This window comes from Sphingobium lignivorans, from assembly GCF_014203955.1.
Classification (GTDB): domain Bacteria; phylum Pseudomonadota; class Alphaproteobacteria; order Sphingomonadales; family Sphingomonadaceae; genus Sphingobium; species Sphingobium lignivorans.
The window spans coordinates 3,379,399-3,596,846 of the sequence record NZ_JACHKA010000001.1; the positions used below are offsets into that span (position 1 = coordinate 3,379,399).

227 protein-coding genes, 1 tRNA gene and 3 pseudogenes (2 of these 231 only partly in view) are annotated in these 217,448 nt (G+C 66.6%); 123 read left to right on the plus strand and 108 right to left on the minus strand.

What is annotated here, in order from left to right; genetic code table 11:
- The 5 genes from HNP60_RS15555 to HNP60_RS15575 all read left to right on the plus strand — a co-directional run.
- A protein-coding gene (locus tag HNP60_RS15555) for a hypothetical protein (protein ID WP_260394948.1) crosses the window boundary here: on the plus strand, positions 1 to 79 show its end. Its footprint begins 272 nt before the window's first position; only the last 79 of its 351 coding nucleotides appear in the window; its start codon lies off the left edge, out of view; the stop codon is at positions 77 to 79.
- 101 nt (positions 80 to 180) lie between these two features.
- Positions 181 to 1,377 (plus strand): ADP-forming succinate--CoA ligase subunit beta, encoded by a 1,197-nt coding sequence (gene sucC, locus HNP60_RS15560; protein WP_184155548.1) that lies wholly within the window; start codon positions 181 to 183, stop codon positions 1,375 to 1,377.
- Between the two features lie 220 nt (positions 1,378 to 1,597).
- Positions 1,598 to 2,347, plus strand: a complete 750-nt coding sequence (locus HNP60_RS15565; RefSeq protein WP_184052983.1) for an electron transfer flavoprotein subunit beta/FixA family protein — start codon at positions 1,598 to 1,600, stop codon at positions 2,345 to 2,347.
- Positions 2,344 to 3,273 (plus strand): electron transfer flavoprotein subunit alpha/FixB family protein, encoded by a 930-nt coding sequence (locus HNP60_RS15570; protein WP_184155551.1) that lies wholly within the window; start codon positions 2,344 to 2,346, stop codon positions 3,271 to 3,273. The genes HNP60_RS15565 and HNP60_RS15570 overlap by 4 nt, the downstream gene beginning before the upstream one ends.
- A gap of 154 nt (positions 3,274 to 3,427) precedes the next feature.
- Entirely contained in the window at positions 3,428 to 3,850 is a 423-nt protein-coding gene (locus HNP60_RS15575) for a hypothetical protein (protein ID WP_184155554.1), read from the plus strand.
- A 33-nt stretch (positions 3,851 to 3,883) separates the two neighbouring features.
- Here HNP60_RS15575 and HNP60_RS15580 read toward each other — a convergent pair whose 3' ends face one another.
- The 5 genes from HNP60_RS15580 to HNP60_RS15600 all read right to left on the minus strand — a co-directional run bounded on the left by HNP60_RS15580 (position 3,884) and on the right by HNP60_RS15600 (position 9,574).
- Positions 3,884 to 4,405, minus strand: a complete 522-nt coding sequence (locus HNP60_RS15580; protein WP_184155557.1) for a hypothetical protein — start codon at positions 4,403 to 4,405, stop codon at positions 3,884 to 3,886.
- Positions 4,406 to 4,493: 88 nt separating this feature from the next.
- Positions 4,494 to 6,338: a gamma-glutamyltransferase family protein gene (locus tag HNP60_RS15585; RefSeq protein ID WP_184155560.1), complete on the minus strand. Its 1,845-nt coding sequence runs from the start codon at positions 6,336 to 6,338 to the stop codon at positions 4,494 to 4,496.
- Positions 6,339 to 6,475: 137 nt separating this feature from the next.
- Positions 6,476 to 8,878 (minus strand): endopeptidase La, encoded by a 2,403-nt coding sequence (gene lon, locus HNP60_RS15590; protein WP_260394949.1) that lies wholly within the window; start codon positions 8,876 to 8,878, stop codon positions 6,476 to 6,478.
- 8 nt (positions 8,879 to 8,886) lie between these two features.
- Positions 8,887 to 9,309, minus strand: coding sequence for an Hsp20/alpha crystallin family protein (locus HNP60_RS15595; RefSeq protein WP_184155566.1), 423 nt, complete (start codon positions 9,307 to 9,309; stop codon positions 8,887 to 8,889).
- Positions 9,310 to 9,490: 181 nt separating this feature from the next.
- Positions 9,491 to 9,574, minus strand: a tRNA-Leu gene (locus HNP60_RS15600).
- A gap of 255 nt (positions 9,575 to 9,829) precedes the next feature.
- On the opposite strand from HNP60_RS15600, the gene zwf reads away from it, so the two are divergent.
- From zwf to eda, 4 genes and pseudogenes are all read left to right on the plus strand, one after another.
- The gene (zwf, locus tag HNP60_RS15605; protein WP_014077522.1) at positions 9,830 to 11,296 is read left to right on the plus strand and encodes a glucose-6-phosphate dehydrogenase; all 1,467 of its coding nucleotides are present in this window, start codon (positions 9,830 to 9,832) and stop codon (positions 11,294 to 11,296) included.
- A complete protein-coding gene (gene edd / locus HNP60_RS15610; protein ID WP_184155569.1) occupies positions 11,289 to 13,124 on the plus strand; it encodes a phosphogluconate dehydratase in 1,836 nt (611 codons plus the stop codon). Before zwf ends, edd begins: the two co-directional genes overlap by 8 nt.
- Positions 13,121 to 14,093: pseudogene (gene glk / locus HNP60_RS15615) on the plus strand (glucokinase). The gene edd and the pseudogene glk overlap by 4 nt, the downstream one beginning before the upstream one ends.
- Positions 14,090 to 14,719 (plus strand): bifunctional 4-hydroxy-2-oxoglutarate aldolase/2-dehydro-3-deoxy-phosphogluconate aldolase, encoded by a 630-nt coding sequence (gene eda / locus HNP60_RS15620; protein WP_184052964.1) that lies wholly within the window; start codon positions 14,090 to 14,092, stop codon positions 14,717 to 14,719. The pseudogene glk and the gene eda overlap by 4 nt, the downstream one beginning before the upstream one ends.
- Before the next feature lie 352 nt (positions 14,720 to 15,071).
- Here the strand turns inward: eda and HNP60_RS15625 are convergent, their stop codons facing one another.
- Together HNP60_RS15625 and HNP60_RS15630 are read right to left on the minus strand one after the other, a co-directional pair.
- Positions 15,072 to 15,905: a helix-turn-helix domain-containing protein gene (locus HNP60_RS15625; RefSeq protein ID WP_221414678.1), complete on the minus strand. Its 834-nt coding sequence runs from the start codon at positions 15,903 to 15,905 to the stop codon at positions 15,072 to 15,074.
- Between the two features lie 191 nt (positions 15,906 to 16,096).
- A complete protein-coding gene (locus HNP60_RS15630) occupies positions 16,097 to 16,567 on the minus strand; it encodes an SH3 domain-containing protein (RefSeq protein WP_184155578.1) in 471 nt (156 codons plus the stop codon).
- A gap of 139 nt (positions 16,568 to 16,706) precedes the next feature.
- Here HNP60_RS15630 and HNP60_RS15635 point away from each other — a divergent pair, with 139 nt between their 5' ends.
- The 4 genes from HNP60_RS15635 (at position 16,707) to HNP60_RS15650 (ending at position 20,585) form a co-directional block, all read left to right on the plus strand.
- On the plus strand, positions 16,707 to 17,705 hold the full coding sequence (locus tag HNP60_RS15635) for a 2-hydroxyacid dehydrogenase (protein ID WP_184155581.1): 999 nt from the start codon (positions 16,707 to 16,709) through the stop codon (positions 17,703 to 17,705).
- A 112-nt stretch (positions 17,706 to 17,817) separates the two neighbouring features.
- Positions 17,818 to 19,086 carry an ammonium transporter gene (locus HNP60_RS15640; protein WP_184155584.1) on the plus strand — a complete coding sequence of 423 codons (1,269 nt, stop codon included), beginning with the start codon at positions 17,818 to 17,820 and terminating at the stop codon, positions 19,084 to 19,086.
- A gap of 1 nt (position 19,087) precedes the next feature.
- Positions 19,088 to 19,957 carry a glycosyltransferase family A protein gene (locus HNP60_RS15645; protein WP_184155587.1) on the plus strand — a complete coding sequence of 290 codons (870 nt, stop codon included), beginning with the start codon at positions 19,088 to 19,090 and terminating at the stop codon, positions 19,955 to 19,957.
- Positions 19,958 to 20,081: 124 nt separating this feature from the next.
- Positions 20,082 to 20,585 carry a nuclear transport factor 2 family protein gene (locus HNP60_RS15650; RefSeq protein WP_184155590.1) on the plus strand — a complete coding sequence of 168 codons (504 nt, stop codon included), beginning with the start codon at positions 20,082 to 20,084 and terminating at the stop codon, positions 20,583 to 20,585.
- A 229-nt stretch (positions 20,586 to 20,814) separates the two neighbouring features.
- On the opposite strand, the gene HNP60_RS15655 is transcribed toward HNP60_RS15650, so the two are convergent.
- The 4 genes from HNP60_RS15655 to HNP60_RS15670 all read right to left on the minus strand — a co-directional run bounded on the left by HNP60_RS15655 (position 20,815) and on the right by HNP60_RS15670 (position 24,587).
- Positions 20,815 to 21,015: a DUF2093 domain-containing protein gene (locus HNP60_RS15655; protein ID WP_420825252.1), complete on the minus strand. Its 201-nt coding sequence runs from the start codon at positions 21,013 to 21,015 to the stop codon at positions 20,815 to 20,817.
- Positions 21,016 to 21,023: 8 nt separating this feature from the next.
- Positions 21,024 to 22,427 (minus strand): NAD(P)H-dependent flavin oxidoreductase, encoded by a 1,404-nt coding sequence (locus HNP60_RS15660; RefSeq protein WP_014077534.1) that lies wholly within the window; start codon positions 22,425 to 22,427, stop codon positions 21,024 to 21,026.
- A 103-nt stretch (positions 22,428 to 22,530) separates the two neighbouring features.
- Entirely contained in the window at positions 22,531 to 23,694 is a 1,164-nt protein-coding gene (locus HNP60_RS15665; RefSeq protein WP_184155596.1) for a glycosyltransferase family 4 protein, read from the minus strand.
- The gene (locus tag HNP60_RS15670; protein WP_184155599.1) at positions 23,691 to 24,587 is read right to left on the minus strand and encodes an alpha/beta fold hydrolase; all 897 of its coding nucleotides are present in this window, start codon (positions 24,585 to 24,587) and stop codon (positions 23,691 to 23,693) included. Before HNP60_RS15670 ends, HNP60_RS15665 begins: the two co-directional genes overlap by 4 nt.
- Before the next feature lie 36 nt (positions 24,588 to 24,623).
- Between HNP60_RS15670 and HNP60_RS15675 the strand changes: the two genes are divergently transcribed.
- Both HNP60_RS15675 and HNP60_RS15680 read left to right on the plus strand, forming a co-directional pair.
- Positions 24,624 to 26,042, plus strand: coding sequence for a protein adenylyltransferase SelO family protein (locus HNP60_RS15675; RefSeq protein WP_184155602.1), 1,419 nt, complete (start codon positions 24,624 to 24,626; stop codon positions 26,040 to 26,042).
- Between the two features lie 82 nt (positions 26,043 to 26,124).
- Positions 26,125 to 27,555, plus strand: coding sequence for a succinylglutamate-semialdehyde dehydrogenase (locus HNP60_RS15680; RefSeq protein WP_184155604.1), 1,431 nt, complete (start codon positions 26,125 to 26,127; stop codon positions 27,553 to 27,555).
- A gap of 21 nt (positions 27,556 to 27,576) precedes the next feature.
- On the opposite strand, the gene HNP60_RS15685 is transcribed toward HNP60_RS15680, so the two are convergent.
- A complete protein-coding gene (locus HNP60_RS15685) occupies positions 27,577 to 28,035 on the minus strand; it encodes a VOC family protein (protein ID WP_184155607.1) in 459 nt (152 codons plus the stop codon).
- An 84-nt stretch (positions 28,036 to 28,119) separates the two neighbouring features.
- Positions 28,120 to 28,692 (minus strand): PEPxxWA-CTERM sorting domain-containing protein, encoded by a 573-nt coding sequence (locus tag HNP60_RS15690; protein ID WP_184155610.1) that lies wholly within the window; start codon positions 28,690 to 28,692, stop codon positions 28,120 to 28,122.
- Positions 28,693 to 29,015: 323 nt separating this feature from the next.
- On the opposite strand from HNP60_RS15690, the gene cobA reads away from it, so the two are divergent.
- The 9 genes from cobA (at position 29,016) to HNP60_RS15735 (ending at position 37,566) form a co-directional block, all read left to right on the plus strand.
- Positions 29,016 to 29,807, plus strand: a complete 792-nt coding sequence (gene cobA / locus HNP60_RS15695) for a uroporphyrinogen-III C-methyltransferase (RefSeq protein ID WP_184155612.1) — start codon at positions 29,016 to 29,018, stop codon at positions 29,805 to 29,807.
- Positions 29,804 to 30,100, plus strand: a complete 297-nt coding sequence (locus tag HNP60_RS15700) for a DUF2849 domain-containing protein (RefSeq protein WP_184155614.1) — start codon at positions 29,804 to 29,806, stop codon at positions 30,098 to 30,100. The genes cobA and HNP60_RS15700 overlap by 4 nt, the downstream gene beginning before the upstream one ends.
- A 2-nt stretch (positions 30,101 to 30,102) precedes the next feature.
- Entirely contained in the window at positions 30,103 to 31,734 is a 1,632-nt protein-coding gene (locus tag HNP60_RS15705; protein ID WP_184155616.1) for a nitrite/sulfite reductase, read from the plus strand.
- A gap of 48 nt (positions 31,735 to 31,782) precedes the next feature.
- On the plus strand, positions 31,783 to 32,223 hold the full coding sequence (locus HNP60_RS15710) for a DUF934 domain-containing protein (RefSeq protein ID WP_184155618.1): 441 nt from the start codon (positions 31,783 to 31,785) through the stop codon (positions 32,221 to 32,223).
- Positions 32,216 to 32,995, plus strand: coding sequence for a phosphoadenylyl-sulfate reductase (locus HNP60_RS15715; protein ID WP_184157124.1), 780 nt, complete (start codon positions 32,216 to 32,218; stop codon positions 32,993 to 32,995). The genes HNP60_RS15710 and HNP60_RS15715 overlap by 8 nt, the downstream gene beginning before the upstream one ends.
- A gap of 94 nt (positions 32,996 to 33,089) precedes the next feature.
- Complete coding sequence (locus HNP60_RS15720) at positions 33,090 to 33,674, plus strand: class I SAM-dependent methyltransferase (RefSeq protein WP_184155621.1); 585 nt, start codon at positions 33,090 to 33,092, stop codon at positions 33,672 to 33,674.
- 91 nt (positions 33,675 to 33,765) lie between these two features.
- Positions 33,766 to 34,950 (plus strand): BaiN/RdsA family NAD(P)/FAD-dependent oxidoreductase, encoded by a 1,185-nt coding sequence (locus tag HNP60_RS15725; protein WP_184155624.1) that lies wholly within the window; start codon positions 33,766 to 33,768, stop codon positions 34,948 to 34,950.
- Positions 34,951 to 35,092: 142 nt separating this feature from the next.
- On the plus strand, positions 35,093 to 36,910 hold the full coding sequence (locus tag HNP60_RS15730; RefSeq protein ID WP_184155627.1) for a DUF885 domain-containing protein: 1,818 nt from the start codon (positions 35,093 to 35,095) through the stop codon (positions 36,908 to 36,910).
- 167 nt (positions 36,911 to 37,077) lie between these two features.
- Positions 37,078 to 37,566, plus strand: a complete 489-nt coding sequence (locus HNP60_RS15735) for a GFA family protein (RefSeq protein WP_184155630.1) — start codon at positions 37,078 to 37,080, stop codon at positions 37,564 to 37,566.
- A 137-nt stretch (positions 37,567 to 37,703) separates the two neighbouring features.
- Here HNP60_RS15735 and HNP60_RS15740 read toward each other — a convergent pair whose 3' ends face one another.
- Positions 37,704 to 39,194 carry a replicative DNA helicase gene (locus HNP60_RS15740; protein ID WP_184052924.1) on the minus strand — a complete coding sequence of 497 codons (1,491 nt, stop codon included), beginning with the start codon at positions 39,192 to 39,194 and terminating at the stop codon, positions 37,704 to 37,706.
- Between the two features lie 201 nt (positions 39,195 to 39,395).
- Here HNP60_RS15740 and HNP60_RS15745 point away from each other — a divergent pair, with 201 nt between their 5' ends.
- From HNP60_RS15745 to HNP60_RS15755, 3 genes are read left to right on the plus strand one after another with little or no spacing between them, the layout of a single operon-like run.
- Complete coding sequence (locus tag HNP60_RS15745; RefSeq protein ID WP_014077551.1) at positions 39,396 to 39,878, plus strand: UPF0262 family protein; 483 nt, start codon at positions 39,396 to 39,398, stop codon at positions 39,876 to 39,878.
- Positions 39,875 to 40,600: a GH25 family lysozyme gene (locus HNP60_RS15750; protein WP_338056730.1), complete on the plus strand. Its 726-nt coding sequence runs from the start codon at positions 39,875 to 39,877 to the stop codon at positions 40,598 to 40,600. Before HNP60_RS15745 ends, HNP60_RS15750 begins: the two co-directional genes overlap by 4 nt.
- On the plus strand, positions 40,597 to 41,055 hold the full coding sequence (locus HNP60_RS15755; protein WP_184155634.1) for a cytidine deaminase: 459 nt from the start codon (positions 40,597 to 40,599) through the stop codon (positions 41,053 to 41,055). The genes HNP60_RS15750 and HNP60_RS15755 overlap by 4 nt, the downstream gene beginning before the upstream one ends.
- A gap of 42 nt (positions 41,056 to 41,097) precedes the next feature.
- On the opposite strand, the gene HNP60_RS15760 is transcribed toward HNP60_RS15755, so the two are convergent.
- Positions 41,098 to 42,882, minus strand: a complete 1,785-nt coding sequence (locus HNP60_RS15760) for a hypothetical protein (RefSeq protein WP_184155638.1) — start codon at positions 42,880 to 42,882, stop codon at positions 41,098 to 41,100.
- 179 nt (positions 42,883 to 43,061) lie between these two features.
- Between HNP60_RS15760 and dcd the strand changes: the two genes are divergently transcribed.
- Positions 43,062 to 43,616 (plus strand): dCTP deaminase, encoded by a 555-nt coding sequence (dcd, locus tag HNP60_RS15765; protein ID WP_014077555.1) that lies wholly within the window; start codon positions 43,062 to 43,064, stop codon positions 43,614 to 43,616.
- A gap of 134 nt (positions 43,617 to 43,750) precedes the next feature.
- Positions 43,751 to 44,554, plus strand: a complete 804-nt coding sequence (locus HNP60_RS15770) for a metallophosphoesterase family protein (RefSeq protein WP_184155641.1) — start codon at positions 43,751 to 43,753, stop codon at positions 44,552 to 44,554.
- An 82-nt stretch (positions 44,555 to 44,636) separates the two neighbouring features.
- On the opposite strand, the gene ctrA is transcribed toward HNP60_RS15770, so the two are convergent.
- Together ctrA and HNP60_RS15780 are read right to left on the minus strand one after the other, a co-directional pair.
- On the minus strand, positions 44,637 to 45,344 hold the full coding sequence (gene ctrA, locus HNP60_RS15775; protein WP_014077557.1) for a response regulator transcription factor CtrA: 708 nt from the start codon (positions 45,342 to 45,344) through the stop codon (positions 44,637 to 44,639).
- Between the two features lie 184 nt (positions 45,345 to 45,528).
- The gene (locus HNP60_RS15780) at positions 45,529 to 46,536 is read right to left on the minus strand and encodes an acyltransferase family protein (protein WP_184155644.1); all 1,008 of its coding nucleotides are present in this window, start codon (positions 46,534 to 46,536) and stop codon (positions 45,529 to 45,531) included.
- A 23-nt stretch (positions 46,537 to 46,559) separates the two neighbouring features.
- Here HNP60_RS15780 and HNP60_RS15785 point away from each other — a divergent pair, with 23 nt between their 5' ends.
- From HNP60_RS15785 to HNP60_RS15795, 3 genes are all read left to right on the plus strand, one after another.
- The gene (locus HNP60_RS15785; protein WP_184155646.1) at positions 46,560 to 47,294 is read left to right on the plus strand and encodes an RluA family pseudouridine synthase; all 735 of its coding nucleotides are present in this window, start codon (positions 46,560 to 46,562) and stop codon (positions 47,292 to 47,294) included.
- Positions 47,287 to 47,691, plus strand: a complete 405-nt coding sequence (gene arfB, locus HNP60_RS15790; RefSeq protein WP_184052912.1) for an alternative ribosome rescue aminoacyl-tRNA hydrolase ArfB — start codon at positions 47,287 to 47,289, stop codon at positions 47,689 to 47,691. The genes HNP60_RS15785 and arfB overlap by 8 nt, the downstream gene beginning before the upstream one ends.
- Positions 47,692 to 47,816: 125 nt before the next feature.
- Positions 47,817 to 48,488 carry a TrmH family RNA methyltransferase gene (locus HNP60_RS15795; protein WP_338056760.1) on the plus strand — a complete coding sequence of 224 codons (672 nt, stop codon included), beginning with the start codon at positions 47,817 to 47,819 and terminating at the stop codon, positions 48,486 to 48,488.
- A 290-nt stretch (positions 48,489 to 48,778) separates the two neighbouring features.
- Here the strand turns inward: HNP60_RS15795 and HNP60_RS15800 are convergent, their stop codons facing one another.
- Entirely contained in the window at positions 48,779 to 49,654 is an 876-nt protein-coding gene (locus HNP60_RS15800) for a hypothetical protein (protein ID WP_184155649.1), read from the minus strand.
- Between the two features lie 157 nt (positions 49,655 to 49,811).
- Here HNP60_RS15800 and HNP60_RS15805 point away from each other — a divergent pair, with 157 nt between their 5' ends.
- Both HNP60_RS15805 and HNP60_RS20070 read left to right on the plus strand, forming a co-directional pair.
- Positions 49,812 to 50,300: a GAF domain-containing protein gene (locus tag HNP60_RS15805; protein WP_184155652.1), complete on the plus strand. Its 489-nt coding sequence runs from the start codon at positions 49,812 to 49,814 to the stop codon at positions 50,298 to 50,300.
- Between the two features lie 151 nt (positions 50,301 to 50,451).
- Positions 50,452 to 51,453, plus strand: a complete 1,002-nt coding sequence (locus HNP60_RS20070; RefSeq protein ID WP_260394951.1) for an RcnB family protein — start codon at positions 50,452 to 50,454, stop codon at positions 51,451 to 51,453.
- Positions 51,454 to 51,507: 54 nt separating this feature from the next.
- On the opposite strand, the gene HNP60_RS15815 is transcribed toward HNP60_RS20070, so the two are convergent.
- The 6 genes from HNP60_RS15815 to HNP60_RS15840 all read right to left on the minus strand — a co-directional run bounded on the left by HNP60_RS15815 (position 51,508) and on the right by HNP60_RS15840 (position 56,495).
- Positions 51,508 to 52,287, minus strand: coding sequence for an arginyltransferase (locus tag HNP60_RS15815; RefSeq protein WP_184155654.1), 780 nt, complete (start codon positions 52,285 to 52,287; stop codon positions 51,508 to 51,510).
- Between the two features lie 170 nt (positions 52,288 to 52,457).
- Positions 52,458 to 53,114, minus strand: coding sequence for a molybdenum ABC transporter ATP-binding protein (locus HNP60_RS15820; protein ID WP_184155656.1), 657 nt, complete (start codon positions 53,112 to 53,114; stop codon positions 52,458 to 52,460).
- Positions 53,104 to 53,796 (minus strand): molybdate ABC transporter permease subunit, encoded by a 693-nt coding sequence (gene modB / locus HNP60_RS15825; RefSeq protein WP_184155658.1) that lies wholly within the window; start codon positions 53,794 to 53,796, stop codon positions 53,104 to 53,106. Before modB ends, HNP60_RS15820 begins: the two co-directional genes overlap by 11 nt.
- An 85-nt stretch (positions 53,797 to 53,881) precedes the next feature.
- Positions 53,882 to 54,631: a molybdate ABC transporter substrate-binding protein gene (gene modA, locus HNP60_RS15830; protein ID WP_260395077.1), complete on the minus strand. Its 750-nt coding sequence runs from the start codon at positions 54,629 to 54,631 to the stop codon at positions 53,882 to 53,884.
- A gap of 165 nt (positions 54,632 to 54,796) precedes the next feature.
- Positions 54,797 to 55,177, minus strand: a complete 381-nt coding sequence (locus tag HNP60_RS15835) for a winged helix-turn-helix domain-containing protein (protein WP_184155662.1) — start codon at positions 55,175 to 55,177, stop codon at positions 54,797 to 54,799.
- A gap of 58 nt (positions 55,178 to 55,235) precedes the next feature.
- Entirely contained in the window at positions 55,236 to 56,495 is a 1,260-nt protein-coding gene (locus HNP60_RS15840; RefSeq protein WP_184155664.1) for a threonine ammonia-lyase, read from the minus strand.
- A 55-nt stretch (positions 56,496 to 56,550) separates the two neighbouring features.
- Between HNP60_RS15840 and HNP60_RS15845 the strand changes: the two genes are divergently transcribed.
- From HNP60_RS15845 to HNP60_RS15860, 4 genes are all read left to right on the plus strand, one after another.
- Positions 56,551 to 57,420: an NAD(P)-dependent oxidoreductase gene (locus HNP60_RS15845; protein ID WP_184155665.1), complete on the plus strand. Its 870-nt coding sequence runs from the start codon at positions 56,551 to 56,553 to the stop codon at positions 57,418 to 57,420.
- The gene (locus tag HNP60_RS15850; RefSeq protein WP_184155668.1) at positions 57,417 to 59,084 is read left to right on the plus strand and encodes an amidohydrolase; all 1,668 of its coding nucleotides are present in this window, start codon (positions 57,417 to 57,419) and stop codon (positions 59,082 to 59,084) included. Before HNP60_RS15845 ends, HNP60_RS15850 begins: the two co-directional genes overlap by 4 nt.
- Positions 59,081 to 59,887 carry a class I mannose-6-phosphate isomerase gene (locus tag HNP60_RS15855; RefSeq protein ID WP_184155671.1) on the plus strand — a complete coding sequence of 269 codons (807 nt, stop codon included), beginning with the start codon at positions 59,081 to 59,083 and terminating at the stop codon, positions 59,885 to 59,887. The genes HNP60_RS15850 and HNP60_RS15855 overlap by 4 nt, the downstream gene beginning before the upstream one ends.
- A 122-nt stretch (positions 59,888 to 60,009) precedes the next feature.
- Positions 60,010 to 60,855: a beta-etherase gene (locus HNP60_RS15860; protein WP_184155674.1), complete on the plus strand. Its 846-nt coding sequence runs from the start codon at positions 60,010 to 60,012 to the stop codon at positions 60,853 to 60,855.
- Positions 60,856 to 61,476: 621 nt separating this feature from the next.
- Here HNP60_RS15860 and HNP60_RS15865 read toward each other — a convergent pair.
- A complete protein-coding gene (locus tag HNP60_RS15865) occupies positions 61,477 to 62,262 on the minus strand; it encodes a 3-hydroxybutyrate dehydrogenase (RefSeq protein ID WP_184155677.1) in 786 nt (261 codons plus the stop codon).
- Positions 62,259 to 63,434 (minus strand): patatin-like phospholipase family protein, encoded by a 1,176-nt coding sequence (locus HNP60_RS15870; RefSeq protein ID WP_184155679.1) that lies wholly within the window; start codon positions 63,432 to 63,434, stop codon positions 62,259 to 62,261. The genes HNP60_RS15865 and HNP60_RS15870 overlap by 4 nt, the downstream gene beginning before the upstream one ends.
- A 155-nt stretch (positions 63,435 to 63,589) precedes the next feature.
- Here HNP60_RS15870 and ypfJ point away from each other — a divergent pair, with 155 nt between their 5' ends.
- Positions 63,590 to 64,462, plus strand: a complete 873-nt coding sequence (gene ypfJ, locus HNP60_RS15875) for a KPN_02809 family neutral zinc metallopeptidase (protein WP_184155681.1) — start codon at positions 63,590 to 63,592, stop codon at positions 64,460 to 64,462.
- Between the two features lie 614 nt (positions 64,463 to 65,076).
- Here the strand turns inward: ypfJ and HNP60_RS15880 are convergent.
- The 3 genes from HNP60_RS15880 to HNP60_RS20075 form a co-directional block, all read right to left on the minus strand.
- Complete coding sequence (locus HNP60_RS15880; protein ID WP_184155683.1) at positions 65,077 to 65,472, minus strand: PilZ domain-containing protein; 396 nt, start codon at positions 65,470 to 65,472, stop codon at positions 65,077 to 65,079.
- A 52-nt stretch (positions 65,473 to 65,524) separates the two neighbouring features.
- Positions 65,525 to 65,992, minus strand: a complete 468-nt coding sequence (gene dksA / locus HNP60_RS15885; protein ID WP_014077591.1) for an RNA polymerase-binding protein DksA — start codon at positions 65,990 to 65,992, stop codon at positions 65,525 to 65,527.
- Positions 65,993 to 66,581: 589 nt separating this feature from the next.
- On the minus strand, positions 66,582 to 67,376 hold the full coding sequence (locus HNP60_RS20075) for a hypothetical protein (protein WP_260394952.1): 795 nt from the start codon (positions 67,374 to 67,376) through the stop codon (positions 66,582 to 66,584).
- Positions 67,377 to 67,607: 231 nt separating this feature from the next.
- On the opposite strand from HNP60_RS20075, the gene serS reads away from it, so the two are divergent.
- The 5 genes from serS (at position 67,608) to rimO (ending at position 73,304) form a co-directional block, all read left to right on the plus strand.
- Positions 67,608 to 68,885, plus strand: a complete 1,278-nt coding sequence (gene serS, locus HNP60_RS15895; protein WP_184155685.1) for a serine--tRNA ligase — start codon at positions 67,608 to 67,610, stop codon at positions 68,883 to 68,885.
- Entirely contained in the window at positions 68,885 to 69,649 is a 765-nt protein-coding gene (gene surE, locus HNP60_RS15900; RefSeq protein WP_184155687.1) for a 5'/3'-nucleotidase SurE, read from the plus strand. The genes serS and surE overlap by 1 nt, the downstream gene beginning before the upstream one ends.
- Positions 69,650 to 69,943: 294 nt before the next feature.
- Positions 69,944 to 70,546, plus strand: a complete 603-nt coding sequence (locus tag HNP60_RS15905; RefSeq protein WP_260394953.1) for a PEPxxWA-CTERM sorting domain-containing protein — start codon at positions 69,944 to 69,946, stop codon at positions 70,544 to 70,546.
- Positions 70,547 to 70,741: 195 nt separating this feature from the next.
- On the plus strand, positions 70,742 to 71,806 hold the full coding sequence (locus tag HNP60_RS15910) for a potassium channel family protein (RefSeq protein WP_014077596.1): 1,065 nt from the start codon (positions 70,742 to 70,744) through the stop codon (positions 71,804 to 71,806).
- Between the two features lie 121 nt (positions 71,807 to 71,927).
- Positions 71,928 to 73,304 carry a 30S ribosomal protein S12 methylthiotransferase RimO gene (rimO, locus tag HNP60_RS15915; RefSeq protein ID WP_184155689.1) on the plus strand — a complete coding sequence of 459 codons (1,377 nt, stop codon included), beginning with the start codon at positions 71,928 to 71,930 and terminating at the stop codon, positions 73,302 to 73,304.
- Positions 73,305 to 73,355: 51 nt separating this feature from the next.
- Here rimO and HNP60_RS15920 read toward each other — a convergent pair whose 3' ends face one another.
- Positions 73,356 to 74,180, minus strand: a complete 825-nt coding sequence (locus tag HNP60_RS15920) for a DUF4163 domain-containing protein (protein ID WP_184155691.1) — start codon at positions 74,178 to 74,180, stop codon at positions 73,356 to 73,358.
- A gap of 86 nt (positions 74,181 to 74,266) precedes the next feature.
- Here HNP60_RS15920 and HNP60_RS15925 point away from each other — a divergent pair, with 86 nt between their 5' ends.
- The 5 genes from HNP60_RS15925 to HNP60_RS15945 all read left to right on the plus strand — a co-directional run bounded on the left by HNP60_RS15925 (position 74,267) and on the right by HNP60_RS15945 (position 78,483).
- On the plus strand, positions 74,267 to 75,661 hold the full coding sequence (locus HNP60_RS15925; RefSeq protein ID WP_184155694.1) for a leucyl aminopeptidase family protein: 1,395 nt from the start codon (positions 74,267 to 74,269) through the stop codon (positions 75,659 to 75,661).
- A 54-nt stretch (positions 75,662 to 75,715) separates the two neighbouring features.
- Positions 75,716 to 76,621, plus strand: a complete 906-nt coding sequence (locus HNP60_RS15930) for a C40 family peptidase (RefSeq protein ID WP_184155696.1) — start codon at positions 75,716 to 75,718, stop codon at positions 76,619 to 76,621.
- Positions 76,618 to 77,547: an N-acetyl-gamma-glutamyl-phosphate reductase gene (gene argC, locus HNP60_RS15935; RefSeq protein ID WP_184155698.1), complete on the plus strand. Its 930-nt coding sequence runs from the start codon at positions 76,618 to 76,620 to the stop codon at positions 77,545 to 77,547. The genes HNP60_RS15930 and argC overlap by 4 nt, the downstream gene beginning before the upstream one ends.
- A 67-nt stretch (positions 77,548 to 77,614) precedes the next feature.
- Positions 77,615 to 78,145, plus strand: a complete 531-nt coding sequence (gene msrA, locus HNP60_RS15940; protein WP_184155701.1) for a peptide-methionine (S)-S-oxide reductase MsrA — start codon at positions 77,615 to 77,617, stop codon at positions 78,143 to 78,145.
- Positions 78,146 to 78,246: 101 nt separating this feature from the next.
- Positions 78,247 to 78,483: a hypothetical protein gene (locus HNP60_RS15945; protein ID WP_184155705.1), complete on the plus strand. Its 237-nt coding sequence runs from the start codon at positions 78,247 to 78,249 to the stop codon at positions 78,481 to 78,483.
- 23 nt (positions 78,484 to 78,506) lie between these two features.
- Here HNP60_RS15945 and HNP60_RS15950 read toward each other — a convergent pair whose 3' ends face one another.
- Together HNP60_RS15950 and HNP60_RS15955 are read right to left on the minus strand one after the other, a co-directional pair.
- The gene (locus HNP60_RS15950; protein WP_184155708.1) at positions 78,507 to 80,501 is read right to left on the minus strand and encodes a glycosyltransferase family 2 protein; all 1,995 of its coding nucleotides are present in this window, start codon (positions 80,499 to 80,501) and stop codon (positions 78,507 to 78,509) included.
- A gap of 251 nt (positions 80,502 to 80,752) precedes the next feature.
- Positions 80,753 to 81,709, minus strand: coding sequence for an L-threonylcarbamoyladenylate synthase (locus tag HNP60_RS15955; protein ID WP_184155711.1), 957 nt, complete (start codon positions 81,707 to 81,709; stop codon positions 80,753 to 80,755).
- 85 nt (positions 81,710 to 81,794) lie between these two features.
- On the opposite strand from HNP60_RS15955, the gene HNP60_RS15960 reads away from it, so the two are divergent.
- Positions 81,795 to 82,646 carry an ATP-binding protein gene (locus HNP60_RS15960; RefSeq protein WP_184155714.1) on the plus strand — a complete coding sequence of 284 codons (852 nt, stop codon included), beginning with the start codon at positions 81,795 to 81,797 and terminating at the stop codon, positions 82,644 to 82,646.
- A gap of 73 nt (positions 82,647 to 82,719) precedes the next feature.
- On the opposite strand, the gene HNP60_RS15965 is transcribed toward HNP60_RS15960, so the two are convergent.
- Positions 82,720 to 84,072, minus strand: a complete 1,353-nt coding sequence (locus tag HNP60_RS15965) for a PQQ-dependent sugar dehydrogenase (RefSeq protein WP_184155717.1) — start codon at positions 84,070 to 84,072, stop codon at positions 82,720 to 82,722.
- Between the two features lie 58 nt (positions 84,073 to 84,130).
- Positions 84,131 to 84,313, minus strand: coding sequence for a hypothetical protein (locus HNP60_RS15970; protein WP_184155720.1), 183 nt, complete (start codon positions 84,311 to 84,313; stop codon positions 84,131 to 84,133).
- Between the two features lie 191 nt (positions 84,314 to 84,504).
- Between HNP60_RS15970 and HNP60_RS15975 the strand changes: the two genes are divergently transcribed.
- Positions 84,505 to 84,714, plus strand: a complete 210-nt coding sequence (locus HNP60_RS15975; protein ID WP_184155722.1) for a hypothetical protein — start codon at positions 84,505 to 84,507, stop codon at positions 84,712 to 84,714.
- A gap of 102 nt (positions 84,715 to 84,816) precedes the next feature.
- Here the strand turns inward: HNP60_RS15975 and HNP60_RS15980 are convergent, their stop codons facing one another.
- From HNP60_RS15980 to HNP60_RS16010, 7 genes are all read right to left on the minus strand, one after another.
- Positions 84,817 to 86,502, minus strand: a complete 1,686-nt coding sequence (locus HNP60_RS15980; RefSeq protein WP_184155724.1) for a long-chain-fatty-acid--CoA ligase — start codon at positions 86,500 to 86,502, stop codon at positions 84,817 to 84,819.
- A 136-nt stretch (positions 86,503 to 86,638) separates the two neighbouring features.
- The gene (locus tag HNP60_RS15985; protein WP_184157133.1) at positions 86,639 to 87,289 is read right to left on the minus strand and encodes a DUF1013 domain-containing protein; all 651 of its coding nucleotides are present in this window, start codon (positions 87,287 to 87,289) and stop codon (positions 86,639 to 86,641) included.
- Between the two features lie 135 nt (positions 87,290 to 87,424).
- Positions 87,425 to 88,174, minus strand: coding sequence for a class I SAM-dependent methyltransferase (locus HNP60_RS15990; protein ID WP_184155727.1), 750 nt, complete (start codon positions 88,172 to 88,174; stop codon positions 87,425 to 87,427).
- A gap of 179 nt (positions 88,175 to 88,353) precedes the next feature.
- Positions 88,354 to 89,412, minus strand: coding sequence for a glycosyltransferase family 4 protein (locus HNP60_RS15995; protein ID WP_184155729.1), 1,059 nt, complete (start codon positions 89,410 to 89,412; stop codon positions 88,354 to 88,356).
- Positions 89,409 to 90,248, minus strand: coding sequence for a UDP-2,3-diacylglucosamine diphosphatase (locus tag HNP60_RS16000; RefSeq protein ID WP_051003793.1), 840 nt, complete (start codon positions 90,246 to 90,248; stop codon positions 89,409 to 89,411). The genes HNP60_RS15995 and HNP60_RS16000 overlap by 4 nt, the downstream gene beginning before the upstream one ends.
- 104 nt (positions 90,249 to 90,352) lie before the next feature.
- A complete protein-coding gene (locus HNP60_RS16005; protein ID WP_184155732.1) occupies positions 90,353 to 90,973 on the minus strand; it encodes a glutathione S-transferase family protein in 621 nt (206 codons plus the stop codon).
- On the minus strand, positions 90,973 to 91,971 hold the full coding sequence (locus tag HNP60_RS16010; RefSeq protein ID WP_184155734.1) for an NAD(P)H-quinone oxidoreductase: 999 nt from the start codon (positions 91,969 to 91,971) through the stop codon (positions 90,973 to 90,975). Before HNP60_RS16010 ends, HNP60_RS16005 begins: the two co-directional genes overlap by 1 nt.
- Before the next feature lie 149 nt (positions 91,972 to 92,120).
- On the opposite strand from HNP60_RS16010, the gene HNP60_RS16015 reads away from it, so the two are divergent.
- From HNP60_RS16015 to HNP60_RS16030, 4 genes are all read left to right on the plus strand, one after another.
- Positions 92,121 to 92,321, plus strand: a complete 201-nt coding sequence (locus tag HNP60_RS16015) for a DUF1192 domain-containing protein (RefSeq protein ID WP_260394954.1) — start codon at positions 92,121 to 92,123, stop codon at positions 92,319 to 92,321.
- A 145-nt stretch (positions 92,322 to 92,466) separates the two neighbouring features.
- Entirely contained in the window at positions 92,467 to 94,800 is a 2,334-nt protein-coding gene (gene clpA, locus HNP60_RS16020; RefSeq protein ID WP_184155738.1) for an ATP-dependent Clp protease ATP-binding subunit ClpA, read from the plus strand.
- Between the two features lie 202 nt (positions 94,801 to 95,002).
- Complete coding sequence (locus HNP60_RS16025; protein ID WP_184155740.1) at positions 95,003 to 95,713, plus strand: esterase/lipase family protein; 711 nt, start codon at positions 95,003 to 95,005, stop codon at positions 95,711 to 95,713.
- Positions 95,714 to 95,737: 24 nt separating this feature from the next.
- Entirely contained in the window at positions 95,738 to 96,379 is a 642-nt protein-coding gene (locus HNP60_RS16030; RefSeq protein WP_184155742.1) for a glutathione S-transferase family protein, read from the plus strand.
- A 102-nt stretch (positions 96,380 to 96,481) separates the two neighbouring features.
- On the opposite strand, the gene HNP60_RS16035 is transcribed toward HNP60_RS16030, so the two are convergent.
- The 22 genes and pseudogenes from HNP60_RS16035 to lnt all read right to left on the minus strand — a co-directional run bounded on the left by HNP60_RS16035 (position 96,482) and on the right by lnt (position 117,417).
- Positions 96,482 to 97,219 carry a Bax inhibitor-1/YccA family protein gene (locus HNP60_RS16035; protein ID WP_184155744.1) on the minus strand — a complete coding sequence of 246 codons (738 nt, stop codon included), beginning with the start codon at positions 97,217 to 97,219 and terminating at the stop codon, positions 96,482 to 96,484.
- A 236-nt stretch (positions 97,220 to 97,455) separates the two neighbouring features.
- Positions 97,456 to 98,520, minus strand: a complete 1,065-nt coding sequence (locus HNP60_RS16040) for an OmpA family protein (protein ID WP_014077622.1) — start codon at positions 98,518 to 98,520, stop codon at positions 97,456 to 97,458.
- 201 nt (positions 98,521 to 98,721) lie between these two features.
- A complete protein-coding gene (locus HNP60_RS16045; RefSeq protein WP_184155746.1) occupies positions 98,722 to 99,219 on the minus strand; it encodes a DUF2793 domain-containing protein in 498 nt (165 codons plus the stop codon).
- 39 nt (positions 99,220 to 99,258) lie between these two features.
- Positions 99,259 to 101,484, minus strand: coding sequence for a phage tail protein (locus HNP60_RS16050; RefSeq protein WP_184155748.1), 2,226 nt, complete (start codon positions 101,482 to 101,484; stop codon positions 99,259 to 99,261).
- A 4-nt stretch (positions 101,485 to 101,488) separates the two neighbouring features.
- Complete coding sequence (locus HNP60_RS16055; protein WP_184155749.1) at positions 101,489 to 101,902, minus strand: NlpC/P60 family protein; 414 nt, start codon at positions 101,900 to 101,902, stop codon at positions 101,489 to 101,491.
- A 3-nt stretch (positions 101,903 to 101,905) separates the two neighbouring features.
- Positions 101,906 to 102,727, minus strand: coding sequence for a DUF2163 domain-containing protein (locus HNP60_RS16060; protein ID WP_184155751.1), 822 nt, complete (start codon positions 102,725 to 102,727; stop codon positions 101,906 to 101,908).
- Entirely contained in the window at positions 102,724 to 105,054 is a 2,331-nt protein-coding gene (locus tag HNP60_RS16065) for a DUF2460 domain-containing protein (RefSeq protein WP_184155753.1), read from the minus strand. Before HNP60_RS16065 ends, HNP60_RS16060 begins: the two co-directional genes overlap by 4 nt.
- Before the next feature lie 80 nt (positions 105,055 to 105,134).
- Positions 105,135 to 105,713 (minus strand): tail tape measure protein, encoded by a 579-nt coding sequence (locus HNP60_RS16070; RefSeq protein ID WP_420825253.1) that lies wholly within the window; start codon positions 105,711 to 105,713, stop codon positions 105,135 to 105,137.
- 7 nt (positions 105,714 to 105,720) lie between these two features.
- Positions 105,721 to 105,936 (minus strand): phage tail assembly chaperone, encoded by a 216-nt coding sequence (locus HNP60_RS16075; RefSeq protein ID WP_184155755.1) that lies wholly within the window; start codon positions 105,934 to 105,936, stop codon positions 105,721 to 105,723.
- The gene (locus HNP60_RS16080) at positions 105,933 to 106,247 is read right to left on the minus strand and encodes a GTA-gp10 family protein (RefSeq protein WP_184155757.1); all 315 of its coding nucleotides are present in this window, start codon (positions 106,245 to 106,247) and stop codon (positions 105,933 to 105,935) included. The genes HNP60_RS16075 and HNP60_RS16080 overlap by 4 nt, the downstream gene beginning before the upstream one ends.
- Positions 106,244 to 106,651 carry a phage major tail protein, TP901-1 family gene (locus HNP60_RS16085; protein WP_184052814.1) on the minus strand — a complete coding sequence of 136 codons (408 nt, stop codon included), beginning with the start codon at positions 106,649 to 106,651 and terminating at the stop codon, positions 106,244 to 106,246. The genes HNP60_RS16080 and HNP60_RS16085 overlap by 4 nt, the downstream gene beginning before the upstream one ends.
- A 49-nt stretch (positions 106,652 to 106,700) precedes the next feature.
- Complete coding sequence (gene gp17 / locus HNP60_RS16090; protein ID WP_184155759.1) at positions 106,701 to 107,096, minus strand: tail completion protein gp17; 396 nt, start codon at positions 107,094 to 107,096, stop codon at positions 106,701 to 106,703.
- On the minus strand, positions 107,093 to 107,632 hold the full coding sequence (locus HNP60_RS16095; protein ID WP_184155761.1) for a head-tail connector protein: 540 nt from the start codon (positions 107,630 to 107,632) through the stop codon (positions 107,093 to 107,095). Before HNP60_RS16095 ends, gp17 begins: the two co-directional genes overlap by 4 nt.
- Positions 107,633 to 107,736: 104 nt before the next feature.
- Entirely contained in the window at positions 107,737 to 108,876 is a 1,140-nt protein-coding gene (locus HNP60_RS16100; RefSeq protein ID WP_184155763.1) for a phage major capsid protein, read from the minus strand.
- 118 nt (positions 108,877 to 108,994) lie between these two features.
- Entirely contained in the window at positions 108,995 to 109,468 is a 474-nt protein-coding gene (locus HNP60_RS16105; protein ID WP_184155765.1) for an HK97 family phage prohead protease, read from the minus strand.
- Complete coding sequence (locus HNP60_RS16110) at positions 109,465 to 110,610, minus strand: phage portal protein (protein ID WP_184155767.1); 1,146 nt, start codon at positions 110,608 to 110,610, stop codon at positions 109,465 to 109,467. The genes HNP60_RS16105 and HNP60_RS16110 overlap by 4 nt, the downstream gene beginning before the upstream one ends.
- Positions 110,611 to 110,787: 177 nt before the next feature.
- Positions 110,788 to 111,495, minus strand: a complete 708-nt coding sequence (locus tag HNP60_RS16115; RefSeq protein WP_014077637.1) for a helix-turn-helix transcriptional regulator — start codon at positions 111,493 to 111,495, stop codon at positions 110,788 to 110,790.
- A 97-nt stretch (positions 111,496 to 111,592) separates the two neighbouring features.
- On the minus strand, positions 111,593 to 112,867 hold the full coding sequence (locus HNP60_RS16120) for a DNA-packaging protein (RefSeq protein ID WP_476712840.1): 1,275 nt from the start codon (positions 112,865 to 112,867) through the stop codon (positions 111,593 to 111,595).
- A gap of 100 nt (positions 112,868 to 112,967) precedes the next feature.
- On the minus strand, positions 112,968 to 113,561 hold the full coding sequence (locus tag HNP60_RS16125; RefSeq protein ID WP_184155769.1) for a hypothetical protein: 594 nt from the start codon (positions 113,559 to 113,561) through the stop codon (positions 112,968 to 112,970).
- A gap of 126 nt (positions 113,562 to 113,687) precedes the next feature.
- The gene (gene trmB, locus HNP60_RS16130; RefSeq protein ID WP_184155771.1) at positions 113,688 to 114,401 is read right to left on the minus strand and encodes a tRNA (guanine(46)-N(7))-methyltransferase TrmB; all 714 of its coding nucleotides are present in this window, start codon (positions 114,399 to 114,401) and stop codon (positions 113,688 to 113,690) included.
- 158 nt (positions 114,402 to 114,559) lie between these two features.
- Positions 114,560 to 115,769: pseudogene (metK, locus tag HNP60_RS16135) on the minus strand (methionine adenosyltransferase).
- Between the two features lie 73 nt (positions 115,770 to 115,842).
- A complete protein-coding gene (gene lnt / locus HNP60_RS16140; protein WP_184155773.1) occupies positions 115,843 to 117,417 on the minus strand; it encodes an apolipoprotein N-acyltransferase in 1,575 nt (524 codons plus the stop codon).
- Positions 117,418 to 117,481: 64 nt separating this feature from the next.
- Here lnt and HNP60_RS16145 point away from each other — a divergent pair, with 64 nt between their 5' ends.
- On the plus strand, positions 117,482 to 117,898 hold the full coding sequence (locus tag HNP60_RS16145) for a VOC family protein (RefSeq protein WP_184155775.1): 417 nt from the start codon (positions 117,482 to 117,484) through the stop codon (positions 117,896 to 117,898).
- 15 nt (positions 117,899 to 117,913) lie between these two features.
- Here the strand turns inward: HNP60_RS16145 and HNP60_RS16150 are convergent, their stop codons facing one another.
- A complete protein-coding gene (locus tag HNP60_RS16150) occupies positions 117,914 to 118,810 on the minus strand; it encodes an AraC family transcriptional regulator (protein WP_184155777.1) in 897 nt (298 codons plus the stop codon).
- Between the two features lie 144 nt (positions 118,811 to 118,954).
- On the opposite strand from HNP60_RS16150, the gene HNP60_RS16155 reads away from it, so the two are divergent.
- From HNP60_RS16155 to HNP60_RS16165, 3 genes are all read left to right on the plus strand, one after another.
- Positions 118,955 to 119,680 carry an SDR family oxidoreductase gene (locus HNP60_RS16155; protein ID WP_184155779.1) on the plus strand — a complete coding sequence of 242 codons (726 nt, stop codon included), beginning with the start codon at positions 118,955 to 118,957 and terminating at the stop codon, positions 119,678 to 119,680.
- Between the two features lie 155 nt (positions 119,681 to 119,835).
- Complete coding sequence (locus HNP60_RS16160) at positions 119,836 to 120,597, plus strand: 16S rRNA (uracil(1498)-N(3))-methyltransferase (RefSeq protein WP_184155781.1); 762 nt, start codon at positions 119,836 to 119,838, stop codon at positions 120,595 to 120,597.
- 62 nt (positions 120,598 to 120,659) lie between these two features.
- Positions 120,660 to 122,033, plus strand: coding sequence for a glutamate--cysteine ligase (locus tag HNP60_RS16165; protein ID WP_184155783.1), 1,374 nt, complete (start codon positions 120,660 to 120,662; stop codon positions 122,031 to 122,033).
- Here HNP60_RS16165 and HNP60_RS16170 read toward each other — a convergent pair.
- Positions 122,030 to 123,406 carry a methyltransferase family protein gene (locus HNP60_RS16170; protein WP_260394956.1) on the minus strand — a complete coding sequence of 459 codons (1,377 nt, stop codon included), beginning with the start codon at positions 123,404 to 123,406 and terminating at the stop codon, positions 122,030 to 122,032. The two genes, HNP60_RS16165 and HNP60_RS16170, sit on opposite strands and share 4 nt — an antisense overlap.
- Before the next feature lie 43 nt (positions 123,407 to 123,449).
- On the minus strand, positions 123,450 to 124,088 hold the full coding sequence (locus tag HNP60_RS16175) for a DUF1345 domain-containing protein (protein WP_184157139.1): 639 nt from the start codon (positions 124,086 to 124,088) through the stop codon (positions 123,450 to 123,452).
- A gap of 160 nt (positions 124,089 to 124,248) precedes the next feature.
- Between HNP60_RS16175 and HNP60_RS16180 the strand changes: the two genes are divergently transcribed.
- Positions 124,249 to 125,295 (plus strand): aldo/keto reductase, encoded by a 1,047-nt coding sequence (locus HNP60_RS16180; RefSeq protein ID WP_184155785.1) that lies wholly within the window; start codon positions 124,249 to 124,251, stop codon positions 125,293 to 125,295.
- A 31-nt stretch (positions 125,296 to 125,326) separates the two neighbouring features.
- Here HNP60_RS16180 and HNP60_RS16185 read toward each other — a convergent pair whose 3' ends face one another.
- Positions 125,327 to 125,677, minus strand: a complete 351-nt coding sequence (locus tag HNP60_RS16185; RefSeq protein WP_184155786.1) for a hypothetical protein — start codon at positions 125,675 to 125,677, stop codon at positions 125,327 to 125,329.
- Between the two features lie 105 nt (positions 125,678 to 125,782).
- Positions 125,783 to 126,106, minus strand: coding sequence for an ArsR/SmtB family transcription factor (locus HNP60_RS16190; RefSeq protein ID WP_184155788.1), 324 nt, complete (start codon positions 126,104 to 126,106; stop codon positions 125,783 to 125,785).
- Positions 126,107 to 126,166: 60 nt separating this feature from the next.
- On the opposite strand from HNP60_RS16190, the gene HNP60_RS16195 reads away from it, so the two are divergent.
- Together HNP60_RS16195 and HNP60_RS16200 are read left to right on the plus strand one after the other, a co-directional pair.
- Complete coding sequence (locus tag HNP60_RS16195) at positions 126,167 to 126,643, plus strand: SRPBCC family protein (protein WP_184155790.1); 477 nt, start codon at positions 126,167 to 126,169, stop codon at positions 126,641 to 126,643.
- A 68-nt stretch (positions 126,644 to 126,711) separates the two neighbouring features.
- Positions 126,712 to 126,849 carry a hypothetical protein gene (locus HNP60_RS16200; protein ID WP_014077654.1) on the plus strand — a complete coding sequence of 46 codons (138 nt, stop codon included), beginning with the start codon at positions 126,712 to 126,714 and terminating at the stop codon, positions 126,847 to 126,849.
- 51 nt (positions 126,850 to 126,900) lie between these two features.
- Here the strand turns inward: HNP60_RS16200 and HNP60_RS16205 are convergent, their stop codons facing one another.
- Both HNP60_RS16205 and HNP60_RS16210 read right to left on the minus strand, forming a co-directional pair.
- A complete protein-coding gene (locus tag HNP60_RS16205) occupies positions 126,901 to 128,118 on the minus strand; it encodes an argininosuccinate synthase (protein ID WP_184052771.1) in 1,218 nt (405 codons plus the stop codon).
- A 79-nt stretch (positions 128,119 to 128,197) separates the two neighbouring features.
- The gene (locus HNP60_RS16210; RefSeq protein ID WP_184155792.1) at positions 128,198 to 129,256 is read right to left on the minus strand and encodes a DUF3667 domain-containing protein; all 1,059 of its coding nucleotides are present in this window, start codon (positions 129,254 to 129,256) and stop codon (positions 128,198 to 128,200) included.
- A gap of 138 nt (positions 129,257 to 129,394) precedes the next feature.
- On the opposite strand from HNP60_RS16210, the gene HNP60_RS20220 reads away from it, so the two are divergent.
- Positions 129,395 to 129,592, plus strand: coding sequence for a hypothetical protein (locus HNP60_RS20220; protein WP_338056731.1), 198 nt, complete (start codon positions 129,395 to 129,397; stop codon positions 129,590 to 129,592).
- A gap of 7 nt (positions 129,593 to 129,599) precedes the next feature.
- Positions 129,600 to 129,815, plus strand: coding sequence for a DUF1801 domain-containing protein (locus tag HNP60_RS20225; protein ID WP_338056732.1), 216 nt, complete (start codon positions 129,600 to 129,602; stop codon positions 129,813 to 129,815).
- A 177-nt stretch (positions 129,816 to 129,992) separates the two neighbouring features.
- Here the strand turns inward: HNP60_RS20225 and HNP60_RS16220 are convergent, their stop codons facing one another.
- Positions 129,993 to 131,228, minus strand: a complete 1,236-nt coding sequence (locus HNP60_RS16220; protein ID WP_184155794.1) for an SAM-dependent methyltransferase — start codon at positions 131,226 to 131,228, stop codon at positions 129,993 to 129,995.
- Between the two features lie 209 nt (positions 131,229 to 131,437).
- Here HNP60_RS16220 and HNP60_RS16225 point away from each other — a divergent pair, with 209 nt between their 5' ends.
- On the plus strand, positions 131,438 to 132,727 hold the full coding sequence (locus tag HNP60_RS16225) for an aminotransferase class V-fold PLP-dependent enzyme (protein WP_184155796.1): 1,290 nt from the start codon (positions 131,438 to 131,440) through the stop codon (positions 132,725 to 132,727).
- A gap of 554 nt (positions 132,728 to 133,281) precedes the next feature.
- Here the strand turns inward: HNP60_RS16225 and HNP60_RS16230 are convergent.
- The 5 genes from HNP60_RS16230 to HNP60_RS16250 all read right to left on the minus strand — a co-directional run bounded on the left by HNP60_RS16230 (position 133,282) and on the right by HNP60_RS16250 (position 138,179).
- Entirely contained in the window at positions 133,282 to 134,046 is a 765-nt protein-coding gene (locus HNP60_RS16230; RefSeq protein WP_184155798.1) for a molybdopterin-dependent oxidoreductase, read from the minus strand.
- Positions 134,043 to 134,825 carry a cytochrome b/b6 domain-containing protein gene (locus HNP60_RS16235; RefSeq protein ID WP_184155800.1) on the minus strand — a complete coding sequence of 261 codons (783 nt, stop codon included), beginning with the start codon at positions 134,823 to 134,825 and terminating at the stop codon, positions 134,043 to 134,045. Before HNP60_RS16235 ends, HNP60_RS16230 begins: the two co-directional genes overlap by 4 nt.
- A gap of 212 nt (positions 134,826 to 135,037) precedes the next feature.
- Positions 135,038 to 135,715: a fumarylacetoacetate hydrolase family protein gene (locus HNP60_RS16240; protein WP_184155802.1), complete on the minus strand. Its 678-nt coding sequence runs from the start codon at positions 135,713 to 135,715 to the stop codon at positions 135,038 to 135,040.
- A 111-nt stretch (positions 135,716 to 135,826) separates the two neighbouring features.
- Positions 135,827 to 137,602: a DUF885 domain-containing protein gene (locus HNP60_RS16245; protein WP_338056733.1), complete on the minus strand. Its 1,776-nt coding sequence runs from the start codon at positions 137,600 to 137,602 to the stop codon at positions 135,827 to 135,829.
- Between the two features lie 46 nt (positions 137,603 to 137,648).
- The gene (locus tag HNP60_RS16250) at positions 137,649 to 138,179 is read right to left on the minus strand and encodes a nuclear transport factor 2 family protein (protein ID WP_184155804.1); all 531 of its coding nucleotides are present in this window, start codon (positions 138,177 to 138,179) and stop codon (positions 137,649 to 137,651) included.
- Positions 138,180 to 138,311: 132 nt separating this feature from the next.
- On the opposite strand from HNP60_RS16250, the gene HNP60_RS16255 reads away from it, so the two are divergent.
- The gene (locus HNP60_RS16255) at positions 138,312 to 138,452 is read left to right on the plus strand and encodes a hypothetical protein (RefSeq protein ID WP_184155806.1); all 141 of its coding nucleotides are present in this window, start codon (positions 138,312 to 138,314) and stop codon (positions 138,450 to 138,452) included.
- Positions 138,453 to 138,502: 50 nt separating this feature from the next.
- Here HNP60_RS16255 and HNP60_RS16260 read toward each other — a convergent pair whose 3' ends face one another.
- Positions 138,503 to 138,658 (minus strand): Flp family type IVb pilin, encoded by a 156-nt coding sequence (locus tag HNP60_RS16260; RefSeq protein WP_184155808.1) that lies wholly within the window; start codon positions 138,656 to 138,658, stop codon positions 138,503 to 138,505.
- Positions 138,659 to 138,861: 203 nt separating this feature from the next.
- Here HNP60_RS16260 and HNP60_RS16265 point away from each other — a divergent pair, with 203 nt between their 5' ends.
- Positions 138,862 to 139,470, plus strand: coding sequence for a superoxide dismutase family protein (locus tag HNP60_RS16265; RefSeq protein WP_184155810.1), 609 nt, complete (start codon positions 138,862 to 138,864; stop codon positions 139,468 to 139,470).
- A 53-nt stretch (positions 139,471 to 139,523) separates the two neighbouring features.
- On the opposite strand, the gene rlmN is transcribed toward HNP60_RS16265, so the two are convergent.
- Positions 139,524 to 140,789, minus strand: a complete 1,266-nt coding sequence (rlmN, locus tag HNP60_RS16270; protein ID WP_184052747.1) for a dual-specificity RNA methyltransferase RlmN — start codon at positions 140,787 to 140,789, stop codon at positions 139,524 to 139,526.
- 80 nt (positions 140,790 to 140,869) lie between these two features.
- Entirely contained in the window at positions 140,870 to 141,385 is a 516-nt protein-coding gene (locus HNP60_RS16275; RefSeq protein WP_184155812.1) for a hypothetical protein, read from the minus strand.
- 174 nt (positions 141,386 to 141,559) lie between these two features.
- On the opposite strand from HNP60_RS16275, the gene dnaN reads away from it, so the two are divergent.
- From dnaN to HNP60_RS16310, 7 genes are all read left to right on the plus strand, one after another.
- Positions 141,560 to 142,672: a DNA polymerase III subunit beta gene (gene dnaN, locus HNP60_RS16280; protein ID WP_184052743.1), complete on the plus strand. Its 1,113-nt coding sequence runs from the start codon at positions 141,560 to 141,562 to the stop codon at positions 142,670 to 142,672.
- 517 nt (positions 142,673 to 143,189) lie between these two features.
- Positions 143,190 to 145,856: an EAL domain-containing protein gene (locus HNP60_RS16285; protein WP_184155814.1), complete on the plus strand. Its 2,667-nt coding sequence runs from the start codon at positions 143,190 to 143,192 to the stop codon at positions 145,854 to 145,856.
- A 423-nt stretch (positions 145,857 to 146,279) separates the two neighbouring features.
- The gene (gene pnuC / locus HNP60_RS16290) at positions 146,280 to 146,840 is read left to right on the plus strand and encodes a nicotinamide riboside transporter PnuC (protein WP_184155816.1); all 561 of its coding nucleotides are present in this window, start codon (positions 146,280 to 146,282) and stop codon (positions 146,838 to 146,840) included.
- Positions 146,837 to 147,364, plus strand: a complete 528-nt coding sequence (locus HNP60_RS16295; RefSeq protein ID WP_184155818.1) for an AAA family ATPase — start codon at positions 146,837 to 146,839, stop codon at positions 147,362 to 147,364. The genes pnuC and HNP60_RS16295 overlap by 4 nt, the downstream gene beginning before the upstream one ends.
- Before the next feature lie 96 nt (positions 147,365 to 147,460).
- On the plus strand, positions 147,461 to 149,380 hold the full coding sequence (locus tag HNP60_RS16300; RefSeq protein ID WP_184155820.1) for an NAD(P)-binding protein: 1,920 nt from the start codon (positions 147,461 to 147,463) through the stop codon (positions 149,378 to 149,380).
- A gap of 301 nt (positions 149,381 to 149,681) precedes the next feature.
- Entirely contained in the window at positions 149,682 to 151,112 is a 1,431-nt protein-coding gene (locus tag HNP60_RS16305) for an AAA family ATPase (protein ID WP_184155822.1), read from the plus strand.
- Positions 151,112 to 152,068 (plus strand): DUF4435 domain-containing protein, encoded by a 957-nt coding sequence (locus tag HNP60_RS16310; RefSeq protein ID WP_184155824.1) that lies wholly within the window; start codon positions 151,112 to 151,114, stop codon positions 152,066 to 152,068. The genes HNP60_RS16305 and HNP60_RS16310 overlap by 1 nt, the downstream gene beginning before the upstream one ends.
- A gap of 321 nt (positions 152,069 to 152,389) precedes the next feature.
- Here HNP60_RS16310 and HNP60_RS16315 read toward each other — a convergent pair whose 3' ends face one another.
- A complete protein-coding gene (locus HNP60_RS16315; RefSeq protein WP_184052725.1) occupies positions 152,390 to 153,166 on the minus strand; it encodes a CsgG/HfaB family protein in 777 nt (258 codons plus the stop codon).
- A 216-nt stretch (positions 153,167 to 153,382) separates the two neighbouring features.
- Between HNP60_RS16315 and lepA the strand changes: the two genes are divergently transcribed.
- The gene (gene lepA / locus HNP60_RS16320) at positions 153,383 to 155,188 is read left to right on the plus strand and encodes a translation elongation factor 4 (RefSeq protein WP_184155826.1); all 1,806 of its coding nucleotides are present in this window, start codon (positions 153,383 to 153,385) and stop codon (positions 155,186 to 155,188) included.
- Positions 155,189 to 155,203: 15 nt separating this feature from the next.
- Here the strand turns inward: lepA and HNP60_RS16325 are convergent, their stop codons facing one another.
- The 5 genes from HNP60_RS16325 to HNP60_RS16345 form a co-directional block, all read right to left on the minus strand.
- The gene (locus tag HNP60_RS16325) at positions 155,204 to 155,374 is read right to left on the minus strand and encodes a hypothetical protein (protein ID WP_184155828.1); all 171 of its coding nucleotides are present in this window, start codon (positions 155,372 to 155,374) and stop codon (positions 155,204 to 155,206) included.
- Positions 155,375 to 155,464: 90 nt separating this feature from the next.
- Positions 155,465 to 156,688, minus strand: a complete 1,224-nt coding sequence (locus HNP60_RS16330; RefSeq protein ID WP_184155830.1) for a threonine synthase — start codon at positions 156,686 to 156,688, stop codon at positions 155,465 to 155,467.
- Positions 156,689 to 156,746: 58 nt separating this feature from the next.
- Complete coding sequence (locus HNP60_RS16335) at positions 156,747 to 157,616, minus strand: SDR family NAD(P)-dependent oxidoreductase (RefSeq protein ID WP_184155832.1); 870 nt, start codon at positions 157,614 to 157,616, stop codon at positions 156,747 to 156,749.
- A gap of 112 nt (positions 157,617 to 157,728) precedes the next feature.
- Positions 157,729 to 158,274 (minus strand): thermonuclease family protein, encoded by a 546-nt coding sequence (locus tag HNP60_RS16340; protein ID WP_184155834.1) that lies wholly within the window; start codon positions 158,272 to 158,274, stop codon positions 157,729 to 157,731.
- Positions 158,275 to 158,340: 66 nt separating this feature from the next.
- Positions 158,341 to 158,895, minus strand: a complete 555-nt coding sequence (locus HNP60_RS16345) for a peroxiredoxin (protein WP_184155836.1) — start codon at positions 158,893 to 158,895, stop codon at positions 158,341 to 158,343.
- Between the two features lie 82 nt (positions 158,896 to 158,977).
- On the opposite strand from HNP60_RS16345, the gene recF reads away from it, so the two are divergent.
- Positions 158,978 to 160,078, plus strand: a complete 1,101-nt coding sequence (recF, locus tag HNP60_RS16350; RefSeq protein ID WP_184155838.1) for a DNA replication/repair protein RecF — start codon at positions 158,978 to 158,980, stop codon at positions 160,076 to 160,078.
- Between the two features lie 31 nt (positions 160,079 to 160,109).
- On the opposite strand, the gene HNP60_RS16355 is transcribed toward recF, so the two are convergent.
- Entirely contained in the window at positions 160,110 to 160,400 is a 291-nt protein-coding gene (locus HNP60_RS16355) for a DUF3297 family protein (RefSeq protein WP_184157143.1), read from the minus strand.
- Positions 160,401 to 160,460: 60 nt separating this feature from the next.
- Positions 160,461 to 160,763, minus strand: coding sequence for a hypothetical protein (locus HNP60_RS16360; protein WP_221416053.1), 303 nt, complete (start codon positions 160,761 to 160,763; stop codon positions 160,461 to 160,463).
- Between the two features lie 220 nt (positions 160,764 to 160,983).
- On the opposite strand from HNP60_RS16360, the gene HNP60_RS16365 reads away from it, so the two are divergent.
- On the plus strand, positions 160,984 to 161,553 hold the full coding sequence (locus HNP60_RS16365) for an eCIS core domain-containing protein (protein ID WP_184155842.1): 570 nt from the start codon (positions 160,984 to 160,986) through the stop codon (positions 161,551 to 161,553).
- Between the two features lie 38 nt (positions 161,554 to 161,591).
- Here the strand turns inward: HNP60_RS16365 and HNP60_RS16370 are convergent, their stop codons facing one another.
- Both HNP60_RS16370 and typA read right to left on the minus strand, forming a co-directional pair.
- A complete protein-coding gene (locus HNP60_RS16370) occupies positions 161,592 to 163,112 on the minus strand; it encodes a M20/M25/M40 family metallo-hydrolase (RefSeq protein ID WP_184155844.1) in 1,521 nt (506 codons plus the stop codon).
- Between the two features lie 181 nt (positions 163,113 to 163,293).
- Positions 163,294 to 165,126 (minus strand): translational GTPase TypA, encoded by a 1,833-nt coding sequence (gene typA, locus HNP60_RS16375; RefSeq protein WP_184052702.1) that lies wholly within the window; start codon positions 165,124 to 165,126, stop codon positions 163,294 to 163,296.
- A 256-nt stretch (positions 165,127 to 165,382) separates the two neighbouring features.
- Between typA and HNP60_RS16380 the strand changes: the two genes are divergently transcribed.
- From HNP60_RS16380 to HNP60_RS16395, 4 genes are all read left to right on the plus strand, one after another.
- The gene (locus tag HNP60_RS16380; RefSeq protein WP_184155846.1) at positions 165,383 to 165,778 is read left to right on the plus strand and encodes a hypothetical protein; all 396 of its coding nucleotides are present in this window, start codon (positions 165,383 to 165,385) and stop codon (positions 165,776 to 165,778) included.
- Between the two features lie 208 nt (positions 165,779 to 165,986).
- Positions 165,987 to 167,666 carry a YbaL family putative K(+) efflux transporter gene (gene ybaL / locus HNP60_RS16385; RefSeq protein WP_184155848.1) on the plus strand — a complete coding sequence of 560 codons (1,680 nt, stop codon included), beginning with the start codon at positions 165,987 to 165,989 and terminating at the stop codon, positions 167,664 to 167,666.
- Positions 167,667 to 168,164: 498 nt separating this feature from the next.
- Positions 168,165 to 169,028, plus strand: coding sequence for a class I SAM-dependent methyltransferase (locus HNP60_RS16390; RefSeq protein ID WP_184155850.1), 864 nt, complete (start codon positions 168,165 to 168,167; stop codon positions 169,026 to 169,028).
- Between the two features lie 152 nt (positions 169,029 to 169,180).
- Positions 169,181 to 169,882: a DUF4893 domain-containing protein gene (locus tag HNP60_RS16395; protein WP_184155852.1), complete on the plus strand. Its 702-nt coding sequence runs from the start codon at positions 169,181 to 169,183 to the stop codon at positions 169,880 to 169,882.
- Between the two features lie 138 nt (positions 169,883 to 170,020).
- Here HNP60_RS16395 and HNP60_RS20080 read toward each other — a convergent pair.
- Both HNP60_RS20080 and sthA read right to left on the minus strand, forming a co-directional pair.
- A pseudogene (locus tag HNP60_RS20080) lies at positions 170,021 to 170,155 on the minus strand (GIY-YIG nuclease family protein); the annotation flags it as partial.
- 149 nt (positions 170,156 to 170,304) lie between these two features.
- On the minus strand, positions 170,305 to 171,771 hold the full coding sequence (gene sthA, locus HNP60_RS16400; protein WP_260394957.1) for a Si-specific NAD(P)(+) transhydrogenase: 1,467 nt from the start codon (positions 171,769 to 171,771) through the stop codon (positions 170,305 to 170,307).
- Between the two features lie 315 nt (positions 171,772 to 172,086).
- On the opposite strand from sthA, the gene HNP60_RS16405 reads away from it, so the two are divergent.
- The 4 genes from HNP60_RS16405 (at position 172,087) to HNP60_RS16420 (ending at position 176,181) form a co-directional block, all read left to right on the plus strand.
- On the plus strand, positions 172,087 to 173,640 hold the full coding sequence (locus HNP60_RS16405) for a S10 family peptidase (protein ID WP_184155854.1): 1,554 nt from the start codon (positions 172,087 to 172,089) through the stop codon (positions 173,638 to 173,640).
- Between the two features lie 146 nt (positions 173,641 to 173,786).
- Positions 173,787 to 174,995: a toxic anion resistance protein gene (locus tag HNP60_RS16410; RefSeq protein ID WP_184155856.1), complete on the plus strand. Its 1,209-nt coding sequence runs from the start codon at positions 173,787 to 173,789 to the stop codon at positions 174,993 to 174,995.
- Between the two features lie 10 nt (positions 174,996 to 175,005).
- The gene (locus HNP60_RS16415) at positions 175,006 to 175,719 is read left to right on the plus strand and encodes a hypothetical protein (protein WP_014077697.1); all 714 of its coding nucleotides are present in this window, start codon (positions 175,006 to 175,008) and stop codon (positions 175,717 to 175,719) included.
- A 285-nt stretch (positions 175,720 to 176,004) separates the two neighbouring features.
- Positions 176,005 to 176,181, plus strand: coding sequence for a DUF465 domain-containing protein (locus tag HNP60_RS16420; RefSeq protein WP_184155858.1), 177 nt, complete (start codon positions 176,005 to 176,007; stop codon positions 176,179 to 176,181).
- 50 nt (positions 176,182 to 176,231) lie between these two features.
- Here the strand turns inward: HNP60_RS16420 and HNP60_RS16425 are convergent, their stop codons facing one another.
- A complete protein-coding gene (locus HNP60_RS16425; RefSeq protein ID WP_014077699.1) occupies positions 176,232 to 177,200 on the minus strand; it encodes an ArsR/SmtB family transcription factor in 969 nt (322 codons plus the stop codon).
- Positions 177,201 to 177,384: 184 nt separating this feature from the next.
- On the opposite strand from HNP60_RS16425, the gene HNP60_RS16430 reads away from it, so the two are divergent.
- Both HNP60_RS16430 and HNP60_RS16435 read left to right on the plus strand, forming a co-directional pair.
- Complete coding sequence (locus HNP60_RS16430; RefSeq protein WP_014077700.1) at positions 177,385 to 177,591, plus strand: hypothetical protein; 207 nt, start codon at positions 177,385 to 177,387, stop codon at positions 177,589 to 177,591.
- 177 nt (positions 177,592 to 177,768) lie between these two features.
- A complete protein-coding gene (locus HNP60_RS16435) occupies positions 177,769 to 178,587 on the plus strand; it encodes a DUF3800 domain-containing protein (protein WP_184155860.1) in 819 nt (272 codons plus the stop codon).
- A 142-nt stretch (positions 178,588 to 178,729) separates the two neighbouring features.
- Here the strand turns inward: HNP60_RS16435 and HNP60_RS16440 are convergent, their stop codons facing one another.
- Positions 178,730 to 179,137, minus strand: coding sequence for a GtrA family protein (locus HNP60_RS16440; protein ID WP_184155862.1), 408 nt, complete (start codon positions 179,135 to 179,137; stop codon positions 178,730 to 178,732).
- A gap of 65 nt (positions 179,138 to 179,202) precedes the next feature.
- On the opposite strand from HNP60_RS16440, the gene HNP60_RS16445 reads away from it, so the two are divergent.
- Complete coding sequence (locus HNP60_RS16445) at positions 179,203 to 181,245, plus strand: hypothetical protein (RefSeq protein WP_184155864.1); 2,043 nt, start codon at positions 179,203 to 179,205, stop codon at positions 181,243 to 181,245.
- Here HNP60_RS16445 and HNP60_RS16450 read toward each other — a convergent pair.
- On the minus strand, positions 181,204 to 181,662 hold the full coding sequence (locus HNP60_RS16450; protein WP_184052674.1) for a nucleoside deaminase: 459 nt from the start codon (positions 181,660 to 181,662) through the stop codon (positions 181,204 to 181,206). The genes HNP60_RS16445 and HNP60_RS16450 overlap by 42 nt on opposite strands.
- Before the next feature lie 108 nt (positions 181,663 to 181,770).
- Between HNP60_RS16450 and rpmB the strand changes: the two genes are divergently transcribed.
- On the plus strand, positions 181,771 to 182,064 hold the full coding sequence (rpmB, locus tag HNP60_RS16455) for a 50S ribosomal protein L28 (RefSeq protein WP_014077704.1): 294 nt from the start codon (positions 181,771 to 181,773) through the stop codon (positions 182,062 to 182,064).
- A gap of 96 nt (positions 182,065 to 182,160) precedes the next feature.
- Here the strand turns inward: rpmB and HNP60_RS16460 are convergent, their stop codons facing one another.
- Entirely contained in the window at positions 182,161 to 183,162 is a 1,002-nt protein-coding gene (locus HNP60_RS16460) for an esterase-like activity of phytase family protein (RefSeq protein WP_184155866.1), read from the minus strand.
- Positions 183,163 to 183,363: 201 nt separating this feature from the next.
- On the opposite strand from HNP60_RS16460, the gene HNP60_RS16465 reads away from it, so the two are divergent.
- Together HNP60_RS16465 and HNP60_RS16470 are read left to right on the plus strand one after the other, a co-directional pair.
- A complete protein-coding gene (locus HNP60_RS16465; protein WP_014077706.1) occupies positions 183,364 to 183,756 on the plus strand; it encodes a glycine zipper 2TM domain-containing protein in 393 nt (130 codons plus the stop codon).
- 198 nt (positions 183,757 to 183,954) lie between these two features.
- The gene (locus HNP60_RS16470) at positions 183,955 to 184,986 is read left to right on the plus strand and encodes an SDR family oxidoreductase (RefSeq protein ID WP_184155868.1); all 1,032 of its coding nucleotides are present in this window, start codon (positions 183,955 to 183,957) and stop codon (positions 184,984 to 184,986) included.
- Between the two features lie 435 nt (positions 184,987 to 185,421).
- Here HNP60_RS16470 and HNP60_RS16475 read toward each other — a convergent pair whose 3' ends face one another.
- The 3 genes from HNP60_RS16475 to HNP60_RS16485 are packed head-to-tail and all read right to left on the minus strand — an operon-like array spanning position 185,422 to position 187,827.
- Complete coding sequence (locus tag HNP60_RS16475) at positions 185,422 to 186,222, minus strand: LytR/AlgR family response regulator transcription factor (protein ID WP_014077708.1); 801 nt, start codon at positions 186,220 to 186,222, stop codon at positions 185,422 to 185,424.
- Entirely contained in the window at positions 186,219 to 187,340 is a 1,122-nt protein-coding gene (locus tag HNP60_RS16480; RefSeq protein WP_184155870.1) for a sensor histidine kinase, read from the minus strand. Before HNP60_RS16480 ends, HNP60_RS16475 begins: the two co-directional genes overlap by 4 nt.
- Positions 187,324 to 187,827, minus strand: a complete 504-nt coding sequence (locus HNP60_RS16485; protein WP_184155872.1) for a winged helix-turn-helix transcriptional regulator — start codon at positions 187,825 to 187,827, stop codon at positions 187,324 to 187,326. Before HNP60_RS16485 ends, HNP60_RS16480 begins: the two co-directional genes overlap by 17 nt.
- A gap of 216 nt (positions 187,828 to 188,043) precedes the next feature.
- On the opposite strand from HNP60_RS16485, the gene HNP60_RS16490 reads away from it, so the two are divergent.
- Complete coding sequence (locus HNP60_RS16490; protein ID WP_184155874.1) at positions 188,044 to 190,137, plus strand: RelA/SpoT family protein; 2,094 nt, start codon at positions 188,044 to 188,046, stop codon at positions 190,135 to 190,137.
- A gap of 312 nt (positions 190,138 to 190,449) precedes the next feature.
- Positions 190,450 to 191,040 (plus strand): PEPxxWA-CTERM sorting domain-containing protein, encoded by a 591-nt coding sequence (locus HNP60_RS19775; RefSeq protein WP_221414676.1) that lies wholly within the window; start codon positions 190,450 to 190,452, stop codon positions 191,038 to 191,040.
- A gap of 77 nt (positions 191,041 to 191,117) precedes the next feature.
- Here HNP60_RS19775 and HNP60_RS16500 read toward each other — a convergent pair whose 3' ends face one another.
- The 6 genes from HNP60_RS16500 to HNP60_RS16525 all read right to left on the minus strand — a co-directional run bounded on the left by HNP60_RS16500 (position 191,118) and on the right by HNP60_RS16525 (position 197,262).
- A complete protein-coding gene (locus HNP60_RS16500; protein ID WP_184155876.1) occupies positions 191,118 to 191,885 on the minus strand; it encodes a head GIN domain-containing protein in 768 nt (255 codons plus the stop codon).
- Positions 191,882 to 192,658 carry a head GIN domain-containing protein gene (locus tag HNP60_RS16505; RefSeq protein ID WP_184155877.1) on the minus strand — a complete coding sequence of 259 codons (777 nt, stop codon included), beginning with the start codon at positions 192,656 to 192,658 and terminating at the stop codon, positions 191,882 to 191,884. Before HNP60_RS16505 ends, HNP60_RS16500 begins: the two co-directional genes overlap by 4 nt.
- 170 nt (positions 192,659 to 192,828) lie before the next feature.
- On the minus strand, positions 192,829 to 193,359 hold the full coding sequence (locus HNP60_RS16510; RefSeq protein ID WP_014077715.1) for a CarD family transcriptional regulator: 531 nt from the start codon (positions 193,357 to 193,359) through the stop codon (positions 192,829 to 192,831).
- A gap of 394 nt (positions 193,360 to 193,753) precedes the next feature.
- Entirely contained in the window at positions 193,754 to 194,092 is a 339-nt protein-coding gene (gene fdxA / locus HNP60_RS16515; RefSeq protein ID WP_184052657.1) for a ferredoxin FdxA, read from the minus strand.
- 88 nt (positions 194,093 to 194,180) lie between these two features.
- Positions 194,181 to 194,489 carry a S4 domain-containing protein gene (locus HNP60_RS16520; protein ID WP_184155878.1) on the minus strand — a complete coding sequence of 103 codons (309 nt, stop codon included), beginning with the start codon at positions 194,487 to 194,489 and terminating at the stop codon, positions 194,181 to 194,183.
- 22 nt (positions 194,490 to 194,511) lie between these two features.
- The gene (locus HNP60_RS16525) at positions 194,512 to 197,262 is read right to left on the minus strand and encodes a helicase-related protein (protein ID WP_184157145.1); all 2,751 of its coding nucleotides are present in this window, start codon (positions 197,260 to 197,262) and stop codon (positions 194,512 to 194,514) included.
- A gap of 235 nt (positions 197,263 to 197,497) precedes the next feature.
- Here HNP60_RS16525 and HNP60_RS16530 point away from each other — a divergent pair, with 235 nt between their 5' ends.
- Positions 197,498 to 199,054 (plus strand): peptidoglycan DD-metalloendopeptidase family protein, encoded by a 1,557-nt coding sequence (locus HNP60_RS16530; protein WP_184155879.1) that lies wholly within the window; start codon positions 197,498 to 197,500, stop codon positions 199,052 to 199,054.
- 50 nt (positions 199,055 to 199,104) lie between these two features.
- Here the strand turns inward: HNP60_RS16530 and HNP60_RS16535 are convergent, their stop codons facing one another.
- Positions 199,105 to 199,722, minus strand: coding sequence for a hypothetical protein (locus tag HNP60_RS16535; protein WP_184155880.1), 618 nt, complete (start codon positions 199,720 to 199,722; stop codon positions 199,105 to 199,107).
- 426 nt (positions 199,723 to 200,148) lie between these two features.
- Between HNP60_RS16535 and HNP60_RS16540 the strand changes: the two genes are divergently transcribed.
- Positions 200,149 to 201,345, plus strand: coding sequence for a hypothetical protein (locus HNP60_RS16540; RefSeq protein WP_184155881.1), 1,197 nt, complete (start codon positions 200,149 to 200,151; stop codon positions 201,343 to 201,345).
- An 844-nt stretch (positions 201,346 to 202,189) separates the two neighbouring features.
- On the opposite strand, the gene HNP60_RS16545 is transcribed toward HNP60_RS16540, so the two are convergent.
- Entirely contained in the window at positions 202,190 to 202,567 is a 378-nt protein-coding gene (locus HNP60_RS16545) for a hypothetical protein (protein ID WP_184155882.1), read from the minus strand.
- 130 nt (positions 202,568 to 202,697) lie between these two features.
- Positions 202,698 to 203,375 carry a S24 family peptidase gene (locus tag HNP60_RS16550; protein ID WP_184155884.1) on the minus strand — a complete coding sequence of 226 codons (678 nt, stop codon included), beginning with the start codon at positions 203,373 to 203,375 and terminating at the stop codon, positions 202,698 to 202,700.
- 85 nt (positions 203,376 to 203,460) lie between these two features.
- Between HNP60_RS16550 and HNP60_RS16555 the strand changes: the two genes are divergently transcribed.
- A complete protein-coding gene (locus HNP60_RS16555) occupies positions 203,461 to 203,700 on the plus strand; it encodes a transposase (protein WP_184155886.1) in 240 nt (79 codons plus the stop codon).
- Positions 203,701 to 203,771: 71 nt separating this feature from the next.
- On the opposite strand, the gene HNP60_RS16560 is transcribed toward HNP60_RS16555, so the two are convergent.
- Positions 203,772 to 204,017: a hypothetical protein gene (locus HNP60_RS16560; protein WP_184155888.1), complete on the minus strand. Its 246-nt coding sequence runs from the start codon at positions 204,015 to 204,017 to the stop codon at positions 203,772 to 203,774.
- 80 nt (positions 204,018 to 204,097) lie between these two features.
- Here HNP60_RS16560 and HNP60_RS16565 point away from each other — a divergent pair, with 80 nt between their 5' ends.
- From HNP60_RS16565 to HNP60_RS16695, 27 genes are all read left to right on the plus strand, one after another.
- Entirely contained in the window at positions 204,098 to 205,069 is a 972-nt protein-coding gene (locus HNP60_RS16565; RefSeq protein ID WP_184155890.1) for a hypothetical protein, read from the plus strand.
- A complete protein-coding gene (locus HNP60_RS16570; RefSeq protein ID WP_184155892.1) occupies positions 205,066 to 205,335 on the plus strand; it encodes a hypothetical protein in 270 nt (89 codons plus the stop codon). Before HNP60_RS16565 ends, HNP60_RS16570 begins: the two co-directional genes overlap by 4 nt.
- Positions 205,332 to 205,583: a hypothetical protein gene (locus tag HNP60_RS16575; protein WP_184155894.1), complete on the plus strand. Its 252-nt coding sequence runs from the start codon at positions 205,332 to 205,334 to the stop codon at positions 205,581 to 205,583. The genes HNP60_RS16570 and HNP60_RS16575 overlap by 4 nt, the downstream gene beginning before the upstream one ends.
- Entirely contained in the window at positions 205,573 to 206,235 is a 663-nt protein-coding gene (locus HNP60_RS16580) for a hypothetical protein (RefSeq protein WP_184155896.1), read from the plus strand. Before HNP60_RS16575 ends, HNP60_RS16580 begins: the two co-directional genes overlap by 11 nt.
- Complete coding sequence (locus HNP60_RS16585) at positions 206,235 to 206,465, plus strand: hypothetical protein (protein WP_184155898.1); 231 nt, start codon at positions 206,235 to 206,237, stop codon at positions 206,463 to 206,465. The genes HNP60_RS16580 and HNP60_RS16585 overlap by 1 nt, the downstream gene beginning before the upstream one ends.
- Positions 206,462 to 206,788 carry a hypothetical protein gene (locus tag HNP60_RS16590; RefSeq protein WP_184155900.1) on the plus strand — a complete coding sequence of 109 codons (327 nt, stop codon included), beginning with the start codon at positions 206,462 to 206,464 and terminating at the stop codon, positions 206,786 to 206,788. The genes HNP60_RS16585 and HNP60_RS16590 overlap by 4 nt, the downstream gene beginning before the upstream one ends.
- The gene (locus HNP60_RS16595) at positions 206,785 to 207,018 is read left to right on the plus strand and encodes a hypothetical protein (protein ID WP_184155902.1); all 234 of its coding nucleotides are present in this window, start codon (positions 206,785 to 206,787) and stop codon (positions 207,016 to 207,018) included. Before HNP60_RS16590 ends, HNP60_RS16595 begins: the two co-directional genes overlap by 4 nt.
- Positions 207,003 to 207,260, plus strand: a complete 258-nt coding sequence (locus HNP60_RS16600; RefSeq protein WP_184155904.1) for a hypothetical protein — start codon at positions 207,003 to 207,005, stop codon at positions 207,258 to 207,260. The genes HNP60_RS16595 and HNP60_RS16600 overlap by 16 nt, the downstream gene beginning before the upstream one ends.
- A 2-nt stretch (positions 207,261 to 207,262) precedes the next feature.
- Positions 207,263 to 207,409 (plus strand): hypothetical protein, encoded by a 147-nt coding sequence (locus HNP60_RS16605; protein ID WP_184155906.1) that lies wholly within the window; start codon positions 207,263 to 207,265, stop codon positions 207,407 to 207,409.
- Positions 207,406 to 207,570, plus strand: coding sequence for a hypothetical protein (locus tag HNP60_RS16610; protein ID WP_184155908.1), 165 nt, complete (start codon positions 207,406 to 207,408; stop codon positions 207,568 to 207,570). The genes HNP60_RS16605 and HNP60_RS16610 overlap by 4 nt, the downstream gene beginning before the upstream one ends.
- A gap of 91 nt (positions 207,571 to 207,661) precedes the next feature.
- Positions 207,662 to 207,874 carry a hypothetical protein gene (locus tag HNP60_RS16615; protein ID WP_184155910.1) on the plus strand — a complete coding sequence of 71 codons (213 nt, stop codon included), beginning with the start codon at positions 207,662 to 207,664 and terminating at the stop codon, positions 207,872 to 207,874.
- Positions 207,867 to 208,337 carry a hypothetical protein gene (locus tag HNP60_RS16620; protein ID WP_184155912.1) on the plus strand — a complete coding sequence of 157 codons (471 nt, stop codon included), beginning with the start codon at positions 207,867 to 207,869 and terminating at the stop codon, positions 208,335 to 208,337. The genes HNP60_RS16615 and HNP60_RS16620 overlap by 8 nt, the downstream gene beginning before the upstream one ends.
- The gene (locus HNP60_RS16625; RefSeq protein ID WP_184155914.1) at positions 208,318 to 210,303 is read left to right on the plus strand and encodes a transposase domain-containing protein; all 1,986 of its coding nucleotides are present in this window, start codon (positions 208,318 to 208,320) and stop codon (positions 210,301 to 210,303) included. Before HNP60_RS16620 ends, HNP60_RS16625 begins: the two co-directional genes overlap by 20 nt.
- Positions 210,304 to 210,319: 16 nt before the next feature.
- Positions 210,320 to 211,276, plus strand: coding sequence for an AAA family ATPase (locus HNP60_RS16630; RefSeq protein ID WP_184155916.1), 957 nt, complete (start codon positions 210,320 to 210,322; stop codon positions 211,274 to 211,276).
- Positions 211,273 to 211,734 (plus strand): helix-turn-helix domain-containing protein, encoded by a 462-nt coding sequence (locus HNP60_RS16635; protein ID WP_184155918.1) that lies wholly within the window; start codon positions 211,273 to 211,275, stop codon positions 211,732 to 211,734. The genes HNP60_RS16630 and HNP60_RS16635 overlap by 4 nt, the downstream gene beginning before the upstream one ends.
- Positions 211,727 to 212,362 (plus strand): DUF3164 family protein, encoded by a 636-nt coding sequence (locus HNP60_RS16640; RefSeq protein WP_184155919.1) that lies wholly within the window; start codon positions 211,727 to 211,729, stop codon positions 212,360 to 212,362. The genes HNP60_RS16635 and HNP60_RS16640 overlap by 8 nt, the downstream gene beginning before the upstream one ends.
- The gene (locus HNP60_RS16645) at positions 212,359 to 212,604 is read left to right on the plus strand and encodes a hypothetical protein (protein WP_184155921.1); all 246 of its coding nucleotides are present in this window, start codon (positions 212,359 to 212,361) and stop codon (positions 212,602 to 212,604) included. The genes HNP60_RS16640 and HNP60_RS16645 overlap by 4 nt, the downstream gene beginning before the upstream one ends.
- The gene (locus tag HNP60_RS16650) at positions 212,601 to 213,290 is read left to right on the plus strand and encodes a phage protein GemA/Gp16 family protein (RefSeq protein WP_184155923.1); all 690 of its coding nucleotides are present in this window, start codon (positions 212,601 to 212,603) and stop codon (positions 213,288 to 213,290) included. Before HNP60_RS16645 ends, HNP60_RS16650 begins: the two co-directional genes overlap by 4 nt.
- A complete protein-coding gene (locus HNP60_RS16655) occupies positions 213,290 to 213,604 on the plus strand; it encodes a hypothetical protein (protein ID WP_184155925.1) in 315 nt (104 codons plus the stop codon). Before HNP60_RS16650 ends, HNP60_RS16655 begins: the two co-directional genes overlap by 1 nt.
- Before the next feature lie 2 nt (positions 213,605 to 213,606).
- Complete coding sequence (locus tag HNP60_RS16660) at positions 213,607 to 213,999, plus strand: hypothetical protein (RefSeq protein ID WP_184155927.1); 393 nt, start codon at positions 213,607 to 213,609, stop codon at positions 213,997 to 213,999.
- 78 nt (positions 214,000 to 214,077) lie between these two features.
- Positions 214,078 to 214,575 carry a lysozyme gene (locus HNP60_RS16665; RefSeq protein WP_184155929.1) on the plus strand — a complete coding sequence of 166 codons (498 nt, stop codon included), beginning with the start codon at positions 214,078 to 214,080 and terminating at the stop codon, positions 214,573 to 214,575.
- Entirely contained in the window at positions 214,572 to 215,120 is a 549-nt protein-coding gene (locus tag HNP60_RS16670; RefSeq protein WP_184155931.1) for a hypothetical protein, read from the plus strand. Before HNP60_RS16665 ends, HNP60_RS16670 begins: the two co-directional genes overlap by 4 nt.
- Positions 215,120 to 215,344 (plus strand): TraR/DksA C4-type zinc finger protein, encoded by a 225-nt coding sequence (locus tag HNP60_RS16675; RefSeq protein WP_184155933.1) that lies wholly within the window; start codon positions 215,120 to 215,122, stop codon positions 215,342 to 215,344. Before HNP60_RS16670 ends, HNP60_RS16675 begins: the two co-directional genes overlap by 1 nt.
- Position 215,345: 1 nt before the next feature.
- Entirely contained in the window at positions 215,346 to 215,672 is a 327-nt protein-coding gene (locus tag HNP60_RS16680) for a DUF2730 family protein (RefSeq protein WP_184155935.1), read from the plus strand.
- Positions 215,669 to 215,965, plus strand: coding sequence for a VpaChn25_0724 family phage protein (locus tag HNP60_RS16685; RefSeq protein ID WP_184155937.1), 297 nt, complete (start codon positions 215,669 to 215,671; stop codon positions 215,963 to 215,965). The genes HNP60_RS16680 and HNP60_RS16685 overlap by 4 nt, the downstream gene beginning before the upstream one ends.
- 3 nt (positions 215,966 to 215,968) lie before the next feature.
- Positions 215,969 to 216,541 (plus strand): phage protein Gp27 family protein, encoded by a 573-nt coding sequence (locus HNP60_RS16690; protein WP_184155939.1) that lies wholly within the window; start codon positions 215,969 to 215,971, stop codon positions 216,539 to 216,541.
- Positions 216,538 to 217,448 carry the 5' portion of a terminase large subunit domain-containing protein gene (locus HNP60_RS16695; protein ID WP_184155941.1) on the plus strand. 409 nt of this gene lie beyond the right edge of the window, so 911 of the gene's 1,320 nt are visible here — the first part of the coding sequence; it begins with the start codon at positions 216,538 to 216,540; its stop codon lies beyond the right edge, outside the window. The genes HNP60_RS16690 and HNP60_RS16695 overlap by 4 nt, the downstream gene beginning before the upstream one ends.

Here is a 217,448-nt window from a genome sequence, read left to right on the forward strand (position 1 = left end):
GCGCCACCTGCGCGCGATGCAGGATCCGGAGATCATTCGCGTCACCGCGTCGGCGGCGCTGGGCTGCTCGCTCGGCTGAGCAGCGCCCGCCCCGCCGGATCATTTCGCAACTTTGCAACGCACTTTCCGGCGCAGGGCGCTATGGCGCTCCCAATCCCTCTCGCTCAGGAAAATGCGTCCATGAACATTCATGAATATCAGGCCAAGGAACTGCTCGCCAAGTTCGGCGCCCCCGTGCCCGCCGGTTTCGCCGCGCTCACCGTGGAGGAAGCCGTCGAGGCCGCGAAGAAGCTGCCCGGGCCGCTTTATGTCGTGAAGGCGCAGATCCACGCGGGCGGCCGCGGCAAGGGCAAGTTCAAGGAGCTCGGCCCCGATGCCAAGGGCGGCGTGCGCCTCGCCAAGACTCTCGAGGAAGTCGAGGCCCATGCCAGGGACATGCTCGGCAACACGCTGGTGACGATCCAGACCGGCGAGGCCGGCAAGCAGGTCAACCGCCTCTACATCACGGACGGCGTGGACATCGACAAGGAATTCTACCTCGCCCTGCTCGTCGACCGCGCCAGCGGCCGCATCGCCATGGTCGCCTCGACCGAGGGCGGCATGGACATCGAGGAAGTGGCGCATTCCACGCCCGAGAAGATCCACACCATCACCATCGATCCGGCGACCGGCTTCATGCCCCATCATGGCCGCCGCGTGGCTGCCGCGCTGGAGCTTTCGGGCGATCTCGCCAAGCAGGCCGCCAAGGTCGCGGGCGCGCTCTACAAGGCATTCCTCGGCACCGATGCCAGCCAGATCGAGATCAATCCGCTCGCCATTGCCGGCGGCAAGATCCAGGTGCTCGACGCCAAGGTCGGTTTCGACGGCAATGCCCTGTTCCGTCACCCAGACCTGATGGAACTGCGCGACGAGACCGAAGAAGACCCGATGGAGCTGGAGGCGAGCAAGTACGACCTCGCCTATATTAAGCTGGATGGCGACATCGGCTGCATGGTCAACGGCGCCGGCCTCGCCATGGCGACGATGGACATCATCAAGCTCAACGGCATGTTCCCCGCCAACTTCCTCGACGTAGGCGGCGGCGCCTCCAAGGAGAAGGTGACGGCGGCGTTCAAGATCATCCTGTCCGATCCCGCCGTGAAGGGCATTCTCGTCAACATCTTCGGCGGCATCATGCGCTGCGACATCATTGCCGATGGCATCGTCGCGGCGGCCAAGGAAGTGAACCTCTCCGTGCCGCTGGTCGTGCGCCTCGAAGGCACGAACGTGGCGCAGGGCAAGGAAATCCTCGCCAACTCCGGCCTCGCCATCGTGCCGGCGGACGATCTGGGCGATGCCGCTCGCAAGATCGTGGCCGAAGTGAAAAAGCTGGGCTGAGCGCTTTCGCGCTGCCGCTACGGAACGGGCGCTCCCGCGAGAGGGGGCGCCCGCTTCGCATCCGCTCAAGCCGGAACAACGGCGGCGCAAAGCAAAATTTCGCTGATTTCCGGCGCGCTGCGCTCTATAGACAGCGCGTGAAGACAGGCCGCGAGGCCTGTGCAATCGCGCAAAATGCTATAGAGAATAGCGATCAGGCAATGTCTTGCGGAGAGCTTCCATGAAGATTCTTGTCCCGGTGAAACGGGTGCTCGATTACAATCTCAAGCCACGGGTGAAGGCGGACGGCAGCGGCGTGGACCTCGCCAATGTCAAGCAGAGCATGAACCCATTCGACGAGATCGCGGTGGAGGAAGCCATCCGCCTGAAGGAGAAGGGCGTGGCGACGGAAGTCGTCGCCGTCTCCATCGGCGAGCCCAAGGCGCAGGATACGCTGCGCACCGCGCTGGCCATGGGTGCGGATCGCGCGATCCTCATCACGCATGACGGCGTGGCCGAGCCGCTCGCGGTCGCCAAGCTGCTCAAGGCAGTGGCCGATGAGGAACAGCCCTCGCTCGTCATCCTGGGTAAGCAGGCCATCGACGATGACAGCAACCAGACCGGCCAGATGCTCGCCGCGCTGCTCGGCTGGGCGCAGGGCACTTTCGCCAGCAAGGTCGAGGTTTCCGGCGATACCGCCAATGTGACGCGCGAAGTGGACGGCGGCCTGGAGACGGTGGCGCTCAAGCTCCCCGCCATCGTGACGACGGACCTGCGCCTCAACGAGCCGCGCTATGCCTCGCTGCCCAACATCATGAAGGCCAAGTCCAAGCCGCTCGCGCAGAAGACGCCGGCTGATTATGGCGTGGACATGACGCCGCGCATCACCACGCTCAACGTCAGCGAGCCACCCAGCCGGCAGGCGGGGATCAAGGTGTCCAGCGTGGACGAACTGGTCGAGAAACTGAAGGCTCTGGGAGTTGCGGCATGAAGACGCTGGTTCTTGTCGAGCATGACAATGCAAGCCTGAAGGACGCGACGCTCCACACCGTGAGCGCTGCGGCCAAGCTGGGCGAGGTCCATCTGCTGGTCGCCGGCGCGGGCTGCGCCGCCGTGGCGGACGCGGCTGCGAAGATCGCGGGCGTGGCAAAGGTCCATCTCGCCGATGACGCGGCCTATGCGCACCAGCTGCCCGAGAATGTGGCCCCGCTGGTCGCGACGCTGATGGCCGATCATGACGCTTTCCTCGCCAGCGCCACGACGGCCGGCAAGAACATCGCCCCGCGCGTGGCTGCCCTGCTCGACGTGATGCAGATCAGCGACATCATCGCGGTCGATGGGCCGGACACGTTCACGCGGCCCATCTATGCGGGCAATGCCATCGCGAAAGTGCAGACGAGCGACAAGAAGCTGGTCATCACCGTGCGCGGCACCGCGTTCGAGAAGGCAGCGGCCGAGGGCGGCGCCGGCACGGTGGAAGCCGTCGCGGGCGCGGGCGAAAGCGGCCTTTCGAGCTTCGTCTCCGAGGAACTGGCCACGTCCGAGCGGCCCGAGCTGACCGGCGCGAAGATCATCGTCTCGGGCGGTCGCGGCCTTGGCAGCGGGGATAATTACCACGCGATCATCGAGCCGCTGGCCGACAAGCTCGGCGCCGCCGTCGGCGCCAGCCGCGCCGCCGTGGACGCGGGCTATGTCCCCAACGACTATCAGGTCGGCCAGACCGGCAAGATCGTGGCGCCGGAGGTCTACATCGCCGTCGGCATCTCCGGCGCGATCCAGCATCTCGCGGGCATGAAGGACAGCAAGACCATCATCGCCATCAACAAGGACGAGGACGCCCCGATCTTCCAGATCGCCGACATCGGCCTGGTCGCGGACCTCTTCAAGGCCGTCCCGGAGCTCACCGAAAAGCTCTAAGGGACAGCGGCGAAACACTCGCCGACCAGAAGACAGAAGCGGGCCGGGCAACCGGCCCGTTTTTTTATGTGGGGGCGGTGTGCATCGCTCGCCCATTGTGAATGCGCTCGGTCGGCATCCACCTCGATTGCCGAAGCCTGCACAATGAGAGATAATGTGCGCCATGACCGATTGCAGCGAGGAAGCGACCGCCCTTTTCACTCGCTTTGCTGAAAGGCATCGGCTCACCTACAGCGTAGAAACCGATGTTCCGATTGAGGTTCTTTGGCGGTTTCCGATACAAAATGGGCTATCCCTGCCCATCACTCTGGGACTTCAGAACTGCGACGAACTTAACTTCGGCGTTGAACATTTCTGGTCTTTCTTTCCCTTTGAAGAAAGCGCTTCATTTTTCGAAGATGTGCTCGATGCATGGGTTGCTGGCCAAGCGCGGATCGTCCCTATCGCGCTCGGTGGACGCGCCCTTCAGCGTCTGGACGGCGGCCGGTGGAAAACCATTTACCGCGCGAATTGCCTTCTTCCAGTGCCACGAAATCCAAAGCGCACCATCACCAACGATCGGTCTCGCCAGCTATGACGTCCGGTCCCGGCTGCCGGACGCCCGATTCCCCTACTGCGCCAAGACATCAATGAAGCTGAAGTTCCCGGTGGAACAAATAAGCTCAATTTTGCGACGCGCGCCAAGCTTCAATTTCATGGAATGCTGAATGCCTGCGATTTCAAGCACTATGTCCTCATCCCGAACGACGATCTTGAATGCTAGCCTTTTTCCCAACTCGACCGGTCCCACTATATGATCGGAGCTCGGCCTGTCCTGATCCTTGCTGGCGAAGGAGAGACGCATTGAAGCGTCCTTCGTTATGACGCGCTTTTTCTGCACAGTGGTCAGCAACCTGACACCTACCCAGCTTCCGCTATCGATGTCAGCGATGCGGACCTGGGCACTGGGCGCCCACTTGGCATTGCCATACATCGTCTCCGCCTGCAGAAAGCCGGACAGCTCCTGCTGGTCAGGCGCTTGCACCACCTCCATCATCGAAAAATGGCCCGGAGCGGCATTGCAACGGAAGGTAATCTGCCCTTGTTGCAGCTCTCCATGTGCCGGCTGAGCAGCAACGCCGGCGCAGGCCAACGCAATCCATATCCTCCGCATAAACTCCCCCTCGTCCAAATCACGTCACTGCACCGTTCCCGGGATTGAGACCGGAGCCCCACCCCCCTCAATAAGCCAGTGCGCAGCCGTCCGCCCGCATCTCGCTGGCGGCGGCGTAGACGCGGGTGTCGCCGTCCATGCGGTGCTCCACGCATTGATAGCGCCCGAAGCCGCCATCGGACTCGCCGAGCGTCCAGCCCATGCCGGCCAGCGCCTGCTTCGTCGCTTGGGGGACGCCGCTTTCCAGCCGCAGCAGGCCTTTGGGCCCCAGCGTGGGATCATCCTCGCCCATGGTCTCGGACGAGCCCTCATGGTGCCAGCGCGGCGCATCGCCGGCGGACTGGATCTCCAGCCCATAGTCGACGCGATTGACGATCACCTGCGCCTGCCCCTGCGGCTGCATGTCGCCGCCCATCACGCCGAAGCTCATCCAGGGATCGTCCCCGCGCGTGGCGAAACCGGGGATGATCGTCTGGAAGGGCCGCTTGCCGGGCGCGTAGATGTTCGGGTGGCCATCCTGCAGGCTGAAGAGCTGTCCGCGATCCTGGAACATGAAGCCGAGGCCGTCCGCCACCAGCCCTGATCCCATCCCCCGGAAGTTCGACTGGATCATCGACACCATCAGCCCCGAGGCATCGGCGCAGCTGAAATAGGTGGTGTCGCCCCGGCTCGGCGCCTGCCCGGGATGGACCGGCGTCAGGATGCGGTCCGGGCGGATGAGCTTGGCGCGCTGCGCGGCATAGTCCTTGGAGGCCAGCCACTCGACCGGCACCTGCGCGAATTGCGGATCGGCATAATAGCGCGCCCGGTCCTCATAAGCGAGGCGCTTGGCCTCGATCTGGAGGTGGATCGACAGGGGCGACTGGAAGCCGGCCGCGTCCATGTCGAAATGCTCTAGGATGTTGAGCATCTGCAGCGTGGCGATGCCCTGCGTGTTCGCGCCGATCGCGTGGACGGTGGCGCCGCGATAGTCCGTGCGGGCCGGCTCGATCCATTCGGAGCGATGCGCCGCCAGATCCGCCTTGCGCAGCCAGCCGCCGATGCGCCGGAAATAGCGGTCGATCACATCGGCGATCTCGCCCTGATAATAAGCGTCGCGCCCCCCGGCCGCGATCGCCCGATAAGTGCGGGCGAGATCGGGATTGCGGAACACCTGCCCTGCGCGCGGCCCCTTGCCGTCGGCCATGCCCCAGGTGCGCAGCGCATTGGCGGTTTCCTCGATGCCGTTGTCGCTGCGGGCGAACAGCGCCATGCCGCGCCGGATGTAGAAGGCGATCATGTCGGGCACCGGCGCCCCGGCTTCGGCCAGTGCGATGGCGGGCTCGAACAGGCTCGCCCAGGGCAGCTTGCCGTAGCGCTGGTGCATGGTCCACCAGCCGTCGACCGCGCCGGGGACGGACACGCTGATCGCGCCGTGGGAGGGAAGCACGCCATTCTTCGCGCGGCTGCGCACCGTCTCCAGCGAGAGGCCGCGCGGCGACCGGCCCGATCCCGCGAGCCCCACCACCTTGCGCTGCGCCGGGTCCCATATCATCGCATAGACATCGCCGCCGATGCCGCAGGCCGTGGGCTCCAGCAGGCCGAGGCAGGCATTGATGGCGATGGCCGCGTCCACGGCCGATCCGCCGCGCCGCAGAATGTCGATGCCCACCTGCGTCGCGAGCGGGTGCGACGTGCCTGCCGCGCCGTTCAGCCCGTAGACCGCCGTGCGCGACGCGAAGGATGCGCCGATGGGCCGATCACCGGCATGGACGTCCGGCCGCATATAGCGATCCTCGCCGGCCGGCCATGCGGGCGCTTGCGGCGCGGCGGCCTCGCCGCCGGACGCGCCCGCTCCCTGCGGACGGGCAGCGGCAAGGGCGGGCATGGTGGCGGCGGCCGGCAGGGCGGCCAGGAACGTGCGACGGCGCATGGCGAAATCTCCTCTTTGCGCCATCCTCATCGCTCGATCGCGGATGGGCAACAGGAATATCGCGCGCGCCGGTCAGGGCCGGTCAGGAAGGCCGGTCAGGTAGAGGACGGACGCCCGCCCCCTGCCCCGCCGTCACGTCAGGACGGCGCCCCGTCCTCCTGCGTCGAGACCGGTTCCAGCCCCGCCGCCAGCGCATCCTCGACCGTCTCCAGCCAGATGAACTCCAGCTTGTCGCGGGCGCTGATCGGTATGTCGTCGAAGTCCCGCCGGTTGCGGGCCGGCAGCATCACGCGCGTGATGCCCGCGCCCGCCGCCGCCACGACTTTCTCCTTGATGCCGCCCACCGGCAGCACCAGCCCGCGCAGCGAGATTTCGCCGGTCATCGAGGTGTCGCTCCGCACCGTGCGCCCGGTGAACAGCGAAGTGAGCGCCAGGAACATCGCCACGCCCGCGCTCGGCCCGTCCTTGGGCGTCGCGCCCGCAGGCACATGGACGTGGACGTCGTTCTTCTCGAACGTCTCGCGCGTGATGCCCAGCGCATCGGCGCGGCTCTTGACGAGGCTGAGCGCGGCCTGCGCGCTTTCCTTCATCACGTCGCCCAGCTGCCCGGTGAGGATGAGCCGGCCATTGCCCGGCATCATCGTCGCCTCGATGAAGAGGATGTCCCCGCCCACCGGCGTCCAGGCCATGCCTGTCGCCACGCCGGGCACGCTGGTCCGCTGCGCGACTTCGTTCTCGAAGATGCGCCCGCCGAGGATCTCCTGCAGATCGTCGGGCGTGATGTCGACATGACTGGCCGTTCCCTCGGCGATGCGCACGGCGGCATGGCGGATGGTCTTGCCGATCTCGCGCTCGAGGTTCCGCACGCCGGCCTCGCGGGTGTAGAAGCGGATGATCGCTTCCAGCACCGCGTCGCTGACGGTGACTTGTTCGGCCGTCACGCCGTTCGCCTCGAGCTGCCGCCGCACGAGGTAGCGGCGCGCGATGGCGAGCTTCTCTTCCTCGGTATAGCCGGCCAGGCTGATGATCTCCATGCGGTCGCGCAGCGGACCGGGGATGGAGTCCAGCATGTTGGCGGTGGCGATGAAGACGACCCGCGAGAGATCGAACGGCAGCGCCAGATAATTGTCGCGGAACGTGCCGTTCTGCTCGGGATCGAGCACTTCGAGCATGGCGGCGGAGGGGTCGCCGTGCATGCCCTGTCCCAGCTTGTCGATCTCGTCGAGCATCATCACGCAGTCGCGCGTGCCGGCCTTGCGGATCGCCTGGATGATGTTGCCCGGCAGCGCGCCGATATAGGTGCGCCGGTGGCCCCGGATCTCCGCTTCGTCATGGACGCCGCCCAGGCTCACGCGCACGAACGGACGGCCCATCGCCCGCGCGATCGACTGGCCGAGCGAGGTCTTGCCCACGCCGGGCGGGCCCACGAAGCACAGGATCGGCGCCTTGCCTTCCGGCGCCAGCTTGCGCACCGCGAGATACTCGACGATCCGCCGCTTGATCTTCTCCAGCCCGTAATGGTCCGCGTCCAGCACCGCCCGGGCTTCCGCGATGTCGATCGGCTTTTCCTCGGGCAATTGCCAGGGAAGCTCGGTCAGCCAGTCGAGATAGGTGCGGATGATGCCATGCTCGGCGGCGCCGTCGGGCGTGCTCTCCAGCCGGCGCAGTTCCTTGCGTGCCTGCGCCTCCACGTCCGCCGGCATGCCGGCCTTCTCGATCTTCTCGCTGATTTCCGCCACCTCGGCGGCCTTGCCGTCATCCTCGCCAAGCTGGCGCTGGATCGCGGCCATCTGCTCGCGCAGCAGCGCCTCGCGCTGCCGGGAGCCGAGCGTTTCCTGCACGTCCCGGCCGATCTCCGCGGAGAGGCGCAGCACCTGCAGGCGCTGGGCGAGCGCGCGCGACACCTTGTCCAGCCGCACGTCGAGCGCGACGGTTTCCAGTATCTCCTGCTTCTCGTCCGCGCCCATGTCCAGATAGGCCGCGACCGTGTCCGCCAGCGTGGACGCCGAGCCGATGTTGCGGATCGCGTCGCCCAGGCCTTGCGGCGCCTGCGGCAGAAGCTCCACCGTCTCCAGCGCCTGCCGCCGCAGGTTGATGATCCGCGCCTCGATCTCCGGGGCGTCGCTTTCCGGTTCGGCCACGCGCGCGACCCGCGCCACGAGGAAAGGCCAGCCCTCCAGGAACTCGACCACGCGAAAGCGCGTCTCGCCCTGCAGGATGAGATGATGCGTGTCGTCCTGCGCCGTGACGTAGCGCAGCACATTGGCGATGGTGCCCATGCGGTGCATGTCGTTGGGCGCGGGATTGTCGACGCCGGCATCGCGCTGAGCGAGGATGCCCACCGGCAGGCTCTGGCGCACGGCCGCCTGCGCCGCATTGATGGACGCCGGCCGCCCGATCGCCATCGGCATCACCACGTCCGGGAACATCACGAAGTTGCGCACCGGCACGATGATGATCGCATCCTCGGGCAGCTCGGGCAATTGCGGCCCGCTCGCGCCGGGCGCCTGCACCGGCTCCGGACTTTTCTGTTCGGTCATGCTGTCCATCACCACTGGCCTCCGCCATTCACCTTGTGCAGGGTGACCAGCAGGCACCCGTGCGCGCTCGTCCGGCTCACATCCTGATAACGGCCGCGGGGCAGCGCGAGGCGCCGCTCGAAGCGCCCCTGCGGAAGCTCCAGCCTGTGGATGCGCGCGGTGCGGATCTCGGGGGGCAGCACGCGCTGGCCCCGCACGACCAGCACGCCATCCTCGATGAAGGCCTCGGCCTGCTCCGGATCGACGCCGGGCAGCGCGACCAGCACGAGCACTTCATGATCGGTCTCGATGATGTCCACCGGGGGCTCCCAGCCCACGCCGCCGCGCCCTGCGCGCGACGGGGAATAGCCTTCCCGGTGCAGGCGCTCCATCTTGTCGATGAGGCCGACCGCGTCAGCCCACATCCATTGCCGCGACCGACCTGAACTCATCTTCCTCACCCCGCGATCCGCTGGCGCGGCACACGCCGCTCATGCGCTAATAAGGAAATGCGAAAGGCGATTTTCAAGCCGCGCGGCAAAATGGAGCGCTTGTACGCTAGGGCGGGGGCGCTGATGCTCCCGTGACACAAGGCGCTACGAGGAACCTGTTTATCGACACGGAAGGGGGCGGTGGTGCGGGCGGTCGGACTCGAACCGACATGGATTGCTCCGGCGGATTTTGAGTCCGCTGCGTCTACCATTTCGCCACGCCCGCGCGCCGCGATGGTGCGGCCATAAGCGGCAGACCGGTTCGCGTCCAGAGGCTTCACCGTTCGGGGCGTCTGCGGCCTTGCGGCCGTGGCCCGAGCGCGTCAGCTCTGTGAAATGGCGGTTTCAAGCGGGATTCCGGCGCATGTCATGGCGGCGCGCCCGATTGTGCGGTTGCGCAATGAGTGCGCGGCTGTAAAGCTGATGGCGTGAAGCTGCTCACGCGCGGGCCCTGTCCGCGCCTCGCTAAGATGAGGGTCCCTTGGCCGAAAAATCCACGGTTCTGATTTTGTTCGGGGCGACGGGCGATCTTGCCCATCGCATGTTGTTTCCCTCGCTTTATCATCTGCTGTGCGACGGGCTGCTGCCGGAGCCGTTTCACATCATGGCCTCGGGCCGCACCCGGATGGACGACGCGGCGTTTCGCGACACGATCGCGGAAGCACTCAAGACCTATGCGCAGGCGGAGCTGCTGGACGAGGACCGCATTGCCGGATTTCTCGAGCGCATCGTCTACTGCCCCGTCTCGGCGGGCGATGAAGCGCAGTTCGCCGCGCTGGCGGAGCGGGCCCGCTCGCTCAGCACCGGGCCTGTCGCCGTCTATCTCTCGACGCCCCCGTCCCTCTTCGCGCCGACCGCGCAGGGCCTCGCCGGCGCCGGGCTGATCGGCGCGGACACGCGCATCGCCATGGAGAAGCCGATCGGCAAGGATCTGGCGTCCTCGAAGGAAGTGAACGACGCCATCGGCGCGCTCTTCCCCGAGGAACATATCTTCCGCGTCGACCATTATCTGGGCAAGGAGACGGTCCAGAACCTCATGGCGCTACGCTTTGGCAACCGGCTGTTCGAGCCGCTGTGGAATTCCAGCGCGATCGATCATGTGCAGATCACTGTCGCCGAGACGGTGGGGCTGGAAGGCCGCGTCTCTTATTATGACGGCGTGGGCGCGCTGAAGGACATGGTGCAGAACCACATGCTCCAGATCCTCTCCATCATCGCCATGGAGCCGCCCGCGCGGATGGATTCGACGGCCGTGCGCGACGAGAAGGTGAAGGCGCTGCGCTCGCTGCGCCCGATGGAGCCGGACAGCGTGCGTACCCACAGCGTGCGGGGGCAATATCGGGAGGGCGCGGTGGGCGGCAAGCTCATCGCCGGCTATGCCGAGGAGCTGGGCAAGCCTTCGGACACCGAGACCTTCGTGGCGCTCAAGGCCCATATCGACAACTGGCGCTGGACCGGCGTGCCTTTCTATCTGCGCACGGGCAAATGCATGCCCAGCCGCCAGTCGGAGATCCTGATCCAGTTCAAGCCCGTCACCCACAGCATCTTCCGCCGCAATGGCTATGGCGATGCGCTGGAGCCCAACCAGCTCATCATCCGCCTGCAGCCGGACGAGAATATCCGCCTGTGCATCATGGCCAAGCGACCCGGCCTCGATCGCGACGGCGTGAAGCTGCAGGAAGTCGGGCTCGACGTCAGCCTCGCCCATGCCTTCGCCAACGAGCGGCGGCGGATCGCGTATGAGCGGCTGCTGCTCGATCTGATCGAGGGCGACACGACCCTGTTCGTGCGGCGCGACGAAGTGGAAGCACAATGGACCTGGATCGATTCCATCACGGCCGGCTGGAAGGAATCGGGCCAGAAAGTGGTGCAATATGCTGCCGGGACCTGGGGTCCCTCCGCCGGCATCGCGCTGATCGAGCGGGACGGAGCAAGCTGGTATGACTGACCTTCATCCCGTCATCGCCCGCGTGACCGAGCGGGTCACGGCGCGCAGTGCGGCGAGCCGGCTGCGCTATCTCGACCTCATCGAGCGCGGGCGCGACGCCGGCACCAATCGGGACAAGCTCTCCTGCGGCAATCTGGCCCATGGCTTCGCGGCGAGCGGCGAGGACAAGCCGGCGATCCGCACCGGCCGGGCGATGAATATCGGCATCGTCACCGCCTATAACGACATGCTCTCGGCCCATCAGCCTTATGGGCGCTATCCCGAGGCCATCAAGATCGCCGCGCGGGAAGTGGGCGCCACCGCGCAGGTCGCCGGCGGCGTGCCTGCCATGTGCGACGGCGTCACGCAGGGGCAGGCCGGCATGGAGCTCTCGCTCTTCTCGCGCGACACCATTGCCCTCTCCACCGCCATCGCGCTCAGCCATGCGATGTTCGAAGGCGCCCTGATGCTGGGCATCTGCGACAAGATCGTGCCGGGGCTGCTGATGGGTGCGCTGCGCTTTGGCCATCTGCCGACCATCTTCGTGCCGGCCGGGCCGATGCCCTCGGGTCTCGCCAACAAGGAGAAGCAGCGCATCCGCCAGCTCTATGCCGAGGGCAAGGTCGGCCGCGAGGAGCTGCTGGAGAGCGAATCCGCCAGCTATCACGATGCCGGCACCTGCACTTTCTACGGCACCGCCAACACCAACCAGATGATGATGGAAGTGATGGGCCTGCACATGCCGGGCGCCGCGTTCGTCAATCCGGGCACGAAGCTGCGCAGCGAGCTGACGCGCGCCGCCGTGCATCGCGTCGCGTCGCTCGGCTGGGACGGCGAGGATTATCGCCCGCTCGGCCATTGCGTGGACGAGAAGGCGATCGTGAATGCCGCCATCGGCCTGCTGGCGACCGGCGGCTCGACCAACCATGCCATCCACTTGCCCGCCATTGCCCGCGCGGCCGGCATCCTCATCGACTGGACGGACCTGGCCGAGCTGTCCTCGGTCGTGCCGCTGCTCGCGCGCGTCTATCCCAATGGCGCGGACGACGTGAACCATTTCCACGCCGCCGGGGGCATGGCGTGGATCATCACGGAGCTGCTCGGCAATGGCCTGCTCCACCGCGACATCATGACCGTCGCGCGCGCCGACCTCACCGATTATGGCCGCAGCCCCATGCTGGTGGACGACGCGCTGGTCTGGGACGAGCCGCCCACCGCGCCCGGCAATGACGCGATCCTGCGGCCGGTCTCCGATCCCTTCAGCGCCGATGGCGGCATGAAGCTCCTTGCCGGCAATCTCGGCCGCTGCATCATGAAGACCAGCGCGGTGGACCCGGCGCGCTGGACGATCGAGGCGCCCGCCCGCGTGTTCGCCGGGCAGGACGAGGTCATGGAAGCCTTCAAGGCCGGCGAGCTGGACCGCGACGTGGTCGTGGTGGTCCGCTTCCAGGGGCCGCGCGCCAATGGCATGCCGGAGCTGCACAAGCTCACTCCGCCGCTGGGCGTGCTGCAGGACCGGGGCTTCAAGGTCGCGCTGGTGACGGACGGGCGCATGTCCGGCGCGAGCGGCAAGGTGCCCGCCGCCATCCATCTCTCGCCCGAGGCGCTGGGCGGCGGCCCGGTCGGCAAGCTGCGCGACGGCGACATCGTGCGGGTCTGCGCCGTGGAAGGCCGGCTGGAAGCGCTGGTGGACGAGGCCGAGTGGGCCGCGCGCCCGCAGGCCGAGGCCCCGCCCCCGCCGTTCGACACCGGCCGCGAGCTGTTCGCCCTGTTCCGCCATCACAGCGATGTCGCGGAGGCCGGCGCCTCGCCCATCCTGGCGGCAATGGACCGGGACATCGCGCTGTGACGGAGATCATCGCGGGCCGATGTGGGGGGCACCAATGCCCGCTTTGCCCGCGCCACGCTGGATGCCGATGGCGTGCCCACGCTCGGCACCGTGCGCAAGTACAAGGTGGCGGATTATCCGAGCCTCGCCGCCTGCTGGCGTGCCTATCAGCGCGAGGAAAGCGGCGACCTGCCCGACCGGCTCTCCATCGCTTTCGCCGCGCCGATCGCACGGGAGACCATCAAGCTCACCAATTCAAGCTGGATGGTCCGCCCGGCCAGCCTCGCCGCGGATCTCGGCCTCGCCTGCGTGCGGCTGGTCAATGACTTCGAGGCCGTGGCCCATGCCGTGGCGCGGCTGCCGATGCGCGACCTGCCGCTGCTGTTCGGGCCGGAGAAGCCCTTCCCCACCGATGGCGGCGTCACGATCCTCGGCCCGGGCACGGGCCTCGGCGTGGGGCTTGTCGCGTTCGACGATGGCGTGCCGCACATCGTCGCCACCGAGGGCGGCCATGTCGATTTCGCGCCGCTCGATGCGCTGGAAGGCCGCATCCTCGAACTCCTGCGCGCCGATTTCGTCCGCGTGTCCACCGAGCGGATCGTCTCGGGCCCCGGCCTCAACAATCTCTACAAGGCACTCGCAACGCTCAGCCACGAGCCGGTCACCCTGTGGTCCGATGCCGATCTCTGGGCGGCGGCGCTGGACGGCAGCAATCCGCTGGCCCGCTCCGCGCTGGAACGCTTCTGCCTCTCTTATGGCGCCGTGGCGGGCGATCTGGCGCTCGCGCATGGCCCTCATCAGGTCGTGCTGGCTGGCGGCCTCACCCAGCGGATGCGCGATTTCCTGGTCAACCAGAGCGGCTTTCACAGTCGCTTCACCGCCAAGGGCCGCTATGAAGGGCTGATGCGGACGATCCCTGTCCGCCTCGCCGTCCACCCCGAGATCGGCCTTTACGGCGCAGCCGCCGCCTGGCGCGAGAAGAAAGCATGAGCATGACAGTCGATGATGTGATGGCGCTGGCGCCGGTGATCCCGGTGTTGATCGTGGAGCGCGTGGCCGATGCCGTGCCGATCGCGCAGGCGCTGGTCGCGGGCGGCCTGCCTGCGCTGGAAGTGACCATGCGCACACCCGTGGCGCTGGAGGTGATGCGCGAGATGGCACAGGTGCCCGGCGCGGTCGTCGGCGCGGGCACGGTGCTCAATCCCAGGATGCTCGATCAGGCGCTCGAAGCGGGCGCCCGCTTCATCGTCTCGCCCGGCCTTACCGAACCGCTCGGCACGGCCGCGCGCGCGGCCGGCGCGGCGCTGCTGCCCGGCGTGGCGACGGCGGCGGACATCATGCGCGGGCTCGATCTGGGCCTCGAGCGCTTCAAGTTCTTCCCGGCCGCGACCAGCGGCGGCCTGCCCGCGCTCAAGGCCCTCGCCGCGCCGTTCCACATGGCCCGCTTCTGCCCCACCGGCGGCATCAGCGCCGACACCGCTGCCGACTGGCTCGCCCAGCCGTTCGTCGGCTGCGTCGGCGGAAGCTGGGTCGTCCCCAAGGGCACGCCCGATCCCGCGCAGATCGAGCAACTCGCCCGCGAAGCCGCTGCGCTGCCTCGGCCCGCACGGGGCTGAACGACATTCGGCCCCAGGGCTGATCGCCATTTATTTCGTCCGTTGAACGGGCACCCTTCCTGCCAATATTCTCGTCATGCTGAACTTGTTTCAGCATCCATCGTGCCTTGAAGCTCAGGGCTCGGACGCGAAATAGATGCTGAAACAAGTTCAGCATGACATTCTCCAGGGAGGCAAACGCGCTCCACAGGTTGAACGGCGATTAGCCCTAGGGCGGATCGACATTCAGATGATGGCGTGGCGAAAATGGTGGTTTTTCGGGACCCGGCGCGCAGCGTACTCAAGGTACGTGAGCACCGGAAGACCGGGAAACCGCCATTTGCAGGCCGCCAGCGCTGAATGTCGATTAGCCCTAGGCCAGCCCATCGGCGCGCAGCTTTAGCCCCGCCGTGAACAGCGGCGTCGTCACCTTGTCGAACTGTCCCGGCGTCAGCTGGAAGAAATGGCGGAACTCGCGATTGCGATGGCTCTGGTCGAAGTAGCGCAGCGCCGCCAGTTGCTCCGCGCTCGGCTCGCTGAAGCCGCGCATCGCCTGCGCCATGTCGAGGAAGCGGCTGCGGCGCAGGATGACCTTGGGGCTGTGGCCGAAGCTCGCATAGCACTGCCGCTCGAACTGGCGGACCGACAGGCCGACCTGCTGCGCCGCCCGCGCCACGGGAATCGTGCTGTCCTCGCGCGCGATCTTCTCGAAGGCCGCCATCGCCGCCGAGGGCGGCGGGCCGCAATAGGTCGCGAGCCGCAGCCGCAGCACCCGCTCGATCGCCTCGACGACGGCATGATCGTCCGGCGCCGCCGCGACATCCCGGTAGAGCCGCTCGCCCAGATCGCCCCATAAGCCCATCAGCGGCCGCGCGCCGTCGGCGATCAGCCGGGCCGGCTCGGCGAAGAGGCTGGCCCAGCCGCCCGGCCGGATGGCGACGCCGACGACCAGAAACGGCCCGCGCACCCGCACGCGCCAAGGAATGCCGTTCGGCCCCATGAGCGGGATCGGCCCGAAGTTCGACCATTGGTCCGGCCCGGTCTCCGCTGCCCAGTCGCCCTGCAGCAGGATGCGGATGATCGCCGTCTCGGACATGAGCTTGTCGATCAGGACGAAGTCGTCCGGCAGCGGCGCATGGAAGACATAATGGCGCCGGACATAAGCCGCGAGATCGGCCGACGGCGCATAACTGCGTGACAAAAGCATCCGTGCCCACCCCACCCGGAAACCCGTCTCCCGGTTCTTGCACCGGGGCGCGGCCGGAGCAACAGCCTTGTCGGCGGATCGCGACGAACCGCAGCCGTCGGGATGACGCCGGTCAGGCATCGCCCCGCGCGCGTGGCTTTCGGCCGCAGCGAAACCGCCCCGCCAGCCGCGTCATGCGGACGATCGGGATGCTACTGGATCGCGCCCCACAGGCTCTGCGCGGGCACATAGCCGCGCTGGTTGCCCACCGCCACGGAGCACCAGCCGTCCGAGCAGCCCGAGACACGGCCCACCACGCCCGGCTCCAGCCGGTAGAGCAGTTTCGCGCCCGCCGAGGGTCGCTCGCGCATGTCGGCGATGCCGCCGCGCACGATGGCGGTCGGTTCGTCCTTGAGCAGGCGCACATGCATCCAGCCCTGCGTGCCGTCAGGGTCTTCCACCTTGCGCCAGTTCGAATAGACTTCCACCACCTTGAGCGGCAGGTCGCGGCGCTGGTAGATCCAGCTTGCCGGATAATCGAGGCTGGGGCCCACGCGCATGCGCGCCTCGCCCTTGGCCAGCGAGGCCCAGTAAGGCACCCGCTTGCCGGACTGCGCGTCCGCGCTTCCCCCGGCGGCGACGATCAGCATCGCACAGGCCAGATGCGCCCATGGTCGCTTCATATCTCGTCGCCCTCCCATCATCGCCCACATGTTCACCTTCGCGCTTTGCCACGCGCGCCGCGCCCCTTCAACCGTCCCGCAAGGGTCGGACGCATTTGCCGCTTGACCTCCGCCCGCCCGCCGGAGCATGCGCGGCCTCATGACCAGGCGCCCCCGGCCCGCCCGACCCCGTGTCGTCGTCACGCGGCAGTTGCCGCAAGCGGTGGAAACACGCATGGCCGAGCTGTTCGACGTGCGCTTCAATGCCGCCGATCACCCGATGAGCCGCGCCGAACTGCACGAGGCGATGCAGGCCTGCGACGTGCTCGTCCCCACCGTCACCGACGACATAGACGAGGCCCTGATCGCGCAGGCGGGCGAAGGGCTCCAGCTCATCGCCAATTATGGCGCGGGCGTGAACCATATCGCGCTTCCGGCCGCGCGCGCGAAGGACATCATCGTCACCAACACCCCCGGCGTGCTGACCGAGGATACGGCGGACATGACGATGGCGCTCATCGTCTCCGTCCCGCGCCGCCTCGCCGAGGGCGAGAAGCTGGTGCGGTCGGGCCAGTGGACCGGCTGGAGCCCGAGCAACATGCTGGGCCATCGCATCGGCGGCAAGGCGCTGGGCATCGTCGGCATGGGGCGCATCGGCCAGGCCGTGGCGCAGCGTGCCCGCGCCTTCGGGCTCTCGATCCATTATCACAATCGCCACCGGCTGCCCGCCGTGCTGGAAGCGCAGCTGGCCGCGACCTGGCATGCCGATCTCGACGAGATGCTGGAGCGCATCGATATCCTCACCATCCACACGCCCCTCAATGCCGAGAGCGTGAACCTGATCGACCGGCGCCGCATCGGCCTGCTGCGCCGCCATGTCTATCTCATCAATGCCTCGCGCGGGGGCATTGTCGACGAGGAAGCGCTGGTGGAAGCGCTGGAGCAGGGCCGGATCGCCGGCGCCGGGCTGGACGTCTGGACGTTCGAGCCGCGGATCGATCCCCGCCTGCTCGCCCTCCCCAATGTCGTCATGACCCCGCATATGGGCTCGGCGACCTTCGAGGGGCGGATCGCCACCGGCGAGCGCGTCATCACCAATATCCGCATGTGGGTGGGCGGCGACAGGCCACCGGACCAGATTCTCGAAGGCTGGGTGTAAGAGAAAACACAGAAAGCTGCGCTAGGAGTGCCTGCAGGGATGCGCTTTTTCCTGTGCCTCCCCGGAATTCGCCTTTGCGATTTCCGGCACAACAGCGGAGCGGAGCGGAGCGATGGCGAAGAGAGTGACAGGCATGAAAGCGGGGGCCGCGCTGCTGGCGTTGCTGGCCGCGCGCCCGGCGCTGGCGCAGCCACCCGGCGCGGACAGCGGGGACAATGCCTGGCTGCTGGCCGCGAGCGCGCTGGTGCTGCTCGCGCTTCTGCCGGGTCTGGCGCTCAGCTGGGCCGGCGTCGTGCGGGGGCGCAATCTCCTTCCGGTCTTCACGCAGGGCTTTGCGAGCGTCGCCGCGGTGTCGCTGCTGTGGGCCGTCGCGGGCTACAGCCTCGTCTTCGCGCCCGGACCGTCCATGATCGGCGGCCTGCAGAATCTGGGCCTTGCCAATCTCGCCGAGCTGCGCCTTGGCACGGCGGTGTCAGAGCCCGTCTTCGCGCTGTTCCACATGATCCTTGCCGCGCTGGCGCCCACGCTGATGGTCGGCGCGCTGGTCGAGCGGGTGCGGCTGGGCTGGCTGGTGCCCTTCCTGCTGCTCTGGTCGCTGTTCGTCTATGTGCCGGTCGCGCGCTGGCTGTGGGGCGGCGGCTGGCTCGCGCAGCTGGGGACGCTCGATTATGCCGGGGGCATCGTCATTCACACCACGGCCGGCATCTCCGCGCTGCTGCTCGCCATTCTCATCGGCAAGCGCGCCTATCCCGCACCCGTCGCGCCGCACAGCCCGGTGCTCAGGCTGGCCGGCGCCGGTCTGGTCTGGGTCGGCTGGTTCGGCCTCACCGGCGGGTCAGCGCTGGGCGCGTCCGCCGACGCGGGCTTCGCGCTTCTCAACACCCATCTGGCGGCCGCGGCCGCTGCCTTGTGCTGGATGGCCGCCGAGCGTATCCGCCACGGCGGCACCGGCCTTGCGGGCTTTCCGACCGGTGCCCTTGCCGGCCTTGCCGCCGTCACGCCCGCCGCCGGGCTGATCGGCCCGATGGGCGCCATCGGCCTGGGCGCGCTTGCGGGCATCCTCTGCTTCGTCATGGCCGATCTCGTCCGCCGCCGGTTGGATATCGACGATGCCTCGAACATGTTCGCCGTGCACGGCGTCGGCGGCATGCTGGGCGCGTTGCTGGTCGCACCGCTCACCGCCGTGGCGCTGGGCGGCGTCGGCTATGGGGATGACAGCGGCGTGCTGGTGCAGCTCGTCGCGCAGATCGTCGGCGTCGCTGCCGTGCTGCTCTGGACGACCGTCGTGACGCTGCTGCTCGCGCTGGTCGTCTCGCTGTTCCTGCCGATGCGCGTCCCGGCGGAGATGGAGCGCGGGACACCGGACCCGGCTGCCGGCTGACATGGCAGGCACGGCCGTCGCCATTTTCGCGCATGACGAGCAGCGCCGGATCGCCGCGTGTCTGGCGAGCCTGCCGCTCGACCGACCCGGCACGGTGTTTCACTTGCTCGTCAACGGTTCGACGGACCGGACGGCCGCCATTGCCCGGGCGATCGCCGCGCGGCATCCGGCGCTCATCGTGCATGAATGGCCGCAGGGCGGGAAGGCGCGGAGCTGGAACCGCTTCGTCCACGAGCTGCTGCCGGCCGACATGCCCGAAGCCGTGATCTTCATGGATGGCGACGCGGAAATCGCGCCCGGCTCGTTCGACGCGCTCATTGCCGTCCTGCGCGATCGGCCGCATGCCAATGCCGTCGCGGGCCTGCCGTTCAATGGCCGCCGGCACCGCGTCTATCAGGCCTTGCTGCGCGAGGAAGGCGGCCTTTTCGGCGATCTCTATGCGCTGCGCGGCGATTTCCTGCGCCGCCTGCGCGCGCGCGGCCTGCGGCTGCCCGTCGATCTGGTGGGTGACGATGGCCTTGTCGCCGCATGGGCCGCGACCGACCTCGGCCCGGATGCCGACTGGGATCGCGCGCGCCTCGCGCATGCCGATGCCGCCGGGTTCCTGTGCGAGCCCGTCCGCTTGCTGAGCCCGCGCGGCTGGCGCCTCCAGTATCGACGGATGGTCAGCTATGCCGTCCGTCATTTCCAGAACCGCATGGTCAGCCGGATCATGGGCACGCAGGGGCCCACCGGCCTCCCCGAACGGCTGAGCAGCCTCTATGCCGGGGAACTGCCGGCGATGAGGCCGCGCCCCGGCCTCGCCAATGCCCTGTTCGACCGCCTCGCGCTGCGCCGGATGGCACATGCGGCGATGACATCCAGATCCTGAATAGCTCTCCGGCCTCGGGCTGATCGACCGCCCCGTTGCGGAGCTGCGGCGCCCCCTGTAGACCGGCCATGTTCGACAATGGCCGCCACAGGCCGGCGAACATCCAACAGGAGAGGCCCTGACTATGATCCGACCATCCCTGACGGCGCTGGCCGTCCTGCTCGCCATGTCCGCTCCCGCCGCCGCGCAACCCCCTGCGGATGCGGACATCCTGCGCGAGACGCACGACCGCGTCGCCATCACCGAACTCATGTGGAATTATGTCCGCGCGATCGATTCGCTCAATGAGGAGGCCTATCCCACGGTCTTCACGCCGGACGGCTCCTTCGGCGAGGCCAAGGGGCCGGCGGCGCTGCGCAAGATGGTGGCCGATCTCAAGCACAGTCAGGCCGAGCGGCGCGCTAAGGGCGAGACCATCCCGGCGATGCATCACATCATGAGCAATGCCCATATCGAGTTCATCGACCGGGACCATGCCCGCTATCATTATTACTGGATGACCGTGTTCGCCGGATCGCCCTACACCCAGCCGCCGCGCCTCGCCGCCGCCGGCCGGGGCGTGGACGAGGTGGTGCGGTTGAACGGCAAATGGCTGATCCGCTCGCGCAACGTCGCCCCCACGGACTGACGGGCGCCGCGGACGCGCCGGGCGGGCGGGAAGCCGCCAAACGGCGCCTCCAACACTTCGAATTCAAACGATTGGACCCGCGCCTGCGCACGCGCGGGCCTGTCCTGTTTTCGGGGCCGATGCAGCCCGGCGCCGGCCCGCGCTCAGGCCCGGATTTCCGTCCTTTCCGGCAGCAGGCAGGCCCGAGGCCCGACCTTCGCTTTATGTGTCCTGAAATGTCCGGAAATGCTCAGGACGTAGCGAGGGCCCGGGTCGCTTCCAGTGCGCTGCGATAGGCTTCCTGCCGGGCTTCGCTCCAATAGGCCAGTTCGCCCAGGGGGATCTCCGCGCCGCTCACAGCGCAAATGACGAACCGGCCAGGCCGAAGCACCTGATAGTCCGCCGCGCGGTAACGCAGCAGGGCAAGGCCGGGCATGTCTGGCGCGCGCATCACGGACATCAATCCCCGGTCAGGATACGGTCGACGAGCTGCTTCACCGTCGGCACGAATCCGTTGGAATAGAAGGGGTCCTGCTTGAACCGGTAAGCGCTGTGGCCGGCGAACAGGAGATTGCGGTCGATGTCGCCGCCATGGATCGCGTTCTGCAGGGCCTTCTGGATGCAGAAGCTGCGCGGGTCAGCGAGGCGCCCGGTCGAGAAATCGTCATGGTCCTTCCAGGACGAGAAGGCGCAATGGGAGAGGCAGCCCATGCAGTCCGTCTGGTCCTTGCGGATTTCCGCGCGTTCCTCGTCGGTGACGAAGACCAGCGTGTTGTCGGGCGTCTTGAGCGCGTTGGTGAAGCCCTGCAGCACCCATTCGCGGGCCCGCAGCAGGTCATTGCGCGTCACCCAGAAATTGCGGCCCTTCACGCCCACGTCGAGCTGATGGGTGTGGTCGCCCGCTTCCTCCATCGAGAAAGCGATCTGCCGCTCCGAACGCGCTTCGAGCTCGCGCAGGAAGGGATTGCGGATCGCCGAGCTGTAGAAGCCCGTCGGCGAGAAGCGGTGGAGCAACACGTCCCCTTCATCGAGCGTGGTCAGCTTGTCCTTCCACGCCTGCGGGATCGGGCTCTCCTGCGTGAGCAGTGGGCGCGTGCCGAACTGGAAGGCGATGGCGCCCAGCTCGGGATTGTCGATCCAGTCGTTCCAGTCGCGCAGATGCCAGACGCCGCCGGCCATGACGATCGGCACATCGTCGCTGATGCCGCCTTCCCGCATGGTCTCGCGCAGCGCCTTCACGCGCGGATAGGGGTCCTCGGGCCGCGTGGGGTCCTCGGCATTGGAGAGGCCATTGTGCCCGCCGGCCAGCCAGGGGTCCTCGTAGACGACCGCCGCCAGCCATTCCGCCGCCTTGTGATAGGCGCGCTTCCACAGCGCGCGGAACGCACGGCCGGAACTGACGATCGGCAGATAGCTCACATTGTGCTGTGCCGCGATCTCGCTGAGCTTGTAGGGCATGCCGGCGCCGCAGGTGACGCCGGAGATCATGCCCTTGGTCCGCTCGAGCACGCCTTGCAGCACGCGCTGCGCGCCGCCCATCTCCCAGAGGACATTGATGTTGATGGCGCCCCTGCCGCCGGCGATGTCGAAGGCGCGCCGCACCTGCTGGACCGCGCCGTCGATGGCGTACTGGATCAGCTCCTCATGGCGAAGCTGGCGTGTGCGGCCGTGATAGATCTGGGGGATGATGTTGCCGTCCAGATCATAGCTGTCGGCATTGACGGCAGAGACAGTGCCGATGCCGCCGGCCGCTGCCCAGGCGCCCGAGCTCATGTGATTGGAGACCGCAACGCCCTTGCCACCTTCGATCAGCGGCCACACTTCGCGACCGCCATAGACGATCGGCTTCACGCCCTTGAACAATTGAAACTCCTTAGTCGCCCGTTCGCGCTCCGCCCCCGGAGCCGCGCGAAACGCGCCCATAACAGCTTTTCGTTCGCACGGGTGGCTTAATTTGCCACAAAGCTCAGATCAATGCCAGTTCGTCCCGGATCGCCCCGCCGTAGAGACGCGCATAGTGCTGGAACATGACGGCCTCGTCGAAGCACTGCATCGCCCGGGCCCGATTCGCTTCGCCGATCCGCGCGCGCAGCTCCGCATCGGCGGCGAGCTCGCTCAACGCGGCCGTGAAATCGTCAGGATCGTCCAGCGCCACGATGAAGGGCCGATTGCTCGCCGAGACCATAGCGGAGATATCGCCCACGTCCGTGGCCACCACCGGGAGGCCGGCCGACATGGCTTCCGCCAGCGAGATGGGAAACTGCTCGCTGTCCGATGACAGCGCGAAGATATCGAAGGCACCCACATAATCCTGCGGGCGCGGCAGGAAACCGGGCAGCAGCATGTCGTCCATGCCCAGCGCCGCCGCTTCGGCCAGTATGGCCTCGCGCTCCTCGCCTTCGCCCACGATGACGAGGCGTACCCGGTCCCGCAGGGGTGCCACGGCGCGCACCAGCCGCCGCAGGTTCTTGACCGGGCGCAGGCCCGCGAGCGTGCCGACGATGAGCCGGCCATCCGGCACCAGCCCGGGAATGGCCGTGGCCGGGCGCTTGCCCTGGTAGGACGCCACATCGATGCCGTTCGGGATCTGCCGGACCTTGCCGGCGCTCTGGTGCCACTCGCGCTGGGCGATGCGGGCAAGCTGGTTGGAGGGCACGACCAGCGCATGGGCACTGCCCAGCGCGATCCGGCGATAGCGGTTGCGGAACTCGCTGCGCGTGTTCGCTTCATCCTCGTTGAAGCCGTCCTCATGGTGGATGAGCGGCGGCAGGCGCTTGACGAGATGGAAGAGGCGATGGGCCATCACGCCGTCCATCGCACCCCAGTTGAAGCTCAGGATGAGATCATAGCCCCGCATGGCCCGCGCGAGCGCCATGTAGCGGGGCGGCAAAGGCGGCCCGAACAGCGGAGGCGAAAAGAGAAACCGCACCGGCACTTGCGAGTCGATCCCGGCCCGCGCGCCCGTCGCGTCCGGATCGCCGATCAGCAGGTCATGGCTGGCTCGCGCGCCCCAATGGTTCATGAGGCGCACGACACGCGCTTCCTTGCCGCCCTGATCGAAGGTGCCATGGAGCTGCAGGATGCGGATCGGCCCCGTCCTGCCGGCCTTGCAAAGCGCCGCGCCGATCATGAGCGCGCCGTCGCGTCGGCGGGCAGGCGCGAGAGCACCTTCGCGAGGAAGGCGTCGATGGCGGCCATCGCGTCCGGCTCCTCGAGTGTCGGGGCATGGCCGACATTCGGCACGGTCACCAGTTCGAGCTGCGGCAGCCGCGCCTGCATCGCGGAGGCAGTCTGCGGCGCCAGCAGATCGCTCAGCGCACCGCGCACCAGCGTCAGCGGAATGTCGCCGAACGCCTCGAAGGCCGGCCACAGGTCGAAGCCGGCTTCGCTGCCCGGCGCGCGAAAGGGCTCGGCGATGCGCTGGTCATAATCCAGGACGATCCGCCCCTGGCTGGTCAGCTTGTAGAGCCGCTTGGCCAGCCGCAGCCAGTCCTTGAGCCGGTAGCGGGGATAGATCATGCCCTGCACCTCCGCCACGCTGCGGGCGGCATGGACCCAGGTGGGGTGATGATTGCCCGAGCCGACATTGCGGCGGATGCGCTCCAGCCCCTCGGGCGCGAGATCGGGCCCGATGTCGTTCAGCAGTGCGCCGGCAAGGCAACCCCGCCGCGTCGCCGCCATCAGCATCAGCATGATCCCGCCGAGCGAGGTGCCAATGCCGACCAGCCGGGGCACGCCCAGCTCATCGACGAGGCGCAGCAGGTCCTGCAGATAGACGAGCGGCACATAGCTCATCGGGTCCTTGGCATAGGCGCTTTCGCCCCGGCCGCGCAGCTCCACGCAGATCACGCGCCATTCGCCGGAGAGCCGCTCGGCAACCGGTTCGAAGTCCCGCGCGTTACGTGTGAGACCCGGCAGACAGAGGATCGGCGGTCGATCCTGGCCCTGCGGACCGGGATAATCGCGATAATGGAGGCGCAGGCCATCCTGCGACCACCAATATTTGTCCTCATATCCCGCCAAGCTTGATCCTTTTCCCCGGAGCGTCCATATCAACCCATGGAACACAGCCTGCAAGCCAGCAATTACCGCCCGGAGCGGAAGATCGACGAAATTGCCGACTTCATGGCCGATGCGGTCAGGCCGGCCGACTTTCCCGACCATGTCCTGCGCTTCCGCAATGATCGCGCGGCCGCGACCGTGGGCCTCGCGTCCCTCGACGATGCAAGCTGGATCGACCATTTCGGCCGCTTCCAGCCCTTGCCGCAGGCCCAGCCGGAGCCGCTTGCCCTGCGCTATCATGGCCACCAGTTCCGCGTTTACAATCCCGATCTGGGCGATGGGCGCGGTTTCCTGTTCGCCCAGCTTCGCGAGGAAGAGCTCGCCGGCGGCCGTCTGCTCGATCTCGGCACCAAGGGCTCGGGCCTCACGCCCTACAGCCGCACGGCGGATGGCCGCCTGACGCTGAAAGGCGCCGTGCGCGAGATCCTCGCGACCGAGATGCTGGAAGCGCTCGGCGTCACCACCTCCCGCAGCTTCTCGGTGATCGAGACCGGCGAGGCGCTTGTCCGGGGAGACGAGCCCTCGCCCACCCGGTCGGCCGTGCTGGTGCGCCTGAGCCATGGCCATATCCGCATCGGCAGCTTCCAGCGGCTCGCTTATCGCGGCGAGCGCGATCATCTCGTCCGCCTCATCGACTATTGCCTGCGTCATCTGCTGGCCCGGGAGCCGGGCCCCGTGCCGGCACTCACGCTGCTCGATGCCGTCGTCGAGCGCACGGCCGATCTCGCCGCCAGCTACATGATCGCCGGCTTCGTCCATGGCGTGCTCAACAGTGACAATATCGCGATCACCGCCGAGAGCTTCGATTATGGCCCATGGCGATTCGCCCCGCGCTGGCAGCCCGGGTTCACGGCCGCCTATTTCGACCAGAGCGGCCTTTATGCCTTCGGGCGCCAGGCCGAGGCGATCCACTGGGACGTGGCGCAGCTTGCCCAGTCGCTCGCCGAACTCGCCGAAACGGATGCGCTGGTCACATCGCTGCGCCGCTTCCCGGAAATCTATGTCGCGCGCATGAGCGAGCGCTTTCTCTGGCGCCTCGGCCATGAAGCGCCCGATGGGGAGAGCGCGCAGGCCTTCGTCATCGCGGCGATCGGCGCCCTTCAGCAAAGCGACGTCGCGATCGATCGCTTCTTCTTCGACTGGCGGCACGGGCCACGCGCGGATGGCCCCTATGTCGGCACGCCGTGGGAGACTGTGCGCGACGCCATGGCGCCCCTGCCCCCCCGCCCGGGCGCCCTCCATCACGACTACTGGCGTGGCGGCGCGCCTTGTTCGATGCACATCGACGAAGTGGAATCGATCTGGAGCGCCATTGCCGGACGGGACGACTGGACGCCCCTTGCCGCGAAGATCGATGCGGTCCGCGCGATGGGTGCGGCCCATGGCGCACCGCCACCCGGCCCCGGGCGCATCTGACCCGGCCAATTTCCCGGATTCTCTGCCTCGACTCCCCGGGTCGTCAACAGGCTGGCAACCAATTCGGGCGCATAGCCCGGCCATGTCGCAACCCATCAGATCCTTCGAACCGGCAACCGGCCACCTGCTCTGGGAAGGGCGGCCGAGCGACGTGGCGGCGCAGGTGCAGGCCGTCGCGCGCTGCTGGCCCGCCTGGGCTGCCATGCCATCCTCCTATCGCGTCGAAACGATGCGGCGCTTCGCCAATGGCGTGCGCGCCGAGGAGGACGCCTTCGCCGACCTCATCGCGCGCGAGACGGGCCGCCCGCTCTGGCATGCCCGGGACGAAGTGACGGAGCTGATCCAGCGAGCGGACAAGGCCATCCACGCCTGTTCGGAGCGCACCGGCCAGCGGCGCCTCGAAGGGGCGCTGGGCGCCCGCATGGCGCTGCGGCACAAGCCGCACGGCGTGATGGCCGTGATCGCACCGCATGTGTTTCCCGCCCGCATCCCGGCAGACCATATCGTCCCGGCCCTGCTGGCCGGCAATGGCGTCGTCTTCAAGCCCTCCGAGAAAGCGCCGGCAACGGGCGAGATGCTGGTGCGGCTCCTGCACGAGGCGGGCGTCATCGAGGATCTTGTCCAGTGCGTCATCGGCGGCGAGACCGCGGGCGCGGCGCTGGCCACGCACGAGGCCGTGAACGGCGTGCTGTTCACCGGCTCCACGCACACAGGTCTCGCCATCGCCCGGCGATGCGCGGCAAACCCCGCCCGGCTGGTGGCGCTGGCGATGAGCGGCAACAATCCCCTTGTCGCCTGGGATACGCCGGACATTCCCGGCGCCGCGGCGCTGATGGTCCAGTCCGCCTTCGGCGCGACCGGGCAGCACTGCCTCTCGGCACGCCGGCTCATCGTGCGCGATACGCTGCGCGGGCCGCTGGTGGAGGAAGTGAAGTCCCTCGCCGACCGGCTCATCATCGATCACCCCCATGCGGCGGCCACGCCCTTCATGGGACCGGTCATCGACATGCAGGCTGCGGACGGCCTCACCGAAAGTTTCCTCTACCTGATGAGCAATGGCGGGCGGCCGATCAAGCACATGCAGCGCCCGTTCGAAGACCTGCCCTTCGTCACCCCGGCCATGATCGACGTGACCAACATGAAGGAGCGCCCTGACCTCGAGCTGTTTGGTCCCCTGCTCCAGATCGTCTCCGTCTCGCGGTTCGAGGAAGCGATCGCGGAAGCGAACAACAGCCGCTACGGCCTGTGCGCGACGCTGGTCGGCGGCAGTCCGGATCTCTACGATCGCTTCTGGTCAGCCAGTCGCGCCGGCATCGTCAACTGGAACCGGCCCTCCTGGACCAGCGCGCCCAATGCGCCGATCGGCGGCATCGGCCTCTCCGGCAATCATCATCCCGGCGGCCACTACAGCGCGGATCATTGCGCCTATCCGGTCGCCTCGGCCGAGATGGAGCAGCCGCGCGCCGCCATCGGCGTGGGCTTGCGGCAGATCGAGATCGTGGCGGACCGGTAAGGCGACGCCCGGCCGGACGCTTCAGTCCGTTCCCTTGCCCGCGCGTTCCCGGGCCAGCCGGGCACGGCGCTTCTCCTTCTCCACGAAATGCATCGCTTCCAGCTTGAGGCCATCGGGATCGAGGAAGAAGACGGCATAATAGCCTTCGCCATAATCCGGATAGTCGGCCGGCGGATCGACGATGCGGACGCCCTGTTCCAGCAGGAAGGCGTAGAGCTCGTCCACCTCCTCTCGGGAGGCCAGCTCGAAGGCATAATGGTGGAAGCCGATATCGCCCGTGTGGTGCGGATGGGCCCTGCCGGCATTGTCCGCCTGGGTGATCCAGAACATCGTCTCCCAATTGTTCCAGCCCACGACCTGCCCGAATTCCCATTCGCGCACGAAGCCCATGAAACCCAGAAGCGCATCATAGAATCGCTTCGAGCGGGTGAGATCGCTCACCCGGATGGCGAGATGGTCGATGCCGACGACGCGGACCATGATTGCCTCCCCAAGGCTTTACCCAAAGAAAATGCCGCCGGTCCGGGACCGGCGGCATCTTATACACTATCGGTGCGAGAAAATTCAGCCGAAGCTGACCTTCAGCGAGTTCTGTCGCCGCAACGCATAGCCCACTGCCCCGAGGCCGGCGAGTATCATTCCCCAGCTTGCCGGTTCCGGAACGACCGTAACCGGGGGAACCGCAGCGCCCGGCCCCGTGATGACCAGCGCATATTTGCCGAAGTCGAAGTTGCCGAAGCCCGTCGTCACCGCGAAATAGGTGATGCCTGTCATCAGCGAAATGCCGGTGAAGCCGGAGATGCCGATCGCCCCGAAATCGTCATTGCCGGCCACCCCGTTGGCAAAGGGCGCCAGCGGGTCGAAGGAACCGGCATAGAGGAACAGGTAGTTATCCCATGAATCCTCGGCGTCAGCCACTTCCAGAAAGTCATAGGAACCCGAAACGGTAACGGTGAAGCTGTCCACGACATAGGCAACGTCCGTCCCGACAGCCGACAGGTCCGAAAAATCAGCAAGCGGCCGGTTCCAGGTCGGCGCGCCTTCGGTGGTTCCCTCGAAAATGGTGATGGCCGCCTGCACGGGGGCGGCTGCGAGGCCGAGCAGAAGCGCTCCGGCCAATCCTATGGTCTTCAACATGTCTAGTCTCCCACGCCTGATGCACAAAGGCCCAGAGGCGCCTCTCCCCAAACATGCTTCGTTGTCCCGAAGATCTCTGGTTTACCATGTTTCCGCAGCGCAACGAAGCGGCAAAATGCAGCGCAAAGTGGGAATATCCGGGGGCTGATCCTGCACAGGCACCATTCTGCCGCCCCCTGTCATGACGCACGCGCAAAAAGCCCGGAACCATCCGCGCCGGGAGGCTGCCGCCCGACCCTCATTTTTCCGGGCAAAGTTTCGCTACGAGCGCCTAAAGCAAGCGTCGGTTGCGGGTGGAACCCCGCGAACGCATTTAGAGGTACATGGCGAATCTCGTCCCTTCCCGACCGGGCACGGTCTATCTCGTGGGTGCCGGCCCCGGTGATCCGGAGCTGCTCACGCTGCGTGCCGCGCGCCTCATCGGCAGCGCGCGCCTCATCGTCCATGACGGGCTGGTCGACCCGGCGATCCTCGCGCTTGCACCGGCAACCGCGGAACTGATCTCGGTCGCCAAACAGCGCTCGCGCCATTCGATGAAACAGGACGCGATCAATTCGCTGCTCGTCGCCGAAGCGCTTGGCGGGCGGGACGTCGTACGGCTGAAGGGCGGCGACCCGTTCATCTTCGGGCGTGGCGGCGAGGAGCAGGATGCCTGCCGCGAGGCGGGCGTGCCATGCGAGGTCGTGCCCGGCATCAGTGCGGCGATCGGCGGCGGCGCGAGCGCGCGCCTGCCCCTCACGCATCGCGACGATGCCAGCATCGTCAGCTTCGTCGCCGGCCAGTGCAAGGGCCTTTCCGGCCAGAACTGGTCCGGCCTTGCCGGTGCGGGGCGGACGCTGGTCATCTACATGGGCCTCGCCACCGCGCAGGACATTGCCGAGAAGCTGATGGCCGACGGCCTCTCGCCGCACACGCCGGTGGCGATCATCGAGAATGCCACGCGGCCGGGGCAGCGCGTGCTGCGCACCCTGCTTGCCGATCTCGGCGATCTTGTCGCCCGGGCAGGCGTCCGCAGCCCGGGCCTCATCGTCGTCGGCGAGGTGGCCTTGCGCGCGGATGCCGTCGATTGCCTGATGCGCACTCAACCTGACAGTCTTGGAGCCATGCAGCCATGAACATCCTTACCGGCAACGACCTCGCGACCGGGGACGTCATCTGGTGGACCGGCGAGGACTGGTCCCTCCATGTGGACGATGCCGTGGACGTGGGCGACAAGGGTGAGGAAATCGCCCAGGCGCAAGCCGCCGCCCGCAACGTCGTCGTGCCTTATGTCATCGAGGCAGAGCGTGACGGCACGGGCATCCGCCCCGCGCACATCAAGGAACGCATCCGCGCGCTCGGACCGACGGTGCGCCTCGATCTCAGCCTCAAACCCGCCGACCCTTCGGCCGGCAACTGGGTGATCTGACCATGTATCGTTACGACCAATATGACCAGGCCATGGTGGACGCGCGCGTCGCCGAGTTCCGCGACCAGACGCAGCGCCGCCTTGATGGCCAGCTCAGCGAGGAGCAGTTCCGGCCGCTGCGGCTGATGAACGGCCTCTATCTCCAGCTCCATGCCTATATGCTGCGCGTGGCCGTGCCCTACGGCACGCTCAGCGGGCGGCAGATGCGGATGCTGGCGCATATCGCCCGCAAATATGACCGGGACTACGGGCATTTCACGACTCGCCAGAACATCCAGTTCAACTGGATCAAGCTGTCCGACGCGCCGGACATCCTCGCCGAGCTGGCAACGGTGGAGATGCATGCCATCCAGACCAGCGGCAATTGCATCCGCAACATCTCGTCGGACCAGTATGCCGGCGTCTCGGTGGACGAGGTCACCGATCCGCGACCGCTTGCCGAGCTGCTGCGCCAGTGGTCGAGCTTCCACCCGGAATTCACCTATCTGCCCCGCAAGTTCAAGATCGCGGTGATCGCCAGCCCCACGGATCGCTCGGCGATGCGGCTGCACGACATCGGCCTCGAACTGGTCGAGCGGGACGGCGTCGTCGGCGCGCGGGTGTTCGCCGGCGGCGGCATGGGCCGCACGCCCATGATCGCGCCGGAAATCCGCGACTTCGTGCCGTTCGGGGAAATCGTCTCCTATCTGGAGGCGTGCCTGCGCGTGTACAATCGCCACGGCCGGCGCGACAACAAGTACAAGGCGCGCATCAAGATCCTCGTCCACGAGATGGGCCGCGACGAATATCGCCGGCAGGTCGAGGAAGAATTCGCGCATATGAAGACGCTGGGGCTCGATCCGCCGCTGGCCGAGCTGGAGCGGATCGCCGCGCAATTCGCGCCGCCGCCTTATGAAGCCGGCCTCGCGGACGAGATTGACCTGTCCGATCGCGATTTCGCCCAGTGGATGGAGACGCAGGTGAAGCCGCACAAGGTGCCGGGCTATGCCATCGTCAACATCAGCCTCAAGCCGATCGGGGGCATTCCGGGCGATGCCTCGTCCGCCCAGATCGACCTCATAGCCGACCTCGCCGAGCGCTACAGCTTCGACGAGCTGCGCGTGACGCATGCCCAGAACATCGTGCTGGCGCATGTGAAGAAGGCCGATCTCCACGCAATCTGGAGAGCGCTGGAAGCAGCCGACCTGGCGACGCCCAATCTGGACCTCATCAGCGACATCATCGCCTGCCCCGGCCTGGATTATTGCAGCCTCGCCAATGCGCGCTCGATTCCCGTCGCGCAGAAGATCGCGCAGCGCTTCGCCGATATCGACCGGCAGAAGGAGCTGGGCGAACTCAAGCTCAAGATCAGCGGCTGCATCAATGCCTGCGGCCACCATCATGCCGGCAACATCGGCATTCTCGGCGTGGACCGCAAAGGCGTGGAGAATTTCCAGCTCCTCCTCGGCGGATCGGGCGCGGAGGATGTCGCGCTCGGCCAGATCGTCGGCCCCGGCTTCGATGAGAACGGCGTCGTGGATGCGGTGGAGAAAGCCACCGACGTCTATCTGGCGCATCGCATCGATGGAGAGCGGTTCGTCGACACGTTCCGCCGGATCGGCATGGCGCCGTTCAAGGAGGCGATTTATGCCTGAACATGCTTCGCGCGCGGTCCGCCCCGGCCAGATTTCCGGAGAAACCGCATGATGGAATTCCTGTCCCTGAGGGAAACCGGCGAAGCGGCCGAATTGCCGGCCGTCACGCTGGAAGCCTTTTCCGGCCAGAGCAACGCGACCGCAGTGCGGATCGAACCGGGCGAGGATGCGCGGGAGCTGCTGCCGCACCTGGACCGCATCGCGCTGGTCGAGATCAACTTCCCGAGCTTCGGCGACGGGCGCGGCTATTCGGCGGCCCGCATCCTGCGTGAGGCGGGCTACACGGGCGAGCTGCGCGCGGTGGGCGATGTCGCGGTCGATCAGCTCAGCCACATGATCCGCTGCGGCTTCGACAGCTTCACGCCCGACAAGCCGCTCGACCCGGCGCTGGTGGACGCGACATTGGCGCTCTTCCCGCACCGCTACCAGAAAGCGGTCGATGCCACGCGGCCGGTCTGGGCCCTTCGGCATGGCCAAGATCATGGGTGAGGCCGCACGCAAGATCGATCGGATCGACACTGCCCCGCGCTGGACGCAGGCCGATGCCGATGCGCTCAACGCCCGCTTCGAGGGCGTGGATGCCGGCACGATGCTGCGCACCTTGCTGCGGGAAGGCAATCTAGGCAAGGTGGCGGTCGTCTCGTCCTTCGGGACGGAAAGCGCCGTGCTGCTGCATCTGGTTGCCGCGGCGGATCGCGACACGCCGGTCGTCTTCGTCGATACGCTCAAGATGTTCCCCGAGACGCTGGAATATCGCGACACGCTCGTGCAGATGCTGGGCTTCACGCACAGCGAAGTCGTGACGCCCGACCCCGAGATGCTGGCGCGGAAGGACGACAAGGGCCTGCGCTGGTCCTATGATCCGGATGGCTGCTGCGCCATCCGCAAGGTCGAGCCGCTTGCCCGCGCCAAGGCCGGGCTGGACACGTGGATTTCCGGCCGCAAGGCTTTCCAGTCCGTCACCCGGCAGAATCTGCCGCGCTTCGAGATCGAGGACGGCCGGCTCAAGATCAATCCGCTGGGCGACTGGGACAAGGCCGCGCTCGACGCCTATTTCGCGGCACATACCCTGCCCCGCCATCCGCTGGAAGCACAGGGCTATCTTTCCATCGGCTGCGAGCCCTGCACCAGCAAGGTGATGCCGGGCGAAGACCCCCGTGCGGGGCGCTGGCGCGGCTGGGACAAGGTGGAATGCGGCATCCACACCATTTCCACGCCAAGAGGCGACCCGGACGATCCGGCCAACCAGCCGGCGTTCTGACGGGCGGCCCCGGGGACTTTGCCAGCGAAAGCGCAGTGTCCCGCGGCAGCACCTTTGCTATCGTGAGCGACCTCCGTCACGGAAGGCGCGCGGCATGAGCATCGACCGATCGCAGGGCTGGGACGCCATTGCCGATCAATTCATGGCGGTGCGATCCCTCGTGGGCGCCAAGCGCGTGCGCGACTGGGCGCGGGACGCCCTGCCCCCGGGCGCCGCCATCCTGGACCTGGGATGCGGATCGGGCGTACCGATGGCTGAGACGCTGATCGACGCGGGCTTCGATCTGTTCGGGATCGATGCATCGCCCCGCATGATCGAGGCGTTCCGCGCGCGCTTTCCGGACAGGCCGAGTGCATGCGAGGCCGCGCAGGACAGCACCTTCTTCCACCGGCCCTTCGATGCCGCCATCGCGATCGGCCTGCTGTTTCTGCTCCCGCCGGAGGATCAACGAGCACTGGTGAGCAACGTGGCCGGGGCCCTGCATCCCGGCGGGCGCTTCCTGTTCACCGCGCCGCGGCAGGCCTGCGCATGGCAGGACCGGCTGACCGGGCGCCGCTCGGTCTCGCTGGGCGAGCATGTCTATGAGGAGATGCTCGCCGCCGCAGGCCTGTCACTGCTTGACCGCTTCATGGACGAAGGCGGAAACCTCTATCATGACGCGGCAAGGCCGGGGCTCTGACGCGCGATCGGGAAGGCAAGGGCCTTCGATGAAAGAGGACGCTCCCCAGCTTTTTCGAGACGTTCAAGTTTCGGCACGCTAAGGCGCGCCCATGCCTTCGCCCCCCGCCCCTTATGACGCGATCATCCTCGGCGCGGGTGCGGCCGGGCTCATGTGTGCGGCGGTGGCCGGGCAGCGCGGACGGCGGGTCCTCCTGATCGATCATGCCGAGGCACCGGGCAAGAAGATCCTCATTTCGGGCGGCGGCCGCTGCAATTTCACCAACATCCACACCGCTCCCGACCGCTATCTCTCGCAGAACCCGCATTTCGCCCGCTCCGCGCTCAGCCGCTACACCGCGCAGGATTTCCTTGCCCTCGTCGAGAGCCACGGCATCGCCTGGCACGAGAAGACGCTGGGGCAGCTCTTCTGCGACGGGTCCGCGCGGCAGATCGTTGCCATGCTGCTGGAGGAATGCGCGAAAGGCGCGGTCGAGCTGCGCTGCGGGCAGGGGGTCAGCGAAGTCGATCATGCCGATGGCCTGTTCCGCGTTCTGGCGGGCGGGCAATCCGCCACGGCCCCCGCGCTGGTGATCGCGACCGGCGGCCCCTCGATCCCGAAGATGGGCGCCACCGGCTTTGCTTATGAGCTCGGCCGCCGCTTCGGTCTCAAGATCGTCCAGCCCCGCCCCGCGCTCGTGCCCCTGACCTTGAGCGGAGCGGACGCGCTGTTTCGCGACCTGTCGGGCGTCTCGACCCCGGTCGTGGCGCGCTGCGGGAAAATGGCGTTTCGGGAAGCAGCCTTGTTCACGCATCGCGGCCTTTCCGGCCCGGCGATCCTGCAGATCTCCTCTTACTGGAAACATGGGGAAGATATCGCCATCGACTATCTGCCCGATCACGCCGCCGACTGGTTGCTCATCGCCAAGCGGACGAGCCCCCGCGCGACGGTGCGCCGCGTGCTGCGCCACGCCCTGCCCGAGCGACTGGCCGACGCTCTCGACGCGCGGCTCGCGCTCGCTGGCGACCTTGGCAATCTGTCGGACCGCGCGCTTGGGGCTGCGCAGGCGCGCCTTGCCGACTGGCGCTTCACGCCGACCGGCTCGGAGGGTTTCGCCAAGGCCGAGGTCACCGCGGGCGGCATCGATACCGATGGCCTGTCGTCCCGCACGATGGAAAGCCGCCGCCTCCCCGGCCTCTATGCGATTGGCGAGGCCGTGGACGTCACCGGCTGGCTCGGCGGCTATAATTTCCAGTGGGCCTGGGCCAGCGCACGCGCCGCGGGGGAAGCGCTGTAAGTCAACAAAGTGTGGCCCGCGCACGGCGAGGCGGGCAGCGACAGGCGGCGCCCGGCGGAAAATGCGCACCACGAAATTATGTTGCGACGAGCCGCCAGAACGCTACGTTCCCGCCATCCCGCAATCGACGGAGCCGCCCAATATGAAACGCCGCGATTTTCTCCTCACCACCGCCGCAACCGCGCTCGTCAGCATGACGCCGCGCGCCTTCGCGCAGAGCGCCGCGCCTTCGGACGGTCTGCCGGCCCTCGATGCCACGTTCGAAAAGATCTTCGAGATGATGGTCGACAATTCGCCGCAAATGGCAACGCAACTTGGCCTCGACAAAGGGCCGCGCGCGCCGATGAAGGCGAAGCTGGACGATAACAGTCTGCAGGCCGTGACGGACGATCTCGCGCTGACCCGTCGGGCGCTCGCCATGCTCGACGCGTTCAAGGACAGGCCGCTGGGCGACAAGGATGCGCTGAACCTCGCCTGCGTGCGTTATACGCTCGAGCGCGGTTTGGTGGCTGGCGGAAAGTACGATCTGTCCTCCATCGGTCGGCCCTATCGCATCTTCCAGCAGGGCGGCGCCTATTTCAGCACACCCGACTTCCTGAACAGCGCGCACACCATCGCGACGAAGACGGATTGCGAGGCCTATCTCTCGCGCCTGGCCGCCTTTGCCACCGAGCTGGACAATGACAGCGAGGTGCAGAAAGCCTATGCACAGCGCGGCTATCTCGCGCCGGCCTGGTCGCTTGACCTAACCCTGGGCCAGATGCGGACCCTGCGCGGGCAGCCGGCCGCAAGCTGCTCCATGACCAGATCGCTGGCCGATCGCGCGGCAAAGGCGGGCGTCGCGGGTGACTGGGCTGCCGAGGCCGCGAAGATCGTCGCGGAGAAGGTCTACCCCGCGCTCGATCGGCAAATCGCGCTTGTCGAGCAGCTGAAGCCCGGCTCGGCGGCAGGGGACGGCGTGTGGCGCGTCCCGCGCGGCGACGAGATCTATGCCGATGCGCTGGCCCAATCCACCACCACCACGATGAGCCCGGACGAAGTCCACCAGATGGGTCTCGATCAGGTCCGCGAGATCAGTGCTGCGCTGGACGTGATCCTGCGTGACAACGGCCTGACGCAAGGCAGCGTGGGCGCCCGCCTGACCGCGCTCAATGCTCGCCCCGACCAGCTTTATCCGGACACGGCCGAGGGGCGCGCCGCACTGCTCAAGAGCCTCAACGACGATTATCTCAAGTGCAAGGCGCTGCTGCCCAAGGCGTTCAACAACCCCAGCAATGCCCCGCTGGAAATCCGCGCGGTACCGGTCGAGATTCAGGACGGCGCGTCCAACGGCTATTATCGCCGCGCCGCACTGGATGGATCGCGTCCCGCCATCTATTACATCAATCTCAAGGACGTGGCCGACTGGCCGAAATATGGCCTGCCCGCCCTCACTTATCATGAGGCGGTGCCCGGCCATCATCTGCAGATCTCGACGATGCAGGAAGCCGGCGCGCTGCCCACGCTGCGCCGCGTGGGTGGCTTCAGTGCCTATAGCGAGGGCTGGGCCCTTTATGCGGAGGAAGTCGCCGACGAGCTGGGCGCTTATGCAACGCCGCTGGAGCGGGCGGGCTATCTCCAGTCCTTCCTCTTCCGCGCCGCGCGCCTTGCCGTGGACACCGGCCTGCACGCCAAGCGATGGACTCGCGAGCAGGCGACGAAATACATGGTCGACGTCACGGGCTTCGCGGAGCCGCGCTGCCAGCGCGAGGTCGAGCGCTATTGCACGCAGCCCGGCCAGGCATGCAGCTACAAGGTCGGCCACGCCGCCTGGACGCGCGCACGCGCCAAGGCCCAGGCAACGCTGGGCGACCGGTTCGACCTCAAGACCTTCCATGAAGTGCTGAAGGACGGCGCCATGCCGCTCACCATCCTCGAGCAGCGCATCGAGGCCCGCACGGCAGCGCTCCTGAAGGCCTGATCTAACGGCGAGGCTCCCGCCCCCGCGCGGGAGCCGACATGCAGCGGGAAGGAAGGCGCGCCCCTCCTTCCCGACGCTTGCCTTGTGTCGAGGCGCCGGGAAATTGACGGCGGAAAAGCGGAACCGGCCCGCCGCTCCATCCGTTTGCCCGGCGAAAGGATCTGGCCATGCCTCTCGCGCTTCATGGATCATGCCACTGCGGCAAAGTTCGCTTCTCCGCGCAAAGCCATGCGCCGGTCCCCTTCATGCGCTGCTATTGCTCGATATGCCGCAAGACCGCCGGGGGCGGCGGATATGCGATCAATCTTCACGCCGACAGCCGCACGCTGAAGGTCGAGGGCGAAACCACCGTCTATCATGCCACGCTGGATGACGGCGCGGGCGGATGCAGCACCAGCACCGGCGAGCGCCATTTCTGCGCCGCCTGCGCCAGTGCCTTGTGGGTGTTCAGCCCGGAATATCCCGAGCTTTTCCATCCCTTCGCCTCGGCCATCGACAGCGAGCTGCCCAGGGCGCCCGCACTGGTTCACATGATGCTCGGGTCGAAGGCAGGCTGGGTTCAGCCGGAGATCGGCCCGGACGACCAGTGTTTCGAAGCTTATCCCGACGAGACGCTGGAAGACTGGCACCGGGCGCGGGGGCTCTGGGTCGATTAGGCGACACGGGCAATTCCGAGGCCATGGCGGCGCACCATATCGTCATGAACGACGTCCAAAAATGGCTGAAAAGCTGGCTTCGGGCCCCCTCAAAGTCCGCAGATTTGCGCGTGCTGCCGAACGCCCCGGCGCTTCGCTCAATCGTCGTAGGCAGCCGCCATGCCGTCGTCGGCAAGATCGGTGAAGCGGGTGATCTTGGCGTCGAAGTAGAGCCGCACCTTGCCGGTCGCGCCATGGCGCTGCTTGGCGACGATCAGCTCGGAATGGCCCTTGATGCGGTCCATTTTCTCGACCCAGGCGGCATAAGCCCCTTCTTCCTCGATCTTGGGCTCCTTGCTCATCTCGTAATAATCCTCGCGGTAGAGGAACCAGACCATGTCCGCGTCCTGCTCGATGGAGCCTGATTCGCGAAGGTCGGAGAGCTGGGGGCGCTTGTCCTCGCGGCTTTCCACCGCGCGGCTGAGCTGGGACAGGGCGATCACCGGCACGCTAAGCTCCTTGGCCAGCGTCTTGAGACCGCGACTGATCTCCGAGATTTCGTTGACGCGGCTCTCGCCCATCTTGCCCGTGCCCTGCAGGAGCTGGAGATAGTCGACCACGATGAGCCCGATATTGTGGCGCCGCTTCAGGCGCCGCGCGCGCGTGCGCATGGCCGCGATAGTAAGTCCCGCAGTATCGTCGATATAGAGCGGGAGATCCTGCAACTCACGCGAGGCGCGCACGAGATTCTGGAAATCGGCGTGGCTGATCTTGCCCATGCGCAGGGCCTCGCCGCTGATACCGGACTGCTCGGCGAGGATACGCGTCGCGAGCTGGTCCGCCGACATTTCGAGGTTGAAGATGGCGACGGGCGCCCCGATGGACTTTTCCGGCGGGATGCCGTCCGCCAGATCGCGCACCCAGCGGCGCGCGGCATTATAGGCGATGTTGGTGGCCAGCGAGCTCTTGCCCATGCCCGGCCGCCCCGCGACGATGATAAGGTCGGACGGATGGAGGCCACCGGTACGGGTATTGAGCCCGTCCAGCCCCGTGGTGATGCCCGAGACATGGCCCCCGGAATTGAGAGCTTTTTCCGCCATCTCCACCGCAAGGCGCGTGGCTTGGGCGAAAGTCTTCATGCTTCCGGTTTCGCCGCCCGCTTCCGCGACGGCATAAAGCGCCATTTCGGCATGCTCGATCTGCCCGCGCGGATCGATCGACTCGGAGGTATCGAGCGCCTTGTCCACAAGATCGCGGCCCACGCCGACGAGTTCACGCAGCAGCGCGAGATCATAGATCTGCCGGGCGAAGTCGCGCGCGCCGATGACGGCCGCGCCGCTGCCGGTCAGCTGCGCAAGATAGCCCGGGCCGCCCAGTTCCTTGAGCGCCGGATCGCTTTCCATCAGCGGCTTGAGAGTCACCGGGTTGGCGACCATGTTGCGATCGACCAGCTTCAGGATCGCATCGTAGATGCGGCCATGCAGCGGCTCGTAGAAATGCTGGGCGCGCAGGTCCATCTGCACGTCCTCGACGATGCGATTGTCGATCATGAGCGCGCCGAGCAGCGCCGCCTCCGCTTCCACGTTGCGCGGCAGGCGCGTTTCGGATGCGGTGTCGGGCACCGGCGAGAGGCGGATCGGATCGGTCATGGGGCGCGCACAATCGGCCTTCGGCGACCGAAGGGCAAGGGCCTCGACACCAATAGTTCCGTGGACGCTTTGTGGATAAGATCGGGGATGACATGACGCGGGCCACCGCCGGGCGGCCGATCCTCGCCGCTCCGCGCCTACCCATGCGCCTGCACCTCCCCTTGCCGCCGCTTCGCCACAGGCCTAGGGAAGCAGCGGACCATGGCCGACCCGCGCATCATCGACATCACGCTCGACGACAAGACGATCCTGTGGCGCAGCGCGGACGTCGAGCAGGAACGTCGCATCGCGATCTTCGACCTGCTGGAAGAGAACCGCTTCGCACCAGTGCGCACGCATCCCGATGGCTATGCCGGCCCCTACAAGGTGTTCCTGCGCGTGGCCGACGGGCGGCTCGTGATCGAGATCCGCCGCGCTGACGACAGTCCGCTGGAAGCCGTCATTCTCGGGCTGGCGAGTCTCAAGCGCGCGATCCGCGATTATTTCGCGATCTGCGAGAGCTATTATCAGGCCATCCGCCAGGCCACCCCCGCCCAGATCGAAACAGTCGACATGGCACGCCGCGCCATCCACAATGATGCCGCCGAGCTGCTCAGGGGACGGCTCGAAGGCAAGATCGACGTCGATTTCGACACGGCGCGGCGCCTCTTCACGCTCATCTGCGTACTGCACATCCGCTCATGACTGGAAGGACGACACAGCACCGCGCCCGGCCCCGCCGCCGGATCAAGCTGACGCCCCTGCGCCTCATGGTGGGGACGCTCCTTCTGGCGGCGCTCATCGGCGGCGGGGCCACGCTTTTCGCGCGGCACTGGACGCCGTCTCGCACGCATTTCCCGACGCAGGGCCTGATCCTCACGGCCGAAAGCGGCGAGATCAACTGGCGCATGGCCCGGGCGGCGGGCGCCGACTTCGCTTATATCCTCGCCACCAGCGGGGCGGGATCGCGCGATCCCGCCTTCGATGATTATCTGGCCGGCGCGCGCCGCAACGGGCTGCGCTATGGCGCGATCCACCGCTTCAGCCTGTGCGAGCGCGCCTCGGGCCAGGCCACGCGCTTCATCGCCACCGTTCCCCGGGATGCGGCGATGCTGCCGCCGGTCGTTCAGCTCGATTTCCAGCCCGGCTGCGCGGACCGGCCAAGCCGCGACATGCTGCTCGCCGAACTCAACATCTTTCTCAACCAGATCGAGACGCACAGTGCGAAACCGGCAATCCTGCGCCCCTCCCACGCCTTCGAGGCGCGATATGACGTGGCGGGCGGCATCAATCGTCCGCTCTGGCTGGAAGGCAATTTCTTCCCGCCCGATTATGCCACCCGGCGCTGGGTGATGTGGACTGCCTCGACATACCGGCGCGTGGACGGCATTGAAGGGCCGATCGAATGGAATGCGGTGCGGCGATGAGCGATGAACTGGACGACAGCGACCGGGCCCTGATCGCGGCAGCGCGAGAGGCAATGGGCCATGCCCATGCGCCCTACAGCCGCTTCGCCGTGGGCGCGGCCCTGCGCCTGACGGACGGCACGATCATCACCGGCAGCAATTTCGAGAATGCCAGCTACGGCCTCTCGCTCTGCGCCGAGACGGTCGCCATCGCGGCCGCCAATGCCCGGGGCCGCCTGCGGGACATTGCCGCCATCGCCGTCACCGGCGGCGCCATGGACGGCGGGACCGGCGAAGCGATCATCACGCCATGCGGACGCTGCCGCCAGATCATCAAGGAAGCACAGGACATGGCCGGGCGGCCGCTCTCCATCCTGTGCGCCGCGCCCGCCGGCGATGCCGTCGCCCGCCATGCGCTGGACGACATCCTGCCCCATGCCTTCGGCCCCGCCGACCTCGGGATCGGACCTCCATAAGCGGGCCTGAGCGCCAGAAACCAGCACCTGACCCTCGTTGCTTCAGGTCCGATTACCCCGTGCCGCGAAGCGCGCCTTCGCCGTCGCGATGTCCTTCGCCACCAGCGCGCGCTGCGTGGTGAAGCTGTCGTCGACAAAGGTGATGGTGGGAATCTGCGGCTGGTCCGGACTGACCGGCCGGTAAGTGCCGAACCCCGCCTCATGGACACCGCTCGATCCGCGCCCGGGAGCCGGCCAGCTGAGATGATTGTAGGAGGCGACGTGGCCGAAATTGGCCTGCGGATACAGCGGGAAGCGCGCCACCTGGTTCATGGGAATGAAGCCCATCAGCGCATCATATTGCATCTCGGCGATGGGCGGGATCCCCGGGTGCAGCGCCGCGAGCTCGCTGACCAGCGTGCGGGTCCCTTCGAGCATGTCGCCTGACAGGTTGTTCTCCCACAAGCCGCAGATATCGAGGAAATAGGCATCGATCCCGAAGCGCGCGATCATGTCGGAGATGCGTCCCTTGAGATGATCGCGCCAGCTCGGCACCGCCAGATTCATGAAGGTCATGCTGGCATCGCCCTTGCGGTCGCCGTCCCAGTCCACATAATCCGCGGCCATCGGCACGCCGTAGATGGTGCGGATCTGCGCATCCGCCATCGATGCGAACGCAGGCGATTGCGGATTGGCGATATTGCTGCCGAACATCAACGCGAAGCGGAAGCCGAGCGTCTTCCCTTCGGCGATCAACCGGGCGAGCCCGGCCTCACCACCCGTCTCCGTGCCGACGCGGAAAGCCGGATAGTCCCAATAATAGCGCCCGTCCCAGCCGGGCAGGAACACCATCACATTCTGCGGATCGATCTGCTTCGCCGTCCAGCGCAGGATCTCGAGTTGCCGGTCGAAATCGTTGAACACATAGCCGGTCCAGTGCTCGCCGTGCAGCGCGAGCACCAGCGCGAGATGCTTCATCCACTCCGGCGCATCTGCGCGACTTGCAAAGCCCGGCAGGTTCCAGTTGCGGCGCACCGTCTCGAAATGCGGCGCGGCGATGCCGGCAAAATCCGCGGCAGACGCAATGCGCCAGGTGGCAGTACGCACGTCGCCGCGCCGGTCCCAGCCCGCCTGTTCGTGCAGCAGCTCGACCTTGTATCCCTCCGGCCCCGGCAGGAAAGCGAAGCGGGCTGGCCGCACCTGCGTCTGCAGCGCCGAAATGCCCCAGATGCGCCCGTCCTTGCCCTCGATTGCGGTCAAGGGCGTTCCCATGCCATCCATGAGGGCCGGATATTCGAACCGTGCCTCATCCTCACCCGGATCGATCCATTCCCGGGCCGAGGCCGAGAGCCGTCCGCGCGGCAGGCCACGCACGATGGTCTTGATTGCCTTGATGGGCTTGTCGAGCCGCGCCTCGACGTCCCACTCGATCGTGCCGTTCGCGGTGCGGACCAGCCGGGCTGTGAGACTGCCCGGTGCGTGCCGCTGGCCGCCGGCCCAGGTCAGCCCCTTCGCCACCAGCGTCAGCCCCGCCGTCCCCTCGCGCGTCACCGTGACGGCGGCGGGATCGATGCCGTAGACATTCTCGAAGGTGATGATCTCGAACCCGAAGATCAGCCCGCCGAAATCCACGGACGGTTCGGGATTGGAGAAGCTGAGCTTCATCACGCCAGCGCCCCGGCGCGGCGTGTTGACGCCATCCGTCGAGGTCAGAAGCTGGAGGCGGGCGGGATTGGCCTGCGCTCCGCCCTCGTCACGCGCGAGCGCGGGACCGCCCGCCAGCACCGCGCTGCTCGCCGCCGCAGTCGCCAGCATCGTTCGGCGGGTCATTGCAGCCGGATCACGCATTCAAGGTTCCCCCGTTTTTCGTCTGTTGCTCCTGGCGGGAAGACCGTCCTGCAGCCCGCCCGTCCGCGTTCATGCAAACAGCATAAGCTGCCGGCGCACCGCCGCAAGAGAGGGCAAGCAGCGCGCGTCCCGCGAAGGAGACTGGCCTTCCCCGCGCCGAGCGGCTAGCACCGCGCGCTATGGCCATACTCTCCGACAAGTGGATTCGCGCGCAGGCTCAGGAAAGCGCCATGATCGAGCCGTTCGTGGAAAATCAGCGGCGCGAGGGCTGCATCAGCTACGGCCTCTCCTCCTACGGCTATGACGCGCGCGTGGCGGACGAGTTCAAGATCTTCACCAATGTCGACAGCGCGGTCGTCGACCCCAAGGATTTCGCGTCCAACAGCTTCGTCGACCGCAAGACGGACGTGTGCATCATTCCGCCCAACAGCTTCGCGCTGGCCCGCACGGTGGAATATTTCAGGATCCCGCGCGACGTGCTGGTGATCTGCCTCGGCAAGTCCACTTATGCGCGCTGCGGCATCATCGTGAACGTGACGCCGCTCGAGCCCGGTTGGGAAGGCCATGTGACGCTGGAATTCTCCAACACCACGCCGCTCCCCGCGAAAATCTATGCCAATGAGGGCGCCTGCCAGTTCCTCTTCCTGCAGGGCAACGAGCCTTGCGAGACGAGCTATGCCGACCGCGCCGGCAAATATATGGGGCAACGCGGCGTCACGCTGCCACGGCTTTAAGGGCCCGCCCCCGACGGCGATCCAAGCACGGAGGCGGCGGAGCGACATGGCGACCGCGCGTCGCGCCGGGCTCATTCGCAGCCGCAACAATAGCTCTGGCCCTGAGGCCATGCCTGCCATTATAATGGCCGGGCATGTTCGGCCTTTTCAGAGCGAAGTCCGCACCGGACCTTCTCGTCGATCCGCCCCATCTGGGCGAGGGGCGCCGGGTCTACGCGATCGGTGACATTCACGGCCGCCTCGACCTGTTGAAGGACCTGATCGACATGATCGCCGCCGACGACCATGCGCGCGGCGCCAGCGGTACGACCGAACTCATCATGCTCGGAGACTTCGTCGATCGTGGCCCGGAGAGCGCGGGCGTTCTCGATTATCTCCTGCGATTGCGGACATGGTGGCCTTCGATCACTTGCTTGCAGGGCAATCACGAGGAGGTCTTCCTGATGGCGGCCCGCGGCGACGAGGCGGCGCTGCGGTTCATGACGCGCATCGGCGGCCGGGAGACTCTGCTGAGCTACGGCGCCACCGAGAATGATCTCGACCAGATGACGCTGGGCGAACTGCGCGACTGGCTGATGGCCGCCGTGCCCGACGCGCATCTGCAGTTCATGGAGAGCATGGCGGACCGGGTGCTGATCGGCGATTATGCCTTCGTCCATGCCGGCATTCGGCCACGCGTCCCGATGGAGGAGCAGGAAGGCAAGGACCTGCGCTGGATTCGCGAGGAATTTCTGAGCTTCGAGCAGCCCCACCCCTATTTCGTCATCCATGGCCATTCGATCACGTCCGGCGTCGATCAAAGGGGCAATCGGATGGGGATCGACACCGGCGCCTATGCCTCGGGGGTTCTCACCGCGGTCGGGCTGGAAGGCAACGACCAGTGGTTCCTCAGCACCTCAGGTCCGGGCACCGGCGATTTCTCCGGCATCGACGACTGACCGGATAGCCGGGATATGACAAAGCCGGCGGATCGCTCCACCGGCTTCGCTAATCGGGAGATTTCAGGAGCGCCGCCGCGCGTCAGGCGACCTGCGTGAAATCGTCGATCGCCTCATCGGGATCGCGCAGCACATAGCCACGACCCCAGACGGTCTCGATGTAATTCTCGCCGCTGCAGGCCAGGCTGAGCTTCTTGCGCAGCTTGCAGATGAAGACGTCGATGATCTTGAGTTCCGGCTCGTCCATGCCGCCATAGAGATGATTGAGGAACATCTCCTTGGTGAGCGTGGTGCCCTTGCGGAGCGAGAGCAGCTCCAGCATGGCATATTCCTTGCCGGTGAGGTGAACGCGGTTGCCGTCCACTTCCACGGTCTTGGCGTCGAGATTGACGGCGAGCTTGCCGGTGCGGATGACGGACTGGGAATGGCCCTTGGACCGGCGAACCACGGCATGGATGCGCGCCACCAGCTCTTCCTTGTGGAAGGGCTTGGTCACATAGTCGTCGGCACCGAAACCGAAGGAGCGGACCTTGCTGTCCATCTCAGAGATGCCCGAGAGGATCAGGACCGGCGTCTGGACGCGGGCGCTGCGCAGCTTCTTGAGCACGTCATAGCCGTGCATGTCCGGCAGGTTCAGGTCGAGGCAGATGATGTCGTAATCATAGAGCTTGCCGAGATCGAGACCTTCCTCGCCCAGGTCCGTCGTATAGACGTTGAACCCTTCGGTGGTCAGCATGAGTTCGATCGCCTTGGCGGTCGTCGGTTCGTCTTCAATCAGCAGCACGCGCATATGCTAGCCCCTCTGTTCGATCGTCCGGCGCGCCTTACCCGGCATGGCAGGCCCGAGCGCAATTATTAACCATATGAGGTATGAACGCAAAAGGTTAATTTTGGGTAAAGTGGCTTGTCTCCGCGAGTCGCGACTGCTTGACGGCGAAAGTCACGCCGATCCGGAGGCGTGGCTTAAGACGCCCTCACCGCGCGTTGCCGGGCTCGCCGAGCAGAAGCCGGCGCCCCACAGACGATTGCCGGATCAGCGCATCCAGCGCCAGCGATGCGCCCAATGCGAGGGGAAGGAGAACGGCCTTCGATGCATAAGGCGAAAGATAGTGAATGAAGGCGACGTGCGCATACATCACGGTCAATGAGCGTCGCCCGACCCAGCCGAGAGACGCCAGAGCCGGACGGGGCAGTCCCCGGACGAGCGCGGCAAGCGCCACCGTGACCGCGAAGGCGCCTGCCAGCGAAAGCACCGGCCAGCCCAGATCGCCCACTTTCATGTTGATGGGCGGGAACCATGCGAAGACGATCACCGTCGTCAGGGCGCTGGCAACGAGGACAGGAGATGCGAGCGGATCGCGCAGGCGCCAGAGGCCCCCGGCCCACATCAGCAGCACGGCGCCGGGCACGGACAGGAGCGCCAGCGGCGAATGCGCCGTCATCGCCGGCAGGAGGAATGAAAGCGCCAGCACGCCGGCCATCAATCCCGCGACGCGCGGGCTCGCCGCCGGGCGCGCTCCGGCGATCACGCCATTCCAGACAAGACGCGACACGAACAGGCAGGGGATGAACCACAAGATCGTGAACGGCCCCCGCAGCGTCTCGGGCGCCAGAAGGATTGTCGCCAGCCCCGTCCCCCAGTCCGGAAAGATCGGCCGTACGCCCCGCGCCCCCTCGATAGCGAAATCAGCCGCGAGCAGCAGGAGCGAGAAACCGAGGAACGGGAGCCCCAGCCCTCGCGCGCAGGACCGCAGCAGCGCGCCCCATGGCCGATGCTGCGCCGTATAGCCCGAGAGAATGAAGAAGAACGGCATGTGAAACGCATAGATGCCGTCGCGCACGGCGCCGCGCGTCCAGACATGGCCAGCGACCACCGCGATGATCCCGAGTCCCTTGAGCGCGTCCACCCAGTCCAGCCGCGCGGAGGCCGCCGTGCCGGCCCTCGCCTCCCCCGTCATGCGCTTGCTGCTTCCCCCGCTCATGGGCACGGCCTATAGGCTCGTTCATGGCAGTCAACTCACGATCGCAACACCACTCCGGCGGCCTTTCGCCGATCACTGACCGCGTGCTCTTCATCGATGGCGAAGCGATCATTCTGGACAAGCCGGCCGGCCTGCCGGTCGATCCTCCGCGCGATGGAAGCCTCAGCCTTCACAATCATCTGGCGTCGCTGACCTTCGGCTTCGAGCGCTGGCCTGTCGCGGTCCACCGGCTGGACCGGGATACCAGCGGGTGCCTGCTGCTCGCGCGCAATCCCAAGGCCGCCAAGCGCTTCACCGAGGCCTTCGAGGCGCGCGCGGTGGAGAAGAGCTATCTCGCGGTGGTGGATGGCGTGCCCGATGCGCCGGAAGGGGTGATCGATCTGCCCCTCGCCAAGCGGAGCACGGCCGCGACCGGCTGGCGCATGGTGCCCGATGCGGCCGGCAAGCAGGCCGTGACGCACTGGCGGCTGCTGGCTGCGCGGGATGGCCGCGCGCTGCTGCGCTTCACGCCGGAGACCGGACGCACGCACCAGCTGCGCGCCCATTCGCTCCATGGCCTGGGCTTCGGCATTCTTGGCGATCCGGTCTATTCGTCCGGTGCCGACCCGCTCTGGACCGGCGGATTGCTGCTGCACGCCCGCAGCCTTTCCATGCCGCGCCCGGGCAAGGCCCCCGCCGCAGCGATCGCGCCAGTGCCGCCCCGCTTCGCCCAGGCCGGCTTTCCCGACGCAGAGGCGCTGGACAGCTCCGATGTCTGACCGGATCATTCCGGACGAGGCTCTTGAAGAGCGTTTCATCACGGCAAGCGGGCCCGGCGGCCAGAATGTGAACAAGGTGGCGAGCGCGGTGCAGCTGCGCGTCGATGTCTTCCGCCTCGGCCTTTCGCCGGAAAGCTACCGGCGGCTGAAGTCCATCGCCGGATCGAGACTGACCGCGAGCGGCACGCTGGTCATCCTAGCCCAGCGCTTCCGCACCCAGGAAGCCAATCGCGAGGATGCCCGCGCCCGCCTCATCGCCATGCTCGACAAGGCGGACGAGCGCGAGGCCCGCCGCATTCGCACAAGGCCTTCCAAGGCCGCCAAGGCCCGCAGGGTGGACGCCAAGAAAGCCCGCAGTACCGTGAAGGCGGCGCGCACGCGCGTGCGGATCGACTAGGTAGGGCGGACGGTTTAGGCCCGACAAATGGTCTGCTGTTGGGTCGCCCTGGTAGCCAGCGCCGTGGCTGATTAGTTGTGGAAAGCGGACCTTGGTCCTTTGCCGCTGCTCGGGTATTGGATGCGGTGATCGGCGGAGGTGGCGGAGTGACAGCGGAACAGACGGCTGAGGGGAAGCGACCAGCGCGGCAGCGTGCCGATCGGATCAGAGACTTTCGCTGCAAGAACTTGATTGTCGTGATCGAAGAGCCGGAGAACCCCCGCAACATCGGCACCATCATACGGAACGTAAACGCCTTGGGGGCGGAGAAGGTCTATGTCGTAGACCCTCGTCGAGTTCTTTCCGATGACTGGCAAGAATTGCGCAGTGAGCCAAAGCTATCCAAGCTCTCTGTGTCGGCGGTGAAGTGGACGTTTGTGAAGAGTTTCGCCAGCGCCGAAGAGTGTCTTGCACACCTTGCCAAAAACCGGTTTGTATCTATTGCCACATCCCCTCACATTAAAGGCAAGACCAACAAGTTCCTTCATGAGGTGGACTTTGCCGAACACGCCAAACTGGCGGTTTGGTTCGGTAATGAAGCGCGAGGGTTGAGCGATCTGGCTATCTCACAGTGCGAGATGTGCATCAGCATACCGATGTTCGGTATGATCGAGAGCCTCAATCTCGCGACCAGTTCGGGCATCGTTTTGTATGAAGTGACTAAGCAGAGACGCGAGTATGCAAGCCGGTATCGGTTGCGTGATCATAGAGGCAGGCGCGACACGCCTTTGCCCACCATCTTGGAGCCAGATCGGTAGGCCACACAAATGTCCGCAAAGTCGTCATGACCCGAATGGCGGCTTCGGGAAGGAAAATGCCGTATAACCGCCGTTTCCCAACGCCAGCGAATTTGTCCACGGTGCCCTCGAGCACTGGCGAATGCGGGTGTGGCCGGGGTTTCCTCAGGCTCCTCGTTCGAATATGTTGAGGCCGGACGCGATATCTTTGCGACCCGGCTCGCTTTTCCGTTCTCCCAATCCCCTTTCACCTGAACAGACCACCGGGAACCGGCCGATGGCGGGCCCAAGGAAATGGCCTGCCGCACCCCTCAGAACGGCGAAGGGCTGGCTTCCGGCGCGGCCGGGCTCGGCAACGGGGATGGGCGGCTCTCGGATGGCGGTGAGGCGGATGGCGCGGGAGCCGGGGCGGGCTGCACCAGCTTGGGAGCGGACGAACGGCTGGGGCTGGGGCTAGGCCGGGGCTGAGGCTTGGGCTTCGGCGGCGTGACCGGTTCGGCAACGGAACGTCGCACGGGCTCGCTGCGCTGACGCTGCGGGGGCGGCGCGCCCGTCGCGCGGGCTGCCGGCGTGGCGGCCGCTGGCTGCGGCTCTCCAGCGGGTGCGGCATTGTCCGGCTGCGGCAGGTCCGCCTCCGCCTCGGCAGGCGCCGGCTCGGGAATGGTCACCGCGACGCCGGCAGGAGACAGGCCGTCGGCGACATGCCCCGCTCCGGTCAGCAACAGGGCAAGCGAGACGAGGGCGAGAAACGACGTCACGGCCAGCCACAGCGCGCCCATGCGCCGAACCAGCTGCGCCGATGACAGGCTCTCCTCCGATGGCGCGCCCGTGGCGGCAACCTCTGCCCAATGGGCCATGGCGAGGCGGATCGACCGCGTCACCGGGATCATCAGCGCCAGCCCCGCGATCGCGGCAAGCAGCGCCGCCATGACGCCGCCGAAGAAGAGCGCGAGAAGCATGGGGCGGCCCACCGGTGCATCCGGCACCAGACCCGCCAGGCACAGCCAGATGCCACCGCCATTCAGCGCCACGAGCATCGTGAGGAGCCAGCGATACAGCGCCGAAGCCTCGCCGATCAGGCGGGTGAGCCCTTCGCCCAGCCGCTCGACGCCGCGCCGTCCGACTTCCCGCGCCAGCGCGCCGGTCGCCTCGCCCCTGCCGATGTCGCCTTCGCTTGCCGGACCCATGGCGCTCCCTGTCGTCGCAATGCCTCGACCGCTGCTGATGACCCCGGAAAGGCCGAACTGCAAGCGCGAACAGCTACGGGGCGGGCGGTTTCCGGCTATCGCATCTCCCCTGTCAAACAGGCTGGCGAGCGGGCGTCCAACGGCCTACATGCACGCCATGTACGACTTTGCCCCGACGGCCTCCGCCGACAAGCCCGCGCTTTATGCCGACCTCGTCCTGGCCGCCCGGGCCATCGTGGACGGTGAACCCGATCCGATCGCCAACATGGCCAATGTAGCAGCGCTGGTCTGGCAATTCCTTCCGGACCTCAACTGGGCAGGCTTCTACCGGCTGATCGGCGATGAGCTGCTTCTCGGCCCCTTCCAGGGCAAGGCGGCCTGCATCCGCATTCCGCTGGGCAAGGGGGTGTGCGGCACGGCGGCGGCAACCCGCCGGACGCAGCGGGTCGAGGATGTCCATGCCTTTCCGGGCCATATCGCCTGCGATGCCGCCTCCGCCTCGGAGATCGTCGTTCCCGTCCTCCATGGCGAGCGGCTCATCGGCGTGCTGGACCTCGATAGCCCCCTTCCCGCCCGCTTCGATCAGGCCGATGCCGAAGGACTGGAAGCGCTTTGCGCGGCCATCTCGTCGGCACTTGTCGGCTGAGGCACGGCCGATCGCGCCGCCAGGCCCGAACCAGATCGGGACAGGTGCCGGGACGAGCGGCATGGAAAGAGCCATGCACGGCTGCTAATTCCGCACATGACCAGCGGTTCGCGAAGGGAAGCGAGCCCGCGAGGAAGCGGAAGGCGGCGCCATGCGGATCCATCATATCATCGGCCTGATGGCGAGCGCGGCGTGCCTGCCTGCGACACCATCGCTGGCGCAGCCCTCAGGGCCGCATCCCGCCCCGGCGGTCACGCCTCCCCCGCCTCACCTCATGACACCGCATCATGCCGACTGGAACCGGAAGGTCGAGGGGCGCTGGTGGGCGGGACATGAGGCGCCGGGCGGCTGGTCGGCCTATCGCACGCCCGTCAACGGCTTCATCCTGCCCGGCTACTGGCTGCAGCCCGGCTATCACATCGCTGATCCCGAGCGATACGACCTCCCGCAGCCGCCGCCGGGCTATGGCTGGTCGCGCTACTATGACGATGCCGTGCTCACCGACACCTATGGCAGCGTCCATGAGTCCCGCATCGGCTATGACTGGGACCGTCCCGGGGGCTACAGCGATGCCGGTTATCGGTATGACGCTGCGCCGGAGGAGATACGCCGGGACGATACGGGCCGCATGGTTGCCGGCGCAGCGATCGGCGGAGTCGCTGGCGGCCTGATCGGCAGCGCCATTGCCGGGCCGGGCAACCGCACCGGCGGCGCCATCCTCGGCGCGGGGCTGGGCGCGGTCACTGGCGCGGTCGTCGCGGATGCAACGGCCGGGCCGCGCGGAGACATGAGCTACGCCCCGGCTCGGGGAGGTCTGTCGGCTGCGGAGCAAAAGCTCCTGCGCGAGGAAGCTCGCCAGCGCCGTAAGCTCGACACGCTGGCGCGCAAGGCAGGCTATACCGATTATGACGCATTCCTGCTCGCCCGCGCTGCATATGACGGAAGGCACGCCTCCCCACCGCTGCACCGGGCGCCGCACTGGGCCATGACGGGCGGGCCGGAATATACCGTCTCCCGGCAGGGTGTCGTTGCTTCGCCGTCGACGCCGCGCGTTAACACCCGGCAACTGCCCGGCTATTATGCCGATGGATATTATTATCCGGGCGCGACCATCACCACGATCACGATCGATCCCGGCGGCTCACCGCCCTGAGCCCGCATGCCCCGACAGACGTGAAGCGCAGCGACCGGGAAGTCCGCCGGTGGCTCAGCTCTGAACGAGCTTCTTCTCCGCTCCCGGGATCAACGACGGCTCGAACCGTTCCCAGCCGGCGCGGCCGAGCCGCTCGATCGGCTGATAGCGGACCTTGTAGTTCATCCGGTCCGAATTCTCGACCCAGTAGCCCAGATAGACATAGGGCAGGCCGGCACGCTGGGCGCGCAGGATATGGTCGACGATGATGAAGCTGCCAAGCCCCGGCCGATCCGCATGGTCCGGATCGAAGAAGCTGTAGATCATCGAGAGACCATCGCCCTGCTTGTCCGTCAGGCAGGCGCCGATGAGCCGTCCGGGACGGCCATCCTCGCTGTTCGCCGGCTCACGATATTCCACGACATAGGTCTCGACCGGCGTCTGCTCGACCATGTCGGCAAAGTCGATCTCGTCCATCTCGGTCATGCCGCCATTGGGGTGACGTGCCGACAGATAACGCTGCAGCAGGGCGAACTGCTCGTCGGTGGACCAGGGTTTGCAGGCTCGCACCACCAGATCGCTGTTGCGGCGCACGAGGCGGCGCTGCGTTGCGTTCAGGCGGAATTCGTCGGCGACGATGCGCACGGAAACACAGGCATTGCAGTCCGTGCAACTCGGCCGATAAGCGACGTTCTGGCTGCGACGAAAGCCGATGCGACCGAGCGCATCGTTCAGTTCCGAGGCATGCTCGCCGGCAAGCTCGGTGAAGACTTTGCGTTCGGTCCTCCCCGGAAGATAGGGGCAGGGACCGGCATTCGTCATGAAGAAACGCGGAAACCGGAACGCTGCGCTCACATCGTCTCCCTGCGGCAATGGGCCGATGACTCAACTGGAAAGACTATGCCCATATAGCGGCATCGTGAAAAGACCATTTACTCCGTCTCCTGGCCGGAACCGTCATCGGGTTGCCCCTGGGCATCGAAATCCGCGTGGGCATGCAAGGGATTTTGCGACGCTTCCGCCCCTCAGCCGCCCAGCGGGATGATGGCGCAAGCCAGACGCGCCACCTCGCCCGAATCGTGACTGACGTAAAGGATCGGCAAGCCAAGCTCGTCGCGCACCCGCTCGATGACGCGCAGTATCTCTTCCCGGCGCGCCGCGTCGAGCGAGGACAGCGGTTCGTCCATGAGCAGGAAGCGAGGCCCGCTGAGCAGGGCCCGGCCGATGGCGACCCGCTGTGCTTCCCCGCCGGACAACGTGCGTGGCCAGCGATGCATCAGATGGTCGATGCCGAGAAACTCGACCGTCTGCTCGATGCCGATCCAGCGCTCGGCCGGTGGGGCCAGCCGCCACCCGTAAAGGAGATTGTCGCGCACCCGGCGATGCGGGAACAGCCGGCCATCCTGAAAGACATAGCCGGCCCGGCGCCGTTCGGGGGGGAGATCGATGCCGGACGCACTGTCGAAGAGCACCTGCCCCGCCACCGCAATGCGTCCCCGGTCGGGTCGCAGCAGCCCGGCCACCATGTTGAGCACGGAGGTCTTGCCGGCGCCCGAGGGGCCGAACAGGGCGGTCAGACCACCCCCGCCCGACTGGCCGGCGCTCTTCGCGCTGTCCCCCGGTGCGCGCAGGGCTATGCGCGTGTCGCCGAGCCGCCGCTCGACATCGATCTCAAAGGACATGGCCGCCCTTCCCCTGCCCCATGCGGCGGGCCAGCACTTCCGAAAGGACCAGCGCGCCGAGCGACAGCAGCACCGCGATGGCGGCCAGGCGCGTCACCGCGGCTTCGTTGCCAGGAATCTGCAAGGCACTGTAGATGGCGATGGGGATCGTCCGCGTCTCGCCGGGAATGTTGGATACGAAGGTGATCGTCGCGCCGAACTCGCCGATCGATCGCGCGAAGCCGAGCACGGCACCGGCCAGCAGGCCCGGCGCGGCAAGCGGAAGCGTGATGGAGAAGAACACGCGCGCAGGCGAAGCGCCCAGCGTGCGCGCTGCCCCCTCGAGCCGCCGGTCCACGGCCTCGATCGAGAGACGCATCGCGCGGACCATGAGGGGCAGCGCCATGACCGCCGCCGCCAGCGCCGCGCCGGTCCAGCGGAACATGAAGCTGACGCCGAACCAGTCGGCCAGCCACCGCCCCGCCGGACCGTTGGCACCGAAGGCGATCAGCAACAGCCAGCCGGTCACGACCGGCGGCAGCACGAGCGGCAGATGCACCAGCGCATCGAGCAGCAGCTTGCCGGGGAAGCGCCCGCGCGCGAGCAGCCAGGCGAAACCGAACGCGAGCGGCATGGTCGCGAGCACCGCGACGATGCTGACCCGCAGCGAGAGCAGAATGATCTCCCATTCCTCTGCCGTCACGGCGCGGACCGGACATAATAGGACACATGAAACGGACTGTGCAGCGTGCGCTCCCCTACCCTTGGCCAGGCCAGTGCCATCGCCCTCATCGGACCGGAAATCCTCGCCGGGCAAAGATGGCCTTGCCTTCGCGCGACAGCAGGAAACGGCGGAAATCCTCGACTTCCGGATGTCTGGCGTCCCGCAGGATCGCCAGCGGATAGACGATCGGCGGATGCGTCCCGGACGGGAACACGCCCACGATCCGCACGCCGGAAGACGCGCGCGCGTCGGTTTCATAGACGACACCTAAAGGGGCCGCGCCACGCTCCACCAGCGCGAGAGCGGCGCGCACATTCTCGGCGCGCGCCACGCGGGCTTCCACGCTGCCCCAGACGCCGAGCGCGGCCAGCGCAGCCTTGCCATATTTGCCGGCGGGAACGGCGTCGGGATCCGCCATGGCAAGGCGCCCCTTGCCGAGCGCGCGGGCGAGCGGAAAGCCACGGGCAATCCGCAGCGTGACCGCACTGCGCGCCGGGGCGATCAGCACCAGTCGGTTGGTGAGGAAGTCCGCGCGCGAGCCGGGCCGGAGCAGGCCCTTGCCCGCGACATGATCCATCCATGCCTCATCAGCCGACACGAAGAGATCGGCAGGCGCGCCCGCCTCGATCTGACGCGCGAGCGCAGGCGATGCGGCGAAGGACAGCACCGGCGCGGCATGGCGGCGCGCTGCCCAGGCCCGCGCCGCATCGTTCATCGCTTCCTGCAGGCTGGCGGCGGCAAGGACCAGAGGCCCACGCCGCTGGGCCTGTGCCTGCGCGGCACCGGACAGCAAGGCCGAGGCGAACAGCAGCAGGCAGAGAAACGAACGGACCTTCAAAGGCAGGATCCCCGGTGAGCGGCTCGATCAGCTATAGCTCGGCGTATACAGCAATGCATGGGCAGGGCAATTGCGCGTCACGCAACGAACGACCCGGCATCTAAGGTCACGAAGGATGGACGCCCCCCCTGCCCCGGCCGCTCAGCCCTTCTGTGTCACGCGGGGCGCCGGCAGCATCGCGGCTTCGAGCGCGGCATGGTCCGGGCAGTGGGATGCGCTGTCGAGCCGGGCCTGCAGGGCCCGATAATGCGCAAGCACCGCCGTGCCGAACGGCGTCACGCGTGCGCCGCCCCCATGGGCACTGCCGGGCGAGGTTTCCACCAGCGGCTCGCGCCAGCAGCGATTCATGGCATCGACCAGCAGCCATGCGCGACGATAGCTCATGTCCATGGCGCGTGCGGCGCCTGAAATGGAGCCATGGGCGCCAATGGCATCGAGCAGGTCCGCCTTCCCCGGCCCCATCGCGATCTCGTCCCCGCAATAGAGCTGGATCTTGAGCTTGAATGGGCCTGGCGCGGTCATGCCGCGATCCTAGAGGCTTTTCGCCACGCGCGGAAAGTCTGTTCGCGCGGCAGATCGTTCAGGCGAGTTCGACCGGCGTGACTTCATAGCCGCCATCGACCAGCGCTGCGATGAGGCGGCGCAGATGCGCCTCGTCGCGCGTCTCGCATTCGATATCGGTGATGAGGCCCTTGGCCGGAAGCGAGGTGAACACGCGCTGGTGATAGACCTCGATGATGTTGACCTGCTGCTCGTGGAAAATGCGCGAGACATGGTAGAGCGCGCCCGGCCGATCCTGCAGGCGGATGCGCAGGCGCGCGAGCCGCCCGGAGCGCGCCAGATCGCGCAGCAGCACATTGGCGAGCAGGCGCGTATCGATATTGCCTCCGCAAAGCACCAGCCCGACGGTCCGGCCCGCGAACATGGCCTTGTGCTCGATCAGCGCCGCAAGACCGGCCGCGCCCGCGCCCTCGACCACGGTCTTCTCGATCTGCAGGAGCAGGCTGACCGCCTGTTCCAGCGCCCGCTCGCTCACCAGCACGACATCGTTGGCCAGCGCCTCGACGAAGCGCCGGGTGAGCTTGCCCGGCTCCTTGACCGCAATGCCTTCCGCCAGCGTGTCGCCGCCGGTCGGCAAGGCGACATGCTTCACGAAATCATACATGGAGGGATAGAGCTCGGCCTGGACGCCGATCAGTTCGATACCCGGCTTGAGCGCGCGCGCGGCCGTACCCATGCCGGAGAAGAGGCCGCCGCCGCCGATGGGGATGACCAGCGTGTCGACATCCGGCGCGTCCTCCAGAAGCTCGAGCGCGACCGTGCCCTGGCCGGCAATGATGTCCGGCTCGTCGAAGGGATGCACGAAGGTGAGGCCGCGCTCTGTTTCCAGTTCGCGGGCATGGGCATTGGCCTCGTCGAAGGTCTCGCCGAACAGGACGACGGTGGCGCCATGCCCTTCCGTCTGCATCACCTTCACCAGCGGCGTGGTCTGGGGCATGACGATGGTGACCGGCACGCCAAGCCGCGCGCCATGATAGGCAAGGCCCTGCGCATGATTGCCGGCCGAGGCGGCGATCACGCCCTTGGCGCGCGCCATGTTGTCGAGCAGCAGCAGCCGGTTGAGCGCGCCGCGCTCCTTGTAGGCGGCGGTGAACTGATGATTCTCGAACTTGAGATAGACCGTCGCGCCAGTGAGGTTGGACAGCGTCTTGCTGACCAGCGTGGGTGTGCGCACGATCGAGCCGCCAATCCGCTCCCGCGCCGCGCGGACATCGGCAATGGTCACCGGCAGCGCCTGCGCGCCGGCCGGCAAGGGCTCTATCGTCTCGATCCTGTTCATGGCGGGCGCCCTATCCCATCTGGCGCTTCCTGAAAACAGGCTCTATGCCCGCCTTATGGCAAAAATCGCGTTTATCGGGCTGGGGGTGATGGGCGCGCCGATGGCAGGGCATCTTGCCAGAGCGGGACACGAACTCTCCGTATTCAATCGATCGATGGGCAAGACCCAGGCATGGGTGGACCGTTATGGCGGCATCGCGGCGATCAGCCCGGCGCAGGCGGCGGAAGAGGCCGACATCGTGATCAGCTGCGTGGGCACGGACGACGATCTCGCCGCCGTGACCATCGGGCGCGACGGCGCGTTCCGCACGCTGCGCTCGGGCGGCCTCTATGTCGACCACACGACCGTCTCCGCCCGGATCGCGCGGCAACTCGCGCTGGAAGCGGACAGTCGCGGCCTGCACTTCGTCGACGCGCCGGTCTCGGGCGGCCAGTCCGGCGCGGAGGCGGGCACGCTCTCCGTGATGTGCGGCGGCAGCGCGCCGGCGGTGGAAGCCGCGCGGATCGTCATGCAGAGCTATGCCGCGCGCGTCGTGCATTGCGGCGAGGCGGGCGCCGGGCAGACCACCAAGATGGTCAACCAGATCTGCATCGCCGGCGTTCTGGAGGGCATCTCCGAAGCGCTGCGCTTCGCTCAGGCATCCAAGCTCGATCTTGCCCGGGTGCACGAAGCGATCTCCGGCGGCGCGGCGCAGAGCTGGCAGCTGGACAATCGCTGGCAGAGCATGGCCGAGGACCGGTTCGACTTCGGCTTCGCGATCGAATGGATGCGCAAGGATCTCGGCCTCGCGCTGGACGAGGCGAAGGCCATCGGCGCGACGCTGCCGGTGACGGCGCTGGTGGATCAATATTATGCGGAAGTGGTAGCGATGGGTGGAGGACGGCAGGATACGAGCGCATTGGTGAGGCGCCTGCGCAAGCCATGATCCCGTTCCGCGTCCGGCCCCTGATTGCCGCCTTGCTCGCCGCCTGTACCCCCGTCACGCTTCAGGCGAGCGGCCTCATCGACAATGTGAACGGCATCACCGTCGACGAGACGGGCGACCTCGTCCATTTCACCGGCCTCCTGATCGACGGCGAGGGCCGCGTGGAGAAGCGGCTGGCGCGCGGCGAGAAGCGCCCCGAGCGGCCGGACTTCCGCTATGACGGCAAGGGGCGCACGCTCATCCCGGGCATGATCGATGCGCATGGCCACGTCATGGATCTCGGCTTCACGCGCCTCAACCTCGACCTCAGCGACACCAAGTCGCTGGAGGAGGCGAAAGCGAAGATCGCTGCCTTCGCCGCCGAGAATCCCTCGCGCCCGTGGATCCTGGGCTTTGGCTGGAACCAGGAAGTCTGGGGCCTCGGCCGTTTCCCCACCGCTGCCGATCTGGACGGACTGGCGGAAGGCCGGCCGATCTGGCTGGAGCGCGTGGACGGCCACGCCGGCTGGGCCAACACGGCCGCACTCGCCGCCGCGAAGATCACCGCCACGACGAAGGCCCCGGCCGGCGGGCGGATCGAGATGGCGGGCGGCAAGCCGGGCGGCGTGCTGGTCGACAAGGCCATGGCGCTGATGCAGGCCGTGGTCCCGACGCCGCAGCCCAAGGATTATGACGCGGCGCTGATCAAGGCGCAGGACGCGCTGCTCGCGCGCGGCGTGACCGCCATCGCCGACATGGGCACCACCATAGAGGCCTGGCAGGCCTACCGCCGGGCAGGCGACTGGGGCGCGCTGCGCATCCGCATCATGGGCTATGCGCGCGGCATGGATCAGGCGACGCTGATCGCCGGCCCCGGCCCCACGCCCTGGCTCTATGACGATCGGCTGCGGCTGGGCGGCGTCAAGCTGATGATCGATGGCGCGCTCGGCTCGCGTGGCGCGGCGCTCAAGGCGCCTTATGCCGATGCGCCCCGGGAAAGCGGCCTGCCGATGCTGACATCGACGCAGCTTCGCAACCAGATGAGTCGCGCCGCGATGGACGGCTTCCAGCTCGCAGTCCACGCCATCGGCGACAAGGCCAATGCCGAGCTGCTCGACGCGATCGACGAGCTCAGCTTCACGTACAAGGGCGACCGGCGCTGGCGCATCGAACATGCCCAGATCGTCGACCCCGCCGACCTGCCCCGCTTCGCGCAGCATGGCGCCATCGCGTCCATGCAGCCGCAGCACGCCACGTCCGACTGGTCGATGGCCATCGCGCGCATGGGGCAGGAGAGGCTCGGCGGCGCCTATGCCTGGAAAGCCATGCTGGACAACAAGGTGCCGCTCGCCTTCGGCTCGGACGTGCCGGTCGAGCCGGCCGATCCGTTCATGGGGCTGCGCGCCGCGCTCACTCGCGTCGATGGCAACGGCCAGCCGCTGGGCGGATGGATGCCCGAGCAGCGCCTCTCGTTCGCGCAGGCCCTGCGCGCTTATGGCTGGGGCGCGGCCTATGCCGGCTTCGCCGAGCAGCGTTTCGGCAATCTCGCACCGGGCCAGCGGGCTGACTTTGTTATCCTCGACCGCGATGTCGAACTGGCGGCACCGCGCGACCTGCCCGCCACACGGATCGTCGAAGTATGGATTGGCGGGCAGCGCACGATCATGAAGGACGACGAGCCATGAGCGCTGTCGAGCTGACGACCAAATATGTCGAGAAGCCCTGGGGCCGGACCACGCTGCCGGCCATCTTCCCCGATGGCGGCGGGCGTCGCATCGGCGAGGTGTGGTTCGACGGGCCGGAGGGGCGCCACCCGCCCCTGCTCGTCAAATATATCTTCACCAGCGAGAAGCTTTCCGTGCAGGTGCATCCCGATGACGCGCAGGGGCGCGCGCGGGGTCTGGCGGGCGGCAAGAGCGAATGTTGGCTGATCCTCGATGCCGAGCCGGACGCGACGCTCGGCATGGGCACGCGCATGAAGCTCGACGACGAAACGCTGCGCGCTGCCTCGCTCGACGGGCGGATCGAGCAGCTGATGGACTGGAAGTCGGTGAAGCCGGGCGACTTCTTCTATATTCCGGCGGGCACAGTCCACGCCATCGGCGCCGGCGTGACGCTGGTCGAGGTCCAGCAGAATGTGGACGTCACGTACCGCCTCTATGATTATGGCCGCCCGCGCGAGCTGCATCTGGAGGACGGTGTCGCGGTCAGCGTGGCCGAACCCTATGCCCGCGCGCCCGTGAACATCGAGACCATGGCGCAGGCCAGTCTGCTGGAGCGCGACGAAGCGCCGTTCCGGCTCGCGCTCGAGACGCTCCAGCCCGGCGCGCGCGACATCGGCGGCGATGGGCCGTGCTGGTTCATTCCGCTCTCGGGCAGCGGCACCCTCGACGGGAAACCTTGGGAAGGTGGCCAGTGCTGGCTCGTCGAGGGCGGGGCCCGGCTGGACGTCGCCGAGGCCACCCGGGCACTGATCGCCAGCCTCTGAACGCCAGTCCTATTTCCAGACATTATCAACGATCCAGGAACGAATGGCCAAAATCAACTAGCACTGACCGCCGGTTGCGCTTATGCCTCGGGGACGAAGCCTAAGGAGGGAGAGTCTCGAAAATGGCAAAAGACAACAAGATCACCATCTACGATCTGGCGCTGGCGAGCGGTGCGACGATCAGCCCATTCGTATGGGCGACCAAATATGCCATCGCGCACAAGGGCTTCGAGCTGGACATCGTGCCCGGCGGCTTTTCCGGCATTCCCGAGCGGACCGGCGGTGTGACCGAGCGCCTCCCGGCGATCGTCGATGACGGGAAATGGGTGCTCGATAGCTGGCTGATCGCCGAATATCTCGACGAGACCTATCCCGACCGGCCGACGCTGATCCCGCACGCCAGCGTCAAGGCCCTCACGCAGGGCATGGAAGCCTGGCTGTGGGGCGCCGCCATCAGCCCATGGATGACCTGCTTCATCAAGCAGTATCGCGACCGCTCGCTGCCGCAGGACCATGACTATGTCACGACCTCGCGCGAGCGCATGTTCGGTCGCAAGATCGAGGACATCATCGTGGGCCGCGAGGACCGCATCCCCAAGGTGCCGCCGACGCTGCAGCTGCTGCGCAATGTGCTGGCGGAGAACAAGTGGCTGGGTGGCGACACGCCCAATTATGCGGATTTCCGCCTGCTCGCCGTGTTCCTGTTCACCGCCTCGGTCGCCGACACGCCGGTGCTGACCGATGACGACCCGCTGCGCGACTGGATCGAGCGCGGCTTCGATCTCTATGGCGGGCTGGGCCGGCATCCCGGCCTCTCACCCATCTTCGGCCTGCAATTGCGCGAGGGCGATCCAGAGCCGTTCATCAAGGGCGGCGCCGTGGGCGGCCTCGCGACGCGCAACACCGGCCCCAAGTCGACCGCCGCCGAGACCGCGCGTCTCAAGGGCGAGAAGGCGCCGGCCGCCTGACAGGCCGCAGGCATTTCAGGACAGGGCATGATCCGGCTGCTCGCGGCCGCTCATGCCCTGGCATCGCGTTGAGCCTGCATGGCCAGCGCTCGCGTGTGAGGCGGACGGCCGACACTTGCCGGACGCTCGATGAGCGGCCCACCGGGGAATTCTTGTTGAAGATGCCGGGCGGTGTGGACGAATTCCGAGGCCATGGTGCCGCACCATATCGTCATTGATGGCGTCCTCCCGGACTTGATCCGGGATCCCGTTGCCTTGGATCTTGCAGGTCCATCCGGTTCGAAACCGGAGGAAGCGGGATCCCGGATCAAGTCCGGGAGGACGAACGGAAAAGGCTGAAAGCCCGCTTCTGGCCCCTCAATGTCCACCAACTTGTCCACGCCCCAGAGCGGCGACCATCGCGTTTTGCCTCCTGCCCACCTTGCGACAATTTGCGACAAGTTTCGCGCCCGGCGACAAAGTCCCGCGACAAAGACGGGCTATACCCCATTTCAGCGCTTCTCCCACGGCGCTGAAGAGAATGAGCGCGCCTCCCACCGTGCTCAGAGTGACTCCCACAGTCCCGCTCGGGCCCCTCCCTCCCACAGGGAGGGGCCAAGGCGTTTCCGGCGGATCAGCCGGTCAGCCGGCGGTCCACCCTCCATCCACGCTGATATTGGTGCCGGTGATGTTGCTGGCGGCATCTGAGCACAGGAACAGCGCGATTTCCGCGACCTGCTCGGCGGTCACGAACTGCTTGGTCGGCTGGCCGGCCAGCAGCACGTCGTTGATGACCTGCTCGCGCGTCATGTTCCGCGCCTTCATGGTGTCGGGAATCTGGTTCTCGACGAGCGGTGTCCACACATAGCCCGGCGAGATGCAATTGGCCGTGACGCCGAAGGTCGCCAGTTCGAGCGCGATCGTCTTGGTGAAGCCGGCAAGCCCGTGCTTGGCCGTGACATAGGCGGACTTGAACGGCGAGGCGACGAGGGAATGCGCGGACGCGGTCTGGATGATCCGGCCCCACTTCTTCTCCTTCATGTAAGGCACCGCCAGCCGGGTCGTGTGGAAGGCCGAGGTCAGGTTGAGCGCGATGATAAGGTTCCACTTGTCGACCGGAAAGGACTCCACCGGCGCGACATGCTGCGTGCCCGCATTGTTGACGAGGATGTCCACGCCCCCGAAGGCCTCGGCCGCCTGCGCCATCATCGCCTCGATCTCGTCCGCGCGGGTGAGGTCATGCGCGGAATAGATGGCCTTGCCGCCGCTCGCGGCTTCCAGCGCCAGCCGCTCCTGCTCGATGGCCCCGGCATCGCCGAAGCCATTGATGACGAGATTGGCACCTTGCGCCGCGAAAGCCTTGGCATAAGCAAGCCCGATTCCCGACGTGGATCCCGTTACCAGCGCCGTCCTGCCTTTCAGAGTCATGCCTGCTTCTCCTTGATGCCACTTGGTTCGAGATCGAACGTCGCGCTCTTTCCGCTGATGATGTTCTGCGCGATCAACTGATTGCCGCGCTCTATCACGGCGGATACGGCTTCGCGTCCCTGAGTCCAGTGGTCGATCATCGTGCGGCGCGAGAATTCGAAGTCGCGCGCGCCGCGCTCCCAGGCGCGGGAACGGTAGATGAGATGGACGATATTGACCGCGCCTTCCTCGACGACGGCGGCAAGGGCCTGCGCCTGCGGCGTCCCGGCAAGGTCCGCCGGCAGCACGTCCAGCAAGGCGCGGATCATCTCATGCTCGTGGCGCTGGCGCAGATAGGCATCCGTCACTTGCCGCGTGCGGCTGGAATATTGGATATCCTTCTGGCGCGACCATACGTCGGTCATTTCCTGAGGCAGCGAGCCGGTGGCCGGAAAGAGATCGATCTGGAAGATGAGCAGGTCGCCGGTCTGATGCTCCAGCACATGGGAAAGCGGCGTGTTCGAGACGAGGCCCCCGTCCCAATAATGCCGGCCGTCAATCTCCACCGGCGGCAGGCCCGGCGGCAAGGCGCCCGAAGCCATGACGTGCCGCGCGTCGATGCGCCCCCGCCACCGGGGATCCTCATTGTCGAAATAATAGAAATTGCCGCTTTCGATATCCACGGCGCCGATCGAGAAGCGCATGGGCCCGTGATTCAGTCGATCCCAGTCGACGAACCGGTCCAGCGTCTCGCGCAGCGGCGTGGTATCGTAGAAGCCGAGCGCTTCCGGCGAGCCGGCGGGCGCCCACCAGGGCGGCAGGATGTTGGGCCGGAAGAAGCCCGGTATGCCCCACAGCGCGACCGCACCGGCCGCTGCGAGATGCGCGGCCTCGCGAATGTCATGCTGGTCGGGAAGGCAGAAATTGGGCAGGCCGCCGCTCACCAGCTCCCAGAAAGCGTTCAGCCGCTCGCTGCGATGCTCCGGGGCGTTACCGGCAATGATCGCGGCATTCACCGCGCCGATCGAGATACCGGCCACCCAGTCGATGCCGATCTCCAGCTCCGCCAGCCGCTCGACGACGCCTGCCTGATAAGAGCCGAGTGCGCCGCCGCCCTGAAGGACGAGGGCTACCTGCTCCGGCAGCGGTACGGGGGCATGGCCGGAGCGACGGGGTTTCTTGGGCATGTCCATGGTGCAGTGCAATATCGCAGTTTCGCTCCTGTCGCCATCATATCAAGGGACGAGGCGACCTGAATGTGGGATGTCTGGCGTTCCCGCGCGCTGCTTTCCAACCGCCTTTCAAGCAGCTAGGCTCGGGACGAAACACAGAGCGGAAGGACGGGCCGATGCGCCTCGATGACCAGCAGGAAAGCCGCAATTACGAGATCCAGCGGGGCGGCGGTGGTGGCGGCTTTGGCGGCGGCGGCGGCATGCTCTCCATGCTGATTCCGCTCATCGGAAGCCGATTCGGCCTGGGCGGCATCGTGATCGCGATGGGCGTGGTCGCGCTGCTCAATTATGGCGGCGGGCTCACCGAGTCCGCAGGGCCCGGCACCCAGGTCGAGCGCGGCGCGGCCGGGGAGCGCGGCAGCCTCACCCAGGTGCAGAGCTTCTCCCTGAAAGTGCTGGGCACCACCGAGCGCGTCTGGGACGAAATCTTCCGGGAGCAGGGCCAGCGCTACACACCGGCCGTTCTCTCCTTCTATTCGCAGAGCGGCCAGTCGGGCTGCGGCGCGGCGCAATCGGCCATGGGACCCTTCTACTGCCCGCTCGACCGGAAGATCTATCTGGACACCGATTTCTTCCGCGAACTGCAACAGCGCTTCGGGGCGCCGGGCGATTTCGCGCAAGCCTATGTGATCGCGCATGAAGTGGGCCATCATATCCAGAATCTGGAAGGAACCCTGGGGGAAGTGAACCAGGCGCAGCGGCGCCTGAACGCCACGGAGGCCAATGCCCTGCAAGTGAAGGTCGAGCTGCAGGCCGATTGCTATGCCGGCGTCTGGGGTCGCAGGACTGGCCTCATGGAGCCGGGCGACATGGAAGAAGGCATGCGCGCGGCCGAGGCGATCGGCGACGATACGCTCCAGCGCCAGGCGGGCCAGCGCCCGATGCCGGACAGCTTTACGCACGGCTCCAGCGCGCAGCGCATGGAATGGCTCCGGCGCGGACTGGAAACGGGCGATCCGGCGCGGTGCGACACGTTCTCCACGCCCTGACGCGCTTCGCCGAATCATCCGGCGCGCGATTCGCCTGGACTGCGACACCGGGCGCCTCCTCGCGTTACAAGGACCGGCAAGGACAGCTTGACGCTACGTCATCCGTCGTCCGTTCCAACGCAAATCAACCACATATCGCCGAATTTCGTTTCGGAACTGCGCTGTCTGGAACACACCCGCCCCCTCTTCGCGGAAGCGAGAGAAACGGCCAAGGATATTCCGTATACGAATCGCAGGACCTCGGACTATATTTTTAATTATATTAATCAGCATGTTACGAGCCAGTTAGAAATTTTGCACGGCAAAATATCATTTTCGCACTTGCAGCAAATTGAGGTTGTGGTAACTAGAACAGGCCTTTCAGGCATCCTCTCCTAAGACTCATGGGCCGGCCTCTTCGAGGCTGGCCCTTTTTTTTTGCGCAAAATTGCACTAGCAAGACCCGTCTCGCGCGCTTCAAAAAGATTGTTCGGAGAGGAGCCGCCGGTAAGACCGGCACGCGTCGCGTGACAAAGCGGAGGATCGAGCGCCCGGATGGCAGCTCTCCTCCGCATTTTCGTTTTCAGGGACCGTCATGCTCAGAGAACCGGCATCCGTGCCGGACACGCCGCCTTTCAGGGCGTCGGGGTCGCCTTGCGCACCAGCTTGCGAAGAAAGGGCGGCCCGCTCTCGGCCGAACGGGCACCGACGGGTTTGCGGGCGGCCCGGGGATCGATCGATCCGTCGAAGGCCATGCCGATGCGGTCGCCGCGCACCCATGTCACGCGCCCCGCAACATCGCCGACACCGCGCAGCCTGACGACCAGCCGGTCACCATCCCGCAGATGCGAGTCGCAATCGGCCATGAGACCGGTTTCGGAAAGATTGCGGACGCGCGCCTTGCCGAGCGGCTGCCCTGCTTCGTCCAGCAGCGTGGTCAGCAGGAACAGACTGTCCCGCTTCGCGCCGCGCTTGGACGCCTTGTCAGGCGCATCGCTGTGCAGGATCGGCGTGGGGTCTGATTCTGCCATGGGGCCCGATTTGCCATGGCCATGGTATAGAAAGATTTAAAAGCGGCGCGTTTCAGTCGTCGCGAGAGACTTTTTCCTGCCGCTCGTGCCGCTCCTGCGCTTCCACCGTCATGGTGGCGATCGGCCGCGCTTCGAGCCGGCCCAGCGAGATCGGCTCACCCGTCACTTCGCAATAGCCATATTCGCCTTCGTCGATCCGGCGCAGGGCAGCATCGATCTTGGAGATGAGCTTGCGCTGCCGATCACGCGTGCGCAGCTCGATGGACCAGTCAGTCTCGCTCGATGCGCGATCGTTAAGGTCGGGTTCGCGCAGCGGCTCGCTCTGCAGCACCGCCAGGGTGCCTTCCGCTTCCGCCAGGATCTGCTTCTTCCATTCGAGCAGCCGACGCCGGAAATATTCCTGCTGCCGCGGCCCCATGAACTCCTCGTCCGCTGAAGGACGATAGCCTTCCGGCAGATCGATACCAGAGCCACCGGCACCGGAGATATCCTTTTCCGACGAACCTGCAAGGGAAGCCATCAACTACTCCGCGATCTTCCTGTACCCTGTCTCGGGCGGCTCTGGCGCGGGCCTATAAAGCGCCCTCAGGGACGAAACAAGCTATCTTTCCGAACCCTTGAACCGCCGCTGAACACCCGCAATTTCGGGTTCGCCATAATTCACTTCCCCACTCCAAGTCATTACTTGAAATCATTCTGTGCCCGATTGGAACATTAACCATATCTCTTACGAATATCGGCGATGAATCAGTATTAACGGACATCAAAACGAAGTTAATTGGATTGAAGTTAAGGTTTTATTTTGCGTTGTAGGCAATTGAATTGCCCGCTGCCGGAAACGTCAACCGCGAGCACAGTTCGGAAGAGTGGCTGAACATGTCTGTAAGAATGGCCTTGGCAAAATTGTGCGCTTGCGCATGCGGCGGAGCGATCGTCGGTGGCGGCGCGCTTCAGCTCGCTGAAACGGCGCGTCCGGCGGTGACCACTCAGACCAAGCGGAAAGGTGCTTCTCCGCTGGTCAAGGCGCCGCCGCGCCAGATGGTGAAGGCCCGCAAGGCCGTCCGCACCCCGAAGCCCAGGCCGGCGCCCACCGTCATCACGGTCCAGACTCAGGCGCCGCCCGTCCCCATCGCGCGTCCGCTGGCAAGCGAGATGCCGAGCATGGGCGGCGGCACGTCCGGCGGCGTGGTCCTGGGCGGCAGCGGCGGTTTCGGCGGGGGCTTTGGCGGCGGTTTCTTCGGTGGCTTCTTCGGCGGCGGTGGCAGCGGAGGAGGCACGGTCGTCATTTCCTCAACCACCACCGGCGGCTCGACCTCGACCAGCGGCGGCTCGACCTCCACGAGCGGCGGGTCCACCAGCAGCTCGACGGGCGGCGTCTCCACATCCACGGGCGGCGTCAGCACGACCTCCAGCTCGACCTCGGGCGGGGTGAGCACGTCGACCGGCGGCGTCTCGACCTCGACCGGTGGCGTTTCCACATCCACCGGGGGCGTTTCGACATCCAGCGGTGTCTCTACATCCACCTCGACCGGCGGCTCCTCGACCTCGTCTTCGTCGAGCAGTTCGTCCTCCTCGAGCAGTTCCTCGTCCAGCTCCTCCTCGAGCAGCTCTTCGGGCGGCAAGGGATCGTCCGGATCGTCCGGATCCTCGGGCTCTTCCGGATCGTCGGGGTCCTCGGGCTCGTCCGGGTCTTCGGGGTCGTCAGGCTCTTCGGGATCGTCGAGCGGGTCTTCCAGCTCATCGTCCAGCAGTTCGTCGTCCAGTTCCTCCAGCGGCTCGTCTGGATCGAGCGGATCGTCCGGGTCCAGCGGCTCGTCAGGATCGAGCGGGTCTTCGTCATCGAGCAGTTCCTCTTCGAGCTCCTCCTCGTCTTCGAGCAGTTCCTCGTCATCGAGCGGTGGCACCGACGTGCCGGCGCCGCCGATGGCGCTTCTCTTCGGAGGCGCGGCCGCGGCCCTGTTCGCGGGGCGGCAATGGGTGCTTCGCCGGCGGAACGACGAGGAACAGGACAGCGACGGGGAAGACCGCGCCGCCTGACCGGGCCCGGCCGCGAGCGATCCGGCCCGCCATAGCCAGCGAAGGGCGGCCCTTCCGCCCTTGATCGCGCCCGGCCGGCGGGGCATAGGCGGGCCGCCATGCACGACATCAGGATCATTCGCGAGAATCCGCCCGCTTTCGACGCCGGTCTCGCCCGGCGCGGCCTGGAGCCGCTGGGCACGCTCATCGCCGTGGAGGACGCGCGCTGGCGCGCCGTTTCCACCGCGCTGCAGGAGGGACTCGCGCGCCGCAACGAGGCGAGCAAGGCGATCGGCGCGGCGATGGGCAAGGGCGATACCGCCACGGCCGAGGCGCTGAAAGCCGAAGTGGCCGAGCTCAAGAGCCGCCTGCCGGAGCTGGAAGCCGAGGAAAAGGCGCTGGCCGAAGCGGTGCAGACTCGCCTCGCCGCCATCCCCAACCTGCCGGCCGCCGATGTGCCCGATGGCGCCGACGAAACGGACAATCGCGAGGAACATCGTTGGGGCACGCCGCGCAGCTTCGATTTCGAGCCGCGCGACCATGCCGATTTCGGCCCTGCGCTGGGACTGGATTTCGAGGGCGCCGCGGCCATGTCCGGCGCGCGCTTCGCGGCGCTGCGCGGACCGATGGCCCGCCTCCATCGCGCCCTCGCCCAGTTCATGCTGGACAGGCAGAGCGGCGCGAATGGCTATACCGAGGTCAATCCGCCGCTGCTGGTGCGCAGCGAAGCGCTGTTCGGCACCGGCCAGCTTCCGAAATTCGCGGAGGACCTGTTCCAGACCACGGACGGGCGCTGGCTGATCCCCACCGCGGAAGTGAGCCTCACCAATCTCGTGCGCGAGCAGATCCTGCAGGAAGCCGAGCTGCCGCTGCGCTTCACGGCGCTCACGCCCTGCTTCCGCTCCGAGGCGGGCTCGGCCGGGCGCGATACGCGCGGCTTCATTCGCCAGCACCAGTTCGAGAAGGTCGAGCTGGTCGCCATCTGCACGCCCGAGCAGGCCGCGCAGGAACATGCGCATATGGTCGCTGCCGCCGAGGGCATCCTGCAGGCGCTCAACCTGCCCTATCGGCGCATGCTGCTGTGCACCGGCGACATGGGTTTTGCCGCCGCGAAGACCTTTGACCTGGAAGTCTGGCTGCCGAGCCAGAACACTTATCGCGAGATCAGCTCGGTCTCGACCTGTGCCGACTTCCAGGCCCGGCGGATGAACAGCCGCTACCGGCCGGAGGGCGAGAAAGGCACCCGCTTCGTCCACACGCTCAACGGCTCGGGCCTTGCCGTGGGCCGCACCCTCGTCGCGGTGCTGGAGAATTACCAGAATGCCGATGGCAGCGTGAGCATCCCCCCGGTTCTGCAGCCCTATATGGGCGGCATCGACATGCTCAGGCCGGCCTGATGCGCATTCTCCTCACCAATGACGATGGCGTTCACGCGCCGGGGCTCGAAGTGCTCGAGCGCATTGCCCGCACGCTCTCCGACGACATCTGGATCGTCGCCCCGATGGAGGAGCAGTCCGGCGCCGGGCACAGCCTGACGCTCTCCCGGCCGCTGCGCGTGCGCAAGCATGGCGAGAAGCATTACAGCGTCTCGGGCACGCCGACCGACGCAGTGATGATGGCAATCGGCCATCTGATGAAGGACCAAAGGCCGGACCTGGTGCTCTCCGGCGTCAATCGCGGCGCCAATCTGGGCGAGGACGTCACATATTCCGGGACGGTTTCCGCCGCCATGGAAGGCGCCATCTCGGGCGTGCGCTCGATCGCGCTCAGCCAGGTCTATTCGCGCGAGGGGCTGGGCGATGCCATTCCCTTCGAGGCAGCCGAAGCCTGGGGCGAGCGCGTCGTGCGCGCGCTGCTTGCCCATCCGGGCCGGGCGAGAACGCTCGTCAACGTCAATTTCCCCGCGCTGCCGGCGGATGCGATCAGGGGAATCAAGGTCGCGCGACAGGGCTTCCACCAGGTCGACCGCACCCGCATCGTGCGCGGCACCGATCCGCGCGGCTATGATTATTTCTGGTTCGGCCTCGATCACAGCGATTCGGCGCCCGAGGACAGCGATCTGGCGGCAGTGGCGGAAGGCTATATCTCGGTGACGCCGCTGCATTTCGATCTGACGCATGACGCTTCGCTGGCCGCGCTGCGCGAAGGCCTGACGCCCTGAACCGGCCGCCCCGCGCCGGCCCCTCCGGCTCGCCTGGGAGTGCGCCATCATTCGCGGATGCAAAAAAACGGAGGTGCCGGAGGGGCCGGCTGTCCCGTTGCGGCACGCCCGGACATGGAAAGACGGCCCGGCCTTCCCGCGGGAAACCAGCTTTTCAGGGACATTCCCATCCCTTTTCCGACGCGCGGAGAAGGTTAATTTTCGATTAACCACATTTGACACGCTCCCGCAGTTGCGCAATCATACCCCATGCGGCTTGCCTGACCGAGGGCCGCACACAAGTGGGAGATATCAATGAAAACGACGCTCAAGGCCCTCGCGGCCGCGACTGCGCTTACGGCGGCCGCCCTGGTCGCCGCTCCGGCAAGCGCCGGAACCCTCATCCTCGACGTGACCGATGTGGACAGCATCGACGGTCTGGGCGATCCGGACAACGTCTTCGGCTTCTTCGACATCGGCGCCGGTTCGGTCGTCACGTCAATCGCCTGGGACCTGGAGATGTATGCCGACTCGCCGTCCTGGCTGAGCGAGATGGCCATCTATTTCGGTGACTCGCTCGGACTGAGCTCCGTCATCCTGACGCCCGCCGTCGGCGACGATTTCTCCGGCCTCGGCGTGTATGCCGGCAGCGGCTATCTGCCCGATCTGGGCCTCGACTTCGCAGTGGGCGCCGATGGCCTGCTGTACATCGAGTTCTTCGAGACCTTCGTCGACTTCCCGAATGACTGGGACGGCTTCTATGTCTCCGGCACGCTGACCATCGGCTATGACGAAGTCGGCGGCCCGGTCGCGCCGATCCCCGAGCCCGCCACCTGGGCGATGATGATCGGTGGCCTGGGCGCCGCCGGCGCGATGCTCCGTCGTCGCAAGGCCAATGTTTCGGTGAACTTCGCCTAAGCATTGAGAGAACAGGGAAAGGGGGTCGCCGGCGCACAGGCCGGCGGCCCCTTTCTCTTTTCCGGCCCCGCCCGTGGCCGCCGGAGCAGCATCGACGCTTTTTCGCAACCGGGGCCACTGCAGACATACTCACAAACGGCAGGCACGTCCGACGCGGCTTGCCCGCCGGGCCGCGTGCTGGCAGAAGCACGCTCGATGCTGCGTCGCGATGATCCGCGGGCCCCGGTGCCGGCCTTTCTGAGACGCCGCTCCGCTTTGCCCATGTGGGCGGACCTGGCATGGCGCGTCGGGCTGATCTTCGCGCTGGTGTCGGCCGTACTCATCGTCCACTGGATCGAACGCGATGGCCTGCAGGACAATCTCGATGGCCAGATCAGCTTCATCGATGTCCTTTATTTCACCACCGTCACCGTCACGACGGTCGGCTATGGCGACATCGTTCCGGTCACCGATTCAACGCGGCTCTTCGAAACCTTCTTCGTCACGCCGATCCGCATCTTCGTCTGGCTCATTTTCCTCGGAACGGCCTATCACTTCGTCTTCCGCAACGTTTGGCACAGGTGGCGCATGTCCCGTATCCAGAAGTCCCTTACCGGGCACATCGTGGTCGCCGGCTATGGCACCAGCGGGGCCGAGGCCGTCCGCGAGCTGATCGCCCGCGGCATGAAGCCGGAATGCATCGTGGTGATCGATGGGCAGGAGGAGTCTCTCGCCCTGGCAGAAGCGGTCGGGTGCAATGTGCTCAAAGGAGATGCCACGCGCGACCAGACGCTGAACGACGTGCGCGTCAGCCAGGCACGCACGCTCATCGTTTCCGCCGGCCGGGACGATACGTCCATCCTCATCACGCTCACCGCCCGCCATCTCGCGCCCCATCTGCCCATCAGCGTGGTGGTGCGCGCGAGCGACAACGAGCAGCTCGCCCGGCAGGCAGGCGCCACCACCGTCATCAATCCGGTGAGTTTCGCGGGCCTGCTGCTCGCGGGCTCCTGGGAAGGGCCGCATGTCGCCGATTATATCGCCGATCTCGCCGCGACCGGGGGACGCGTGAAGCTGAACGAACGGGCGGTCCAGCCCGGGGAAATCGGCAAGCCGCTCTCCAGCCTCCGCCCCGGCATCGGCGTCCGGGTCTATCGGGGAGGCCGGCCGATCGGTTTCTGGGAGCGGGAAGCGCAGAGCCTGGCGGCGGGCGACATGATCATCGAGATCATACAGGGCGCGGGTGGGGAACCGGGTGGGGAGCCGGACGGGACAGGCTGAGCCCCTCCCCCGCCACACCCGCAATATCGTCGACCCGCCGGCCGCCGACATCCCGTTCACCGATGAAAGCCGCGCGCCGACTCGCCTTTTGGCCCGGACATCCCTATATGCGCGCGCAATCATGGCATTGAAGATTCCCGAGGCCCCCAAGGTGGGCATGGTATCGCTCGGCTGCCCCAAGGCGCTGGTCGATAGCGAACGCATCCTGACCAAGCTCAGGAGCGATGGTTATGCGCTGTCCCCCGACTATGCCGGGGCGGACGTCGTGCTGGTCAACACCTGCGGCTTCCTGGACAGCGCCAAGGAGGAAAGCCTCGAGGCGATCGGCGAGGCCATTGCCGAGAACGGCCGCGTGATCGTCACCGGCTGCATGGGCAACGAGGCCGAGCTGATCCGCGCCCGCTTCCCCGATGTGCTCGCCGTGACCGGCGCGCATCAATATGAAGCCGTGGTCAGCGCCGTGCACGAGGCCGCGCCGCCCGTGCCCAACGCCTTCGTCGATCTGGTGCCGGAAGGCGGCCTCAAGCTCACGCCGCGCCACTACAGCTATCTGAAGATCAGCGAGGGCTGCAACCACAGCTGCGCCTTCTGCATCATCCCGGACCTGCGCGGAAAGCTCGCGAGCCGGCGCATCGACGCAGTGCTGCGCGAAGCGGAAAAGCTTGTCTCGGCCGGCACGAAGGAACTGCTGGTCATCAGCCAGGACACCTCGGCCTATGGCGTCGACGTGCGGCACGAGGAACGCCTGTGGAAGGGCGAGAGCATCCGGACGCACATGACCGATCTCGCCCGCGCGCTCGGCGGCCTGCGCACGGCGGAGGGCCAGGCGCCCTGGGTGCGGCTCCATTATGTCTATCCCTATCCGCACGTCGACGCCGTCATCCCGCTGATGGCCGAGGGCCTGCTGACGCCTTATCTCGACATCCCCTTCCAGCATGCCGCGCCCAATGTGCTGCGCGCCATGAAGCGCCCCGCCAACGAGGCCAAAGTGCTGGAGCGGCTGCAGAAATGGCGCAGCATCTGCCCGGACATCGCGATCCGCTCGAGCTTCGTCGTCGGCTTCCCCGGCGAGACGGAAGCGGACTTCCAGTATCTTCTCGACTGGCTGGACGAAGCACAGCTCGACCGCGTCGGCGCTTTCCGCTTCGAGCCGGTGGAAGGCGCGCAGGCCAATGCCCTGCCCGACCCCGTGCCCGAGGATGTGAAGGAGGAGCGCTACCAGCGCATCATGCGCAAATGCGCCGAGATCTCCGCCGCGAAGCTCGCCGCGAAGATCGGCCGGACCATGCCGGTCATCATCGACGAGGTCGGCGAGCCGGACGAGGATGGCAGCGTCGGCGCGACCGGCCGCAGCCAGGCCGATGCACCGGAAATCGATGGCCATGTCTTCCTGCGCGACGTCGATCCGGCTCTGGCGGCAGGCGACATCATCGAGGTGGTGATCGAGGATGCGGACGAACATGACCTGTTCGGCGCGCCTCTCGTCAGCGGAGGCTAAGCACCCTTACCCTGCGCCCGAACCCTCGGATCCATCGGCCGGCGGGCGCGCTCAGGCGCCCGCGCCGAACGCGCTCCGCCACGCCGGCTTGACCGCCGCGCGCACGGCATCGTCGACCGGCAGGTCCAGCTGATAAATGCCCTCGGCATAGGGCCCGGCTTCATAAGGCAGGATGACGACGCGAATGGTGTCGAGCGTCCGCCCGCCCGCCGAAACCGGGAGGATGACCTGCTTGGCCGGATCCACGCAGCGCGAGAATTCCGGAATCCCGTCCGATGCATTCGGATCGACCGGCGCGCCCCGCCGCTTCTCGCGCTCCGCATCGAGCGCGCCGCAGAAGCGCGCACGGATGGCGTTGACCAGCGCGGCGCTGTCGAACAGCGCATCCAGCGCCAGCCGGCGCCCACCGGCCTTGTCCCACATGAGCGTGTTGACGAACGGCATGCCGTGCGCGCCGCCAGTGAAGGTGTAGCCCTCGCTCTGGAGGACCAGCAGGGCCGGCACGTCGGCGGCGAGCTGCCAGTCCTGCGTGAGACTGTAGCCCCGATAGGGATAGCCGCCTTCCTTCGCCGAGGCCTGCTCCTTCCGACCGGCTTCCTCGGTTTCCTTGCGCAGCTTCTCGCCTTCCGCACGCAGCGAGGCCGCAAGCGGCGCGATGGCGGCCGCCGCGCCGGGCCAGCTGTAGCGGAACTCGACCTGATCCTTTTCGAAAGCGATCGTCTCGCCATCCGGGGCGGGCGTCGCGGCGTTGGCAGCATTCGCGGGCGCCGCGCCATTCATGGCATTGTCGGCCAGGTTGCCGGCGCCGTCGCTCTTGCAGGCGCTTGCGGACAGCATGAGCGCGACGAGCAATGCCTTGCCAATGTTCGAAGTCATGACGATCTCTCTCCTTCAGGCCGATTGCTTTCCTAACGCATGCGGCGCTGCTTGCCGAGCGGGCAAGGGGAGATTATCGCGGTAACATGACGGAAATTGCCGATCTCGTGCGCCCCGACACCGGGCAGGCCGCCCGTACCATCCACATCATCGACGCAAATGGTCATCAGGCCTGGCTGGCAACGCAACCCGAGCGCCATCGCGCGGCGCTGGACGCGCAGGGCTTCAAGCCCACCGCTTATGCCCATGCCATCCTGCCCGGCGACGGGGCGGACGAATGGTCGGTCGTGACCACCGTGGCCAATGCGCAGTCCCTGTCGAGCTGGTGCCTCGCGCGGCTCGCCGAGGTCCTGCCGGCGGGGCATTACCGCCTCGCGGATGGCGGCGATCCTGGTCCGGCGATCCTGGGCTGGATGACCGCGCACTATCGGTTCGACCGCTACAAGGAGAAGAAGAGCGACAAGGGCCCGCGCGTTCTGCTGACGCCGCAGCCCGCCGCCATCGCTTCTGCCGTCGCGCAGGCCGGCGCAACGGCGCTGGTACGCGACATGGTCAACATGCCCACGGCGGACATGGGGCCGGACCAGATCGAGGCGCAGGCGCAGGCCATCGCCGCCCGCCATGGCGCCACGCTCACCGTGACTCGGGGCGATGCGCTGGAAGCGGGCTATCCGATGATCCATGCCGTCGGCCGCGCCGCCGACCGGACGAACGCGCCGCGCCTCGTCGAGCTGACATGGGGGCACGAGGACCATCCCCGCATCGCGCTGATCGGCAAGGGCATCACGTTCGACACCGGCGGACTGGACATCAAGCCAGCGTCCGGCATGCGCCTGATGAAGAAGGACATGGGCGGCGCGGCTCATGCGCTGGCCCTCGCCGAACTGGTGATGGATGCCGCGCTGCCGGTGCGCCTGCATCTGCTGCTGCCGCTGGCGGAGAATGCGATCGCCGGCAATGCCTTCCGCCCCGGCGACATCCTGCGCAGCCGCAAGGGCCTCACCGTCGAGATCGGCAACACCGATGCGGAAGGACGGCTGGTGCTGGGCGATGCGCTCACCCGGGCGGGCGAGGAGAAGCCGGAGCTGATCGTCGATTTCGCGACGCTGACCGGCGCCGCACGCGTGGCGCTGGGGCCCGATCTCCCGGCCATGTTCGCCAATGACGATGCGCTGGCCACGCAACTGGCCGCCTGCGGCACGGCCGTGGACGATCCCGTCTGGCGCATGCCCCTGTGGGACCCCTATCACGAGTTGTTCAAGAGCGACGTGGCGGACCTCTCCAACAGCGGCGAAAGTGCCTTTGCCGGCGCCATCACCGCCGCGCTCTTCCTCCGGCGCTTCGTGCCCGAAAAGACGCCGTGGATTCATCTCGACACCTTCGCCTGGCGGCCGGTCGCGAAGCCGGGGCGCCCGAAAGGCGGCGAGGCCTGTGGCCTGCGCGCCACCTTCGCGATGCTCCGCGAGCGATATGGGCGCTGACATCGCCGCCACCGGCCCTTGACCTGCCCGTCTCTTTTGGCGCAGGGGGCCCCGATGCACGACACAGTGGCGGGGGTCTCCCCGGGATCATCGACGACACGCAGGCGCGTGAAGCTGGACGGCGTGTCCCGCCGCTATGACGCGCGCGTGAATGCCATACGCCCGGACCTTGCCGACCTGGCGCTCGCCGAGCTGTATTTCGCGCCGCATTATGTGGCGCCGGTTGCCCGTGCCTGCGTCGTCCCCTCCGCCATGCTGCGTGGCAAGCCCGACGAGGCAGCAGGCGCCGTCTCGGAACTGCTGCACGGCGAGGCCTTCCATATGCTCGACGCGCGCGGCGAATGGGCCTGGGGCTATTGCGGGCACGATCATTATGTAGGCTATCTTCCCCTCGCCGCGCTGGGCGAGCCGGTTGCCGCGACGCATGTCACGCGGGCGGCCACGCCGCTCTTCCTTTCGGCCGACATCAAGTCGCCGGTGCAGGCGCTGCTCCCGGCGGGCGCGCGGCTCGCCGGCACGGCCGAGGGCGATTTCCTCGCGACCGCCGGCGGCTATGCCCATCTGCGCCATATCCGCGCGGTCGACGCGCCGGAAAGCGACTGGGTGGCGGTCGCCGAACGTCATCTGGGCGCGCCTTATGTCTGGGGCGGGCGCGGGCATGGCCTGGACTGTTCCGGCCTCGTGCAGACGGCGCTGGACGCCTGCGGCATTGCCGCGCCACGCGACACCGATCAGCAGGCACAGGCGCTGGGCACCGCGCTGGACGACAATGCGCCGTTGCGACGAGGAGACATCGTCTTCTTCCCCGGCCATGTGGGGCTGATGATGGACGAGACTCGTCTCATCCATGCCAATGCCTTCTGGATGGCCGTGACGATCGAGCCGCTCGCCGATGTCGTGGCGCGGCTCTCGGACCAGCATGAGCAGCCGGTAACAGGCCGGCGCAGGATCAAGCCATGAGCACGAAGATCTTCATTGACGGCGCAGCCGGCACCACGGGCATCCAGATCCGGGAGCGGCTCGCCGGGCGCAGCGAGTTCCACCTCATCACGCTCGACGAGGCCGCGCGCAAGGACGATGCCGCGCGCGCCGGCGCGATCAACGAGGCCGACATCGTGATCCTCTGCCTGCCGGACGACGCCGCGCGCCAGTCCGTGGCGATGATCGCGAACGATCGCACCCGGGTCATCGATGCCTCGACCGCGCATCGCGTCGCGCCGGACTGGGTCTATGGCCTGCCGGAGATTGCCGGGCGCGACGCAGTCGCTGACGCGCGCTTCGTCAGCAATCCCGGCTGCTATTCCACCGGCTTCATCGCGCTGGTCGCGCCGCTCGTGGCGGCCGGCCTGATCCCGGCCGGGGCCCGCCTCGCCTGCAATGCCGTCTCCGGCTATTCCGGCGGCGGCAAGACGATGATCGCGGAGTATGAGGGGCCGGATGGGCCGCCCAGCGCCTGGCGCACTTATGCGCTGACGCTGGCGCACAAGCATGTGCCGGAGATGCAGGCGCGCTGCCGGCTGCTGCACCGGCCGATCTTCGTGCCGGCCGTCGTGCCGCTCTATTCCGGCATGATCGTGGAAGTGCCGCTGCACGCCGAGATGCTGGCGAACGGCACGGGCGCGGCGACCCTGCGTGAGGCCCTGTCGGCCCATTATGCCGGCTCGGCTGTCGTCTCCGTCGACCAGGGCTATCAGCCCGCCACGCTCCCGGTCGAGCTGCTGAAGGACAGCGACGCCATGCGCCTGTTCGTCTTCTCCGATGCCGCGAGCGAGCAGATCCGCCTTGTCGCGGCGCTCGACAATCTCGGCAAGGGGGCGTCCGGCGCGGCGGTGCAGAACCTCAACCTGATGGCAGGCCTGCCGGAAACGACCGGTCTGCGGCTCTGACGTTGCGGTTTCGCCGCGGCTTCCTATTTCGGGAGCATCAGATGACATCGCGAAAGGACGGATCCCAATGAGCGCGACAGCAACGCTGGCGGGCGGCTGCTTCTGGTGCACCGAAGCTGTCTACCAGAGCCTGGCCGGCGTCGAGGCGGTGGAAAGCGGCTATATCGGCGGCACCAAGCCCAACCCGACTTATGAAGAGGTCTGCACCGGGCAGACCGGCCATGCCGAGGCGATCCGGATCACTTATGATCCCGCCACGATCAGCTATGGCGACCTGCTCGACATCTTCTTCGCCACCCATGACCCGACGACGCTCAACCGGCAGGGCAATGACGTGGGCACCCAGTATCGCTCGGCGATCTTTCCGCATGACCCGGCGCAGGAAGCGGAAGCCCGCGCGGCGATCGAGCGCGCACAGCCCGACTGGCCGAACCCGATCGTGACGACTATCGAGCCGCTGGCGACATGGTATCCGGCGGAGGATTATCACCAGCAATATTGGGACCGGGTTGGCAGCCGCAATCCTTATTGCATGGCCGTGATCCCGCCCAAGCTGCAGAAACTGCGCAAGGGTTTCGCGGCGCGCCTGCGAGACTGACCGGCGTTCGCCGGGCCCTGTCCTTCCGGCCTGCGGTGGCATAGAAGGACGTGGGCCCGGCCTTCGCCCGGACGGCGGGACGTGGCCCCAGGAGACCGACAATGCGCTTTTCCAGCCGCGCCACGCTCTGCGCGCTTCTCGTGATCGCCCTGCCCGTGCTGCCCGGCTGCGTGGCGAAAACAGCCTATAACGTCGCCACAGCGCCCGTGAAGGCAACGGCGAAGGCCGCCGACTGGGCGACCGTGAGCCGCGAAGAGGCCGACCGCAATCTCGGCCGCGACCTGCGCCGGAAATGCAAGGAACGCTACGACGCCTTCTACTGCCGCGACGCCGACTGAGGAGTCAGCGCCGCGAAGCAGGTTCAGCGGGGCGCCGAGCGAATATCCCGGACGACAGAGGCCGGATCGCGCGGGTCATGCGACGTGGCCACGGCCATGCCCGGCTGGACTAGCGGAGTCCGGGCGTGGCGTGGGACATAACGCGGGCGGTCACTCACCTTGCGCGGCTGCGCTTCCCGGATCGCGATGGCTGCCATCAGCGGCGCGCAGAAGAAGCGGACCGACAGGCTGAACAGGCCCAGGAAGCCCAGCAGGGCAACTCCGCCACCCACGAAGCCCGAGGCGAACAGGAAACCCAGCGCCAGCGCCATGCAGACCGATCCGGCGATCGTCTCCGGCATGGTCGCCGCGAAGGGGGATTCCTGCCCGGCGGCCAGGCCCGCGAACTTGGGCGTCCGCCGCCAGGCCAGCGGCCGCTTCGAGAGGCCGGCCACGCCAGCCAGCAGCGTCACATAAGTGAGCGAGGCACGGGCGATCTCGCCCCGGATCATGTCCTCCACATTATTGCAGCCGGAGAGCCGGTAGCGATGCATGGTACGCAGCCACCAGGTCACGCCGCCCAGGAGGAGGAGCAGGCCCGCAACGTGCGGCACGGCAACGGGAGTCATCGCGCCGGTCGCCAGCGAAACGATCATCCCAAGCACGCCGAAGATGGTGAAGGCGATGCCGGCGAAAGTCTGCAGCGGGGAAATGCAGCGCATGACCTCCAGCAGCTTCGTCCAGCCCGGCAGCGGCGGCGCGAAGGGGGCCGGCAGGAACAGGCGCCAGTGGCGACGCAACTGCTGCACCGGGCCGGCCGTCCACCGGAAGCGCTGCTTCTTGTAGTCGTCGAACGTATCGGGGATGAGGCCGTGCCCGAATGTCTCGCCGAAATAGAAGCCGCGATAGCCCACCGCGCGCAACCGCACGGAAACCTCCGAATCCTCGGTCAGGCACCATTCCGCCCATCCGCCCGCCTTGCGGAGCGCCTCGGTCCGCAGCAGGCACATCGTGCCGATGGTGAAGGCGCCGCCATATTCGTTGATGCCGGGATAATCGACCTTGTTGGTCGGCATATATTCCCAGTGGCAGGCGGTCAGATAGCTGTTGCCCTCATAATCGCGATAATCGTGCGGCGTCTGGATGTAGCCGAGCGAGGGATCGTCAAAGAACGGCACGAGGCGCGAGAGGAAATCGCTGCGGGCAAGGTAATCGGCATCGATCACGCCGATGAGCTCGGCGTCCGGCGCCATCTCGCCCAGGAGAAAGTTGAGCGCGCCAGCCTTCGCGCCTTCGAGCGGCGCGACATGGAAGAAGCGGAAGCGCTCGACGCCCAGCCGCCGGTTCAGCACCGCGCAATGCGCTTCCAGCGGGCGCCAGAGCTGCTCGTCGGCGGTATTGTTGTCGCAGACCAGGACTTCATAATCGTCATAGTCCAGCGCGGCCAGGCGGTTCATCGTCTCCATGACCACTTCCGGCGGCTCCGCATAGCAGGGCAGCTGCAGCGAGACCTTGAAGCGCGCGCGCGGGCGCGGCTCGTCCATCGGCGAAAAGGGCAGGCTCCAGCGCTCATGCGTGAGCACGGCCTCCCGCGCGAAATTCGCGATCTGGCCGAGAATGAACAGCAGGCCGGCAAATCCCAGCGCAATGAACGCCGCGATCGTCAGCGGCCCGGGGAAATCCGCCTCGAGGATGAACAACACCGCCCAGAGGCTCCCTACCACCCAGCCGGCAGCCACGCTCGTGAGCCAGAGAATGCCCGGCATGCTGAGCTGGTCGACCAGGTAGCGCACCACGGCCGCCCCGCCCAGGCAAAGCAGGAAGACGGGGAAGACGGCCAGGAAAGCCCCTGTGGTCAGCGTCGTGGCGAGCAGCGCGCCGATGCAGGCACCGACCAGCTCATAGCCTTCCGCCGAGACCGGACGGGACAGATTGTGGGGAGAGGAGACCGCCCGCAAGGTGAGCAATGCGGAGAAGAGGGCGAGAAACGCAACAAAGACCAGTGAGGAATCAAGCTCCGCTCGAGATAGCGCGATCAATGCCACTTCCTTTTCTTCTTTGCCTCGCTTGCCCTTGCCGGGCTTGAACGAGACACGACCCGGGACGGGCTGTACAGGGCAGCGCGATATCACGAAGTGTCAAGCGACAAACCGTGCGTCTGCAGCCGCCGCCTGAAGAAAGGCGCCAACCGCGAAACGGTTGCATTTCGGGTGCCGAAGCCTGTTTTCCTGCGTCAACCCGTGGCACCGATGCGGCGAGAGCGCGTCACACGGGGCCAGATACCGCGCGGTCAGGCAGCGGCGCGGCGCAGCCTGTCATTGATGGCAAGGCCAATGCCGCGATGCGGAACCGGCGCGACCGTTATCGCCGGAAACCCACTGGCATCCGCCTCGTGCAACGCAGCGAAGAGATTGGCGGCCGCTTCCACCAGATCGCCCGATGCGCTGAGGTTGCGCTGACTCGGGCCGGGGCCGAAGCCGATATGGAACTGACCTTCGACCGGGTGCGGGCAATCGAGCCGGAGCGGCTTGGACGGCGCATAATGGCTCTCAAGCTGCCCCGGCGCCGTGATCGGTCCGCCATGGCCAGGCAAGACGACCGGCAAGCCAGAGGCCTCTCCCAGCGCTTCGATCGTCACCGGACCGGGGCGCAGCAGCACGACCGCGTCCTCACGCGGCTGCACGATGGTGGATTCGAGCCCTTCGCTGGTCGGCCCGGCATCGAGGATCAGCGGAATGCGCCCGTCGAGGCTGGCAAGCACATGTGCCGCGCGCGTGGGGCTGATCGCGCCGGATCGATTGGCCGAAGGCGCCGCGAGCGGAACGCCCGCGGCGGCAATGAGCGCGCGCATGGCCGGGTGGGACGGCAGGCGCACCGCGAGCGTGGGGAGACCGGCGCTGGCCAGCGTGGCAACGGGGCAATCGGGGCGGCGCGGCAGCACCATGGTCAGCGCGCCCGGCCAGAACGCCGCGGCCAGCGCCTCGGCCTCTGGCGTGAAAGTCACGAGCCGCTGCGCCATTGCGAGGTCGTTCACATGCACGATGAGCGGATTGAAGGCCGGCCGTCCCTTGGCGGCATAGATGCGCGCGACAGCCATCTCGTTCGTGGCATCGGCAGCGAGGCCATAGACCGTCTCGGTCGGCACGGCGACGGGCTCGCCCGCGCGGATCAGCGCCGCCGCTTCGGCAAGCCCGGCGCTGTCATAAGCGCGAATCTGGGTCGTGATGGAACGGGCGCGAAGCGGCATCGTGCGGCTATAGCGGCGCTTCGTGACAGTATGAAGCCGGCAATAGCGGCTTTGCCGGAGCCCGGGCTTGGCCTAGAGAGCGCACATGACAGAGGATTTTCCCCAGGACGCGCTCACCCGCATCGCGGCGGCACTGGAGCGGATGGCGCCACCCCCTGCCACGTCGGCTGATCTGGAGGCGCATGCCGCCTATCGGTGGGACGGCAAGGCGATCACGCCGGTGCTCCATTTCCAGCCGGTGGACTATGCGCTGCTTACCGGCATCGATGCGCAGAAGCAGGCCTGCCTGGAGAACAGCCGCCGCCTCGCCCTGGGCCATGCCGCCCATGACATCCTGCTCTGGGGTGCGCGCGGCACCGGCAAATCCGCCACGGTCGCGGCCTGCGTAGGGCAAGTGCAGAAGGAAGGCCTGCCGCTCGCGCTGGTCGAAGTCGCGACCGACGACCTGCGCAGCCTCGCGACGCTCTTCTCGCTGCTGAGCGGCACGCGCCGGCCGATCATCCTCTATATCGACGATCTCGGCTTCGATGGCGATTTCGGCGCGGACGCGCGGGCCTTGCGCTCGCTGTTGCAGGGCGGCGCGAGCGCGCGGGGCAGCAATGTCCGCCTCTACGCCACCTCGAACCGCCGGCATATCGTCCCGCGCTCGATGTCCGAGCAGGACGATCCGATCAACCTGCGGGACGTGGTGGACGACCGGCTGGCGCTGGCCGATCGCTTCGGCCTTTCGCTCGGCTTCCACGCGCTCGACCAGGAGGCCTATCTCGCCATCGTGACGCGCTATGCCGCGCGCCACGGGCTGGACTTCGAGCCGGCCGCCGCAATCCAGTGGGCCACGCAGCGCGGCAATCGCTCGGGCCGCGTCGCCTGGCAATATGTGGTCGAGCTGGCAGGCCGCGCGGGCCGGGCCCTCGACGAACCGGACATCGGCGACTGAACCCGGCGCGCGGGTCCGCAGGCCTGCATGCGCTTCCTCGGCGGCAGCGCATTCGCCCGACCGCTGCCTGTCTTCATTGCGCGGTGGCGTCGGCCTTTGCCGCTGCGGGATTGCTGATCCGCCAGACCATGCCGCCCACATCGTCGCTCACCAGAAGCGCGCCGTCGCGCGCGACGAGGACGCCCACGGGACGCCCCTGCGCATCGCCATCCTTGTTGAGGAAGCCGGTCAGCAGGTCGACGAGCTTGCCTTGCGGCACGCCTTTCTCGTTGAACGCGACATAAGCGACCTTGTAACCGGCCGGCGGCTTGCGGTTCCAGCTGCCGTGCAGGGCCACGAAAGCGCCATGATCGAAGGGCGCGCCGAGCGCCGCGCCGGGCGTGAAGGTCAGCCCGAGCGGCGCGGTGTGCGCGCCGAGCCCGAAGGCGGGCCGCCTGGTATATTCGCGCAGGTCATTGCGCTCGGGCTGCACGCGCTTGTCGATATAGCCGCCCCAGTAGTTCCACGGCCAGCCGTAGAAGGCAGCGAAATCGACGTCAGTGAGATAGTCGGGCACGAGATCGGAGCCCAGCATGTCGCGCTCGTTGACCACCGCCCACAAGCCGCCCGTCCACGGATTGAAGGCGAGATCGGTGGGATTGCGCAGGCCGCTGGCGTAGATATTGAACGCGCCCTCGCGCGGATCGATCTCGATCACCGCAGCGCGCAGATCTTCCTGCTCCAGGCCATTCTCGGCGATGTTGCTGTTGGATCCCACACCGACATAGAGCTTGCCGTCCGGCCCGGCGGCGAGGCTCTTGGTCCAGTGATAATTGGGCGCATTGGCGGGGAGGCTGGCGACTTTCCGGCCCGGCTCGGTAATCCGCACCGCGCCCTGCGTGTAGGGGAAGGCCATGAGGCTGTCGGTATTGGCGACGTAGAGCGTGTCGCCGACGAGCGCCATGCCATAAGGCGAGTTCAGCCCTTCCAGGAAGCTGTAGCGGTCCTCCGCCAGACCATCGCCGTCGCTGTCGCGCAGGAGGGAAATGCGGTTGGCCGAAGGTGCGCCCGCACCGGCCCGGCCCATGAGCTTGCCCATGACCCAATCGGTGATGCCGTTCGTCGGGCGCGGCGGGCTGGCGGTTTCCGCCACCAGCACGTCGCCATTGGGCAGCAGCAGCATGGTGCGGGGATGATCCAGCCCGGCCGCAAAACGTTGGACGCGCAGCCCCTTCGCCGCCACCGGCGCGGCATCGTCGGCCCAGCCCACGGCGCGCGCGACGACCACGGTCGGGATGATCTGGCGCCGGGGTTCGGTGAAGCGGGGCTCTCGCCCTTCCAGCTCGGCTTCCGCGAGACGCGCCACGTCCGGCCGCGACACATAGAAGACTATGCCGCCCGCCGCGATGACCAGCGCCAGCAGCGCCATGAGAATATATCGCTTCATGCGCCCGATCTATGCCGCCGGCCCGCCGCGCGCAACCGGAAGCCGCATGCTGGACGCCTCAGCGCGGACCCAGCCGCCAGACGAGTATCGCGATGAGGACGCCCAGCCCGAGGCCGGCGAGCAATCCGATCACCGGCTGGCCGAGAAAACCGCCGACGATCGTGCCGAGAAGCGAAAGCAGCGCGATCGGCGCGCCGCCGCCCATGCGTTGCCGGGGATCGGGAGAAGAGGGACCACTCATGCAGGCGCCTTGCCACGTCCCGGGGCGGGACGCCAGCCGTCCGATCGCGGGACCCTCTGTTTCGCGCCGGGACATGCCTAAGGCGCCTTTCACCACCGAATGCCCCGATGCCGTAGCGTCACGGCAAACTGGCACGATGCTTGGTTGGCTTTCCGGTGTCGGCGCCGGGCCGATCTCACGGGAAGCCATTCATGCACCTGCCGATTCTGGTGGACCGTCAAAGCTATGAAGATGCCGCCGCGCTCATGGAAACCTTCGGGGAGCATGCCAGCGTGGAAGCCGCCCTGCGCGCGGACAGGAGCCGCGAGCGCGGCAATCATGTCCACTTCTGCCGCTGGCGCCAGGTCGAGCGGATGCTCCTGCTGCTGACCGCCGAGCAGGCGATGGGAACCATCCACTGATTCTTCCGTTGCGACCGTTGGACGCGTGTCGCCAGCCCCTCTCTTCCGGTTTCTCTCCCTATAGTCCCCACGAGGTTTCCGGGAGAGAGGGGCTCTCGACTCTCAGGCTAGCCCGGCCTTGGCGCGCTCCTCGGCCACGAGTTCCTTGCGCGAGAGCTTGCCGACCAGCGTCCTGGGCAGGTTGTCGCGGATCTCGACCGCGCAGACCCGCTCATGCTTGCCGAGCTGTTCGTTGAGCCAGTCCTTGAGGCCGTCCCCTTCCACGCCTTCCGTCTTGTCCGCCCAGAGCGTCACGAAGGCCTTGGGGCACTCGCCCCGGTAGGAATCCGGAATACCGATCACCAGGGCCTCGCGCACGGCGGGATGGCGATAAAGCACTTCCTCGACCTGGCTGGGAAACACCTTGAAGCCGCCCACCGCGATCATGTCCTTGATCCGGTCGACGACGCTGAAATAGCCATCCTCATCCACGGTTCCGACATCGCCGGTCCGCAGATAGCCATCGGCGAACACATCGCCGTCCGCCGCCGGATTGTTCCAGTAGCCCTGCATGATCTGGGGGCCGGAGACTGCGATCTCGCCCGGCACGCCCGGCGGCGCGCGTCGGCTGGGGTTCTCGCGATCGAGCAGCCGGATCCGCGTCGCGGGTATCGGTTGGCCGATGGTCCCCACCTTGCCGAGCCGGTCATAGGGATTGGCCGAGACCACACCGCTGCTTTCCGTCAGGCCGTAGCCTTCCACCAGCCGTGCGCCGGTCGCGCGCTCGAAATGCTCCTTGAGCGGCAACGGCAGCGGCGCACCGCCCGAAATGCAGATGCGCAGGGATGAGAGATTGGTCTTCGCAAGATCCGGGCAATCCAGCAAGGCCTGGAACATCGTGGGCACGCCCGGAAGCGACGTGATCCTGGTGCGCTGGATCGCCGCCAGCACCTGCCGCGAATCGAACCGGGGCAGCATCACGATCTCACCGCCATTGGCGACCGTGCGATTGAGCACCGCGGTATTGGCGAAGACATGGAAGAAGGGCAGCGCACCCAGAATACGATCATTGTCATGCCAGGGGTCGAGCATATTGACCTGCCGGGCATTGGCAGTGAGGTTCTGGTGCGTCAGCATCGCGCCTTTGGGCCGGCCGGTCGTGCCGCCAGTATATTGCAGCAGTGCCAGATCGCGCTCCGGATCGATGGCGGGCAGCGTCCGAGCCCCGTCGTTCGAGAGCATGTCGGCAAAGCGTGTCAGACGCGGATCGTGGGGGATCGGCTCGTCCGCCTTCCGCTTGAACAGGCGATACAGCATCGCCTTGCCTGCAGGCAGGGCCTCCGCCACGTTGCCCACCACGAGGCGCTCCACGCAGCACCGGTCGAGCATGGCCCGGGCATTGCCGAGCAGTGGCCGCGCCGACAATGTCACCATCATCCGCGTGCCGCTGTCCTCGGCCTGATGATCCAGCTCCTCGACCGTGTAGAGCGGCGAAAAGTTCACCGCGATCGCCCCGGCCATCATGATCCCGTAATAAGCGGTGACATAATGGGGCACATTGGGAAGATAGAGGCCCACCCGGTCGCCGGGGCGGATGCCGAGATCGATCAATCCGCAAGCAAAGCGCCGCGCCGCGTCCAGGCACTCGGCATAAGTGAATCGCCGCCCGTAGAAATCGATGAGCGAGCGCCCGCCATCGCGCTCCGCCGCCGCCTGCAACATGCCCGGAAGGGACAACGGCGCAAAATCCTGCGCCCAGCCGACGGGGTGATCATAATGGTCCTGCCAGACCGGGTTCTCGCTCTCCATGCCGGAAAACTATGCGATGGCGGCGAGCAAGGCAATGCAGACGCGCGGACGCTACGGCGCGGCCTGCAGCGTCGGTCCGCGCCAGCCGCGACTCGGGAGGGACCGGCCCGGTCGGGGGCCGGTCATGCCATGATGCTCAGTCCTGCGACGGGCTGGAAAACAGCGCTTCCTCGGCACGCAGCGCTTCCTCGGCGCGGCGCTGGGCTTCCTCGCGCTCCAGGCGCAGCTCGGCGATCAGCGCCTCGCGGTCGCCGGCGAGACGATTGTCCGTCGGCGCTTCGATGCCGGCCTTCTTCGCCGCCTTGGTGACGAGCAGGTCAAGCTCGCGCTGCGAGCACAGGCCCAGAGTCACCGGGTCCTTGGGCTGGATGTTGGAGATGTTCCAGTGCGTGCGCTCGCGGATCGCCTGGATGGTCGTGCGAGTGGTGCCGATCAGCTTGCCGATCGCGCCGTCGGAAATCTCCGGATGGTGGCGCAGGATCCAGGCGATGCCGTCCGGCTTGTCCTGCCGCTTGGAGACGGGCGTGTAGCGCGGCCCCTTGGTGCGACGCACCGGATCGGGCCCCTTGAGCATCTGCAGGCGATAATCGGCATTCGCCTCGCCCTTGTGGATTTCGTCCATGGACAGCTCATGGGCGCGCACGGGATCACGTCCGGTATATTTCGTGCCTGCGGTATCGTCGGCGATCGCCTGTACTTCGAGAATGTGCAGGCCGCAGAATTCGGCGATCTGCTCGAAGCTGAGCGCGGTGTTGTCGACCAGCCAGCTGGCGGTGGCATGGGGCATGAGCGGCTGGGCCACTGGAAATCTCCTGACGGTCAAAAAATGACACCAAAATGATAAGGGCCGCCCCTTGCGGAGCGGCCTGCCGCAGCCAGATTTAGTATAGTCCGGCCCGCAGGGCAAGACCGCGTGGCGCCGTCATTCGGACAGTCGCGCCATGGCGACGAGCTTCTCCCGCCAGGTCGGCCGCATGTAGAGCGGCGCGAGGAGCCTGCGCGCCAGCCGAGCCTTCGTGGAATGGCCGCTCGTGCCCAGCTGGTCGTGGCGGATGTCCTCCACGGCATAGCCGGCATGCCGCAGCTGCCAACTCATGTGATCCATCGAATATTCCATCTGATGACCGAGCCCGACATGGGGCAGCGGAAGCTGGAACCGGTCGAGATAGTCCTTGCCCAGCACCATCCGCGTGATGTTGCGCAGGCGGAACAGGTTCGGCGTGGTCAGAAAGACGCGGCCGCCCGGGTTGAGCAGGGAGGAGAGCCTGCGGAACGTGACATAAGGCGGCTCCGGGATATGCTCGATCACTTCCAGCATCACCACGAGGTCATAGCGCTTGTCGGCGTCGGGCACCGGCGGCTCCCAGGTGAGATTGCCGATCACGAAGGAGAGGCCGGCCGCATCGATGACCTTGCGGTATGATTCATTGATGTCGGCCACGGTGCAGTCCATGCCGAACATCTTGCTGAGCAGCAGCGCCATCTGGCCCCCGCCGAACTCGATCATCTTCATGTCCGAATCGAGGCCCATGTCGCAAAGCAATTGCAGCGAGCGCCAGTATCGTTCCCGGTCGATCTCGTAATATTCGGGCACTTCGAGAAAGTTGGAGCCGATGACATGGTCGTTATAAGCCCGGTCGAATTCCGCGCGCGTCGGACTGCACTTCCCCATGAGCCTGATCGTCCTGCCTTCAATTCGTGGAACAAGACCCCGCTCGTAGCGGGGAATGACGAAGAATTGGTATCGCCAGTCCCCCGCAAAGTCCATGGCGGCGCGGCATCGTGCGGCGGACGCGGCGCCCGTTCCGTCCCGGGCATGAGATGGATCGGAGAGGCGCCCCGGCGGGGATGTCAGGCGGCGCGCGCGTATCCGTCCTCGCCAAGCCAGTGCAGGCTGCCGAGGAACTGTTCGGCGCTCCGGCGCCAGCTGAAGCTGCGGCCAAAAGCAGCGCAGGCCGCGCGGTCCATGGTCAGCGCCCGCTCCACTGCCGTTTCGAGCCGTTCGTCCATGGCGCCGCTCGTTGGCGTGAGCACGTCGACCGGCCCCATCACCGGATAAGCGGCGACCGGCGTCCCGCAGGCCAGCGCTTCGATCATCACCAGCCCGAACGTGTCGGTGCGGCTGGGGAAGACCAGGACGTCGGCGCCCCGATAGGCGCTCGCCAGCGCTTCTCCGGTGAGCAATCCGAGGAAATGCGCGTCGGGGTAGTGCTGCTCCAGCGCCGCGCGGGCCGGCCCGTCACCGACGACGACCTTGGTGCCCGGCATGTCCAGTCGCAGGAAGGCCTCGATATTCTTCTCGACCGCCACCCGGCCGACATGCAGCATCACCGGCCCCGGCAGGCCGGCATAGGCCGGATGCGCCGCGCCATCGGGCGTGAAGAGCGCCAGGTCCACGCCCCGCCCCCAATGATGGGTCTGGCTGATGCCCGCGCGATGAAGCCCGGCCCGGATCGAGGGCGTGGAGGTCAGCACCGCACTGGCGGGACCATGGAACCAGCGGAAATAGGGCCAGAAAAGATCCGCCGAGAGGCCGGTCCGGCTCTGAACGTAATCGGGGAAATTGGTGTGATAGGCCGTGGTGAAATGATAGCCGCGGCGCAGGCACCAGCGGCGCGCGGCGACGCACAGCGGCCCTTCGGTCGCTAGATGGATGGCATCGGGACGGAAAGCGGCGATCATCCGGCCGATCGTCCCCGGGGCCGCCATGGCGAGGCGGATCTCGGGATAAGTCGGGCAAGGCAGGGTCGCGAAGCGGTCCGGGCCGATCACGTCCACCACATGGCCCATGGCCCCCAGCTCGGCACTGACCGACTGGAGCGTGCGCACCACGCCATTGACTTGCGGCGCCCATGCGTCGGTGACGATGAGAATGCGCCGCCCCGGGGCGATCTGCCCGATCTCGGTCAAGCCGCCAGTTCCAGGAGCTGATCGGTCTCGGGCGTTTCCCGCGCGGCCATGATGTCGGCCCAGTGCAGGATTTCCATGCGCCCGTCATGATGCTCGACAAGCGCGGTGCAGCCTTCCACCCAGTCGCCGTCATTATAATAAGTGATGTCGCCGAACTGGCGGATTTCCGCCGTGTGGATATGGCCGCAGACCACCCCGTCCACATGGCGCCGCTCCGCTTCATGCGCCACGATCTCCTCGAAGCGCGAGATGAAGGCCACCGCATTCTTGACCTTGTGCTTCGCCATCTTCGAGAGCGACCAATAGGGCATGCCGAGCAGGCGCCGTGCCTGGTTGACGCGGCGATTGATCGCCATCAGCGCGGTGTAGGCGGCGTCTCCCACCACGGCCAGCCAGCGATGCGCCAGCATGATCGCGTCGAACTCGTCGCCATGCAGGACGAGCAGCTTGCGCCCGTCGACGGTGGTGTGGATCATCTTGCGGCGGATCTCGACGCCGCCAAAGCTCATGCCGGTGAACTGCCGGAATATCTCGTCATGATTGCCCGGGATGTAGATGACGCGCGTGCCCCGGCGGGCGCGCTTCATGATGCGCCAGACGACGTCATTGTGCGCGGTGGGCCAGTAGACGCGCTTCTTGAGCTGCCATCCATCGACGATGTCGCCCACCAGATAGAGCGTGTCGCTGTCGACGCTGTCGAGGAAATCGACCAGCATCCCGGCATTGCATCCCTTGGTGCCGAGATGAATGTCGCTGATCCAGATCGTGCGAAAATGGAGCCGTGAACGCTCGCCTCTTGCCAAACGTTCCGGCGCTATCGTGCCAAGCGCGGTCATGCTGGTGCGGACCCCCGAGTGGAGTTTGTCTCCGCACATCCCCCTAGCCGAGGATTATGACAGTTTTTCTTGAATTATGACGGTGCTGCGTCAGTCGTGCCGGCTCAATCCGTTATCGGGATATAGCCCGGCAAGGCCTTCACCCGGTCGATCCAGCGCAGGATCGCGGGCCAGCCGCCGAGATCGAAACCGCCGGCATCGGCGACATGGGTATAGGCGAACAGGCAGATGTCCGCGAGGCTCGGTGTCGCGCCGACCAGCCAGTCGCGCCGGTCGAGCTCCGCCGCCATCAGGTCGAGGGCCGCTTCCCCGGCCGCGCGCTTACCGGCGATCTGGCCGCGCTGCGCGTCAGTGAGCGCCGCTTCCCCCACAAAGGCCAGCCAGAAGCGCAACGTCGCGATGTTCGGCTCGTGATTATACTGCTCCCAGAACATCCAGCGCAGCATATCGGCGCGATCGAAGCGATCGTCCGGGATGAGCGCCGAGCCGGTCGCAAGCCAGAAGCAGGCAGCATTGCTTTCGGGAAGGAAGCGCTCGCCGATCTGCAGCACCGGGATGCGGCCGTTCGCATTCACATGCGCCAGGAAATCGGGCGTGCGTGTTTCGCCCCGCATGATGTCATAGTGCCGCCGCGCCAGTGGCAGGCCAAGCAGCGCGGCCGTCAGCCTGATCTTGTAGCAATTGCCCGAGGGCGCATATTCGTAGAGGATCAGGGGCTCACTCATCAGCGCACCTTGAGGACGATCTTGCCGACATGCTCGCCCGCTTCCATGCGGCTGTGCGCGTCGGCGGCCTGTGCCAGAGGGAATATCCGGTCCATCGCCGGACGCAGCGTCCCTTCCGCGACGAAGAGCCAGGCCGTGCGCATGATCTCGTCCACCAGCAGGGCCTTGAACGCGCTCGTGCGCGGCCGCAAAGTCGATCCGGTCAGCGTCAGCCGCCGGGTCATGATCTGCGGGATCAGTATCTCCGCCTTCGCGCCGCCCAGCACCGCGATGGAGACGTGCCGCCCGTCCTCGGCGAGGCACTGCAGGTTGCGCGGGAGATAGTCGCCGCCCACCATGTCCAGCACGGCATCGACGCCGGCCCCACCCGTGATGCGCTTTACTGCCTCGACGAAATCCTCGTCACGATAATTGATGGCGTGGCCAGCGCCCCAGTCCAGCGCGGCACGGCATTTCCCGTCGCTTCCGCACGTGACGATGGAGGTTATGCCGAACAGGCGGCAGAGCGAGATCGCCATGGTGCCGATGCCGCTCGTCCCGCCATGGATGAGCACATGGTCGCCGCTCGCCACATAAGCGCGCTCGAACAGATTGTGCCAGACGGTCATGAGCGTCTCGGGCAGCGCCGCGGCCTCTTCCATGGCAAGGCCCGGCGGCAGCGGCATGCACTGGGCATGATCGGCGAGCGCATATTCGGCATAGCCGCCGCCCGCCACCAGCGAGCAGACGCGGCGCCCCACCGCGCCGGGATCGACGCCCGGCCCCACCGCTGCGATCGTGCCGGCAACTTCCAGCCCCGGCAGCGGCGATGCGCCGGCCGGCGGCGGATAGCGTCCCTGTCTCTGCAGCACGTCCGGGCGATTGACGCCGGCGGCGGCGACTTCGATCAGCACTTCGCCCTGCCCCGGCACGGGCACCGGCACCGTCGTCTCGACAAGCATCTCGGGGCCTCCCGGTGCCTTGATTTCCACCGCCCGCATCATGCCCGGCACCGCCATATCCGTCCCCCTCGGCTGCTGATCCTGCATTGCGGCCCTGTCTAGTCGCCCTCGCGGAAAAGGCCAGACCTGCGTGAAAGGAGTACGGTGAGAGAGCGGCCGTCGCGACGGCGTTGACACCGTCTCGCTTTGCGGCAACCATGGTGGCAATGGATTCTGACGACGCCTTTCCCCGGGCGCGGCCCGGCAGCCTGACGGCGCAACTTGCCAGCGAGGACCTTGAGCGGCTGTCCATGTCCGAGCTCGATCAGCGGATCGCATTGCTCACCGCCGAGGTCGAGCGGACCCGCAGGCAGCGCGAGCGCTCGGTTAATCACAAGGCAAGCGCCGAGGCGCTATTCAGAAAATGAGGAGAGTGGAAGCAGGATCGCCCTCCGGCGCATATCGGCTTCCGCAGCATCGGGTCGTTGACAGCTTGCCCTTGAAGGCAGGCGCGTGGGCTCCGACATTGGTCAGGTCGTGGCCTGGCTCTCAGGCCGCAGGAGTAAGATAGACATGCCCTCTTTCGCCCCCGCCCTTGAAACCACGCTCCACAATGCGCTGGCCCATGCCACGGAGCGAAGCCATGAATATGCAACGCTGGAGCATCTGCTCCTCGCGCTGATCGATGACGAGCATGCCGCCAAGGTGATGCAGGCATGCGGCGTCGATCTGGGCGAACTCGGCGACACCGTGACGCATTATCTCGACAGCGAGCTGGACAGCCTGAAGGTGACCGGCAGCGTCGATCCCTCGCCCACCAGCGGCTTTCAGCGCGTCGTCCAGCGCGCCATCCTGCACGTCCAGTCATCCGGCAAGGAAGAAGTGACCGGCGCCAATGTGCTGGTCGCGCTCTTCTCCGAGCGGGAGAGCTATGCGGTCTATTTCCTGCAGCAGCAGGACATGAGCCGCCTGGATGCCGTCAGCTATCTCTCGCACGGCGTCGGCAAGGGTGCTGCCACGCAGGAGCCGCCCAAGCCGCCTCAGGCCGAGGAAGAGAAGAAGGGCGAGACCAAGAAGAAGGACGGCGCGCTCGACCAGTTCACCGTCAACCTCAACGAGAAGGCGAAGGACGGCAAGGTGGACCCGCTCATCGGCCGCAGTGCCGAGGTCGATCGCACGATCCAGATCCTGTGCCGCCGCTCGAAGAACAATCCGCTCTATGTGGGCGATCCTGGCGTCGGCAAGACCGCCATCGCGGAAGGCCTCGCGCGCAAGATCGTGCAGGGCGAAGTGCCCGACGTCCTCAAGGAAGCGGTGATCTACTCGCTCGACATGGGCTCGCTGCTGGCCGGCACGCGCTATCGCGGCGATTTCGAGGAGCGTTTGAAGGCCGTCGTCTCTGAGCTCGAGAAGATGCCGCACGCGGTGCTCTTCATCGACGAGATCCACACGGTAATCGGCGCCGGCGCGACTTCCGGCGGCGCGATGGATGCGTCCAACCTCCTGAAGCCGGCGCTCTCGGGCGGCTCGATCCGCTGCATCGGGTCGACCACCTACAAGGAGTTCCGCAACCACTTCGAGAAGGACCGTGCGCTGCTGCGGCGGTTCCAGAAGATCGACGTGAACGAGCCGACGGTCGAGGACACCATCAAGATCCTGATGGGCCTGCGCTCGGCCTTCGAGGACCATCACGCCGTCAAGTACACGCCCGATGCGATCAAGGCGGCCGTGGAGCTCTCCGCACGCTACATCAATGACCGCAAGCTGCCGGACAAGGCGATCGACGTGATCGACGAGGTCGGCGCGATGCAGATGCTGGTGGCGCCGTCCAAGCGCAAGAAGATGATCACGCCCAAGGAGATCGAAGCGGTGATCGCGACCATGGCGCGCATCCCGCCCAAGACCGTCTCGACGGACGACAAGAGCGTGCTGGAATCGCTGGAAACCGATCTCAAGCGCGTCGTCTTCGGGCAGGACAAGGCGATCGAGGTGCTCAGCTCCGCGATCAAGCTGTCCCGCGCGGGCCTGCGCGATCCGGACAAGCCGATCGGCAATTATCTGTTCTCCGGCCCCACCGGCGTCGGCAAGACGGAAGTTGCCCGGCAGCTGGCCACGCTGCTCGGCATCCCGCTCCAGCGCTTCGACATGTCGGAATATATGGAGCGGCACTCGGTCAGCCGCCTGATCGGCGCGCCTCCGGGCTATGTCGGCTATGATCAGGGTGGCCTGCTCACCGATGCGATCGACCAGAATCCGCACTGCGTCCTCCTGCTCGACGAGATCGAGAAGGCGCATCCGGACCTGTTCAACATCCTGCTGCAGGTGATGGACAATGGCCGCCTGACCGATCACCACGGCAAGACGGTCGATTTCCGCAACGTCATCCTCATCATGACCACCAATGCCGGCGCGTCCGACATGGCGAAGGAATCGATCGGCTTTGGCGAGTCCACGCGCGAGGACGTACAGGAAGAAGCCGTGAAGAAGCTCTTCACGCCGGAATTCCGCAACCGTCTCGATGCGATCGTGCCGTTCGACTATCTGCCGACCGAGGTGGTCTCCCGGGTGGTCGACAAGTTCGTCATTCAGCTCGAGCTGCAGCTGGCGGACCGCGACGTTCACATCACGCTCGACAATGATGCGCGCGAATGGCTCACCGCGCGCGGCTATGACAAGCTCTATGGTGCCCGCCCGATGGGCCGGCTCATCCAGGAGAAGATCAAGCAGCCGCTCGCCGAGGAGCTTCTGTTCGGCAAGCTGGTCAATGGCGGCGAAGTGCATGTGCGCCTGAAGGATGGTGCTCTCACATTCGAGATCACGCCCGCGGCGCCCCGGCGCGGCAAGAGTGGTCCCGCCGGCAAGGCCAGCGGCAAGGGCCGCAAGGCACCGGCGCCGACGTCACGCTGACGAGACGAAGGGTGGGGAAGCAGGCTTTCCTCACCCTTCGCCGCACCTGCGCCCGCTCTAGCGGGTCGGTGCCCTGCCGGGCTGCGACAGCCCGCCACCTGACCGACATCTTTCCCGCCCCGCGACTGCGACCCGGCGCGAACCGGTCACGCTTCCTCCACCAGCCCTTTCGCCCGGGATCGGCTCCGGTCATCATGAGATGATGTCGGACGCGTCTTCCGCCTTGCCCACGGTGGTCATTCTGCACGGCTTCGGCGGGATCGGCCTGATGAACCGGCCACTCGCCATCATGTTGCGCCGCGCCGGCTATCGGCCGGTCGAGATCACCTATGACAGCTGGGGAACGCCGCTCGACCGGATCTGCGAGCGCCTTCTGCCCCGCATCGCGGCGTGCGGCGGCGGAGAGGCGCCGCTTCATATCGTGGCGCATTCCATGGGCGGGCTGGTCGCGCGGGCCCTCATCACGCGCGAGCGCCCCGCCCATCTCGGCAGCGTCGTGATGCTCGGCACGCCCAATGGCGGCAGCGAGATCGCGGATTTCCTTCATCAGCGGCCCTGGTTGCGGCCCATCCTCGGCAAAGCGGCCGAAGCGCTGGTCACCCAACGGGATGCCGCCACCGATGCGCTGCTCGGGCGCGTCGACTATCCGGTGGGGATCATCGCCGGCAACAGGCCGATCATGCCCATCGCCGCCGCCCGGCTGGTGCCCTTGCCGAGCGACGGCAAGGTCAGCGTCCTCTCCACGCGCCTGCAGGACGCAGCGGACCACATCGTCCTGCCCCTGCCCCACAGCCTGCTGCCCTATCACCCCTCCGCCCATTTGCAGATCAGGCATTTTCTCGCGACCGGCCGGTTCTTCCGCGACGATGCGCACCCCATCGAGGAACGGCTGGCCAACGAGATTTGTTCCTGATATGTTCCCGTCAGGAGGTGACCCATGACTGCTGCAATCCAGTTCTACACGAACCCCATGTCGCGCGGACAGATCATAAGATGGATGCTCGAGGAACTCGGGCAGCCCTATGAGACTCATCTGCTCGATTATGCGGGAAGCATGAAATCGCCCGACTATCTGGCGCTCAACCCGATGGGGAAGGTCCCGGCCATCGTTCATGATGGCAAGGTCGTGACCGAATGCGCGGCGATCTGCGTCTATCTCGCGGCGTGCTTTCCCGAAGCCTCGCTCGATCCCCGGCCGGAGGAGCGCGCGGACTATTATCGCTGGCTGTTCTTCGCGGCCGGGCCGGTCGAAGCCGCTGTCACCAATCAGGCGGCGGGCTTCACGGTCTCGGAGGAGCGGGCGCGGATGTTCGGCTATGGCACTTACGACCTGGCGATGCAGACGCTCGAAAGCGCCGTCACGGGGCGTGATTATGTCTGCGGGCCCCGCTTCACGGCGGCCGACGTCTATGTGGGTTCGCAGATCGACTGGGGCCTGCAGTTCGGGACCATGCCGGACCGGCCGGCCTTCCGTGCCTATGCCGAGCGGCTGCGCGCAAGGCCTGCTTATCAGCGCGCCAAGGATATCGACAATGCGCTCATCGCGCAGATGAAAAGCGCTGCGGAGAAGCAATCATAGTGGGGTTCGCCACAGTCTTGTCGTGACGAGACTTGGCGAATGCAGAAAGGCCCAGCGAACTTGCGTTCGCCGGGCCTTCTGTCGCAATCCGAGGTGATGCGCTTATTCGCGGCTGCCCATGAAGCGCAGCAGGAACATGAACATGTTCACGAAGTCGAGGTATAGCGACAGCGCACCCATGATGACGGCCTTGCCCATCATGTCCGTGCCCGCGACATAGCTGTACATGCTCTTGAGCCGCTGCGTGTCGTAGGCGGTAAGGCCAGCGAAGATCAGCACGCCCAGGATGCTCACCACGAGGCCGAGCGCGCTCGACTGCAGGAACAGATTGATGACCGACGCGACCAGGATGCCGACGACGCCCATGATCAGGAACGTGCCGAAGCCCGACAGATCACGCTTGGTGGTGTAGCCGTAGAGGCTGAGGCCCGCGAAAGCCGCCGCCGTCGCGAAGAAGGTCTGCGCGATGGATTCGCCGGTGTAGACCAGGAAGATGGAGGCCATGGAAAGCCCCATCACGACGCAATAGGCCCAGTAGAGCATCTGCGCGGTGCCGGTCTGCAGCCGGTTGATGCCAAAGCTGAGCACCATCACGAAGCCGAGCGGCGCAAACATCAGCAGATATTTGAGCGGGCCGGGGCCGAGCAGGATCTGCGCGGCAAAGCCGCTCTGCGCGAACAGCAAGGCGACGATGCCCGTCACCAGCACACCGCTCGCCATATAGTTGTAGATCGACAGCATATAGGACCGCAGACCTGCATCGAAGGCAGCGTCGTCCGCGCGCGTCGAGATGCCGCCAAAACCCGCCGAGGTTGTCCGGGGATCCGGCCAGTTCGCCATGTTCATTCTCCTTGTGACCAGCTTCAGTGCCAATCATTCGGGTGCAATATCATGTCTTTGGGGCCGGGTTTCAAGCAAAACCGGACCCTGGTCGCCCGCGAGAGGTCCGCCAGGGCGCCCCCGGCGCGGAAACGCGCGGGTGCGCGGACGCGGAAAATCGCGCGGGCACGAAAAAAGGGGCCGGTCGCCCGGCCCCTTCTTTGTGGATGACCGCCCGAGAGCGGCCTATCCGTATCTTAGTTGCCCGAACCCGGACCGTAGGTGATTTCCACGCGACGGTTCTGGAGTTCACGGACGCCATCGGCGGTTTCGACACGCGGACGGGTCTCACCGAAGGCCTCGGACGAAATCACGCCGTCCGAAATGCCACGCGAGGTCAGGTAACCGCGCACCGCCGTGTTGCGGCGAGCCGACAGACCCATGTTGTAGCGGGGCGAACCGGACTTGTCCGCGTGGCCGGCCAGCATGACCGACGCGCTGCCGCAGTTGGCATAAGCCGAGATCGCGTTGTCGAGGATCGAGGCAGCGTCCGGCGTGATGTCGGCGCTATCCCACTCGAAGAACACGATGTACGGCCCAGGCGCACACTGCACCACCGGCGGAGGCGGAGGCGGCGGAGGCGGCGGGGGAGGCGGCGGCGGGGGCGGCGGGGGCGGGGGCGGAGGCGGCGGAGCCGGCTCGGCGCCACCGAAGTTGTAGATGATGCCCGCCAGGATGCTGTGCGTGCTGGCCTCGGATTCGAGACCCACGCCACGGGTGTTCCGCAGCTTGATGTCGTCGTGGTTGAAGTAGCGATACTTCAGCGACAGATCGACGTTCGTGGTCACCGGATAACGGACGCCGGCGAGAGCCTGCCAGGCGAAGCCGCTGTCCGAATCGCGCGTGTCGGGGAGAGAGATCTTCGAACGGGCGATACCGACGCCACCGCCGATGAAGCCCTGCAGACCATCGTCCGGACCGAAGTCGAGCAGACCGTTGAGCATCAGCGAGTCGATGCGCATCTGGCCACCCGACAGGTTCGTCGAGAGGTTCGAATAGTTGGTCTGCTTGTTCATCGCCTTCTTGTGCGAATATTCCGCTTCGAGACGGAAACCGCCGAAGTCGTAGCCGACCATGCCGCCAGCATCATAGCCGGTCTTGTGCGGCGTGTTCGCGGTAACGCCATTATCATACGTCGAGTCCGCGTCCTCGGCGATCATCGCACCAACTTCGGCACCAATGTACCAGGACTTGTCCTTGGCCAGCGATGGCGAGGCCATCGCAGTCGACGCGAGCGCTATGGCAATGCCAAGCTTCCGCATATCATTCCCCTTTCAGAGTTAAGACGAAAATGCTGCGCCAATGGTGTAATGTTGCGCGAAACGAGATTCAAGGGAGATTCCGGGGGGTTCCCGAGCGCTGTTGCCGAAATGTCGCAGTTTTCATCACATGGGAGGACGACCGGGAACAGCGCCGGAATACAGGGTGCGTAACAATGACCAGCACCAGAAAACGTTCCGCGATTAAAGTGAAACGAGGCCATGAGTGCGCAGGGCGGAAAGAATGGCGAGCAGAGCGATCCGTGCCTGATCGTCCTGCACCGCGCCACCGGTGGGGTCGGCGATGGCCCCCTGTCGTGCGGAAACAACACGCTCGCCCCCAACATAGAAGCCATCCTCGCGCACCGGGCCGTCCACCCAGGCCGATCCGTCGAAACGCAGTTCATGGCCCCTGTCGATTGTCCAGGCGCGCCATCCCGCCGCCGGGCGCAGGAACAGCCAGCCCTGGCTCGTCCAGCCGGCGACTGCGCCCTCCGCGTCCAGCCATGCGCCGGTGGCCCCGGTCGTTACGATCCAGCACTGGCCCGTCCCGGGATCCGCGGGCGGCGTGGCGATGTCCGCGCTTTCCACGATGAGCTGAACGGCCAGATCGAGCAGCGCAAGCGCCTCATTATGCGTGATCTCCTTTTGCGCTTGCCCGGCGGCAAGCAGCGGCAGGGCAAGCCGGTCGGTCGTAGCCATGGGTAATTCCTCCTAATGTCGTGAACGTCTGCAGCGAGGTCAGGCGATGTCGAGCACGAGCGGGCGGCTCAGGCCCCACATGCCCCGCTGCCGGATTTCCATCCTCAGCGGATGCCCATCGGCAGCGAGCAGGTCCGCGCTCCGCTCGGCGGCACCATAAAGGGTGGCGTGAGTTGACGTTTCCCATTCCCGCAGGATGATGCCCCCGGCGGTCACCCGCAGCAGATAGGCTTCCGTCTCCTCCCCCAGCGGGCTGTCGGCATGGTCCGACCAGAGCCAGCCGAGACGGCTGCGCCTGATCCAGCCGATCGACAGGTCCCCGCCCCCGGCGGGCTTTACGCGGCCATGCACCGGAGAGAGCGGCAGCATGGCGATGCCTTCGATTGCCCTGTGTGAAACGGCCGGGGTCAGATCGCCGCTGCCGATGGCTTTCAGCGTCAGCAACCGTCCCGCATCAGCGGATGTCAGCGCCACGGCCGCGAGTCGCGCGGGATCGAGGAAAAGGAAGCGCTCGCCAGCCTCATGGGTGACCGCCGCCCATTCCGTACCGCGCCAGCCGCGGATCAGGCGGGACAGGCGATAGCGCCGGGGCGCCAGCGGTTCGGCCTCTCCGAACAGCAGCATTTCCTGCCCAATCTGGCAGGGATTGCCGCCGCTGATGAGCGCATCGTCCTCGATCGAGGTCAGCGCGTCGGCCGCATTGTCGAGTTCCACCTCGACGTAGCTGCGGCGATCGATGCGCCACGCCGCGCCGGCCGGCAGCGCGGTCAACGCCGTGCCGATCACGGCCCGCGGCGCGGTGCGGCCGATCGGCTCGTCGCCCGGCGGATCGGTAAGGGTCCGGAACAGCGCAGCGCGGCGCCAGCCTGCGTCGGCGCCCGTCGCTGCGACGCAGACCTGCGGCGCCGTGGCCAGCGTCGCCCCGTCCGGCGGCCATTCTACGATTGCGAGGCTGGTCGGCCCCTGCGCCAGATCCGGCTCGCGCACCACGGCGCCCGGATCGCCTGCGGATGCGTCCGGCCGCGCACCCGCCCGCACCGCGCGCAGCGTCAGGCGCACGGCCATGTCTTCCCAGTCGCTCGCCTCGACGAGCCAGCGCCCCGGTTCGCCCTCCAGCGCCACGATGTCGCCCGGGGCAAGATCGAGTGCGGTCCAGTCCATGGCGCGCGTGCAGCGGCTGCGCTCGCGCCCCGCGGCGCGCAGCCGCTGCCCGGCGAGTGTGCGGGCCTGCGTCGCGGTCAGTACGGCCGGGAGATCGAGGCTCTCCTCGCGCAGCCCCGGCCCCGGCCGTTCCGCCGACTGGCTGCCGATCTGGAAGTCGCGGTCGGGATCATGATGGCGGATGGTGAGGCGTGCCGGCACGGTCTCGATGGCGTCCCGGCGCTTCGTTCCCTCTTCCACGGCCCGGCCATCCAGACTTCGGATCGCGTGGGCGCGCGCCAGCGTCCGGCCCGTCCAGGTGCCGCGACCGAGCGCGGCGGCCCCTTCCCGCTCCCGCCAGCGCATCCCGAAGACGTCCGTCAGCGGCGTCACCGTCTCGCGCAGGTTGCTTCCCTCGGCGGCAAAGCCGGCAAGATGCGGCTCGTCCTCGTCTCCGGCATGGGTCACGGGCTCGCCCGCCAGATCGGAGAGGATCGACGCGAGGCCCGGCGGCGCGGCGTCCGCGAACAGCTCGAAGGTCAGCGAGGGAATGCGGTTGCCGAAATCGGCAAGGTCCAGTCCCTCGAACAGCACATAGGCGCAGCCCCGGCAGGCCGGCGCCGCCGCGATGCCCACATCCGCCGCGATCAGCGGATCGACCGGCTGGTCCTCCCCGCCATGATGGATGCGAAAGGCGCTTACCGGCGATTTCCAGTCGCCTGCCGCGCCGCGCAGCAGGTTACCGTCCGCCCAGATGCGGCCGATGCCGGCGATCGGACGGGAGGAAAGCGCCACCGCGAAGCTTGCCGAATAGCTGTAGCGCGTGATGCTCGGCTGGCCCTTCCCGCCCCCGCTGGTGCTGCTGCTCTCGATGAGATCGGTGGACCAGATCACCGTGCCCGCCACGCGCACCGTCCCGTAGATGCGCGGAATGCGCGCGCCATATCGGGAGGTCTGGACCTGCAGGTCGTTCAGGCGCGGGCCGGATTGCGGGCCGGGGCGAAAGATCAGACCGTCAATCGCCTGCCCCGCCACCGCGCCGATGGCGCCGCCCATGGCCGCGCCGATCGCACCCAGCGGTCCGCCGATCACGCTGCCCAGCGCCGTCAGAACAAGTGTCGCCATGTCTCTAGCTCCCTTCCTCTCGCGGCGCGCATCGCCAGCGCCCGAGCAGCGGCCAGGGGGATGGCGGCGGCATCAGCACGGCGCGGCCAAGCCCGGCATGGGCATGGACCAGCCCCCGGCGGGTCTCGATCATGAGATGAAGCTGCATCGGCCCGCTGCGCACCAGCAGGATGTCGCCCGGCCGGGGATCGTCCGCCGGCAGCAGGCCGGCCTCGCGCAGGGCGGCGGCGGCATGGTCGGGCGCGGTTCCCCGCAGCCGGTAGGCCGGCAGGCGGTGCACCGGCACGCCCGCGCGCCGCAGCGCCAGCGCCGCGAGCCCCACGCAGTCCAGGCCGGTCCGCTCGGAGCGCCCGTGCAGCCGGAATGGCGCACCGACCAGCGCCAGCGCTTCGGCCGCGATGGAATCGTGAAGGGTCATCGTTCAGCTCCCGGGATAGCGCGTCAGCAGGTCCATGCCCGGCAGATGCGGCTCGCCGCGAAAATTGGCGGCATTGGCGAAGCGGGCGGCGCAGGTGGCGAGGCGCTTGTCGCAGCCTTGCGTCAGCAGCGCCCGGCTCCCCGTGGCGACCGGAAAGGGCGGCGGTTCCGACAGGAAGAGACGCGCGTCATCCTGATCGATGATCGTCTGCACCAGCCCGGCATTCGCGCCATCGAGCCAGCGCAGGTTGCCGAAGGGATAGGCGCCCGGGCCCAGTCCGGCGCATGTCACGGCATCGTCCGCCACGTCTTCGATTACCACGACCATGCGCAGCGGCCGCAGGTCGACCCGGCAGGCCCGGTCGCCAAGCTGCGCCCGGCAGGTCGGGCTGGTGACTGGCGTCACCGGCCTGTCGAGCATCGCCCCGATGTGCGAGCGCAGCGCCACCGAATAGCTTTCGCCCTGCTGCTCGACGCTGCCCAGCGTGCCGCGCGCCAGCTCCAGCCAGAGTTCGCCGGGCCGCGCCCAGTCGGTGAGATGCAGCAGCAGCGTCGCGCCGTCCCATCGCCCCGCGTCGAGGTCATCCTGCGTGATCGCGGCGGAGCTGAGCGCGCCGCGCACGTCGGTCAGTTCCGCCGTACCGTCGCCGCCGCGCAGCAGGGCGCCGGGTACAAGGCCGGGCGCGGGGCGATAAGTGAGCCCGTTCATGGTGATCGGTCGGTCATGGCTGGTGAGGCCAAGCGTTACGCCGTCGCGCCGTTCCAGCCGCCAGCAGAAGGCGAAGGCGCAGAGCGGCCCGGCGAGCATGTCGGTCAGCGCGGTCATTCGCGGATTTCCACCAACGGGACCGAGGGCACCGCGCCTGCCGCGAAGGTCTCCCGGTCGATGTCCAGACGATCCTCCGCGAACCGCACCGGCACGTCGAACAGGAAGCCCGCGGTCACGCTCGTGCCCGCGGCCGGGGCGGTCTCGAAAGCGATCTGGCCGAGGCCGGCATGATGCCACCCGCCCGCCTGCTCGACCCCGTCCAGCGCGACCCGGATCGTGCCCTCTTCCGGCCGGGTGATGAAGCGCACCTGCGCGTCCGGTCCTTCGCCATAGCGCTTGAGCAGGCGGAAGTGCGCCGTCGCGCCGTCGCCGGTGCCGAGGCTCTGGTCGGTCGCGCTCACCATGGCGCCGGATGACGCGGATGCATGATCGAAGGGATCGCGGAAACGAAAGCCCCGCGCCGCGCCTCGTCGCGCCCGGAAGAAGGCGATCAGCGTCGCGATGTCCGCTTCGGAGCGCACGCCCGGTCCGGCGTCGAAATGGAGCCGCGCGTCCGCCCACTGGGTGCTGCGCTGTTCATGGCCGGACACGCTTTCGATCACGCGCGTCGAGAAGGTCGGCGCCACTTGCGCCCGGCGGCCGATGTCGAGCGGAAAGGCGATGTCGTCGAATGCCTGCACGTCGGCGTCTCCCTGAAGATCGAAGAATGTGAAGCCGTCCCGCGCGACCTGCGGCAGTGCCCAGATGAATGTCGCGGCATGGCCGCGCTCCATCGCTGCTTCCGCCGCCGCCGCGATCCGCGACCAGGCGGTCGCCGTCTCGTCGGCCGCCAGCCCGGCGGGCACGAAGCCGGCGAGATAATGCTGTGCACCGGGGGGATAGCCGAGCCGCGCGTTCATCGCCGCGCGTCCCGCCGCCGAGAGCGCCACGCGCCCTTCCGTCACCCAGTCATAATCCTCGATCTGCAGCCGGTCGAAGGCCGGCGCCGCCCAGCCGACCGGCACGTTCGCCCGCTTGAGCTCCGGCGCGGCAGGGTCGAGCACGCTCGGGAGATAGACCAGCAGCAGCGTCTCCGCTTCGATCGCTTCGTCCAGCACCGCTTCCCGCACCGTCGCCGTGGAGGCCGCGAGCAACGCACCCGCTTCGTCGAGCAAGGCGATCTGCGCCGCGTCGAGCGGGCCACGCACGGTCGGGATTTCCGGTGGCGCGCCGCCCAGCGCCAGCCGCGCGGCATCGTCATAGAGGCAGGGCCGCCCGTCCGGCATGATCCACCACCAGGGCTCGCCGATCTGGAACCGCACCGCCAGCCCCGCGTCGCGCACGATGGCGACGAAGGCGCGGGCCACTGCCGCCAGATAGGCCGTCGCGCCGTCATGCGCCGGGGAGAGCAGGGTCGATGGCGGCACCCATCCGGTCAGGGCCGGTGCCCCGTCCCAGGCCCGCTGCTTCCAGGCCGCCGGGCAATAGGCATCGAACAGCTCGTATGAGAGCGAGAGGATGAGCCCGAACCCCAGCGCCACGCAGCGCGCCGCGAAGTCCGCGTGCCAGCGCGCGCAGGGCATCGCCAGAGCACCGCCGGCCAGACTCGCCTCGAAGCCGTCGGAGACGGGCGCGAGCCGCATATAATGGCTCATGCCGACATAATGATTGATCGCGCCGCGATAGCCCAGCGCCAGCGCCTGCCGCAGCAGCCGCTCGGGCGTCTGGTTATAGGTGTCGTCATAGCCAGTCGCGATGGAAAGGCCGTGCTCGGGCACCATGATGTCCCCGATGGCGAGCACCGAACCCGGGCCGTCGCAGCGCATGCCGCTGATCTCGACCCAGGCCTCGGCCGCTTCCGGGAACAGCGTGTCGCCCGCGTCATAAGCCGCCGGTACGAGGGAAATGAACATTCGGTCGATGTCGCCGGGATAGACGGCGTCGGCTTCGTCGGGCAGCAGGAAACCGCCATTGAGCGCATCGAAATCGAGCGTGATCCGCGCATCTTCCGGATCGCCCGCCGCGTAGTTCCACAGCCGCACATACCATGAGCGGGGCACGCCGGAGGCATCCCGCCCCTCGATGGTCAGGGTCGGCCCGTGGACCGCATCCAGCGGCTTCATGCCTGCGCTGCGCCAGCGGAAGGACAGCCGGCAACCGCCATGGTCCCGCCGCGTCTCGTAGCGCAGCAACGGATGATCCCAGCGGTCCTCCGACTCCCAGATGAGGCCCGCAAGATCACCCGAGCCGTGGAACACCGCGTCGATGCGCAGTCCGTCCGCGCCCTGCGTCACGACCGAGGCCATCATCGGCCGGGGGAAATCGACCGTCCAGAACGGCGGCGAGAAGCGCTTGATGACGCCGCTCTCCTGATGGCGCCGGGCATCGGCCAGCCAGTAAGCCATGGTTTTTCCTTCCGATAGCGCAAGTGAATCGACGCGGACCGCACGCTTTCCGGATGGCGATTTTCCGGAAAGGGTCGCCGCTATTCCATCAGCGCACCGCGCACCGCCCGGGCCACTTGCCGCGCACTGCGGGCGAGCGCGCGCGGCGCGTCCTGCCCGGTGCCTTGGACGGTGATCGCCACGCGCACGTCCCGCGCGGCGCCCGGCCCCCCGGCCCCGGGCAGGATTTGCCCGCTGCTCGTCGGCAGGAACAGCTCGGGCCCGCGCTCGCCGACCAGATAGGCGCGGCCGGGCGCGACCGGCCCGCCGGTCGCCCGGCCCGGCAGACCCAACAGTCCGGCGACCAGGCTCGTCCCCAGTCCCGCAAGGCCGGCCTGCCCCGCGCTGCCGCCGCCCAGCGCCGCGTTCATGCCGTTGCGCACGGCCGCCTGCGCGATCTGCGCCATCACGGAGAGCGCGACCTTGCCCAGATCCTCGAAGCCGAACCGCCCCGTCCTCACCGCGCGCAGCAGGCCGGCTTCGATCGTCCGGCTTGCCCGCTCGGCGCCGGAGGCAAGCTGGGCGATCTCGTCGCGCAGTCCGGCGGCCTCGCCGCGCGTGCGCGCCAACTCCGCCTGCGCCGTCTGCCAGTCGCCGTCATTCGGCCAGTCCTCGTCCATCGCGTGCTCATTCATCGGGATGTGCCTCCATCAATTGCCCCAGCGAGGCCCGGTCCAGCGGATTGCCCGCCCCCACCGTGCCGCTCGCATCGCCGATCGCCCGCAGCGCGGCGAAGGCGTCGGCCAGTTCGTCAGGCGTGGCGCGCCAGAATTCGTCCGGCCGCCAGCCGAGCAGCAGGCCCGCCTGTCCCGCGAGCCGTCGCGCCGCCTGCGCAAAGCTCATTGCACGCCGGCCAGCGCCTGCCGCAGGATCGCGCGGATCGCCGGCATGGCGGCGCCCAGTCCCTGCGCCAGCAGCGCCTCGCCCAGCGTGGCCCGCGCCATCGTCTCCGGCCGGTCGACAAGGCAATGCCAAAGCAGCGCTTCCATCTCCGCGAGCGTCAGTCGCCCTTCGGCCGCCCGGTCGACCAGCGCCAGCAGCGGCCCCGTCTCGCTTTCCGCCGCCACCAGCGCGGCGAAGCTGGGGCGCACCGTCATCAGCCGGTCGCCGACGCACAGCGTCGCCTCGCCGCGGGCAGGATTGGCGCCGCTCACAGCGCGCTCACCGCGCCGGAACTTTCCAGGCTGAGCGTGTAGGTCCGCTCGCCATTATAGTCCCCGGCATAGTCGAGCCGCGTCACGAGGAAGCGACCGCGCAGCCGCTCCCCGCTTTCAAAGCTCAGCTCATAGTCGTCGATCGCGCCGCCCAGCGCATGGTCGCGCAGCCGCACTTCCGCTGCCGAGCCGGTGAAGATGCCCGCGCCCGACACGCTCACCGAGCGTACGCCCGCGCCCGGCAGCAATTGCCGCCAGCCCCCCGAATCCTTGGACGTGATGTTCACGGCCTCGCCATTCACGGAGAGCTGCGTCGCGCGCAGCCCGGCGATGGTCGCGTAAGTCACCGGCGCACCGCCGTCGCCGATCTTGAGCAGGAATGCACTGCCCTTCTCCACTGCCATGAGGTCTTCCTTTCGCTTCGTGATGATGTGAGAGAGCCGGGGCGCTTCGTCAGTGCAGCCGTGCGATCCGCACGGCATAATCGAGGCTCGCGCGCCAGGCCGTCCGCCCATGGGCAATGCTCGTGCGCGCCCGGTTCAGAGCGGTGATCCGCCACGTGCCCAGATCGCCCTCCATGGCGCGGAGCACGCTGTCGATCCGCTCGATCGCCGATGTCATCCGGACGGAATCGTCGCTGCGCACCGTCAGCAGCAGCGGCTGGCGCAGGGCCAGCCCGTCCACGCCCCGCGCCCCCCAGCCGGTTCCCGCCGGATCGCCGACCAGCAGCCAGGGCGGGCTGGCCTTCATCCGCTCGCCATCGGCGACAAGGTTGACCAGCGCCATGAGCGCCGCGTCGTCCCGCAACGCCGCGAGGATCGCGCCGCGCACGGCGACGGCGCCGCTCATGCCAGCACCATGCGCCGCCAGGGCCGCAGCAGCGCGCTGACCGATGCCGGCAGCTCCGTTTCCAGCCCTTCGCGTCGCGCATGGCGCTCGCCCGCCAGCCGCACGATGGCATGGCGGATCGCGTCCGGCAGGGCCGCCGCCTCGCTGGCGAGCCCCGCGACATAAGTCACGCGGATGCGGCCCGCAGCGCCGGGATTGGCCACACGCACGCGCCCGGTGCCGTCCGCGCCGATGTCGATCGTGTAGTTTTCGACCGGCAAGGTGAATTCCGCGCCCTCCGCCGGAATGCCGAAAACTGCGGTGATCGCCTGCACCGGCCGGATCGCCAGCGGCCGCCATGCGCTGGCGGCGGGGACGATCTCGTCCACCGCCCGCGCGATCAGCAGCTGGCCGATAAAGCGCTCCGCGGTTTCGCTGGCGGCGCGAATGAGGCCGGTCAGTGCCGCATCCTCGTCCGGCAGGCTGATCTGCAGATAGGCCTTGAGGTCGTCGAGCGGCACCGCGAGCGGCCCGCCGGTCGAGATCGTGACAGTCATGAGGGAGTGCGCCTTTCGCGTGAGAATCGCGGGAGAAGAAAAAGCGCCATGCCGGCGGGGAGGAACCGGCATGGCGCTGCACCGGGCGGGGCCCGGCGCGATGCTCAGCTTTCGGCGAACTTCATGAGCTTGATGGCCTCGCTGTTCGACACCGCGCCGCCGATCCGCTTGACGGCATAGAAGTGCACGAACGGCTTGTTGGTGAAGGGGTCGCGCAGGATGCTCGTCTCGGCGCGCTCGGCGATCACATAGCCATGCGTGAAATTGCCGAAGGCGATCGAGAGGCTGTTCGCGGCGAGATCGGGCATGTCTTCCGCCTCGATCACCGGATAGCCGAGCAGTGTCGCGGGCTGGCCTGCCGCGAGCCCCGGCTGCCACAGGAACGCGCCGTCGCTGGTCTTGAACTTGCGGATGCGCGCCAGCGTCGCCGAGTTCATCACGAACGCCGCGCCCTGCCGGTAAGGCGCCCGGAGCGACTGGACGAGGTCGATCAGCCGGTCCTGCGGATTGCTCGCCGGGAAGCCGCCGGCCGCGCCCGAGGGCACATATTGCAGCGTGCCGAAGGCGCGCGCGCCGTCCGCCTGGGCGGCGGTGGCGTAGGTCAGGAAGCCCTTGGGCTTGTTCGTGCCGTCCCCGCCGACGAAGGCGGCGCCTTCCGCCCTGGCGAATTCCTGCGCGATTTCCTGCGCCAGCCAGCCTTCCACGTCGAACTGCGCGTCGTCCAGCATCGCCTGGCTCGCGGACGGATTGGCGAACAGCTCGCCGGAGGGCGGCGCGATTTCCTCGAAGGTCGGCGTCGCCGTCTCGGCGCGCGCGCCGGTCTCGGATGCCCAGCCGGACACGACGCCGCCGGTCGTCACCAGCTTGCGATAGCCCGCCGAGCCGGTGCGAACGACATTGGCAATCGCGCGGATGGGCGAGATGGACTTGAGCGTCGCCTCGATCATCTCGTCGATCTCGCGCGGTACGGCATAGCCGCCACTGCCGCCGCTCGCACCGGAGAAGCTCTTCAGTTCCACGCCGGCCTCGATGCCCCGACGCAGATAACGCTCGGTGAAGGCGGCTCGCGCCGGATCGGTCTCGCTGCCCTTGGCGCCATCGAGCGGCGGGCGGGCGGCCCTGGTCGCCTGCGTCCTCACGGCATCGTCGAGCGCATCCATGCGCGCCTCGATCCCGGCAATGCGGTCTGCCTGCAGCACCGCGTCGAAGCTCTCCTCGAGCGCATCGGCTTTCACTTCCAGCATGGTTCACGTCTCCTTGGTCAAAAAAGAAAGGGGCCCCTGCGGACCCCGTCGATCGATCGTGCGCGCGCCTCGCGGCCGCGCGGAAAAACCTGTCCTTCGCCCGCGAAGGGGAGCGCCCTCAGGGCCCGCCCCGCCGGCCCGCCGTCCCGGCAGGGAGAGGCACTTCCCCCTCCACCGCATGCACGCGGGCAAGCGGCTGCATCGGGTGCGTGACGAGGCTCACTTCCACCAGGTCGAGCGCATCCAGCCGCCGGGGCTGCGCGCCCTGCGCAGCGACCACGCGGTAGCCGAACGACAGGCCGTCGATCCGCCCCGCGCGCAGCAGCGCCGCCGCGCGCCGTCCTGTCTCGCTCGCGCCGTCGATCGTGCCGATCACCCGCAGCCCGCGCCCGTCTTCGCTTGCCGTGTCGATCCGCCCGACGGGCTGGTCCGCCCGATGCTGCCAGAGCAGCGGCAGGCCGTCCTTGCCGCGCCGGGCAAGGCTCGCCGCGAAGGCACCGGGGCTGATGACGTCCCCGCCATTGTCCGGCCGCGCGAAGATCGCGGCATAGCCCGCGAAGCGCACCGGCGCGCTGCCCTCGCCCGCCCTCATGCGCCGGCCGCCTCGATGCCCAGCATCGCCTTCTTCTCTTCCGCGCTCAGGAAATCGGCCGCGCCGACCTGTTCCCAGAGCAGCGTGCGGTCATCGACCAGGGCGGGCACGCGGTTTATGTCCACGCCGAGCGTAAGGCCCGGCATGAAGTCGCCCAGCCCCTGCGCCAGCGCGCCGAGGATCTTGTCCGCCAGCGGCAGCACGCTCTGGCGCCAGAGCGCCTTGTTGGCCTCGCGGTAATTGGAATAGGTGCTGTCGCCCGGCAGGCCGATGAGCACTGGCGGCACCCCGAAAGCAAGCGCGATGTCGCGCGCCGCGGCGGCCTTCAATTGCACGAAGTCCATGTCGGCCGGCGACAGGCTCATCGATTGCCAGGAGAGGCCGCCTTCCAGCAGCATCGGTCGCCCGGCATTCTCCCGCCCCTGGAAAGCGCTTTCCAGCTCCGCCCTCAGCCTGTCGAACTGGTCGGAGGAGAGCGCGCTGCCATCCTTGGGATCGTAGACCAACGCGCCGGAGGGGCGAGCGGCATTGTCCAGCAGTGCCTTGTTCCAGGCCGTCGCCGCATTGTGGATGGCGACGGCGCCCGCCGCCGCGCACAGGCAGCCCAGCCCCAGAAGATCGTCAGCCGGGTTGAGCGCCTTCACATGGATCACCGCCGTCCGCCCGGCGGCGTCCTCGCCCGGGTAGCGCAGCAGCCGCTCGCCCGCCCGGTAGCGATAGGCGACGGGCCAGCCCTGCATGTCCTGCTCGATCGTGATCCTGTCCGGGCGCAGCGCATAGAGGCCGGCGGGCCGTCCGTCCGGGCCATGGCTGATCTGCGCATAACCATTGCCATGGACGAGCACATGCGCGGCGAGCGTCTCCAGCAGTCCCTGCCCCGCCGAACGATGCTGGACGAGGCGCAGCGCGTCCCGCGCATCGCCGGCATGGTCCGCCGCCGCGCTCAGCGCCGCGCTGCCGACGGCCTCGCTGACCAGCCGCAGCGCGCGCTGCGCCACGGGATTGACGGTCACCGCCGCCTTGAGCTGCGCCGCATAATCCTGCGGCCAGGCGCCCGAGCCCGAGCAGCCCGGGCCGATCCACGCGCGCGCCAGCGGTGGTCGCGCCTCTGCCGGCGCGGCCTTGCGTCCAAACCATTTCAATGATCGTCTCCTTCTCCGGAGCAGAGGAATTTGAGGCAGGCAGAACCACTGTCGGCCGGGCGAAAGCCCGCGCGAGGCCCATGTGGGCCGTCCGTCATGGATTCCGGTCTCTATGAAAAACGTCCGCAGCCACCCTTCACCGCGCCGCGCGGTTCGCAACCGCAGCGGCAGCGCAGGTCAGGCCGCGATCAGCCCCAGTCCCACGCCTTTCACGGCCGCGGAGGTCCGATCGGAGACTTCCAGCTTCTCGTAGATGCGCCGCATGTAGGTATCGACCGTTCCCGGCGAGATGGCGAGAATCTCGGCGATCACATTGTTGCTCTTGCCGCGCGCCACCCAGTCGAGGATTTCCTTCTCCCGCGTGGAGAGCTGCCGGTCACGCACCACCTCGTCGGCAAACAGCGTGCAGATGCGCAGATGCGCCGCCTGCGCCGCAAAGTGCAGCAGGGAGAGGTGGCTCGGGCTGATGTCGGTCTGTTCCGTCATCTTCCCGATGCCGACCACCGCGTTGCGGCTGTTGGGGCCATAGCAGGGCAGCGAGAAGCCGTCGGTGAAGTCGATCGTCCTCATCGCGGCCAGGAACTCGCGTTCCTCGCCGGTCAGTTCGCTGTTCTTCCAGATGTCGCTCCAGCGGATCGGCATGCCGGCGGCCAGCGCCGCCCGCGGCACGATGTCGAGCCGCTGGAAATCGAACGAGAGATAAAGCTCGATCTCGCTTTTGGAGAAGCCATATTGCAGCGGGACGCTGGCGGGCAGATTGGTCGTCGTGCGTACCCAGTAATAGCTCACCCCGCCGAAGCCGTGGCGATGGTAATAACGGGTCATCTGCCGCCAGAGCAGCGGCAGGGTCGTAGCACCCGCAATCCTTTTCAAGATGTCGTCCACCCCGGGCTCCTCCCGCAGCCCTGCAGTCCGGCGATCGTCCGCCCTTCCCGTCCCAAAAGCAAGTCAATAACCGGAGCGGCGCCCGGTACGTCCCGTTTCAAAGGCGCCTGAGCCGGGCTTTGGCTCCACCCGGCGCGAGGAGGTCGGCGAGGCTCCACACCAGCGCGTCCGCCCGGTCGGGCGAGCGGCCCGGTCCTTCATAGCCTCCGCCGATCATCATGCTACAAAGCTGGTCCTCCAGCGCGGCGAACAAGCCCGCGTGGCGCACCCGTCCAGCCTCATAGGCGGCCGCCACCGGCTCGGCCCGCGCACTCTTGCCGCGCGAGGCATGGACGAGACGGACCGGCAGCGCGATGTCGGCCGCGCGCAGCACGGCCGCCACCATCGCACCGCCATTATTGGCCTCGGCCACGACCCTGTCTGCGCGCCACCGCGCCGCCGCGGCAGCCGTCGCCTGCGCCCAGCGTTGCGGGCTCGCCTGTTCGACTGTCGCGTCCTCCAGCACCAGCGCCCTGCCCTCCGCATCGAGCGCCGCCACCACGATCCCGCAGGCGTCGCCATGCTCGCTTGCCGGCGGGTCGACGCCCACGACCACCCGCACGAGATCGCAAGGCGAAGGCACCGGCCCTGCCAGGCGGCATCGGTCCAGCAGGTCGCGCGTCCAGAGCGCGCCCGGCGTATCGAGCAGCAATTCCCCGTCCAGCTCCTGCCGGCCGAGCCGCGTGGCCGCGAAGCTGCGGTCCATTTCCCGCACGAACTGCCGGGGCAGCATGGCGCGGTTGTCGCGCATCCGGCCCTGCGTCACGGCGACCGTCGGGTCGCTCGCCAGCCGTCGCACCAGCGCCACCGGGCGCGGCGTCGTCGTCGCGACGATCCTCGGGCGCCGGCCCAGCCGCAACCCCATCACCAGATTGTCCCAGGCGCGGATGCCGCGCGGCCATTTGGCGATCTCGTCCGCCCAGCCATGGCTGTGCTGCGGCCCGCGCAGCGTATCCGGCTCGCTCGCGCCATAGATCGTCGCACGCGCGCCGCCGGGCCAGACGAGCTGGCGCAATGCGGGGTGCCAGTGCGGCCGCCGGTCGGCCGGCGCGATCGCCAGCAGGCCGCTTTCGCCTTCCACCATGATGCTGCGTGCTTCGTGCAGGCTGGCCGCCACCAGCGCGATGCGGGCCGTGTCGTCCGCTTCGGCGATGGCGCGCACCCATTCCGCGCCGGCGCGCGTCTTGCCGAAGCCGCGTCCCGCCATGATGAGCCAGACGAACCACGCGCCGGGCGGCGGGAGCTGCGCCGGGCGCGCCCGGCAGGCCCAGCCCTCCATCAACGCCCGTCGCGTGCCTGCGCCGAGCCGTTCGAGCGCATCCTGGCGCTTCACCCGTTCCAGCCAGGCAACGCGTTCGTAAAGGGAAAGCGCGTGTAGACCCGACGGGCCTCCGGACCGGAGCCGGTGTGCCCGGCCCTTTGGCTGCCGGGCGTCAGTCACGTTCCGCCTCACCCGATTCCATCTCGTCCGGTTCAGACTCGCCCGATTCAGCCTCGCCTTCCGCCATTGCGTCCGCGTCGCCGGAGGGCTCCTGCAGGCGCTCATGTACCACGTCCATGTCCTGGAGCAGCCGCTCCACCACCGCTGCTGCATCCGCGTCCTCCGCGTCCCCGCCAGCCGCCGCCGCGCCGCGATCGGGTCGCGCCGATCGATGCGCCTCGAGCAGCCGAAGCCCCAGCATGGGCGCCGGGGCACGAGTCAGTTTGATCTGCTTCACGCTGCTGGTCGCGCCGTCGAAAACCACTTCGGTCCGCACCGTGCCTTCCAGCGCCTGCAGCATCAGCGACAATTCGAGTTCGGAATAGCCATCGTCCACCGCCGCGCGCCATTGCCATGCGAAGATCTCGTCCCGTGCCTTGAGTTCGTAGGCGCCCGAGCGGCTGACGCCTGCCGCGCGTGCGGCCGCCGCCACATTGGGATAGGCGGCGAGCGCGCTCAGGAAGAGCGACCTGCGCCGCCCCGACCAGCGAGAGCGGCGGCCCGGACGCGCGGCGCGACCGGCCTTGCCGTCTTGGCGATCCTTCATCCGACGATGTCCTGTTGACCGGAGCCGTCCAGGCTGGCGCCCCGCGCCGCCGACTGACTCGAATTGCGATGTTGCGCTTCTCTAACCAGATAGCGTCACGATGTCAACAGAAAAGTTCCAAATAGGTTAGTCTGGCCGCCGCCGATACCGGAAATACCAGACCTCATGCCCTTTCTGGCGCGCCTTGGCTTCATAGCGTGTTTCGGGCCAGCCGCCGGGGCGCTGGAGGAAGTCGCGCGGCGTCTCGCACAGCCATTCGAAGTCGGTCCGCCCGCGCATCGTCATCAGCGCCCAGCGCAGATAGACCGGATGATCGGTGCCGAAGCGGAATTCCCCGCCCGGCTTCAGCTTGGCGGCAATGAGGTCCACCGGGCCCTTGTTCATCATCCGCCGCTTGGCATGGCGCGCCTTGGGCCATGGATCGGGATGCAGCAGGTAGACGAAGCTCAGCGCTCCGTCGGGAATGCGCGCCAGCACGTCGAGCGCATTGCCCATGTGCAGGCGGACATTGGCCAGGTGCCTGTCGCGCACATGCCCCAGCGCCCCCACCACACCATTGAGGAAGGGCTCGCAGCCGATGAAGCCGTGATCCGGCAGCATGTCCGCCCGATAGGCGAGATGCTCGCCCGATCCGAAGCCGATCTCGAAATGCAGGGGCCGCTCGCCAAAGGCACTCGGGCCGAACAGCCGCGTCGCGGTGATCTCCCCCTCCTCCGGCACGCTGATCGCCGGCAGCAGCTCCTCGACCAGCGCCTGTTGCCCGGCCCGCAGCTTGTGGCCGGACTGGCGCCCGTAAAGACGGTTGAGCGTGGTCGGATCGCCGGTTTTGAAAGCAGTCATCGGCGCGTTCCTACTCCCTGCCGCGCCGAGCGCAAGGGGGGCCGGGCGCCGCCCCGTTCCCACGCGGCCTTGCGCCTGCAAAGGAAAAGGCGCCCGCATGGTCGCGAGCGCCTTCCTGTCAGTCTGCGATGCCGCGCTCCCCGGCGAGGGAAGCAGCGTCAGCCCAGTGCGGCCTTGATGTCCTCGACGAGATCGGTCCGCTCCCAGGGGAAGAAATCGCCCTCGGCATTGCGGCCCGAAGTGCCCGTAGGCCGCCGTGCGCTTGTAGATCGGCTTGTTGAGGCCGAGATGCGTGCGGATGCCGCGCGGGGTCATGCCGCCCAGCTTCTCGATCTTGCCGATCGCGGCTTCGATCTTGTCGTCGCTCACCGTGCCGGTGCCGTGCGTATCGACATAGAGCGAGAGCGGCTTGGCGACGCCGATGGCGTAGGCAAGCTGGATGGTGCACTTCTTGGCGAGGCCCGCCGCCACGATGTTTTTGGCGAGATAGCGGGTGATGTAGGCGGCCGAGCGGTCCACCTTGGTCGGGTCCTTGCCGCTGAATGCGCCGCCGCCATGCGGGGCCGCGCCGCCATAAGTGTCGACGATGATCTTGCGGCCGGTGAGGCCCGCGTCGCCGTCCGGCCCGCCGATCTCGAAGCTGCCGGTCGGGTTGATGTGGTAGACCGTCTCGTCGGAGAGCAGTTCGGCCGGGATGATGTCGGCGACGACCTTCTTCACATAGGCCTTCAGCTCGGCTTCCTTATCGCCCTTGTCATAGCCCGGCGCATGCTGGGTGGAGACGACGATCGCCGTGCAGGCGGCCGGCACGCCGTTCTCGAAGCGCAGGGTCACCTGGCTCTTGGCGTCCGGCTCCAGGAAGGGAGCCGCGCCCGAGTGGCGGTCCTGCGCCATGCGGTGCAGGATGCGGTGAGAATAATAGAGCGTCGCGGGCATGAGATCCGGCGTCTCGTTGCAGGCGAAGCCGAACATGATGCCCTGGTCGCCGGCGCCTTCGTCCTTGTTGCCCGAGGCGTCCACGCCCTGCGCGATATGCGCGCTCTGGCCGTGCAGGTGGTTCTCGAAGGTCAGCGTTTCCCAGTGGAAGCCGGACTGCTCGTAGCCGATCTCGCGCACGGTATCACGCGCGGCCTTCTCGATTTCCTCGAGCGCGCCGGGCGCCCATTCCCCGTTCTCGTAGACGCCCTTGCAGCGGATTTCGCCAGCAAGCACCACGAGCTGGGTGGTGGTGAGCGTCTCGCACGCCACGCGGGCCTCGGGGTCCTTGCTCAGGAACAGATCGACGATTGCATCGCTGATCTGATCCGACACCTTGTCTGGATGACCCTCCGACACTGATTCTGACGTGAAGAGATAGCTCGAACGCATCGGGGAACGCACCTTTCTTCTAGCGGCTCTGACATGGCCGCGGTTGATATAAAGAAATGTTTATGTGTGCCCCTTAGCGGTTGCGTCGCCCAATGGCAACGCCGCTAACGATAAGCATGGCAGCGAGCGTGAGAGGGAGGATGTTGCCCCAGCGGGCGAAGGGCGTCGGCCTGGTCGCGACGGGCAGGCGCGCGTCGAAAGCGCCGGCCGCGCCGTGCGGAATGGCGGCCACCACGTGCCCGGCGGCATCCACGAGTGCCGAGATGCCGGTGGGTGTCGAGCGGATCACCGGCAGCCCTTCCTCGATTCCCCGCAGCCGCGCCTGCGCGAGATGCTGCGGTGGCCCCCAGGTGCCGAACCAGGCGTCATTGGACGGGTTGAAGATGAAGTCCGGACGGTTCGCGCGGTCGATGATCTGGCCGGAGAACACGATCTCGTAGCAGATCTGCACCGCCATGCGCAGCGATGGCCGCCCCTGCGCGCCGGGCAGGTCCAGCGTGCGCGGTCCGGGGCCCGGCCAGAAATCGATGTCGCCGGGCACCAGCCGCGCAAGACCGATGCCCGAGAGCAGCGACCGCATCGGCAGATATTCGCCATAAGGGACGAGATGCGCCTTGTCGTAGCGCCCGAGCAGCGCGCCGCGCGCGTCCATCACCCACAGGCTGTTGTTGGCGCCTTCCAGCACATTGGCGTCCATGATCCCGTCCCGCTCGCGGAAATGGAACTTGTCGCCGCCCAGCATCAGCAGGTCGCCCGGCCCCAGCAGCGAGGCGATGCGCGCGCGCCAGGCCGGTTCCATGTCGAGAATGGCGGGCACGGCGGCTTCCGGCCAGAACACCAGTCGCGGCGCCGCGCCCGGCGCGCCGGTGAGCGCGGAGAGGCGGCGGAAGTTCAGTTCCTCGAGCTGCGGATCATATTTCTCATTCTGGTTGATGTTGGGCTGGACGACGCGAATCGCCACGCCGCTGCCCTCTGCCGGTGCGCCCACCTGCCCTGCACGCAGCGTCCCGAGCAGCGCGACGAGCACGAGGCCGCCCGTCACCATCGCCGCCGGGCGCCATTGCCGGTGCGCGGCCCACCACAGCGCGCCTGCCGCCAGCATGGCAACAAGGCCAAGCCCATAAGTGCCGATCGCGATCGCGAGCTGGTCGACGCCGGTGCCCAGCCAGATGACGCCCAGCGGATTCCAGGGGAAGCCGGTGAACATCGTGGCGCGCAGATATTCCGTCAGCAGCCACGCGCAGCCAAGGAACAGCGCGAAGAGCTGCGCCCGCCCGCGCCCGAGCTGCCAGCCGATGAGCGCGGCCATCGCCGGATAGAAAGCAAGGTAGAAGGAGAGGAGGAGAATGGCGGGATAGCCGAGCCAATGCGGCATCGCATCTTGGAAAGTGAAGGCGTGGGCGATCCAGTTGAGCCCCACGGTGAACTGCCCAAGGCCGAAGGCATAGCCGATGCGCGCAGCCTCGCGCCGGTCGCGCGCGCGCCAGAGCAGCTGCATGAACAGCGCCAGCATCGCCAGCGTCACGGGCCACAGGCGCAGCGGCTCGAAGCCGGTCGCGGAAAGGACGCCCGCGCCCAGTGCCACGAGGCCCGGCCGTTTCGCGAGCCATGCCTGCGCGGCTGCCCGATCGATTGTCTGGATTTTCATCTTGGGCGCTCCTATCGCGCGCCTTGATGACAGTTGCAATTCCGCGCTGACCGGAGGCCCGCCGATGAGACCCTTCCACATCGCCTTTCCCGTCCACGATCTCGCCGCGGCGCGCGCCTTTTACGGGGACGTCATGGGTTGCCGGGAAGGACGCAGCAGCGACTCCTGGATCGATTTCGATCTTTATGGCCACCAGATCGTCGCGCATCTCGATCCGGCCGGAAAAGCGCATGACCCGATCCGCAACCCGGTGGACGGCCACGACGTGCCGGTCCCGCATTTCGGCGTCATCCTCGACCGGGCGGACTGGGACGATCTCGCCGCACGCCTGAAGACGGCCGGCACGCGCTTCGTCATCGAGCCCTATGTGCGCTTCGCGGGCGAGGTCGGCGAGCAGGCGACGATGTTCTTCCTCGATCCGAGCGGCAATGCGCTCGAATTCAAGAGCTTCGCCAGCGACGACATGATCTTCGCCACCTGAGCCGCCGCCGGGCTCTCAGGCGGCGTTCAGATAGTCGCGGCCCATCTGCATGCGGTCGATGTCCTGGCGCGGCGGCGCGCCGAACAGCCGGCGATATTCCCGGCTGAACTGCGAGGGGCTGTCATAGCCCACGGCGAAGCCCGCGCTGCCTGCACTCACGCCTTCCGCCAGCATCAGCCGCCGCGCTTCCTGCAGGCGCAGCTGCTTCTGATATTCGAGCGGCGTCATCCGCGTGATCGCCTTGAAATGCTCGTGCAACGAGGATTCGCTCATCCCTGCCGCTGCCGCGATGTCCCGGATGCGCAGCTGCTCGCGGAACTGGCCACGAATCCGGGCGATCGCGCGGCTCACCTGGCTGAGATGGCTGTCGGCCGCCGCCAGGTGCCGCAATGTCGCGCCGTGCGGTCCGGTCAGCAGCCGGTAGAGGATTTCCCGCTCGATCAGCGGCGCGAGCGTGGGCACGGCCTGCGGCTGGTCGAGCAGCTTCACCAGCCGGCAGGCGGCGTCGATGAGGTCCGGGTCGCTCGGATAGACGGCGAGGGCCGGCGTGGGCGCGGCGCGGGCCGTCAGTCCCTGCGCGATGATGAGGTCCGCCAGCGCGGAGAGATCGAGGTCGATCTGGCAGCAGAGATAGGGCGCGCCCTCCCCCGCCTCGATGATGTGCCCGGTCAGCGGAAGATCCACCGAGACGACGAGATAATGCGAGGCGTCGTAGACGAGGCTATGGTCGTGAAGCGACACGCGCTTGGCACCCTGGGCAATCAGGCAAAGCGACGCCTTGTAGACGGACGGTATGGGCAGCGTCGGCCGATCCGCCCGAAAGAGGGACAGGCACCCGACCGGGGTGCCATACATCCCCGTCGCCGGGGCGTGCCGTGTGATGATCTCCGCGAGCGTCTGCATCCTGTCCATGCCCTTCCTGTCCCTCAGGATGGGCCGGAGTGCAAGCGGCGCGCATCGATTTCGGAGGATCGTGCAATTCGGACGGATGATCGGTCTACCGCATCCCGCCGCTTTCGCTGCATTTCGGGGCCACCAACAGCGAAGGAGTTCATCATGACTGGAGTGACCGACAAGATCATACTCGTGACCGGCGCCTCGAGCGGAATCGGTGAAGCGACGGTGCGCGAGCTCGCCCGGAGCGGCGCGAAGCTGTTCATCGGCGCCCGCCGGGGCGATCGCTTGCAGGCGCTGGCGGAAGAACTGGGCGAGCAGGTCGCCTGGCAAGTGCTGGACGTGACCGATGCCGACAGTGTCGAGGCCTTCGTCGCCGCTGCCGAGGCACGCTTCGGGCGCGTCGATGCGCTGGTGAACAATGCCGGCGTCATGCCTCTCTCCCCTCTCGCGGCGTTGAAGCGCGACGAGTGGAAGAAGATGATCGACGTCAACATCCATGGCGTGCTGAACGGCATCGCCGCGGTCCTGCCGCGCTTCGTCGCGCAGCGCTCGGGCCATGTCGTCAATGTCGCCTCCATCGCGGCCCATTTCGTGATGCCCACGGCGGCGGTCTACTGCGCCACCAAACATGCCGTCTGGGCAATCACCGACGGGCTGCGGCAGGAGCATGACGACATCCGCGCGACCGTCATTTCCCCCGGCGTGGTCGCGACCGAGCTGGGCCATGACATCACCGATCAGAATGTCGCGGCGGCATTGCAGGAGTGGCGCAGGAAGTCGCTGACGCCCGACGCGATCGCCCGCGCGATCCGCTTCGCGCTCGAACAGCCCGAGGGCGTGGACATCAACGAGATCGTCGTCCGGCCCACTGCCGCCGGCATGTGATTCGCGCCCCGGAGGCCCTGCCCTCCCTGACAGTTATGGCCGCCGGTGCCCCGCCGGCGGCCATGTCCGCTTTGCGCACCGCCGGCCCCACTTCCCGGTTGATCCCCCAGCAAAACACTCGCTTTCGCCGCCGCCCTCATATTATGGGCGCTTTCATGCCCGCCACGCCCGCCTGGCCTCCGCGATCCGCTCCGCGCCTCTTCGTCGAGGCGGCGCTGGGTGCGGGCGTCGCCGTGCCGGTGGACGGCAATGGCGCCCATTATCTCATCTCCGTGATGCGGATCCGGGAAGGCGACACTGTCCTCCTGTTCGATGGCCGCGCGGGGGAATGGGCTGCAACGGCCGGGCAGGTCCGCAAGCGCGACCTCGTCCTCCACTGCACGCAGCAGACGCGCCCGCTCGAATCGGTGCCGGATTTCTGGCTCTGCGCCGCGCCGATCCGCAAGGGCCGCATCGATCTGGTGGCGGAGAAGGCCTGCGAGCTGGGCGTCGCGCGCCTCGTGCCCGTGCTCGCCGAGCGCTGCGTGGTGGACAAGGTCAATGCGGACCGGCTGCATGCGCATCTGGTGGAAGCGGCCGAGCAATGCGGCCGCACCGCCTTGCCCGCGCTGGCCGGTCTGGTGCCCCTCGCCGCCTTGCTGGCGGACTGGCCGCAGGGCCGCACCCTGTTCTTCGCGGACGAGACCGGCGGCGCGCCCATGCGCGATGCCTTCGCCGCCCATCCCGGCCCGGCGGCGCTGCTCGTCGGCCCGGAAGGCGGCTTCGCACCAGCCGAACGCGCGCTGATCCGCGCTCATCCCTCCGCCCGTCCCATCTCGCTCGGCCCGCGCATCCTGCGCGCGGAAACCGCCGCCATCGCGGCCACCGCCTGCTGGATGGCGATCAACGGCGACTGGACAAGTTGCGAAACGAAATGAAATTGCACGCCTCCCGCAAAGACCCTATGGGCCCCGGCGAAGGGTGAGGACACGAACCGGCCATGAGCACACGCACTGAATCGACCGGCAAGGACGACATCATCGAATCCCGGGACCAGCTGGTCAGCCTGTTCGAGCGCGGCGAGAAGCCGCCGACCGACTGGAAGATCGGCACCGAGCACGAGAAGTTCGTCTATCGCAAGGCCGATTACCGCGCGCCTTCCTATGACGAGCCCGGCGGCATCCGCGATCTGCTCGAGGGGCTGCGCGCTTATGGCTGGGAGCCCGTCATGGAAGGCGGCAATGTCATTGCGCTCGCCGGCGCGGATGGCGGCATCAGCCTGGAGCCTGCCGGCCAGCTCGAGCTGTCCGGCGCGGCGCGCGACAATCTGCATGAGACCTGCGCCGAGACCGGCCGCCATCTCGAGCAGGTGAAGGCGGTGGGCGATCGGCTCGGCCTGGGCTTCCTCGGCCTTGGCATGTGGCCGGACAAGACGCGCGCGGAACTGCCGGTCATGCCCAAGGGGCGCTATGCCATCATGCTGCGCCACATGCCGCGCGTCGGCAGTCTCGGGCTGGACATGATGCTGCGGACCTGCACCATCCAGGTCAATCTCGATTATTCGGACGAAGCGCGGATGGCGAAGATGTTCCGCGTCTCCCTGGCGCTCCAGCCGCTCGCGACGGCCCTGTTCGCCAACTCGCCCTTCACGGAAGGCAAGCCCAACGGCTATCTTTCCTATCGCAGCCACATCTGGTCGGATACCGATCCGGCGCGCACCGGCATGCTGCCTTTCGTCTTCGAGGATGGCTTCGGTTACGAGCGCTATGCCGACTATGCGCTCGATGTGCCGATGTACTTCGTCTACCGGGACGGGAAGTATATCGACGCGGCCGGCCAGAACTTCCGCGATTTCCTGGAAGGCCGGCTCCCCGCGCTGCCCGGCGAGAAGCCGCGCATGAGCGACTGGTCGGACCATCTGTCCACCGCCTTCCCCGAAGTGCGCATGAAGAGCTTCCTCGAAATGCGCGGCGCGGATGGCGGCCCGTGGAACCGCATCTGCGCGCTGCCCGCCTTCTGGGTGGGCCTGCTCTATGACGATGCCGCGCTGGATGCGGCATGGGATGTCGTGAAGCACTGGACGATGGACGCGCGCGAGACGCTGCGGGCCGAAGTGCCCCGGCTCGGCCTCGCCACGCCTCTGGGCGACGGACGCACGCTGCGCGACATCGCGGCGCAGGTGCTGGACATCGCGCGCGCCGGCCTTGCCGCCCGCGCCCGGCTCAACAGCATCGGCGACAACGAGACCGGCTATCTCGCCGCGCTCGATGAGGTGGTGGCCAGCGGCCGCACCCATGCCGAGCGCCTGCTGGCGCGCTATGAAGGCGCGTGGGGCGGCGACATCTCGTGCATCTATGCCGAGGAAAGCTACTAAGCGGCCGCGCATCCGTCGGCACTCTTCAGGCGCGGCGGACTGACGGAACGACCTCCGCCGGTCATTCGGGCCGGCTGAATGTCCCCTTCCCGCTTCGGCGCGCGCTGCCCGCCGATCAAAGCAAGCAGGCGCGGCACCGGGCCATGGCGCGCCATCCAGTCGGAATAGGCGCGATAGGCCGGGTCCGTCCCCAGATGCGCTTCCTCGGTGCGGGCGCGCCAGTAATAAACTCCGCTGGTGAGCGCGAGCAGCAGCGTGTTGCGCACCGCCGTCTCCAGGCTGCCCGTCGTCACGAGGAACGGCATGGCCGAGCACCACCAGAAGGCGTTCTTGGAGAGATAGGCCGGGTGCCGGCTCAGCCGATAGGGCCCGTGCGTCAAGATGCCCCGGTGGGTGAGGTTGGAGAAACGCAGCCCGAAGGCCACCGTCGCCCAGGCATAGACGCCCGTGAGCGCCACCAGCAGCCCACCCCACATCCAGAGCAGTGCCGGATGGCCGGCCAGCCAATAGTCCCAGCTTCGCGTGTCCGTCTCGTAGAAGAGCGGCCCGCCGGGCCCCATCAGCACGAAGGGCGGATAGCAGATCAGCGCCGCGATCCAGCCGCCGAGCAGCGGATTGGCGGAGCGGATATGCGCGTCGAGCGGCCGCATGGTCAGCACATAGCCCGCCGTGGCGAAAGCGACGTCCACCACGAACATCAGCGTGATAAGGAATCCCGCGAGGCTGACGGGATTGGTCCACAGGTCCGCTGTCTGCCAGCGCACCATGCCCGCAAAACTGCCCGGCACGACGGCGAGCATGAAGGCGAGGAAGAAGGCCTTGACCGTCCAGCTCAGCGCATGGTTGGCGATCGCGCCGCGCGCGGGTCTGCCTGCCGCGCCGCCGATCAGCCATTGCCCGAAGGCGTAGGCGCCGTCGCGCGGTTCCAGCATGTGGCGGTCGATCCACAGCACATAGGGGATGGAGAGCAGCACCACCGCCGGCGCCGCATGGCTGATGACGGAGAGCGCATAGCGATAGTCGCCCTGCATGTACCAGCCGCCGGTCACGTAGAAGAGCGCAATGATGCCCCATGTCGTCCACAGGCCGGTGATCTTGATGACGGCCCCGTCCACCACCGCGCGCAGCGGGCGCGGGTTCGACCAGTCGAGCCCGGTGCTGGCGCGGCGATGCACCTTGTCGATGAGCAGCGACCAGAGGATCATCGGGATGCCGCAGGCGAACACGGCGGCGAGGCCGGCATGCGGCCCGTCCATGTGATAGTGCCGCGCGACCACGATCCAGACGGCCAGCCCGGCAAGGCCAGCCAGCCCGACACCATGGCTGACCGCCGATGGCGGGCATGGTTCCGGCGCGGCAGGGCGATCGTTCATGCCGCTGTCCTAGCCCGCAATGGTAAGCAAGCCGTGAAGTCGTTCAGCCGCCCAGCATGTTGATGGTGAAGGCGACGATGCCGAGATTGAACACGAAGGCGGCGAGGCAATGGAACAGCGCCACCTTGCGCAGGCCCGGATCGGTGATCGCGATGTCGCTGGTCTGGAAGGTCATGCCGAGCGTGAAGGCGAAATAGGCGAAGTCCCAGTAATCCGGCTCCTCCCGGCGCGGAAAGTCGAGCCCGCCCCGGTCCCCGCCATCCTTGCCGCCGCTGTAGAACAGGAAGGCGTAGTGCAGCGTGTAGACGATGTTGGAGAAGAGCCAGGCCAGCGTCAGCGTCGCCATGATGAGCGCGGCGGTCGGCAGCGGCGTCCCGTGGCCGTACAGGAGCGCGCTGGCGACCACCACGAGGATGACGCCCATGACGATCCCGGTTAGCGCCAGGATCAGGGTGCGGTTGGCGTCGTTGCGCCGGGCATGCTCGCGCATCCGGTCCGCCCCGTGAGACAGCATCGAGGGGACGGTGGCGAGCAGCGCGAGCACGCCCAGATCGAAGCCGAGCATGATGCCGTGGACCGGCCCCAGCAGCAGCGAGAGCGGGAGCGCGCTGGCGAAGACCAGCAGGAACAGGCCGTAGCGCCAGGGCAGGATCGCCTTGTCGGCCCGTCGCGTCATGCTCATCATCCGGCACTCTTCCTGTCGCCGCCGCTCGCCGGCAGCCCGGCGCTTATGGCATGGCAGCCTCGTCGCTGAACAGCCCGTCTCGGCGTGCCGGTCCGGCGTTGCATCCGCGCCGGCCCGGCCCATATTGTTACCCATCCCCCCGCCGGAGTCGTCCCCCATGCGCTACAACCAGCTTGGCCGCACAGGCCTCACCGTTTCTGAACTCTGCCTCGGCACCATGACCTTCGGCTCGGGCGAAGGCCTGTGGACGCAGATCGGGCAGCTCGGCCAGTCCGCCGCCGATGCAATGGTGAAGACCGCCTTCGATGCCGGCATCAATTTCTACGATACTGCCAATGTCTATTCGTCCGGCTCGTCGGAGGCCGTGCTGGGCCAGGCGATCCGCAATCTCGGCCTTGCCCGCACGGACGTGGTGATCGCCACAAAGGTGCTCGGGCCGATGGGAAGCGGCGTCAATGATCGCGGCCTCTCGCGCGGCCATATCATGGATCAGGTCAAGGCCAGCCTGAAGCGCCTGCAGACCGACCATATCGATCTCTATCAGGTTCACGGCTTAGACAATGCCACGCCCATCGAGGAGACAGTGCGCGCGCTCGACGATCTCGTGCGGCAGGGCCATGTCCGCTATGTCGGCGTCTCGAACTGGGCGGCCTGGCAGATCGCCAAGGCGCATGGCCTCGCGCTGGCGCAGAATCTGGCGCGCTTCGAGAGCCTGCAGGCCTATTACAGCATCGCCGGGCGCGATCTGGAGCGTGAGCTGGTGCCCATGCTGCTGTCCGAGCGGGTCGGCCTCATGGTCTGGAGCCCGCTGGCGGGCGGCCTGCTCTCGGGCAAGTTCAGCCGGGATGGCGCGGGCGAAGGACGCCGGGCCAGCTTCGATTTTCCGCTCGTCGACAAGGACAAGGCCTTCGACATCATCGATGTCATGCGGCCGATGGCGCAGAGCCGGTCCGTCTCCGTCGCCCAGATCGCGCTGGCCTGGCTGCTTCACCAGCGCGTAGTGACCAGCGTGATCGTCGGCGCGACGCGCCTCGACCAGCTCGCGGACAATATCGCTGCCAGCGATGTCGAGCTCACCGAGCCGGAACTGGCCGCGCTCGCCGAGGCGAGCCGGCTCGCGCCCGAATATCCCGGCTGGATGCTCGCTCGGCAGGGCGAATATCGTGAGGTGGCCGGCGCAGCGCCCCCGCGCTGGCGGCGCTGAGTCCGGGCAGCAGCCGGGCCGCTCCCGCCGGTCAGGAGACCAGAGCGGCCGGGTTGGGCACTGTATCGCCCGGCTTGTCGTCGATGCGCGCGGCCTGTTCCTCGGCGGCTTCCGCTACCTTCTGCACATGGGCGCTGGCGCCCTCGGCCGCGACCTTCGCGGCCCCGCGCGCCTGATTCATCATTTCCTGCCCCATCGCGTCCTGACCCAGCATCTTCTGCGCCCCGAGCGCCATGGGCAGCATCTGCGTCGCCATCGCCATGCCGTTCTGCATCGCGGCAAGGCCAAGGCGGGCCGGGAGAGTCCAGAGCGTCATCATGGCATCGATGGCCGAGGCCGGCGCGGCGGGAGACGTCTGCGTGGCGTCCGTCGGGAGGGTCATGGCGGGGTCCTCTTTGCGGTGGATGATGTTGGCGGTGGCTTATCATCGCAACGCTTCAGGTCACTTTCGTGTCCACCCCGCCGGCCTGCCTTTCCGCTGGCCGCGTCAGCGCTCCAGCTCGTCCTTGAGCCGGCGCAGCATCGTGACGGCCTGCGCCGCATGCGGCCCGATCCATCGCTCGTGGATGTCGTGGATCGGCAGCGGATTGAGGTGGTTCCAGCGCTCGCGCCCGCGCCGCACCACCGTCACCAGATCGGCTTCTTCCAGCACCTTGAGATGCTGCATCACCGTGCAGCGGTCGAGATCCGGAAAGTGCGCGCACAGCGTGCCGGTGGTGAGCGGCTGGTCGCGCAGGTCGTCCAGGATCTGGCGGCGAACGGAGGCCGCCAGCGCCTTGAACACGTGGTCATGGGCATCGCTGATTGACATGTTATAAATTTATAACATAATTGATGCCGACTCAAGCGGAGACTCAGGCGGAGAGGACCGATGGATCTCAAATTTCAGGTTTCGATCCGGATTGCCCGGCCGGTTCACGAGGTGTTCGAGGCAATTGCCGATCCGGGACAGCTGTCCCGCTATTTCACCACCGGCGGCGCGCAGGGCCGGCTGGAGGCGGGCAGCACCGTCATGTGGTCGTTCCATGATTTCCCCGGCGCCTTCCCCGTCGAAGTGACGACGCTCGAGCCGGACCGGCTGATCGTCCTGCGCTGGGAAGCCAATGAAGGCGTGCCGGAGGATGGCGATCCGGTGGTGAGCGTCGGCTACCGGACGGAAGTCACCATGCGCTTCGAGCCGCTGGAGGGCGGGCGCACGCTCGTCTCCATCAGCGAGCATGGCTGGCGCGAGACGCCCGAGGGTCTCGCCGGCTCCTACGGCAATTGCATGGGCTGGACCCACATGCTCTGCGCGCTCAAGGCGTGGCTGGAACATGGCATCAATCTGCGCGAGGGCGCCTTCAGCTGAGCGCATGCTCCCGGATCGCCGGAAACGCACGGGGACCTCGCGCGTTCTGGCTGTGAAAGGAGTGACTCATGGAACGCGAGATTCACAAGAATACCGAAGAGGCCCGTGCCGGCTCGACGCCGCACATCGTGCGCTATGTCCTGTCCATCTCGCTCGTGCTCGCGCTGGTGGCGATGGCCGTGCTGCTGCTGTGGGGGGCCGTCTGATCCTTGCCCGCAGATCGGACTGCGTGACCGGCCGCCCCGGCCGATCCCGCCTTACCGGTCTCGCCGGCCCAGCAGCCGCAGGCGCAGCGCGTTGAGCTTGATGAAGCCCGCCGCGTCGCGCTGGTCATATGCGCCGGCATCATCCTCGAAGGTCACGACCTTCTCGCTGTAGAGCGAATGGGGCGATTTGCGGCCCACTACGATGCAGCTTCCCTTGTAGAGCTTGAGCCGCACTGTCCCGCTGACTTTTTCCTGACTGTGATCGATCGCCGCCTGCAGCATTTCCCGCTCGGGCGAGAACCAGAAGCCGTTGTAGATCAGCTCGGCATAGCGCGGCATCAGCTCGTCCTTGAGATGCGCGGCGCCCCGGTCGAGCGTGAGCTGCTCGATCCCGCGATGGGCAAGCGCATAGATGGTGCCGCCCGGGGTCTCGTACATGCCGCGCGACTTCATGCCCACGAAGCGGTTCTCGACGAGGTCGAGCCGCCCGATGCCGTGCTTGCAGCCGAGGTCGTTGAGCGAGGAGAGCAACGTCGCCGGGCTCACCCCCACGCCGTTCAGCGCGACCCCGTCGCCCTTCTCGAAATCGATGGTGATATATTCCGGCTGGTCCGGCGCGTCCTCGGGATTGACGGTGCGTGAATAGACATAGTCGGGCACTTCCTCCCACGGGTCCTCCAGCACCTTGCCCTCGGAGGAGGTGTGCAGCATGTTCGCGTCGGTCGAGAAAGGCGCTTCGCCGCGCTTGTCCTTCGGCACGGCGATCTGGTGCTGCTCGGCCCATTCGATGAGGCGGGTGCGGCTGGTGAGGTCCCATTCGCGCCAGGGCGCGATCACCTTGATGTCCGGCTGCAGCGCATAATAGCTGAGCTCGAAGCGCACCTGGTCATTGCCCTTGCCGGTGGCGCCATGGGCCACCGCGTCCGCGCCCACCTGCTGCGCGATCTCGATCTGGCGCTTGGCGATCAGCGGCCGCGCGATGGAGGTGCCGAGCAGGTAGAGCCCTTCGTAGAGCGCATTGGCGCGCATCATCGGGAAGACATAGTCGCGCACGAATTCCTCGCGCAGGTCGTCGATGAAGATATGCTCTTCCTTGACGCCGGCGCTGCGTGCCTTCTGCCGCGCGGGCTCCAGTTCCTCGCCCTGCCCGAGATCGGCCGTGAAGGTCACGACCTCGCACTGATATTCCTGCTGCAGCCACTTGAGGATGACGCTGGTGTCGAGACCGCCGGAATAAGCGAGGACGACGCGGTTGATCTTATCGGACATGGGCGGTTTCCGCTGCTGGAAGGAGGAACGGCGCGCGGTTATCAGTCGCCGCCCTCTTGCGCAACACCTCGCCCGCGCCTCACTTCATGATGCCCATCACCAGCAGGATGCTGAGGAAGAGCGAAAGCGCCACGAAGGCCGACATCACCAGGAAGCTGGCGCGGAACAGGGCAGTGATCCGCCGGCTCCGATAGGCGCCGCGCACCTGCTTGTAGATGTGCAGCGGCGGCACGATCATCGCCGCGAGGGCGATCGCGGTGGAGGAGACGCCCAGCGCGCCCAGGATGGTCAGCGTCGTCACCAGCAGGCTCATGAAGGTGATCGAGAGTGTCACGAACACCAGATGGTCGTAGAAGCGATATTGCCGCTTCCAGAAGAACAGGATCCACACGAACGGCAGCGAGAGCGGGATCAGCAGCCAACTGAACTTGTAGGCGCTGGTCTGCATCCGGTAGAGGAACAGGTCGGGATTGTCGTTGACCGCCGCGATGCCCTTGTCGAGCTTTGCCCAGCCGGTCTTGAACGTGTCCTTCTCGACCTCCGCGGCGGGCTTCACCTTGTCGGCGAACAGCCTCGTGACCTCGATGTTCTCGCGCGTGGAAGCCAGCCGCTGCTCCAGCTCCGCTGTGTCCTCGCCCGCCGCGCGCGCTTTCTCGATGCGGCTTTCCAGCCGCGTCGCCCGCTCTTCGAGATCGCCGATCTCCTGCTCGATATTGGCGCGCGTGAGCGAGCGATATTCATTGGCGCTCCACGAGCCCGCGAGATTATTCACCACCGCGAACATCAGGAACACGCTGAACAGGAACAGGGCGACTGGCGAGACGAATTTCGCGCGCTCGCCCGCGATGTAGCGCCGCGTCAGTTCGCCCGGCTTGATCAGCAGCAGCGGCAGCGTGTTCCAGAACTTGCCCTCGAAATGGAGGACGCCGTGCATGATGTCATGCGCAAAGCCCCCGAGCGAGCGATGCAGATGGCCGTTCTGGCCGCAGGCGTGGCAATAATGGCCCTTGAGCGGCGTGCCGCAATTGAGGCAGTTGCCATGCGCCGCCGCCCCGCCTTCGCCATGCCCCGGCTCGACGGCCCCGGCGACCACCGCGCCGGTCATGGCCTCGCCCACTGCCTCGATGCCTGAGGCCATGATGCACTTCCCCTTGTTCGATCCCGCCCCCGCCGGTTTACCAGCGGCATCGGGCGCGGGCAATTGCAGGGCGCTCAATTGGCGGAAGCGGGCAAACATGGCATCCTGCCGGGCGAGTCGGATGGCCGGAGCGCATGCATGGCGGAACTGAAGACGAAGACGACCGGGCAAAGTCCCGCCGCTTTCCTCGCGGCGCTGGACAATCCCGTGCGCCGCGAGGACGGCCTGCGGCTGCTGGACCTCATGGCGCGGATCAGTGGCGAGCCCGCCGCGATGTGGGGCCCGTCCATCATCGGTTTCGGGCCGCCACCATTATCGATACGACAGCGGCCATGAAGGGGAGATGTGCCGGATCGGCTTCTCGCCCCGCAAGGCCAATCTCGTCCTCTATGTGCTGGCGGGCTCTGCGGATGCCCAGCCCCTGCTCGCGCGCCTCGGCAAGCACAAGACGGGCAAGGCCTGCCTCTACATCAACCGGCTGGACGATGTGGACATGGCCGTCCTCGAGCAGATCGTGCGCGCGGGCTGGGCGGAAATGGCGGCGCGCCACCCCGCCTGAACCGGGCGAACGGCCATCGCCGACCGGCCCGACCTAGGGCTGATCGACATCCAGATGATGGCGTGGCGAAAATGGTGGTTTTTCGGGACCCGGCGCGCAGCGTACTTACGGTACGTGAGCACCGGAAGCACGGGAAACCGCCATTTGCAGTCCGTCAGCGCTGGATGTCGATCAGCCCTAGCCCAGCGCGCGATAGCGGGCTTCAGCCTGCGCCATATAGTCGCGCGTCAGCGGCAGCGTGTGGCGGTTGCGGCAATATTGGAGCTGGTAGATGGTCTGGCTGCCGTACAGGAAGCCGGACGCCGCGGCCGCCAGGTAGAAAGTCCACATGCGGTAGAAGCGCTCGTCGTAAAGCGCCACGATCTGCTCCTTCGCGTCGAGCACGCGCGCATACCAGTGGCGCAGCGTGTGATAATAATGGAGCCGCAGCACCTCGATGTCCGTGAGCAGCAGCTTGTTCGGCTCGCTGCCCTCCATGATCTCGGAGAGCGCGGGCGCATAGCCGCCGGGGAAGATATATTTGCGCATGAAGGCATCGGTCGAGGACGGGCCATTCAGCCGCCCAATCGTGTGCAGCAGCATCACGCCGTCCTGCTTCAGCAGATTGTGGCAGACGCGGAAGAATTCCCGGTAATGCCGCGCGCCGACATGCTCGAACATGCCGACCGAGACGATCCGGTCAAACTCCCCCTGCACGTCGCGATAGTCGATCAGCTCGAAGCGCACCCGGTCCGCCACGCCCGCTTCCTGCGCCCGCCGCCGCGCGACCTTGAGCTGCTCCTCGGACAGCGTGACGCCGAGCACGTCCACGTCCGCCACGCGATGGAGATACAGCGCCATGCCGCCCCAGCCGCAGCCGATGTCCAGCACCCGCTGGCCGGGGCTCAGCGCCAGCTTGGCCGCGATATGGGCCTTCTTGTGGAGCTGCGCGTCCTCGAGGCTGTCGGTCTCCGGATCGTCGAAATAGGCGCAGCTATATTGCCGGTCCGCGTCGAGGAAGAGGTCGTAGAGCTTGTCGGAGAGGTCGTAATGATGCGCGACATTCGCTTTCGAGCGGTCGCGCTTGTTGTAGGTGTCGTGCCAGTGCTTGAGCCGCTCCCCGACATGGCCGAGCAAGCCCGGCGTCTCGAGGCTGCGGCTGCTTTCCATCGGCGCATTGGCCGAGATCAGCATGAGCAGATCCCAGATGGTGCCGCGCTCCAGCAGCATCCGCCCGTCCATGAAGCCCTCGGCGGCGCCCAGCGCCGGGTTGGTGACGATCGCGCGCGCGGCGGCATCATCCGTGAAGCTGATGGCGACGTCGGGCCAGTTCTCGGCCGGTGTGCCGAGCACTTCCTGCGTCCCGTCCGCATAGCGGATGGTGAGCGTGCCCTGGTTGATGATCCTCGCGAGCAGCCTTGTCAGTATCGTCATGGCGGCAGGTCTATCGCGACCCGCCGGGGTCGACCAGACCCATTTTGCACCATGCCGGCGCGATGACCGCCACACCCCGCATCGCGATGCGCGGAAGATGCGCGCCACACGAAGATTGCACTTGCGTTGGATGCGGCAGACGGCAGTCTGCGCGGGACCGGCCGATCCCGCGCCGGACGCCATCTTCGCTTCCGCCAGACGAGGTGCCCATGCTCAACCGCCGTTCGTTCCTGGGCAGTGCCGCCCTTGCCGGAGGACTGGCCGCGCTGCCGGACGCGGCGCTCGCCGGGTTGCCGCCCGAGGTGCCCCTGCCCTCGCCCGATCTCCATGCGCGCGACGAGGATGCCTACTGGGCCGCGCTGCGCCGGCAGTTCCTCATCCCCGCCGATGTGGTGAATCTCAACGTCGGCACGGTCGGCTCCTCGCCCCGCCCGGTGCTCAAGGCGATCTTCGATGGCTATGAGCAGACCGAGCAGATGACGCAGGCGAAATCGGAGGATTATCCGATCTGGGGCTATGATCGCTGGGACGAGTATCGCCGCCCCTTCGCCGATTTCATGGGCGCCCGCGTCGACCAGCTGGCGCTGCTGCGCAACTGCACGGAAGCGAACAGCTACATCGCCAACGGCTTCGACATGAAGGCGGGCGACGAAGTGCTGATCAGCGACGAGGAGCATGGCTCGGGCGAGATGCCCTGGATGCTGCGCTCGCGCCGCTACGGGATCGTCGTGCGCAAGTTCGCGATGCCCAAGCCGCCGAAGGACGCCGCCGAGATCCTGAGCCGCATCAACGACGCCATCACCACGCGCACCCGCATCATCTTCGTCAGCCATGTGAGCACGACGACGGGCGTGGTCCTGCCGATCCGGGAGATCGCCGCGCTGGCCCGCGCGAAGGGGATCGTCACCGCCGTGGACGGCGCCCATGTGCCCGGCATGATGGCGGTGGACCTCAATGCGCTCGGCTGCGACCTCTACACCGGCTCCATGCACAAATGGCTCTTCGCGCCCAAGGGCACCGGCTTCCTCTATCTGCGCGACGAAGCGATCATGGACCGGGTGTGGAGCACCATCGTCACCGGCGGCTATGACAATCCCGATCGCAAGGCGGATCGCTACATGCAGATCGGCTCCTCCTGCATCCCCACATTGATGGGCCTCAATGCCGCCGTCGCGCTCGCCGGGCAGATCGGCATGGACCGGATCGAGCAGCGCGGCCGGATGCTCGCCGATTATATTCATGCGCAGATGCTCGAGCGCGGCGCGCAGAGCTGGACCTCGCCCGACCCCGCCCTGCGCTGCGCGATCGTCACCGTCAACGTGCCGCCGGTCAGCCGCATGGAACTGCAGGACTGGCTCTGGACCAACCACAAGGTCCGCGTGCGCGGCGGCGAACCCAGCAAGCTCCGCCTCGCGACGCCCTATTTCCTCAGCAAGGCCGACATCGACCGCTTCCTCACCCTGTTCGACCGCTTCCGGGCGATGAAGGGTATGGCGTAGGAGGGGCGGACAGATTCGATAGCGTTTACGGAAGGGCGGTTATCCGACGTTTTGCTCCTAAAGCGGCCTGTCCGGACACGACGACAAAGGAGACGTCACCTCGTCCCACATCGTCATTCCCGCGCACGCGGGAATCCAGTTGCACCCCGGCACTCGTACGCGATGTCTCAGCTGGATTCCCGCATGCGCGGGAATGACGAAAAGTGGAAATGTCCGCTCGCCACCCACTCGGCACCGACCGCGATGCTGGCAAGGCGTCCCGATAGCTGACAGTTCGGACACGACGCCTTGCGGACGGGCCATTCCTCTTCTTCCCGCCGTCATTGGCGCAGGGCCTGGAAGCTCGACTTGATCGAGCAAGCGAACCCGAATTGGGACGACCTTGCCGTGGGCCTTGGTTTCGCGTCGCTCGGGTGACTGGATTCCCGCATGCGCGGGAATGACGGAAAATAGGAACCTTATCTCCACTCCCCGCCCCGATTCAGCCACGGCGCTGGCTATCAAGGCAACCCGATAGCTGACTCTCTATCAGCCCGGGATTTCTCCGCCCCGCCCTAGATCCCCGCATACCAGTCATAGCCCGCCACATCCTCCCAGAAGCCGCCATGGCCGCCGCGCACGGCGGAGAGGTCGGCCACCGCCTCGATGCGGCTCAGATATTTGGCGTGCTTGTAGCCCAGCTGCCGTTCGACGCGCAGCCGCAGCGGGGCGCCGTTGCGCACCGGCAGCAGCGCATCGTTGAGCGCCAAGGCGAGGATGGTCTGCGGGTGGAAGGCGTCGACCAGATCGATGCTTTCGTAATAATCGACGCCGCCGCCCATGTCGTCCATGCAGTGGAACACCAGATAGCGCGCGCGGGTGGAGAGAGCGGCCGCGTCCAGCACCGTGGCAAGCGGCACGCCGCGCCAGGTGCCGATAGCGCTCCATCCCTCCACGCAGTCGTGCCGGGTGGTCTGCACGCGCTGCGGCATCGCCTGGAGCTGGGCGAGGCTGAGGCTGAGCGGACGACCCACCAGCCCGTCCACCCGCAGCCGCCAGTCCACGAAGCCGTTGCGCCACAGCGCCGCATAAGCGGGCGTCCCGGGATTGAGCGTGCCATTGCCCCGGAAGAAGGGCGAGCGCTGGTCGGGCCGGAATTCCCGCGCCAGCGCGTCCCGGTCCTGCAGCGATCGCTGGAGCCATTTGTGCATATTCTCCGCGGAGAACAGCGCCTTGCGGAAATCCTCGTCGCGGCCGAGCCGGTCGCAGCCCGCGAGCATCCCCGCGGCGCCGACGGTCAGGCCGGAAAGCAGGGCGCGGCGCGAGAGAGGCGACGTCATGGCCTGCCCTCCCCCGCGCTCTCCCGCTCGCCTTCACCGTCGCGATCACCCGGGCGCGCCTCGGGCACGCGATACCATCCCGTGATCATCCCGCGCAGCCCGTTGCCCGCGCCCGCCAGCAGCACCATCACGATGTGGACCAGGAAGAAGGCGAAGAGCAGCCATGCCGCGATGAAGTGGATTGACCGGGCGGATTGCCGCCCGCCGGAAAACTGGGTGAGCCACGGCCAGGCCGCGTCCATTCCGGGGGACATCGCAAGCCCGGTGAAGGTGAGGACAGGCAGCAGGATGAAGATCACCGCGATATAGCTCGCTTTCTGCAGCACATTGTAGCGCAGCGCCGCCGCGCCCCGGGGAAAGCGCAGCCGGGCATGATCGGCGATCTCGCGCCGGATGGTCGCCCAGCGCAGGTCCGCCTTCCGCAAGGCGAGGTCGCGCGTCACATGCCGGTTGGCGAGGCTCCAGAGCATATAGGCGAGCAGCGCGAAGGCCAGCACGAGCGCGAACGCCAGATGCCAGCGGCGCGACAAGGCAAGGTCATAGGTCGAGGGCAGCGTCCACGCGCTGCCGAAGCGCGCCAGCTCCAGCCATGGCCTGTCGAAATTCGCGCCATAGTCGCCCCAGTAGAGCCGGGGATGCGCGTTGAAGATGCCGAGCCCGCTGGTGAAGAGGACATAGACGCACAGCGCCGTCGTCCAGTGCCACAGCCGCGTCGAGAGGCGATGGCGCTTCACCGGGGCCGAAGGCGCCGTGGCGGCCGGATCATCCTCTTCCCTCATGGCCCGCTGCTGATCTCCATGGCCGGATGGGCCGCCCCCGCACCGGAGAGGCCCGCCCCCATGCTAGCGCGCCAGACACGAGCCGGCCAGCCCGTTGATCCTCCGGCAAGCCCGATGGCGCTGCCCCCCGGGGCAGGGCGCGCGCACCCAAGGCTATCCCCCCTCCGCCATTCCGGCAAACCCGGGCATCTAGTATGCCTACGAGGTCCGCCTCAGGGCAGGAAGCTGACACTCAGCGGCGGCAGTCCCTCGATTTCCGCCTGGAGCCTCTGCCCGGGCATGATGGGCCCGACGCCGGAGGGCGTGCCCGTGAAGATGAGGTCGCCCGGCGCCAGCGCCACATAGGTCGACAGATTGGCGATGATCTCCGGCACGCTCCAGATCATTGCGGCGAGGTCCCCGCGCTGGCGGGTTTCGCCGTCTACGCTGAGGCTGATGGCACCGGCGCTCGGCGGTGCGCCGCGTCGCAGGGTGCCGAGGGGCGCGGACTGGTCGAAGCCCTTGGCCATGTCCCACGGGCGGCCGGCCTTCTTGGCCTCGGCCTGCAGGTCGCGGCGGGTGAGGTCGATGCCGACCGTCCAGCCGTAGATGGCGTCGGTGGCCGCTTGCGGAGCGAGGTCGGCGCCGCCGCTTCCCAGCGCGATCACCAGTTCCACTTCATGGTGCAGGCTGGCGGTACGGGAAGGGAATGGAAGCATCGCGCCATGTTCCACCACGGCATCCGCGGGCTTGGTGAAGAAGAAGGGCGGCGCGCGGTCCGGGTCCGCCCCCATTTCCCGGGCGTGGTCCGCGTAATTCTGGCCCACGCAGAAGATGCGGCGAACGGGAAAGCGCGCTTGCGTGCCCTCAATGGCGATGGTGGGCGTGGCGATGTCGAAGATGGTCGTCATGATTGCTTTCGCGGCAAGGATGAGTGGCGCCGTCGGGGTTGGGCGGCATAAGCATGCATGCCGCCCGATTCCCTTCGGCACGGAGGGTGCGCGCCGGGAGGCGCTCCCGCTTCAGTTCGCGGCCTTGGCTTTTTCCACGGCGATCCAATCATCCACCTGCCGTTCCAGCACGTCGAGCGGCACCGAGCCCTGACCGATCACCGTGTCATGGAACCCCCGCAGGTCGAAGCGCTCGCCAAGCGCCTTTTCCGCCCGGGCCCGCAGTTCGCGGATGCGAATCTCGCCGATCTTGTAGCCCAGCGCCTGCCCCGGCCAGCTGATGTAGCGATTGACCTCGGCATCGATGTTCGCGGCGCTGAGGGCCGTGTGTTCCAGCATGAAATCGACGGCCTGCTGCTTGGTCCATCCCTTGGCATGGATGCCGGTATCCACGACCAGCCGGCAGGCGCGCCACATCTCGTAGGAGAGGCGGCCATAGTGCTTCTCGGGCGTGTCGTAGAGGCCCATGTCGAACCCCAGCACTTCGGTATAGAGCGCCCAGCCTTCCACGAAGGCGGTGAAATGGGCGAGATACTTGCGCAGCGGCGGCAGATCGAGTTCCTGCTGCAGGGCGATCTGGTTGTGATGGCCCGGCACGGCCTCGTGCAGCGTCAGCGCGGGCAGCTCGTAGAGCGGGCGCTGGTCGAGCTTGGACGTGTTCACATAATAAAAGCCGGCGATGCCGGTGTCCGGGCTGCCCGGATTATAATAAGCCGTGGTTGTCCCCTCCGCGATCTCGGCAGGGATTTCGCGGATGCCATAAGGCAGGCGCGGCAGCTTGTGGAAATAGCCGGGCATCTTGCCGTCGATGGTCTTGGCGATCCGCGCGGCGGCCGACATCAGTTCCTCGGGCGTCTTTGCATAATAAGCCGGGTCGGTGCGCAGCTTCCGCACGAAGGCGGCCTTGTCCGCAAAGCCCGCGCTCTTGGCGACCTCCACCATCTCCGCATCGATGCGCGCGACCTCGTCGAGGCCGATCTTGTGGATCTGCTCGGGCGTGAGATCGGTCGTCGTCTCGGCGCGCACGCGGTAGGCATAGTATTTCGCGCCGTCCGGCTGGCTCGACACGCTCACCGATTGCGCGCACCGCGGCATATAGTCCTTCGCCACATAGTCCGCCGCCCGGGCGAAGGCCGGGGCGAGCGTCTGGCTGAGCAGGGTCTTCGCTTCGGCCTGCAGCGCGGTCCAGTCCGCTTCGCTCACGGTGCCGGGGCGCGGGCCGGCAAAGGGCGCGTAGAGCCGTGAGCGGGTGGGGTCGGCGGGGATGACGCCCCGGATCGAGCCTTCCAGGCCACCCAGCGTCACGCAGGCCTGCACATAGCCGCCGGCCACCGCCTTGCGGGTGATGCCGATCAGCGTCTCGTTGATGGCCGGGAAGCTGGCGAGGCGCTTGAGATAGTTGCGATAATCCTCGGCATTGCGGAAGCTGGTCATCTCGCCCAGCCCCGCAAGGCTCTGCCAGGGCGAATAAAAGCTGCTGAACAGCATCATGCGCTGGCCAAAGCCATTGCCCTCGATCGCTTCGACGAGGTTGCGCCGCAGAATGAGCCGATTGACCTTGTCCGCCTCGCTGAGGCCCGCATCGGGGATGGCATCCAGCCGGGCGAGGAAGCGCTTGTTGTCCGCCGTCTGCCGGTCCGCCGCTTCGAGCGAATAATCCCCCAGCCTGTCATCATAGCGGCGATCGCCCACCATCGTCGCGAGCGTCGGGTCTTGCGTCAGCGACCATTGCCAATGCTCATCGAGCAGCGCGGCCAGATCTTCCGCAGGTGTTGCGAAGGCCGGCGCGGCGAGCGCCAGAGAGATGGCGAATGCGATCGATTTGATGCCGCGCGGCAGAACAGGCACGGATGGTCTCCCCCTTTGGCGCCGCCCCGGCGCGCTCGTTCGCGGACTATTGCCGTTCCTTGGCCGCTTGTCGACTGTTGCTCAGACCATTTGGGCCTGCCCCGCGCCCCCAGGCCCGGCTTTCGCCTTTCCACGGCACCTGGCCGTTGATCCACAGATCGACAAAGACGCTCCGGAAGCGCCATTCGCCATCGTCGCACAGCACGGCCAGCGTGTCCCATGTGCCCATGCCGAACACGCGATTCTCGAAGGTGACGACATCATGCTGCAGGATCGACCAGAAGCATTTGATGCGGATGCCCCGCTCCGCCTCGGTGTCCTCCGGGCTCATCAGAACCTGGCTCATCCGGTGCTGCCGGCCGAGATAATGATTGGGCGTGTCGTACCAGAGGGAATCGGTCGCGCGCCTGAGGCCTTCGCGCCCGTGGCAGCGGCCCTGCGGCCAGTGCTCCAGCCACCCGTCCTCGCAGAAGCAGGCCGCATAGCCCTCGAAATCGCCGGTATCGAGCGCCCATGCATAGCGCGCCATGAGATCCCCGATTTCGGCCCGGTGTTCGAGCGATACGCGCAGCGCCATCTATTTCCCCTCCGCAACCTCTCCTGCGGGCCATTGTCGATGCAGTCAGGGGGCGGGTCAAGGCGTCGCAGATGAAGGCAGGACAACGGGGGATTAAGGTCCCGCTAAGGTAGGGCATGCTATGGAGGCGGCATGTTCTGGAAGGAGCCTGCCTTGATGTCCCGGATGCTGCGTGACGATCGTCGAGCGAAAGCCGTCGAGTTCGGGCTGACAGCCGCACTTGTCGCGGTGGCCGGCGGGGTCGCGACCCTGTCGGTGATCTTCGCGGGCTGACGCTTCCCCCAATTCCCCCGAAATATCCGGCGCGAATACCGGCTGACAGGTCAGCCGAGCGCGTTGGATATCGTCATGAAGATGTCGCTCAGATTGAGCCCCAGCGTCGTGAACGCGATGATGCAGGCCAGCGAAATCAAGGCCGCGATGAGCCCATATTCGATGCTGGTCGCTGCGCGTTGATCCGCCCCCAATCCCGCTCGCATCCCTGTTCCTCCCCAGAAGTGACCAGCGAGCCTGGCATCGATTTCCTCACCGAACCGGCACCGAGCAGGATGAACGCGCCATGCACGCTTTCCCGGGCGCCGCCCCATGCGCGAGGCCGGGAAAATGGCATAACCTCGGAACGATCCGGCGGGGGCCGGGGTTAAGCCAGAACAGCGCAAGCAATGGATGAGGGAGCGCAGACATGCACCGAGCGAAATTGATATGCCTCGCCACGACCATCGGCCTCGCGGCCTGCGGTGGTCCCGCGGCCACGGATCAGGCGCGGAACGACGGGACGCCGCCGGGAGAGCTGCCCGCCGGGACAGCCTCAAACGTGGTGCCGGAAGTCTCGCCGCCCGGCGCGACGGCCCAATTGCGAACGGCTGAGGGTGCCATGGCGGGCACGGCCCGGGTCTCCCAGATGGGCGACGGGCTCGAAATCAGGCTTGCGGTGGAAAATCTGCCCTCCGGCGAGCATGGCGTCCATGTCCATGGCGTCGGCAAATGCGATGCGCCCACTTTCGAAACCGCGGGCGGCCACTGGAATCCGGCCGATACCCGTCACGGACTGGAAAATCCGCAGGGACAGCATGCGGGCGATATGCCTAACCTCACGGTGGGCGAGGACGGGCGCGGCTCGCTCACCTACAGCCTGAAGGGTGGAACGCTCGCGCAACTGATGGATTCGGACGGCGCGGCATTTGTGGTCCATGCCAGCCGCGACGATCAGAAGACCGATCCCGCCGGAGACAGCGGCGCGCGGATCGCGTGCGGCGTTTTCGAAACGGGCCCGCAGGACATGGCGCGCTAAACGCGGCATCGCTCGTCGGAGGCAGGCCTCGCGCCGCCTCCTGACGAAGCGGGTCAGCCCAGAGCGGCCTGTTTGGCTTCCACCATCCGGTCGAGCTCGGCGCGGCTCTTCTTCTCGCTCGCGGACTTGAGCTGACCGCAGGCCGCCATGATGTCGCGCCCACGGGGCGTGCGGACGGGCGCGGAAATGCCGGCTTCGAAGACGATGTCCGAAAAGCGCCTGATCCTCTCGGGCGTGGAACATTCATAAGGCGCGCCGGGCCAGGGATTGAACGGAATGAGGTTCACCTTCGCGGGCAGCTTGTACTGGCGGAGCAGCCGCACCAGTTCGCGCGCGTCCTCGTCGCTGTCGTTCATGTCCTTGAGCATCACATATTCGAACGTGATCCGCCGGGCGTTGTTGGCGCCGGGATAATCGGCACAGGCCTGCAGCAGTGCCTCCAGCCCATATTTGCGATTGAGCGGCACGATCTCGTCCCGCACGTCCTTGGTGACGGCATGGAGCGACACGGCGAGGTTGACGCCGATCTCGTCGCCGGCGCGTGCCATCATCGGCACGACGCCGCTGGTGGACAATGTGATCCGGCGCTTGGAGAGCGCGAGGCCGTCGCCATCCATCACCACCTTGAGCGCGTCCCGGACATTGTCGAAATTGTAGAGCGGCTCGCCCATGCCCATCAGCACGATGTTGGTGAGCAGGCGGCCGTCCGTCGTGTAGCGCGGCGCGTCGTCCTCATCCTCGTCCACCTCGCCGAACCCGGCCATGGTGCCGCGCGGCCACTCGCCCAGCGCATCGCGCGCCAGCATGACCTGGCCGACGATCTCGCCCGGCGTGAGATTGCGCACGAGCCGCATGGTCCCGGTGTGGCAGAAGCGGCAATTGAGCGTGCAGCCGACCTGGGAGGAGACGCACAGGGTGCCCCGGTCCGCATCCGGGATGAACACCATCTCATAGTCCTGCCCGTCATCCGAGCGGAGCAGCCATTTGCGCGTGCCGTCCGACGAGACCTGCGCCTCGACGACATCGGGCCGGCCGACGATGAAGCGCTCGGCCAGCCAGCCGCGCATCGGCTTGGCGAGATCGGTCATCTTCTCGAAATCGGTCTCGCCCCGGTGATAGAGCCAGTGGAACAGCTGCTTGGCCCGCAACTTCGCCTGCTTCTCGTCCAGGCCCGCCGTCCCGAGTTCCGCCTTGATCTGCGCGCGCGACAGGCCGACGAGATCGACCCGTCCGTCTTCGCGAGGGGTGATCGCGCGGGGAACCGGCACAGGATCGATATGGCCGGGAATCGGCATCAGGGACATGGCAGCTTCTGGCATGGTGCCGGATATAAGGGCAAAGCGCTTTTTGCGCCAGTCCCCGCCTGTCCGGGGCTTTCCGGGCGCGATGATGTGTTGCTTCAGCGCAGGCGGGCGCAGCCCAGCGCGGCCGCGTCGATGGCGGTGGCAGCGCCGCGCAGATCGTACCGGTCGGTGAAGGTGCCGCCGGCGCGTGCGCGGCCGGCAATGCTCATCGTCCGCCCCGAGCGCATGGCGGCGATGATGGCGGCATCGGCCTTCCGGTCGCGCGCCCACACATCGGCGCCGCCGCCCGCGAGGGCGAAGCGCTGGTCCCCGATCGCCAGCGTGGCGCCGGAGCCGGCGGCAAGCTGGTGGCTGAGCCTCATGTTGATCTGGCCGCGCAGTCCGCGCTGCGGCCAGTAGCCCACCGCCGCGAACGGTCGCCAGGGCGAGCCTTGCCAGCCGCCGGCCAGGGGCTGCGCGATGGCGAAGCAGCGCTTCTGTTCCGCATCGCGAAAGGCCCCCCAGCGCTGGAACACGCCAAGCACATCCCGCCCGGCGGCCACAGCCGGCGCGACCAGCAGCGCGCCCGCCGCCAGGAGCCGAAACGCACGCGCCGGAACTCTGTGCCTCATGACAACAGGCCAAAGCGCAAAGCGCAGGCCATGACAAGGGGCGCGGGCGCGGCGCCCCCTTTTTCGGCCTGATGTCTTGCTCCAAGGCTCAATTTCGATAAGGAAAGGACCTCCACGGGCGGACGCTTCCTGTCCGACTCCAGCAACCGCGCAAAGAAACGGATACCAAGAGGGATGAAGGCCACCATCGAACGTGCGACGCTGCTCCGCAGCCTCGGCCATGTCCAGTCGGTCGTGGAACGGCGCAACACGATCCCGATCCTGTCCAACGTCCTCATCGACGCGACGGGCGACGGTGCGATCAAGCTGATGGCCACCGACCTCGATCTCCAGATCGTCGAGAATGTGCAGGCGCAGGTGGAGGTGCCCGGCGCGACCACGGTCTCCGCGCACACCCTGTTCGACATCGTGCGCAAGCTGCCCGAAGGCAGCCAGGTGCGCCTGGAGGCCGCCGAGGGCAAGATGCTGGTGCAGGCCGGCCGCGCCCGGTTCAACCTGCAGACGCTTCCCCGCGACGACTTTCCGGTCATTGCCGAGGGCCCGCTGCCGACCAGCTTCGAGCTGCCGGCGACGGCGCTGGTGCAGATCATCGACAAGACGCGCTTCGCCATCTCGACCGAGGAAACGCGTTACTATCTCAACGGGATTTTCCTCCATGTGGCGGAAGACCCGGCGCCCGTGCTCAAGGCTGCCGCCACGGACGGCCATCGCCTCGCGCGCGTGACGGTGGCCCGCCCCGATGGCGCGGAAGGCATGCCCGACATCATCGTGCCGCGCAAATGCATCGCCGAGCTGCGCAAGCTGCTGGACGAAGTGGAAGGCAGCATTCATGTCGACCTCTCGCCCAGCAAGATCCGCTTCGATCTGGGCAATGCCGTGCTCACCAGCAAGCTGATCGACGGGACCTTCCCGGACTACAGCCGGGTCATCCCGACCGGCAACGACAAGCTGCTGAAGATCGATCCGCGCAGCTTCGAGGAAGGCGTGGATCGCGTGGCGACCATCGCCACCGAGAAGACCCGCGCGGTGAAGATGGCGCTGGAGAAGGACAAGGTGACGCTCTCCGTCACCAGCCCGGAAAACGGCACGGCCGCCGAGGAAGTCTCGGGCGACTATGACGCGCAGCCCATCGAGATCGGCTTCAATGCCCGCTATTTGCTGGACATATTAGGACAGATCGAAGGGGACTCGGTGGAAGTGCATCTGGCCGATGCGGCGGCACCGACGCTGATCCGTGAGAATGAGAAGGCGCAGGCACTTTATGTGCTGATGCCGATGCGGGTGTAACGGCCAGGCCGACCTCGATAATCCTTTAATAACAATGTGTTAAACCAGTGCCGTCGCGGCGCCTGACTGGCGTCCGGCGTGTGGGGAGGCGCATGTGATGTCCCACGATGATCCCGTGAACGCGCGGGCGGGGCCCCGTCACGGCGGGCCTTGCGGGTGATCGGGGCGTGTATTTGCCGGACAGTCTGGCCCGGTGCCCTTTCGCGCGCTGGCCGGCTCCGGACCTGCGAGGCACTCCCTCCCTCCGATCCGATTGACACGCGCGCGGTCGATGCCTGTCGCGAGCAGGGAACCGTGCCTGCATCGCGTGGCTCGAGGCGCTTCGGCGCGTCATGCAGCGGGGCGTTGGCGGCAGGGCTGCCGGGACGATGCAGGGGGCGGCCTTTGCGGCGGACTTTTCCGGATGCGCTTCTCGGTTCGAAAATATATCCTTACCGATCAATTAATTAACACAATATAAGGCCTGTTGAACGTCACCTTAACCCTTCTGCAACGGCTCTGATGGCATGGCGGGCCCATGAGCTTCGTCCGTCCAAAGGTGCCCTCGACGCAGGACAGTCGCCCGGACTGGTACGCCATGATCGGCGCCGCGGACGAGCATAACGGCGATTCGCTCGAGCAACTCGCCAGGGCGCTGCGGCTGATCGCCACGAGCTGGCCCCTGCTGATGATCGCGCGGGCGGTGCTGCTTGGCCAGGCGGTGGGCTGGTGGAACATCCAGGCCGCGCTCGTCCGGCCGGGCTTCCTGATCTTCCTCGGGGCGATTCTCGTCATCGATCTCGGCATCATGCTTGCACCGCGCCTTCCGGTGTTCGCGCGCTTGTCGCCCAACCAGCAACTGCTTGTCACCGCGCCCTTCGTCGCCCTCTCCAGCGCCGTGTTCGCGACATCGGCCGCCGCCGCGCTGGGCAGCGACTTCTTCCGCCTGATGGTGGTGACGCTCACGCCCGCCCTGCTCGCCGTCGCCATCTTCGGCCGGCAGCGGCTGCTCAGCATCGCTTACGGGCTGGGCGGGGTCATCGCCTTCATCGGCAATATCCCGGTCATGGACCTGCTGACGCCCATGCTGGTCTTCGCAACCGGCGTGACGATCGTCATGGCGGTCGAGTTCCGCATCAGCCGCCGCGCGACGGCGCAACTGCGCGAGAACATGCTCACCGGCGACCAGGCCAAGGCCTTCCTCGTCGACCTGGAGCAATCCGGGCGCGGCTGGTTCTGGGAAACCGACCGGGCCGGCAACATCACCTACATCTCCGAGACGCTCGCCGCACGGCTGGGCCGCGGCCAGCGGCAGCTCCTCGGCCGCCCGTTCGCGAGCCTGATCGCGCCGCCCGAGCCGGGAACACCCAATGAGGGCCAGCGCTCGCTCAGCTTCCACCTCTCCACCCGGACGAGCTTCTGCGATCTCGCGGTGCGCGTGGCGGGGACGCAGGACGAGCTGTGGTGGTCGGTCTCGGGGCAGCCGGCGGTGACGCCGTTCGGCCAGTTCCTGGGCTTTCGCGGCAGCGGCACGGACCTCACGGAAATGCGCCGCTCGCAGGCCGAGATCACGCGCCTCGCCAAGTTCGATTCGCTCACCGGCCTCGCGAACCGCAGCCACATGCTCGCCACGCTGGAGCAGGCGCTGACCGAGCAGCGCGGCATCATGAGCGAATGCGCGCTTCTGCTGCTGGACCTCGACCGCTTCAAGGAAGTGAACGACACGATGGGCCACCCGGCGGGCGACGCCCTGCTGCGGCAAGTGGCGCAGCGGCTGCTCCGCCTCGTCGGCACCGACGGCAAGGTCGGGCGACTGGGCGGCGACGAGTTCGAGATCCTGCTGCCGGGCCTGAGTGACCGGACCAGGCTGACCCGGCTCGCCAAAGCCATCATCGAGACGCTGTCCCAGCCTTATTCGATCGAGGGCAGCCAGGTGGTGATCGGCGCCTCCATCGGCATCGCCATCGCGCCGACCGACGGGAAGAATGCCGAGACGCTGACGCGCAATGCTGACCTGGCGCTTTATGCCGCCAAGGACGACGGGCGCGGCGCGTTCCGCTATTTCGCGCCCGCCATGCATGCCGATGCCGAGGACCGGCGCCAGCTGGAGCAGGACCTGCGGTTGGCCATCGCGGCGCGCACCCTGCGCATCGACTATCAGCCGGTTGTCTGCGCCAGCAGCGAGAAGATCACCGGCTTCGAAGCGCTGATCCGCTGGGACCATCCCGAGCGCGGCACCATTTCACCCACCGCCTTCATCCCCATCGCGGAAGAGGCCGGCCTCATCGGCGCGATCGGCGAATGGGTGATCCGCACCGCCTGCACCGATGCCGCCGGATGGCCCGAAGGCACGCGCGTCGCCGTCAACGTCTCGCCCATCCAGTTCGCGAACCCGGGCTTCCCCTCGCTCATCATGAGCGCGCTCGCCATGGCCGGGCTCTCCGCCAACCGGCTCGAACTGGAGATCACCGAAAGCGTCTTCCTGGCCGACGGCGCGGACACGGACGGCATGTTCACCGCCATCAAGAATCTCGGCGTCCGCCTCGCCCTCGACGATTTCGGCACGGGCTATTCCGCGCTCGGCTATCTCAAGCACGCGCCGTTCGACAAGATCAAGATCGACCAGAGCTTCGTGCGTGGCGCCGCCATCAAGGGCAGCCGCAATGCCGCGATCGTCAAGTCGATCGTGAACCTGGCCGAAGCGCTGGGCATGGAAACCACGGCGGAAGGCGCCGAGACGATGGACGAGCTGGCGCTCATTCGCTCGCTGGGCTGCAGCCATGTGCAGGGCTTCGTCTATGGCGCGCCGGTGGACGCCGCCGGGGTGCGCGCCATGCTCGCGGCAGGCAAGGGCCATGCCGAAGCCTCGGGCCACAAGGCGAGCCGGGAACCGCGCATGGCGATGCTGCGCTCCGTCACGCTCATGCACGATGGCCACAGCTACCCCGCCCGCATCCGCAACATTTCCTCGCGCGGGGCAATGGTCGAGGGACTGGTCGACGTGCCCATCGGCACGGTCTTCGAGATCGAGCTCATCAAGGGCTACAATGCGCAAGGCACATGCCGCTGGTCCGAAGGAGAGCGCATGGGCATCGAGTTCGCCACTGCCATCGACGTCGAGCGCCTGCGCGCGCCGCCCGAGAAGGAAAAGGTGGTGACCGACATTCCGGACTTCTATCGCGAAGGCTGGCGGCAAACGGGCTAGGGCTGGACGGCATTGTCCTACGGACGCCTTCGACTCCAGCGCTGGCGGTCTGCAAATGGCGGTTTGCCGGGCTTGCGGCGCTCACATGGCTCGCATGGGATTGCGCTCCGGGTCCTGAAAATCATCATAATCGCCACGCCATCGCCTGGATGACTGTCGTCACCCCGGGCTTGCCCCGGGGTCCCGCTTTCTGTCGGGACGATAAAGAAGACAGCTGGACCCCGGATCAGGTCCGGGGTGACGGTGTGTGGGGCGGGGCCGGGTCCGACGTGCGAGGAGAGCGCATAAGGGCGTGATGGTTCAGGGCATGGGTTTCCCCTGGGCTGGATATCGATCGACGGCGGCGGCGGGGGACTGGCGCCGCGCCCTTTGCCGCCGCCTCCCATGTCGACACATCCCTGAGCGCTCGATAAGGATCGGGCGGTGAGCCTTCTGGAAATCCTTGCCGTCGGTCTGGGACTGACGAACATCATCCTCATCGTCCGTCGCAGCCTGTGGAATTATCCGGCGGGCATCGCGATGGTGACGCTGTATTTCTTCATCTTCGCGCAGGCCCGGCTGTATAGCGACGCGCTGCTGCAGATCTTCTTCCTCGCGCTGAACGCCTATGGCTGGGTGAACTGGCGGCGGGCGCAGTCCGGCGGGGAAGTGCCGGTGCGCTGGCTGGGCGGGCGGGGGCTGGCCGTCTGGGGCGCCATTGCCCTGGCCGCGAGCCTGCTCTGGGGCCTGCTGATGCATCGCCAGACGGACGCGGCGCTCCCTTACTGGGACGCTGCCGTCGCGATGCTGAGCGTGACCGCGCAATTGCTGATGGCCCGGCGCTACATCGACAACTGGACGTTCTGGATCCTCGTCGATTGCCTCGCCATCCCGCTTTACTGGATGCGCGGGCTGCACCTGACGGCGGGGCTCTATATCGTCTTCCTCGCGCTCTCGATCGCGGGGCTGATCGCCTGGACGCGGGCGCGGAGAGCGGCGGCATGAGCGTGCCGAGCGTGGTCCTGCACGGGCCGGAAAGCACGGGCAAGTCGACGCTGGCACGGCGGCTCGCGGCGCATTGGGGCACGGTGGACGTCCCCGAATATGGCCGCACATATTGCGAGGCGCATGGCACCGACCTGACGCCGGAGGACCTGATCGCGATCATGGACGGGCATGTCGCGGCGCGCCCGGCGATCGAACCGCAAGCGCGGGGGCTGCTCATCCAGGATACCGACCCGGTGATGACGGCGGCCTGGAGCATGATGCTGTTCGGCCACCGCATCGCGGCGCTGGATGCCTTCACGGACGTCGGCGCGCTCTATCTGCTCATGGACATCGACTTGCCGTGGATCGGCGATGAAGTGCGCATGTTCCCGGAGGCGGCGGACCAGCGGCGCTTCTTCGCGCTCTGCGAGGCGGAGCTGGTGCGGCGGGCGCTGCCTTATGTGCGGATCTCCGGCGATGGCGAGCAACGCTTCGCGCGGGCAGTGGCGGCGGTGGACGCGGCGGGGCTGGCGGCGCGCTGAGCGGCCGGGCGATCGGCAAGCGTAAAATCGTATACAATCGCTTGACCTGCGGCGCGCGCGGTGGAAGGCTGCGCGCTTCAACCGGGCAGGAAACGCATGGCCAGCATCACGCAGAGTGAAGACGATCGTCTCGGCATGACCAGCGCCGTCACGCGGCGCGACCTCATCAACGGCGCGCTGGCGGGGGCGGGCGCCATGCTGATGGCAGGTGCGGGCGGCAGCGCCGCGCGCGCGGGCGAGGCGGGCGCTGACGCGATCAGCGGCTATGGCGGCGTGGGCGACTATGCCTCGTCCAATGGCAACACGCTGCCGGTGATGAATGCCGCGCACGGCATCCGCGATGCGCTTTACGAAGGCTGGGAGAAAGCGCCGGTCAGCGAGCATTACGACCTGGTGATCGTGGGCGGCGGGCCAAGCGGGCTGATGGCCGCGCATGAATTCGCGAAGCTCACTGGCGGGGTCAAAAGCTGCCTCATCCTCGAAAATCACGACGTCTTCGGCGGCGCCTCCCGCCAGAACGACTTTCTGGTCGAGGGCGTGCATCTCACCGGCCCGCAGGCGGCGAACGGCTTCCTCATTCCCGAGGCGGGATCGGGCACGCAGATGGACCGGCTGTTCGACGAGCTGGGCCTGCCGCGCCAGTATGAGTTCGGCGCGCTCGCTCCCGGCATCGCCCCGGTGCGCTGCGCGACGGACAATTATGCGCCGATGGACGGGCTGGCCGAGAGCGAAGTGGACGTCGCTTATTATTTCGACCGGGGCGACGGCGCGGCGGGGCCGACATGGCGGCGCAACATCTGGGCGAACGCGCTTGCCGAGACGCCCTTCCCGCCCGCGCTGCGGCGCGACCTGCTCGCCTGGCGCGCCGGATCGCAGGAAGGCGACCCGCCGCCCGAGCTGCTCGACCGGATGAGCTATCGCCAGTATCTCGAGGAGCTCAAGGGCTTCGATCCCGGGGTGACGCGGGTCGCGCGGCCGCACACCAGCCTGCTGACCGGCGTGAGCCCCGATGCGGTCTCGGCCCGCGCCGCGCGCATCTATGTGCGGCCGAGCCCGCGCATGGACCCCTCCTTCCCCGGCGGCAACAGCGTGCTGGCGCGCGCGCTGGTGAAGAAGCTCGTGCCCGAGGGCATCGAAGGCGAGGACCGGTTCGCGGACGTGGCGCAGCGGCCGATCCGCTTCGCCGCGCTGGACCGGCCGGGGCAAGCCACCCGCATCCGCCTTGGCGCGACGGTCTTCTCCGTGCGGCATCGCGCCGGGGGAATGGGCGCCGGGGGGACGGGCGCCGGGGGAACGGGCGTGGACGTCGCTTATGTGAAGGGCGGCAAGCCCGCGCGGATCACCGCCGGGGCAGTCGTCATGGCGAGCGGGGGCTGGGTGACGCGGCGCGTGGTCGCGGACCTGCCGCCCGAGATTGCCGAGGCCTATGCGCAGTTCGTCCATGCGCCCGCGCTGGTCGTCAATGTCGCGCTCACCAACTGGCGGTTCCTCCACCGGCTCGGCGCCTCGGCGGCGCGCTGGTTCGACGATGAGGGCATGTTCGGCTTCGTCGGCAACATCAGGCGGCCGATGCTGATCGACGGCAGCGCACCGGCGCTGGCCCCGGACAAGCCCGCGCTCTTCACCCTCTACACCGGCCTCTATTCACCGGGCGAGGCGGACGCGCGGATGCAGGCGACCGCGCACCGCATGCGCCTCATGGCGACGCCCTATGCGGACTATGAACGCACCATCCGCGCGCAGATGACGCATCTCTTCGGCCCGACCGGCTTCGACGCGAAGCGGGACATCGCCGGCATCGTGCTCAACCGTTGGGGGCACGCGCGCGTGGTGCAATATCCCGGCTTCTTCTACGGCGCGGAGGGCAGGCCCGGCCCGCGCGAGATCGTCGCCCGGGGCTTCGGCCAGATCATCATCGCCCACTCCGAACTGGAAGGCGCGCAGAACTACACCGGCGCCTTCAAGCACGGCGCCCGCGCCGCAAGGGAGGCCGTGGCGCGGCTGGGGCTGGGGTGAGGGGGGGGGGGGCGCAGGACGATGCATGATCGCCGCTGGTGAAATGAGCGGCGTGTATATTTCGAACGGCAGAAATCCGCGCTCTGTAGCCTGAAGCTATTTTGCAAATGGGGACGGTCCTGAAAGTCCGCTCCCCGTGCAGCTGCCGTCCGTTCAGCTGCCCCCTCTTCGCGGCTTTGTCGGACGTTCTGGACAGTCCGCCATTGGCTTCTTAGCTGGGAAAATTGCCGTCAGCTCAGTAGCAGCTTCTCGGCCTATAGGGTAGCGCGGCCCTTGACGCGCCGTTGCGCCCTTCCGTGTCATGTCCTATCCACCTATCGTCATTCCAGGCATTCTAGCCGGGATCCGGGGGGGCAGAATGGAGCGCACACAAGCTTTCACGCAATTTACAATCGAGGGCCTGCGCGGAGGCAGAGATATCGTCGTAGAAATCAACGATAATACGCTTATTGTCGTAGGCGAGAACGGCTCCGGAAAAACGACTTTTTTGCGGATATTGTTCTACTTTTTGTCTGGTCGCTGGGCTAGTTTAGCTCAGTTTGATTTCAAGAGAGTCGTCGCTATTGTCGATGATCGCCGATATTCAGTAGAGCGAGCTGATCTCAAAAATATTACAGATCGTCGTTTTGACGACGCTCTTCTTAGGAGCTTGCCCGGAACGCAACGGCGCCGGGTGACGGAGTTGCTTCATCAGGGACAATTTGCCGCTGCTGAGCGCATCATCGCAAATTTTTTTCCGCGCTCGTACATTACGCGTCAACAAGACTTGTTCGATGGAAAAACGGACAAGGTGATCTCCCGACTCAATAAATTACAGGAGAATCTCTCGGCCAAACTAGGCGCGCAAATTCTCTACCTACCGACATACCGGAGGATCGAGCGAGAACTCTCATCGATCGTTCAGGGCTACGATCCCGAGGAGGCTCGCCGCCCTGCGCAAATAGCTCGTCAACCTGAAGACGCAAATGACTACGTCGAGCTTGTAGAATTCGGCATGAACGACGTGAAAAAGGCAATCGATTCTGCGTTGGAGGCGATACGAAACTTCCAGCTACTTGGCACCACTCGCTTGAGCCTCAGCTATCTCGGCGAGGTCATGAATCAGGCGTATAAAGATACCGACTTCAGTATCATCGAAAATGCGTCAGAAGAGAGGATCGAAGCGGTCCTTAATAGGATCGATGATACGATTTTAAGCGGTTACGATAAAAATGCTCTGAAAAAAGTTATCATTAATGCACCTGCTAGCGCCGGGGCAGCATCTGAGCATCAAAAAATTATTTATCACTACTTCACAAAGTTGATCAAATTTCAGGATGATCTGGAGGCAAAAGAATATAATATAAAATTATTTTGTTCTTTATGCTCGGAATACATACAAGATAAGATATTTGTTTACGAGAGCGGAAAGCCGTCTTTTAGAATAAAATCTCGCAGGTATGCCACCGATATAGAGTTGGCGGAGTTATCTTCCGGAGAGAAGCAGATAGTATCTTTATTTAGTCATCTATATTTATCGGGTCGTGATCGTTTCCTAGTGCTGATTGATGAACCGGAATTATCCCTCTCGGTGCCTTGGCAGCGACGGTTTCTAATTGATATTGCGGATGCCTCGTTGTGTGTTGGCTTGATAGCCGTAACCCATTCACCCTTCATCTATGACAATAAGCTGCGCAAATACGCACACGCCCTCGGCGAATTTATTGAGGACGGTGAGTGGGAGCGCTCTTAATGAGTATGCTCAATATTCACGCTGAGGCGTTGTCCTCTGTCAATGAGGCTTTTCATACTTTTTTGCTGAAATATCGACGGCAAGGTGAAGCCGTTTATGGCGTTGTGGAAGGAAAAGATGACCCACTTTTCTATCGCACCGCGATCGAGCGCTTTCTACCAGAAGGATGGAAGATAGAAATTTTTGTAGCTGGGAATCGACAGAAGGTCATCGACTTCTTCAATTGGATTGATTGGAGTAAATATTCTCGTCGAAGGATTGCATTTTTTATTGACCGAGATTTGGCGGATTATGGCTTGTGCGTACTTCCTGACGAATTGAATATTTATGTGACTGACCACTATTCTATTGAGAATCACATATTTACATTTGAAACATTTTGGCGTGTGCTTATCGACGCATACAATGTCGCAGATGCAACGCCTGACGATGAGGCTCAAATCAGGAACGCTTTCACTGCGGGACTGATTAGGTACAAGAATAGCTTGCTCCCAATTATGGCTCAAATTCTTGCCTGGCGCCGAGCGGGCGTCAGAGCCAACATCGGGAACCTCGATCTCTCTGCATTATTCAGCTTTCAAAATGGCATGCTGATTTTGAATCCCGATTATGAGGCTGAGGAAAGTCGATTGGCTCACCTAAGCAATTGCTGCGGGGCTGAGATCTCTGATGACGAAGATTTACAAGATGCAAGAGCGATTTTTGAGAGCGTACCTCATTATCTCGACTTGGTTCGAGGTAAGTACCTGACGTGGTTCTTCGCCTCCATCTTGCGTAACGTGCATCAGAGCATCTCACAGTTCGTTCCCTCATATAACCAGCCACCGAAGACGCGGCTTCCAGTTGGCGCTACAAACGTGATGGTGCTCGCCGGACCGCGTGCGCGTATCCCGGTCTCATTACGGCAATTTATCGATAGAACTTTTTTAGCCATCGATACCACGCAAGCAGAATGATGCTTCTAAAGGCTCGTTTCCTGGGCGAAGGTTGGAGGAATGTACTATGCTCTTTGGCTTGTCTCCGTTTGGGTCACGGTGTAAGTCCACGACTTGAGCCTGCAGAGGGTTTTTTCTTCCGCTTTTTGGCGACCAGCCTGCAACGCTGGAATGTCGTTTCGGGATGGTAATCGCGTTCAAACACCATCTGAATAAATTGCTGCTATGGGGCTGGCGAAGTCCGATCGTAATGTCCAGGATATCAGCGTCAGCAGTCCCCCCCCCCAAAAAAAGGCGGGCCCTGCGACCCGCCTTTTCCCCAGAGCCTGATATCCCGGTGACTTACTTGGCGACGGGCGCCGCGGCGGAGGCGTCGGCGGGGAGGCCGCCGAGCTGGCCGACGAGCTTGGTGTAGGCGTCCAGATAGGCGAGGACGATCACCTGGCCGATGTCCGTATTCTGGTAGCCGCCGCCGGCCGCGCCGGCGAAGCCGCCCCACCATCCGGCACCGCCACCGGCGCCGAAGCTGAGATCCGACTTGCGGGCATAGCCCTCGGTCAGCGCTTCCTCGACGGTGGTGCGGGCATTGACGATGGAGAGCGTGACGTTCGCCTCGCTCTTCTTGATGTTGATGCCGCCGGCGATCGCGCCGAAGGTGCTGCGGCCCAGCAGGCCGCCGAGCGCGCCGCCCAGCGCATTGCCGCCGCTATTCTTGTTGGTCGTGACGATGTCCGGCTGGAGGAAATAGTCCGCCGCCTTCACCTGCCCGCGCCCGAGATTGCTGCCATCCTGCAGCTCGCCCTGATCGGCGAGCGCGCGCTCCATGGCGCGGTTCTGCATCGAGCGGCCGCGATTGACGAGCGTGAAGCAGCCGGACTGCTGGATGAAGATGCGCAGGATCGCCTCGGGGCTGCCCAGGCTCAGCTCGCGCCACCACTGCGTATCCGGCTCCACGATCGCCACGGTGCCGAGGCTGCGATAGCATTTCGGGATTTCCCGCGTGCCCTTGGTCTGGTCCTGACGACCGGATGACCCCTTGTTGTTGTCCACCGCGAACGCCGGCTGGCTCGCCACCGCGAGCGCCGCCGCGGCAAGCATGAACTTGACGGAACCTTTCATCTTCCTACCTCACCCACAGGCCGGATGCAGGACGCAGCCGGCAGAAAACCACCCTCGCCCCCGTTTATCACAGCGGCCATGGCGCACAAGGCCGCCCCTCCGGCCTTAACGGCAATTGTCATGGATCGCCGTGCTGGTCTTGGACGGAATCGTCGTGGCCTGGCCTTGCCGAAGGGGGGACTTTGCCGCGCTCGCCCATGCTGCTATCGGCGCGGCATGACTGACCTCGCCCATATCCGGAATTTCTCGATCATCGCGCATATCGACCATGGCAAGTCGACGCTGGCCGATCGCCTCATCCAGCGCACGGGCGGGCTCTCCGACCGCGAGATGACCGCGCAGGTGCTCGACAATATGGACATCGAGAAGGAGCGCGGCATCACCATCAAGGCGCAGACCGTGCGGCTCGATTATGTCGCGAAGAATGGCGAGACCTACGAGCTCAACCTCATGGACACGCCGGGCCATGTCGACTTCGCCTATGAGGTCTCGCGCAGCCTCGCCGCCTGCGAGGGCGCGCTGCTGGTGGTGGACGCCGCGCAGGGCGTGGAAGCGCAGACGCTGGCCAATGTCTACCAGTCGATCGAGCATGACCACGAGATCGTGCCGGTGCTCAACAAGATCGACCTGCCCGCCGCCGAGCCCGAGAAGGTGCGCGCGGAAATCGAGGAAGTGATCGGCCTCGACGCGAGCGACGCCGTGCTCGCCAGCGCCAAGAGCGGCATCGGCATCGACGACATCCTCGAAGCCATCGTGAAGCGCATCCCCCCGCCCAAGGGCGACCGCGACGCGCCGCTCGAGGCGATGCTGGTCGACAGCTGGTACGACCCCTATCTGGGCGTCGTCATCCTCGTGCGCGTGATGAACGGCGTGCTGAAGAAAGGCCAGCAGATCAAGTTCATGATCGGCGGCACCGAGCATCTGGTCGATCGCGTGGGCTGCATGCGGCCCAAGATCGAGCAGCTCGCGGAACTCGGCCCGGGCGAGATCGGCTTCATCACCGCGCAGATCAAGGACATCACCGAGACCCGCGTGGGCGACACCATCACCACGGTGAAGAACGGCGCGGCCAAGCCGCTGCCCGGCTTCAAGGAAGTGCAGCCGGTGGTGTTCTGCGGGCTCTTCCCGGTCGATGCCAACGACTTCGAGAAGCTGCGCGAGAGCATCTCCAAGCTGCGCCTCAACGATGCCTCGTTCAGCTTCGAGATGGAGACGAGCGCGGCGCTGGGCTTCGGCTTCCGCTGCGGCTTCCTGGGGCTGCTGCATCTGGAGATCATCCAGGAGCGGCTGACCCGCGAATATGATCTCGACCTCATCACCACGGCCCCGTCGGTGGTCTACGAGATGCACATGAAGGACGGGACGGTGCGCCACCTGCACAACCCGGCCGACATGCCCGACCCCAATCATATCGAGATGATCGAGGAGCCGTGGATCGAGGCGGTGATCTACGTGCCGGACGAGCATCTGGGCGCGATCCTCAAGCTCTGCCAGGATCGGCGCGGCATCCAGAAGAACCTCACTTATGTGGGCGGCCGCGCGCAAGTGACCTATGAACTGCCGCTCAACGAAGTGGTGTTCGACTTCTACGATCGGCTCAAGTCCATCTCGCGCGGCTATGCGAGCTTCGATTATCACCAGATCGGCACGCGCGAGGGCGACCTCGTGAAGATGAGCATCCTCGTCAACAACGAGCCGGTCGACGCGCTCAGCATGATCGTCCACCGCAGCGCCGCCGAAGCGCGCGGGCGGCACATGTGCGAGCGGCTGAAGGACCTCATCCCCCGCCACCTCTTCAAGATCCCCATCCAGGCAGCCATCGGCGGCAAGGTGATCGCGCGCGAGACCATCGCCGCGATGCGCAAGGACGTGACCGCCAAATGCTATGGCGGCGACATCACCCGCAAGAAGAAGCTGCTGGAGAAGCAGAAAGAGGGCAAGAAGCGCATGCGCGAATATGGCAGCGTGCAGATCCCGCAGGAAGCCTTCATCGCGGCGCTGCGCATGGGGGATGAGAGCTAGGGGCGAAGCGAGCTTTCAGCCGTTTTCCTTTGTCATCCCGGTCTCGATCCGGGATCCAGTTGCCTTGAAGATCGCCGAGGCCAGCCGGTTTGAGAAACCCGAAGAAGCGGGATCCCGGATCGGGTCCGGGATGACATCGTGAATGAAGAGATATGGCGCGCCGCCATCGCCGTGGAATTTGTTCACCTCGCCTGAAGCAAGCGACCTTCAGCTCGGGCGCCAAGCATTCCACCCTGGGGGCGCGCCAAGCCCCGAAGCGCCCTATCCCGCCGGCGCTCAGAGGGCGTCGAAATCGATCGTGCCGTGGCGGTCCAGCCAGTTGTCCGCGGGCGGCATGGGATATTTGAGGCCGGTCGCGCAATTGAAGAGGACGACGCGCTCGTCCGCCCCCACGAGGCCGTCCGCCTTCGCCTGCCGGTAAGCCGCGAGCGTCGCGCCGCCTTCCGGGCAGAGGAGAAGCCCATCCTGACGGGCGGCGTCGTCCACCGCGCGCAGGATCTCGCCATCGTCCACGGCAAGGGCGCGCCCACCCGATTCGCGGACGGCGCGCAGGATGAGGAAATCGCCCACGGCGCGCGGCACGCGGATGCCGGCCGCGACGGTTGACGCATCCTCCCAGCGCTCGGCATGCTCGACGCCGTCCTCGAAGGCCTTGACGATCGGCGCGCAGCCGGCCGCCTGCACCGCATACATGCGAGGCCGCTTCGACCCGATCCAGCCGAGCCTTTCCAGCTCGTCGAACGCTTTCCACATGCCGATGAGACCCGTGCCGCCGCCGGTCGGGTAGAAGATCGCATCCGGGAGTTCCCAGCCGAACTGCGCGGCCAGCTCCAGCCCCATCGTCTTCTTGCCTTCGATCCGGTAGGGCTCCTTGAGGGTCGAGAAGTCGAACCAGCGCCCGTCCGCCGCGCCCTTGCCGACGATGGCGCCGCAATCGTCGATGAGGCCGTTGACGCGCCAGACGCGCGCGCCCTGGAGCGCGATCTCGCGGACATTCACTTCCGGCGTATCCTCCGGGCAGAGCACGATCGTCTCGATGCCGCAGCGCGTGGCATAAGCCGCCAGAGCGGCGCCGGCATTGCCATTGGTCGGCATGGCGATGCGCGTCACGCCGAGCTCGCGGGCCATGGCGACGGCCATCACCAGCCCGCGCGCCTTGAAGGAACCGGTGGGGAGCCGCCCCTCATCCTTCACCAGCACGCCGGGACCGCCGGACCGGGCGATCGGCACCAGCGGCGTCTCGACCTCTCCTAAGGAAACGATATTCTCCGTGCGCCGCACCGGCAGCAATTCGCGCCAGCGCCACAGATCGGTCTCCCGCGCGGCGAGCGCGTCCCGCGAGACGGTGGCGGCGACGGCATCCAGATCGTAGCGCACCAGCAGCGGCCGCCCGGCGCGGGACAGGCCGTGAAGCTGGTCCGCCGCATAGCGCTCACCGGTGAGCGAGCATTCCAGATGCGTGACGAAGGTCGGGCGATCGGCTGTCAGATTAGCGTTCATGGAAGCGCCCTAAAGCATTTCCCAACCCGGTGGAAAGCGCCGACCTTGCGGAAACTGCTCAGGCCTCTTCCTTCGGCACCGCCAGCGACGCGCCGAAATCGAACGGCCTGGCCTCCGGCATGGACTCGAGCAGGGCCTGGAACCGCGCCTCGCAAGTCTCCCGCCAGTTGCCATGCGTCGAGACATACAGCTTGTTGTGAACGATGGCGTCGACGATCATGTCACCGACCTCGGTGGGTTCCATCCAGTTGTCCGCCACCACGCGCTTCGCAAGCTGCTGCTCGGTTTCCGCCAGGCCGCTGCCCGCGCGGAAGCGTTCGGGTCGGTTCTGCCCGGATTCGTGGATGCGGCTCTTGATCGGACCGGGCATGAGCACGGTGACGCCGATATTGTCCTCGGCCATGCTGTCCCGGATGGTCTCGGTCAAGGTGATGACGGCCGCCTTGGCAGTCGCATAGATGGCCATGAAGCTCGGCATCGGCGTAAGGCCCGCCAGCGAGGCGGTGTTGACGATGTGCCCGCCCCGGCCGCGTGCCCGCATGCCGGGCGTGAACGCCATGATGCCGTTGATCGGCCCCATGAGATTGATGGCGAGCCCATAATCCCAATCCTGATACGTCGCGTCCTTGAAGGGGCCTGACGGATCGATGCCGGCATTGTTGATGAGGATGTCCGGCCCGCCCATCACGGCCTCGCATTCCCTGGCGGCCTCCGCCATCTGCGCCCGATCGGAAACGTCCAGGCGGATGGTGTGGACATTGCGCCCCTGCTGGCGCTCCTCGAAGAACTGCTTGGCTTCGTCGAGATGATCCTGCCGGATATCTGCAAGCACCAGCCGCGCGCCATTGGCCAGCAGGCGCTGCGCAATGCCGAAGCCGATGCCGCTTGCGCCGCCCGTGATGAACGCCGTGATCCCTGCGATGTCCATGATACTTCCTCTCCTGTCCGAACCGATCGCCTGCTGCCGGGCGGTGAAGCCCATGATCGTTGCACGGCTTATGCGCCGTTCCGGACAAAATCAACGTATGCCTGATCCGCAGTCAGTCCCGGGGGTGCCGATTTGCCGCGCGCCAGTCACCCGGCCGATCGAAACGCCCTTGCCAGATGCCCCGGCCAGCCGCCCTGGCCGCTGCTTGCTCGGTCCGATAAGGTCCGTTGTCCCGGCCATCGCCACTCACGGCCCAGCCCTGGCGGACAAGGGCTGCCCCTACGTCCGCCACATCCCGCACGGCGCACTGCGACAGCGCGCGCCCATATCGGTCCTCTTCGCGCGATCGACAGACGAGATCCCCGCGCGCCACCATCTCATGCAAGGCCTCGCGCGCATCCCGGCCGCAGGGCCAGACGGCCCCGTCCGGCATCTTGCATTGCTGATGAAGCTCCACGGCATCGATCCCGCCGATCCGGACGATGCGCGTCCCGATGCGGAGACTGTCACCGTCCATCACCCGCACGGTCATACCTTCCGCATCCGTCAGTTGCTCGGGCGCGCGCAACCACGCCAGCAGCAGCAACAGCCCGGCCAGCAGGGCCAGATTTGCCAGCCGGCCCCGGATACGCGCATGCCGAAAGGAAAATCTCGCCATGGCGCGGCCATAGCGTGCTCATCCGTCCTCGCAATCGTCCTGCGGCGCGCTTTCGGTCAGTAGCGCTTACTTGCCCGATTCCAGCGACTTCACGACCGCCAGCGTATTCTTGACATGATCGCGATAGTCCATCGCGCTATGGGCGTAGACGATGCGGCCCGCCGTGCTGATCACATAGGATGTGCGGTTGGTCTTGCCCTGAACATCGGCATTCTGGGAAGCCAGCGCGACATCATAGCCGGTGATGACGCCGGGCCCGGCCGATGCCACCGCGAACTTGTCCCGGCACGCCTCGGTGGAGAATTTCGCGAGCTTGTCCACCGGATCGGCCGACATGCCGATAACGGTGGCGCCATGCCTGGAGAACTCGTCCGACATGTCGGCGAATTCCTTCGCTTCGGCCGTGCAGCCCGGCGTGAAGGCGGCGGGGAAGAAATAAAGGACGACCGGCCCTTTCGCGAGCGCGTCCGAGAGCTTCAGCGTGAAGACCTTGCCCGCCTTGGCGCCCCTTGTCGTGAAGTCCGGCGCCTTCGCGCCGACCGGAAGGGCAGCCTGCGCGCTGCCCGCAACGAGCCCCGCGACGACCAGCGTCGCCAAACCCTTCAGCCTGTTTCCTGTCATTGCCTGCTTCTCCGTCCTTTGCCATCCACGGTTCTGCCACAGAAGCCCTTGGCCTGTCATCCGTTGATGGTTAGGAGCGGCCATGGCGATCACCCGCCTTGCCCTGACCGATTTCCGCAACCATGCCGACGCGCTCATCGTGCCGCATGAGCAGATCATCGTGCTCACCGGCGAAAACGGGGCGGGCAAGACGAACATCCTGGAAGCCGTGTCGCTGATGGCGCCCGGTCGCGGACTGCGTGGCGCAGCACTGCGCGACATGGCGCGGCAGGGCGGGCCCGGGGGCTTTGCCGTCGCGGCGCGCATTGCCGATGGCGGGCTGGAGACGCAGGCCGGCACGGGCACCGAGCCCGCAAGCCCCGACCGGCGGCAAGTGCGCATCGATGGCAGGACCGCGTCCGCCAGCGCGCTTTCGGCGCTTCTCGCGATCAGCTGGCTCACGCCCGCGATGGACAGGCTGTTCCTCGAGAGCCCCAGTGGCCGGCGGCGGTTCCTCGACCGGCTGACGCTGGCCCGCGACCCGCTCCATGCCGGCCACAGCCTGCGCTACGAAGCCGCGATGCGCGCGCGCAATGCCCTGCTGAGCGAAGAGGCGCCGCCCGACCCGGCGTGGCTGCGCGCGCTGGAGGACCAGATGGCCGAGCATGGCGCGGCTCTTCACGCTGCGCGCTCCGCTCTGATCGCGGAACTGGAAACACAGATCACCCGGACCGTGCAGCCGCTCTTCGCGCAGCCCGGACTCAGCCTTGCCGGCTGGGACGGCGACGAAGACGCCCTGCGCGAAGCCCTGGCGACGGGCCGCTCACGGGACAAGGCGGCGGGCCGCACGCTGAGCGGCCCTCACCGCGCGGACCTGCTGGTGCGCCATCTCGGCAAGGATCAGGACGCGGCGCTCTGCTCCACCGGCGAGCAGAAGGCCCTGCTGCTCAGCATCATCCTCGCCCATGCCGAACTGTGCGGTCCCACGCGTGGCCGGCCGCTCGTCATCCTGCTGGATGAAGTGGCGGCGCATCTCGACCCGCTGCGGCGCGGCGCGCTCTTCGAGCGGCTGCGCGCGACCGGCGGACAAGTCTGGATGACCGGCACGGAGAGCAGCCTGTTCGAAGGGCTCGGGGCCGCGACGCGCCTGCGCGTCGATCAGGGGCACGTCACGCCTTCAGAGACGCCCGCATCAGCGAGCTGACCGGCGCCGCTGTCCAGCGGGCAACAGACGATCAGGCGTCCTTGGTCTCGGGGTCGTTCCCGGCGTCGTCGGCCTGTGCCTGCTTCACGTCCTCGAACCAGGCCTCGACCTCGCCATTCAGCCGGATGGTGAGCGGCTGCCCGTGACGATCGCGCGTCTTGCCGGCGGCGACCCGGATCCAGCCCTCCGAGATGCAATATTCCTCGACATCGTTGCGCTCGCGGCCCCGGAAGCGGATGCCGATGCCGCGCTGGAGCGTCTCCATGTCGAAATGGGTGCTGCGCGGATTGGTGGAGAGGCGGTCGGGCGGTGTATCGGACATGGCGATGCCCTTGCCGCAGGGACGTGGCGCCGTCAACGCCTCTCCGATATTCGATCCGCCTTAGCGGCAGACCCGCACGCGGACGCGATCATGGCGCCAGCGGTCGTAGCGCCACTCCGTCCAGCAGCGGCGCGCATCACGGCGTTGATAGCCGCCATTCCAGCCCCACTGGCGACGATTGTCATGGCGGCGATAGCGCTCGCGATGGCTGTAATGGTCGCGCCGTGCGTAGCGGCGGTCATCGCGGTAGCGATGGTCGCGCCAGTCACGGTCACCATAAGCGATCACCGTGCCGGTCCGCGCCTGGACGGGCGTGGCGACCAGCCCGGCGGTGAGGGTGGCGGTGGCCAGAGCGGCCGTCATGAAACAACTGGTGAGATTCATCATCCTTCTCCCTTCATCAACGGGAGAGCGCGGCCTTCGCTTCCCGAGGGCTCCACGGTGACAGACGGGGCTGAACGCCTGACGAACAGGCCGTTCAGAATAGCGGCGGGGCGCCGGAACAACGGCGAAGCGCGCCACGGGCACGGCCGGAGGAAGGCGGTTAAACGGCTGTTCAGAGCCCGGCGGCTAGGGCGGCGGCATGATCCTTGTCCGTATCGCTGCCTTGTCCTCCCTCTCCGCCGCAGCCTTGCTGCTCGCCTCGCCTGTCGCGCTGGCACAGGCGCGCCAGCCTGAAGCCGGTGCGGTCACCCGCGCGCTTCTGGCGGACCTGCAACGTGCCGGCGAGGACATGGCCAGCGAAGCCATGACCCAATGGATCCTCGCATCACGGCGCGATGCCCTCCGGACCGGCGTGAGCCCCATGCCGCGGGCCGTTCGCACTCGGCTGGAAGGACATTTCCCTGCCGCCCTGCTGGACCGGGTGCGCTACCGGGTGGGCAATGGCGATGAGCTCGGCTTCCCGACCAATAGCGTCAAGACGAATGCCGTCGCCATCACGCTCGACGATGTGATCCTCTTCCGGCACGGCGCCGATGCGGCGGGGGACATCCGGCTCTGGGCGCACGAACTCGTCCATGTGCAGCAATATGAACGCTGGGGCGTGCGCGGCTTCGCCCGGCGCTACACGCTCGATCATCGCGCCGTCGAGGCAGAGGCTATCGCCGGCGCCACGCGCTTCGCATCCGCGCGGGCCGGGCAAGCCCGCTGAGGCTCGCCCGGCGCAGCACCAGCGGCGTCCGGCCGCCCTCAGCCGATCGCGGCGATCTGGTAAAGGAAATCGACGAAGCCGAGGGCCGCCTCGTCCATGCCGGCGACTTTCGGGTTGCTGCTCTCGATGAGGAAATATTCGTCCGGCGCATGAGCGCCACTGCCATGGCCGAGCCCGAACTGGCCGGCGGGCAGGCTCACGGGCGCGCCGGTGAAGACGACACCCGGCCATGAACCGGCAAGGCGGGGATAGAGCGTGGTCGGCACATCGAAGCGTGTATAGGTCGCCCGCTGCGCCCGGATGAGCGCGCTGTTCTCGTCCGTCTCGGTGGGGCCATAGCCGCCGCCCACGACGATCTCGACATCGTTGAACCCGCGCCGGTCCAGATGCGCGCGCAGCTTGGCGAGGCTGTCCTCCTTGGTCATGTCCGGCACGAGGCGCAGGTCGAGCTTTGCCACGGCGCGGCCGGGCAGGATGGTCTTCCCGCCCGGGCCGGTATAGCCGCTCACCAGCCCCTCGATATTGACCGTGGGCACCGCGGCGAGGCGCACGAGCGACTCTTCCCACGTCATGCCGTCGATCCACTGCGAGACGCCGAGCAGGCGCTTGGTTTCCTCTTCGCTGCTCGCCCGGGCATTCTCGGCGATGAGGGCCAGCTGACGGGGCGTGAGGGGGCGGACCTTGTCCATGTAACCGTCAATGGCGGGCATGTTCCCGTCCGGCGTCACGAGCGTCTGCAGCGCCGCGACCAGGCGCCAGGCCGGGCTGTCCACCCGCGCCTTCTGGCTGGAATGGATGTCGCCCTTCGGCCCCTTGCCCCATTTCTCGCCGGACACGACCAGCTCCAGCTCAAGCGCGCCCTTGGCACCCAGATTGATCGCCACGCCGCCATCCGACGGGCTTTGCCAGCCGGTGGGGATGATGACGCCCACGCATTTCCTGAGAGCGGCGAGCACGTCCGGCTGCGCGACCGCTTCGGGGAAATGGGGCGAGGCGATCTCCTCCTCGCCTTCCGCGACCAGCACGAGATTGACCGGCAGCTTGCGCCCGGCCGCCTTCATGGCATGCAGCGCGGCGAGGAACGTGGCCTGCGGCCCCTTCTGGTTGACGGCCCCGCGCCCCATCATGACCTTGCCGAGACCGGCCCGGTCCACGATCTTTCCTTCCAGCGGCGGCGAGGTCCATTCGGCCGGATCATATTGCTTCACGTCGTACATGAAGTAGATGCCCATGGTCTTTTTGGCGCCCGCATCGAGCGTGCCGAAGACGACCGGATAGCCGCTGGTGGGCACCTGCTTCACGGTCTGGAAACCGGCCTCGCGCAGCAGGCCTTCCATGTGCGCCGCGCCTTCCGGCATATTGCGGCCTTCGGCAGCGATGGACGGCAGGGCGATCCAGTCCTTCAGGCGCTGGACGGCGGCGTCGTGATTCTTCGCGATGGCATCCCTGACCGCCTTGTCGTCCCTGCCCGCGGCGATCGCCGGTGCCGTCGTGGCGGTGGCGAGCCCTGCCATGGCCGCGGACCCGGCCAGAATTGTGCGGCGATCATAATCAGCCATCTCGAAACCCCCTTGCTGTTCGAGAGCCCAATAGGCCGCGCTGCGCTGCAAAATGCAAGACGGGCAAGTGAGCGGCGGCACCGGGGACGTTGCGTCTCGGCGCCACCGCACCCGCCTGAAAAGGAAAGGGCGGGGAAATCACCTTCCCCGCCCCCGCTCTCTGATTTCAGGCGATTGGATCTCAGGCCGCCTCGACCGACCGCTTGGCGCGCTTGCGCTCGTGCGGATCGAGATGGCGCTTGCGCAGCCGGATCGTCTTGGGCGTCACTTCCACCATCTCGTCATCGTCGATGTACGCGATGGCCTGCTCCAGCGTCATCTTCCAGGGCGGCGTCAGGCGGATGGCGTCATCCTTGCCGCTGGCGCGGAAGTTGGTGAGCTGCTTGGACTTCATCGGATTGACCTCAAGGTCTTCCGGCTTGGCGTTCTCGCCGATGATCATGCCTTCGTAGAGCGCTTCGCCCACGCCGACCATCAGCACGCCGCGCTCCTCGAGTGGGCCGAGCGCATAGGCATTCGCCTCGCCGGACCCGTTGGAGATCAGCACGCCGTTCTTCCGGCCTTCGATCGGGCCCTTGTAGGGGCCGTATTTCTCGAACAGCCGGTTCATGATGCCGGTGCCGCGCGTGTCGGACAGGAACTCGCCATGATAGCCGATGAGGCCGCGCGAGGGCGCCGAGAAGGTGATGCGGGTCTTGCCGCCGCCCGAGGGCCGCATGTCCGTCATCTCGGCCTTGCGGATCGCCATCTTGTCGATCACCGTGCCGGAGAATTCGTCGTCCACGTCGATGACGACCGTCTCATAAGGCTCCTCGCGGCCATTCTCGCCATCGCGGAACAGCACGCGGGGGCGCGAGATGCCGAGCTCGAAGCCTTCGCGCCGCATCGTCTCGATGAGCACGCCCAGCTGAAGCTCGCCGCGGCCGGCCACCTCGAAGCTGTCCTTGTCCGCGCTCTCGGTCACCTTGATCGCGACATTGCTCTCGGCTTCGCGGAACAGGCGGTCGCGGATCATGCGGCTCGTCACCTTGTCGCCTTCGCGGCCGGCCATGGGCGAATCGTTGACGGCGAAGCGCATGGAGAGCGTCGGCGGATCGATCGGCTGGGCCTGGATGGGCGTGGTGACCGAGGTGTCGGCAATGGTGTTGGCGACGGTGGCGACCGTCAGGCCCGCAAGGCTGATGATGTCGCCTGCCTTGGCCTCGTCGACCGGGACACGGTCGAGACCACGGAACGTCATGATCTTGGACGCACGGCCCGCCTCGATGACCTTGCCGTCCATGTCCAGCGCGTGGATCGGCTGGTTGATCTTCACGGTGCCGGACGTCACGCGCCCGGTGAGGATGCGGCCGAGGAAATTGTCACGGTCGAGCAGCGTCACCAGGAAGGTGAACGGCGCGTCGAGGTCGAGCGCCGGCGGCGGCACATGATTGACGATCGTCTCGAAGAGCGGCGTCAGCGTGCCCTCGCGCTTGGACGGGTCCGTGCTGGCATAGCCATTGCGACCCGAGGCGTAGAGCACCGGGAAATCGAGCTGCTCGTCGCTCGCATCGAGGCTCACGAACAGGTCGAACACCTCGTCCAGCACTTCCTGGATGCGCTGGTCGGGCCGGTCCACCTTGTTGACGACGACGATCGGGCGCAGGCCCAGCGCCAGCGCCTTGCCGGTCACGAACTTGGTCTGCGGCATCGCGCCTTCGGAGCTGTCCACCAGCAGCACCACGCCATCGACCATGGAGAGGATGCGCTCCACCTCGCCGCCGAAATCGGCGTGGCCGGGCGTGTCGACGATATTGATGCGTGTGCCTTCCCACTCGATCGACGTGGGCTTGGCGAGAATGGTGATGCCCCGCTCCTTCTCCAGATCGTTGGAGTCCATGGCCCGCTCCTCGACCCGCTGGTTATCGCGGAAGGTGCCGGACTGGCGGAAAAGCTGGTCAACAAGGGTGGTCTTGCCATGATCGACGTGCGCGATGATGGCAACGTTCCGCAGAGCGTTGGGACGGGGGCTCATTCTATCTCTCTGTGACTTGTGGGCTGGAGCGGGGCTTCGGGGCCGCGCGAAATCCCGGCGCCCTTAGCGCAAAGCGGGGCAAGACGCAATCAATGCGAGACGAAGAATGGGACGCGCGGCTTCTTCCCATCGCGGGAAGCGCGATTGCCTGATGATTGCCTCGCCGGAAACGGAGCGGGACCGAAACATTTTCGACCAAGGCACTTAACTTTGCGGGGCCGTGCTCCTACACTCTTCCCGCGAACATGGAGGACTGATGACGAGGGCTTGGCCGAGCCATGGCAGCAGAGGGCAATGGTTTGCCATCGCGATGCTGCTTGCGCTGGCCAGTGCGCTCATTCCCGCTCTGGTCCACACCGGCCTGCCCGCGACCACGCCGCTGGGCTCGGCTTTCGATCCGTCGACCAATGTGGTCGCGCTGCACAGCCGGAAACAGGCGCCGCTCGCGACCCCGACAGCCACGCTGAAGGACGGGGACGCCTCGGGCTGCGACACCGGCATGGCGGCCATGCCTGCCCGCCCCCCATGCGAGGTGCCCGCGCGCACCGCCGCTTCCGGCCCGGCGGGGATGGAAAGCCGCACGGCGGCACAGCCGCGCGAAGCCAGATGGCGCGCAAGAAGCGCGCGCGAACCGCCTCTCCGCATGATATAAGCCAGACGGCCGGCCGGTTGGCGGCGAGGCGTGCCAGCATGCCGCGCGCGCTGCTTCATCCTCAGGGACACACGCTGCCCTCGCGTAGCGCGTGAAAGGCCTTCCGACCGGAGACCGTCAGCGTCCGTGCGGCACGCCATCCCCGCCGGCCGCCAACGTCACAGGACTCACCGTCACAGCACAAGGACAGAGGAAGCAAACCCGCCTGATGCCCCATTACACGCCCCTGATCGCCACCATTGTCGCCGGCTTCGTCGTCTCCTTCATCATGGGCGCGATCGCGATGCGCCTGCGCGTCTCGCCCATCGCGGGCTATCTCCTGGCCGGTGTGCTGGTCGGGCCCTTCACGCCGGGGTTCGTCGCGGACACCAATCTTGCGAACGAGCTCGCGGAGATCGGCGTCATCCTGCTGATGTTCGGGGTGGGCCTGCACTTTTCCCTCAAGGACCTGCTCTCGGTCCGCCGGATCGCCGTGCCCGGCGCGATCGCGCAGATCGCGACCGCGACATTGCTGGGCATGGGGCTGGCATGGGCGCTTGGCTGGGATCCGCTGGCCGGCTTCGGCTTCGGCCTCGCGCTGTCGGTGGCGAGCACCGTGGTGCTGCTGCGGGCGCTGCAGTCGCGCGATCTCGTCGAGACCGAGCGGGGCCGCATCGCGGTGGGCTGGCTGATCGTCGAGGATCTGGTGATGGTGCTCGCGCTCGTGCTGCTGCCGGTGCTGGCGGGCATGGTGCGCAATCCCGCGGGCACGGGCATCCTCACGCTGGCCCTGCCGCTTGGCCTCACTTTCCTCAAGGTCGGCGCCTTCGTCGCGCTCATGCTCATCGTCGGGCGCCGCGTCATTCCCTGGGCGCTGCACTGGGTCGTCCATACCGGCTCGCGGGAATTGTTCCGCCTGGCCGTGCTGGCAATCGCGCTGGGCGTGGCGGCGGGATCGGCCTTCATCTTCGATGTGTCGTTCGCGCTGGGCGCCTTCTTCGCCGGCATGATCCTGGGCGAGACACCGCTCAGCCGCCGCGCGACCGAGGAAACGCTCCCGCTGCGCGACGCGTTCGCAGTGCTCTTCTTCGTGTCCGTGGGGATGCTGTTCGATCCCAGGGTAGTGCTCGAGCAGCCTTTGCCTGTGCTCGCCACCGTCTTCATCATCGTGCTCGGCAAGTCCGTCGCGGCTTTCTATCTCGTCCGGGCTTTCGGCTACAACAAGCTCACTGCGACCACGGTCGCGGCCAGCCTCGCGCAGATCGGCGAATTCTCGTTCATCCTCGCGACGCTGGGCATCGGCCTTGGCATCATGCCGGAAAGCGCGCGCGACCTGATCCTGGCCGGTGCGATCTTCTCGATCGTCCTCAATCCGGTCATCTTCTCCTATATCCTGCGCAAGCCGAAGGACGAACCGACCGATGAACCCGCGGCGGCCGAGGAACCCCTGGCCACGACGCTGGCCCCGGCGGCGGAACCGAGCCGGGCGCATATCCTGCTCATCGGCTATGGACGCGTGGGCCAGCTCCTCGCCTCGCAGCTGAAGGCGCGGGACGAGCCCCTGACGGTGATCGAAAGCGACGAGGAAAAGGCCCGGGCCGCGGAGCAGGAAGGGCACGTCACGATCTACGGCAATGGCATCGATTCGCGCATCCTGCTGGCCGGCGGCGTCGACAGGGCCAGCGCCCTGCTCATCGCCATTCCGGAAGGCTTCGATGCGGGCGTCATTGCCGAGAAGGCCCGCAACCTCAAGCCCGGCATCCGGATCATCGCGCGGGCGCACTCGGATGCCGAGGTCGAGCATCTGACCAGGCTGGGCGTGGGCGACGTCGTGATGGGCGAGCACACGCTCGCGATGAAGATGCTCGACCTCGCCTGCTCGCAGCGCACGCTCAGGGCCATGACCTGAACGACCTGCCGGCGCATGGCCCATCGGGATCGGTCTCGATGCCCGCTCTTTTCCGGACATATTAGGACAGATAGAAGGGGCCGATCGAAAGTGCGTCCAGCTGACGCGGGGGCGCCGCCCCTGATCCGCGCGGACGGGACGGCGCGGGCGCTGCATGGGCCGATGCCGATGGGATGCAGAGGACCGGCATTTCGAAGATAAGTTATTTTATAACAATATGTTATCTATTTATCGGCTGTGCTTTGATCGGGGAGCCGGGCGGCTGCGGAGTGCCGCCGCGCACCTCGGGCAAGGACGCGCATGCAGGTGGGACAGGTACGGCCCGGGGCTCGATGATACTGGACACTCTGCGCCCCCCATCCGCTTTTTGGCCATGGAACTTCCTTGCCGGATGGATAGAGTTGCATCCGGGAATTCGGGACTGCCGCGTCCCGGAATCGGAAGGCCTGGTTCCCGGACAGAATTGAACGCGGCGGCAGAAAAAGAGGAGAGACCCAGATGAGCGACGGCGTCGAAACAGAGATCCGGGCCGAGGAGTGGAGCGGCGAGATGGGCCGCAACTGGCTCGCCAATCTCCAGCGCTTCGAGAGCATGATCGCGCCACTGGGTGCCGCCTTCATCACCCAGGCCGAATTCCGCCCCGGCGAGCGCGTGATCGATGTGGGATGCGGCGGCGGCGGCACCAGCATCGCGATCGGCCGGGCCGTCTCGCCCGGCGGGCACGTCACCGGGCTCGACATCTCGCAGGACCTCATCTGGGCATGCGGCGCGCGGGCCAGCCAGGGCACCCAGTCCGACGTGCGGTTCGTGTGCGCCGACGCGGCGACGGTGACGGTCACCGGCGGCCCCTTCGACAGGCTCTTCTCGCGGTTCGGCAGCATGTTCTTCGCCGACGCCAAGGCTGGCTTCCGCAACCTGCGCCGCATGGTGCGCGACGGAGGTCGCATCGACCTCGCGGTGTGGGCCGGGCCGCAGGACAATCCCTGGATGCAGGTCATGATGGGCGCGCTTCAGCCCTATGTCGCCCCGCCCGAAACGCCGGCCGACCCGCGCGCGCCGGGCCCGTTCGTCTTCGCCGACACGGATTATCTGAAGGAAGTGCTCCATGATGCGGGCTTCAGGGACGTCCATGTCGACGCCTGCATGCGCGACATGCCCATCGGCGGCGCGGGCGCCGGGCCGGAGGAGGCCGCCGATTTCGTGCTGTCAGCCATGCATCTGGGCGGGCAGATTCCGGAAGACCAGCGGGCCGCCGCACATGAGGCCCTGACAGCCGCCTTCGCGCCTCACCATGTCGCGGGCAAGGGCGTCCTCCTGCCGGGCCAGGCGCTGTTCGTCCGCGCGACGGCTGCGGCTTCATAGGCGACACGCCGCCCGCCCCCCCGCAAGGCGCCGGGCCTCCGTTCGTCGCAAAGATGAGGATGGATGCGGCGAATGGCGGGCCCGTTTACCTTTTCTTAACCAACATGCCGCATTTCCGGGCTTAACTCTTTATTCATACAAGGGTTGCCCCAATGAAATATCTGACGGCCCTGGCAGCGCTTGCTGCCCTCTCGGCGTGCGCCTCCCGTCCCGCGATGGTGAACGCGCCGCCGCTGCCTGCGCTCGAGCCGCCACGACAGGGGTGGCGAGCCATCGCCTCCGAGGAAGACGCGGCCCGGCTGGACGGGCTTCCCCGGACCTGGCAAGCCGCGCTGGAAGCCGCCGCGAAGTTCCGCAGAGCGCTGGCCCGTGAAGGCGACCTCCTCGCCCCGGAGGCAGCCCGCAACCATCCCGCGCCGCCCCCGGGCTCCTACCATTGCCGGCTCGTGAAGCTGGGACAGGCGGGTCGCCGGGAAGCGCCCTATCGGGGCTATCCGGCCTTCTTCTGCAACGTGCGCGGCGACACCAACGAGTCCCTGTTCTTCACCAAGCAGACCGGATCGGAACTGCCGAGCGGCTGGCTCCATCGCGACGGAGAGGCGCGCCGGCTGATCCTGACCGGCGCGAAACAGCCCAGCGGGAACGGCACGAGCCTCGTCTATGGCGAGGATGCGGCCAGCGATCTGGTCGGCGTGGTCGAGCGGATCGGCCCCTTCCGCTGGCGCATCGTGATGCCATGGCGGGGCGAAACGCCCGGCCTCGATATCTACGAACTGACCCCCGTCGCGCTCGAGCAGCAGGCCGCCGAGCCCCTGCCCGCCCTGGAACGAACCGTGGCGCTCGACCGGGGGTGAGCATTCGATGGCTTTGCGGAACGGCGGTTATCGGGGATTTCGATCCGGAAATAGCCTTGCAGAAAACGACGACGTTACCGCCATCGTCACCCCGGACTTGCTCCGGGGTCCCGCTTCCTTGTCACCCGAGGGTAGCGGGCAGAAGTCCGAACTCTCGCCGGATCGATGCTGGGGGATCCGGACGGGAAGCTGCGAGGTGACACCGACATACATCGTGCCGCGATAGCGATCGGCCATGATGGAGACCCAGCCACCGCTTCTCTCGCGCTTCATTTACACAGCATCGGCTGAAGCGGGACCCCGGGGCAAGCCCGGGGTGACGAATTGGGGAAGTGGCATCCCACGACAACTCACCCATGGCTCTGGCTATCGAGGCGACCCGATCGCCGGCTTCCTCTCAGGCCGGCATATATCCAAGCCGCCTAGGCCGCCCCTTCCGTGCGCGGCAGGCGATTCCAGGCGTCGAGGGCGGCGATCTTGTAGGCTTCCGCAAGCGTGGGATAATTGAAGGTGTTCTCGATGAAATAGTCGATCGTGCCCTTGAGGTTCAGCACGGCCTGGCCGATGTGGATCAGCTCGGTCGCGCCCTCGCCGATGATGTGCACGCCCAGCAGCCGGCGCGAGCGGATGGAGAAGATCATCTTCATGAGGCCGGAATCGAGCCCCATGATATGGCCGCGCGAGGTCTCCCGGAAGCGGGCGATGCCGCACTCATAGGGAATCTTCTTCTCGCGCACTTCCTGCTCGCTCATCCCCACGGTCGAGATCTCCGGCACCGCGTAGATGCCATAGGGGAAATAAGCGGGCGCGGGCGGCAGCGGCAGGCCGAAGGCATGGCAGGCGGCGATGCGCCCCTGCTCCATCGAGGTGGAGGCGAGGCTGGGAAAGCCGATCACGTCCCCGGCGGCATAGATATGCGGCACGTCGGTCTGGAACGTCTTGGGATCGACCTGCAGGCGGCCGCGCCCGTCCACCGCGAGGCCGCAAGTCTCCAGTCCCAGCCGGGCCGTGGCGCCGACCCGGCCCGCGGCATAAAGCAGCATCTCCGAGCGGATCGCGCGGCCATCCTCCAGCGTGGTGACGACCCGGCCGCCTTCGTCCTTGACGATGCTGGCGACCTTGACGCCGAGGCGGATGGTCATGCCGCGATCGCGCAGCTGATGCACGAATTCCTCGATGATCTCGCGGTCGATGAAATCGAGAAAGGTCTCGCGCGGCTCGATCAGCGTCACCTGCACGTCGAGCGCGGAGAAGATGGTCGCATATTCGATGCCGATGACGCCCGCGCCGATCACCACCAGACTGCGCGGCACCCGGGGGGATTCGATGAGCACGTCGCTATCAAGGACGATGTCATCGTCGAAAGGGATGTCGTCCGGCCGGAACGGCGCCGTGCCGACCGCGATCAGGAAACGCTCGCCCCGCACCAGCAATTCGCTTTCGTCGGGCGACGTGACGACGATGCCATGCGGATCCACGAACCGCGCGAAACCCTCCATGGTGCGCACGCCGTTGCGCTGGAACTGGTGCTCCAGCACGTCCACCTCATGCCCCAGCGTCTTGCCCAGCCGCTGGTCCAGATCGCTGCCGCCGATATCCTTCTTCACGCGATAGGAGCGGCCGTAAAAGCCCCGCTCGCGCCAGCCGGTGAGATTGAGCACCGTCTCGCGCAGGGTCTTGGAGGGAATGGTGCCGGTGTGCACGGACACCCCGCCCACCCGCTTGCGCCCTTCCACCACCAGCACGGACTTGCCGAGCTTGGCGGCCTGCACCGCGGCGCGGCGGCCGGCCGGCCCGCTCCCGATGACAACGAGATCGAATGTATCCACCATGGCGCCCCCCGATCCGTGGCCAGCGCCTTGCTCGGCCACGCGCCTTGTCAGGGACATCCTCCCGAAGTTGTGAGACTGGTGCATATCGCGCGCCTTTGCAATGACCTCTCCGGGATGCCGGACCATGGGACTGACCGAAGGCCGGCCATGCGAGGTGCGTCTGGCGGCGATGCGGGCTGGGTGTCCGCACGAACCCTAGACACAAAGCCCTGCCAAAGCGTTTACCATCCCGGGCTGGCCGGGCCCTGCGGGCCGACCCGGCGTGCCCCTCGCGCTGCACATGCGAAAGAATATTCGTTCCGGCCCTTGCCTGCCCGCAAATGCGGCATAAGGTCTGGCGCCTCCCCATCTCCCAGCCTGTGAGGACCATCGATGCGTTTTCGTTTCCTGCTCGCGGCCGCCGCTCTGGCCGTGTTCCAGCCCGCATTTGCCCAATCCGGCGATGAGACCAACCCGGCCAAGCTGCAGGCCAAGGAAGAAGCCAAGCAGATCGCGGAACACTGGGCGAGCGCGCCCATCGAGGAAGTGGAGAAATCCTACGACAGCAAGGTCACCGTCGATGGACGCGTGGTGAGCTACAAGGCGACGGCGGGGACGCTGACCCTGCGCGATGCCAAGGGCAAGCCGCAGCACAGCATCTTCTACACCGCCTATACCGCCCCCGGCGCCAACCGCCCGATCACGTTCCTGTTCAATGGCGGGCCGGGCTCATCCTCGCTCTGGCTGCGCATGGGCTCCTTCGCGCCCGAGCGCGTCTACACGACCGATCCGGTCGCGGTGCCGCCGCCACCCTATCAGGCCGGGCCGAACAGCGACACGCTGATCGGCACCACCGACCTCGTCTTCATCGACGCGCCGGGCGCGGGCTATTCGCGCATGCTGGGCGATGCCAAGGGCAGCGATTTCTACGGCGTGGACCAGGATGTCGCGGCCTTCACCAAGGCGATCAAGCGCTACATCACCCGCAACAAGCGCTGGGCCTCCCCGCGCTATGTGCTCGGCGAAAGCTACGGCACCACGCGCGCCGGCGCGCTCGCCTACAGCATGGAAGACGAAGGCATGAGCCTCAACGGGGTGATGCTGCTGTCCACCATCCTCAATTACGGCGTGCGCCAGTCCGGCTTCGACAATATCCATGTGGGCTATCTGCCGAGCTATGCGGCGACGGCCTGGTACCACAACCGGATCCCCAACCGGCCCGCGGACCTCGCCACCTTCGTCCAGCAGGCGCGCGACTTCGCCACCGGGCCCTATGCGGCGGCGTTGGCCAAGGGCTCCGACATCGCGCCGCAGGAATTCGACAGCATCGCGCAGCAGCTCGCCGGGTTCACGGGCCTCTCCGTGGACTACATCAAGAGCGCCAATCTGCGTGTCGACCTCAGCCGCTTCCGCAAGGAGCTGCTGCGCGACCGGCGCGAGACGGTGGGCCGTTTCGACAGCCGCTATATCGGCATCGATGCCGATGCGGCGGGCGAAGGACCGGAATTCGATGCCTCCAGCACCGGGATCACCGGCATCTACATCAGCAGCTTCATGGACCAGCTCACGCGCAAGTTCGGCTATGAGACGAACCTCGAATATCGGCGCAGCGCGCGCGAGGGCGGCGACTTCAACTGGGACTTCAGCCATCGCGAACCCGAAGGCCGGCGGCAGGGCCTCGCCGACACATCGGTCGATCTCTCGGCGGCGATGCGGATCAATCCGCACCTGCGGGTGCTGTCCCTGAACGGCTATTACGACATGGCGACGCCGTTCCACACCACCGAACTCGCGATCAAGCATCTCATGCTGCCGCCCGCGCTCATGAAGAACGTGACTTTCACATATTATGACGGCGGCCACATGATGTATCTCAACCCGCAGGCGCTGCACCAGCTCCGGCTGGACGTGCAGCGCTTCATCGAGGCGGGCGGCAAGGCCGGCTGAGGCCGGTCACGGGCTGCGTGCGGGGAAGGGAGGCGCGGCATGGGCCACGCCCCCTCCCCTTTCGCGCGCGAGAGCGCTATTGTGGCCGCAGTGAACGCACTTGATCGATGGGTGTTGTAATCTAATATAACACTCTCGAGGAGACCATGATGGCGACGACCGCGACGAAGACCGAGGACAAGCTGGACCTGACACCGCCCGAGCCGGTGCCCGTGGTGGCGCCTGCGAAAGCCGCGGGGCTCGTGCCGATCGAGGACGAGAAGCGCAGCAAGCTGGACGAGAAGGTCGACAGTTTCGTCGAGGAACTGGCCGCGCTCGACGCCAATTCGCCCGAATTCGGCGCGAAGGTGGACCAGATCACCAATATGGGCCGCAAGGAAATCTCCGAAGCGGCCGGGCACTCCAACCGCTTCCTCGACCGGCCGGTGCGCGCGATGGACAGCGACGCCAGCGTCGGCGCCGACCTGGCCGAACTGCGCCGCGTGATCGAGGATCTCGACCCGGGCAAGCGCGGCAACCTGATGGCGCCCAAGAAGCTCTTCGGCATCATCCCCTTCGGCAACAAGATGCGCAATTATTTCGACAGCTACAAGTCGAGCCAGACGCACATCAATTCGATCCTCGGCAGCCTCGCCAGCGGCAAGGACACGCTCATCAAGGACAATGCCGCGATCGACGTCGAGCGGCAGAACATGTGGGCCACGATGGGCCGGCTCGAGCAGATGATCCACATCGCCAAGAGCATGGACGCGCGGCTGGAAGAGAAAGCGCTGGAGCTCGACTCCACCGACCCGGCCAAGGCGAAGGCGATCCGGGAAAGCGCGCTCTTCTATGTCCGCCAGCGCACGCAGGACCTGCTCACGCAGATGGCCGTGACGGTGCAGGGCTATCTGGCGCTCGACCTCGTCAAGAAGAACAATGTCGAACTGGTGAAGGGCGTCGACCGCGCCTCCACCACCACGGTCTCCGCGCTGCGCACAGCCGTCACCGTCGCGCAGGCGCTGGCCGGGCAGCGGCTGGTGCTCGACCAGATCACCGCGCTCAACACCACCACCGCCAACATCATCGACAGCACCGGCGAACTGCTCAAGACGCAGACCGCGCGGATCCACGAGCAGGCGGCGAGCAGCACGATCCCGCTGGAGACGCTGCAGCGCGCCTTCCAGAACATCTATGACACGATGGACAATATCGACACGTTCAAGCTCAAGGCGCTGGAGACCATGAAGACCACGGTCACCACGCTCTCCGGCGAAGTGGAGAAGTCCAAGGGCTATATCGCGCGTGCCGAAGGGCAGGCCCGGGCGGCAGCGGCGGTGACCAGCGGCGCTTCGCCTCTCGCCGCCATCGAGTGAAGGCACGTCCATGGCCAGCGAAGTCGACGAGATCGTCCAGAAGGCGAACGAACTGATCGCGCGCACGGCGGCGCGCTACGAGCGATCGAGCCGGCGGCTGGCGCGCACCCGCAAGGACCTGATGACGCGCCTCAAGCGCATGATCCTCGCCGTCGCGACCGTGCTCATCGGCGCGGCGATCGCCGGCTTCGTGCTGGGCGGCATCGGGACGACCGGCGTGCTGCTGGTGCTGGGCCTGCTGGTCGCGTGCCTCGCCTTCGCGTTCATCCCCACGCTCGAGACGGTGGTGGAGCCCGGGCGGCTCGCGCAGGCCGATCTCAAGACGCTGCCGCTCAAGACCGAGATCTGGCTGGACAGCCAGCGCAAGGCGCTCCCGGCGCCGGCCATCCCGATCCTCAATGCCATCGGCAACCGGCTGGAGACGCTGGCGCCGCAACTGGCGAGGCTCGACCCGGCAGAGCCGGCCGCGGTGGAAGTGCGCCGGCTGCTCTCCGACCATCTGCCCGAACTGGTGACCGGCTATCAGTCCATCCCGGCACCACTGCGCAACCAGCCCCGCAACGGCCGCGTGCCGGATGCGCAGCTCGTCGAAGGGCTCTCCGTCATCGAGCAGGAGATCGCGACGATGACGCAGCAGCTTGCCAGCGGCGACCTCGACAAGCTGGCGGTGCATAATCGCTATCTGGAACTCAAATATCAGGAAGCCCGCGATCTGGGGCATTGAACGGGGCGGGGCTGAACAGTGCCTTCCGCCGGAATTTCCGCCCAAGCGCTTCGCGGACGCGATGAAAATCCGGCGGGCCGGTTGCGCAGCGCCCGGCAGTGACTAAATTGGATCTTGCGGGCCGGGCCCCTCTGGCGAGCAAGACGCATCCCCCCTTCGTCTGCTCGTGATGTCGGACCGCATCGGGTGACACCGGTGCGCAGTCTGGCACCCCCAAGCCGGAAATCACGGCCACCAGTGTCACCCGACATGGAAGCGAATGCGTTCCGATGGAGTGGCTGATCAATGACCTATGAAATATTCCGACTTCTCAACCGCCATCGTCAGCTCGACGATGCGCTGCGGACAGAGCAGCAACGCCGCCTGCCGCACATCTGGAGGCTTCAGCGCCTGAGGCGCCTGAAGCGCGCGGTGAAGGAACGGCTCAACCGGCTGATGGCGCCGCCGCTGGCGAGCATCTGACAGGCGCGAGGGCGGCCTGGAAAGAGCCGCCCGTTCAACTGCCCGCCCGTTCAACTGCCCGCGACGCGCAATTGCCGCACAGGCGCCGCGCGGCGCTGGCCGAGCCACAGCTTGACCGTGAGCGCGCCGCCCGCCAGCGTCTCGATCCGCTCCATCGCGAGGCCCGCCGCGGCAAACCATGTCGTGATCTGCTGATCGGAAAAGCCAAGCCGCGCATGGGCATCGCGCACGCGCAGCTCCTCGCGCTCATGCGGCGCGAAATCGACGATCAGCAGCCGTCCCTCGTCCCGCAACGTCCGCGCGATCTCCGCAATGGCGCGCTCTGGCGCCTGCGCATAATGCAGCACCTGATGGAGGATCGCGGTGTCCGCCGAGGCCGAAGGGAGCGGCAGCGCATTGAAGTCCCCGGCCAGGAAGCGCACCTTGTCCGCCACCAGCTCGGGCAGCTTGCCGCGCGCCAGCCGCAGCATCTCGGCGCTGCGGTCGATCGCCACCACGCTGGCGGCCTGACCGGCGAACAGGCGCGCCATCCGCCCGGTGCCGGTGCCGATGTCCAGAAGGAGGCCCAGCGGCGCATCGCCCAGCATGGCGGCCATGGCGGATTCGACCTGCGCCTCGGGGACGTAGAGCGAGCGCAGCGCGTCCCACTGCTCGGCATGGCTGGCAAAATAATCTTCCGCGACGCGCGCCCGCTCCGCTCTCACCGCGGCGAGCCGCGCCTGATCGGCATCGATCCAGAGCCGCTCGCTATCGGCCAGCGGCGCGGCGTCGAGCAGGGCGAGCAGCGCTTCGGATGCCGCTTCCCGGCACAGGCTGAGGAACACCCAGCTCCCCTCCTTGCGGCGGTCCACCAGCCCGGATTCGACGAGAATGCGCACATGGCGGGAGACGCGGGGCTGGCTCTGGCCGACCACCAATGCGATCTCCCCGACCGCCAGCTCCATCTCGCGCAGCAGGTGGACGATGCGCAGCCGGGTGGGATCGGCCAGCGCGCGGAAAAGGTCTATCTGCCCCTGCATGCGGCCATCATCGGCCAAGTCGCCGGAGGGATCAAGGGACAGCCGCTACAGGCCCCGTTCATGTCGGCCCGATGCAAGGGATTGCACTGATCGTCACAAATCGATACGAGTCGCGCTCGCAGGCTTCAAGGGGGGGACCCCTTCCATACGTTCTGCGTGGCATGATTTAACAAGGGGTTTGCCCATGACCAAGACCATTGCTTTCTCGCTCGTCGTGGCCGCTTCGCTCGGCCTGGCTGCTTGCTCCAAGGAAGAAACCACCAACGTCGTCAACGACACGGATATGATGGCCAACGACGTCGTCAACACGGCTGACGAAGCCATGAACGACGCTGGCAACGCGCTGGACAATGCGGCCAACTCCGTGACCAACGCGGCGAACGCAATGTAATCTTCGCGGCAACGCGACAGACTCTTGGTTAGGGCTGCCGAGGCTTCGGCAGCCCTTTTCATTTGGTGATATTATATTATACGTACTCAATCGCAGCGGGCGGTGATAAATGAGCCCCCAAATGCGGGACTGCTCAATTCCGTTTAGAATGCCATATTGCCTAACGGCGGCTATATCTTGGCCCTTTATCACGCCTACATCGATGAAAGCGGCGTGCATGAAGGTTCGCCTGTCGTCGCGGTGGGCGGCTATCTGATCCGAAAGAGCGAAGTCCGAAAAATGGAGCGCGGATGGGAGCGTGTTCTCCGCAAATATGGCCTCCCCCATTTTCACATGGTGGATTGCGCGCACGGCAATCCGCCTTTCGATCAACTAAGCAGAGATCGACGCGTCGAAGCCGAGAGCGCCTTCATAGAGCTTATTAAGGCTCACACCACGCTTGGGCTGGTTGCGATTGCCGATCCTAGAAGGTTTGCTGGTCGAACGGATATTTCCGATCCCTATAGCTTCTGCCTAAGCGCGTGCTCGATGGGGCTAGCGGCGTGGCTGTCCGACAAGCGTCCATCCAGCATCGCCTTCTTCTTCGAGGCGGGACACAGGAATGGCGCCATCGCCGAGCGTGAGATTATCCGGTGGGCACACAATGAGGCAGATAAGGAATACTATTCCTCTCACGCCTTTGTCAAAAAAGGCGAGGTCCATCTTCTTGAGGCGGCTGACTTACTGGTTTGGCAAGCCGCCAAATTCATGAAAGACAAGATTAGTAAGGCTAGAGCGCCGCGATATGATTTCCTTAGTCTTATGGAACACAACCATGCCTTCGCCTATTTGGTGATTGAAGGAACGAGGATTGCATTAAGCATCGATAACAATCCTCACCTCGACGATCCGCTTCGGGATGGATACTTGATGGCTGTTTTCTCCGAAACAAGCGATCAAGAGGCGGTCGTTAGAGATTATCATCGGTTCTTTGTTGCGAAACTGGCCGGTGATTGATGCGGCTCCCTCACCAGCCCGTCACGCGTCGCCTCTGCCTCGGTGGGGAAACCTAACACACCCTCTTTGGGCGTCTCTCTGTGTCTCGCCTTCGGCATTATGCCCTCCACCATCGCGCCCCAAGGCAAAGCTAGGGCCAGCCCTAGCGGAAGACCCAGTGCCGGTTGAGCATGAAGACGAAGGCCGGCGTCACCACCGCCATGAGCGGCACGGGTGACCAGAGCGGCAGCGCCAGCCGATCGACGAAGAGCCACACCCAGAAGGCGTTGAGCGCCAGGCTCAGCAGCGAGACGGTGACGAAGCGGACGGCGCGGGCCAGCGGCTGGTCCCGCTTGCCATGGCCGCGAAAGGTCACACGGCCATGGAGCACGAAACCGCTCGCCACGGCGACCAGATAGCCCAGGACATTGGCGATCTGGGGATGCACACCGCCCCACCGCGCCATGGCCCAGTAGACCGCGACCTGCAGCCCGGTCACGAACCCGCCGACGATCACATATCGAAGCAACTGGCCCGAGAGGGCACCCGTGCGACGCTCTCCGCCTGTCATCGGCTCTGGCCCTTCATCGATTTGCCCCGTTGCGCTTTTGAACCACTGGGCTAAGCCCCTAGCCGATGCGGCGAAGCCACGACAATGCTGCCCGGCCCCTGGGCGTGCGCCTGCGCCCCTGGCTCGCGGCGCTGGACCGCTTTGCGCAGCGGGAATGGCGCTGGATCGTCGTCATTGCCTGGCTCATCATCAGCGCGGTCTATCTGGATCGCTACGCCTCCGCCATCGGCTATCTCTCGCTCGGGGATACCGACGACAACATGCGCTATCTGCAAGTGCGCGACTGGCTGAACGGCCAGAGCTGGTGGGACCTGCGCCAGCACCGCATGAACCCGCCCGAAGGCGCGAACATCCACTGGAGCCGGCTGGTCGACCTTCCGATCGCCGCGCTCATGCTGTTCTTCCGGCTGTTCATGGCGCCCGATCGTGCCGACCAGATGGCGCTGGGCGTGGCGCCGCTTATCCCGCTTCTCGTGCTGATGTTCTCGCTCGCCTTCATCACGCGGCGCCTCTCCGCCGACGGGCGCGCGCACGGCTGGTTCGCGGCCATGCTGCTGCCGCTCGCCGCCAATATGGGCCTTGGCATGTACATGCCGCTGCGCGTCGACCACCATGGCTGGCAACTCGCGCTGACGGCCGCCACGCTGGCCGGGATGGTGGACCGGAAATGGACGCGCGGCGGCCTCGTCGCGGGGATATCCAGTGCCGCCTCGCTGGTGATCGGCATGGAGATGATGGTCTACCTCGCCGGGGCCGGCGCGATCATGGCGCTGCGCTGGATCTTCAAGGACGGAGCGGCGCGGCGGCTGCGCCCCTATGCGCTTGGCCTCGGCGGCACCACGGCGATCGGCTATGCGCTGTTCGCCAGCAATGCCAACCGGCTGCCGGTCTGCGACGCGCTGTCTCCGGTGTGGGCGAGCACGCTCATCCTCGCGTCCGGCATCTTGCTGGCCCTCACCATGCTGCCGCTGCGCCGCTGGCCTGCCCGGCTCGTGGCGGCGTCGATCGGCGGCGCCATCGTGGCCGGCTTCGCGCTGACGATGTGGCCGCAGTGCCTCACCGGCGCCTATCAGATCTCGCCCGAGCTGCAGAGCAAGTGGCTGGTCTATATCCGCGAAGCCAAGCCCATCTATGCGCAGGCGCGCGCGAGCTGGGTGCCGATGATCGCCCTGCCGCTCTGCGGCCTGCTCTGCGTGCTGGCCGGGTGCTGGAGCGCGCGGCGCGACACCGAGCGCCTGTGGGCCTGGGGCACGGTGGGCCTGATGACCGCCTTCGCCATCGGCCTCACTTTCTGGCAGATTCGCGCCGGGCCCGCCGCGCAGCTGCTCGCCATTCCGCCGGTCGGCTGGGCGATATGGTCCCTCGTCGCCCGGCTCGGCAAGCGTGGCTGGCCGGGGCGTGTGGCGGCGGGCATTGCCCTGGGTCTGCTGGCCTGCCTGGTTTCCGCCTACGGCCTCTACCCCATCATCAACGGGGCGCTGGCCAACAGCGGCAACGCGGCGCCAGCGCCTCCGCCCGCACCGGCCACGAATGCAGGCGGGAAAGCGCCACGCGCTGGTAATGCGACACCACTCCCCGCCTCCGCTGCCCCGGCCCGGAATGGCAGCACAGCGGCAAACGCGGGACAGACAAGGCGGCAGACGACGCGCCGCTCCGAAGCGCGCTGCCGCACGCTGCCGGCCCTGCAGGTGCTGAACCAGCTGCCGCCCGCGACGATCTTCACGCTGGTCGACCTTGGCCCGCGCCTGATCGCCACGACGCATCACAGCGCCATCGCCGGCCCCTATCATCGCAACGAGAAGGCCATTCTGGACATTCACCACGCCTTCGACGGTTCGCCGGAGAATTTCCGCGCGATCGCGGCGGCGCATGGGGCCAGCTATCTGCTGTTCTGCCCGAACTTCCCCGAAGGCACGATCTACCAGCGCCGCAGCCCGCGCGGCTTCTACGCGCGCCTCTCACGCGGGGAAGGCTTCACCTTCCTTGACCCGGTCACGCTCGATTTCCCGGGCGAGCTGCCCTACACGCTCTACCGCATCGAGCCGATGCAGCCCGACGAGGAGGGCTCAGCGCCGCTCCGCAAAAAAGGCGCGAAGAAGGCGCGCTGACGCCGCCTCGCCCAGCCCGGGGAACAGCTCGGGCCGGTGATGGCATTGCGGATGAGCGAACACCCGCGCGCCATGATCCACCCCGCCACCCTTGGGATCACCCGCGCCATAATAGAGCCGCGCGATGCGGGCATGGGCAATGGCCCCGGCGCACATGGCGCAGGGCTCCAGCGTCACCCAGAGATCGCAGCCGGTCAGCCGGTCCTGCCCCAGCGCGATGCAGGCGGCGCGGATCGCGACGATTTCCGCATGGGCGGTGGGATCATTGTCGCGCCGGTTGCGATTCTCGCCGGTCGCGATCACCCGGCCCGCCTGCGTCACCACGGCGCCGATCGGCACTTCCCCGGCTTGCGCGGACGCCTGCGCGCAGGCAAGCGCAAGGCGCATCGGCTCGGGCAGCGGGAAGGGATCGGCCATGCGCCGTCCCTAACGAAGCGGGTTTGTCAGGGAAAGCGCCTTGACGATTCGCAGCTGAGCCGCTATCGGCGCCGCTTTCCGTAAGAACCCAGATCAGGATCGATTGACATGTCGCGCATCTGCGAACTGACCGGCCGGAGCCGCCAAGTGGGCCACAACGTGTCTCACGCCAATAACAAGACCAAGCGAGTCTTTCTGCCCAACCTGCAGAATGTGACACTGATCTCCGATACGCTGGAGCGTGGCGTCAAGCTGCGCGTCTCCACGCACGGCCTGCGCTCCGTGGAGCATGTCGGAGGGCTGGACAACTGGCTGATGAAGACGTCCGACGAGAAGCTGTCGCTTCGCGTGCGCCGCCTGAAGCGCGAGATCGCCAAGAAGACGGCCGCCAAGGCCGCCTGACCGGCAATCCCGTCACGAGACGATCCGAAAGGGCGGTCCGCAAGGGCCGCCCTTTCCGTTTGGGCCCGGCATGGCGGGCGTGCCGGGATGGGGGCGTCAGGGCGCGGGCGCGTCGCTGACCCAGCCCGCCGGCAGCGCGAAGCGCATCAGCAGGCTGCGCTGCAGGAACAGGTGATTGTCGTCCGAGGCCACCCACAGGACCGGCTGGCCATTCTGCCGCGAGAGCGCCAGCGCCTCGAAATTGTCGGCAAGCCCGGGCGGGGCGAACGTGGCGATCGGCTTGCCGGTCAGGATCGCGCCTTCCGCCAGCCGGGGCAGCGTGACGAGCGAGAGGCGCGCCGTGAAACCGTCGGCCAGCGTCAGGCGGCGATTGAGCACCAGCAGCCGGTCCCCACCGAGCCAGAGCGCATCCGTGGGCCGATAACCCGTGGGCGGACGATAGCCCAGATGCACGGGCGGCGGCGTCGCCGGATCGACCGGGTCGCCTTGCCAGAGCAGGACGTCATGCGCGCCGGCAGGACCGATCGCCATTTCCGCGATCGCCAGAAAACGCCCGTCGCTGAAGCGGACCAGCGATTCGATGCTGCCCGTCACTGGCCAGTCGGCCATTTCGGGCGGCTCGACGCAGCCCTCCAGGGCGCGGAAGTCCGGCGCATAGCGACAGATACGCTGCAGGCCCTCGAACCCCACCCAGATCCGGCCGCTCACCGGATCGCGCTGCATGCTTTCCGAATCCCAGCGCCAGCCGGGCCAGTGCTCCTCGGCGGCAATGCGGGGCAGCGGCTCGATGAAGCCCTTCCCCTCCGCCCCGCTCACGCGAAAGCCGAAGAGCTCGCCGGTATCGCTGAGCCCGATCATGGCGCCGTCATCATCGACGAGCAGGGAGGAAATGCCGCCAAAGGCCTTGTGCGGACTGGTGAGCTGCCAGGCGCCGGTGAGCGTCAGGGGCCCGAAGGCGGCCGCGTCTCCGGCCTTCTCGAGCGGGATCGCGCGGGCCTGCACGACGAGGCTGTCGAACGTGGCGGGAGGCATATCGCTGCCGTGGCGCCCGTTCATGAGCAGGATGAACAGCATCAGGATGAGCGCGACCCGCTGCATGGGGCGGGGCAATAGCGGGAGATGGCGGGACTGGCCACCATCTTGTTGGCCGATCGCGCTCCCGCAGCCCCGCTTCCTGAACGGGAGCTAAAATGGCCGTTCAGCATCCACTCAAGCAAATCGGTCTAGAAGGATGTTCATGGCAGACGAGTTGTGGCCCAGATCCCACGAAGCGTTTGCCGGGACAGAAGGAGCAAGACCATGAAAGCCATCAAGTTCATCAGCCTCACGGCCGCCGCTACCATGGTCGTGACTTCCCTGGGCGTTGCCGCACCGGCCGCAGCGCGGGACCGTGGCTACAATAATTATCGCGGCGACTATGCGCGCGACTATCGCTACGACCGTCGCGACTATCGCCAGAACTACCGCGATACGCGCTATGCCCGCGACAACCGTTATTATGGTCACAATGACCGCTATCGCTGCAAGAATGACGGCTCGACCGGCACCATCATCGGCGCGATCGCCGGCGGCCTCCTGGGTCACGAAGTCGCGGGCCGCAATGGCGACAAGACCGCCGGCACGATCATCGGTGGCGCCGTGGGCGCCGTCGCCGGCCGGGCCATCGACAAGAGCGACAGCCGCTGCCGCTAACATTACAGAATAACCACTTCACGCTCCCCTAGCACGCCGGTCCTCCTTCTGGAGGGCCGGCTTTTTTATCGAGCGAGGAAGGAAGGCGGAAGACCGCGCCGCGAACCGGCCGCCCGGTGGCGCGACAAGCCGTCGGAACTCTCCGCGCGCTGTGCCGTTCGGTTCATATCCACACAGCGACAATGAGAGGAGGCAGTTATGCCAGCGCGCCTGAAGCCGCTTGACCAGCAAGTCATCGTGATCACCGGGGCCTCGTCCGGCCATGGCCTCGCCACGGCCCGCATGGCCGCCGCCGCGGGCGCCCGCGTCATGCTGGCCGCGCGCGACGAGGAAGCGCTCCGGGAGATATGCAACGACATCCGCGCCGAGGGCGGCAGGGCGGACTATGTCGTGACCGACGTGGGCGACGAAGCGCAAGTCCAGCGCCTCGCCGACCAGACCATTGCCCGCTTCGGCGGCTTCGACTGCTGGGTGAACAATGCCGGCATCGGCATCTACAGCGAGCTGCTCGACACGCCGATCGAGGATCATCGCAAGATATTCGAGACGAACTACTGGGGCGTCGTCCATGGGTCGCTCGCGGCCGTGCGTCACCTCAAGGGCAAGAACGGGGGTGGCGCCATCATCAACGTGGGCTCCATCAACAGCGACATGTCCGGCCCGCTGCTGGGCGCCTATAATGCGTCCAAACATGCCGTGAAGGGCTTCACCGACGCCCTGCGCATCGAGATGAAGGCCGACGACGCACCCATCTCCATCACGCTCATCAAGCCGAGCGCGATCGGCACGCCGTTCACGGAACATGGCCGCAACATGACGGGCTATGAGGCCCGCCTGCCCCAGCCGATCTATTCCCCCGAGATCGTGGCCCATGCCATCCTGGATGCGGCGCAGCATCCCCGCCGCGCGATCACGGTCGGGGCCGGCGGCAAGCTCCAGGTGCTCGGCGCCGTGCTGTTTCCCTCCCTGTTCGACCGGATCGCCACGGGCATGCGCGACTCGCTGCTCTACAAGGATCGCCCCCAGCCGCCGGTGGAAGGCAATCTCTACGAGCCGCAGGGCAATGACGGCCGCGCGGAAGGCCGGCAGCAGGGACGAAAGTTCAGCCTGTTCACGACGGGGCGGACGCATCCCGCCGCGACGCTGGCGATGGTGGCGGCGACGGGTGTCGGCGGCGCATTGCTCTATGCGCTGCAGAAAGGCCGGCCGGCGATCGCCGGTTCCCGTTGAGGCCGGTACACAGGAGCACCGGGCGCCTTGGGGCGTCGGGTGTTCCTGTGGGCTAGAGCTAATCGACGTTCTTCTCTTCCGTTGAACAGCCACCCTTCCTCTCAATATCTTCGTCATGCTGAACTTGTTTCAGCATCCATCGTGCCTTCAAGCTCCGGTCTCGGATGCGAAATGGATGCTGAAACAAGTTCAGCATGACGTTTTCCAAGGAGGGAACGCGCTTCAGAGGGTTCCGGGACTTTGAGGGAGCCAGAAGCCCGCTTTTCGGCCTTTCTCATCCGTCATTCCGGACTTGCTCCGGAATCCCGCTTCTTTCTGTTTCTCAACGGGCTGAGCCCGGCGGGATTCAAGGTAGCGGGGTCCCGGATCAAGTCCGGGACGACGTGGTGAGTGACGGGAGGATGCGCGCTGCTTTGCAAGAAACGCGATGAAACCTTAGTGAACGAAGCGCGCGACGACATCGCGGTAGGAGCGGCTCACTTTCACCTGGCTGCCTGATTCGAGCACGAGGAAGCATTCGCCATTGGTGTGCGGCTTCACTTGCCGGACCTGGCTGAGATTGACGATGGTGGAGCGGTGGATGCGCTGGAAATTGCGCGGATCGAGCCGCTTTTCCAGATCCTTCATCGTCTCGCGCAGGATCAGCGAATTGTCGGCGGTGTAGATGCACATATAGTCGCCGGCCGCGTCGATCCGCTCGATCGTATCCACGTCGATGCGGAAGATCTGGCCGCGATCCTTGATGTTGATGAGCTTCTCGTAACGGCTGGAGGCCGGCGTCTCATGATCCGGGCCCATGTCCGTGACGGCATCGGGCGCGACTTCGGCCAGCACTTCGCGCAGGCGCTCCACCTCGACGACATTGCGCTTCTCCTGAAGCCGCTGGCGCGCCCGGTCGAGCGCATCGGCGAGGCGCTGCTCGTCGACGGGCTTCATGAGATAATCGATGGCCTGCGCCTCGAAAGCGCGCAGGGCATGATCCGAATAAGCGGTGACGAAGATGAATAGCGGAGGCTCCACTTCCATCACGCCCTGCACCACGGAAAATCCGTCGAAGCCCGGCATCTGGATATCGAGGAACACGAGGTCGGGCTTGTGAGTCTTGATGGCGCGGATGGCTTCCCGGCCATTGGTACAGGTTTCCACGATCTCCACATCGGGATGTGCCTCCAGACGGAGCGTGAGCCCCTGTATGGCAAGGCTTTCATCGTCGACGAGAATGGTGCGAATGGTCATGCGGCTACCCTTGATGGTTCGGCGATAGAGAGCGGCATCTCGATGATGACGCTGTAGCCCCCCTCGGGCGGAGAACGTGTTTCCATGCTCTGGCGTTCCCCAAAAGCCTGAGCCAGCCGATCCCTGATATTGGCCAGGCCCACGCCCGTTCCCTTCGTCACGCGCTGGTCATGTCCGTTCAAGCCGGGTCCGGTGTCCGACACGACGATCCGAACATTTTCACCGATGGGCTGAGCCGTGACCACGATATCGGCGCCTTCCTCCTGCGGGGTTACGGCATATTTAATCGCGTTCTCGACCAAAGGTTGCAGCAGCAGCGAAGGAAGTCGCGTGCCGGCCACCGCGGGATGGATGTCGAAGATGGGGCGAAGCCGGTCCTCGAAGCGCATTTTCTCGATCTCGAGATAGAGTTTCAGCGTCTCGATCTCCTGCTCCAGCGTCACTTGCGCCGTCGGCTCGTTGATGAGCGTGTAGCGCAGGAAAGCCGACAGGCGGGAGAGCATCGCATTGGCCCGATCGGTCTGCTTGAGCAGCACGAGCGTCGAGATGCTGTTGAGCGTGTTGAACAGGAAATGCGGGTTGAGCTGGTAACGCAGCATGGCAAGCTGGGCGGAACTGGCCTGGTTTTCCAGCCGCTGGAGCTGGTCTGCCTGCTGCTCCACGGTGAGATAATAATTGATGGCGTAATAGAGCGCCGACCAGGCGCCCAGCAGCGTGAAATTGAGGTAGAAGGCGCCGAGGAACAGCTTCAGACCACCCCCTTCGCTCAGGGGATTGAGCGTGGTGAACACCCAGGCATCGATGAAGGCCGAGGTGCCGGCAGCGAAGATCGCCACCGCGATCGATGTCGTCCAGGTGACGATCGGCCGCTGGCGCAGCAGGAAGCGGAAGCCCACCGCCATCAGCAGCGTCAGCGAATAGCCGGTCACCGTGGAAATCAGCACCGGCACGAGGAAGGAAATGGGTTGCCCATTGGCAATGCCCGACAGGCCGCGCAGCAGGAAGGCGCCGGACCAGCCCAGCCCCTGCAGGATCCAGAACGCGCGGTTCTTGTCCTCGAAAAAGGGTTGCGCGCGCATGACGGTCAGGGCGGCGTTCTGTTCAGTGGTCTTCTGCATGCCCTGCGGCCTCGCATTCAGGCTTGGTTGTCGTCCCGGTGTCCTCCGGCTCGATCCAGCACAGGTCGCGATGGTCGAGCGGCCGTCCGTCCCACGCCTGGATGGTGACCGGGCGGATCGGCTTGCCGTCACGCCGGTCCGCCAGGACCGGCCCGGCGAAGGGATGCCCGCTCCAGCGCTCGCCCCACTGGCGCAGCGCGATCATGACCGGCACCAGCCCCCTGCCCTTCTCCGTGAGACGATAGGCGACGCGGCGCCGGTCGCTTTCGACAGGCTCGCGAGTGAGGATGCCCTTGGCCACCAGCTTGGACAAGCGGCTGGAAAGGATGTTGCGGGCAATGCCCAGGGCGCCCTGAAAATCCTCGAAATAGACGATGCCGCTGAACGCCGCGCGCAGGATCATGAACGACCAGCGCTCCCCCATCGCTTCCAGCGCGGCAGGCAGCGCGCAGCCCTCAAAGACGTCGAGACCCTTGCGAGCACCCATAATGAGCGACGCTAGCCGATATTGCGCACATAGCCAATGGCGCGTGCGCGAAGTTCGAGCGCGGGCCGCGCCCGCGATGCATGGCGGCGACATCCCTGCCCCGTGGGCCCTCCGAGGCGCGGGAAGCGCGGCTTGCCGGGTGTCGGCATGATTGTCTTTCAATTAATTTGACTTTTCTGTTGCGCAAAAGCGGGGTGCCGCACCATCTTGGCCGGGATGTTGCGCCAATATGAACTTGTCGAACGGGTCAAGACCTACGACCCCGATGCCGACGAGGCGATGATCAATCGCGCCTATGTGTTTTCCGTCGCCAAGCATGGCAGCCAGAAACGCGCCAGCGGGGACCCCTATTTCAGCCATCCGATCGAGGTCGCGGGCATTCTGACCGACCTGTTCCTCGACGATCGCACCATCGTGACGGCCCTGCTGCACGACACGATCGAGGACACGCTCACCACCACCGAGGAGATCGAGAAGCTGTTCGGGCCGGACGTGGCCCGGCTGGTGGACGGCGTGACCAAGCTCTCCAAGATCGAGGCGCAGAGCGAGAACCAGCGCGCGGCGGAAAATCTGCGCAAGTTCCTGCTCGCCATGTCGGACGATATCCGCGTGCTGCTGGTGAAGCTGGCCGACCGGCTGCACAACATGCGCACGCTCCACTACATCCAGAAGCCGGAAAAGCGCCGCCGGATCGCGCGCGAGACGATGGATATCTATGCGCCGCTCGCCGAGCGCATCGGCATGTACGAGTTCATGCGCGAGATGCAGCTGCTGGCCTTCCAGCAGCTCGAGCCGGAAGCCTATGAAAGCATCAGCCGCCGGCTCGCCCAGCTCAAGGAAGGCGGCGAGGACAAGGTCCAGCGCATCGCCGACCAGTTGCGCGAGATGCTCACCACGGCCGGCATGCATGTGCTCGTCTCCGGGCGGGAGAAGCATCCTTATTCGATCTGGCGGAAGATGCAGGAGCGGCACATCAGCTTCGAGCAGCTGAGCGACATCATGGCCTTCCGCGTCCTCACGGACAGCACCGACGACTGCTATCGCGCACTCGGGCTCATCCACCAGCGCCACAAGATGGTCCCCGGGCGCTTCAAGGACTATGTCTCCACGCCCAAGCGCAATGGCTACCAATCCCTGCACACTACGGTGATGCACGAGGAAAATGCGCGGATCGAGATCCAGATCCGCTCCCAGCGCATGCACCGCGACAGCGAGTTCGGCCTCGCAGCGCACTGGGCCTATAAGCAGGACGGCACGCAGCCCGACGGACAGGCGGGCTGGCTGCGCGATCTGGTGGAGATCCTGGAGCAAAGCCAGGATGCCGACGAACTGCTCGAGCACACCCGCATGGCGATGTATCAGGACCGGATCTTCGCCTTCACGCCCAAGGGCGAGCTGCAGCAGCTCCCGAAGGGATCGACCCCGGTCGACTTCGCTTATGCCGTGCACACCAAGCTCGGCAACCAGACCGTCGGCGCGAAAGTGAACGGCCGGGTGGTGCCGCTGCGCACCCAGCTCGAAAATGGCGATCAGGTCGAGATCCTGAAATCCGACGCGCAGGAGCCGCAGCCGGGCTGGCTGAGCTTTGCCGTCACCGGCAAGGCCCGCGCCGCCATCCGCCGCTTCATCCGCCAGAAGCAGCGGGCCGAGACGATCGCGCTGGGCGAGAAGCTCTACGAGGAAATCGTGGCGCGCCTGCCGGTGGAGATCGGCGACAAGGCAGAGAAGGCCGCCGTCAAGCGGCTGAAGCTGGAAGACAAGGCCGCGCTGATGATCGCCATCGCCACCAATCGCGTGTCGGACGATCAGGTGCTCAATGCGCTGGTGCCCGGCAGCGTCGAGGAAACGCCCGCCGGCCGCAAGAGCAAGCAGCAGGCCCATGCCGTCTCGATCATCGGCCTGACGCCGGGAATCGCCTTCACGCTCTCGGAGTGCTGCCACCCGGTGCCGGGCGACCGCATCGTCGGCCTGCGCCGGCCGGGCGAGCCGATCGAAGTCCATACCATCGACTGCCTGGCGCTGGAGACCGGGCAGGATGCCGACTGGGTGGACCTGAGCTGGGACAGCCAGGCCAAGGGCGGCACGGCGCGCCTCTCCGTGATCGTGAAGAACCAGCCCGGCGCCCTCGCCGCGGTCGCCAACATCTTCGGCGCCAACCGGGCGAACATCCTCAACCTGCAGCTCATCAACCGGGAAGGCCCTTTCCATACCGATCTCATCGACCTGGAAGTGGAAGATGCCAGCCATGTCGCGCGGATCATCTCGGCCCTCCACGCCATCGAGCCGGTGGTGCAGGCGGAGCGGGTCTGACCGGACGCGGCGGCCGACGCCGCGTGGAATCCGGGGGCGGGCATGTTCAGGCCCGAGTGAGCTTGGCGAGCCGGACGGTCGATCCCATAGCGCGTGACTTCACGGAACAAGCCATCGGCAATACTTGCAATCAAGTCTCATTATTATTGATCTGTTTCATATTGGGGCATGACTATGAAGCATCGATCAGATCATGATTAATGAACTGTAAGAGAGCCGTAAGAGGTTTATTGTGGAGCCTTGGCTGCATTGCTTGGAGTCGATTTGGATTTACTTCGCAGGTGCAGCAAATCTCTTAAGGAAGGTGGGACAATGAACAAGCTGATCGCTCTGGCCCTCGCCTCGGGGGCCGTGGTCGTCGCTGCGCCTGCACTGGCGGCCGCTCCGGATCCCGTCGTGGATTGCAGCGTTTCCGGACTCGATGACATCACCCCGGCCGCCCTTGCATGTGCGGGCTATTATTCCGGCAATTATCTCCGCAATCCGCAATGGGACGATCAGGTCCTCATTCTGGAAGACCTCGGCCTCGATATCTCCGGGCAGAGCTGGAGCTATTTCGACGACAACTGGAAGTTCGACGTCAGCGGGAACAGCATCACATTCGGCAGCGGCGGCATCCCGACCATCAGCGGAATGACCTGGATCGGCCTCCATGTCGGCGGCGGACAGAATTTCCCGACCGGCGGCCAGGGCAGCGTGTTCTACCGCTTTGATGCGGGCGATGGCCTGGGCACCCTGACCTTCAACGATTATGGGGCGCTTTCCAGCCTCGTCATCTATGCGACCGGCGGCGACACGCCCGCCGTGCCCGAGCCGGCAAGCTGGGCGATGATGATCGGCGGCCTCGGTCTGGCCGGCGCCATGCTGCGCGGTAGATCGCGATCGGCTGTCAGCTTTTCCTGACGCTCAGGAATGTCACATGGGGAGCGCGCGAGCTTTCGCGCGCTCCCTTTTTTGCGGGTAAGTCCGGGAATGCGGCGTCAGTAGCTCTTGCCGCCGCAGAGGACCGCGCCGTTGCCGCTGCGGCTCACGGTGCAGGCGGCCGGCCCCTCGATCCGCGCGCTGCCCGAACCGATGACGATGAGCCTGGCGGAACGCTCCGCCGTGGCGGTGACATCGGCCGAGCCATCCAGCGTGAGATCGAAATCGGCGCTGCGCAGCGCTTCGGCAGCGATGACGCCACTGCCCGAGGCCCGCAGCGCGGTCCGCTTCGCCTTGCCCGACAGAGTGATCGAGCCCGCGCCGAGCTGCGCGACGGACAGGTCGTCGGCATCGATGCCGCTGATTTCCAGCGTGCCGCTTCCTGCCGTCACGATCTCGGAGCGCGCCCGGGCAAGGCCATCGGCGCGCAAGGTGCCCGCGCCGGACAGCTGGACACGGCGCAGCGAAGGGGCACTGAGGAACAGGCGGATGGGTCCGCTCGAGGCCGTGCCCCGGCGCGCTTCATAGGGGGAGGGGCGCAAGCGAATGGTGAGGACTCGCGCGGAAACGGAGAGCTGCACCCGATCGAGCAGATCGGCATCGCCCTCGCCGCGCGCCGAGACGCCGCGCCCAGTGCGCACGGTCACCTCGATCGGGCCTTCCAGTCGCACGCTATCGAAATCCGTCACGATATAGCCGCGCGTGGCCGCCGACGCGCCCGACGCGGCGAATGCGGTCGCCAGACCGCACAGCAGGGACAGGAGGGACCGCCCGGAACCGTGCGCGCGCGCCGGCGCCGCGACCGGACAGTCTCCCGCCGCGCTCATGGGGTGCAGCGCGCCGAACCCGAGCCCATGCGCGAGATCGAACAATTGGTGGTGCCGGACAGCACGGCATCGCCCGAGCCCATGACCGAGACTTTGGCCCGATCGACCACGCGCGCCGCCACATCGCCCGAGCCCAGTATGTCGACCGTCGCGACGCCGACCTCCAGCCCCTCGGCCTTGATATCGCCCGAGCCGGTGAGCGACAGGCTGGCATTGCGCACCTTGCCGCCGGCGGTGATGGTGCCCGAGCCGGTGGTCTTCAGCTCGACATCGTCCGCCTCGATCCGGCCGACGGCCAGATCGCCGGGGCCGGTCAGCTCCACCCGCGCGCTCTTGCTGACGAGCCGGTCGGCCCGGACATCGCCGGGGCCGGTGAGCGAGATGCTGGTCAGCGCCGGCAAGGTCACACGGACCGTCGCGGTGTCGCGGGTCCTGCTGTTATCCTCGCGCTCCACATGCAGGGTGCTGTTCTTCACATAGAGACGCAGGCGCCTGAGCGCGCGCCGATCCCCCTCGGCCTGCACGGAGAAGCTCTTGCCCTGCGTAATGACGACGTCATCGGGGCCGGCTACGTTCACGCTGTCGAAATCCCGGAGATTGGCCAGCGACTGGATGGCACCATCGCCGCGGACGGCATCCTCGGGCACCGCCTCGGACGTCTCGTCATCACTGCTCCCGCCGAAACTGATGCCGAGACCATGGCCACCCACTGTCGCGACCAGAGCCACGAGCGCCACTGCCCCGGTGATCGCAAGACGCGCCCTGTCGTTCATGCCATTCTCCAAACTGTATTGTCGACATAATACAGATTGCCGCCGGGCACGCCAAGCCCGCTCGTCGGCAAAGGGAAACTTCCCGTCCCCATGAATCGGCCAGTCCCCATGAATCGGAAGGGCGGCACCATAGCGGCACCGCCCTTCCCGTCACACCCCTGTCAGGTCGATTACTCGACCCGCTCGCGGGCATATTTCGGCGCAGCCTCGTTGAGGATGCGCAGGATCTTCTTGAGCGCCGTTGCTTCGTCGACTTCCTCCATCGCGGCGAGCTCGCGGGCCAGCCGGCTGGACGCCGCCTCGAAGATCTGCCGCTCGGAATAGCTCTGCTCGGGCTGATCGTCCGCGCGGAACAGGTCGCGCGTGACCTCAGCGATCGAAACGAGATCGCCCGAGTTGATCTTCGCTTCATATTCCTGCGCCCGGCGCGACCACATGGTGCGCTTCACCTTGGGCTTGCCCTTGAGCGTCTCCAGTGCCTCGCCAAGGGTCTTGTCCGACGACAGCTTGCGCATGCCGACGCTTTCCGCCTTGTTGGTGGGAACGCGCAGAGTCATCCGCTCCTTCTCGAAGCGCAGGACATACAGCTCCAGATCGATGCCGGCGATCTTCTGGCTCTGGAGTTCGATAACCCGACCAACACCATGTTTGGGATAGACAACATAATCGCCGACGTCGAAAGACAGCGCTTTAGCAGCCATTCTTGCGAACCTTTCTCTTTCTATTTGGAATGTCTGGCTGAATTGCGGCGCACTGTCAGTGAGGTATCGCTCCAGTGCCAGCCACAGGCCATGCGCAATTACTCCCGAGCGGCGCGGAATGCCGCCTCAACCGTCAATTAACAGATTCGTAACAAAATTACCAGCCTGCTAACCATCCACGTGCAGTTATTCCGCGACCTACCGATGCTTTACACGACCGCAATCGCCAGGTCGGCCTGACAGGGCCGTCCTCTCGCGCAACTTCATGACTCCATCCGGAATCGAAAGGGCGCCTCTCATTGGATTGGAGGCACCGCATTCCCGAACATATCGAATGGCGGGTGAACAGGGCATGAACCGGCCGCGATCGGCCGGTGCCACAGCAGGCTTCGGCTCAGCTTCCCTCGCCGGGCTCGGGGGAGAAATATTTCTCGAACTTGCCGGTCTCGCCCTTCATGGCGTCCGCGTCGGCGGGCGGCTCGCCCTTGGTCGTGATGTTCGGCCACTCGGCCGAATAGCGCGTGTTGAGCTCCAGCCACTGCTCAAGGCCGCTTTCCGTATCCGGCAGAATCGCTTCGGCCGGGCATTCCGGTTCGCAGACGCCACAGTCGATGCACTCGTTGGGATTGATGACGAGCATGTTCTCGCCTTCATAGAAACAGTCGACCGGGCAGACCTCGACGCAGTCCATATATTTGCAGCGAATGCATGCGTCGGTCACGACGTAGGTCATGGCAGAGGGTTCCCTGGGTTTGATGTGGCGCCGCGATATGCGCGCGCCCCGCGAGCGTCAACAGGCAAGGACTATGGGGCGGAACAGCTCAGCTTGGGGCGCCCGGCCCTTCCTCGCCGCCCGGCGTGACCGCGCTGTAGCATGTCTCCGCCTCGCTGGCCGGGCCGCGCCGCAGCGGCAATTGCTCGACACGGATGACCCGGACGGCATTGCCGTGGGGAAAGGTGATGAGATCGCCGATGCGCACCGGCGCGTGCGCGCGGTCGATCCGCCGGCCGTTCAGGCGGACGATGCCGCGCTCGGCCAATGCCTGCGCGCTCGAGCGGTTGGGTGCCAGCCGCACGAACCAGAGGAACTTGTCCAGCCGCAAGCTGGGACCATGACCGAACGGCACCACGCCGCCGCGCCCAGCCAGCGCCTCAGTCCTCGCGGCCCAGCAGCGCGCCGAGCCCGGCAAGCGCCTTGCCCGTCGCGACGATCTGCCTTGGTTGCGGCGCGCGATCCCGCCCGCCATCGCCCCGATCATGGGGGCGCGGCTTGCGCTCGCCGCCCTTGCCCTGCCGCTCGTCCGGCCGGCCGGGCTTGCGCCCCTCGCCGCGCGCATCCTTGCGATCGCCCCGGTTCTGCGGCTTGTCGCCGCGCGGATGACCGGCACGCTGGCCAGGCTGGCGGCGCCGCTCGCCTTCCGGCCGGGGACGCGCTTTCGGCCGCCCCTTGAACTGCCAGTTCGGTGCGCCTTCCGCCGCATCCGGCACCGGCCGGAACCCGGCCTGCCGCATGAGATCCAGGAAGCTCGCTTCGTTGAGGCCGATCGACACGATGGTCGGATCGTCCGCGCCATAGGCCTTGCCCGCCGCGATCGCGTCATGCGCGCCACGCGCCAGCCGCTCGGCCATGTCGATGCGCAGCCAGGCCTCGCCCAGCTTGCGGAAGCCCGCGACGCGCGCGCCCACTTCGTCAAGTTCTTCGGACGCCGGCAGCAGGACTGCGCCCGCGGGCGGCAGCGCCACCAGCGGCTCGCCGCGGCGCAGCGCCAGCAGGGCCATGCGCCACTGCGCCGCCGAGGGCTTCATGAGGCCGGGATGATAAAGATCGAGCACGCCGATCACCACGCCCGCCTTGCGCAGATGCGTGCGATCCTCCTTGGCGACCTGAGCGAGCGATTCGTCGAGCGCGGTCCGCGACATGATGCCGCCATCGTCGGCAAGCTGCGCCAGCACCGCGCGCACCGGGGGCGGCAGCGCCGGATCGATCGCGCCGGCCTCCATCTTGAGCAGGGCCGGCACATGCCGCTCGAGCTGGCCGCTGATCCACACGGAGAGGCGATCGCGCACGCCCTGCTGGATCTCCGGCGCCAGCGCGCCGAGGCCCGCATCCAGAGCGATTTCGGGCGCGAGCAGTCGCTGCCCCGACTTGAGAGTCGCGACGGGGTGCCCGTTCCAGATGATTTGTGCGTCACCTCCGGGAGGGCTGGCGAGGCTGAACGCCTTGTCGTCCACTGCCAGCAATGCCTGAGCCATCTCGTTCAAATGTGCACCCAGTCTCCGTTCGGCAGCGGCCAACAGCAACCGCTTTTCGCCTGCCCTTGCAGTCGGATCGACGGCGAAGCGGAATCCGCGCATCGTCCCGATCTTGTACCCGTCGACTGTTACATTGCCTGTATCGTCCACGTCCACTGCCAAAAACGCATTCGCATCGCCGCCGCGACGCAGCAGCGCGGACGTGCGCCGATCGACGAAACGCTGGCGCAGCGCGCCATGCAGCGCGTCGGACAGCCGATCCTCCAGGGCACGGGCACGCGCCGCCATCTCGACCGGCTGGGCAAGCCAGTCGTCCCGCTGCGCGACATAGGCCCAGGTGCGCACCGCCGCGATTCGCCCGGCCAGCGCATCGACATCGCCCTGCACATTGTCGAGCCGCGCGAGCTGCCCGGCGAACCAGTCCTGCGGGATGTAGCCATTGCCCTGGCTCAGCCAGTCCCACAGGCGATGCACCGTGCGGGCATGATGCTCGATGCCGAGCTTCTGGAAATCCGGCAGCGAACAGGCTGCCCAGAGCCGCCCCACCTGCGCCGGTCCGCGCGCACGCGCCGCCACGTCCGGCATGTCGGCCAGCGCCCGCAGCACCGCAAGATCGACCGCTTCCGGCGCGGCGCGCAGCCCCTCGCGCCGGGGGCGCTCGGTCAGGGCCTCGATCAGCGTGCCGACATGATCCATCGGCAGATCGGCTTCCCGCCAGAAGATCTGCTCCAGGGGATCGAAGCGATGCTCCTCGATCCGCTCGACGTCCTCGGGCGAGAAGGCCGGTGGCCCATCGAGCGAACCGACATCGCCAAACGTCCCGTCGCGCTGGTGGCGCCCTGCGCGCCCGGCGATCTGCGCCATCTCCGCCACGGTCAGGCGGCGCGTGCGCTGCCCGTCGAACTTGCGCAGGGACGCGAAAGCGACATGATCGACATTGAGATTGAGACCCATGCCGATGGCGTCCGTCGCCACCAGATAATCGACTTCGCCCGCCTCGAACATCGCGACCTGCGCATTGCGGGTGGCGGGGCTGAGCGCGCCCATCACCACCGCCGCGCCGCCGCGATGGCGCCGCAGCAATTCCGCGACGCGATAGACTTCCTCCACCGAGAAGGCGACGATGGCGGAGCGCCGGGGCAGGCGCGAGAGCTTGGCCGCGCCGGCATAACGCAGGGTCGAGAAACGCGGGCGCGAGACGATCTCGGCGCGCGGCAGCAGCGAACGGACAAGCGGCGCCATGCTCGCCGAGCCGAGCAGCATCGTCTCCTCGCGCCCGCGCGCATGCAGCATCCGGTCCGTGAAGACATGGCCGCGCTCGGGATCGGCCGCGAGCTGGATCTCATCGACGGCGACGAAGGCGAAATCCCGCATGGCGCCGAGCCCGCCGCGCACCGGCATCGCCTCCGCCGTGGCCAGCACATAACGCGCGGCCGGGGGAATGACGCGCTCCTCGCCGGTGAGCAGCGCCACCTGATCCGCGCCCTTGATCCGCACCACGCGCTCATAAACCTCGCGCGCGAGCAGCCGGAGAGGAAAGCCCATGAGGCCGCTCGAATGACCGCACATCCGCTCGATCGCGAGATGCGTCTTGCCGGTGTTGGTCGGTCCGAGAACAGCCTTGAGGGCAGCAGAAGCAAGGCGCGACATGGTCGGCACAGACATGGCGCCGCGACGGGGGCAGAACAAGCCGTAAAGGCGGCACCGCGCAAAAATAAGCGCCGCCGCGCCGGCCGATCGATGCTGGCGCACGGCCTGCCGCAGGGCGGACTCGGCCCGTCCCCTGTTTATTTGACTTTAACCACTTCATTTCACAAAGCTTCTGCCAAAGCCGGCAGAATCACGATCGGCTGTTTCAGGACAGCGTTCGGGGGCGACGAACCCAGTGTTTCAGAAAATCGAATTCAACCCGCATCAGGGTGCAAGCATCGGGACCTTGTGGCTCAACAGCCCGGCCCGGGTGCCCGCCCCGGCGCTGCCCGTCGGCTGGCAGGGCCGGATCGGCGACTGGGCCAACCGCGTCGAGCTGGTGCCGGACCTGGGCAGCAACATCGGATCGCGAGTGTGGTGGCGCGGGCTGTTCACCTGCGTCTCGCTGTGCGGCACGACCCTCATGCTTTCCCCCGGCATGCCGGCGATCCCGGGATCGGTGCCCACCGCGCTCGGTGCCAACCATCTCGACCATTTCCGCTCGCAGATGATCAGCGCATCGGCGCTGGGCGGCGACAGCGGCCTGCGCATGGGGCCGACCGATGCCGTCGCGCCGCTTGCCGAGACGCCCGAGCGCCCGCAGATCGAACTCAACGCCGCGCTCGGCACGGGTGACAGCTTCGCGCATACGCTCGCCCGCTCGGGCGTGAGCGACAAGGATGCCAGCGCCGTGCTCGCGCTCGTCGCGCAGGCGGTGGACCCCGAATCGATCGCCGCGGGCACCCGCGTCCAGATGATCCTCGGCCGCCGCCCCAATCGCAATGTCGCGCGTCCGCTCGAACGGCTGAGCGTGCGCGCACGGCTGGAGCTGGCGCTGGAGATCCACCGCCAGGACGGCGCGCTGACGCTGCGGCGCATCCCCATCGCAGTCGACAACACGCCGCTCCGCATCCGCGGGCGCGTGGGCGGCAGCCTCTATCGCGCGGCGCGGGCCGCCGGCGCGGCGCCCTCCACCATCCAGGCCTATCTCAAGGTGCTGGCGAGCCAGGTCTCCGTGGGCAGCCTGCGCGCGGAGGACCGGTTCGACATCATCGTGGCCCATCGCCGCGCGGAGACCGGCGAGGCGGAAGTGGGCCAGCTGCTCTTCGCCGGGCTGGAGCGCGCGCGCGGCAAGGACATCAACATGCTGAAGTGGACGCAGGACGGCCGCCAGCAATGGTTCGAGGCATCGGGCGTGGGCGAACGGCGCGGCGTGCTCGCGGCGCCCGTCTCGGGCCGGATGAGCTCCAATTACGGCCAGCGCTTCCACCCCATCCTGGGCTACAAGCGCATGCATGCCGGCGTCGATTTCTCCGCCGCGCACGGTTCGCCCATCTATGCCGTGACCGATGGCCGCGTGAACTATGCCGGCTGGCATGGCGGCCATGGCAAGTATGTGCGCCTGCAGCATGCCGGCGGCATCGGCTCGGGCTATGCACATATGAGCCGCATCGCGGTCAAATCCGGCCAGAGCGTGCGGCGCGGGCAAGTGATCGGCTATGTCGGATCGACCGGCCTCTCGACCGGGCCGCATCTCCACTATGAGCTCTATCGCAACGGCGCGACGGTGAACCCCGGCTCGATCAAGTTCACGCAGGTCGCCCAGCTCTCCGGATCGGCGCTCGCGGCCTTCAAGGCGAAGATCGCCGAACTCAAGCGCCTCCCCGCCGGCCCCGTCGCCGAACGCACCGCGCAGGCCACCCCGGCCCCGACAGACAACCCGGCCGGCGGCGGCGTCTCGCGCACGCGCTGAGGGGGTGGGTTAGAGCGGCCGGCCTGAGGGGCTCGGCGGCATTCGGACGCTTAGCGGCGTGAAAGAACGGCGATCAATTCGGCGAGCGCGCCTTTCATATTGCCCAAGGCCCAAGGCCAGTCGCGATCGTCCCTGGGCTGCAATTCCTCTGGCCCGAAGACATCCTGATAGAACTGGTCGAAAGCTGCTATTGCCCTTTCAGCCTTGATCAGCTTGACCCGTTCGCGGAAATCCAGGGTGCGCGCCTGATTCAGCGCTTCGCGGAAGATTGCCGGAACCTCGTGAGCGCTGGCCGCCAAGTCGGACAGCGATGGGCGGAACGCGGCAGGCCAAGGATGCTCGTCAGAATAGAGAGCGATCGAGCGCTCCGTTTTCTCGAGGAGAGCGGCGCTTTCCGTCATGAGCAACGTCTGCTCCCGCTGGTGCGCTGCCCTCTCTGCTCGATCCGTGGCCCAGATGGCGCCCGCGACCGTCGCCGCCGCACCAGCCAAGGCGCCAAAGAAGGCGAAGACGCTCTCCTCCTTAAAACCCCACTGCAGGAACCAGGCGAGCGCAGCACCCATGCCGCCGGCACTGATGCCGAGGACGACCATTTCGGTTAGGCGATCGCGCAACGAAAAAGCCTCCGTGAACTTCTGGCCAAGCGGTATAGACTTGTACGCCTCCATTGTCTTTAGCGTCAGTCCTTTCGAGACTGTCCGAACTACTTATACTTTTGAGGAGTGCTGGGCTGGCGCAGCTAACCGACAGCCCGGCCGGCGGCGGCGTCTCGCGCGCTGAGAGGACGGGTTGGGGCCTGAGGGACTTAGGGACAGAATCGATTGCGGGGACAGCACCCCAGAGCGTTGGGGCAATCCGATTGGTGCGGCTGTAAACCAAGAATATTCGGGAGGGGCTGGCCTGTCGTCCTTTCGCATCTTACAATCGGCTACCGGCAGCTCAAAGCTCTAGTCGTAATGGAACTCCCCGGCTAATTGAGGGGCCCTAAGTCGTGCTGGGGGAGCATGCCTGCAGTGACAATAAATCTTCAAACTTGGGCTCGGCTTAAGCGAATTAGCCTTCAAGAACTTAGTATCGCTCTGGGAAACAGAGTCGTGAGTGTGCTCGGGCAGTGGCCCCGCACCGGAGAAGGACGTCAGATCAAAGCCGCGACTGAGCGCATAACGAGGCTTCTCGATAGCGCGCACGATCGAGATGTTTATCACGCCTTCGATAGCCTTGATCAAGCACTGAACGAGCTACGCTTAATCCTCACGAATCCCTTTTTCCAAAGGGTATTAGCGCGAAAAATGCACGTCAGCAGACTGGGAGCACGACAATCGTTCGGAAGTCTTATAGAAGGTCACATCACTGATTTTGATAACTTTTTGGCTGTTCATCGGCCCTCTAAAGATGAAATTTCCAAAATTCAGGCAGCTCCACCCCCTACTTTCGAAGATATCGATTTCTCTGATCGTCTTCTGAAAATAGCTCCTGAGCAGCAGATCGGCCCTCTCCAGTTTGAATTCTGTGATGGCGTACTTCGCATCAAACACGATAACGCCGAGTCAGATGATCGAGACAGGCATAATATTACTTCAGCAAATAACGCTCTCATATCTGAGGGTAATTATCTAATAGAGAATCTAATCGCATCGAACTGCGATCAACGCTTAACTGAAACTGTACAGTCAATTCACGAGAAAGTGTCCACTGAAATCGACATTATTCATCTTGGTATCGCAAACCTCGCCTGCGGCCAGATGGTTTCTCGGTTCGAAGCAGAACTTCCTGAGGTCGTTGCGGCCCGGCTTGAAGGTTACAGCGTCGGAGTTAGTCTTTTCGTTGGTCAGTATCCCGCGTGGCACCGATTCGTCGAAAATGCCGCTGCCGCCGATTACGACCTCACGGACGTACGAAGAATATACGAGGCCGGAACTGCACTACTTCCCCATCTCAGGGAGGCCTCGACGATTGTGAATCCCGAAGTGCCGCGGTCCGTGGAGTGGGTCCTAGAGGCAATCTCGAATCCAAGGCGTTCAAGCAAACGGGCTTTGTTCGGAGCCATCAGAACCTTGGAGAACCTGCTTGCTCGCATTTTTACCGAGTTTGCAAACCTTCTGCGCTCAGCGTCAGCGGGGGCTAATTCTGGAGTTAAGCGCGGCACGAGCGTCATTGCCGCAGCTGGACTGCTTTATGCCGCAGCGAATGCTGCAGCCGATCTCTCTCCGGCAGCTGGCCGCATCGCCAAGGCAAATTGGCTAGAACAGGCCGCCAAATTGGTAAAGCGGGGCCTTGAGAACGGCGAATAGTTGTGCGTGTCGCTCGGCGTCCACAACTGTCCTTGTCCGCAGTCGGCTTTGCGATCCGGTGCGACCCATCCCTTCCCGGTCCAGCGATTAGGGCCAGCCTCGTCGCGCCCCTTGTTCGCGCGCGTCATGCTCCAGCTCAGTAGCCCACACGCCTCAGTCACGATCCAAACCCGCCTGTTAGATGACAAGAGGGTCGGGAGTGCGGGATTGTCCGGGATTTTGCGGGGACGCGCGGGATCGGGGCCGGAAAAATCGGGGATTTCTGCCGTTTCCACGGGCGCTGCCGGGATGAGCGTGCGGCGTGGTGACCGCCTAGAGTCATGGTGAATTTAGGCGATCGTTGGACAGGACAGGCCGGAGTGGCGCCGGTTCGGGAGGAAAGGCCCCAAAAGGCCTCTCAAACGCGCAAAATGGGGCTTTCAGGGGGCGCAAAGAGCGGCGTGGCAGCCTCAACCCAGTCAAAGAACCGGGGCAGAACCGGGGCTTCTGGTGTCCCAGTTCGCGGATAACCTGCAAGGCCGCAGAAAAGGGCCGATTCCTGCGTCGAGCCGGCACGGGATGGACCGGTCGAAGTGGGACAGCTTTTTCCGTTCTGCTGACCTACGTAATTATACTTATAGACCGGCCCGTGCGGTTGCGACGACACCCCTGGGCGGGAGTGGGCGGAAGCTGGCTTCCTGGTGGGGGGGGAAGCCTTGGGGTGGAGTTGGGGGCACTGCCGGATATAGCAACAAGGGCCCTTGGTGCTCGCACTAAGGTCCAGAGGAGGCGAGCATTGCTATCCGCCGCTGGATAACAGCGAAAACCCGACCAGCCGCCCGGCCTGGACGGCTCCTGCCTTGTCTCAAGGCGCCTTCGTCTCACCTGTGCGCTGTGCCCGGTCGAGGGCGTCGAGTTCGTCCAACGTCATCACAGGCAATGTCACCATGCGGTGAGCGCCGTCATAGATGGCGCTGGCGGTGTTGGGCTTACCGATTCGGCGCAGCCAGGCCATGATATCCCGCTCCGCCTCCGCATAGCCGCGTCGTTCCGCCCGCGCCTCCGCTTCCTCAAGCGATTCGTCGGCCGGTACATCCTCGATCGAGAGGATACCGCGCTCGCGGGGATAGTCCCTGCCCTGCAGCGCCTGCCGAAAGATATAGTCGACCGAAACGGATACCGCCGTGGTCCAGCCTTTCACGATTGCCGGGTCATAGATGATCAACGCGCGCTTCGTCTTCATGAGAACATCATGCGAACAGATGGGCGAGCCGTCAACGCCGGTCAGATGGGAAGATGTCCCAAAATCTGCTGGACAAAGCCCCATGCAACAAGAGCGAGTAGGACGGCAAACTCGACCTTGAGCAGCATGCTCAGACCTTCTTTACGATCGCGACGACACGGCCGAAAACGTGCAGCTCATCGTCAACGGCCACATCGGGCGGCACTGATGGATTGTCCGACAGAATTTTGACGCTTCCGTCGGGCATGGGGCGCAGCCGCTTTATCATGCCGACCTGGCCGAAAGCGATCGCCCAGTAGAGATCGCCATAATCGACCCTCTGCTCCGTGCGATCGATCAGAATGATGTCTCCATCACTGATCGTCGGCTCCATCGAATTGCCCCGACCCTTTGCCCAGCAAAGCTGATCGGGCGGGCTCGTGGTGATCTGCCGGAGCCAGGCGCGCGAGAAGGATCGCACCTGAATTTCGGGATGCTCGTCCATGAATGCGCCGCCAAGGCCGAAGCGCAGATCAATCTCCGCAACCTCGACCAGCTCCGGGCGACCGTCCTCTGCCGGCCGATAGGTCCCGGCGACCTTCGGCACCGCAACGCTCGCCTCCTGCTCGGTCCACCCCGGATAAGTGGGGAAGCGGGCCCGCAGTTTCTCCAGCGTTGGCTGGCTTAGCCGGGTCGTCGCTGTTCCATTGTAGGGGCGATTGATGGTGGTCACCGCCACGCCGGCTGCACGAGCGAGCGCGGCCGGCGTAAGCCCTGCGAACTCCGCGAGCGCGCGCACCAGCTGCCGATCCTGTTCAAGCCCGTCCATGCGAAGCCGTTAGCAGATACGCTAATGCCCCGTGATTAGCATCATTGCTATTGCAGATTAGCAATGATGCTATTATCCATGCCTCATGGATCAGGAAGCCGTCATCGCCGACATCGAGGCGCGAGCGTTCGCCGCCCGTGTTTCCATCAGCTCCATCTGCAGGCTGGCGGGGGTCCATCCCACGACGTTCAGCCGCTGGAAGAAGTCGGACGGCAACCCGCAGCCGATCAGCGCCAACATGTCGAGCATCGAAAAGCTCTATGCCGCTCTCGCCGAGATCGAGGGCCGCAAGCGCAGGATGGCCCGGAAGGCGGTGCGGGCATGAGTGGCCGATGGGACGCATACCGCGCGGCGATCCGCGCGGCGGTCGACGCTGAGCAGACCATAGCCGCACGGTCAGTCATTGGCCGGGATGACGGCGCGGATGCGCAGCTCGTCAAGCAGCAGCTCCAGCGCCTCGGCCGCTTCCGTCTGCCCAACCTGCAGGGCCGCGCGGCGCTTCACATCCGCGCTCTGCGCCGTCGCCTGCGCGCTGCCCGGAAGCTGCCGGTCCACCGCTTCGATGTGCGCCATCAGCATCAGCCGCAAGCCTTCGATCATCGCGCCGGCCCGGTCCGGATCGTCTTCGCCTGCACTGCTCATGGGCCCTCCAGTCCTGCTTCAACTGCCGCTGACGCTAACAGCGCCGCCGGCTCCCCGCATCGTCTAAGTGGAGACCAGAATTGAGCGCTCGCGCCTCCCTCCTGACCGGAGCAACACTCTTCGACCTCGATCCTTCCGAGATCGAGACGGCCGACCGGATCGGCTTCCTGCATGTCGACAAGGCAGCGGCGCTCGGACGACTCATGGCAGTCGACGGGCAGCGCGATCCGATCAAGGTCACGAAGAATCGCAAGGGTGCCGCGCGACCGTGGCGCCTCGTCACCGGCATGCACCGCACGCACGGCGCCGAGCTGGAAGGCATCAGGGTCTGGGCGATAGAGGTCTCAGGCAAGCCGGAAGACCTCGCCGACCTTGAGGCGTCCGAGAATCTGCACCGGCGCCCACTGGCCCCGATCGAGCGCGCGAAGTTCGTCCATGCTCTTGCCATGGCGGCGCAGGAACGGCTCGCCCGCGAGCATGGCAATCTCAAGCAGCAGCAGCTCGCCATCAAGGCCCGCTGGCAGCGCGTCAAAGGGGGCGAACTTCGCGCCGAGCAGGCCCTCCAGGAGGAGAGCGACGATACGGCGGACAAGATGTCCGCCGTATACGGGTGGCAGGATTCGGCGGCCGATGCGCTTGCCCTGGACAAGCGGACGATCCGGCGCGCGCTGGAGCTTTTCCACCTTGTCGTCGAGCCGTTCCCCGACCTGATCGAGCCGCTCGCCCGCCATCCCGTCGTTGGCGAGAACGGGGCCCAGCTCAAGATCCTCGCCGACATCCGCAACGAAGATCAGCGCCGCAAGGTGATCGAGGCGCTGCTCGCCGATGACGGGCTCAATGCAGAAGATGCGCGGATCAACGTCGGCGTCTCCAGTCCTGCCGGGCCGGCGCCGCAGCCACATCAGAAGCACGTCAACGCCGTTGTGGGCAATCTCGATCGGCTGAGCGCCAGCCAACAGAAGCGCTTCCTCGGCGAGTTCGTCTCGGCGCTCAAGACGATCGAGATCAAGCGGCAGCTGCGCGACATCCTTAACGAGGAGTTGGGCGAATGAACCGCAAACGTCGTGCCGAAATCGACGGGCTGATCGCTTCCCTGCGGGAGATCGAGAGAGAACTAGGGCGTCAACAGGACATCCTCGCGGATATCAGCAGCGACGAAGAAGCCTATCGTGACGCCATCCCTGAAGGACTCTGGGAGAGCGAGCGCTACCTCAGGGCTGAAGCATCGGCCGAGGCGCTCTGCACCGCCCATGACGAACTGGTCACGCTTTTCGACTTCGACAGTGTGATCGCCTCTCTTGAGGAGGCCAAGCAGTGAGTTGGCTTCCCAGCATCACAATGAGCCGCTGGTGTTCATGCGAGAGCGATGACGCGACCTTCGAAGGCCGCGAGGTCAGCCTGCGCTGGGGACGGATGCTGTTCGTGATCGCCTGCGGGCGGAAGGACGTCATCGTCCCGCCACACAAGGCTGGCGCGAGCGACCAAGCAGACAAGGGGATCGCGGGCGGCGCGAAGAAACACTTCCGCTACCAGCAGTCCAAGGGAGATGGCGACTATGCGCGGTGACATCTCCACTGGCCGCGCCAAGAACCGGCATCCGCTCGACTGGTATGTGGAGCAGGGCTGGGAGTGGGACCAGATCGTCCGCGAGATCGGGTTGGCGCCCGAGCTGGAGCCGGATTGCCATGTGTGGGATCCGGCCTGCGGCTATGGGCACAGCGGCCAGCGGCTTGAGGCTTATGGGCTTGGCGGCCGCATCATCCTTTCCGACCTGGTCCAGAACGTCGAATGGGATGAGTTCGAGACGGCACCGCGTTTCTTCGCGGCCGATTTCCTCGTGCTCGACCGGGCGCCGGCTCCGCGCTGCTCGATCTGGACGAATCCTCCCTACAGCTATCGGGCCGGCATCCTTGAGGCCTTCGTCCGGCAGGCAATGCGCCTCGCCACGGACCGTGTCGTCATGCTGGTGGCGCACAAGTGGCTGGCACCGGGCAAGAACCGCTCGCCGTTGTTCCGGCAGGATTTCCCGCCTGAACTGGTGCTCATCTTCTCCCAGCGGCCTTCGATGCCGCCCGGCGATCGGCTCCATGCCCTTGGCAACCGCGCCTATCGCGGCGGCGTGATCGACTATGCGGCGGTGGTCTGGGACGTGCGCTGCCCGACCAAGCCCGGCGACACGCGGACCGTCTGGCTGCCGCCCCTGGGGAGGACACGCTGATGGTCGCGCAGGCAATTTCAGCCAAACAAATCAGGCTGCTCAAGGTGCTGCGGGAGCGCGATACCATGATCGCGCGGTGGGATCATGGCGATCTTGCCTGGCTGGCACGGCGCGGATTCGTAAAGGGTCAGCACAGTTACACGACGAGCGGCAGGCTTTCAGCGCAGTATATCTGGCTGCTGGATGAGCGCGGCCGGGCCTTTCTTGAAGAGGAAAGGGCCGGCCAATGAACGACTTCCGCGATATCTTCGCTCTCACCGCGTCCCGCGAACCGGCCAATTTTGGCGCCGTCTTCGACCTGATGAAGGCGCGCAATCTCGCGGCATTGCCCTGGCATTTCGGCTCGGTGTCTTTCGAGCTGTTCGAACTGGCTGAGGACCCGGCGCGACGTCGCGTGCAGGACGAAGTCGGGTGCTGCCTTGAGGGCGACACCTTCTATCTCGGGCTGTTCAAGCGCGACGGATCGGCCTCGATCGCAGCGATGCCGGGCTGGATGGCCGACGGGCTCGCCCACTTCATCCACTTCGACATTTGCGGAGCAGCGCGGCCATGACCAAGCGCACCTGCCCAGCAGCTGGCTGCATCAGCTGGACGGCACCCGGGAAATTCATGTGCCGCCCGCACTGGTTCGGGCTGCCGAAGCCGCTTCGCGATGAAGTGTGGCGGACGTGGCGGATCATCGAGAGCGCGACGCATCGCCGTGCAGAGCCGGAGCAGCGGCTCGCAGACATCCGCGCCTATCGCGCGGCCTGCGCCGCTGCCGAAGCATGGTGGAACGACTGATGGGCCGCACCGTCAATCGCGCCGCAGAGTTGCGCGCCGCCCGCGAGGCTTTCGAGCTGGCGATGGAGCTGGGCTGCACGCCGCGCGCGGCGGCGCACGAGTTGCGCCGTCGCAGGCTGGCCGCACTGCGCGCCTGCGGCCGGCACGCCGACGCCGCCCGGCCACCGGCCGAACCCGATCTCTCCGCGCCCGGCGCGGCAGGTTTCAGCGACTGGCACTCGCGCTGGATGATGAGGGATTGACCATGAGCAATATCCGCCCCGCACCGCTCGCGCTCACGCCGGAGACTGTCCGTGCCGTGACGATGGGCACGCCCGCGACGCGCATCGCCTATGTGCCGCTGCTGCCGATCAAACTGGCCGATGGCCAGCGCCGGAAGGTGAAACCATGATCCGGCTCGCCGCATGGCTGGCAGGCAGCAGCGTCCGCCCCTGCATCCCCTCGGAGCCCCGCCGGATGGACGGGCGCGGGCTGCTCCTCGGCCTTGCCCCCGCGCTCGCGGCGCTCGTGTTCGTCGCATGCATCATCGCGATATGGGGGATGATGCCATGATCGATGAACTCGGCCTGCTCACGGCCCGCGCCATCATGCTCGTGTTCATGGTCTCCGGCGCGATCGGCTGCCTGCTCGGATGGTTTTCGAGATGAGGCGCGCGCGGCCCAATCCCTATGCGCCGTTCCGCGAGGAATGCACCCGCCGCTGGAGCAGCATCACGCCGTTCCGGCTCGGCATGGTGATCGGCTCGGCCGGCGAGCCGCTGATCTGTCCTTATCCGGGCAAGGCCGCTGCCCGTGCCTTCGAGCAGGGCCGCATTCGCGGAATCAGAAGTCCGCTGCGGAGGCTGAGCGATGGCTAAGGCCAAGCCTCATCCCGGCCAGATAGCGTTCGCCTTCGATCCACCGGCAGCGCCGGTGGGTCCGGCTGCGCTGGCGGGGCTGGAGCGGCGCATTTCCGGCGCCACGGCGACCATTCTCAATTCCGATCCGCGCAGCCGCGAAGTGATCGCGGCCGAGATGAGCGTGCTGCTGGACGAGGAGATCAGCCGCGCGATGCTGGATGCCTATGCCAGCCCGGCGCGCGAGGGACACAAGGTCATCATGTCGCGCTTTCTCGCGCTCGTGGCCGTCTGCGAGCGGCACGACCTGCTCGACCAGGTGCTGCGCGAGATCGGCGCCGCCGTGCTGGTCGGCGAGGAGCTGCACACCGCGCGGCTCGGCCACCTCGATCGGCAGATCGCCAAACTGAAAATCGAAAGACAGCGCCTTGCTGGCACGGCGCCGCTCATCCGGGGGAAGAAGCATGGCCACGGCACCCATTGAAGATCGCCTGCCGCTCGACGAGGCGACCATGCGTGCGTGGTTTACCGCCGCCGAGCTGGCCGAGCTGCGCCTGCCCGGTCTCCCCACGGACAAGCGCGCCGTCAATCGCCGCGCCCGCGACGAGCGCTGGCAGTACCGGACCGACGCGAGCGGCGCGCTGCTGAGCCGACCGCGTGCCGGCCGGGGTGGCGGGACCGAGTTCCACGTCTCGCTGCTGCCCGGCGCCGCCCGGCTTGAGCTTGCGCGGCGCGGCATCGGTGCGCGACCGGCCCCGGCGGAAGCAGAGGCCCAGAACGGCGGCAGCTGGCGCTGGTATGACGGGCAGACGGCGAAGACCAAGGCGGAGGCCGAGCGGCGTCTTGCCATCATCGCGGAACTGCATCTGCAGCGGGAGGCCGGGGAGACTTGGACGGCAGCGGTCGCGGCCGGCGCCCGGCGGCACAGCGTGGGCAGTTCCACGCTGTGGAGCTGGCTGCGCCTGGTCGAAGGTGTTGCGCGGCCCGACTGGCTTCCCGCCCTGGCGCCGCGCCGGAAGGGCGGCGGGGCCGAGGCGCCTATCGATCCCGAGCTGTGGCATATCTACAAATCGGACTGCCTGCGCGCATCGAGTCCGACCTTCACCAGCTGCTACGAACGAACGGCCGATATCGCGGCTCAAAGAGGCCTTTCATTACCCTCTGAGAGGACGCTTCGGCGGCGGCTGGAAAGCGAAGTCCACCCCAGCGTCCTTCGGCTGGCCCGCGAAGGGGAAGAAGCGCTGCGGCGCTCGATTCCCGCCCAGCGGCGCACGGTCGAACATCTGCGCGCGCTCGAATGGGTGAACGTGGACGGCCACAAGTTCGACGTGACGGTGGGCCACCCGGTGACGGGCAAGCCGATCCGCCCCGTCATGGTGGCGCTGCAGGACATCCACAGCAGCAAGGTGCTGGCATGGCGCGTCGGCGAAACCGAAAGCGCGGCGCTCGCGCGAATGGCCTTCGCCGACCTGATCCGTAACTGGGGCATCCCGAAGCACTGCCTGCTCGACAACGGCCGCGGCTTCGCCAGCAAGTGGCTGACCGGCGGCGCCCGCACCCGATTCCGCTTCAAGATTCGGGACGAGGAACCGACCGGCCTGCTGACCGCGCTGGGCGTCAATATCCACTGGGCGCTGCCCTATCGCGGCCAGTCCAAGCCGATCGAGCGGGCCTTCCGGGACCTGTGCGACACCATCGGCCGCTCGCCCGACGCGGATGGCGCCTACACCGGCAACAACCCGATGAACAAGCCGCACAACTACGGCAGCAAAGTGATGCGCTGGGCGGACTTCCTCGCGCTCGTCGACCGGGAAATCGCGCGTCACAATGCACGGCTGGGCCGCAAGGGTCGCCACTATGCCGGCCGCAGCTTCGACGAGGTGTTCGCGGCCAGCTACGCGACCGCCGATATCGGCAAGGCGAGCCCCGACCATCTCCGGCAGGCGCTGCTGGCGGCCGAGCAGAAGCGCGTGAACCGCCAGACCGGCGAAGTCGAACTGTTCGGCAATCGCTACTGGGCGCCCGGCTGCGATCTCGTGCGCGGCCAGCTCGTCACGGTGCGGTTCGACCCGGACGATCTCCACGGCGAGGTCCACCTGTATGGCCAGGACGGCGCCTATCTGACGACGGCGCCGGTCATCATGGACACCGGATTCGACAATGTCGCGGGCGCCAAGGCCACCGGCAAGCGCTGGGCGGAGCATCGCAAGCGCATCCGCGACGGGCTCGCGGCCGAGCAGCTGATCGCCGCCGAGGAACTCGCGCGCCTGCTGCCGGCCGCCGCCGAACCCTCCATGCCCGAGCCCTCCGTGCTGCGCACCCATCGCCATCGCGGACAGACGGCCGCCGCGCTTCGCGCCGCGCCCGAGCCGAAGGCCGCGCAGGAGGCTGCGCCCAACCCCGAGTTCAACCGCCTCGCACAGCGCGCCGCGCTGCGACTGATCGAGTAGAAGAAGGAAGCCCCGCATGATCCACATCGATACTTTGCCGATCGACGTCGAGGAGGTGCGCGACTGGGCCAACGCCTATCGCGACAGCTTCTCGCCACCGCTCAGCTGGCCGAAGTTCGGGCAGTCCGTTGGCCTCCCGCACGGCACCCTGCAGCCCTTCTGCAAGGGCAAATATGCGGGTGACAACGAGCGCATCGCCCGCCAGCTCTACAAGTTCAAGCAGGGGCTGGAGAGCCGGGACGCGGTGCGCCAGTCGATCCCGGTCGACCCCGGCTATTTCGAGACGCCCACCTCGCTTCTCATCCGCGAGCTGCTCGCGGTGGCGCACAGCGGCACGATCACGGTCGGCGCCTTCGCGCCTGGGCTGGGCAAGACATACACCGCCGAGGACTTCACTGGCCGTGTGCAGCCGGTCTCGATGATAACCCTCGACGGTATCACCGGGACACGCAACGGCATCATCCGGGCGACGGCCGACGCACTGAACGTCGCACAGTCGCGCTGGGTGAGCGAACTCAACACGCTCGTCGTCCGGCACCTGCGCAAGGCGAAGGGCCTGCTCCTCATCGACGAGGCGAACCACGCTACCCCGGAAGCGCTCGAACAGCTGCGGAGCTGGCATGATGCCACTGGCGTCGGCATCTGCCTGCTCGGCAACGAGGAGCTGCTCGGCAAGATCACCAGCGGCGTGTCGTTCGCCCGCCTCAAGCGCCGCATCCGCCGCAGTGTGGTGCAGCAGGTGCCGCTTGAAGGCGACATCATCGCGTTCTGCGACGCCTGGCAGATATCGGACATCGGGATCCGCGCACTGCTGAAAAAGCAGGCGATGCAGGGTGCATCTGGCGGCCTCGGCGAACTGACGCAGATCGTCAGCGACGCCGCCGTGCTCGCCGACGAAGACGGCGGCCGGCTGGAGCTGGCGCATGTGCAATGGGCCATCCAGCGCCGCAAGATCGAGATCGTCCGGCCATGAGCATCTCGATCGCCACCGTCATGGCCGAGGTCGGCCGGGCGCACGGCGTCACGGTCGAAGCGCTCCGCAGTGACGACAAGCACGCGGCCCTGTGCTGGCCGCGCCATGTCGCGATGTGGCTTGCCCGTGAACTGACCTCCAAGAGCCTCGTTCAGATCGCCCGGCAGTTCGGCCGGGCCGATCACACCACCGTGCGCAATGCCATCTTGCGCGTCGAGCGCGGGCGGGAAGCCGACGCGGACGTCCGCACGGAAACGGATGAGCTGCGGCATCGCATCGCCGGTTCGCTCGCCGCGACCAAGGTCAACGAACTGGCGGAGGAGCTGCTGGCCAAGCGCCCGGCGGACCGGTCGGTGAGCGGCCAGCTCGTCGGCCTCCTCTGCACCGAAATCCTGCGGCTCCAGGGCGAACTGAGCCGGTCCCAACCCCACCAGATGAAGGAAACAGCACATGACTGATATCGGCACCGGCCGCCGCGAGATCGACGGCCAGACATACATGATCGACGGCAAGGGCGGCCTGATTCCGATCGGCGTCATCAAGGCGCAGGAGCAGCTGCAGGATGACCTCGTCCGCAAGATCGTGGGTTTCGCGATCCCGCTCTCCGAGCAGATCACGCGGTTCCGCGAGCATTGCCTTGAGGACGTCGACGGCTTCGTCGCGATGCTCGACCAGGAATATGGCGCCAAGCGCGGTGGGCGGAAGGGCAACCTCTCGTTCGTTTCCTATGACGGGCTGCTCAAGGTGGACGTGCAGGTCGGCGAAACGGTGAGCTTCGGCCCCGAGCTGCAGACCGCCAAGGAGCTTGTGGACGAGTGCCTGCGCGACTGGACTGCCGACGCGCGCGAGCAGCTGCGCGCCGTCATCACCCGCGCATTCGATGTGGACGCGCAGGGGCGCATCAATCGCTACAACCTGACCTATCTGCTGCGGATGGAGATCGCCGACGAGCGCTGGCAGGAAGCCATGCGCGCCATCCGCGACAGCATGCGCGTCATCGGGTCCAAGCGCTACATCCGCATCTACCGACGCGCCGCCAATGACGGCGCGTGGTCATCGATCAACCTCAACATGGCGGGTGCGTGATGGACGCGCCGGAGATCGCCGTCGGCACGGGTGTCGACAATGAGGGCGTGAGCGTGGTGCGCCTCGTCATCGTATTCGACGGCGCGCAGCAGTGCGTCGTCGATCTGATGCCGGAGAATGCGCGCGGCATGGCGGCTATCCTCGCGGAAGCCGCTGCGCGTGCAGAGACAGAGGACGCTGAGAACACGCGCGTCGCTCAGCTCCTGCTCAACGATCTGGAACGCCGGGAGGGCGGGCTGTGACCCGCGCCGTTGCCGCCCGCTTCGATCCTTCCACCCAGCATCGCCGGTCGCTCATCGCGAAGGTGCATGTGGCGCGCAAGGAGCTGGCGCTGGACGATGACACCTATCGCGCCGTGCTCGCCGAAGTGACGGGGCGGACAAGCGCCGCCGATTGCGACGAGGCGCAGCTCGTCGCGCTGGTCGATCACTTCAGGCAGCGCGGTTTCGGTCCCAAGGTCCGCCGCGCCGGTGCGGCCAGGGCGGATCATCCCTCCGCCCGCAAGGCACGGGCGCTGTGGATCTCGCTGCACCAGCTCGGCGTCGTGCACAATGCATCGGAGCATGCGCTGGAAGCATTCGCGGCGCGCCAGCTCGGCTGCGAGCGCATGGCCTGGGCGCGGCAGTCCGAATGCTATCGGCTGATCGAGGCGCTCAAGGCCATGGCCGAGCGGGCGGGCTGGGCGCAGCGCGGGCCGGATGGCGAGGCGCTGCGCCTTGAGGCGCTGCACGAGGGGCTGTGCATGGCCATCCTCGGCAAGCTCAAGGCCGCCGGTGTCGCGCCCAAGACCATGACTCTGTCCAGTGCGATCTTTGCATTCGGGGGCATCCGTCCGGGTGCGCCATGGGGAATCGATTCTTATCCGGCGATTGCCGCCTCGTTCGGCGAGTGGCTGCGCCGGGCCGGACAAAGCACGGGAGAGGCGTGATGACACTGGCCAACGCGATTGCGCGGATGGAGCGCGTGCTGATCGACCATGGCAAGGCGACCGCCAACCTGCGGGCCGATACCGACTATGACGCCTGGTGGAGCGCCCGGAAGGCAGTCGACAAGATGAGCACGGACGCGCTGACCTCAGCCGGAGCGGCGGTGACGTCGGACTGGCGCGGCGCCGCGATCCGGCTGGCGGGCGTCCGGTCGACGAGCACGTGCGGCCTGCGCGGCGCGATGACCAACTGGCTGCGGCTGGCGCGCGATCGGCATGCCCGGCAGCAGCTCGAAGACTTCGGCAAGGCCGACTGACCTTGACCACCGCGCGCGCCTTGCTCCCGGGTGTCCTCGCCGAGATCGCCGACGTGGCGGGCGAGGACGCCGCGCGCGCGATCCTTGACGAACATGCCGGGCAGCGCATCTATCTCCCGGCTGCGCCCAGGCCTGACCACTGGCTCTGCGCGCTGATCGGCCACGACCAGGCCGTCGCCGTGTGCGACCGGCTCACGGCGGGCGTGGCGCATATCGTGATCGAAATCCCTCTCGCCGATCGCGGCACTGCCCGGCAGCTGCAGGCGCGGATCGACCAGATGATCCGCGAGGGAAAGTCGGAGAGTGACATCGTGCGCGCAACGCGGGTAAGCGTGCGGACGGTCCGCCGCCGCCGCGCCCGAATCAGGGACGATCGGCAGCACGTCCTTTTCTGATCCGGCCCCGGCCCCGGCGCCCTTCTGCGGCCAGCTGGCCGCATGTCAGCAGCCCCGCCACATCGCCAGAACGGCGGCATGGCCGACAGCTCATCCTCCTCCCCATCGATGTCGTCCGCCGCCCTCCCGCTGGGGCTGACGGCAGCCGTCGTCACCGCGTCCGTCGCATTCATCGCGCCGTGGGAAGGAACCAGGCTCGTGCCTTATCGGGACCTTGCGGGCGTCTGGACGGTCTGCAGCGGCGAGACGCGGGTGGAGATGCGCCGTTACAGCCGGGCGGAGTGCGACACGATGCTGCGCACCGCCGTCTCCGAGACCTACGGTCAATGCGTGCTCAAGGCCGTTCCCGGCCTCCGGCGCCGGCCGGACCAACTCGTCGCATCCATCTCGCTTGCCTACAATATCGGCTGCGATGCGTTCGAGCGCTCCACGGCCGCCCGGCGCTTCAATGCCGGGGACTGGAAGGCCGGCTGCAATGCCTTCACCAAGTGGGTCTACTCTGCGGGCAAGCGCGTCCAGGGCCTCGTCAACCGCCGTGAGGCCGAGCGCAAGCTGTGCCTGAAAGGGCTCTCATGAGCCTTGCAACGCTTTCCCGCTTCTGGTGGGCGCTGCCCTTGCTGGCGCTGCTGGGCACCAACGCGCTCACCCGCTGCACGCTGGCTGACCGGACGCGCGCGCTGAGCGACGAGCGCAAGGCCCATGGGCAGACTGCCGTGGACCTTGCGGCCGAGCGCGCGGCCCACAAGCAGAGCGTCGCCAACTACCGCGCCGCCGCCGAGACGGCACGCGCCCAGGACGCTGCGAACAAGGCGCGGGTGGAGCGCGAACAGGCCACCATCAACCGGGAGACCGTCGATGATTATGAAGCTCGCCTTGCCGCTGCTCGCGCTCTTGCCGAGCGCCTGCGCGCGGACCGCGCCGCCAGCGCCCGTGCCGGCAGTGCCCCAGTCGCGCCAGTGCCCGGCACCGGCCAGTCCGCCGGCCGAGCTGATGAAGCGACCTGCGAAGATCGACTTCCTTTCGCCGACGCGCTGACCGCCACCGAGCAGGCCATCCAGCTCGATGCGCTCATCAGCTGGGTCCAGCGCCAGACGGCGGTGGACGTGGGCGGAGAGCACTGATGCGGGCCGGCGAGCGCGCGATCGAGCATGCCGAGGCGATGGTGGCGCTGGAGCGCGACGTCGCCATTTCCCGCATCCGCCGCGCCATCGGCGAGCCCGGATCGCGCCATTGCGCGACATGCGGCGAGGCAATCGAGCCGGAGCGCCGGGCCGCCATGCCCTCCGCCCGGCGCTGCACGGACTGTCAGGAGGGCCACGAGCGGGCCGGAAAGCGGGGATGGTAGGATGGACTTCGAGGTGAGCATGCGACTGCTGACGGCAGCGGCCGTGATGCTGGGCATCATCAATACGATCGCCGTGTGGATGCAATGGGGCCGGCGCGAGCTGACCACCAAGGTGGAAGGCATCCGCGAAACGCTCGACGAGCAGGACGGCCGCATCCAGGCGATCGAGAGCGAACTCAAGCATCTGCCGAGCAAGCAGGACGTCCATGACCTGAAGATCAGCGTGACCGAGATGAGCGGCAAGCTGGGGGCCTTCGACACGGAGCTGGGCAGCGTCGGGCGGACGGTGCGGCGGATCGAGGATCATCTGCTGGGGACGAAGCCATGAGCTATTCGGACGCGATCACGGCCGACGCACGTCTGTGCATCCTCAAGGAACTGGCGCGGCAGGTCGATGGGCGGCTCAACGAGGTCGGGCTCACCCATGTGCTTGATGCCTTCGGCATCCGGCGGCCGCGCAGCTGGGTCCGCACCCAGCTCCTCGCGCTCGACCAGCTCGGCGCGGTCAAGGTGACCGAGCTGGGCACGGTGATGGTCGCCAGCCTGACGAAGCTCGGCCGGGACCATGTGGAGCGCCGCCAGATCGTCGACGGCGTCGCGCGCCCCTCGGACGAGGACTGAGCTGTGGGCGGAGATCGCCGCGACGGGCGCGGCCGTCTCAGCTCGGTCGACATGCTGCCGGAGGAGGCGGAGCCGGACATCGTCTGGGCGATGGAACAACTGCGCGAACGGCAAATGCCCAGCAATGCGATCCTTTCCGAGTTCAATGCCCGCCTCGCCGATCGCGGGATCGCCGGCATCTCGAAGTCGGCCTGGGGACGCTATGCCATCCGAAAGGCGCTCCAGTTCCGCAAGCAGGACGAGGTCCGGCGCATTTCCGGCGATCTCGTTGCCTCACTCGGGACGAAGGGGGCCGACGAGCTGACAGTGATGGTCGGCGAGATGATCAAGCTGCGCCTCTTCGAGCTGCTCGAAGGCGGCGCACTGGATGCCAAGGGCAGCATGGAGGCTGCCCGGGCACTCCAGTCGAGCGTCAATGCGCAGAAGGCCTCGGCCGAACACCGGCGGCGGCTGGAAGAAATGCGCAAGCAGGTCACCGAGGCGATCGACAAGGTCGCGGATAGCGCCCCGGGTGTGGATGCCGAACAGCTGCTCAAGCGCATCCGCGAAGACGTCTACGGGATCTTCCAGAAATGAGCGGGCCGGCCGTTCCGCTCTATGGCTATCAGCAGCGCTGGTTCCTCGACCGGAGCCGGTTCAAGCTGGGCAAGTTCGCGCGTCAGACCGGCAAGACATTCACGACCACGCTGGAGATCGCGGACGATGCGTTCGAGCATGCACTGCAGAGCCGCCGTACCCGCTGGGTGATACTCTCGCGCGGCGAGCGGCAAGCGCGCGAAGCCATGAACGAAGGCATCTATCCGCACTGCAAGGCCTATGGACTGGCGATACAGGCCTCGGAGTTCGACTGGCAGGGAGACACCGGCAGCTACAGGGCGCTGGAGGTCTCCCTCCCGGGTGGGTCGCGCATAACAGCGCTACCGGCAAATCCCGACACGGCGCGCGGCTTCTCGTCCAATGTGTTCCTGGACGAGTTCGCTTTCCACAAGGATAGCGATGCGATCTGGAAGGCGTTGTTCCCCGTTATTTCGGCGGGCTGGAAGCTACGCATCACGTCCACGCCCAACGGCAAGTCCGGCAAGTTCTACGAGCTGGACACGGCCAACGACACGACCTGGTCGCGCCATGTCGTCGACATCTATCAGGCCGTCGCGGACGGACTGCCTCGCGACATCGATCAGCTGCGGTCCGGCATCGCCGACGAAGATGCCTGGGCGCAGGAGTATGAGCTGAAATATCTGGACGAGGCGAGCGCCTGGCTCTCCTACGACCTGATTGCATCGTGCGAGGACGCCGACGCGGGCAGGCCGGACCTCTACCAGGGCGGTCCCTGCTTTGTCGGCCGCGACATTGGCCGTCGCAACGACCTCCACGTCATCACCGTGGATGAGCTGATCGGCGACGTGCTCTGGGAGCGCGAACGCATTGAGCAGAAGCGCGCGACCTTCGCCGACATGGACATGGCGTTCGATGACGTGATGGC

What these genes read in the sequence shown, in the direction of transcription:
- sucC (WP_184155548.1), top strand. Translation starts at nt 181, where the DNA reads ATGAACATTCATGAATATCAGGCCAAGGAACTGCTCGCCAAGTTCGGC.
- HNP60_RS15565 (WP_184052983.1), top strand. Translation starts at nt 1,598, where the DNA reads ATGAAGATTCTTGTCCCGGTGAAACGGGTGCTCGATTACAATCTCAAG.
- HNP60_RS15570 (WP_184155551.1), top strand. Translation starts at nt 2,344, where the DNA reads ATGAAGACGCTGGTTCTTGTCGAGCATGACAATGCAAGCCTGAAGGAC.
- HNP60_RS15575 (WP_184155554.1), top strand. Translation starts at nt 3,428, where the DNA reads ATGTGCGCCATGACCGATTGCAGCGAGGAAGCGACCGCCCTTTTCACT.
- HNP60_RS15585 (WP_184155560.1), bottom strand. Translation starts at nt 6,338, where the DNA reads ATGCGCCGTCGCACGTTCCTGGCCGCCCTGCCGGCCGCCGCCACCATG.
- lon (WP_260394949.1), bottom strand. Translation starts at nt 8,878, where the DNA reads ATGACCGAACAGAAAAGTCCGGAGCCGGTGCAGGCGCCCGGCGCGAGC.
- HNP60_RS15595 (WP_184155566.1), bottom strand. Translation starts at nt 9,309, where the DNA reads ATGAGTTCAGGTCGGTCGCGGCAATGGATGTGGGCTGACGCGGTCGGC.
- edd (WP_184155569.1), top strand. Translation starts at nt 11,289, where the DNA reads ATGACTGACCTTCATCCCGTCATCGCCCGCGTGACCGAGCGGGTCACG.
- eda (WP_184052964.1), top strand. Translation starts at nt 14,090, where the DNA reads ATGAGCATGACAGTCGATGATGTGATGGCGCTGGCGCCGGTGATCCCG.
- HNP60_RS15625 (WP_221414678.1), bottom strand. Translation starts at nt 15,905, where the DNA reads ATGCTTTTGTCACGCAGTTATGCGCCGTCGGCCGATCTCGCGGCTTAT.
- HNP60_RS15630 (WP_184155578.1), bottom strand. Translation starts at nt 16,567, where the DNA reads ATGAAGCGACCATGGGCGCATCTGGCCTGTGCGATGCTGATCGTCGCC.
- HNP60_RS15635 (WP_184155581.1), top strand. Translation starts at nt 16,707, where the DNA reads ATGACCAGGCGCCCCCGGCCCGCCCGACCCCGTGTCGTCGTCACGCGG.
- HNP60_RS15640 (WP_184155584.1), top strand. Translation starts at nt 17,818, where the DNA reads ATGGCGAAGAGAGTGACAGGCATGAAAGCGGGGGCCGCGCTGCTGGCG.
- HNP60_RS15645 (WP_184155587.1), top strand. Translation starts at nt 19,088, where the DNA reads ATGGCAGGCACGGCCGTCGCCATTTTCGCGCATGACGAGCAGCGCCGG.
- HNP60_RS15650 (WP_184155590.1), top strand. Translation starts at nt 20,082, where the DNA reads ATGATCCGACCATCCCTGACGGCGCTGGCCGTCCTGCTCGCCATGTCC.
- HNP60_RS15655 (WP_420825252.1), bottom strand. Translation starts at nt 21,015, where the DNA reads ATGCGCGCGCCAGACATGCCCGGCCTTGCCCTGCTGCGTTACCGCGCG.
- HNP60_RS15665 (WP_184155596.1), bottom strand. Translation starts at nt 23,694, where the DNA reads ATGATCGGCGCGGCGCTTTGCAAGGCCGGCAGGACGGGGCCGATCCGC.
- HNP60_RS15675 (WP_184155602.1), top strand. Translation starts at nt 24,624, where the DNA reads ATGGAACACAGCCTGCAAGCCAGCAATTACCGCCCGGAGCGGAAGATC.
- HNP60_RS15680 (WP_184155604.1), top strand. Translation starts at nt 26,125, where the DNA reads ATGTCGCAACCCATCAGATCCTTCGAACCGGCAACCGGCCACCTGCTC.
- HNP60_RS15685 (WP_184155607.1), bottom strand. Translation starts at nt 28,035, where the DNA reads ATGGTCCGCGTCGTCGGCATCGACCATCTCGCCATCCGGGTGAGCGAT.
- HNP60_RS15690 (WP_184155610.1), bottom strand. Translation starts at nt 28,692, where the DNA reads ATGTTGAAGACCATAGGATTGGCCGGAGCGCTTCTGCTCGGCCTCGCA.
- cobA (WP_184155612.1), top strand. Translation starts at nt 29,016, where the DNA reads ATGGCGAATCTCGTCCCTTCCCGACCGGGCACGGTCTATCTCGTGGGT.
- HNP60_RS15700 (WP_184155614.1), top strand. Translation starts at nt 29,804, where the DNA reads ATGAACATCCTTACCGGCAACGACCTCGCGACCGGGGACGTCATCTGG.
- HNP60_RS15705 (WP_184155616.1), top strand. Translation starts at nt 30,103, where the DNA reads ATGTATCGTTACGACCAATATGACCAGGCCATGGTGGACGCGCGCGTC.
- HNP60_RS15710 (WP_184155618.1), top strand. Translation starts at nt 31,783, where the DNA reads ATGATGGAATTCCTGTCCCTGAGGGAAACCGGCGAAGCGGCCGAATTG.
- HNP60_RS15715 (WP_184157124.1), top strand. Translation starts at nt 32,216, where the DNA reads ATGGGTGAGGCCGCACGCAAGATCGATCGGATCGACACTGCCCCGCGC.
- HNP60_RS15720 (WP_184155621.1), top strand. Translation starts at nt 33,090, where the DNA reads ATGAGCATCGACCGATCGCAGGGCTGGGACGCCATTGCCGATCAATTC.
- HNP60_RS15725 (WP_184155624.1), top strand. Translation starts at nt 33,766, where the DNA reads ATGCCTTCGCCCCCCGCCCCTTATGACGCGATCATCCTCGGCGCGGGT.
- HNP60_RS15730 (WP_184155627.1), top strand. Translation starts at nt 35,093, where the DNA reads ATGAAACGCCGCGATTTTCTCCTCACCACCGCCGCAACCGCGCTCGTC.
- HNP60_RS15735 (WP_184155630.1), top strand. Translation starts at nt 37,078, where the DNA reads ATGCCTCTCGCGCTTCATGGATCATGCCACTGCGGCAAAGTTCGCTTC.
- HNP60_RS15740 (WP_184052924.1), bottom strand. Translation starts at nt 39,194, where the DNA reads ATGACCGATCCGATCCGCCTCTCGCCGGTGCCCGACACCGCATCCGAA.
- HNP60_RS15745 (WP_014077551.1), top strand. Translation starts at nt 39,396, where the DNA reads ATGGCCGACCCGCGCATCATCGACATCACGCTCGACGACAAGACGATC.
- HNP60_RS15750 (WP_338056730.1), top strand. Translation starts at nt 39,875, where the DNA reads ATGACTGGAAGGACGACACAGCACCGCGCCCGGCCCCGCCGCCGGATC.
- HNP60_RS15755 (WP_184155634.1), top strand. Translation starts at nt 40,597, where the DNA reads ATGAGCGATGAACTGGACGACAGCGACCGGGCCCTGATCGCGGCAGCG.
- HNP60_RS15760 (WP_184155638.1), bottom strand. Translation starts at nt 42,882, where the DNA reads ATGCGTGATCCGGCTGCAATGACCCGCCGAACGATGCTGGCGACTGCG.
- dcd (WP_014077555.1), top strand. Translation starts at nt 43,062, where the DNA reads ATGGCCATACTCTCCGACAAGTGGATTCGCGCGCAGGCTCAGGAAAGC.
- HNP60_RS15770 (WP_184155641.1), top strand. Translation starts at nt 43,751, where the DNA reads ATGTTCGGCCTTTTCAGAGCGAAGTCCGCACCGGACCTTCTCGTCGAT.
- ctrA (WP_014077557.1), bottom strand. Translation starts at nt 45,344, where the DNA reads ATGCGCGTGCTGCTGATTGAAGACGAACCGACGACCGCCAAGGCGATC.
- HNP60_RS15780 (WP_184155644.1), bottom strand. Translation starts at nt 46,536, where the DNA reads ATGAGCGGGGGAAGCAGCAAGCGCATGACGGGGGAGGCGAGGGCCGGC.
- HNP60_RS15785 (WP_184155646.1), top strand. Translation starts at nt 46,560, where the DNA reads ATGGCAGTCAACTCACGATCGCAACACCACTCCGGCGGCCTTTCGCCG.
- arfB (WP_184052912.1), top strand. Translation starts at nt 47,287, where the DNA reads ATGTCTGACCGGATCATTCCGGACGAGGCTCTTGAAGAGCGTTTCATC.
- HNP60_RS15800 (WP_184155649.1), bottom strand. Translation starts at nt 49,654, where the DNA reads ATGGGTCCGGCAAGCGAAGGCGACATCGGCAGGGGCGAGGCGACCGGC.
- HNP60_RS15805 (WP_184155652.1), top strand. Translation starts at nt 49,812, where the DNA reads ATGTACGACTTTGCCCCGACGGCCTCCGCCGACAAGCCCGCGCTTTAT.
- HNP60_RS20070 (WP_260394951.1), top strand. Translation starts at nt 50,452, where the DNA reads ATGCGGATCCATCATATCATCGGCCTGATGGCGAGCGCGGCGTGCCTG.
- HNP60_RS15820 (WP_184155656.1), bottom strand. Translation starts at nt 53,114, where the DNA reads ATGTCCTTTGAGATCGATGTCGAGCGGCGGCTCGGCGACACGCGCATA.
- HNP60_RS15835 (WP_184155662.1), bottom strand. Translation starts at nt 55,177, where the DNA reads ATGACCGCGCCAGGCCCATTCAAGCTCAAGATCCAGCTCTATTGCGGG.
- HNP60_RS15840 (WP_184155664.1), bottom strand. Translation starts at nt 56,495, where the DNA reads ATGAACAGGATCGAGACGATAGAGCCCTTGCCGGCCGGCGCGCAGGCG.
- HNP60_RS15845 (WP_184155665.1), top strand. Translation starts at nt 56,551, where the DNA reads ATGGCAAAAATCGCGTTTATCGGGCTGGGGGTGATGGGCGCGCCGATG.
- HNP60_RS15850 (WP_184155668.1), top strand. Translation starts at nt 57,417, where the DNA reads ATGATCCCGTTCCGCGTCCGGCCCCTGATTGCCGCCTTGCTCGCCGCC.
- HNP60_RS15855 (WP_184155671.1), top strand. Translation starts at nt 59,081, where the DNA reads ATGAGCGCTGTCGAGCTGACGACCAAATATGTCGAGAAGCCCTGGGGC.
- HNP60_RS15860 (WP_184155674.1), top strand. Translation starts at nt 60,010, where the DNA reads ATGGCAAAAGACAACAAGATCACCATCTACGATCTGGCGCTGGCGAGC.
- HNP60_RS15865 (WP_184155677.1), bottom strand. Translation starts at nt 62,262, where the DNA reads ATGACTCTGAAAGGCAGGACGGCGCTGGTAACGGGATCCACGTCGGGA.
- HNP60_RS15870 (WP_184155679.1), bottom strand. Translation starts at nt 63,434, where the DNA reads ATGGACATGCCCAAGAAACCCCGTCGCTCCGGCCATGCCCCCGTACCG.
- ypfJ (WP_184155681.1), top strand. Translation starts at nt 63,590, where the DNA reads ATGCGCCTCGATGACCAGCAGGAAAGCCGCAATTACGAGATCCAGCGG.
- HNP60_RS15880 (WP_184155683.1), bottom strand. Translation starts at nt 65,472, where the DNA reads ATGGCAGAATCAGACCCCACGCCGATCCTGCACAGCGATGCGCCTGAC.
- dksA (WP_014077591.1), bottom strand. Translation starts at nt 65,992, where the DNA reads ATGGCTTCCCTTGCAGGTTCGTCGGAAAAGGATATCTCCGGTGCCGGT.
- serS (WP_184155685.1), top strand. Translation starts at nt 67,608, where the DNA reads ATGCACGACATCAGGATCATTCGCGAGAATCCGCCCGCTTTCGACGCC.
- surE (WP_184155687.1), top strand. Translation starts at nt 68,885, where the DNA reads ATGCGCATTCTCCTCACCAATGACGATGGCGTTCACGCGCCGGGGCTC.
- HNP60_RS15905 (WP_260394953.1), top strand. Translation starts at nt 69,944, where the DNA reads ATGAAAACGACGCTCAAGGCCCTCGCGGCCGCGACTGCGCTTACGGCG.
- HNP60_RS15910 (WP_014077596.1), top strand. Translation starts at nt 70,742, where the DNA reads ATGCTGCGTCGCGATGATCCGCGGGCCCCGGTGCCGGCCTTTCTGAGA.
- rimO (WP_184155689.1), top strand. Translation starts at nt 71,928, where the DNA reads ATGGCATTGAAGATTCCCGAGGCCCCCAAGGTGGGCATGGTATCGCTC.
- HNP60_RS15920 (WP_184155691.1), bottom strand. Translation starts at nt 74,180, where the DNA reads ATGACTTCGAACATTGGCAAGGCATTGCTCGTCGCGCTCATGCTGTCC.
- HNP60_RS15925 (WP_184155694.1), top strand. Translation starts at nt 74,267, where the DNA reads ATGACGGAAATTGCCGATCTCGTGCGCCCCGACACCGGGCAGGCCGCC.
- HNP60_RS15930 (WP_184155696.1), top strand. Translation starts at nt 75,716, where the DNA reads ATGCACGACACAGTGGCGGGGGTCTCCCCGGGATCATCGACGACACGC.
- argC (WP_184155698.1), top strand. Translation starts at nt 76,618, where the DNA reads ATGAGCACGAAGATCTTCATTGACGGCGCAGCCGGCACCACGGGCATC.
- msrA (WP_184155701.1), top strand. Translation starts at nt 77,615, where the DNA reads ATGAGCGCGACAGCAACGCTGGCGGGCGGCTGCTTCTGGTGCACCGAA.
- HNP60_RS15945 (WP_184155705.1), top strand. Translation starts at nt 78,247, where the DNA reads ATGCGCTTTTCCAGCCGCGCCACGCTCTGCGCGCTTCTCGTGATCGCC.
- HNP60_RS15955 (WP_184155711.1), bottom strand. Translation starts at nt 81,709, where the DNA reads ATGCCGCTTCGCGCCCGTTCCATCACGACCCAGATTCGCGCTTATGAC.
- HNP60_RS15960 (WP_184155714.1), top strand. Translation starts at nt 81,795, where the DNA reads ATGACAGAGGATTTTCCCCAGGACGCGCTCACCCGCATCGCGGCGGCA.
- HNP60_RS15965 (WP_184155717.1), bottom strand. Translation starts at nt 84,072, where the DNA reads ATGAAGCGATATATTCTCATGGCGCTGCTGGCGCTGGTCATCGCGGCG.
- HNP60_RS15970 (WP_184155720.1), bottom strand. Translation starts at nt 84,313, where the DNA reads ATGAGTGGTCCCTCTTCTCCCGATCCCCGGCAACGCATGGGCGGCGGC.
- HNP60_RS15975 (WP_184155722.1), top strand. Translation starts at nt 84,505, where the DNA reads ATGCACCTGCCGATTCTGGTGGACCGTCAAAGCTATGAAGATGCCGCC.
- HNP60_RS15980 (WP_184155724.1), bottom strand. Translation starts at nt 86,502, where the DNA reads ATGGAGAGCGAGAACCCGGTCTGGCAGGACCATTATGATCACCCCGTC.
- HNP60_RS15985 (WP_184157133.1), bottom strand. Translation starts at nt 87,289, where the DNA reads ATGCCCCATGCCACCGCCAGCTGGCTGGTCGACAACACCGCGCTCAGC.
- HNP60_RS15990 (WP_184155727.1), bottom strand. Translation starts at nt 88,174, where the DNA reads ATGGGGAAGTGCAGTCCGACGCGCGCGGAATTCGACCGGGCTTATAAC.
- HNP60_RS16000 (WP_051003793.1), bottom strand. Translation starts at nt 90,248, where the DNA reads ATGACCGCGCTTGGCACGATAGCGCCGGAACGTTTGGCAAGAGGCGAG.
- HNP60_RS16005 (WP_184155732.1), bottom strand. Translation starts at nt 90,973, where the DNA reads ATGAGTGAGCCCCTGATCCTCTACGAATATGCGCCCTCGGGCAATTGC.
- HNP60_RS16010 (WP_184155734.1), bottom strand. Translation starts at nt 91,971, where the DNA reads ATGGCGGTGCCGGGCATGATGCGGGCGGTGGAAATCAAGGCACCGGGA.
- HNP60_RS16015 (WP_260394954.1), top strand. Translation starts at nt 92,121, where the DNA reads ATGGATTCTGACGACGCCTTTCCCCGGGCGCGGCCCGGCAGCCTGACG.
- clpA (WP_184155738.1), top strand. Translation starts at nt 92,467, where the DNA reads ATGCCCTCTTTCGCCCCCGCCCTTGAAACCACGCTCCACAATGCGCTG.
- HNP60_RS16025 (WP_184155740.1), top strand. Translation starts at nt 95,003, where the DNA reads ATGTCGGACGCGTCTTCCGCCTTGCCCACGGTGGTCATTCTGCACGGC.
- HNP60_RS16030 (WP_184155742.1), top strand. Translation starts at nt 95,738, where the DNA reads ATGACTGCTGCAATCCAGTTCTACACGAACCCCATGTCGCGCGGACAG.
- HNP60_RS16035 (WP_184155744.1), bottom strand. Translation starts at nt 97,219, where the DNA reads ATGGCGAACTGGCCGGATCCCCGGACAACCTCGGCGGGTTTTGGCGGC.
- HNP60_RS16040 (WP_014077622.1), bottom strand. Translation starts at nt 98,520, where the DNA reads ATGCGGAAGCTTGGCATTGCCATAGCGCTCGCGTCGACTGCGATGGCC.
- HNP60_RS16045 (WP_184155746.1), bottom strand. Translation starts at nt 99,219, where the DNA reads ATGGCTACGACCGACCGGCTTGCCCTGCCGCTGCTTGCCGCCGGGCAA.
- HNP60_RS16050 (WP_184155748.1), bottom strand. Translation starts at nt 101,484, where the DNA reads ATGGCGACACTTGTTCTGACGGCGCTGGGCAGCGTGATCGGCGGACCG.
- HNP60_RS16055 (WP_184155749.1), bottom strand. Translation starts at nt 101,902, where the DNA reads ATGACCCTTCACGATTCCATCGCGGCCGAAGCGCTGGCGCTGGTCGGT.
- HNP60_RS16060 (WP_184155751.1), bottom strand. Translation starts at nt 102,727, where the DNA reads ATGACCGCGCTGACCGACATGCTCGCCGGGCCGCTCTGCGCCTTCGCC.
- HNP60_RS16065 (WP_184155753.1), bottom strand. Translation starts at nt 105,054, where the DNA reads ATGGCTTACTGGCTGGCCGATGCCCGGCGCCATCAGGAGAGCGGCGTC.
- HNP60_RS16070 (WP_420825253.1), bottom strand. Translation starts at nt 105,713, where the DNA reads ATGGACGAGGACTGGCCGAATGACGGCGACTGGCAGACGGCGCAGGCG.
- HNP60_RS16075 (WP_184155755.1), bottom strand. Translation starts at nt 105,936, where the DNA reads ATGAGCTTTGCGCAGGCGGCGCGACGGCTCGCGGGACAGGCGGGCCTG.
- HNP60_RS16085 (WP_184052814.1), bottom strand. Translation starts at nt 106,651, where the DNA reads ATGGCAGTGGAGAAGGGCAGTGCATTCCTGCTCAAGATCGGCGACGGC.
- gp17 (WP_184155759.1), bottom strand. Translation starts at nt 107,096, where the DNA reads ATGAGCGGCGCCGTCGCCGTGCGCGGCGCGATCCTCGCGGCGTTGCGG.
- HNP60_RS16095 (WP_184155761.1), bottom strand. Translation starts at nt 107,632, where the DNA reads ATGACTGTCACGATCTCGACCGGCGGGCCGCTCGCGGTGCCGCTCGAC.
- HNP60_RS16100 (WP_184155763.1), bottom strand. Translation starts at nt 108,876, where the DNA reads ATGCTGGAAGTGAAAGCCGATGCGCTCGAGGAGAGCTTCGACGCGGTG.
- HNP60_RS16105 (WP_184155765.1), bottom strand. Translation starts at nt 109,468, where the DNA reads ATGAGGGCGGGCGAGGGCAGCGCGCCGGTGCGCTTCGCGGGCTATGCC.
- HNP60_RS16125 (WP_184155769.1), bottom strand. Translation starts at nt 113,561, where the DNA reads ATGAAGGATCGCCAAGACGGCAAGGCCGGTCGCGCCGCGCGTCCGGGC.
- trmB (WP_184155771.1), bottom strand. Translation starts at nt 114,401, where the DNA reads ATGACTGCTTTCAAAACCGGCGATCCGACCACGCTCAACCGTCTTTAC.
- lnt (WP_184155773.1), bottom strand. Translation starts at nt 117,417, where the DNA reads ATGAAAATCCAGACAATCGATCGGGCAGCCGCGCAGGCATGGCTCGCG.
- HNP60_RS16145 (WP_184155775.1), top strand. Translation starts at nt 117,482, where the DNA reads ATGAGACCCTTCCACATCGCCTTTCCCGTCCACGATCTCGCCGCGGCG.
- HNP60_RS16150 (WP_184155777.1), bottom strand. Translation starts at nt 118,810, where the DNA reads ATGGACAGGATGCAGACGCTCGCGGAGATCATCACACGGCACGCCCCG.
- HNP60_RS16155 (WP_184155779.1), top strand. Translation starts at nt 118,955, where the DNA reads ATGACTGGAGTGACCGACAAGATCATACTCGTGACCGGCGCCTCGAGC.
- HNP60_RS16160 (WP_184155781.1), top strand. Translation starts at nt 119,836, where the DNA reads ATGCCCGCCACGCCCGCCTGGCCTCCGCGATCCGCTCCGCGCCTCTTC.
- HNP60_RS16165 (WP_184155783.1), top strand. Translation starts at nt 120,660, where the DNA reads ATGAGCACACGCACTGAATCGACCGGCAAGGACGACATCATCGAATCC.
- HNP60_RS16170 (WP_260394956.1), bottom strand. Translation starts at nt 123,406, where the DNA reads ATGAACGATCGCCCTGCCGCGCCGGAACCATGCCCGCCATCGGCGGTC.
- HNP60_RS16175 (WP_184157139.1), bottom strand. Translation starts at nt 124,088, where the DNA reads ATGAGCATGACGCGACGGGCCGACAAGGCGATCCTGCCCTGGCGCTAC.
- HNP60_RS16180 (WP_184155785.1), top strand. Translation starts at nt 124,249, where the DNA reads ATGCGCTACAACCAGCTTGGCCGCACAGGCCTCACCGTTTCTGAACTC.
- HNP60_RS16185 (WP_184155786.1), bottom strand. Translation starts at nt 125,677, where the DNA reads ATGACCCTCCCGACGGACGCCACGCAGACGTCTCCCGCCGCGCCGGCC.
- HNP60_RS16190 (WP_184155788.1), bottom strand. Translation starts at nt 126,106, where the DNA reads ATGTCAATCAGCGATGCCCATGACCACGTGTTCAAGGCGCTGGCGGCC.
- HNP60_RS16195 (WP_184155790.1), top strand. Translation starts at nt 126,167, where the DNA reads ATGGATCTCAAATTTCAGGTTTCGATCCGGATTGCCCGGCCGGTTCAC.
- HNP60_RS16200 (WP_014077654.1), top strand. Translation starts at nt 126,712, where the DNA reads ATGGAACGCGAGATTCACAAGAATACCGAAGAGGCCCGTGCCGGCTCG.
- HNP60_RS16205 (WP_184052771.1), bottom strand. Translation starts at nt 128,118, where the DNA reads ATGTCCGATAAGATCAACCGCGTCGTCCTCGCTTATTCCGGCGGTCTC.
- HNP60_RS16210 (WP_184155792.1), bottom strand. Translation starts at nt 129,256, where the DNA reads ATGGCCTCAGGCATCGAGGCAGTGGGCGAGGCCATGACCGGCGCGGTG.
- HNP60_RS20220 (WP_338056731.1), top strand. Translation starts at nt 129,395, where the DNA reads ATGGCGGAACTGAAGACGAAGACGACCGGGCAAAGTCCCGCCGCTTTC.
- HNP60_RS20225 (WP_338056732.1), top strand. Translation starts at nt 129,600, where the DNA reads ATGTGCCGGATCGGCTTCTCGCCCCGCAAGGCCAATCTCGTCCTCTAT.
- HNP60_RS16220 (WP_184155794.1), bottom strand. Translation starts at nt 131,228, where the DNA reads ATGACGATACTGACAAGGCTGCTCGCGAGGATCATCAACCAGGGCACG.
- HNP60_RS16225 (WP_184155796.1), top strand. Translation starts at nt 131,438, where the DNA reads ATGCTCAACCGCCGTTCGTTCCTGGGCAGTGCCGCCCTTGCCGGAGGA.
- HNP60_RS16230 (WP_184155798.1), bottom strand. Translation starts at nt 134,046, where the DNA reads ATGACGTCGCCTCTCTCGCGCCGCGCCCTGCTTTCCGGCCTGACCGTC.
- HNP60_RS16235 (WP_184155800.1), bottom strand. Translation starts at nt 134,825, where the DNA reads ATGAGGGAAGAGGATGATCCGGCCGCCACGGCGCCTTCGGCCCCGGTG.
- HNP60_RS16240 (WP_184155802.1), bottom strand. Translation starts at nt 135,715, where the DNA reads ATGACGACCATCTTCGACATCGCCACGCCCACCATCGCCATTGAGGGC.
- HNP60_RS16250 (WP_184155804.1), bottom strand. Translation starts at nt 138,179, where the DNA reads ATGGCGCTGCGCGTATCGCTCGAACACCGGGCCGAAATCGGGGATCTC.
- HNP60_RS16255 (WP_184155806.1), top strand. Translation starts at nt 138,312, where the DNA reads ATGTTCTGGAAGGAGCCTGCCTTGATGTCCCGGATGCTGCGTGACGAT.
- HNP60_RS16260 (WP_184155808.1), bottom strand. Translation starts at nt 138,658, where the DNA reads ATGCGAGCGGGATTGGGGGCGGATCAACGCGCAGCGACCAGCATCGAA.
- HNP60_RS16265 (WP_184155810.1), top strand. Translation starts at nt 138,862, where the DNA reads ATGCACCGAGCGAAATTGATATGCCTCGCCACGACCATCGGCCTCGCG.
- rlmN (WP_184052747.1), bottom strand. Translation starts at nt 140,789, where the DNA reads ATGCCAGAAGCTGCCATGTCCCTGATGCCGATTCCCGGCCATATCGAT.
- HNP60_RS16275 (WP_184155812.1), bottom strand. Translation starts at nt 141,385, where the DNA reads ATGAGGCACAGAGTTCCGGCGCGTGCGTTTCGGCTCCTGGCGGCGGGC.
- dnaN (WP_184052743.1), top strand. Translation starts at nt 141,560, where the DNA reads ATGAAGGCCACCATCGAACGTGCGACGCTGCTCCGCAGCCTCGGCCAT.
- HNP60_RS16285 (WP_184155814.1), top strand. Translation starts at nt 143,190, where the DNA reads ATGAGCTTCGTCCGTCCAAAGGTGCCCTCGACGCAGGACAGTCGCCCG.
- HNP60_RS16295 (WP_184155818.1), top strand. Translation starts at nt 146,837, where the DNA reads ATGAGCGTGCCGAGCGTGGTCCTGCACGGGCCGGAAAGCACGGGCAAG.
- HNP60_RS16300 (WP_184155820.1), top strand. Translation starts at nt 147,461, where the DNA reads ATGGCCAGCATCACGCAGAGTGAAGACGATCGTCTCGGCATGACCAGC.
- HNP60_RS16305 (WP_184155822.1), top strand. Translation starts at nt 149,682, where the DNA reads ATGTCCTATCCACCTATCGTCATTCCAGGCATTCTAGCCGGGATCCGG.
- HNP60_RS16310 (WP_184155824.1), top strand. Translation starts at nt 151,112, where the DNA reads ATGAGTATGCTCAATATTCACGCTGAGGCGTTGTCCTCTGTCAATGAG.
- HNP60_RS16315 (WP_184052725.1), bottom strand. Translation starts at nt 153,166, where the DNA reads ATGAAAGGTTCCGTCAAGTTCATGCTTGCCGCGGCGGCGCTCGCGGTG.
- lepA (WP_184155826.1), top strand. Translation starts at nt 153,383, where the DNA reads ATGACTGACCTCGCCCATATCCGGAATTTCTCGATCATCGCGCATATC.
- HNP60_RS16330 (WP_184155830.1), bottom strand. Translation starts at nt 156,688, where the DNA reads ATGAACGCTAATCTGACAGCCGATCGCCCGACCTTCGTCACGCATCTG.
- HNP60_RS16335 (WP_184155832.1), bottom strand. Translation starts at nt 157,616, where the DNA reads ATGGACATCGCAGGGATCACGGCGTTCATCACGGGCGGCGCAAGCGGC.
- HNP60_RS16340 (WP_184155834.1), bottom strand. Translation starts at nt 158,274, where the DNA reads ATGGCGAGATTTTCCTTTCGGCATGCGCGTATCCGGGGCCGGCTGGCA.
- HNP60_RS16345 (WP_184155836.1), bottom strand. Translation starts at nt 158,895, where the DNA reads ATGACAGGAAACAGGCTGAAGGGTTTGGCGACGCTGGTCGTCGCGGGG.
- recF (WP_184155838.1), top strand. Translation starts at nt 158,978, where the DNA reads ATGGCGATCACCCGCCTTGCCCTGACCGATTTCCGCAACCATGCCGAC.
- HNP60_RS16355 (WP_184157143.1), bottom strand. Translation starts at nt 160,400, where the DNA reads ATGTCCGATACACCGCCCGACCGCCTCTCCACCAATCCGCGCAGCACC.
- HNP60_RS16360 (WP_221416053.1), bottom strand. Translation starts at nt 160,763, where the DNA reads ATGACGGCCGCTCTGGCCACCGCCACCCTCACCGCCGGGCTGGTCGCC.
- HNP60_RS16365 (WP_184155842.1), top strand. Translation starts at nt 160,984, where the DNA reads ATGATCCTTGTCCGTATCGCTGCCTTGTCCTCCCTCTCCGCCGCAGCC.
- HNP60_RS16370 (WP_184155844.1), bottom strand. Translation starts at nt 163,112, where the DNA reads ATGGCTGATTATGATCGCCGCACAATTCTGGCCGGGTCCGCGGCCATG.
- typA (WP_184052702.1), bottom strand. Translation starts at nt 165,126, where the DNA reads ATGAGCCCCCGTCCCAACGCTCTGCGGAACGTTGCCATCATCGCGCAC.
- HNP60_RS16380 (WP_184155846.1), top strand. Translation starts at nt 165,383, where the DNA reads ATGACGAGGGCTTGGCCGAGCCATGGCAGCAGAGGGCAATGGTTTGCC.
- ybaL (WP_184155848.1), top strand. Translation starts at nt 165,987, where the DNA reads ATGCCCCATTACACGCCCCTGATCGCCACCATTGTCGCCGGCTTCGTC.
- HNP60_RS16390 (WP_184155850.1), top strand. Translation starts at nt 168,165, where the DNA reads ATGAGCGACGGCGTCGAAACAGAGATCCGGGCCGAGGAGTGGAGCGGC.
- HNP60_RS16395 (WP_184155852.1), top strand. Translation starts at nt 169,181, where the DNA reads ATGAAATATCTGACGGCCCTGGCAGCGCTTGCTGCCCTCTCGGCGTGC.
- sthA (WP_260394957.1), bottom strand. Translation starts at nt 171,771, where the DNA reads ATGTCCCTGACAAGGCGCGTGGCCGAGCAAGGCGCTGGCCACGGATCG.
- HNP60_RS16405 (WP_184155854.1), top strand. Translation starts at nt 172,087, where the DNA reads ATGCGTTTTCGTTTCCTGCTCGCGGCCGCCGCTCTGGCCGTGTTCCAG.
- HNP60_RS16410 (WP_184155856.1), top strand. Translation starts at nt 173,787, where the DNA reads ATGATGGCGACGACCGCGACGAAGACCGAGGACAAGCTGGACCTGACA.
- HNP60_RS16415 (WP_014077697.1), top strand. Translation starts at nt 175,006, where the DNA reads ATGGCCAGCGAAGTCGACGAGATCGTCCAGAAGGCGAACGAACTGATC.
- HNP60_RS16420 (WP_184155858.1), top strand. Translation starts at nt 176,005, where the DNA reads ATGACCTATGAAATATTCCGACTTCTCAACCGCCATCGTCAGCTCGAC.
- HNP60_RS16425 (WP_014077699.1), bottom strand. Translation starts at nt 177,200, where the DNA reads ATGCAGGGGCAGATAGACCTTTTCCGCGCGCTGGCCGATCCCACCCGG.
- HNP60_RS16430 (WP_014077700.1), top strand. Translation starts at nt 177,385, where the DNA reads ATGACCAAGACCATTGCTTTCTCGCTCGTCGTGGCCGCTTCGCTCGGC.
- HNP60_RS16440 (WP_184155862.1), bottom strand. Translation starts at nt 179,137, where the DNA reads ATGACAGGCGGAGAGCGTCGCACGGGTGCCCTCTCGGGCCAGTTGCTT.
- HNP60_RS16445 (WP_184155864.1), top strand. Translation starts at nt 179,203, where the DNA reads ATGCGGCGAAGCCACGACAATGCTGCCCGGCCCCTGGGCGTGCGCCTG.
- HNP60_RS16450 (WP_184052674.1), bottom strand. Translation starts at nt 181,662, where the DNA reads ATGGCCGATCCCTTCCCGCTGCCCGAGCCGATGCGCCTTGCGCTTGCC.
- rpmB (WP_014077704.1), top strand. Translation starts at nt 181,771, where the DNA reads ATGTCGCGCATCTGCGAACTGACCGGCCGGAGCCGCCAAGTGGGCCAC.
- HNP60_RS16460 (WP_184155866.1), bottom strand. Translation starts at nt 183,162, where the DNA reads ATGCAGCGGGTCGCGCTCATCCTGATGCTGTTCATCCTGCTCATGAAC.
- HNP60_RS16465 (WP_014077706.1), top strand. Translation starts at nt 183,364, where the DNA reads ATGAAAGCCATCAAGTTCATCAGCCTCACGGCCGCCGCTACCATGGTC.
- HNP60_RS16470 (WP_184155868.1), top strand. Translation starts at nt 183,955, where the DNA reads ATGCCAGCGCGCCTGAAGCCGCTTGACCAGCAAGTCATCGTGATCACC.
- HNP60_RS16475 (WP_014077708.1), bottom strand. Translation starts at nt 186,222, where the DNA reads ATGACCATTCGCACCATTCTCGTCGACGATGAAAGCCTTGCCATACAG.
- HNP60_RS16480 (WP_184155870.1), bottom strand. Translation starts at nt 187,340, where the DNA reads ATGCAGAAGACCACTGAACAGAACGCCGCCCTGACCGTCATGCGCGCG.
- HNP60_RS16485 (WP_184155872.1), bottom strand. Translation starts at nt 187,827, where the DNA reads ATGGGTGCTCGCAAGGGTCTCGACGTCTTTGAGGGCTGCGCGCTGCCT.
- HNP60_RS16490 (WP_184155874.1), top strand. Translation starts at nt 188,044, where the DNA reads ATGTTGCGCCAATATGAACTTGTCGAACGGGTCAAGACCTACGACCCC.
- HNP60_RS19775 (WP_221414676.1), top strand. Translation starts at nt 190,450, where the DNA reads ATGAACAAGCTGATCGCTCTGGCCCTCGCCTCGGGGGCCGTGGTCGTC.
- HNP60_RS16500 (WP_184155876.1), bottom strand. Translation starts at nt 191,885, where the DNA reads ATGAGCGCGGCGGGAGACTGTCCGGTCGCGGCGCCGGCGCGCGCGCAC.
- HNP60_RS16505 (WP_184155877.1), bottom strand. Translation starts at nt 192,658, where the DNA reads ATGAACGACAGGGCGCGTCTTGCGATCACCGGGGCAGTGGCGCTCGTG.
- HNP60_RS16510 (WP_014077715.1), bottom strand. Translation starts at nt 193,359, where the DNA reads ATGGCTGCTAAAGCGCTGTCTTTCGACGTCGGCGATTATGTTGTCTAT.
- fdxA (WP_184052657.1), bottom strand. Translation starts at nt 194,092, where the DNA reads ATGACCTACGTCGTGACCGACGCATGCATTCGCTGCAAATATATGGAC.
- HNP60_RS16525 (WP_184157145.1), bottom strand. Translation starts at nt 197,262, where the DNA reads ATGTCGCGCCTTGCTTCTGCTGCCCTCAAGGCTGTTCTCGGACCGACC.
- HNP60_RS16535 (WP_184155880.1), bottom strand. Translation starts at nt 199,722, where the DNA reads ATGGAGGCGTACAAGTCTATACCGCTTGGCCAGAAGTTCACGGAGGCT.
- HNP60_RS16545 (WP_184155882.1), bottom strand. Translation starts at nt 202,567, where the DNA reads ATGAAGACGAAGCGCGCGTTGATCATCTATGACCCGGCAATCGTGAAA.
- HNP60_RS16550 (WP_184155884.1), bottom strand. Translation starts at nt 203,375, where the DNA reads ATGGACGGGCTTGAACAGGATCGGCAGCTGGTGCGCGCGCTCGCGGAG.
- HNP60_RS16555 (WP_184155886.1), top strand. Translation starts at nt 203,461, where the DNA reads ATGGATCAGGAAGCCGTCATCGCCGACATCGAGGCGCGAGCGTTCGCC.
- HNP60_RS16560 (WP_184155888.1), bottom strand. Translation starts at nt 204,017, where the DNA reads ATGAGCAGTGCAGGCGAAGACGATCCGGACCGGGCCGGCGCGATGATC.
- HNP60_RS16570 (WP_184155892.1), top strand. Translation starts at nt 205,066, where the DNA reads ATGAACCGCAAACGTCGTGCCGAAATCGACGGGCTGATCGCTTCCCTG.
- HNP60_RS16580 (WP_184155896.1), top strand. Translation starts at nt 205,573, where the DNA reads ATGCGCGGTGACATCTCCACTGGCCGCGCCAAGAACCGGCATCCGCTC.
- HNP60_RS16585 (WP_184155898.1), top strand. Translation starts at nt 206,235, where the DNA reads ATGGTCGCGCAGGCAATTTCAGCCAAACAAATCAGGCTGCTCAAGGTG.
- HNP60_RS16590 (WP_184155900.1), top strand. Translation starts at nt 206,462, where the DNA reads ATGAACGACTTCCGCGATATCTTCGCTCTCACCGCGTCCCGCGAACCG.
- HNP60_RS16595 (WP_184155902.1), top strand. Translation starts at nt 206,785, where the DNA reads ATGACCAAGCGCACCTGCCCAGCAGCTGGCTGCATCAGCTGGACGGCA.
- HNP60_RS16600 (WP_184155904.1), top strand. Translation starts at nt 207,003, where the DNA reads ATGGTGGAACGACTGATGGGCCGCACCGTCAATCGCGCCGCAGAGTTG.
- HNP60_RS16605 (WP_184155906.1), top strand. Translation starts at nt 207,263, where the DNA reads ATGAGCAATATCCGCCCCGCACCGCTCGCGCTCACGCCGGAGACTGTC.
- HNP60_RS16610 (WP_184155908.1), top strand. Translation starts at nt 207,406, where the DNA reads ATGATCCGGCTCGCCGCATGGCTGGCAGGCAGCAGCGTCCGCCCCTGC.
- HNP60_RS16615 (WP_184155910.1), top strand. Translation starts at nt 207,662, where the DNA reads ATGAGGCGCGCGCGGCCCAATCCCTATGCGCCGTTCCGCGAGGAATGC.
- HNP60_RS16620 (WP_184155912.1), top strand. Translation starts at nt 207,867, where the DNA reads ATGGCTAAGGCCAAGCCTCATCCCGGCCAGATAGCGTTCGCCTTCGAT.
- HNP60_RS16625 (WP_184155914.1), top strand. Translation starts at nt 208,318, where the DNA reads ATGGCCACGGCACCCATTGAAGATCGCCTGCCGCTCGACGAGGCGACC.
- HNP60_RS16630 (WP_184155916.1), top strand. Translation starts at nt 210,320, where the DNA reads ATGATCCACATCGATACTTTGCCGATCGACGTCGAGGAGGTGCGCGAC.
- HNP60_RS16635 (WP_184155918.1), top strand. Translation starts at nt 211,273, where the DNA reads ATGAGCATCTCGATCGCCACCGTCATGGCCGAGGTCGGCCGGGCGCAC.
- HNP60_RS16640 (WP_184155919.1), top strand. Translation starts at nt 211,727, where the DNA reads ATGACTGATATCGGCACCGGCCGCCGCGAGATCGACGGCCAGACATAC.
- HNP60_RS16655 (WP_184155925.1), top strand. Translation starts at nt 213,290, where the DNA reads ATGACACTGGCCAACGCGATTGCGCGGATGGAGCGCGTGCTGATCGAC.
- HNP60_RS16665 (WP_184155929.1), top strand. Translation starts at nt 214,078, where the DNA reads ATGGCCGACAGCTCATCCTCCTCCCCATCGATGTCGTCCGCCGCCCTC.
- HNP60_RS16670 (WP_184155931.1), top strand. Translation starts at nt 214,572, where the DNA reads ATGAGCCTTGCAACGCTTTCCCGCTTCTGGTGGGCGCTGCCCTTGCTG.
- HNP60_RS16675 (WP_184155933.1), top strand. Translation starts at nt 215,120, where the DNA reads ATGCGGGCCGGCGAGCGCGCGATCGAGCATGCCGAGGCGATGGTGGCG.
- HNP60_RS16680 (WP_184155935.1), top strand. Translation starts at nt 215,346, where the DNA reads ATGGACTTCGAGGTGAGCATGCGACTGCTGACGGCAGCGGCCGTGATG.
- HNP60_RS16685 (WP_184155937.1), top strand. Translation starts at nt 215,669, where the DNA reads ATGAGCTATTCGGACGCGATCACGGCCGACGCACGTCTGTGCATCCTC.